General features: G+C 37.5%; 222 protein-coding genes, 4 tRNA genes, 1 other RNA gene, 2 pseudogenes, 1 riboswitch and 1 other annotated feature (1 of these 231 cut by a window edge). Of the genes and pseudogenes, 174 read left to right on the forward strand and 55 right to left on the reverse strand.

Going from position 1 to position 230686, the window contains the following annotated elements:
• Positions 1-77 precede the first annotated feature (77 nt).
• The 6 genes from HCH28_RS11840 (at position 78) to HCH28_RS11865 (ending at position 4083) form a co-directional block, all read left to right on the forward strand.
• Positions 78-152: transfer RNA gene (locus HCH28_RS11840), tRNA-Gly, on the forward strand.
• A 9-nt stretch (positions 153-161) separates the two neighbouring features.
• Positions 162-235 (forward strand) — tRNA-Cys (locus tag HCH28_RS11845).
• A 47-nt stretch (positions 236-282) separates the two neighbouring features.
• Positions 283-363, forward strand: a tRNA-Leu gene (locus HCH28_RS11850).
• A gap of 808 nt (positions 364-1171) precedes the next feature.
• On the forward strand, positions 1172-2203 hold the full coding sequence (locus tag HCH28_RS11855; RefSeq protein WP_221681098.1) for an ABC transporter permease: 1032 nt from the start codon (positions 1172-1174) through the stop codon (positions 2201-2203).
• Between the two features lie 2 nt (positions 2204-2205).
• Positions 2206-2895 carry an ABC transporter ATP-binding protein gene (locus HCH28_RS11860; protein WP_221681099.1) on the forward strand — a complete coding sequence of 230 codons (690 nt, stop codon included), beginning with the start codon at positions 2206-2208 and terminating at the stop codon, positions 2893-2895.
• A gap of 99 nt (positions 2896-2994) precedes the next feature.
• Complete coding sequence (locus HCH28_RS11865; protein WP_221681100.1) at positions 2995-4083, forward strand: S-layer homology domain-containing protein; 1089 nt, start codon at positions 2995-2997, stop codon at positions 4081-4083.
• A 38-nt stretch (positions 4084-4121) separates the two neighbouring features.
• Here HCH28_RS11865 and HCH28_RS11870 read toward each other — a convergent pair whose 3' ends face one another.
• Positions 4122-4868 (reverse strand): arylamine N-acetyltransferase family protein, encoded by a 747-nt coding sequence (locus tag HCH28_RS11870; RefSeq protein WP_221681101.1) that lies wholly within the window; start codon positions 4866-4868, stop codon positions 4122-4124.
• A gap of 186 nt (positions 4869-5054) precedes the next feature.
• On the opposite strand from HCH28_RS11870, the gene nagB reads away from it, so the two are divergent.
• A complete protein-coding gene (gene nagB / locus HCH28_RS11875; RefSeq protein WP_221681102.1) occupies positions 5055-5768 on the forward strand; it encodes a glucosamine-6-phosphate deaminase in 714 nt (237 codons plus the stop codon).
• Between the two features lie 20 nt (positions 5769-5788).
• Here the strand turns inward: nagB and HCH28_RS11880 are convergent, their stop codons facing one another.
• Entirely contained in the window at positions 5789-6688 is a 900-nt protein-coding gene (locus HCH28_RS11880; RefSeq protein WP_221681103.1) for a DMT family transporter, read from the reverse strand.
• A gap of 121 nt (positions 6689-6809) precedes the next feature.
• On the opposite strand from HCH28_RS11880, the gene HCH28_RS11885 reads away from it, so the two are divergent.
• Positions 6810-7715 (forward strand): S66 peptidase family protein, encoded by a 906-nt coding sequence (locus HCH28_RS11885; protein WP_221681105.1) that lies wholly within the window; start codon positions 6810-6812, stop codon positions 7713-7715.
• A gap of 38 nt (positions 7716-7753) precedes the next feature.
• Positions 7754-8105 (forward strand): annotated as a pseudogene (locus HCH28_RS11890) (cytidine deaminase); the annotation flags it as partial.
• A gap of 69 nt (positions 8106-8174) precedes the next feature.
• Here the strand turns inward: HCH28_RS11890 and HCH28_RS11895 are convergent.
• The 3 genes from HCH28_RS11895 to HCH28_RS11905 form a co-directional block, all read right to left on the reverse strand.
• Entirely contained in the window at positions 8175-9761 is a 1587-nt protein-coding gene (locus HCH28_RS11895) for a catalase (protein ID WP_221681106.1), read from the reverse strand.
• Positions 9762-10058: 297 nt separating this feature from the next.
• Positions 10059-10568 (reverse strand): hypothetical protein, encoded by a 510-nt coding sequence (locus HCH28_RS11900; RefSeq protein WP_048391820.1) that lies wholly within the window; start codon positions 10566-10568, stop codon positions 10059-10061.
• A 15-nt stretch (positions 10569-10583) separates the two neighbouring features.
• Positions 10584-11273, reverse strand: a complete 690-nt coding sequence (locus HCH28_RS11905) for a B3/B4 domain-containing protein (protein ID WP_221681107.1) — start codon at positions 11271-11273, stop codon at positions 10584-10586.
• A gap of 59 nt (positions 11274-11332) precedes the next feature.
• On the opposite strand from HCH28_RS11905, the gene queG reads away from it, so the two are divergent.
• The gene (gene queG, locus HCH28_RS11910; protein WP_221681109.1) at positions 11333-12463 is read left to right on the forward strand and encodes a tRNA epoxyqueuosine(34) reductase QueG; all 1131 of its coding nucleotides are present in this window, start codon (positions 11333-11335) and stop codon (positions 12461-12463) included.
• Positions 12464-12941: 478 nt separating this feature from the next.
• The gene (gene trmL, locus HCH28_RS11915) at positions 12942-13415 is read left to right on the forward strand and encodes a tRNA (uridine(34)/cytosine(34)/5-carboxymethylaminomethyluridine(34)-2'-O)-methyltransferase TrmL (RefSeq protein WP_221681111.1); all 474 of its coding nucleotides are present in this window, start codon (positions 12942-12944) and stop codon (positions 13413-13415) included.
• Between the two features lie 38 nt (positions 13416-13453).
• On the opposite strand, the gene HCH28_RS11920 is transcribed toward trmL, so the two are convergent.
• Positions 13454-14299: a VOC family protein gene (locus HCH28_RS11920; protein WP_221681113.1), complete on the reverse strand. Its 846-nt coding sequence runs from the start codon at positions 14297-14299 to the stop codon at positions 13454-13456.
• Between the two features lie 391 nt (positions 14300-14690).
• Between HCH28_RS11920 and HCH28_RS11925 the strand changes: the two genes are divergently transcribed.
• Together HCH28_RS11925 and HCH28_RS11930 are read left to right on the forward strand one after the other, a co-directional pair.
• The gene (locus HCH28_RS11925; protein ID WP_004230831.1) at positions 14691-14861 is read left to right on the forward strand and encodes a hypothetical protein; all 171 of its coding nucleotides are present in this window, start codon (positions 14691-14693) and stop codon (positions 14859-14861) included.
• A 79-nt stretch (positions 14862-14940) separates the two neighbouring features.
• Positions 14941-15771: an aldo/keto reductase gene (locus HCH28_RS11930; RefSeq protein ID WP_274770204.1), complete on the forward strand. Its 831-nt coding sequence runs from the start codon at positions 14941-14943 to the stop codon at positions 15769-15771.
• A gap of 41 nt (positions 15772-15812) precedes the next feature.
• On the opposite strand, the gene HCH28_RS11935 is transcribed toward HCH28_RS11930, so the two are convergent.
• Complete coding sequence (locus HCH28_RS11935) at positions 15813-16652, reverse strand: RluA family pseudouridine synthase (protein WP_221681114.1); 840 nt, start codon at positions 16650-16652, stop codon at positions 15813-15815.
• Positions 16653-16706: 54 nt separating this feature from the next.
• Positions 16707-17132 (reverse strand): disulfide formation protein C, encoded by a 426-nt coding sequence (locus HCH28_RS11940; RefSeq protein WP_221681116.1) that lies wholly within the window; start codon positions 17130-17132, stop codon positions 16707-16709.
• Positions 17133-17321: 189 nt separating this feature from the next.
• Here HCH28_RS11940 and HCH28_RS11945 point away from each other — a divergent pair, with 189 nt between their 5' ends.
• Both HCH28_RS11945 and HCH28_RS11950 read left to right on the forward strand, forming a co-directional pair.
• On the forward strand, positions 17322-18437 hold the full coding sequence (locus HCH28_RS11945) for a GAF domain-containing sensor histidine kinase (RefSeq protein WP_004230825.1): 1116 nt from the start codon (positions 17322-17324) through the stop codon (positions 18435-18437).
• A 12-nt stretch (positions 18438-18449) separates the two neighbouring features.
• A complete protein-coding gene (locus HCH28_RS11950) occupies positions 18450-19097 on the forward strand; it encodes a response regulator (protein WP_004230823.1) in 648 nt (215 codons plus the stop codon).
• A gap of 48 nt (positions 19098-19145) precedes the next feature.
• Here the strand turns inward: HCH28_RS11950 and HCH28_RS11955 are convergent, their stop codons facing one another.
• The gene (locus HCH28_RS11955) at positions 19146-20267 is read right to left on the reverse strand and encodes a response regulator (protein ID WP_221681117.1); all 1122 of its coding nucleotides are present in this window, start codon (positions 20265-20267) and stop codon (positions 19146-19148) included.
• Between the two features lie 549 nt (positions 20268-20816).
• Between HCH28_RS11955 and HCH28_RS11960 the strand changes: the two genes are divergently transcribed.
• Complete coding sequence (locus HCH28_RS11960; protein WP_221681119.1) at positions 20817-21743, forward strand: helix-turn-helix transcriptional regulator; 927 nt, start codon at positions 20817-20819, stop codon at positions 21741-21743.
• Between the two features lie 65 nt (positions 21744-21808).
• Entirely contained in the window at positions 21809-22546 is a 738-nt protein-coding gene (locus HCH28_RS11965) for an effector binding domain-containing protein (RefSeq protein WP_221681124.1), read from the forward strand.
• A gap of 18 nt (positions 22547-22564) precedes the next feature.
• Here the strand turns inward: HCH28_RS11965 and HCH28_RS11970 are convergent, their stop codons facing one another.
• From HCH28_RS11970 to HCH28_RS11985, 4 genes are all read right to left on the reverse strand, one after another.
• Entirely contained in the window at positions 22565-23467 is a 903-nt protein-coding gene (locus HCH28_RS11970; protein ID WP_221681126.1) for a cation diffusion facilitator family transporter, read from the reverse strand.
• 192 nt (positions 23468-23659) lie between these two features.
• Entirely contained in the window at positions 23660-24979 is a 1320-nt protein-coding gene (locus HCH28_RS11975; RefSeq protein ID WP_221681392.1) for a hemolysin family protein, read from the reverse strand.
• A gap of 429 nt (positions 24980-25408) precedes the next feature.
• A complete protein-coding gene (locus HCH28_RS11980; protein WP_221681127.1) occupies positions 25409-25825 on the reverse strand; it encodes a hypothetical protein in 417 nt (138 codons plus the stop codon).
• Positions 25826-25996: 171 nt separating this feature from the next.
• A complete protein-coding gene (locus HCH28_RS11985) occupies positions 25997-26200 on the reverse strand; it encodes a YheE family protein (protein WP_004230813.1) in 204 nt (67 codons plus the stop codon).
• Positions 26201-26408: 208 nt separating this feature from the next.
• On the opposite strand from HCH28_RS11985, the gene HCH28_RS11990 reads away from it, so the two are divergent.
• The 4 genes from HCH28_RS11990 (at position 26409) to HCH28_RS12005 (ending at position 29749) form a co-directional block, all read left to right on the forward strand.
• Positions 26409-27551, forward strand: a complete 1143-nt coding sequence (locus HCH28_RS11990) for a DUF445 domain-containing protein (protein WP_221681131.1) — start codon at positions 26409-26411, stop codon at positions 27549-27551.
• 15 nt (positions 27552-27566) lie between these two features.
• Complete coding sequence (locus HCH28_RS11995) at positions 27567-27914, forward strand: YlbF family regulator (protein ID WP_221681132.1); 348 nt, start codon at positions 27567-27569, stop codon at positions 27912-27914.
• Between the two features lie 141 nt (positions 27915-28055).
• Positions 28056-28718, forward strand: a complete 663-nt coding sequence (locus HCH28_RS12000) for a ribonuclease H family protein (RefSeq protein ID WP_221681133.1) — start codon at positions 28056-28058, stop codon at positions 28716-28718.
• A 119-nt stretch (positions 28719-28837) separates the two neighbouring features.
• Positions 28838-29749: a stalk domain-containing protein gene (locus tag HCH28_RS12005; protein WP_221681134.1), complete on the forward strand. Its 912-nt coding sequence runs from the start codon at positions 28838-28840 to the stop codon at positions 29747-29749.
• A 50-nt stretch (positions 29750-29799) separates the two neighbouring features.
• On the opposite strand, the gene HCH28_RS12010 is transcribed toward HCH28_RS12005, so the two are convergent.
• On the reverse strand, positions 29800-30198 hold the full coding sequence (locus HCH28_RS12010; RefSeq protein WP_221681135.1) for a hypothetical protein: 399 nt from the start codon (positions 30196-30198) through the stop codon (positions 29800-29802).
• Between the two features lie 165 nt (positions 30199-30363).
• Between HCH28_RS12010 and HCH28_RS12015 the strand changes: the two genes are divergently transcribed.
• Complete coding sequence (locus tag HCH28_RS12015; RefSeq protein ID WP_221681136.1) at positions 30364-31869, forward strand: coproporphyrinogen III oxidase; 1506 nt, start codon at positions 30364-30366, stop codon at positions 31867-31869.
• Positions 31870-31891: 22 nt separating this feature from the next.
• Here HCH28_RS12015 and HCH28_RS12020 read toward each other — a convergent pair whose 3' ends face one another.
• Positions 31892-32989, reverse strand: coding sequence for a CdaR family transcriptional regulator (locus HCH28_RS12020; RefSeq protein WP_221681137.1), 1098 nt, complete (start codon positions 32987-32989; stop codon positions 31892-31894).
• A gap of 164 nt (positions 32990-33153) precedes the next feature.
• Between HCH28_RS12020 and HCH28_RS12025 the strand changes: the two genes are divergently transcribed.
• The 5 genes from HCH28_RS12025 (at position 33154) to HCH28_RS12045 (ending at position 38056) form a co-directional block, all read left to right on the forward strand.
• Positions 33154-34293 carry a glycerate kinase gene (locus HCH28_RS12025; protein WP_221681138.1) on the forward strand — a complete coding sequence of 380 codons (1140 nt, stop codon included), beginning with the start codon at positions 33154-33156 and terminating at the stop codon, positions 34291-34293.
• Complete coding sequence (locus tag HCH28_RS12030; protein ID WP_221681139.1) at positions 34294-35640, forward strand: GntP family permease; 1347 nt, start codon at positions 34294-34296, stop codon at positions 35638-35640.
• Positions 35641-35709: 69 nt separating this feature from the next.
• The gene (locus tag HCH28_RS12035) at positions 35710-36900 is read left to right on the forward strand and encodes an MBL fold metallo-hydrolase (RefSeq protein WP_221681140.1); all 1191 of its coding nucleotides are present in this window, start codon (positions 35710-35712) and stop codon (positions 36898-36900) included.
• The gene (locus HCH28_RS12040; RefSeq protein ID WP_221681141.1) at positions 36887-37135 is read left to right on the forward strand and encodes a DUF3006 domain-containing protein; all 249 of its coding nucleotides are present in this window, start codon (positions 36887-36889) and stop codon (positions 37133-37135) included. Before HCH28_RS12035 ends, HCH28_RS12040 begins: the two co-directional genes overlap by 14 nt.
• A 132-nt stretch (positions 37136-37267) precedes the next feature.
• A complete protein-coding gene (locus tag HCH28_RS12045) occupies positions 37268-38056 on the forward strand; it encodes an HAD family hydrolase (protein WP_221681142.1) in 789 nt (262 codons plus the stop codon).
• A gap of 45 nt (positions 38057-38101) precedes the next feature.
• Here the strand turns inward: HCH28_RS12045 and HCH28_RS12050 are convergent, their stop codons facing one another.
• From HCH28_RS12050 to serA, 3 genes are all read right to left on the reverse strand, one after another.
• Entirely contained in the window at positions 38102-39025 is a 924-nt protein-coding gene (locus HCH28_RS12050; RefSeq protein WP_221681143.1) for a hypothetical protein, read from the reverse strand.
• A complete protein-coding gene (locus tag HCH28_RS12055; RefSeq protein ID WP_004230787.1) occupies positions 39015-39509 on the reverse strand; it encodes an RNA polymerase sigma factor in 495 nt (164 codons plus the stop codon). Before HCH28_RS12055 ends, HCH28_RS12050 begins: the two co-directional genes overlap by 11 nt.
• Before the next feature lie 105 nt (positions 39510-39614).
• Positions 39615-41228 carry a phosphoglycerate dehydrogenase gene (gene serA / locus HCH28_RS12060; protein WP_009373435.1) on the reverse strand — a complete coding sequence of 538 codons (1614 nt, stop codon included), beginning with the start codon at positions 41226-41228 and terminating at the stop codon, positions 39615-39617.
• 159 nt (positions 41229-41387) lie between these two features.
• Positions 41388-41629, reverse strand: a binding site (T-box leader).
• A 404-nt stretch (positions 41630-42033) separates the two neighbouring features.
• Here serA and HCH28_RS12065 point away from each other — a divergent pair.
• Positions 42034-43683: an FAD-binding dehydrogenase gene (locus tag HCH28_RS12065; RefSeq protein ID WP_221681144.1), complete on the forward strand. Its 1650-nt coding sequence runs from the start codon at positions 42034-42036 to the stop codon at positions 43681-43683.
• An 8-nt stretch (positions 43684-43691) separates the two neighbouring features.
• The gene (locus tag HCH28_RS25020) at positions 43692-43814 is read left to right on the forward strand and encodes a hypothetical protein (protein WP_255601252.1); all 123 of its coding nucleotides are present in this window, start codon (positions 43692-43694) and stop codon (positions 43812-43814) included.
• Positions 43815-43820: 6 nt separating this feature from the next.
• Here HCH28_RS25020 and trhO read toward each other — a convergent pair whose 3' ends face one another.
• Positions 43821-44792, reverse strand: a complete 972-nt coding sequence (gene trhO / locus HCH28_RS12070) for an oxygen-dependent tRNA uridine(34) hydroxylase TrhO (protein ID WP_221681145.1) — start codon at positions 44790-44792, stop codon at positions 43821-43823.
• 137 nt (positions 44793-44929) lie between these two features.
• On the opposite strand from trhO, the gene HCH28_RS12075 reads away from it, so the two are divergent.
• The gene (locus HCH28_RS12075; protein WP_004230780.1) at positions 44930-45712 is read left to right on the forward strand and encodes an enoyl-CoA hydratase; all 783 of its coding nucleotides are present in this window, start codon (positions 44930-44932) and stop codon (positions 45710-45712) included.
• Positions 45713-45764: 52 nt separating this feature from the next.
• Here the strand turns inward: HCH28_RS12075 and HCH28_RS12080 are convergent, their stop codons facing one another.
• Positions 45765-45950, reverse strand: a complete 186-nt coding sequence (locus HCH28_RS12080; RefSeq protein ID WP_004230778.1) for a YhzD family protein — start codon at positions 45948-45950, stop codon at positions 45765-45767.
• Positions 45951-46218: 268 nt separating this feature from the next.
• Between HCH28_RS12080 and HCH28_RS12085 the strand changes: the two genes are divergently transcribed.
• The 4 genes from HCH28_RS12085 to HCH28_RS12100 all read left to right on the forward strand — a co-directional run bounded on the left by HCH28_RS12085 (position 46219) and on the right by HCH28_RS12100 (position 52728).
• Positions 46219-47433, forward strand: a complete 1215-nt coding sequence (locus tag HCH28_RS12085) for a metallophosphoesterase family protein (protein WP_221681146.1) — start codon at positions 46219-46221, stop codon at positions 47431-47433.
• A 4-nt stretch (positions 47434-47437) separates the two neighbouring features.
• Entirely contained in the window at positions 47438-50326 is a 2889-nt protein-coding gene (locus HCH28_RS12090) for an ATP-binding protein (protein ID WP_221681147.1), read from the forward strand.
• Positions 50323-51258: a 3'-5' exoribonuclease YhaM gene (yhaM, locus tag HCH28_RS12095; RefSeq protein WP_004230771.1), complete on the forward strand. Its 936-nt coding sequence runs from the start codon at positions 50323-50325 to the stop codon at positions 51256-51258. Before HCH28_RS12090 ends, yhaM begins: the two co-directional genes overlap by 4 nt.
• A gap of 165 nt (positions 51259-51423) precedes the next feature.
• Complete coding sequence (locus tag HCH28_RS12100; RefSeq protein ID WP_221681148.1) at positions 51424-52728, forward strand: methyl-accepting chemotaxis protein; 1305 nt, start codon at positions 51424-51426, stop codon at positions 52726-52728.
• A gap of 62 nt (positions 52729-52790) precedes the next feature.
• Here HCH28_RS12100 and HCH28_RS12105 read toward each other — a convergent pair whose 3' ends face one another.
• Positions 52791-53771, reverse strand: a complete 981-nt coding sequence (locus HCH28_RS12105; RefSeq protein ID WP_221681149.1) for a peptidylprolyl isomerase — start codon at positions 53769-53771, stop codon at positions 52791-52793.
• Between the two features lie 143 nt (positions 53772-53914).
• Between HCH28_RS12105 and HCH28_RS12110 the strand changes: the two genes are divergently transcribed.
• Positions 53915-54019, forward strand: coding sequence for a YjcZ family sporulation protein (locus HCH28_RS12110; protein WP_004230765.1), 105 nt, complete (start codon positions 53915-53917; stop codon positions 54017-54019).
• A gap of 245 nt (positions 54020-54264) precedes the next feature.
• Here the strand turns inward: HCH28_RS12110 and HCH28_RS25545 are convergent, their stop codons facing one another.
• From HCH28_RS25545 to HCH28_RS12135, 6 genes are all read right to left on the reverse strand, one after another.
• Positions 54265-54450, reverse strand: coding sequence for a hypothetical protein (locus HCH28_RS25545; RefSeq protein WP_008173337.1), 186 nt, complete (start codon positions 54448-54450; stop codon positions 54265-54267).
• 70 nt (positions 54451-54520) lie between these two features.
• Entirely contained in the window at positions 54521-55066 is a 546-nt protein-coding gene (locus HCH28_RS12115) for a DUF3267 domain-containing protein (RefSeq protein ID WP_221681150.1), read from the reverse strand.
• Positions 55067-55269: 203 nt separating this feature from the next.
• Positions 55270-55830 (reverse strand): HTH-type transcriptional regulator Hpr, encoded by a 561-nt coding sequence (locus HCH28_RS12120; RefSeq protein ID WP_004230760.1) that lies wholly within the window; start codon positions 55828-55830, stop codon positions 55270-55272.
• A 157-nt stretch (positions 55831-55987) separates the two neighbouring features.
• On the reverse strand, positions 55988-56383 hold the full coding sequence (locus HCH28_RS12125) for a YtxH domain-containing protein (RefSeq protein ID WP_221681151.1): 396 nt from the start codon (positions 56381-56383) through the stop codon (positions 55988-55990).
• A gap of 134 nt (positions 56384-56517) precedes the next feature.
• A complete protein-coding gene (locus HCH28_RS12130) occupies positions 56518-57054 on the reverse strand; it encodes a tryptophan transporter (RefSeq protein WP_221681152.1) in 537 nt (178 codons plus the stop codon).
• A 148-nt stretch (positions 57055-57202) separates the two neighbouring features.
• Positions 57203-57616 (reverse strand): HIT family protein, encoded by a 414-nt coding sequence (locus tag HCH28_RS12135; RefSeq protein ID WP_221681153.1) that lies wholly within the window; start codon positions 57614-57616, stop codon positions 57203-57205.
• Between the two features lie 104 nt (positions 57617-57720).
• Here HCH28_RS12135 and HCH28_RS12140 point away from each other — a divergent pair, with 104 nt between their 5' ends.
• A complete protein-coding gene (locus HCH28_RS12140) occupies positions 57721-58470 on the forward strand; it encodes an ABC transporter ATP-binding protein (RefSeq protein ID WP_221681154.1) in 750 nt (249 codons plus the stop codon).
• Entirely contained in the window at positions 58454-59635 is a 1182-nt protein-coding gene (locus HCH28_RS12145; protein ID WP_221681155.1) for an ABC transporter permease, read from the forward strand. The genes HCH28_RS12140 and HCH28_RS12145 overlap by 17 nt, the downstream gene beginning before the upstream one ends.
• A 62-nt stretch (positions 59636-59697) precedes the next feature.
• Here HCH28_RS12145 and HCH28_RS12150 read toward each other — a convergent pair whose 3' ends face one another.
• Entirely contained in the window at positions 59698-60216 is a 519-nt protein-coding gene (locus HCH28_RS12150) for an antibiotic biosynthesis monooxygenase family protein (RefSeq protein WP_221681156.1), read from the reverse strand.
• 233 nt (positions 60217-60449) lie between these two features.
• Here HCH28_RS12150 and hemE point away from each other — a divergent pair, with 233 nt between their 5' ends.
• The 3 genes from hemE (at position 60450) to hemY (ending at position 64012) form a co-directional block, all read left to right on the forward strand.
• The gene (gene hemE, locus HCH28_RS12155) at positions 60450-61499 is read left to right on the forward strand and encodes a uroporphyrinogen decarboxylase (protein WP_048391738.1); all 1050 of its coding nucleotides are present in this window, start codon (positions 60450-60452) and stop codon (positions 61497-61499) included.
• Positions 61500-61655: 156 nt separating this feature from the next.
• Positions 61656-62576 (forward strand): ferrochelatase, encoded by a 921-nt coding sequence (hemH, locus tag HCH28_RS12160; protein WP_221681157.1) that lies wholly within the window; start codon positions 61656-61658, stop codon positions 62574-62576.
• Between the two features lie 14 nt (positions 62577-62590).
• Positions 62591-64012, forward strand: a complete 1422-nt coding sequence (gene hemY, locus HCH28_RS12165) for a protoporphyrinogen oxidase (RefSeq protein ID WP_221681393.1) — start codon at positions 62591-62593, stop codon at positions 64010-64012.
• Positions 64013-64151: 139 nt separating this feature from the next.
• Here the strand turns inward: hemY and HCH28_RS25550 are convergent, their stop codons facing one another.
• Together HCH28_RS25550 and HCH28_RS12175 are read right to left on the reverse strand one after the other, a co-directional pair.
• Positions 64152-66641, reverse strand: a complete 2490-nt coding sequence (locus tag HCH28_RS25550; RefSeq protein WP_255601255.1) for a TrbL/VirB6 family protein — start codon at positions 66639-66641, stop codon at positions 64152-64154.
• 179 nt (positions 66642-66820) lie between these two features.
• Positions 66821-67906 (reverse strand): glycosyltransferase family 2 protein, encoded by a 1086-nt coding sequence (locus tag HCH28_RS12175; protein WP_221681158.1) that lies wholly within the window; start codon positions 67904-67906, stop codon positions 66821-66823.
• A 183-nt stretch (positions 67907-68089) separates the two neighbouring features.
• Between HCH28_RS12175 and HCH28_RS12180 the strand changes: the two genes are divergently transcribed.
• The 6 genes from HCH28_RS12180 to HCH28_RS12205 all read left to right on the forward strand — a co-directional run bounded on the left by HCH28_RS12180 (position 68090) and on the right by HCH28_RS12205 (position 74675).
• Positions 68090-69058 carry a YncE family protein gene (locus HCH28_RS12180; RefSeq protein WP_313150465.1) on the forward strand — a complete coding sequence of 323 codons (969 nt, stop codon included), beginning with the start codon at positions 68090-68092 and terminating at the stop codon, positions 69056-69058.
• Positions 69058-69741, forward strand: a complete 684-nt coding sequence (locus tag HCH28_RS12185; protein ID WP_004230448.1) for a response regulator transcription factor — start codon at positions 69058-69060, stop codon at positions 69739-69741. The genes HCH28_RS12180 and HCH28_RS12185 overlap by 1 nt, the downstream gene beginning before the upstream one ends.
• On the forward strand, positions 69738-71126 hold the full coding sequence (locus HCH28_RS12190) for a sensor histidine kinase (RefSeq protein WP_221681160.1): 1389 nt from the start codon (positions 69738-69740) through the stop codon (positions 71124-71126). The genes HCH28_RS12185 and HCH28_RS12190 overlap by 4 nt, the downstream gene beginning before the upstream one ends.
• 3 nt (positions 71127-71129) lie before the next feature.
• Positions 71130-71654 (forward strand): FixH family protein, encoded by a 525-nt coding sequence (locus tag HCH28_RS12195; RefSeq protein ID WP_221681161.1) that lies wholly within the window; start codon positions 71130-71132, stop codon positions 71652-71654.
• Positions 71655-71775: 121 nt separating this feature from the next.
• Entirely contained in the window at positions 71776-72348 is a 573-nt protein-coding gene (locus HCH28_RS12200) for a TetR/AcrR family transcriptional regulator (protein WP_009373269.1), read from the forward strand.
• 137 nt (positions 72349-72485) lie between these two features.
• Positions 72486-74675: a YhgE/Pip domain-containing protein gene (locus tag HCH28_RS12205; RefSeq protein WP_221681162.1), complete on the forward strand. Its 2190-nt coding sequence runs from the start codon at positions 72486-72488 to the stop codon at positions 74673-74675.
• A gap of 406 nt (positions 74676-75081) precedes the next feature.
• Here HCH28_RS12205 and yhfH read toward each other — a convergent pair whose 3' ends face one another.
• Positions 75082-75207, reverse strand: coding sequence for a protein YhfH (gene yhfH, locus HCH28_RS12210; protein ID WP_004230455.1), 126 nt, complete (start codon positions 75205-75207; stop codon positions 75082-75084).
• A 144-nt stretch (positions 75208-75351) separates the two neighbouring features.
• On the opposite strand from yhfH, the gene lplA reads away from it, so the two are divergent.
• From lplA to HCH28_RS12355, 29 genes are all read left to right on the forward strand, one after another.
• Positions 75352-76344: a lipoate--protein ligase gene (gene lplA / locus HCH28_RS12215; protein WP_048390817.1), complete on the forward strand. Its 993-nt coding sequence runs from the start codon at positions 75352-75354 to the stop codon at positions 76342-76344.
• A 100-nt stretch (positions 76345-76444) separates the two neighbouring features.
• Positions 76445-77149 carry a response regulator transcription factor gene (locus tag HCH28_RS12220; protein ID WP_221681163.1) on the forward strand — a complete coding sequence of 235 codons (705 nt, stop codon included), beginning with the start codon at positions 76445-76447 and terminating at the stop codon, positions 77147-77149.
• Positions 77149-78132: a sensor histidine kinase gene (locus HCH28_RS12225; RefSeq protein ID WP_131521120.1), complete on the forward strand. Its 984-nt coding sequence runs from the start codon at positions 77149-77151 to the stop codon at positions 78130-78132. Before HCH28_RS12220 ends, HCH28_RS12225 begins: the two co-directional genes overlap by 1 nt.
• A gap of 11 nt (positions 78133-78143) precedes the next feature.
• A complete protein-coding gene (locus HCH28_RS12230) occupies positions 78144-78569 on the forward strand; it encodes a hypothetical protein (RefSeq protein ID WP_221681164.1) in 426 nt (141 codons plus the stop codon).
• A gap of 12 nt (positions 78570-78581) precedes the next feature.
• Positions 78582-79358: an ABC transporter ATP-binding protein gene (locus HCH28_RS12235; protein ID WP_004230460.1), complete on the forward strand. Its 777-nt coding sequence runs from the start codon at positions 78582-78584 to the stop codon at positions 79356-79358.
• Positions 79330-81264 carry an FtsX-like permease family protein gene (locus tag HCH28_RS12240; protein WP_221681165.1) on the forward strand — a complete coding sequence of 645 codons (1935 nt, stop codon included), beginning with the start codon at positions 79330-79332 and terminating at the stop codon, positions 81262-81264. Before HCH28_RS12235 ends, HCH28_RS12240 begins: the two co-directional genes overlap by 29 nt.
• A gap of 142 nt (positions 81265-81406) precedes the next feature.
• Positions 81407-82954, forward strand: coding sequence for a fatty acid--CoA ligase family protein (locus HCH28_RS12245; RefSeq protein ID WP_221681166.1), 1548 nt, complete (start codon positions 81407-81409; stop codon positions 82952-82954).
• 249 nt (positions 82955-83203) lie between these two features.
• Positions 83204-83851, forward strand: coding sequence for a VTT domain-containing protein (locus tag HCH28_RS12250; RefSeq protein WP_004227966.1), 648 nt, complete (start codon positions 83204-83206; stop codon positions 83849-83851).
• A gap of 166 nt (positions 83852-84017) precedes the next feature.
• Positions 84018-85247, forward strand: coding sequence for an EAL and HDOD domain-containing protein (locus HCH28_RS12255; protein ID WP_221681167.1), 1230 nt, complete (start codon positions 84018-84020; stop codon positions 85245-85247).
• Positions 85248-85409: 162 nt separating this feature from the next.
• Positions 85410-86252 (forward strand): YitT family protein, encoded by an 843-nt coding sequence (locus tag HCH28_RS12260; RefSeq protein ID WP_221681168.1) that lies wholly within the window; start codon positions 85410-85412, stop codon positions 86250-86252.
• A 48-nt stretch (positions 86253-86300) separates the two neighbouring features.
• The gene (cccB, locus tag HCH28_RS12265; protein WP_004227972.1) at positions 86301-86624 is read left to right on the forward strand and encodes a cytochrome c551; all 324 of its coding nucleotides are present in this window, start codon (positions 86301-86303) and stop codon (positions 86622-86624) included.
• A 142-nt stretch (positions 86625-86766) separates the two neighbouring features.
• Positions 86767-87702: an HPr(Ser) kinase/phosphatase gene (hprK, locus tag HCH28_RS12270; protein ID WP_004227974.1), complete on the forward strand. Its 936-nt coding sequence runs from the start codon at positions 86767-86769 to the stop codon at positions 87700-87702.
• A 43-nt stretch (positions 87703-87745) separates the two neighbouring features.
• Positions 87746-88567 carry a prolipoprotein diacylglyceryl transferase gene (lgt, locus tag HCH28_RS12275; RefSeq protein WP_221681169.1) on the forward strand — a complete coding sequence of 274 codons (822 nt, stop codon included), beginning with the start codon at positions 87746-87748 and terminating at the stop codon, positions 88565-88567.
• A 13-nt stretch (positions 88568-88580) separates the two neighbouring features.
• Positions 88581-89222 (forward strand): pyrophosphatase PpaX, encoded by a 642-nt coding sequence (ppaX, locus tag HCH28_RS12280; protein WP_221681170.1) that lies wholly within the window; start codon positions 88581-88583, stop codon positions 89220-89222.
• A 5-nt stretch (positions 89223-89227) separates the two neighbouring features.
• Positions 89228-89770, forward strand: a complete 543-nt coding sequence (locus HCH28_RS12285) for an acyltransferase (protein ID WP_004227988.1) — start codon at positions 89228-89230, stop codon at positions 89768-89770.
• A gap of 850 nt (positions 89771-90620) precedes the next feature.
• A complete protein-coding gene (locus tag HCH28_RS12290; protein ID WP_221681171.1) occupies positions 90621-91793 on the forward strand; it encodes an ATP phosphoribosyltransferase regulatory subunit in 1173 nt (390 codons plus the stop codon).
• The gene (gene hisG, locus HCH28_RS12295) at positions 91786-92430 is read left to right on the forward strand and encodes an ATP phosphoribosyltransferase (protein WP_004227990.1); all 645 of its coding nucleotides are present in this window, start codon (positions 91786-91788) and stop codon (positions 92428-92430) included. The genes HCH28_RS12290 and hisG overlap by 8 nt, the downstream gene beginning before the upstream one ends.
• A 32-nt stretch (positions 92431-92462) precedes the next feature.
• Positions 92463-93737 (forward strand): histidinol dehydrogenase, encoded by a 1275-nt coding sequence (gene hisD, locus HCH28_RS12300; RefSeq protein WP_221681172.1) that lies wholly within the window; start codon positions 92463-92465, stop codon positions 93735-93737.
• A 4-nt stretch (positions 93738-93741) separates the two neighbouring features.
• Complete coding sequence (hisB, locus tag HCH28_RS12305) at positions 93742-94341, forward strand: imidazoleglycerol-phosphate dehydratase HisB (protein ID WP_004227994.1); 600 nt, start codon at positions 93742-93744, stop codon at positions 94339-94341.
• The gene (gene hisH / locus HCH28_RS12310) at positions 94338-94970 is read left to right on the forward strand and encodes an imidazole glycerol phosphate synthase subunit HisH (RefSeq protein ID WP_221681173.1); all 633 of its coding nucleotides are present in this window, start codon (positions 94338-94340) and stop codon (positions 94968-94970) included. Before hisB ends, hisH begins: the two co-directional genes overlap by 4 nt.
• Positions 94964-95725 carry an imidazole glycerol phosphate synthase subunit HisF gene (hisF, locus tag HCH28_RS12315; protein ID WP_221681174.1) on the forward strand — a complete coding sequence of 254 codons (762 nt, stop codon included), beginning with the start codon at positions 94964-94966 and terminating at the stop codon, positions 95723-95725. Before hisH ends, hisF begins: the two co-directional genes overlap by 7 nt.
• Complete coding sequence (gene hisIE / locus HCH28_RS12320) at positions 95722-96339, forward strand: bifunctional phosphoribosyl-AMP cyclohydrolase/phosphoribosyl-ATP diphosphatase HisIE (protein ID WP_221681175.1); 618 nt, start codon at positions 95722-95724, stop codon at positions 96337-96339. Before hisF ends, hisIE begins: the two co-directional genes overlap by 4 nt.
• A 90-nt stretch (positions 96340-96429) precedes the next feature.
• Positions 96430-97953, forward strand: coding sequence for a tetratricopeptide repeat protein (locus HCH28_RS12325; RefSeq protein ID WP_221681176.1), 1524 nt, complete (start codon positions 96430-96432; stop codon positions 97951-97953).
• Positions 97954-98113: 160 nt separating this feature from the next.
• Positions 98114-99058, forward strand: coding sequence for a thioredoxin-disulfide reductase (trxB, locus tag HCH28_RS12330; RefSeq protein ID WP_221681177.1), 945 nt, complete (start codon positions 98114-98116; stop codon positions 99056-99058).
• A gap of 347 nt (positions 99059-99405) precedes the next feature.
• Complete coding sequence (locus HCH28_RS12335; protein ID WP_004228007.1) at positions 99406-99873, forward strand: NUDIX hydrolase; 468 nt, start codon at positions 99406-99408, stop codon at positions 99871-99873.
• A 9-nt stretch (positions 99874-99882) separates the two neighbouring features.
• Positions 99883-100776 carry an RNase adapter RapZ gene (rapZ, locus tag HCH28_RS12340; protein ID WP_054549566.1) on the forward strand — a complete coding sequence of 298 codons (894 nt, stop codon included), beginning with the start codon at positions 99883-99885 and terminating at the stop codon, positions 100774-100776.
• Between the two features lie 4 nt (positions 100777-100780).
• The gene (locus HCH28_RS12345) at positions 100781-101776 is read left to right on the forward strand and encodes a gluconeogenesis factor YvcK family protein (RefSeq protein WP_004228011.1); all 996 of its coding nucleotides are present in this window, start codon (positions 100781-100783) and stop codon (positions 101774-101776) included.
• 65 nt (positions 101777-101841) lie between these two features.
• Positions 101842-102789, forward strand: a complete 948-nt coding sequence (gene whiA, locus HCH28_RS12350) for a DNA-binding protein WhiA (RefSeq protein ID WP_004228019.1) — start codon at positions 101842-101844, stop codon at positions 102787-102789.
• A gap of 112 nt (positions 102790-102901) precedes the next feature.
• The gene (locus HCH28_RS12355) at positions 102902-103159 is read left to right on the forward strand and encodes an HPr family phosphocarrier protein (RefSeq protein ID WP_004228023.1); all 258 of its coding nucleotides are present in this window, start codon (positions 102902-102904) and stop codon (positions 103157-103159) included.
• Between the two features lie 54 nt (positions 103160-103213).
• Here HCH28_RS12355 and clpP read toward each other — a convergent pair whose 3' ends face one another.
• Positions 103214-103804, reverse strand: coding sequence for an ATP-dependent Clp endopeptidase proteolytic subunit ClpP (clpP, locus tag HCH28_RS12360; RefSeq protein WP_004228025.1), 591 nt, complete (start codon positions 103802-103804; stop codon positions 103214-103216).
• Between the two features lie 308 nt (positions 103805-104112).
• Here clpP and HCH28_RS12365 point away from each other — a divergent pair.
• From HCH28_RS12365 to HCH28_RS12380, 4 genes are all read left to right on the forward strand, one after another.
• Positions 104113-104187: transfer RNA gene (locus HCH28_RS12365), tRNA-Arg, on the forward strand.
• A gap of 499 nt (positions 104188-104686) precedes the next feature.
• Complete coding sequence (locus HCH28_RS12370; RefSeq protein WP_221681178.1) at positions 104687-105484, forward strand: basic amino acid ABC transporter substrate-binding protein; 798 nt, start codon at positions 104687-104689, stop codon at positions 105482-105484.
• Between the two features lie 86 nt (positions 105485-105570).
• Positions 105571-106281, forward strand: a complete 711-nt coding sequence (locus HCH28_RS12375) for an amino acid ABC transporter permease (RefSeq protein WP_004228035.1) — start codon at positions 105571-105573, stop codon at positions 106279-106281.
• On the forward strand, positions 106278-107000 hold the full coding sequence (locus tag HCH28_RS12380; protein WP_221681179.1) for an amino acid ABC transporter ATP-binding protein: 723 nt from the start codon (positions 106278-106280) through the stop codon (positions 106998-107000). The genes HCH28_RS12375 and HCH28_RS12380 overlap by 4 nt, the downstream gene beginning before the upstream one ends.
• Before the next feature lie 88 nt (positions 107001-107088).
• Here HCH28_RS12380 and HCH28_RS12385 read toward each other — a convergent pair whose 3' ends face one another.
• On the reverse strand, positions 107089-107703 hold the full coding sequence (locus HCH28_RS12385; protein ID WP_221681180.1) for a spore coat protein: 615 nt from the start codon (positions 107701-107703) through the stop codon (positions 107089-107091).
• A gap of 133 nt (positions 107704-107836) precedes the next feature.
• Here HCH28_RS12385 and HCH28_RS12390 point away from each other — a divergent pair, with 133 nt between their 5' ends.
• The 13 genes from HCH28_RS12390 (at position 107837) to HCH28_RS12445 (ending at position 119462) form a co-directional block, all read left to right on the forward strand.
• A complete protein-coding gene (locus HCH28_RS12390; RefSeq protein WP_221681181.1) occupies positions 107837-108418 on the forward strand; it encodes a LemA family protein in 582 nt (193 codons plus the stop codon).
• Positions 108418-109167, forward strand: a complete 750-nt coding sequence (locus HCH28_RS12395) for a TPM domain-containing protein (RefSeq protein ID WP_221681182.1) — start codon at positions 108418-108420, stop codon at positions 109165-109167. Before HCH28_RS12390 ends, HCH28_RS12395 begins: the two co-directional genes overlap by 1 nt.
• A gap of 148 nt (positions 109168-109315) precedes the next feature.
• Complete coding sequence (locus tag HCH28_RS12400; protein WP_255601261.1) at positions 109316-109510, forward strand: hypothetical protein; 195 nt, start codon at positions 109316-109318, stop codon at positions 109508-109510.
• 83 nt (positions 109511-109593) lie between these two features.
• Positions 109594-109827, forward strand: coding sequence for a glutaredoxin family protein (locus tag HCH28_RS12405; RefSeq protein ID WP_221681183.1), 234 nt, complete (start codon positions 109594-109596; stop codon positions 109825-109827).
• Between the two features lie 261 nt (positions 109828-110088).
• Entirely contained in the window at positions 110089-110211 is a 123-nt protein-coding gene (locus HCH28_RS25035; RefSeq protein WP_004228055.1) for a hypothetical protein, read from the forward strand.
• A gap of 174 nt (positions 110212-110385) precedes the next feature.
• A complete protein-coding gene (locus tag HCH28_RS12410; protein ID WP_221681184.1) occupies positions 110386-111438 on the forward strand; it encodes a sugar-binding transcriptional regulator in 1053 nt (350 codons plus the stop codon).
• 126 nt (positions 111439-111564) lie between these two features.
• Complete coding sequence (gene gap, locus HCH28_RS12415) at positions 111565-112581, forward strand: type I glyceraldehyde-3-phosphate dehydrogenase (protein ID WP_004228061.1); 1017 nt, start codon at positions 111565-111567, stop codon at positions 112579-112581.
• A 533-nt stretch (positions 112582-113114) separates the two neighbouring features.
• Positions 113115-114299, forward strand: coding sequence for a phosphoglycerate kinase (locus tag HCH28_RS12420; RefSeq protein ID WP_221681185.1), 1185 nt, complete (start codon positions 113115-113117; stop codon positions 114297-114299).
• Between the two features lie 19 nt (positions 114300-114318).
• On the forward strand, positions 114319-115080 hold the full coding sequence (gene tpiA, locus HCH28_RS12425) for a triose-phosphate isomerase (RefSeq protein ID WP_048390882.1): 762 nt from the start codon (positions 114319-114321) through the stop codon (positions 115078-115080).
• Entirely contained in the window at positions 115073-116614 is a 1542-nt protein-coding gene (gene gpmI / locus HCH28_RS12430) for a 2,3-bisphosphoglycerate-independent phosphoglycerate mutase (protein WP_221681186.1), read from the forward strand. Before tpiA ends, gpmI begins: the two co-directional genes overlap by 8 nt.
• A gap of 2 nt (positions 116615-116616) precedes the next feature.
• The gene (gene eno, locus HCH28_RS12435) at positions 116617-117909 is read left to right on the forward strand and encodes a phosphopyruvate hydratase (protein ID WP_221681187.1); all 1293 of its coding nucleotides are present in this window, start codon (positions 116617-116619) and stop codon (positions 117907-117909) included.
• A 637-nt stretch (positions 117910-118546) separates the two neighbouring features.
• Positions 118547-119074, forward strand: a complete 528-nt coding sequence (locus HCH28_RS12440; protein ID WP_221681188.1) for a DUF6241 domain-containing protein — start codon at positions 118547-118549, stop codon at positions 119072-119074.
• 163 nt (positions 119075-119237) lie between these two features.
• Positions 119238-119462, forward strand: coding sequence for a chemotaxis protein (locus HCH28_RS12445; RefSeq protein ID WP_313150517.1), 225 nt, complete (start codon positions 119238-119240; stop codon positions 119460-119462).
• A gap of 42 nt (positions 119463-119504) precedes the next feature.
• Here HCH28_RS12445 and dltD read toward each other — a convergent pair whose 3' ends face one another.
• From dltD to HCH28_RS12480, 7 genes are all read right to left on the reverse strand, one after another.
• Positions 119505-120680: a D-alanyl-lipoteichoic acid biosynthesis protein DltD gene (gene dltD, locus HCH28_RS12450; RefSeq protein ID WP_221681189.1), complete on the reverse strand. Its 1176-nt coding sequence runs from the start codon at positions 120678-120680 to the stop codon at positions 119505-119507.
• Positions 120677-120910: a D-alanine--poly(phosphoribitol) ligase subunit 2 gene (dltC, locus tag HCH28_RS12455; protein WP_016994756.1), complete on the reverse strand. Its 234-nt coding sequence runs from the start codon at positions 120908-120910 to the stop codon at positions 120677-120679. The genes dltD and dltC overlap by 4 nt, the downstream gene beginning before the upstream one ends.
• A 42-nt stretch (positions 120911-120952) precedes the next feature.
• On the reverse strand, positions 120953-122116 hold the full coding sequence (dltB, locus tag HCH28_RS12460) for a D-alanyl-lipoteichoic acid biosynthesis protein DltB (protein ID WP_221681190.1): 1164 nt from the start codon (positions 122114-122116) through the stop codon (positions 120953-120955).
• Positions 122113-123588 (reverse strand): D-alanine--poly(phosphoribitol) ligase subunit DltA, encoded by a 1476-nt coding sequence (gene dltA, locus HCH28_RS12465; protein WP_221681191.1) that lies wholly within the window; start codon positions 123586-123588, stop codon positions 122113-122115. Before dltA ends, dltB begins: the two co-directional genes overlap by 4 nt.
• Before the next feature lie 17 nt (positions 123589-123605).
• Entirely contained in the window at positions 123606-123743 is a 138-nt protein-coding gene (locus HCH28_RS12470) for a teichoic acid D-Ala incorporation-associated protein DltX (RefSeq protein ID WP_221681192.1), read from the reverse strand.
• Between the two features lie 280 nt (positions 123744-124023).
• Positions 124024-125670 carry an alkaline phosphatase gene (locus tag HCH28_RS12475; protein ID WP_221681193.1) on the reverse strand — a complete coding sequence of 549 codons (1647 nt, stop codon included), beginning with the start codon at positions 125668-125670 and terminating at the stop codon, positions 124024-124026.
• 148 nt (positions 125671-125818) lie between these two features.
• Positions 125819-127066, reverse strand: a complete 1248-nt coding sequence (locus HCH28_RS12480; protein WP_221681194.1) for a transglutaminase domain-containing protein — start codon at positions 127064-127066, stop codon at positions 125819-125821.
• A 205-nt stretch (positions 127067-127271) separates the two neighbouring features.
• Here HCH28_RS12480 and secG point away from each other — a divergent pair, with 205 nt between their 5' ends.
• The 17 genes from secG to ssrA all read left to right on the forward strand — a co-directional run bounded on the left by secG (position 127272) and on the right by ssrA (position 144470).
• Positions 127272-127499 (forward strand): preprotein translocase subunit SecG, encoded by a 228-nt coding sequence (secG, locus tag HCH28_RS12485; protein ID WP_004228101.1) that lies wholly within the window; start codon positions 127272-127274, stop codon positions 127497-127499.
• Positions 127500-127693: 194 nt separating this feature from the next.
• On the forward strand, positions 127694-128440 hold the full coding sequence (locus tag HCH28_RS12490) for an alpha/beta hydrolase (RefSeq protein ID WP_004228103.1): 747 nt from the start codon (positions 127694-127696) through the stop codon (positions 128438-128440).
• A gap of 36 nt (positions 128441-128476) precedes the next feature.
• Positions 128477-130945, forward strand: a complete 2469-nt coding sequence (gene rnr, locus HCH28_RS12495) for a ribonuclease R (RefSeq protein ID WP_221681195.1) — start codon at positions 128477-128479, stop codon at positions 130943-130945.
• A 71-nt stretch (positions 130946-131016) separates the two neighbouring features.
• A complete protein-coding gene (gene smpB / locus HCH28_RS12500; protein WP_009373233.1) occupies positions 131017-131481 on the forward strand; it encodes an SsrA-binding protein SmpB in 465 nt (154 codons plus the stop codon).
• Positions 131482-131710: 229 nt separating this feature from the next.
• A complete protein-coding gene (locus HCH28_RS12505; protein WP_221681196.1) occupies positions 131711-133126 on the forward strand; it encodes an FAD-binding oxidoreductase in 1416 nt (471 codons plus the stop codon).
• On the forward strand, positions 133113-134453 hold the full coding sequence (locus tag HCH28_RS12510; protein WP_237497365.1) for a (Fe-S)-binding protein: 1341 nt from the start codon (positions 133113-133115) through the stop codon (positions 134451-134453). Before HCH28_RS12505 ends, HCH28_RS12510 begins: the two co-directional genes overlap by 14 nt.
• A gap of 45 nt (positions 134454-134498) precedes the next feature.
• The gene (locus HCH28_RS12515) at positions 134499-135599 is read left to right on the forward strand and encodes a CdaR family transcriptional regulator (protein WP_221681197.1); all 1101 of its coding nucleotides are present in this window, start codon (positions 134499-134501) and stop codon (positions 135597-135599) included.
• A gap of 163 nt (positions 135600-135762) precedes the next feature.
• Positions 135763-136788 (forward strand): DctP family TRAP transporter solute-binding subunit, encoded by a 1026-nt coding sequence (locus tag HCH28_RS12520; protein ID WP_131521154.1) that lies wholly within the window; start codon positions 135763-135765, stop codon positions 136786-136788.
• A gap of 11 nt (positions 136789-136799) precedes the next feature.
• On the forward strand, positions 136800-137297 hold the full coding sequence (locus tag HCH28_RS12525) for a TRAP transporter small permease (protein ID WP_112116600.1): 498 nt from the start codon (positions 136800-136802) through the stop codon (positions 137295-137297).
• Positions 137294-138619 (forward strand): TRAP transporter large permease, encoded by a 1326-nt coding sequence (locus tag HCH28_RS12530; RefSeq protein ID WP_221681198.1) that lies wholly within the window; start codon positions 137294-137296, stop codon positions 138617-138619. Before HCH28_RS12525 ends, HCH28_RS12530 begins: the two co-directional genes overlap by 4 nt.
• Positions 138620-138633: 14 nt before the next feature.
• A complete protein-coding gene (locus HCH28_RS12535) occupies positions 138634-139383 on the forward strand; it encodes an SDR family NAD(P)-dependent oxidoreductase (RefSeq protein ID WP_009373217.1) in 750 nt (249 codons plus the stop codon).
• Positions 139376-139852 carry a PCC domain-containing protein gene (locus tag HCH28_RS12540; RefSeq protein WP_221681199.1) on the forward strand — a complete coding sequence of 159 codons (477 nt, stop codon included), beginning with the start codon at positions 139376-139378 and terminating at the stop codon, positions 139850-139852. Before HCH28_RS12535 ends, HCH28_RS12540 begins: the two co-directional genes overlap by 8 nt.
• A 12-nt stretch (positions 139853-139864) precedes the next feature.
• On the forward strand, positions 139865-141346 hold the full coding sequence (locus HCH28_RS12545) for a class I adenylate-forming enzyme family protein (protein ID WP_221681200.1): 1482 nt from the start codon (positions 139865-139867) through the stop codon (positions 141344-141346).
• The gene (locus tag HCH28_RS12550) at positions 141343-142476 is read left to right on the forward strand and encodes a thiolase C-terminal domain-containing protein (RefSeq protein ID WP_221681201.1); all 1134 of its coding nucleotides are present in this window, start codon (positions 141343-141345) and stop codon (positions 142474-142476) included. The genes HCH28_RS12545 and HCH28_RS12550 overlap by 4 nt, the downstream gene beginning before the upstream one ends.
• Before the next feature lie 3 nt (positions 142477-142479).
• A complete protein-coding gene (locus HCH28_RS12555; RefSeq protein WP_221681202.1) occupies positions 142480-142788 on the forward strand; it encodes a Zn-ribbon domain-containing OB-fold protein in 309 nt (102 codons plus the stop codon).
• Positions 142789-142996: 208 nt separating this feature from the next.
• Positions 142997-143920 carry a DMT family transporter gene (locus HCH28_RS12560; protein ID WP_221681203.1) on the forward strand — a complete coding sequence of 308 codons (924 nt, stop codon included), beginning with the start codon at positions 142997-142999 and terminating at the stop codon, positions 143918-143920.
• Between the two features lie 194 nt (positions 143921-144114).
• Positions 144115-144470, forward strand: a transfer-messenger RNA (tmRNA) gene (gene ssrA / locus HCH28_RS12565).
• Between the two features lie 148 nt (positions 144471-144618).
• Here ssrA and HCH28_RS12570 read toward each other — a convergent pair.
• Both HCH28_RS12570 and HCH28_RS12575 read right to left on the reverse strand, forming a co-directional pair.
• Positions 144619-145776 (reverse strand): site-specific integrase, encoded by a 1158-nt coding sequence (locus HCH28_RS12570; protein ID WP_221681204.1) that lies wholly within the window; start codon positions 145774-145776, stop codon positions 144619-144621.
• 204 nt (positions 145777-145980) lie between these two features.
• Positions 145981-146247 (reverse strand): helix-turn-helix domain-containing protein, encoded by a 267-nt coding sequence (locus tag HCH28_RS12575; protein ID WP_221681205.1) that lies wholly within the window; start codon positions 146245-146247, stop codon positions 145981-145983.
• A 559-nt stretch (positions 146248-146806) separates the two neighbouring features.
• On the opposite strand from HCH28_RS12575, the gene HCH28_RS12580 reads away from it, so the two are divergent.
• The 11 genes from HCH28_RS12580 to HCH28_RS12630 all read left to right on the forward strand — a co-directional run bounded on the left by HCH28_RS12580 (position 146807) and on the right by HCH28_RS12630 (position 160207).
• Entirely contained in the window at positions 146807-147253 is a 447-nt protein-coding gene (locus HCH28_RS12580; protein WP_221681206.1) for a helix-turn-helix domain-containing protein, read from the forward strand.
• A 423-nt stretch (positions 147254-147676) separates the two neighbouring features.
• On the forward strand, positions 147677-148243 hold the full coding sequence (locus HCH28_RS12585; RefSeq protein WP_221681207.1) for a restriction endonuclease subunit S: 567 nt from the start codon (positions 147677-147679) through the stop codon (positions 148241-148243).
• Between the two features lie 15 nt (positions 148244-148258).
• Positions 148259-149788 carry a type I restriction-modification system subunit M gene (locus tag HCH28_RS12590; protein ID WP_221681208.1) on the forward strand — a complete coding sequence of 510 codons (1530 nt, stop codon included), beginning with the start codon at positions 148259-148261 and terminating at the stop codon, positions 149786-149788.
• A 130-nt stretch (positions 149789-149918) separates the two neighbouring features.
• Entirely contained in the window at positions 149919-150914 is a 996-nt protein-coding gene (locus HCH28_RS12595) for a virulence RhuM family protein (RefSeq protein ID WP_221681395.1), read from the forward strand.
• 21 nt (positions 150915-150935) lie between these two features.
• Positions 150936-152204, forward strand: coding sequence for a restriction endonuclease subunit S (locus HCH28_RS25440; RefSeq protein ID WP_221681209.1), 1269 nt, complete (start codon positions 150936-150938; stop codon positions 152202-152204).
• 44 nt (positions 152205-152248) lie between these two features.
• Positions 152249-155350: a type I restriction endonuclease subunit R gene (locus HCH28_RS12605; protein WP_221681210.1), complete on the forward strand. Its 3102-nt coding sequence runs from the start codon at positions 152249-152251 to the stop codon at positions 155348-155350.
• Positions 155351-155363: 13 nt separating this feature from the next.
• Positions 155364-156086, forward strand: a complete 723-nt coding sequence (locus HCH28_RS12610; RefSeq protein ID WP_221681211.1) for a M48 family metallopeptidase — start codon at positions 155364-155366, stop codon at positions 156084-156086.
• Positions 156087-156229: 143 nt separating this feature from the next.
• A complete protein-coding gene (locus HCH28_RS12615) occupies positions 156230-157219 on the forward strand; it encodes a hypothetical protein (RefSeq protein WP_221681212.1) in 990 nt (329 codons plus the stop codon).
• A complete protein-coding gene (locus HCH28_RS12620; protein ID WP_221681213.1) occupies positions 157209-158111 on the forward strand; it encodes an SMODS domain-containing nucleotidyltransferase in 903 nt (300 codons plus the stop codon). The genes HCH28_RS12615 and HCH28_RS12620 overlap by 11 nt, the downstream gene beginning before the upstream one ends.
• A complete protein-coding gene (locus tag HCH28_RS12625; protein ID WP_221681214.1) occupies positions 158104-159720 on the forward strand; it encodes a ThiF family adenylyltransferase in 1617 nt (538 codons plus the stop codon). Before HCH28_RS12620 ends, HCH28_RS12625 begins: the two co-directional genes overlap by 8 nt.
• The gene (locus tag HCH28_RS12630; protein ID WP_221681215.1) at positions 159698-160207 is read left to right on the forward strand and encodes an MPN domain-containing protein; all 510 of its coding nucleotides are present in this window, start codon (positions 159698-159700) and stop codon (positions 160205-160207) included. The genes HCH28_RS12625 and HCH28_RS12630 overlap by 23 nt, the downstream gene beginning before the upstream one ends.
• Before the next feature lie 42 nt (positions 160208-160249).
• Here the strand turns inward: HCH28_RS12630 and HCH28_RS12635 are convergent, their stop codons facing one another.
• Positions 160250-160732: a hypothetical protein gene (locus HCH28_RS12635; RefSeq protein WP_221681216.1), complete on the reverse strand. Its 483-nt coding sequence runs from the start codon at positions 160730-160732 to the stop codon at positions 160250-160252.
• 70 nt (positions 160733-160802) lie between these two features.
• Positions 160803-161822: a hypothetical protein gene (locus tag HCH28_RS12640; RefSeq protein ID WP_221681217.1), complete on the reverse strand. Its 1020-nt coding sequence runs from the start codon at positions 161820-161822 to the stop codon at positions 160803-160805.
• A gap of 418 nt (positions 161823-162240) precedes the next feature.
• Here HCH28_RS12640 and HCH28_RS12645 point away from each other — a divergent pair, with 418 nt between their 5' ends.
• The 7 genes from HCH28_RS12645 (at position 162241) to HCH28_RS12675 (ending at position 169812) form a co-directional block, all read left to right on the forward strand.
• Complete coding sequence (locus HCH28_RS12645; RefSeq protein WP_009373145.1) at positions 162241-162390, forward strand: hypothetical protein; 150 nt, start codon at positions 162241-162243, stop codon at positions 162388-162390.
• A 462-nt stretch (positions 162391-162852) separates the two neighbouring features.
• Positions 162853-163401 carry a helix-turn-helix domain-containing protein gene (locus HCH28_RS12650; protein WP_112116562.1) on the forward strand — a complete coding sequence of 183 codons (549 nt, stop codon included), beginning with the start codon at positions 162853-162855 and terminating at the stop codon, positions 163399-163401.
• Between the two features lie 137 nt (positions 163402-163538).
• Positions 163539-164795 (forward strand): hydroxymethylglutaryl-CoA reductase, degradative, encoded by a 1257-nt coding sequence (locus HCH28_RS12655; protein WP_036078712.1) that lies wholly within the window; start codon positions 163539-163541, stop codon positions 164793-164795.
• Positions 164796-164798: 3 nt separating this feature from the next.
• A complete protein-coding gene (locus HCH28_RS12660; protein ID WP_221681218.1) occupies positions 164799-165239 on the forward strand; it encodes a hypothetical protein in 441 nt (146 codons plus the stop codon).
• Positions 165236-166591: a tripartite tricarboxylate transporter permease gene (locus HCH28_RS12665; protein WP_004228168.1), complete on the forward strand. Its 1356-nt coding sequence runs from the start codon at positions 165236-165238 to the stop codon at positions 166589-166591. Before HCH28_RS12660 ends, HCH28_RS12665 begins: the two co-directional genes overlap by 4 nt.
• A 19-nt stretch (positions 166592-166610) precedes the next feature.
• Entirely contained in the window at positions 166611-167507 is an 897-nt protein-coding gene (locus tag HCH28_RS12670; RefSeq protein ID WP_221681219.1) for a hydroxymethylglutaryl-CoA lyase, read from the forward strand.
• A gap of 349 nt (positions 167508-167856) precedes the next feature.
• Positions 167857-169812: an AraC family transcriptional regulator gene (locus HCH28_RS12675; protein WP_221681220.1), complete on the forward strand. Its 1956-nt coding sequence runs from the start codon at positions 167857-167859 to the stop codon at positions 169810-169812.
• A 232-nt stretch (positions 169813-170044) separates the two neighbouring features.
• Here HCH28_RS12675 and HCH28_RS12680 read toward each other — a convergent pair whose 3' ends face one another.
• Positions 170045-170776: a response regulator transcription factor gene (locus HCH28_RS12680; protein ID WP_221681221.1), complete on the reverse strand. Its 732-nt coding sequence runs from the start codon at positions 170774-170776 to the stop codon at positions 170045-170047.
• A gap of 130 nt (positions 170777-170906) precedes the next feature.
• Between HCH28_RS12680 and HCH28_RS12685 the strand changes: the two genes are divergently transcribed.
• Both HCH28_RS12685 and HCH28_RS12690 read left to right on the forward strand, forming a co-directional pair.
• A complete protein-coding gene (locus HCH28_RS12685) occupies positions 170907-172367 on the forward strand; it encodes an amidase (RefSeq protein WP_221681222.1) in 1461 nt (486 codons plus the stop codon).
• A gap of 134 nt (positions 172368-172501) precedes the next feature.
• Entirely contained in the window at positions 172502-173758 is a 1257-nt protein-coding gene (locus HCH28_RS12690; RefSeq protein WP_221681223.1) for an MFS transporter, read from the forward strand.
• A gap of 71 nt (positions 173759-173829) precedes the next feature.
• Here the strand turns inward: HCH28_RS12690 and HCH28_RS12695 are convergent, their stop codons facing one another.
• Together HCH28_RS12695 and HCH28_RS12700 are read right to left on the reverse strand one after the other, a co-directional pair.
• Entirely contained in the window at positions 173830-174270 is a 441-nt protein-coding gene (locus HCH28_RS12695) for a cell wall hydrolase (RefSeq protein ID WP_004228176.1), read from the reverse strand.
• Between the two features lie 132 nt (positions 174271-174402).
• On the reverse strand, positions 174403-174957 hold the full coding sequence (locus HCH28_RS12700) for an ECF transporter S component (RefSeq protein WP_221681224.1): 555 nt from the start codon (positions 174955-174957) through the stop codon (positions 174403-174405).
• Positions 174958-175135: 178 nt separating this feature from the next.
• Here HCH28_RS12700 and HCH28_RS12705 point away from each other — a divergent pair, with 178 nt between their 5' ends.
• From HCH28_RS12705 to HCH28_RS12720, 4 genes are all read left to right on the forward strand, one after another.
• Complete coding sequence (locus tag HCH28_RS12705) at positions 175136-175984, forward strand: pyridoxamine kinase (protein ID WP_221681396.1); 849 nt, start codon at positions 175136-175138, stop codon at positions 175982-175984.
• 273 nt (positions 175985-176257) lie between these two features.
• Positions 176258-177754, forward strand: a complete 1497-nt coding sequence (locus HCH28_RS12710; RefSeq protein WP_221681225.1) for an McrB family protein — start codon at positions 176258-176260, stop codon at positions 177752-177754.
• Positions 177738-179024, forward strand: coding sequence for an McrC family protein (locus HCH28_RS12715; protein ID WP_221681226.1), 1287 nt, complete (start codon positions 177738-177740; stop codon positions 179022-179024). The genes HCH28_RS12710 and HCH28_RS12715 overlap by 17 nt, the downstream gene beginning before the upstream one ends.
• 30 nt (positions 179025-179054) lie before the next feature.
• The gene (locus tag HCH28_RS12720) at positions 179055-179930 is read left to right on the forward strand and encodes a DMT family transporter (protein ID WP_221681227.1); all 876 of its coding nucleotides are present in this window, start codon (positions 179055-179057) and stop codon (positions 179928-179930) included.
• A 114-nt stretch (positions 179931-180044) separates the two neighbouring features.
• On the opposite strand, the gene HCH28_RS12725 is transcribed toward HCH28_RS12720, so the two are convergent.
• Positions 180045-180623: a DinB family protein gene (locus tag HCH28_RS12725; protein WP_221681228.1), complete on the reverse strand. Its 579-nt coding sequence runs from the start codon at positions 180621-180623 to the stop codon at positions 180045-180047.
• Between the two features lie 108 nt (positions 180624-180731).
• Between HCH28_RS12725 and HCH28_RS12730 the strand changes: the two genes are divergently transcribed.
• Entirely contained in the window at positions 180732-181229 is a 498-nt protein-coding gene (locus HCH28_RS12730) for a GNAT family N-acetyltransferase (RefSeq protein WP_221681229.1), read from the forward strand.
• A gap of 420 nt (positions 181230-181649) precedes the next feature.
• Here the strand turns inward: HCH28_RS12730 and HCH28_RS12735 are convergent, their stop codons facing one another.
• A complete protein-coding gene (locus tag HCH28_RS12735; RefSeq protein ID WP_004228185.1) occupies positions 181650-181805 on the reverse strand; it encodes a YvrJ family protein in 156 nt (51 codons plus the stop codon).
• A 173-nt stretch (positions 181806-181978) separates the two neighbouring features.
• On the opposite strand from HCH28_RS12735, the gene HCH28_RS12740 reads away from it, so the two are divergent.
• Both HCH28_RS12740 and HCH28_RS12745 read left to right on the forward strand, forming a co-directional pair.
• A complete protein-coding gene (locus HCH28_RS12740) occupies positions 181979-182527 on the forward strand; it encodes a sigma-70 family RNA polymerase sigma factor (RefSeq protein WP_221681230.1) in 549 nt (182 codons plus the stop codon).
• A 3-nt stretch (positions 182528-182530) separates the two neighbouring features.
• The gene (locus tag HCH28_RS12745; protein ID WP_221681231.1) at positions 182531-182722 is read left to right on the forward strand and encodes a hypothetical protein; all 192 of its coding nucleotides are present in this window, start codon (positions 182531-182533) and stop codon (positions 182720-182722) included.
• 50 nt (positions 182723-182772) lie between these two features.
• On the opposite strand, the gene HCH28_RS12750 is transcribed toward HCH28_RS12745, so the two are convergent.
• Together HCH28_RS12750 and HCH28_RS12755 are read right to left on the reverse strand one after the other, a co-directional pair.
• Positions 182773-183672: a 3-hydroxyacyl-CoA dehydrogenase gene (locus HCH28_RS12750; protein WP_221681232.1), complete on the reverse strand. Its 900-nt coding sequence runs from the start codon at positions 183670-183672 to the stop codon at positions 182773-182775.
• A gap of 288 nt (positions 183673-183960) precedes the next feature.
• A complete protein-coding gene (locus HCH28_RS12755) occupies positions 183961-184593 on the reverse strand; it encodes a LexA family protein (RefSeq protein ID WP_221681233.1) in 633 nt (210 codons plus the stop codon).
• 306 nt (positions 184594-184899) lie between these two features.
• Here HCH28_RS12755 and HCH28_RS12760 point away from each other — a divergent pair, with 306 nt between their 5' ends.
• The 12 genes from HCH28_RS12760 (at position 184900) to HCH28_RS12815 (ending at position 197921) form a co-directional block, all read left to right on the forward strand.
• On the forward strand, positions 184900-185298 hold the full coding sequence (locus tag HCH28_RS12760) for an ECF-type sigma factor (RefSeq protein ID WP_221681234.1): 399 nt from the start codon (positions 184900-184902) through the stop codon (positions 185296-185298).
• Between the two features lie 371 nt (positions 185299-185669).
• Entirely contained in the window at positions 185670-185978 is a 309-nt protein-coding gene (locus HCH28_RS12765; protein WP_221681235.1) for a hypothetical protein, read from the forward strand.
• Positions 185979-186224: 246 nt separating this feature from the next.
• Entirely contained in the window at positions 186225-186566 is a 342-nt protein-coding gene (locus tag HCH28_RS12770; protein ID WP_221681236.1) for a hypothetical protein, read from the forward strand.
• Positions 186567-186591: 25 nt separating this feature from the next.
• Positions 186592-187167 carry a major tail protein gene (locus tag HCH28_RS12775; protein ID WP_221681237.1) on the forward strand — a complete coding sequence of 192 codons (576 nt, stop codon included), beginning with the start codon at positions 186592-186594 and terminating at the stop codon, positions 187165-187167.
• A 207-nt stretch (positions 187168-187374) separates the two neighbouring features.
• On the forward strand, positions 187375-187689 hold the full coding sequence (gene gpG / locus HCH28_RS12780) for a phage tail assembly chaperone G (protein ID WP_221681238.1): 315 nt from the start codon (positions 187375-187377) through the stop codon (positions 187687-187689).
• A gap of 190 nt (positions 187690-187879) precedes the next feature.
• Positions 187880-191224 (forward strand): phage tail tape measure protein, encoded by a 3345-nt coding sequence (locus HCH28_RS12785; RefSeq protein WP_221681239.1) that lies wholly within the window; start codon positions 187880-187882, stop codon positions 191222-191224.
• Complete coding sequence (locus tag HCH28_RS12790; RefSeq protein ID WP_255601290.1) at positions 191224-192084, forward strand: phage tail family protein; 861 nt, start codon at positions 191224-191226, stop codon at positions 192082-192084. Before HCH28_RS12785 ends, HCH28_RS12790 begins: the two co-directional genes overlap by 1 nt.
• A 12-nt stretch (positions 192085-192096) precedes the next feature.
• On the forward strand, positions 192097-193524 hold the full coding sequence (locus HCH28_RS12795) for an autotransporter outer membrane beta-barrel domain-containing protein (RefSeq protein ID WP_221681240.1): 1428 nt from the start codon (positions 192097-192099) through the stop codon (positions 193522-193524).
• A 415-nt stretch (positions 193525-193939) separates the two neighbouring features.
• Complete coding sequence (locus HCH28_RS12800) at positions 193940-195070, forward strand: siphovirus ReqiPepy6 Gp37-like family protein (RefSeq protein ID WP_446669943.1); 1131 nt, start codon at positions 193940-193942, stop codon at positions 195068-195070.
• Between the two features lie 89 nt (positions 195071-195159).
• Positions 195160-195564, forward strand: coding sequence for a phage holin family protein (locus HCH28_RS12805; protein WP_221681242.1), 405 nt, complete (start codon positions 195160-195162; stop codon positions 195562-195564).
• Positions 195561-196229: a M15 family metallopeptidase gene (locus tag HCH28_RS12810; protein WP_255601295.1), complete on the forward strand. Its 669-nt coding sequence runs from the start codon at positions 195561-195563 to the stop codon at positions 196227-196229. The genes HCH28_RS12805 and HCH28_RS12810 overlap by 4 nt, the downstream gene beginning before the upstream one ends.
• 630 nt (positions 196230-196859) lie before the next feature.
• Entirely contained in the window at positions 196860-197921 is a 1062-nt protein-coding gene (locus HCH28_RS12815; RefSeq protein ID WP_221681243.1) for an S-layer homology domain-containing protein, read from the forward strand.
• 40 nt (positions 197922-197961) lie between these two features.
• On the opposite strand, the gene HCH28_RS12820 is transcribed toward HCH28_RS12815, so the two are convergent.
• A complete protein-coding gene (locus HCH28_RS12820) occupies positions 197962-198648 on the reverse strand; it encodes a ZIP family metal transporter (protein WP_255601410.1) in 687 nt (228 codons plus the stop codon).
• 207 nt (positions 198649-198855) lie between these two features.
• On the opposite strand from HCH28_RS12820, the pseudogene HCH28_RS12825 reads away from it, so the two are divergent.
• The 3 genes and pseudogenes from HCH28_RS12825 to HCH28_RS12835 all read left to right on the forward strand — a co-directional run.
• Positions 198856-199085 (forward strand): annotated as a pseudogene (locus HCH28_RS12825) (alcohol dehydrogenase catalytic domain-containing protein); the annotation flags it as partial.
• A gap of 254 nt (positions 199086-199339) precedes the next feature.
• A complete protein-coding gene (locus HCH28_RS12830) occupies positions 199340-201028 on the forward strand; it encodes an FAD-dependent oxidoreductase (RefSeq protein WP_221681245.1) in 1689 nt (562 codons plus the stop codon).
• 133 nt (positions 201029-201161) lie between these two features.
• Entirely contained in the window at positions 201162-202775 is a 1614-nt protein-coding gene (locus HCH28_RS12835) for a GNAT family N-acetyltransferase (RefSeq protein WP_221681246.1), read from the forward strand.
• 39 nt (positions 202776-202814) lie between these two features.
• Here HCH28_RS12835 and HCH28_RS12840 read toward each other — a convergent pair whose 3' ends face one another.
• Positions 202815-203432: a 3-ketosteroid-delta-1-dehydrogenase gene (locus HCH28_RS12840; protein WP_221681247.1), complete on the reverse strand. Its 618-nt coding sequence runs from the start codon at positions 203430-203432 to the stop codon at positions 202815-202817.
• Between the two features lie 225 nt (positions 203433-203657).
• On the opposite strand from HCH28_RS12840, the gene HCH28_RS12845 reads away from it, so the two are divergent.
• From HCH28_RS12845 to HCH28_RS12885, 9 genes are all read left to right on the forward strand, one after another.
• Positions 203658-205259 carry a Na/Pi cotransporter family protein gene (locus HCH28_RS12845; RefSeq protein ID WP_274773495.1) on the forward strand — a complete coding sequence of 534 codons (1602 nt, stop codon included), beginning with the start codon at positions 203658-203660 and terminating at the stop codon, positions 205257-205259.
• Between the two features lie 68 nt (positions 205260-205327).
• Positions 205328-205777, forward strand: coding sequence for an SACOL1771 family peroxiredoxin (locus HCH28_RS12850; RefSeq protein WP_221681249.1), 450 nt, complete (start codon positions 205328-205330; stop codon positions 205775-205777).
• Positions 205778-205918: 141 nt separating this feature from the next.
• Entirely contained in the window at positions 205919-206554 is a 636-nt protein-coding gene (locus HCH28_RS12855) for a sugar transferase (protein ID WP_221681250.1), read from the forward strand.
• A 10-nt stretch (positions 206555-206564) separates the two neighbouring features.
• Positions 206565-207695 carry a glycosyltransferase family 4 protein gene (locus HCH28_RS12860; RefSeq protein WP_221681251.1) on the forward strand — a complete coding sequence of 377 codons (1131 nt, stop codon included), beginning with the start codon at positions 206565-206567 and terminating at the stop codon, positions 207693-207695.
• A 1-nt stretch (position 207696) separates the two neighbouring features.
• Positions 207697-209370 carry a GNAT family N-acetyltransferase gene (locus tag HCH28_RS12865; RefSeq protein WP_221681252.1) on the forward strand — a complete coding sequence of 558 codons (1674 nt, stop codon included), beginning with the start codon at positions 207697-207699 and terminating at the stop codon, positions 209368-209370.
• Positions 209351-210097 (forward strand): hypothetical protein, encoded by a 747-nt coding sequence (locus HCH28_RS12870; RefSeq protein ID WP_255601300.1) that lies wholly within the window; start codon positions 209351-209353, stop codon positions 210095-210097. The genes HCH28_RS12865 and HCH28_RS12870 overlap by 20 nt, the downstream gene beginning before the upstream one ends.
• A gap of 4 nt (positions 210098-210101) precedes the next feature.
• The gene (locus HCH28_RS12875) at positions 210102-211094 is read left to right on the forward strand and encodes a polysaccharide deacetylase family protein (RefSeq protein WP_221681253.1); all 993 of its coding nucleotides are present in this window, start codon (positions 210102-210104) and stop codon (positions 211092-211094) included.
• Positions 211095-211551: 457 nt separating this feature from the next.
• Positions 211552-212538 carry an agmatinase family protein gene (locus tag HCH28_RS12880; protein ID WP_255601302.1) on the forward strand — a complete coding sequence of 329 codons (987 nt, stop codon included), beginning with the start codon at positions 211552-211554 and terminating at the stop codon, positions 212536-212538.
• Between the two features lie 114 nt (positions 212539-212652).
• Entirely contained in the window at positions 212653-213540 is an 888-nt protein-coding gene (locus tag HCH28_RS12885) for a 5'-3' exonuclease (RefSeq protein ID WP_221681255.1), read from the forward strand.
• Between the two features lie 90 nt (positions 213541-213630).
• Here the strand turns inward: HCH28_RS12885 and HCH28_RS12890 are convergent, their stop codons facing one another.
• Positions 213631-214134, reverse strand: a complete 504-nt coding sequence (locus HCH28_RS12890) for a C39 family peptidase (RefSeq protein ID WP_221681256.1) — start codon at positions 214132-214134, stop codon at positions 213631-213633.
• A 56-nt stretch (positions 214135-214190) separates the two neighbouring features.
• Positions 214191-214535, reverse strand: a complete 345-nt coding sequence (locus tag HCH28_RS12895) for a thioredoxin family protein (RefSeq protein ID WP_081010969.1) — start codon at positions 214533-214535, stop codon at positions 214191-214193.
• A gap of 353 nt (positions 214536-214888) precedes the next feature.
• Between HCH28_RS12895 and HCH28_RS12900 the strand changes: the two genes are divergently transcribed.
• The 14 genes from HCH28_RS12900 to HCH28_RS12965 all read left to right on the forward strand — a co-directional run.
• Positions 214889-217273: a 3-hydroxyacyl-CoA dehydrogenase/enoyl-CoA hydratase family protein gene (locus HCH28_RS12900; protein ID WP_221681257.1), complete on the forward strand. Its 2385-nt coding sequence runs from the start codon at positions 214889-214891 to the stop codon at positions 217271-217273.
• A 49-nt stretch (positions 217274-217322) separates the two neighbouring features.
• On the forward strand, positions 217323-218495 hold the full coding sequence (locus HCH28_RS12905; RefSeq protein WP_221681258.1) for an acetyl-CoA C-acetyltransferase: 1173 nt from the start codon (positions 217323-217325) through the stop codon (positions 218493-218495).
• A 126-nt stretch (positions 218496-218621) separates the two neighbouring features.
• A complete protein-coding gene (locus HCH28_RS12910) occupies positions 218622-220406 on the forward strand; it encodes an acyl-CoA dehydrogenase family protein (protein ID WP_221681259.1) in 1785 nt (594 codons plus the stop codon).
• Positions 220407-220594: 188 nt separating this feature from the next.
• Complete coding sequence (locus tag HCH28_RS12915) at positions 220595-220951, forward strand: arsenate reductase family protein (RefSeq protein ID WP_004228225.1); 357 nt, start codon at positions 220595-220597, stop codon at positions 220949-220951.
• Positions 220952-221032: 81 nt separating this feature from the next.
• Positions 221033-221413 (forward strand): glycine cleavage system protein GcvH, encoded by a 381-nt coding sequence (gcvH, locus tag HCH28_RS12920; protein ID WP_004228227.1) that lies wholly within the window; start codon positions 221033-221035, stop codon positions 221411-221413.
• A gap of 91 nt (positions 221414-221504) precedes the next feature.
• A complete protein-coding gene (locus tag HCH28_RS12925) occupies positions 221505-221846 on the forward strand; it encodes a toprim domain-containing protein (RefSeq protein ID WP_004228229.1) in 342 nt (113 codons plus the stop codon).
• 14 nt (positions 221847-221860) lie between these two features.
• A complete protein-coding gene (locus HCH28_RS12930; RefSeq protein WP_221681260.1) occupies positions 221861-222172 on the forward strand; it encodes a thioredoxin family protein in 312 nt (103 codons plus the stop codon).
• A gap of 56 nt (positions 222173-222228) precedes the next feature.
• Positions 222229-222332: riboswitch (SAM riboswitch) on the forward strand.
• Between the two features lie 82 nt (positions 222333-222414).
• Entirely contained in the window at positions 222415-223443 is a 1029-nt protein-coding gene (locus HCH28_RS12935; RefSeq protein ID WP_004228232.1) for a methionine ABC transporter ATP-binding protein, read from the forward strand.
• Positions 223433-224101: a methionine ABC transporter permease gene (locus HCH28_RS12940; protein WP_004228234.1), complete on the forward strand. Its 669-nt coding sequence runs from the start codon at positions 223433-223435 to the stop codon at positions 224099-224101. Before HCH28_RS12935 ends, HCH28_RS12940 begins: the two co-directional genes overlap by 11 nt.
• A gap of 68 nt (positions 224102-224169) precedes the next feature.
• Entirely contained in the window at positions 224170-225021 is an 852-nt protein-coding gene (locus HCH28_RS12945) for a MetQ/NlpA family ABC transporter substrate-binding protein (protein ID WP_004228236.1), read from the forward strand.
• 398 nt (positions 225022-225419) lie between these two features.
• Positions 225420-226745: a nucleotide sugar dehydrogenase gene (locus tag HCH28_RS12950; RefSeq protein ID WP_221681261.1), complete on the forward strand. Its 1326-nt coding sequence runs from the start codon at positions 225420-225422 to the stop codon at positions 226743-226745.
• A 16-nt stretch (positions 226746-226761) separates the two neighbouring features.
• A complete protein-coding gene (locus HCH28_RS12955) occupies positions 226762-228192 on the forward strand; it encodes a polysaccharide deacetylase family protein (RefSeq protein WP_255601310.1) in 1431 nt (476 codons plus the stop codon).
• Positions 228192-230060, forward strand: coding sequence for a glycosyltransferase family 2 protein (locus HCH28_RS12960; protein WP_221681262.1), 1869 nt, complete (start codon positions 228192-228194; stop codon positions 230058-230060). The genes HCH28_RS12955 and HCH28_RS12960 overlap by 1 nt, the downstream gene beginning before the upstream one ends.
• A protein-coding gene (locus HCH28_RS12965; RefSeq protein WP_221681263.1) for a polysaccharide deacetylase family protein crosses the window boundary here: on the forward strand, positions 230057-230686 show its 5' end (the start). 1122 nt of this gene lie beyond the right edge of the window; only the first 630 of its 1752 coding nucleotides appear in the window; its start codon is at positions 230057-230059; the stop codon falls past the right edge of the window. The genes HCH28_RS12960 and HCH28_RS12965 overlap by 4 nt, the downstream gene beginning before the upstream one ends.

Below are 230686 nucleotides of genomic sequence, written 5' to 3' on the forward strand. Positions count from 1 at the left end.
GGTATAGCCAAGCGGTAAGGCAACGGATTTTGATTCCGTCATGCCTAGGTTCGAATCCTAGTACCCCAGCCATTTTTGCGGAAGTAGTTCAGTGGTAGAACACCACCTTGCCAAGGTGGGGGTCGCGAGTTCGAACCTCGTCTTCCGCTCCATGTATGACTGGCGGCATAGCCAAGTGGTAAGGCACGGGTCTGCAACACCCTTATCACCGGTTCAAATCCGGTTGCCGCCTCCATATTTTAACTGTTAATCGGTTTATCCGATTTTTTTTATCTCCATTATGCCGGTGTGGCGGAATTGGCAGACGCGCACGACTCAAAATCGTGTTCCTTTGGAGTGTCGGTTCGACCCCGACCACCGGTATCCATTACAACGAAGAATCCTTGATATATCAAGGATTCTTTTTTTGTTGTAAAAAATTATAAAAAGTATATAAGCATAGATAAAAGAAAGGTGGACTTAATGGGTCTTATTGTTGCGTTTACGTCAGTTATATTTTGTGCTGTATTAGCAATCTAAAGCTATTTAAAGGATATCTTGCGTATACAAACTATATCCATATTAATATGGTAACTTTTTAACATGGGTAGTACTCATCAGCTCTGATATTTCTTTGCTTATCCATACGTTGTTACGCAAGTCTCTGTCAAACAACTATAAATCTTCTGCAGTAGAAATGATATCTCCAGCTGCAAACGCTGCAGAATGATGGATGACAGATCCTACTTTGCCCTCAATTTGTTAAATGTTGATCGATTTTTCAGCCATACTTCCAGATAGATTACTATGATTATTACGTCCTAAATAATAGTAAAACTACTATAGACACTATGACAATAACAAGGGTAGAACTAAAGAAATTCTTAAAAATTTTTTCATGTATATACCTCTCGAATTATGTAATCTGTTAAACAAACCTTACTATAAGTTTTATAAAATATATAATTGTTATAAAAAATACCAATTCATTTATAGTAGGAGAAATTTTGTTAGCAAAAAAGATTTTAGCAAGTAAAGATAAATAAGATTCAAAAAAGAAGCCACTCTATGGGATAAAAATGCCTTTATAGAGCGGCTTTTTATAGGATCTCTACATTTTAACGATTAGTTCATGCTCTGTTCATTTAACAATTCTAAGCTAGGAGTAATTAAAGAAATGGAGGGGTTAGTGATGAATCTTGCCTGGAAAGAAATGAAGAAGAATAAAGTACGGTTTTTAATCTTGGGCTCCATTATCTTCCTAGTTAGTTTTTTAACGTTTATTATTTCGGGTTTAGCAAATGGTCTGTCACAGGATAATGCAGCTTTAATTAAGGATTTACCGAAGGGACAATTTTATATGGCTGAGGATGCAGATGGCACGTTTAATCTTTCAAGAATCGATAGCCACCTGCAGCAGAAAGTCATAAGTAAAGAAAAAGAGGCAGTAGCTTTTTCGATCCAGATGGGCTTTTTAAATGATCAGGATGATAAACAACAAAGTGTAGCCTTTGTGACATCAACGGAATCTTCACTTTTTAGCAATGTGCATCAAGACGAGGTGCTTTTGGATAGCTCACTACAAGATAAAGGAATACAAGTTGGAGATATATTAACGAATAATCAATACAGTGGAAAGTTCATTGTAAAAGGTTTTGTAGAGCAAAAAAAATATAGCCATGCTCCCGTTGCTTATATTAGTGAAGAGGCTTACCAGGAGATGTATCGAGTAGCTGATAAACAGTTGATTTTTGTACCAAATAGTGAGCCAAATGATATTAAGGGATTGCAAGCATATAGCAATAAAGAGTTTCTCAAAACTATCCCCAGTTATAATGCGGAACAATTATCTTTAAATATGATTATATGGTTCTTAGTTGTGATTAGTGGGATGTTGTTTGCTATTTTCTTCTACATGATGAATGTACAAAAAATTGGCTTGTATGGCATTTTAAAAGCGATCGGATTAAAAACAAGTAAGCTATTTAAAATGATCTGGACACAGATGGCTATTATTACAATCTTTTCACTTGTGGTATCTGTCAGTCTTAGCCAGCTATTTAATATAGTTGCTCCTAAAGGGATGCCATTTACTTTAACAATAGGCACTACAACACAGTTATCCGTTGTATTCCTCCTCATAGGCTTTATTGGTGCGACCTTGTCAGGAATGCAAATTAAAAAAATTGAACCTTTACAAGCAATACAGCAGGGGGAGGCTTAATCATGACGTTATTTACAATTGATGAAGTACGAAAAACGTTTAAGAATGGTGAAGTGGAGGAAGAGATCTTAAAGGGCATCAATTTTTCTTTAAAAGAAGGAGAGATTACAGCATTGGTAGGTGCTTCGGGCTCTGGGAAAAGTACATTATTAACGATTGCTGCTGGACTACAACCAGCAACAGATGGGCAAGTGCTATTTGAAGAGCAGAATCTTACGACGATGAAAACTGAACAGGTACGAAAATTACGTGCAAGTAAATTCGGCTTTGTTTTTCAATTTGCTCATCTTGTTCCATTTTTGACAGTAGAGGAACAATTGCTATTAATGCTAGATGTGGCTGAATCTCCATTAAAAAAGAATGAACAGAAATATGAAGTCAATCGGCTATTGAAGTTAGTCGGAATGGAACATCGTAAAACTGCCTACCCTTCCTCCTTGTCAGGGGGAGAGAAGCAGCGTGTAGCAATTGCACGTGCTATTATTCATCAACCGAAAGTATTATTTGCTGATGAACCAACGGCTAGTTTAGATTCCCAGCGCTCCAAGGAAATCATGTTGCTACTAAAAGAATTAACTAAAACATTAAATATTACAACATTAATGGTGACGCACGATGAGGAAATGCTTACTTACACAGACCGTATTATTAGAATAAGCGACGGTGTCGTGTTAACAAATACTATGTACTAATAGGAATGACCACAATCATATAATTTATGGTTGTGGTATTTTTGTTTGAAGAGTAAGAAATGGTTTGGAGGGGTAAAGGATCGAGGAAGGAGGGAAAACATGAAAAAACTATTGAAACTAGTGTGTTTGATCCTAATTACGGTTGCCATATTACCTAAGGAAGCACAAGCGGCAAGCTTTATAGATTTAGCAGATGAAACATTATCAACAGAAATTAATTATTTAGTGGATCAGGAAATTGTAAAAGGCTATTCAAATAACCTGTTCAAACCAAATGAAAATGTAACGAAGGCACAGGTAGCTGTTATATTAACTCGTGCTTTAGCGTTAAATAAAATCAATATAGAGAATCCAAACTATCAGGATGTAACGACCGCACATAAGTATTATAAAGAAATCGCAGCGGTACAAAATGCGGGTATATTTGATGATGTCCATACATTTCATCCAAATGCAACAATGACAAGAGGTCAAATGGCTATTGTGCTACAAAGGGCTTTCCAGCTTAAGGGTTCTGGGAATGCTTATTTTACAGACGTAACAGAACAAACACCAGGATATAAAGAAATTTTAACCCTAGCTCATAATCATTTAGTAAGGGGCTATGATGACGGTACATTTAAACCAGATGAACCTGTTACACGTGCTCACTTTTCAGCGTTTTTAGCACGTGCTATGACGTTATCTAAACCAGATTTGCTAAAAGATCGTGCTTTTATTTACACGTATGCCTATTATTCTTTAAATGATCATCAACGTTATACATTAGACTATCAATTCGATCACCATGACGGTAAAAATGATGTATGGGTAGTCGAAAATCTAAGTTCAGAACAAGCCTTTCCTAATGAACTGATATATGGCGATGATCGTATATATGGTCAAGCCATTGCCCGTGATGGTAACACTCATTATGATTTATATTTGGAGCTACCACTTAGGATAGGTGTTATTTTACATGAGGATGATACTGGCGTTACGTCAGGTAAACGAGTAACGGTTAAAACGACCAATGGTATTGTTCAAGCTGGAGAGGTACAATATTCAGGTGTGGTCATACTAGAAGAAAAATCCATAATTAATGGTACAGTGAAAACCTATTATTTTGTGGATGGAATAGGTTTAGTGAAAGAGTTACACAATGATATTGTCGTGCTTGAACTGCTTAATCGCACCATGAAAAAATAGGAAGCAAGCCTACATTTCATAGTAGGCTTGCTTTATTTTTAATCTTGTAATGTAATATTGAAAAATCGCTGAAGGGCTTGTAACCATTCTTTTTCATTTTGTGTTGTATAGGTTGTTAAAGAAGAACCCTCATAGATTCTAAATTCGTTGTTCATCATGGTATGACGACCACCAATGGTTCGAATCATAGCAATTTTATTTTTTTGCTTGGAAAGTCGTGGTGCAAATTTTGCATCATTGGCATCATCGTGAAAACTATAAAGCAAACGCCAACTATGTTTAGTTTGTTCCAACAGCATCCAACCATTCGCTTCATCATAATCTATTTTATATAACTCTTTACCTTCACGGTGTTGATAGCCAGCAATCAGTGGGACTGGTTTACAGGGTGCTAATGCACCGACGCCTACATCTGAGATATAGTATTGTCCACTCACATTCACTAGCAATAATTGATGCATGGGAATTTCCTGTGGAGGGGTATTTTCCGCTACGTTGCGCCAAAACTGGGCATAACGATTGGTGACAGAAAAGCCAAGCTCTCGTAAGAGCCAACTGAATAAGATATTTAATTCAAAACAATTGCCACCACGTTTATCAATAATTATTTTTTGAAATAAATCAGGAATAGCGAAGGAGATACCACGGTTCAAGGCAACATCTAAATTTTCATAGGGAATGGTTAATAGATGTTTAGTTTGTAGTTGTCCAAGTAGCTGAATAGATGGCTCTAACGTTCCTTGAAATTGAATATACTGTAAATAGTGCCGAATCTGTTCATTCATAAAATCGCCTCACTTCCTTATTAATAACATAACCGAAATAGTCATAGATTACACGCATAAACTGAAGCAGGAAATGATAGAAAAATAGCTAAATAACTAGTAAGATTAATATGTTAGCTACTATAAAGTGAAATATTTTACATATTAGTTAATAATATTAATGGTAAGGTAGGTATCGTATAGAGAATGAAATGGATAGAAGTGAATACATATGAGGAAATGAGCGAAGTGGCAGCTACTATTTTCTCAAAACAAATACAAGAGAAACCTGACAGTGTTTTAGGTTTAGCAACTGGTGGATCACCTGTAGGCATGTATAAAGAATTAGTGGCACGACATCAAGCTGGCCATTTATCTTTTAAGGAAATACAAACTTTTAACTTGGATGAGTATGTAGGCATTGAGCAATCAAGTCCGGCAAGCTACTTTACATTTATGCATGAGAATTTATTTAATTTTGTGGATATACAGCCGAAAAATGTCCATTTGCCAAATGGACAGGCAGCCAATTTAGCTGAAGAATGTGCTGCATATGATAAGCGCATTGAAGAAGCCGGAGGCATTGATTTACAGCTTCTAGGTATCGGTGTAAATGGACATATTGCTTTTAATGAACCAGGCACATCGTTTGATGCCAAGACGAATATTGTGGAGTTAACAGAGTCAACAAGAACAGAAAATGCTATTTATTTTGATGATCCGTCTGAAGTACCAACACATGCCATTACAATGGGCATTCACTCCATAATGAAGGCAAAGGAAATCGTTCTCATTGCCTTTGGTGAAAAAAAGCTCGCGGCGATTGAAAAATTGAAAAGTGGTCATATTACAGAAGAATTCCCAGCAAGCCAATTATTAAACCATCCTAATGTTACAATAATTTATGGTGGTACGAATTAGCAAAAATAAGCAAAGACTTCTTAGGATTGAAGTCTTTGCTTGTTTATTTTTCCTGATAAAATAACCCCTGCTACAACGGCTAGTCCACCTATAAGCTGAAAAGAATGTAAATTTTCACTTAGAAAAAGAATAGCAAAAATGGAGGCGAAAACAGGAATGAAATTTAAATAAATACTTGCTTTGTTCGCTCCCAGCTGTATAACACCACTGTTCCAGCAGAGAAAAGCAATGATAGAGGCAAAAATACCAACATATAAAATAGCAGCAATGGTTGACCATTCCCAATGAATTGCTGTTGTACTAGACATTGTTTCATAGAGAGAAAAAGGGAATAACACAGTAGCCCCAAGTCCAATCGTCACTAGAAAGGTAGACTGCCCTGGTAAGCGAGTTGCATATTGTTTAATGAGCAATGAATATATGCTCCAACAAAATACTGCTGCGATTACAATTAAATCCCCTTTGTTGAAAGTAAAATCGACAATCCTTTTAAAAGAGCCACCCATTATAATAAAGGCAACTCCACTCAGTGATAAAACGGTCCCTATTAACTGAAATTTTGATAGTTTTTCCTTCAAAAAAATAAAGGAAAGTATGTAAATCATTATGGGCGTAGAAGAGTTCATTAAAGATGCATTAATAGACGTAGTGTAATGTAATCCAATGTAAACAAGTGTGTTAAATGCTGTAACCCCTGTTAATGAAAGAATGATGACAATAAACCAATGTCTTTTCAGTATCCGCCATTCACGTTTTAATTGGTGATATGCAATGGGAAAAAAGATAATAAATGCGACGCACCAGCGTAAAAAGGCAAATGTTAGGGGAGGGATATCTTCACTAACGGCACGTCCAATAACAAAATTACCACCCCATAAAAGAGTTGCGAGTACTAATAATAGATATGGTGGAATTTTCAAGATGCTGTAACCCCTTTATTAATTGAATAGTAAAGTTAATTATAGGCAGTCAGTATAGCAATAATCAATGCCTCTGTAGTTTTGCTATGCTAAAATAAGGAAAACAAGAGGAGGAATAACTGTGAAAAGTACCGTACCATGTTTACAAGAGGGAGATTTAGTCGGTGTTGTTGCACTTTCAAGTCTTGTAGAGCCTGAAAAACTAGGAGAAGCAGTAGCTTTTTTGGACGAATTGGGTCTTCGCTATATTGTAGGTGATACGATTCATGCAAAACATGAATATTTGGCAGGAAGTGATGAAATAAGACTAGCTGATTTTCATGAGATGGTAAAAAACCCAGAAGTGAAAGCAATCTTCTGTGTAAAGGGAGGCTATGGCTCTGCCAGAATTGCTGATAAAATTGATTATGCTTTAATAGAAGAAAATCCTAAAATTTTCTGGGGCTTTTCTGATGTTACATATTTACATTGTGCGATTAATGAGTATGCCAATATGGTGACATTTCATGGGCCAATGCTTATGTCCGCTAATAAGATGGATGATTTATCAAAGAAAATGTTTTTACAGCTATTTTCCCCTATGGAAATTCAGTATACAGAGGCAATTTCTCCGTTAACAACGATTGCGGGGGGCGTCGCACGTGGTGAAATGATTGGAGGAAATCTTTATCGTCTTGTCAGCACACTAGGTACCAAATTTGAAGTGAGGACTGAAGGTAGGATTTTATTAATAGAGGATGTAAATGAAACCATTCCAGTTATTGACTCAATGCTTCAGCATTTAAAACAAGCAAGGAAGTTTGAGCAATTAGCAGGAGTCGTCATTGGTTTATTTACACAAACAGGATCTGATGAAGAAGCACTTCATTCGTTAATGAAGGAGTATTTTGCAGGTTTAGGAATTCCAGTCGTGGCAGGTTTTAAGTTCGGACATGAAACAACGAATATAGCGATCCCACTAGGAACAGAGGCAATTTTAGATGCACAGGAAAAGGTGTTAAAAATATTACCAGGTGTGCATGTATGATAGGAAGAGGAAATATGGATATTGAAAATATACTGTAAGAAGCTGCGGTTGCACTAGCAGAAAAAAGATATCCCTCTGGATGGGGTGGAGATGCAGCATTATCTACTGCGGATGGACAAATTTTAATAAGTGTCGCACCCGAGGTAATGAATGCAGCTACTGAATTATGTATGGAAACAGGTTCTATTTTAGAGGCACAAAAATTGAATATCAAAGTTACTCATTCGATTTGTGTTGCTAGGGAAGATGAAACATCTAAATTTGTATTGCTGACACTCTGTGGAGTCTATCAGGAAAGGCTTTTTTTATTGGGGAGAAAATGTAACGGGAGCGATTACGAATTCAGATGAAGAATTAGTATTTAAATCATTAAAGGAAATTCAACCTTAACATTGGTATAAGACATATAAACAATAAAGTAAAGACATTACAAAAAATGTAATGTCTTTTTTAGCTTTGTTAATAAGGCTCAGCATCGTGTCCTTTATTCATAGCATCTTGAGGTGCTTGATCACCATTGATATTGCCAAGTGGTTTTGAGGCAGAGGAATCTTTTTTAGCGTTGTGCAAACCTTCCTTGAGTAAGCGACCATATTCTTCGTCGGCTTCTTGTGCCAAAGCAATCATGGCATTTTGAATATCTTCATGACAGACCGATAGATCACGTATTAAATTTTCAAGAAGTTCATCGCGTTCCCACTGTTCAAAGTTACGATAAGTTTCACCAGCCTGTTTCGTATTACTTTGACGATCAATCGATTCACGAACAAGATTTCCTTCAATGTAAGGTGTATATTCTTTACCAGCTTGTGCTGCTTCCTTTAACCCATTCAGCATGGATGGCTCATAATTAATATGTGGATTTTGTCCAGGTGCCAAATCACGCTTATACATCATTTGCCCACCATGTTGATTGGTCGCTACACGTTTTTTTGGTGCATTAATTGGAAGCTGTAAGTAGTTGGCTCCTACACGATGGCGTTGTGTATCAGAATAAGAGAAAGTACGACCTTGCAACATTTTATCATCAGAGAAGTCTAAGCCATCAACAAGTACCCCTGTTCCGAAAGCAGCCTGTTCCACCTCAGCAAAATAATCTTCAGGGTTTTTGTTTAAAACCATTTTTCCAACTGGATACCACGGAAATTGATCGTTTGGCCAAAGCTTTGTATCATCCAATGGATCAAAATCAAGCTCAGGGTGTGGACCATCCTCCATAATTTGAACATGTAGCTCCCATTCAGGGAAGTCTCCACGTTCGATAGCATCATATAAATCTTGTGTAGCATGATTGAAATTTTTCTGTTGGATTTCTTCTGCTTCTTTTTGTGTTAAATTTTTAATACCTTGTAGCGGTTCCCAATGATATTTGACAAGGACTGCCTTGCCATCATTATTCACCCACTTGTACGTATTAACCCCAGAGCCCTGCATCATACGATAATTTGCTGGAATCCCCCAAGGAGAGTAAACGAATGTTACCATATGGAAGGTTTCTGGTGAGCTAGCACAAAAATCAAAAAAACGTTCAACGTTTTGAATATTAGTAATGGGATCAGGCTTAAAAGCATGAATCATATCTGGAAATTTGAGCGCATCACGAATAAAGAAGATCTTTAAATTATTGCCCACTAAATCCCAATTGCCATCCTCTGTATAAAACTTTACTGCAAAACCGCGGGGATCACGCAATGTTTCTGGGGAGTGACCACCATGTATAACAGTTGAAAAACGCACAAAGACAGGTGTTTTTTTCCCTTTATCCTGAAAGACTTTTGCACGTGTATACTTAGAGATAGGTTCATTGCCAACAACACCATAGGTTTCAAAATACCCATGTGCTCCAGCTCCACGAGCATGCACAACCCGTTCTGGAACTCGCTCTCTGTCAAAATGACTCATTTTTTCTAGAAAATCATAATTTTCCAATGTTGCAGGACCTCTATTACCGACTGTTCGCAAATTTTGATTGTTGGTAATTGGATGTCCCTGTCTGTTGGTCAATGTCATATCTTGCTCATGTGTTGCATCATCTTGCTGTGTCATAGTATGACCCCTTTCCTATAGATACTTCCATTTTGTCCTTGAAAGGGGCAAACTAGTCATCCAAATTATCCCTTTGAACAACTTAAAAAAGCTCTCCATACATAAATGTAGGAGAGCCCTGGATGGCGTTTTCAAATGGAATCAAGTTGTTTTGAGTATGGCCATTGCTTATAGTTGGTCATTAGTCATCGGTCATACAGTAACAGGTAACTTGTTATTGGTTTTTAACTAATTAGCTGAAAAGCTAGATTTGAAAACAGCACATCCAACTCGGGTTGGAGTCTCACCGTCCCGAGTCTAGAAATAACGGGAATCGTCAAAGTTAATTTGAATACTGTAATTTTTTGAATTAATAAGATTAGATAGCTTATGTGCATCTTTTTCAAGCTTTGTAGCTCGTTCTCTATATTCATCTGGCTCATACAAAGCGATTTCATATAACATTGTATTTTCGCCATAGCCAAATCTTACACTCTCTTTTTCTCGCATACTGAAATCTTTACACATATCAGCCTCGGCACGAAGTTGTGTGGCTAGTTCGATGGCTTCTACTAGTGCTAGCTTTTGACCTTTAAAGTCTACTGTGTTTTGGATGTTTGCTTCGTAAACGAGGCGGTCTAATGTACGAGTATCTAGACGAACTTGGGCTAAGTCAGCTTCAATAAGGGGGAGTGCTCGATTACTTGTTTTAGGAGCTTGACCCTTTTCAACTGTTACAAAGGCACTGCGATGTAGTTCGTTTACTAGCTCTTGAGTTTTCTTTCCTAAAATACTTTTTAGTTTAACAGCTTCTGCAAGATTAATCACGAAAACACGTCCTTTTTATAGTGTTATAGATGGTACATCATTTGATATAATTGCGATTTGATAATGTCCGCCATGAATTTGATTAAACATTTTCCCAGCTGACGCTAGCAGTTCATTCGCTGCATCATTTGTTAAGGAAGGGCGGAAATAAAAAATATGTAACGCATCAGTTGTTTCCTCTGTGACAGCTGTGCGTTTAGAATCAACAAAAGGTGAGCCAAATGCTCCTACCTCATCACGACTATACAGAATATTTTCTAATGTGTTAAAGCGCCCATTCAAACCTTCATAACCAATCTCGTCATGACCAAGATCAATTGTTACAAACCCTTTGATTTGAGCAACATCATATAGCCCAATTGGCATTTCATATTGAAGTGAAAAGAAATTATTTAAATCAACACCTGAATGAATTGGCGTTAAATAGTTTTGCTTACTAATTCGACGCATAAGGCTTTCTGCTGAGTGACGATAGCGATTTGGATCAGCACCAAGCTTTTTCCAAATTTGTCGCCATTCTGCGATCCCCTCACGCTGTGTTACAGGAAGTTCCTGCATTTCAAGAAAAAGATTTTCCTGATACAATTGCATACGCCCTTTAATCATTTGAGGGGATTCTGCTACAACAATTTTGGTATAATGAATAATGCCGATTTTTAGCTCGGGATGTTGTGCTAATAGAGTTGGGTTAATGGAAATTTCCAATAAACATCACCTACTTTATCTATTTCTAATATTGTACCATGTAAGGAGTTGGAAATAAAATGAACATACACGACCTGCAACGTGATTTTGTGGCATATGCGATGTCCATTGGTGTTGATAAAATAGGTTTTACAACAGCAGCTCCCTTTACAGAATTAAAAAACAGATTGCGTCGCCAGCAGGAGCTTGGCTATCAGTCTGGATTTGAAGAAAGTGATATTCAAAAACGTACAGAACCCCTTCAATTACTAGATGAAGCAGAGAGTATTGTAGCGATAGCTGTGGCTTACCCTTCACGTATGCAAAATGCACCAATTGGTAAAAGGGGTGCGCGACGTGGAATTTTCTGCCGTGCTTCATGGGGTGTCGATTATCATACAGCATTACGTGAGCGTTTAAAGCTATTATCCACTTGGCTTGAGGAACATGTCAAAGGTGTACGTATTGAATCAATGGTTGATACAGGAGCCCTTGTAGATCGGGCGGTAGCTGAACGTGCAGGCATTGGGTGGAGCGGAAAAAATTGCTCGATTATAACGCCTGAATTTGGTTCCTATGTGTATTTAGGAGAGCTCATTACAAATATTCCATTTGCGCCAGATAAGCCAATGGAGGATGAATGCGGAGATTGTCGACTGTGCTTGGATGTTTGTCCAACGGGAGCCTTAATTCAAGGTGGACAATTGGATGCACAGCGTTGTATTGCTTTTCTGACTCAAACGAAGGGTACATTACCAGATGAGTTTCGTAGTCATATCGGTAATCGACTCTATGGCTGTGATACATGCCAGACAGTATGTCCTAAAAATAAAGGGAAAATTAATTGGATTCATGAAGAATTTATACCAGATCCAGAGCTAGCCAAACCATTATTGACACCGCTTTTAACGATTACTAATCGGGAATTTAAGGGGAGATTTGGTCATGTTTCAGGCTCATGGCGTGGAAAAAAGCCTATCCAGCGTAATGCCATCTTGGCACTTGCTCATTTTAAAGAGGAAGCCGCCATACCAGATTTGATTGCTCTACTTCATAAAGATGACCGTCCTGTCATTCGAGGCACAGCCGCATGGGCTTTGGGTAAGATTGGCGGAGATACTGCACAAACTGCCTTACATGAAGCAGAAGCTACAGAGCAGGACGAAGAAGTGCTAAGTGAAATTTATAAAGGGTTGCAGTTTTTTAAGTAAGATTGGATCTTGGGACAATTGGTTAACTACAGTTCAATGTAGGAATGAAATCAATTGATTGGAGTCCCTACGATTGGGAGAAGAGTCGCTCCAAAAGAAGAGGAATCCGCTCAAACCGAGAGAAGAACTGCTCTAAAAGAAGAGAGAGCCGCTCAAACTGGGGGAAGAGCCGCTCCAAAATAAGGGAAGCCCGCTCAAACCGTGAGAGAAGCCGCTCTAAAAGAAGATGAAGCCGCTCAATCTGAGAGAAGAGTCGCTCCAATAGAAGAGAAATCCGCTCTAAAAGAAGAGAGATCCGCTCACCCCGAGAGAAGAGCCGCTCTAAAAGAAGAGGGATCCGCTCAACATGAGAGAAGAGCCGCTTCTAAAAAAAGAAGCCTGCTCACCCCGGGAGAACAACCGATCCAAAAAAGTCAGACTTCGTTAAACTCTAAAAAGAGCTAACTTAAAGAAATATTTAATAAGGAAGTGTGTCGTTATGCCATTGCATATCGTTTTATATCAACCAGAAATACCAGCCAATACGGGGAATATTGCACGTACCTGTGCGGGTACTAATACATCGCTCCATTTAATTCGTCCGCTAGGTTTTTCTACGGATGATAAAATGCTGAAACGAGCGGGCTTAGATTATTGGCATAGTGTAAATATTGTCTATCATGATTCACTTGAGGATTTTATAGAGTACTCTAAAAACGGAGATGTTTATTTAATCGAAACATACAGTGATGAGCCGTTTACGAAAAATGATTTTAGTAATCAAGACCGAGATATTTATTTTATGTTCGGAAAAGAAACTACAGGTTTGCCGAAGGACTTTGCTTATGAACGCCGAGATATGTGCTTACGTATTCCACAAAGTGATCATGTGCGATCACTTAATTTGTCCAATACGGCTGCGATTGTTATCTATGAGGCATTACGTCAACAAGGATATCCAGGTTTACATTAAAAAGCAGTTCTCCGCTTGTGAGAACTGCTTTTTTCATTCTATAACTTTAATAATATAACATTTCCCGCAGGATCCTCTGTTTGGAACCCTCCGACGATTTCTGTAACAGGTGCACCTATACCACGAAGATTATCTATCATAGTTGCCGCTTGTTCTTCGTTATCTAAACGTAATGAGAACGTTTTTAAGCCAACTTGATTTTCTCCAAGCTTTGGTGCATTCTCTGAGTGCCAAGTATTTAAGCCGATATGATGATGGTAACGGCCTGTAGAAATAAATAATGCTTGGGACCCATAGCGTGTGACAATATCATAACCTAATCCCTTTGTATAAAATTGCTCAGCTTCAGCCAAGTTGGAGACCGATAAATGAATATGACCCATTACTGTGCCAGCAGGCAGACCAAGCCAGTTTCCATCGCCCTCTTCTAAAATAGAACGAATATTGAGTGGTTCTGTCACCATATGCACCTGATTGTTATGCCATGCCCATTCACTTTCAGGACGATCTGAATAAATCTCGATTCCATTATGATCAGGATCATTTAAATAGAGTGCTTCACTTACAGCATGATCAGAAGCCCCAAGATAAACACTTTTTTCGCGAAAATGAGAAATGACATTAGCTAAGTCACGTCGACTGGGTAATAATAGGGCGAAGTGATAAAGTCCTGTCGTCATGCTAAGCTTATCTTCCACGGTTTTAGGCTGAACTATAGTTAATAGAGCTGTTTCACCATCGGCAGTTAACGTAGCTTTATGTGAATCTTGTTGTAACACTTTAAAGCCAATAATTTCTTGATAAAAGGTTAAAGAGCGGTGTAAATCACTCACTTTTATTTCAACATTCGTTACATATGTGTTAGGTTTTTCATGAAAATGCATATAGAATACCTCCAAATAGTTATCTTTCTTCATTAAGTTACTTTATGTAAGTTAGTTTATTTTAAAAATAAAGGAAAGTCAAGTATTTCTATTGTTCCACAAAAAAAGAAAATCACTAAGCTTTTCTAAAAGCTTAGTGATTTTCTTGAACTATTATTTGTCAGCTTTGTAGTCGCCTTCGTATCCAGCAGTGAAAATAGCTGTTAAGAAAGCAACTGTTACACCAATGATTAATAATAATTTCATGGAAGTAACCCTCCTCATGTTATAAAGAAATCTCTTTTTAGTATAGCCTATCTACTTTAAAAATGAAACGACATAGCAGAATAAAATATGTCAGAAATGGTTCAAACAGCTTGATATCGGGAAAACTAAAAGTGAGGTGATTAGTATGGAAAAAAAGGTGCCAAATATTGAAAACGGGACAATGGTGAGAGATATGAAAGAATTAAAAGATTTGGGCAAGCAGATGGAGCATTTACGTGATGGTCTAGAGCTTGCGGAGGATGAGCGAATCGCTGATCCAATTCAATTGGAAGATGTTGAACAGAAGAAAAAGTAGTTTATAAACCAGCCGCTTTATTTTTCTTAAATCCAATTTTTTGTATAATGGAACTAGGATAAGAAAGGGGTTGTGCTTTTTGAATTTACAATCAACGAAAACATTATCAAATGGTGTAGAAATGCCTCGTTTTGGCTTAGGTGTTTACAAAATGACAGAACGTGAGGAAACATTACAGGCTATTGATAAAGCACTTCAATACGGTTATCGAGCTATTGACACAGCATCCTTATATGGGAATGAGGTAGAGGTAGGAGAAGCTATTCGTCATTCAGGCATTCGTCGTGAAGATATTTTTGTTACAACAAAAGTATGGAATAATGACCAAGGATATGATGCAACATTACGTGCTTTTGAGGTTTCGCTAAAGAATTTAAATATGGATTACCTAGATTTATATTTAACACATTGGGCTGTCCCTGAAACATTTGAAGAAACATATCGAGCTATTGAGCGCCTTTACGATGAAAAATTAATTCGCGCAACAGGTGTATCGAATCATCATGAGCATCATTTAGAAAGAATATTGGCTAAGGCAAATACTGCACCAATGGTTAATCAAGTGGAGGTACACCCATATTTACAACAGAAGCCATTAAGCGCATTTTGTAGTGAGCATCAAATTGCTGTTACTGCATGGTCTCCACTAGGACGTGGTGGTGTACTTGCTGATCCTACCATTATTGAGATTGGGAAAGAAATCGATAAAACCCCTGCTCAGGTGGTACTGCGTTGGCATTTACAAAATGATACACTCGTTATTCCCAAATCCGTAACACTGAGCCGAATTGAGGAAAACGCACAGATTTTTGATTTTGAATTAACCCAAGATCAAATGGAGAAAATGGCAACATTAAATCGTAACCAACGATTTGGACAAGATCCTGATCATTTTAAATTTGATTTTTAAAAAAGAGTAAATCCCGCACTCCAATAGAGGCGGGATTTTTCTTATTGCTCGTCCTTGACAATAATACGTTGATTTAAAAAAGGATGGTCAAATTCTAATTGAATGGCATGCAGTTCGTAGTCATCATTTGCTGTTTCTCGTGCACCATACATTGTATCTCCAATAATTGGATGGCCGATATAGGCTAAATGCACACGAATCTGATGTGTTCGCCCAGTCTCAAGTATGAGATGAACGACACAGGAATTTTTGTAACGTGCCACCACTTCATAGTGTGTTACAGCATGCTGTCCAGTTTTGGACACAACACGTCTTGTGGCATGGTGTCGGTCTTTGCCAATTGGTTCAGCAATCGTTCCCGAAGACGTTCGTAAATTACCTTGCACCTCTGCTGCATACGTACGAATAATGGTTTTTTCTTCAATCATTCGATCGAAAATGGACTTTGCTAAAGGGTGCTTTGCTACTAGTAATAGGCCCTGTGTCCCTTTATCAAGACGATGAACATGTTCAGCATAAATGCCACCTTGTTCTTTGATATGTGCCATAACATGGTTCATACATGTATGTGTATCACGAGCATCATTAGGATGTGTTGCCATACCTTTTGGCTTCGATACGATTAAACAATGGTCATCCTCATAGACTACATCAATAGCACATACAGGTGTTGGTTTGTAGCTAGAAGTTGGAACAGGAAACGTAAATTTGATTATTGTTCCAGTTTGTAAAGGTGTATTCCATTGAATCAGCTCATCATTTGCCAATGTGATGGCTTTGGCCATACGCAATTCATGAACGAGTTTTTTACCAAGTCGCCACTGATTACGTAGCAATTCTTCCACACTTAAGTTATCTTCAGCAATTTCATAATGAAACATAGATCTTCCTCCGTAGAAAAAACCGTATTCCAAAGGTAGAACACGGTCTTCCGATTATTTTGCAGCTTTAGAAGCTTTTATTAAATAAAAGCTTGCCCCTGCGATTAAAATAAATGCAGTTAATGCTAAAAACGGAATAGTAATAAAGCCTAACCAATTAATATATTGTCCTGTACAAGAAACTGCGCCACAGGAGGGAGCATTTTCAGCTAAAAAGCTAAGCTTTTGAATTCCGTAATGATAAAGTGAAATACAGCCGCCAATCACAGAAAATACAGCTGTTGTGACAGCAATACGCGCATTTTTTTGTATAAATGCTACTGTCGTCATAATAACAATTGGGTACATAAAAATACGTTGAATCCAACATAATTTACAAGGTTCATAATGACGAATCTCAGAAAAATATAATGAACCTAACGTTGCTATAGCAGAAACAATCCAAATAAATAATAAGCCATTTTCTTCTTTTTTAGACATATTCAATCTTCCCTTCATAAACCATGTCCTTGTTCGATTATAGTGGTTCTAGTTTTATATGTAAATCAACTTACACAAAATAAGGTATATGATGAATTTCAGTCTAAAGTATGAACGGTGGAAGCAGACGCTTTCAATAGCTTAATGGTATCATTAACAATAGTAATGCTAAAGAAGAGGTGTGTTTTCGTGAGGGAGAATGAGCATTCCAATATCAGTATTTTAAAAGAAATTGCTGAACTATTAAATGAAGAAACTGAAATTGTCACAATGCTAAAAGGTGCGCTCATCAAGTTTTTAAATGGCACCAATTTTGAAACAGGTTGGATTTTTTTTATTGATGCAAAGGGGCGTTCAGAACTTGTTGTCCATGAAAATCTACCAGAGGCATTGGAATATAACAATTGCCATTATTTAAAAAAGGGCGGTTGTTGGTGTGTATCGCGTTATCGTAATGAAGAGCTAAAAAAAGCCTCTAATATTATCGAGTGTCAGCGTATTGAAAGTGCCATAGCCGCAAATGTTGGGGATCATGAAGGCATCACGCATCATGCGACAGTACCCCTTCAATCTGGACAAGAACGTTTTGGCGTATTAAATGTCGCGTCTAAGGATACAGTGCGCTTTTCAGAGGAGGAGCTTGCTTTATTAGAATCAGTTGCCTTTCAGATGGGTTCAGCTATTAAGCGAATTTTACTGACAAAGCAGGAGCAGGAAATGGCACTTGTGAAGGAACGTAATCGCCTAGCCCGTGATTTACACGATTCAGTCAATCAACTACTCTTCTCGGTTACGTTAACAGCTAGGGCTGGCATTGAAATGACGGATGATTACGAAGTGAAAGAAACATTTAAAGAAATTCAGCATTTAACACAAGACGCACTTACAGAGATGCGTGCGTTAATTTGGCAATTGCGACCTAAAGGATTAGAAAATGGTTTACTTGAGGCCATGAAAGTATACGCTGAAATGCTTGGCTTAAAACTACATGTTACAGTTTCAGGCGTATTGCAATTTCCCTCACGTATTGAAGAAACATTATTTCGCGTAGCCCAAGAGGCGTTAAATAATGTACGTCGCCATGCAGGTGTATTAGAGGCAGCATTGTATATTACTGTTACATCAACAGATATTTTGTTGGTTATTCGTGATGAGGGACGAGGCTTTGTCATTGACAATAATACAAAGTTGCTTTCGATGGGCTTACAATCTATCAAGGATCGTGCAAAATCAGTGGGTGGAACTGCCGACTGGGTAAGTGAAATTGGCAAAGGTACGGAGCTGCTAATCCGCTTGCCATATTAAGGGGGAGAGGACATGATACGTGTATTAATTGCAGACGATCATCACGTAGTACGTAGAGGACTACTGTTTTTTTTAAAGACACAAAAGGATATTGAGGTTGTTGGAGAGGCAAAAAACGGGCACGAAGCTGTTGCATTGGCAGAAAGCATTCAACCAGATATTATCTTAATGGATTTAGTCATGCCTGAAATGGATGGCATTCAGGCGACTAAACGCATCAAAGCGAAGTTTCCACAAATAGAAATTTTAATGCTTACTAGCTTTTCTGATCGGGATCATGTGGTTCCAGCAATGGAGGCAGGAGCGGCAGGCTATCAGTTAAAAGATATTGAGCCAGATGAATTGGTTTTATCCATTCGTCGTATTATGCGTGGTGAAAACACTCTACATCCTGAAGCAACGACAACGCTTGAAATGGATCGTCAGGAGTCTCAGAATGCACCCCATTTATTAAATCCGCTGACACCTCGTGAGCAGGATGTGCTAGCAGAGCTTACAAAAGGAAAGAGTAATCGGGAAATTGCATCCTCACTCTTTGTCACAGAAAAAACAGTGAAAACCCATATTTCGAATATTTTTACAAAACTTCAAGTACAAGACCGTACACAGGCAGCGCTGTATGCTGTTAAGCACGGGCTAACTGAAGGTAGTGGGATGTAAATAAACGGCGAGCTTCTACTCACATAGAAGCACTCGCCGTTTTTTACATTATTTATGTTGAACAAATAATTTTTTAGATATCTCTAATAATGTAGAACTTGGCGTTAGTGCTAAATCTTCCTCTAGTTTTTGTGTATATGTTTGAAAAATTTTGAGTGCCTGTTCATGAAGCCCTGCCTGTATTAACGTATATAAATAGTGCTCAAGTTTTTGTTCATTATAGGGATCATACTCTATTAATGCATGTAAAAATTCCATAGCTCTTTCAGTATCTGAAAAGACCGTTGTTTGAAACCCTTTTTCTAATAGCTCTATGTATGATTTCATTAATTTATCTTTATAGGCAGTTGACCATTCATAATCATCAAAAACAAATAAGCCATTCTTATAAATAGAAAGACATTGATTGATCAAAGAAATAGAGGGAAATTCAAGTCTTGAAAAATCTTCATGAAGTTTTTGAAAATCGTATAAATCACATACGATATTTGGCTTTTCAAAGATATAGTATTTATTTGAAAAGACAATACAGTTTTCGTAGCCAATTGTATTTAGCGTTTTCCTTAAATAAGATAGAGCTGTATGAAGATTTGATTTGGCCCGTACATAATCTAAATCTGGCCATAGAATTTCAATTAAATAATCTCGATGAATCGGTATATTTGGATGCAAAATAAAATAAGCAAACAATTCTTTTGTCTTTTCTGTTTTAAATGCCACTAAACTATTGTTACTATAGACGGCAAATTGATCGAAGCATTGTACATTTAATACAGTTTGTGTAGCTTGTTGAAGCATTTGCTGAATTGAAAATTCATGCTCAATACGGGCTACAGTTTTTTCTAAACGTGCATGACTGATAGGCTTTAATACATAGTCGAGACTGCCAATTTCATAGGCTTGTAATGCAAATTCATGATAGGAGGTAATGAAAATTACACTGACTTGTGGACGTTCCGTTTTGATAATATCAGCAACTTCAAGTCCTGATAATTCTTGAAGTTTTACTTCTAAAAAGATAGCCTCAAATTCCATAGTTGGTAGTTCATTCAGAAATACTTCTACGCTTGTAAAGGTTTGAATCACCTGAATTTGTTGAAAGGCATGTAGTTTATTTTGAAAATAATGTAAAGCTAACGGTTCATTGTCTATTAAAACGGCTCGAATCACATCAAACTCTCCTTTATACAATTAAATTAAAAACATTAAACTCTAGTTCATTTTGGGTGAAAAGGCTTCCTATATATAGTGAAGGGCAAGAAAAGTGAAAATCACTCAATATTAAAAATTTGATGCCAGAAAAAAGCAATTTATGTTGTAGTTCTTTCACGGGTGAGAGTCAATGAATCCCGATGTGTTTGTCATATCGCGTCAAATCCATTCAAAGAAAATTTCGCCGTTCATTATATAGAAGATAAAAGTTTTTTATGTTGTGTTAAGAGAATTGAAATAATTGCTTAGGCGTTAAAATCAAACTATTCTTATACAAAAATGAAACAACATAGTATTGTTAATGAAAGTTGTATATGGGCATAAGCCTTCTTTTTTCTTTTATTGTTAAAATAGTATAATTGTTGTAACAATAATTAGGCGTTATTATAGTACATTTGTCTTAAAAAATACTCAAAAAGTACTTAAAAAATACTTAAAAAGATAGGTTATTAATTAAAATAGCAGTATATATAGGAATAATGGGATGGCAAGAAAGGAGATTTTACCATGAAATTAGAGAGACTTCTAACCATGACTATGATATTAATCAACCGTAAAAAGGTTAAGGCACAGGAATTAGCAGAGTTATTTAATGTTTCGATTCGTACCATTTATCGAGATATTGAAACATTGAGCTGTGCTGGTGTACCTGTTATTAGTCAGCAAGGCGTAAACGGTGGCATTAGTTTAATCGATGGTTATCGCGTTGATAAGCAAGTTTTGACGAAGGATGAGCTCACGTCGCTTTCTATTGCGATTAAAAGTGCTTTGACTACCTATGAAGATTCCCACGCTGAAGCAGTGCTCGAGAAAATAACGAGTATTGCTGATGATCATGTAAAACAATCAATGGACCATCTATTTGTTGATCTTAGTCCATGGGGACCAAATGCTCTCTTTAAAGAGCATATTACGATGCTTAAGACAGCTATAGAGAATAATCGTTGTATAAGCTTTCATTATTCTACTACTTATGGTGAGCAGACAAGCCGAATAGTCGAACCACATACAATTGTTCAAAAAGGGAAGATGTGGTATTTGTATGGCTATTGTACATTAAGAAAGGACTTTCGTTTATTTAAGCTTGCGAGAATGAAACATTTGTTTCAAGCTGATTCTACCTTCGAGCGTAAGGAAGTGAATTTAAGTGAACTCCCTTGGGGTAAAGAATGGCATCGACCGCAAAACGTAGTCGATTTGGTCATTTCTTTTGATAAAGACATTACAACATTGGTGGAGGAATCCTTTGGTGCAGAACATATAGACCATGAACAATCTATGATTCATATATCTATACCCGAAGATGAATGGCTTTATGGATTCTTGTTAAGCTTTGGGCACCGCATTAAAATTATGGCACCACTTTATATAAGAGATATCATTCAAAAACGAGCTTTAGAAATTGTTCAATTATATAAAAATCTAGATAATTGATGACAGACAGTTGTCAGGTTTCCTTTGCTATAGTAAGTACAAATAAAGCGAAAGGTGGAATGACGATGCAAAGATATTGTCAAAGCTGTGGTATGCCTTTAGTAGAAGAGGCATTATTGGGTACTGAAAAAGAAGGGGAAAAAAGTCAGGATTATTGTACATATTGTTACGAGGGAGGCGAGTTTAAACAACCCCAGTTAACAGTAGACGAAATGATTGAAATTTGTGTACCGCATCTTATGCAAGATGGTATGCCAGAAAATGAGGCACGTAATATGCTGACTTCCTTTTTGCCAAATTTAAAACGATGGAGAAAAAGTGAGTGGCGGGAACCAAAAATAGTTGAATTAAACGCATTTAAAATCGTAGGTATTTCAACTCAAACAAGTAATGCCAATGAAATAACAGAGCAAGCTAAAATTCCGCAATTATGGGATCACTTTTATCAGCAAAATATTACGGACCAAATAGCCGAGCAAAAAAATGGTCATGTCTATGGTTTGTATTCAGACTATGAGACGGATGTGAATGGTAATTATACTCTTACACTCGGAGTAGAAGTAAATAATGATGACATTCAAACCGATTTAGTAGTAAAAATGATTCCAGCAGCTAAGTATCTAGTTTTTACATCTGATAAAGGCGTGATGCCTGAAGTTGTCATTCAAACTTGGCAAGAGATTTGGGCATGGTTTGCAAATTCTAAAGTTGAACGAACATATACAGGCGACTTTGAACTGTATGATGAACGATGCGCTAATCCACATGATTCACAAGTGGATATTTATATAGCTATTAAATAAAAAAAGTCTCCTACCCAATCAATTGGTAGGAGACTTATCTTTGTTTTGTGGAGGAATGATATGTGGCTCAATATGCACAAGAACTTGACAAAAGCGATTTTCACGCATAATGGTATGTTCGATTTCTTCGGTTATGCGATGACTTTCAAAGACATTTAAATAAGGATCTACTGTGACAGTTACGTCGATGAAGTACATATTGCCATGGGCACGTCCTTTAAAGTCTAAAAGTTCCATTACCCCGTCCACGTTACGGATTAAGACCGATAACGTTTCAACTTCATCAATATCAAATGCATCTGTAAGACTTTGAACAGCTTCCCAAAAAATTTCTACTGCTGTTTTAATAATTAAAAAGGCAACAATGAGAGCTGTCAGTGAATCAATGATTGGAAAGCCGAAAATGGCTCCAAAAATACCAATGGCTGTCCCGATGCTGACAAGTGCATCAGAACGATTGTCAAAAGCAGCTGCTTTAACAGCGGCGCTTTTAATTTTTTTAGATAGTGCCAAATTATAGCGGTAAACCACATACATGACAACTGCACTACCCATTGCTACATAGGCAGTTAACAGTGAGGGTGTCGTACCAGTGGGCTCCCATAAGCTTTTTAAGGAACTAACTAATACTTGGAGACCGACAACAAGCATAATGAACGATGCGACTAAAGAGGCAACAGTCTCAGCTCGTAAATGCCCGTATTGATGGTTGGAATCAGGTGGTCTTTGGGCAATGCGTAAACCAACCAGTACTGCGATGGAAGCAATGATATCAGTTGTGTTATTTAAACCATCTGCTTTTAAGGCCTCAGATGTACCAATGTAGCCTATTGTAAGCTTAGCAGAGCTTAGGATTAGATATGTACCAATGGATAGCCATGCACCTTTTTCCCCTTGACGTAAATTTGTATAGAGCTCCATTTTGTTTCCTCCTCGCAAAACTTTCGGACATTAGAAAACGACCCCCTTTTAAAAAGGGAGTCGTTTTCATCTATTTATTACGGTCGTTGCTCCCACCTATATAAGGTGTGAAGAAAAGACCATATTTATAGCCTGGATTATACAAGCGTGCTTCTAATAGTACCACGACAAGTATGGCAATTCAAATCAATTTTAGTCAATGACCGCGTCATATTCATTTGATAAATCACTGTTAGGTAATTTCAGAACTTCTAAGTATAAAATATGGTGACCATCTAATTCTTTTGCGATAAATTCAAAACCTTGCTCTTGAATACTGTCACCTTCGACCGCATCAAAACGCTTCGTCATGAACCAACCACCGATAGTATCAATATCATCATCTTCTATGTCAGTACCAAGCATATCATTTACATTTTCAAGAAGCATCTTAGCATCTAAAATAAAATGATTTTCTGCAATTTCTTGTACTTCCGGGATTTCGTCTTCATCAAATTCATCTTGAATATCGCCGACAATTTCCTCAATAATATCTTCAATCGTCACTAAACCAGATGTTCCGCCATATTCATCCATTAAAATGGCCATATGAATACGTTCACGTTGAATTTTTAGTAATAGATCGTTAATTTGCGTTGTTTCCATCACTCGAATAATAGGCTGCATATAATCAATGACAGGCTTATCACCATTTTTAGGATCTTTAATGTAAGCGGTTAATAAATGCTTCATGTTAACTAAGCCAATAATATGATCTTTATCTCCATCCAGAATTGGATAACGAGTATATTGCTCAACACCCATTAAATCAAACACTTCTTTAATTGTTAGCTCTTTTTCTATGCCGACAATTTCAGTTCGAGGAACCATAATTTCTTTTGCAAGACGATCAGAGAACTCGAAAATACTGTTAACATATTCATATTCTGAGTTATTAATTTCTCCACCTTTTAAACTATCCGATAAAATCATACGCAGCTCTTCCTCTGTATGAGCCACTTCTGATTCTGACATCATCTTTAAGCCAAAAAGACCTGTTAAACCACGGGCAGAGCCATTTAATAGCTTAATGATGGGATACGTAATATTGTGGAAGATAATTAATGGGCCAGAAAAGTTTAATGTGACAAATTCTGCTTTTTGGATGGCTAATGTTTTTGGCGCCAATTCCCCAATAACAACATGCATAAACGTAACGATTGAGAATGCAAGTATGAATGAAAGGATAGATGTAATACTACCATTCAAATTTAGAAATTCAAACACTGGGTGCAAAATGATTTCAAATGTAGGTTCACCTAACCAACCTAAACCAAGTGCAGTGATGGTAATACCTAGCTGGCATGCAGATAAGTACTCATCTAAATCTGAAACAACACGTTTTGCATTTTTCGCTTTTTTATGCCCTTCCGCGAGCAATTGATCAATGCGGGTAGATCTCACTTTTACGATTGCAAATTCAGTTGCAACGAAAAATCCAGTCATTATAATTAGTAGGGCGAATGCCGCCAACCTAATGGTTATCTCCAATATGTCTCCGTCCAAATAATTCCTTTGTTCCCGCCCGAATGAGGGAAGTAAACAAAGTGTACACCTCCTATGATTTAAAAAATTGTTGGATGTTTCAATCATAAATTATTTAAAAGAAAAACACAAATATTGACAACAACTTTTTCACTTGTTTTTCATGGATCTTTTGAAAAAATGTAACTAGATTCAAATACCAAAAGATTGTAATTACCATGGCTATATGCTAACTTTAGAAAGATCAAAGATAGTTTGTTTAGGGAAAGAAGCATTTTGCATCTCATATAATACGACACGTCAAAAATCTCAAGAGTGCTTTAGCTTGCGGATTTTTTTAAATGAATTATTTTTTATAGTAAAGGGGGAGTCTCAATCATCATTTGAGACTCCCCCTTTCTAAATTGTTTGCCCTATTTATTCTTGCTGGAAGCGTAATTTTAAACACGCTTTTTCAACATCATGAACCGTTTCCTTTAAAGGTATTTCACCTGTAAACGGTGCGATAGATACAGGTGCTTTTTCCGTTATGCCTTGTTGTGTTAAAACATAGTTCTTATTATTATACGTTAAATAGAACGTTTTAATCGATTTCTTGCCGAAAGAGCTAGTAGAAGAATCAAAAAAGCCCTTTAGTTGACTGCAATACTCATTGTAAAAGTCGCTTTTATAGCCAGAAAGTTCCTCGAACTTCTTACTATTAACAGCACCCGCCTCATCCGCTAATTCGAATATTTTGGCGGAAAATTCTGAAAAAAATTCTTTTACTTTTACACGAATTAATGCTTTTGAATTATAGCTATTTAAGTCATCCGAAAGTGTGACTTTACTCATTGAAATGGCCCCCTGCATAAAAAACATTTACTATTAAGCTGATATCATAAATGTATAAGAAAAATATACAAATTTCAACAGGATTCAACATAATTAGCTTAAATGACGTGTTATTAATAGTAAATATAGGTATTTTTATACGGGATCACAACGAAAAATTGACTATCCAACTTAATCATATACATGAAACAGCATAAGCTCATGTATCATTTTTTTAACAACCTCCTCGTCTGATGGAATGGCTCCTATCCACTCAATCGTACCGTCCTTTAAATACTCCGCTTGGTATCGTTCTCGTTGATAAAAAAATGAAATAGCCCACCCAGGTAGTTGCGTGTTTTCAAATAGTGGTTTAAAACTGAAATGTTGAATCATCATCAAACCTCACTTCTCATAGTATGTAGTCATATTATTCAAGTATAACGGTATTTTTGCAACTATTCACTTTTCATAGAAGTAAGTAGGATGAAATTGAAATTCTAAAGGGGTATTTCTTTCGTTGAAAATCATTGCTCTGCTATAATGAATGCAGAAGGCGACAAAATACGCCAATCTTGAATACAATTGAAATGAGAGGATACTAATGGATAATTTTATAGTGGCATTACTTTTTATGGCTATCATTGGGGCTGCAATTGGGGGCGTTACAAATCACTTAGCCATTAAAATGCTTTTTCGTCCATATAAAGCGATATATATTAAAAATTGGCGTGTACCGTTTACACCAGGCCTTATACCCAAACGCCGTGATGAATTAGCGAAACAGCTGGGCCTTACTGTAGTAAATTATTTACTAACGCCTGAAACATTTAGAAAAAAGTTTTTCTCTAAGGATATTCAAGACAAAGTAGAACACTTTGTGCAAACAAAAGTTGAAGAAACAATCTTTACAAACGACAAAACAATTCAGGATTGGCTAAACTTAGCTGGGTTTTCGCATTTACCTACTACCATTGAACAGAAGGTTGAAGCAATTGTTGAGGGACAATTTTCGTCGGTAAAGAATACACTATCAACAAAATCAATTCGTACGCTGCTATCAGACGATATCCAAAATACAATTGATGCTAAAATTCCAGTAGCAGTTCAGCATATTTTAGAAAAAGGCGAGGATTATTTTTTATCACCAGAAGGTGAAATGACGATTAAGGCAATGATTGATGACTTTTTATCATCAAAAGGGTCTCTAGGCGGCATGATCAATATGTTCTTAGGTGATTCCTCTTCATTAGTTGGGAAAGTTCAACGTGAACTTGTGAAGTTTTTACAAGCACCAGGAACAACAACATTACTAACAAAAATATTTTCACAGGAATGGGAAAAACTCAAAGATCGACCAGCTATGGACTTTTTGCAAGATGTTCAATTTGACCCCATTTTATCGAAATTACAAGTGTACGTGAAAGAACAATTAGCAATCTCTGAACGTTTAAATCAACCGATTTCTTATTATTGGCCAGAAGGAAATGACTGGGCGAAGTATACCGTGATTCCACAAGTTATAGAAAAGGCTTTTGTGAAGGCAGAGGAAAAACTTGAGGATGTACTAAAACGTTTAAACTTACAAGAGGTTGTGCGAGAGCAGGTTGACTCATTCCCAGTAGAGAAGTTAGAGGAGCTTGTATTAGGTATTTCAAAACGTGAGTTTAAAATGATTACTGTATTAGGTGCAGTGCTTGGTGGATTGATTGGGATTGTGCAAGGCTTGATTGTTTACTTTATTTAAAAGGAGATTGTATGAATGATTAATATTTATAATGACATTAATGCGCTAGAAGCAACTTTCCGTAAGATTCCAGAATTTGAAGCGTTAAAAGCTGCTGTTGAAGTTGTTAAAAATGATGAAAAGGCATTAAATGTCTTTAAAAACTTCCGTAAAATCCAAATCGAATTACAGAAAAAGCAATTAGCTGGTGAGGATATTTTGGAAGATGAGCTTGTCTATGCACAAAAAGCGGCACAGCTAGCACAGCAAAATGAAAAAATTTCAACGATGCTTGAGGCAGAAATGAAGGTAAGTAAAGTAATCGAAGAAGTAAATCGCATTTTAATAAAACCTATCCAAGGTTTATATGAAGGAATTCAATAAAAGGTGATAATCGCAATTTAAAAAGGAATAATTTTTCTAGGAATTGCACATATAACAAGTAAGAGGAAAACGTGTATCCGCTATTGGTCGGTACACGTTTTTGCTTTATGGACCAGTTAAAGAGTATTGGAGGTTATGAATATGCATGTCATCATTGAATGGACCTATAAAACACCAAAAGGAGCAACAACAGTTTTACGTTCAGCTGAAATGCCTGCAGCTCAAGCACTTTTACTTGCAGAGGATATGGAAAGAACGGGAAGGGTAAAATCCCTACATTATATTGATCGGCAAGATACAAATTGGTCACTTAAAGAGCTAAAAGCATATTTAAAGGAAATTGATACAGAGCCTCATAATATTACGGTCTATTTTGATGGAGGTTTTGATCGTGGGACAAGACAAGCAGGACTCGGCTGCGTTATTTATTATGAACAAAATGGTAAACCTTTACGATTGAGAAGAAATGCCTTTTCATCTGAATTGAAATCAAATAACGAGGCAGAGTATGCAGCGCTTTATTTAGCCTTAGTAGAGCTTGAACTTTTAAATGTCCACCATTTGCCTGTGCGTATTATAGGAGATTCACAAGTGGTCATCAATCAGCTGAATGGGGAATGGCCAGCATTGGAAAAAGAACTTGCAAGCTGGGCAGATAAAATTGATGCTAAGCTTGAGCAACTTCACATTCAAGCTGAATACCAGCTTGTTTCACGTAAGGATAATTCGGAAGCGGACCGCCTTGCTACTCAAGCTTTAAATGGCATCGATATTACTGGTTTGAGTGAGATTGTTAAAGACTAGGAATAAGAGGTGGCAGTATCTACTGCCACCTCTTTCTCATAAAATCCTCTGTTTGCACTGAAACTTTTCCCATTTTAAAACTACTACTACTATGAATCCAAACAATAAGGAGAGATTTTATGAACATGAAAAAAATAGCACCTGCAGCTATGTCTGCATTATTATTTGGAAGTGCCCTTGTACCGGTAGCTTCAGCAAATGAGCAGCAATCTACAGAAGCAGAGGTACCACAAATACAAATTGATCCCGTACACATTTTTAATGATACTCGTGGTACTGTGGAAGATGTTCGTGTTGGGGAAAATATTACATATTACACAGTAAAAGAAGGCGAGCAAACAAATGTATTAGAAATTACTAAAGATACGCTCGTGTTCGACAATACTGGGAAGAAAGTGGAGCTTCAAAAGGGAGATAGAGTATTAGCTTATACATTTGCTAACAAACCGCAAAAATATATTTATCCACCACAATTCGATCCAGAGGTTGTCATCGTTGAAACAGAAGAGGTTGGTTTTGTAGAAGTGGATTATTTCTTGGAAGATTTAACTAATACGTATGATATTTTAAAATTAAATATTGCGAAAGAAACAGTGCTACTCAATGAAAAAGGTGTAAAGGTAGACGCTAAAGATTTAGCAGAGAAGCATCTAGTTGTTTTCTATACAGCCTCTACTAAAAGTATTCCAGCTCAAACAACACCATCTAAAGTAATTGTACTGGACGATGATTCCTCCACTACTAAGAATCCAATACTTGAAGAAATTGATAATATTATTGCATCCGATTCTTACGAAGTAGCTGGTACAAAAATGGTGCCAATACGTGTGATCGCTGAAAAGCTTGGCTTCAAAGTGGATTCTACAGGCAAGGGGGCAATCCTTTCAAAAGGGAATATGTCTTACACAATTACTCGCGGTGAAAAGACATTTGGCTATAATAAGGCATTACGTACACTAACAGTCGCACCGACCTTAAAAGAAACAAAGACATATGTACCTGTTGAATTTGTGGATGAATATTTAAAATGATTAAGAAAATAGTATGCCAACAATGCTTGGCATACTATTTTTATTTGTGGTTACTCAGCCATTGCTAGAGTGTAATGGTTCTTTGAGGAAATAAAGGCTGGATATTTTTTCGCAAATTGTTGGAGACATTGTTTAAAGGGTTTTGTACTCATAAAGTTTTTAGCTAATACCATTTCATCTGAATACAATAAAAATTGCTGAAAATGGTGTTGAATAAATACCCTTGTCTTTTCATAATGCTTGTTAATTGAAATAGCGCCATAGATTTCTTGTTGGTCAATAATAAAAATAAAATCACAAAGTACTTTATGTGTGCCGTATTTAAGTTTTACCGTGACATATAATGTTTTTTCATCACAGCGCTCTAAATCAAAATGGTGGAATGCTACTTCTACTTGAGGAATAAAGCTCGAAACAGGTTTATAATTGTCATTTTTTAAAATAAACATTCTCGACACCACCTTTTCTGAAAATTATAATGACAAAAAAATAGTTTGTCTATATTTAAACTGAATATTCTGTTATTTTATAGATTCTAATTGTTATTTTGCTTATAGTCATAGAAATTTGTTAAACTTAAATTTGCAATATATAAAAGAAGAGAGCGAAACGAAATGAAAATTATTCATATAGATCAAAAATATCCTGAAGATTGGATTCGCGTATTAAATCATATTGCGAATTTATTTTTTGAGGATTCCAAGCTGAAAGTTGAACCAATGGGAGCAGACATGTCTGCTTCATTTGACTATCAGACTGGAGATGATTTTTCCGTTTCTACAAAAGCAAATTTGATTGTAGATGGTAAGCAATACACGAATGAGTATCGTATTCAATATGAATCCCCAGCAACAGATCGTGAGCTAAATATTCGTATAAAACGTGCATTGTCACATGTATTTTTAGATGTTCTTGAACAGCATACTGGGGTGCATCAACAATGGGGGATTTTAACGGGTGTACGCCCGACAAAGCTGTATCATAAATTTAGAAAAGAAGGTAAGAGTGAGCAAGAAATTGCTGATCTATTAATTCGAGATTTCCGCTTATCAAAGGAGAAAGTTGGACTATTAAAGGAAATTGTGGACCGACAACTAGTGACCATTCCTGATCTTGATGCGATTGGACAAGAAATCAGTGTTTATATTGGTATTCCATTCTGCCCTACCAAATGTGCATATTGCACTTTCCCAGCCTATGCGATTGGTAGCAATCGTAAGCAGGGACGTGTTACGACTTTTTTAGATGGCTTGCATATTGAATTGCGTGAAATGGGCAAATGGCTGAAGGACAATAATATGAAAATCACCTCCATTTATTGGGGTGGTGGTACACCGACTTCAATTGAGGCCGATGAAATGGATGCCTTATATCAAACGATGTATGAATCATTTCCTAACCCTGAAACAATTCGAGAGGTGACAGTTGAAGCAGGAAGACCTGATACCATCACACCAGAAAAATTAGAAGTACTAAAAAAATGGGGTATTGATCGTATTAGTGTAAATCCACAATCTTATACTGATGAAACATTAAAAGCAATTGGTCGTCATCACACAGTCCAGGAAACAATTGATAAGTTTTGGCTTGCAAGAGAATCAGGTATGAACAATATCAATATGGATCTTATCATTGGGCTACCCAATGAAGGGATTGAGGAATTCCAACATTCATTAGAGGAATCGGCAAAGATGCAGCCAGAGTCTTTAACTGTTCATACGCTATCCTTTAAACGTGCGTCAGAGATGACACGTAATAAGGATAAATACAAAGTAGCCGACCGTGATACGGTAGCTGAAATGATGGAAATGGCACAAATTTGGACAAAAGAAAATGATTATGTTCCATACTATTTATATCGTCAGAAAAATATTTTAGGTAATTTAGAAAATGTCGGCTATAGTAAAGCGGGAGAAGAAAGTATTTATAATATCGTGATTATGGAAGAAGTGCAGACAATCTTAGGAATTGGCTGTGGGGCATCCTCAAAATTTGTTCATCCCGAAACAGGGAGAATTACACAATTCCATAATCCGAAAGATCCTGCTGCCTATATCATGACCTTTGAAGAGGCTATTGGGAAGAAAATTGAATTTTTAAATGAATTATATAAGGCTTAATGATAAAGGCAATCTGCTATGTTCAGATTGCCTTCATTGTTTGTAGTGTTCGCAATGTACAGGCCATTTTTAGCAGAACAGCATCCTCAAAGTATTGCGGATCATAGCCTGTTAATTCCCTTATTTTATTTAAACGATAAGTAAGTGTATGTCGATGAATATTCAATTGCTGAGCACAATGCTTTAGCTGTAAATTACAGTCAAAAAACGATTGTAATGTTTCCAATTGTTTAGTGTCTAAATTTTTTAGTATACGACAGTGAAATGCTTGTACCTCCTCTGATTCACGAGGTTTAAAAAGGGAAAATAACTCGACATCTTCAAAAAAAGTCAATTCATTATGGATGGCAGCAAATTTTAGAGCTGTTCTGGCACCTTGGTAGCTATAGGGAAGCTGAGATAAATGCTGTACCACAGGCCCTACACCAATTTGAAGGGAGGGAAGTTTCTGCTTCTGCTTACGCAGTGCTTTTATAATAGGACGGCAATTTTTCTCCCCATAATTTGTTAGTAGGATATAGTATTCCTGTAATTGGCTATGACCAGCAAGAATAGGCTGTTTGTAAAATAGATCCTCAAAAAAGAAGGGTATTGTATTTTCTGCGTAGGATGCTTCATTTAAGCTCACTAAAATCACCTGAAAAGGGCCCAATAGAGCAAATGGTAATTTCTGAATCCGTTCATTTAAGGCACCGTCTAGCTTACTTCCATGAACGAGTGCTTCAAATATGTAATCGTTATTCTTTCGTTGCCATTCACTTTTAGATTCAACAATCGCTTGATGGGCCATAATCTCTGTTGTGAGTTGAACGAGATTAGCAATTTCAAGCATATCCTCTGAATCTCCTGTAATACCTATAATACCTACAACCTCATCTTGATACATAATCGGCATATTGATGCCTGGTTTTGTGTTTGGATAAAGTGCTATATTTTCCTCATTTATAATTAAAGTCTCTTTTGTCTGTGCTACATATAATGCACCTTCATGAATATTTTCCACCCTCATTTTATCTCCGGAAGCTAAAATGACTCCACTTGGACTGATAACATTAATATTGTGACGCAAGCGCAACATCGTTTGATGGACGATGTCTTCTGCTAACTTTTTTGTCAACATGTTTATACACCTCGCATAAAAAACAGCCTGTTATATGACAGATAAATTGTACACCTATTATAATGTTTTCTGAATTTATTGTCATTATAATAATTGTAAGCGCTTAACTTAGGGATATGAAAATTTACGTAAATGTCAATGGAGGACATAAGTGGAGGTATAACATGAAAGTTATAATTAGTCCAGATTCCTACAAGGGTACTCTGTCAGCAGTCGAAGTAGCAAAGGCAATGCAAAAAGGAATCTTAGATGTGGATCATTCAATTGAAACAATTATACTACCAGTGGCAGATGGTGGTGAAGGTACACTGCAATCACTTATTACCTCTACAGATGGTCGATATTGCTCAGCAACTGTGCTTGATCCATTGGGAAGAGCTATCCAGGCTCAATATGGTGTACTGGGCGATCAAGTAACCTGTGTAATAGAGATGGCTCAAGCATCTGGTATTATGCTGTTACAAGAAAATGAGAAAAATCCTGAACTAGCTACATCTTATGGCACAGGACAATTAATTAAAGCCGCACTTGATCAAGGTTTTAGAAAATTTATTATTGGCATTGGTGGAAGTGCTACAAATGATGCGGGTACTGGTATGTTACAAGCATTAGGTGTGCGATTATTAACAGCGGAAGGGTTGGAACTTGAGGCTGGTGTTTCTAACCTTATGGAATTAGATGTCATAGATATGAGTCTACTAGATACTAGATTAGCAGAAGCAACATTTACGATTGCCTGTGATGTGGATAATCCGCTTATTGGTGAACGAGGAGCCACTGCCATCTTTGGTCCACAAAAGGGTGTTCAAAAACACCAGGTCGCTGAATTTGATCGTTGTTTAAAGCATTTTGCAGATATTGTTGAAGCTCAATTTACTATACGATTACATGATTATAAAGGTGCGGGAGCCGCTGGGGGAATGGGGGGCGCATTAATCGCTTTTTTAAAAGGAACCTTCCATGCAGGAATTGATCTTGTGCTGGACGCTGTACAGCTTCAGGCTCATTTAGCAGAAGCGCAGTTAGTGATAACGGGTGAAGGAAAATCGGATCTCCAAACATTACATGGTAAGGCACCATTAGGTGTAGCAAGGGCTGCAAAGCAAGCGAATGTAGAGGCGATGCTGCTGTCTGGAGGAATTGATACAAAGGCAAATGCAGCATTACAAGCGTATTTTACAGTTGTTGAGTCATTGGTAGATGAGGAGATTGGTGTGCAGCAGGCAATGCAAGAACCTGCTCACTTTATTCGGTTAAAAACAAGAAGAATAATAGAGCGTTACTTACAAAAGGGGGATGACTAGATGTTGTTCATTATTATATTAATAGGGGTATTATTTGTTGTCTTAGGGACGGCTAAGTTAAAGCTTCATCCGTTTTTAGCTTTACTAATCAGCGCTTTCTTCGTTGGAATTGCTTCAGGTATGCCATTATTGACAGTAGTGGAAAGCATTAATACTGGATTTGGAGGCTTAATGACAAGTATTGGTTTAGTTATTATTGCTGGTACTATTATAGGCTTAATATTAGAAAAATCAGGTGCTGCTTATCGAATGGCAGAAGTAGTGTTAAGAATTGTAGGACCTAAACGTCCGCAATTAGCGATGTCTTTAATTGGCTATATCGTATCCATACCAGTATTCTGTGATTCAGGCTTTATTATTTTATCTAGCTTGCAAAAATCATTGGCAAAGCGAGCGAATGTCACGATTGCATCTATGGCAGTAGCTTTAGCAACTGGGTTATTTGCGACGCATGTATTAGTACCACCAACTCCAGGGCCTATTGCAGCGGCAGGAAATATTGGCGCAGCAGATTATATAGGAACAGTCATTGTCATTGGTTTACTAGTTGCAATACCAGCGACATTCGTAGGCTATCTATGGTCAGTAAAAGTGGCGACAAAAATTCGCGTTCCTGAAGATCAAGTAGAGGCATTAGATTATGAGGAAGTCATTAAATCCTTTGGTAAAATGCCCTCAACATTTAAAGCATTTTTACCAATCGTTCTGCCGATTGTGTTAATTGGTTTGGGTTCTATAGCAGCATTAGTTGGTGATACGGAATCGACTGTCAATACCATCTTTAAATTCTTAGGTTCTCCAACAGTGGCACTATTTTTAGGTGTAGCAGCAGCCTTTTTATTATTACCTGAAATCAATGAAACGACATTAACAGGTTGGATTGGCGAAAGTCTAAAAGAAGCAGCACCAATTTTACTTATAACAGGGGCAGGTGGTTCGTTCGGAACTGTTATAAAAAATGCTGGTGTTGGAGAAATGCTTCAGGAGATGGATTTAGGTATGTTTGCCTCAGGTACATTATTCCTTCTTGTGCCGTTTATAGTAGCAGCCGCGTTGAAAACAGCTCAAGGTTCTTCCACAACAGCTCTTGTGATTACCTCAACTTTAGTAGCCCCAATGCTTGTGACGTTGGGAATTGATGGAGCGGTACCATTAGCATTAGTGGTGATGGCAATAGGTGCAGGAGCAATGACAGTTAGCCATGTGAATGATAGCTTCTTTTGGGTGATTACGCAGTATAGTGGTATGGAAGTAACACAAGCCTATAAAGCCCAAACGGTGGCCACATTACTCCAAGGGCTTGTGACCATTATTATTACGATGATTTTATGGTGGATATTTGTTTAAAGTAAAAGGAGAGCAGCCCATGGCTAGCTCTCTTTTTGTATAATAGGAAAATAGAAAGGAAGTTAGTAGATGAAAAAAATAATGGTATTACTCCTTTGTATTTTTTTATTAGCTGGCTGTACCGAGGCAGTCAAGACAGAGAAAATTCCTGTAACAGCTGGTCATGAAATGCATGTTCATTTTATTGATGTAGGGCAGGGTGATTCTATACTGATTGAATCACCAAGTGGTAAAACGATGCTTATAGATGGGGGAGTGAAGGGCGCAGGGCAACAGATTGTCTCTTATTTAAAAGAACTTGGGATAAATAAGCTTGATATTGTAGTAGCAACACACCCAGATGCTGATCATATTGGAGGACTTATTCCTGTATTAGATAACATGACGACTGAGCAATTTTATGATTCGGGAAAAGTACATACATCGCAAACCTTTGAGGAGATGCTGACACAAATCGATGAAAAAAATATTCCTTATCATGTGCCGAAAATCGGTGATGATATCGAATTTGATAAGGATGTAAATGTGAAAGTTTTAAATGCCAATGATCAGGCTACAGATAATAACGATGCCTCCATTGTCTTAAAAATGACTTATGGGAATGTCTCTTTTTTATTGACAGGAGATGCCGGAGTGGCATTAGAAAAGGAAATGTTGCAGTATGATGTGAAAGCAACAGTGTTAAAAGCAGGACATCATGGCTCTAACACAAGTAGCTCAGATGAGTTCGTTCAGGCTGTAAAACCAGAGGTCGCGATATTAAGTTATGGAGAGGATAATAAGTATGGACATCCACATGCAGAAGTAATGGATCGTTTGCAGGCTATTGGTAGTAAAATCTATGCCACCGCGGATTTAGGAACGATTACGGTGTCAACAGATGGGGTAAACTATACGGTGAACGGTAAGGAAACTTCTAGTGTAGGAACTGGTAATATACGATCTAAAGGTGAAGAACCGACAACAGTTATTGAAATCGTTAGCAAGGATCTAGTTACTGAAACTGTAGGAATTAAAAATAGTGGACAACACGCAGTATCTTTAAAAGATTGGCAGCTTATTTCAATTGAAGGGCATCAAGTTTATAATTTCCCTAATCTTTCTTTACAGCCAGGGAAAACGATTTATATTACTAGTGGAACCAATGCGCGGGAAGGGCAAAATTATTTGAAATGGACAACTAAACAAATTTGGTTAAATGATGGAGATGCTGCGCAATTACGCAATGAGAAAGGGGAACTTGTAAGTGAGCTTGAGTAAATACACATTGGATCGTATTGAAGATGGCTATGCGGTTTTTTTAAAGTTTCCAGCAGAAGAGGAACAACTCATTATTTCACAGTCAGCCATGAACAAGCCTGTGCAAGTAGGTGATCGTGTTCAGATAGAAGAAAAAGATGGTATTTACCATATAGAAATTTTACAAGAAGAAACACTACAAAAAAGAGCAGACCTTCATAGTTTAATGAATCGTTTACGAAATAAAAATAATTAATAGATGACAAGCTGTGATAAAGTGACACACAGCTTGTTTTTAGATAGAGGAATTGTACGTAATTAGTTATCCTAAATATTTTGAAAATATGCTAAAATAGTAGTATTAATCAGGAGCTAGGAGCGGACAAAAATGTCGATAAATACAATTATTTTTGATTTAGATGATACACTACTATGGGATAAAAAATCAGTCAAAACTGCATTTGAAAAAACATGTGACTATGCAGCAACAGTACATAATGTGAATCCTGCTGAGCTAGAGGAAGCTGTTCGCCGAGAGGCACGTGCTTTATATGAGAGTTATGAAACATATGATTATACGGTATTAATTGGTATCAATCCATTTGAAGGTCTATGGGGAACGTTTGACGACTCGACGGATTCCTTCCAAAAAATGAAAGAAATTGTGCCTAGCTATCGTGCAGCGGCTTGGACAAAAGGGTTAGCTGCTCTAGGTATTGAAGATACAGCGTTTGGAGAGGAACTGGGAGAGCGCTTTGTAGCCGAGCGTAAAGTAGCGCCATTTTTATACGAAGATACTTTTGCAGTGTTAGACGAATTAAAAGGAAAATATCAGCTTGTATTGCTTACAAATGGCGCACCAAGTTTGCAAAATTTAAAGCTAGAAATCACACCAGAAATTGCCCCATATTTTGATCATATTATTATTTCAGGTGACTTTGGTAAAGGTAAGCCGGACGCATCTATTTTTGAGTATGTGATGGAAAAAGCAGGTATTACAGCGGACGAGGCAATTATGGTTGGCGACAATCTTAATACTGATATTTTGGGTTCATCTCGTGTGGGAATGCGCAATGTATGGATTAATCGTGAAAGCAATATCGCCAACGGGGCTGTGACACCTACCTATGAGGTGGACTCTTTGACAGCGTTGTTGGAGCTTGTAAATAAGCTATAGTATAAAAAATGTACTGATCCTTCATGGAGACAGTACATTTTTTTATTAAAAATAGATATTCAGTCCAAGGTATAAACATGTAAAAGCTACCGCTATACAAAGCTGAACAAGAGCGCTAGCAATTAAGTAACCCTGAGGTTCGCCAGCCTTTTTACGATAATAGATTTGCATAAAGGAGTAGAGTGAAAAAAGGCCATAAATAATTGTTGCATGAATAGTATGCTGTACAAGATAGATACCAAATGAAATACCTCCAAACAATACGAGCATGATGGCATTGGCAATGGCATGCTCAACTGTCGCAGCGAAAAAGCGACGTTCTGTATAAGGCATTCTTTTTTTAGCAATCCATAGGATGAAATGCATAAGTAGGATGAAAATGTTCCCTAAAATCAGTTTCGTCGACCGCTTCTCATCATAAAAATAGCGTAAAGAGTCAATTGATTCTTCAATCAGAAAGGCTTGCTGGGTTTCAACATTGAAGAAAATCTTGTTATTGAGTACCTTCCATTTCTCTTGTGTATGGTCATTGTAGAGAATCAAAATATCATAGCTAATACCACTTTTCCATTGACTAGCGGATATTGTTATAGGAGAAGCGTTGTCCCAATTTTGTTGTAGCTGTGTAATAGCCTTTGAATGAGCATAGCATTGCTGAGGAACATAAAGGCAAGAATCTTTTGCTATAAAGGTTTCCTTGTTCAGATTCTCCTTTAAGTAGACTCGTTGGATGGCTTTGGAGGAATCCATTGTCGTAGGAGAATCACTAGGACGTTGAACAAAAGATAAAACTAAAAAAGAAAGAACTACTATAAAAAGCAATGTTACAGAAGGGATTTTCCATTTATTTTTTGATAGTTGTTTATTAATTACTGAAGGCTCTGTCATATTGCGTAATATTACTTTTTCCTGCTGATCAGATAACGTTAAATCATCTAAGTGTTGCCATGTCTTCTTATCATTCTTCATCCATCTCACCTCCTAGCTGTTTTTTTAATGCGACGAGTGCTCGTTTTAATGTGTTTTTTACTTTCCCCTCATTCCAGCCAAGAATATTGGAGGTTTCCTCGATGGATAGTCCCTCTATTTTGCGCAGAATAATCACATCACGATAGGTAATTTTTAGTTTTCTAATTGCAAGATACAGTATTTTGGCATCTTCTCGTTGCATCAGCCATTGATGAGGAGAAGGTGATACTTGTTCTTCATGTTGTTGTAAAAAAGGAACAAACTGAATGATCCTTTTTCGACGATAATGATCATAGGCAAGGTTACGCGCAGTGCACCGTAACCAAGCAAGATCAGCCCCTTCTTTTATTGTTTGATGATGTTTCAAATAACGGACAAAGGTTTCCTGTGTATAATCCTCCGCTAATTTTTCGTCATTTAGTAAGTAATATAAGTATTTAAAAATGGTGTGATTATGTAAGTAAAATATTTCTTCTATGTTCAAGCTGTGCACCTCCTTTTCTTTAAAGACGAAGAACCCACAGAAAAGTATCATTTTCCCAAAATAAAAAGCAGAGAGTAGAGACCCCCTGCTTCTTGCTGTTATTAATTATAGGTTAATGGCTTTTACCTCATCAATGTTTTCAAGCTGTGCCACAAAAACTAAATCTTCTTCTGTTACAACATTATCAACCGTTAACATCATAACCGCTGTACCACCAACCTGTGCACGACCTACCTGCATTGTTGCGATATTAATTTCTTTTTCTGCAAGCTTTGTTGCTACACGACCAATTGCACCTGGTTTGTCAGTATTTTTAATGTAAAGAAGGTGGCCTTGTGGAATGACGTCTACAACATAGTCCTCTACTTTTACAATGCGTGCACCTAAACCGTTTAATAGTGTACCCGCTACAGTATGTGTTTCGTTAGCAGTAGTAATTTCAATAGTAATTAAGCTTGTAAAGCCTTTTGCTGTTGTTGTTTTGTGCTCATTAATTTTCATACCAATACGTTCAGATAAGTAACGAGCATTCACATCATTGACATGATTACCGTGATTTTTAGACAGTAAACCTTTTAACGCATTTGAAGTTAATGGACGAACATCATAGTTTGCTACTTCACCTGCATAAGATAGGTTGATTTCTTTGACTGGCTCAGTTGTCACTTGTGATAGGAATGAACCAAGTTTTTCAGCTAATTCAAAGAAAGGCTCAACTTGTGCAAGAAGCTCTTTAGGAATAGATGGCATGTTTACTGGATTTGTTACAGTACCTGTTTTGTAAAATTTAATGATGTCATTTGATACGTCAACCGCTACAGATTCTTGTGCCTCGATTGTAGAAGCTCCTAAGTGAGGCGTTGCGATAACTTGTGGTAAAGTCAGTAGCTTATGATCTGTTGCTGGTTCAGAAACAAATACGTCAAGAGCAGCCCCAGCCACTTTTCCTGCTACGATTGCATCGTATAAATCGTCTTCATTGATGATACCGCCACGTGCACAGTTAATAATACGTACGCCATCTTTCATCATCGCAAATTTATCTTTATTAATAAGGTTGCGAGTTTCAGGTAGAAGTGGTGTATGAACTGTAATGAAATCAGCAGCTACACAAATTTCTTCAACTGTTGCTTTTGTTACACCTAATTCTTTAGCACGTTCATCTGTTAGGAATGGGTCGTATGCCATAACATTCATACGTTGACCTTTTGCACGATAAGCTACTTCAACACCGATTCGACCAAAACCTACAACACCTAAAGTTTTATTTTTTAGCTCCACGCCAACATAAGATTTGCGATCCCATTTGCCATTTTTTAATGTATTAAAAGCTTGTGGAATATGACGGGCAAGTGAAGTCATCATCGCAATTGTATGTTCAGCAGCTGAGTTTGTATTACCATCTGGTGCGTTTACCACGATAATGCCATGTTCTGTAGCAGCAGCAAGGTCAATATTATCGACACCAACACCCGCACGACCAATTAATTTTAAGCTTTTAGCTGCTTCAATTACTTCACGTGTTACCGTTGTTTGAGAACGAACAAGTAATACATCTACATCTGCAATTTTAGCGATTAATTCTTCTGGTGCTAGTCCTGTGTCTACAATAATGTTTAAATCTAAATCTTGTTCCTGACGTAATGGGAAAATACCATCCTCACTTAGTGGATCAGCGATAAATACGTTAATAGTTCTTGTTTTTGTTGCAGTAGTCATTATAATTAGCTCCTTTTTTATCATAATTGGTTATGGCTTTATCTACGACAGTCTGAAATTTGTAAAATTCGAACATCTTACAGCATACAAACAATCTCCTTTCTAAATCGAAAACAATATAAAAAGCCTTCCACGCCTTACAAACACAATTAGTGTGTTGTAAGGGGCGAAAGGCTGTATAAACTTTGGTTCGCGGTACCACCCTTAATCACTGCTGGAAAATTTATTCTGGCAGTCTTAGCTATATGCGTAACGTGCATGAGACGGATAAGCTTACTTTTAAGTTGTTCAGCCTATCTATTCAGGAGTGGAACTATTATCGTAGAAATCACTGATTTGCACCAACCATCAGCTCTCTTTGGATTTTCTTGCGACTAGTGTGTCTCCGTCGTTATATTTTTTGTGATTAAATTTGTTAACATCATAATCCCTATTGTTCACCTTTGTCAACGATATTTCTTAAAAACTTTAAAAATACTGACTTCAAAAGTCTGAAAAATAACTAAAAACGAACATTATTTATATTATTTTTATTTATTGTTCGTCTTTTTGGAAAGTACAATGAAAGCGCTAACGATATTTGCAAAGTCCGACAGTATCAAGTTTCTGTGTAGGTTTAGCATGGAAAATTATATGGGAATTAAATGGAATAAAATAGATGCTTTATGCTAATTATCCATGGATTTGTTCTAAGAAAGCGAACGTTTTTGTTTGTCACAATTTAGACAAAAATATAAAAAGTAGAAGGTAAACAGACCGTGAGAGAAGAATGTTAGTTAAGGATGATTGATTTGGGGGTGTAAGAATGAAGTACGATGTTGCAATAGTCGGTGCTGGTCTTGCAGGATTAGTCGCAGCTTGTGAATTAATCGATGCAAAGAAAAAAGTTCTTTTAGTAGATCAAGAGCCTGAAAATTCAATCGGAGGACAGGCATATTGGTCTTTTGGTGGAATATTTTTAGTAAATTCTCCAGAGCAACGAAGGCTTGGAATTAAAGATAGTAAGGAGCTTGCATGGCAGGATTGGCAAGGAACTGCAGGCTTTGATCGTTTAGAAGACGAGGATTCTTGGGCATATAAATGGGCAAGAGCATATGTCGATTTTGCTGCAGGTGAAAAATACGACTGGTTAAAGTCAAAAGGTATAAAGTTTTTCCCAGTTGTTGGATGGGCAGAGCGGGGAGGCTCGTTGGCAGGAGGGCATGGCAATTCAGTACCTAGATTTCACATTGTCTGGGGAACAGGCCCTGGCATTGTAAAGCCATTTGTAGATAAAGTAAAACAGGCTATGAAAGAAGGCTTCATAGACTTCAAGCCAAGACATCGTGTGGATGAATTTGTGCAGCAAGAAGGTGAGATTACAGGAATTAGCGGAACGGTGCTAGCTGAAACCTTTATTAATCGAGGTGAAAAAAGTTCGAGATTAGGAATCGGTGAATTTTCCTACGAAGCGAAAGCTGTGATTGTAGCAAGTGGTGGTATTGGGGCAAATTTTGATTTAGTGAGAAAAAATTGGCCTACTCGATTAGGGACACCTCCAAAAAATATGGTATGTGGTGTACCAGCTTACGTTGACGGAAGAATGCTAGAGATCACGGAACATGCTGGGGGACGCATTGTAAACCGTGATCGCATGTGGCATTACACAGAGGGTTTAAGAAATTGGGATCCGATATGGCCCAACCATGGAATTCGGATATTGCCTGGTCCCTCCTCCCTGTGGTTTGACGCAGAGGGGAATCGTTTTCATGCACCCAACTTTCCAGGGTTTGATACACTCAGTACGTTAGAGGCGATTCAAAAAACAGGTTATGACTATTCCTGGTTTATTTTAACGGAGAAAATTATTGAGAAAGAATTTGCTTTATCTGGCTCAGAGCAAAACCCAGATTTAACAAACAAAAGCATTGGTGACGTTTTAAAACGCATTTTACCAGGCCCACCTGCTCCTATCCAAGCTTTTAAAAATCACGGAGAGGATTTTGTGATTGCACATGATCTAAAGGAACTTGTAGATGTAATGAATAAACTTGCTGGGAATGAGCTACTTGATTTCATGAAGATTAAAGAGCAAATCTTGGCCAGAGATCGGGAAATGGACAATAAGTTTACGAAGGATTTGCAAGTAAACGCTATTCATGGAGCAAGAAATTATATTGGCGATAAATGGGTGCGTGTTGCCAAGCCACATAAAATTTTAGATACCAAAAATTGGCCTTTAATTGCTGTTCGCTTAAACATTCTAACAAGGAAAACTTTAGGTGGCTTGCAAACAAATTTAAATGGCGCTGTTTTGGGCATGGACGGTCAGCCAATTCCTGGGTTATATGCAGCTGGTGAAGTAAGTGGTTTCGGTGGCGGTGGTGTCCATGGCTACCGTGCTTTAGAAGGGACATTTGTTGGTGGCTGTTTATTTAGTGGACGTCAGGTAGGACGTTATTTAGGACAAGGATAAAGTGCATAATGAAGAGCATCGTCTTGATGAACGATGCTCTTTTTAAATGGATTGATAATGCTGAAGTAGATCACTATGCTGAAGTTTTGAGCGGAAATCTCACAGTGATGCTTACCTTGATTAAATTATAAAAGGGATTAACAATTTGATTTTTGAACCTCTGTAATCTTAGCAATTTGTTCTTCAACTTGTTCCTTTGTCCAACCGTTTTCCTCCACGAAAAAGTTGCGTTCTGCGCGGCGACAATCATCTGAACAGCTTCGCATGTAAAATGCCTCATGTTTTTCTTCACAAAGCATTAGCTTATGACACGCTGGGTTTGCACAGTTTGTGTATCGTTCAGAAGGCTCCCCAGTGAAATAATCCTTCCCAACAATGACATGTTCCACCTGATTAATCGGTACACTTCGACGGCGGTCAAAAACAAACATTTGACCATCCCATAATTGACCTTTTACTTCAGGATCTTTCGCATATGTAGCAATACCGCCGTGTAATTGACCTACGCTCTGACCATAGCCCTCGCGTTTTAGCCAACCAGAGAATTTTTCGCAGCGGATACCACCTGTACAATAAGTTAAGATTTTTTTATCGGCAAACTCTTCTTTATGTGCCTCCATCCAAGCAGGTAGGTCACGGAAGTTTTCGATATCTGGTCGAACAGCACCTCGGAAATGACCCAGATCATATTCATAGTCATTACGGGCATCGATGATTACTGTGTTGTCATCTTGCATCTGTTTCATAAATTCTTTAGGTGTTAAATAATCACCTGTGATTTCTAACGGATTGATATCCTGTTCTAAACCTAGGTGAACAATTTCTCTACGAGGACGTACATGCATTTTTCTAAAGGTATGCCCTTCAACCTCATCAATTTTCCACATAATATCACTAAAACGAGCATCTGCCTTCATATGGTTCATGTAAGCATCTGTTTGCTCAATGGTACCTGATACAGTTCCATTAATACCTTCGTAACCTACTAAAATACGACCAAGAAGCCCTATCTCTTTACACAATGCTAAATGTTCTTCTGCGAACGTTTCAGGATCTTCAATCGTAATATATTTATAATAAAGTAATACACGATAGTCTTTTTGTGTCAAAATACGTTACCACCTTTATCTCAATATTCGTCCTTTAATATAGCATAACAAGGAGCATTTTTGCTTAGAGAGAAGGAGTTTTCTAAAAAAACACGAATTATATAGTGAATGACTATTCATATTTGGGGGTTATAGAGATGGAATTTTCAACAATTACTTTAGAAAAATTAGAACGTCGCGCAACGTTAACGTTGAATCGTCCGCAGGCGATGAATGCTATGGATGATGTCATGATGCGTGAACTAGCAGAATGCTTTGAAGCTCTACAACAGGAAAAAGATATTCAGGTGCTTGTTATTCGCGGAGAAGGAAAGGTCTTTTCTGCGGGTGGTGATATAAAAGCAATGCTAGATGAAAGCAAACCACTGAATATTGATGAGGCAATGGTTTATCTGACACGTATCGTGAAGGCATATTATCAGCTACCAATGATTGTGATTGCAGCGGTTCATGGTGCATCAGCAGGTTTAGGATTTAGTCTAACCCTAGGGGCAGATATTATTGTAGCCTGTGAAAATAGTAAACTTGCTATGAATTTTATTGGAATTGGACTGATTCCAGATGGTGGCGGTCATTTCTTCATGAAGGAGCGTGTAGGTACTGTTAGAGCGAAACAAATGATATGGGAGGGTAAGGTATTAACAGCAAAAGAAGCATTAGATGCAGGGTTAATTGATTATATTGCACCAGAGGGCACTGTATTTGCAATGGCAGATCAGCTGGTGGGGAAAATGCTTGCATCCCCGATTTCTTCCATGATTACAACGAAAAAAATTCTACATGCACAAAATATGCCACAGCTAGAAAATATCTTAGCATTAGAGGCTGAGGGCCAGTCTGCAATGCGTAAAACAACAGATCATGTCGAGGGCATTCATGCATTTGTAGAGAAAAGAACGCCTGTCTTTGTAGGCAAATAAAAATAATAAAAGGCGCGTAGCAAACCATTGACTACGTGCCTTTTATTAGCCACTAAACATGGAATAAAATTAATTTACCAGAAGCGTTTACAAGACGATGAGTTTTATCGGCAACACCTTTTTCCTCAACTTGTTGTTGTCCATTTAGTTTAGCAGCCTCATCATTTTCAAAAGTCCAAGTTTCATCAAACAACGTTTCTCCTGTTTTTTCAAAAGCTGTAAAACGATAATTCTCCATACAGACCCCACCCTTTTACTTGAATATATTTCTATTATACATAGAAGATTTATAAACTTCACGGTAAAACTAGTGAATTTTTTGATAAATTACGAAAATTGTGGAAAAAGTAAGGCAATGTTGTTTTTTTCCGTAATAGCATTTTTCATCAAACATGAATTATGATAAAATAGAACAAATATTCGGTTTTGATTAATCAACATATTATTACTTTTTATTACTTTGGTTTGCACTAAAGAGAGAATTATCTACTATTTGAGGTGATTGGATGTCAGCAATTCGTTTTTTCCATATGGCAGATTTACATTTAGATAGTCCATTTAAGGGCTTATTTGGTCTACCCGAACCCATTTTAAAGAAAATACGGTCAAGCACTTTTGAAGCGTTTGATAAAATTATCCTTAAAGCGATTCAGGAAAAACCTGATTTTTTACTAATTGTTGGAGATATTTATGATGGTGAAAATCGTAGCTTGCAAGCACAACGAAGATTTCAAGATGCAATGGAGAAGCTTTTTCAACACAATATCCCTGTCATTGTAAGCTACGGAAACCATGATCATTTAAATGGCACATGGACACGTTTTGCTTTACCAAGTAATGTCTATGAATTACCAGCTGAAACGAGTGTAGTTCAATTAAAAATACGGGGTCAACAAGTGAATATATATGGTTTTAGTTATCCTGAACGTCATTTAAAGGAATCCGTTATTGAAAGCTATCCAACTGCACATGATCAGCATGCCATTCATATTGGTATGCTTCATGGCAGTGAGGCAGGCAATACGACACATGATGTGTATGCCCCTTTTACAAAGCAACAGTTACTTGAAAAGAACTATCATTATTGGGCGCTTGGCCATATTCATAAACGACAGCTTTTACATCAAAACCCTCCAATTGTTTATCCAGGCAATATTCAAAGTCGACATCGTAAAGAACAAGGAATGAAAGGCTTTTATGATGTGACGTTATCCAAAACATCGACTAAGCTTGATTTTATCTCTACCTCTGCTGTCGTTTATAGCACCATAGAGGTGGATTGTACGAATGTGGTACACGCCAATGAATTATTGAAGAGATGTGCAGAAGCGATTACAGCCAATAGGAAGAAGTATGGCGCGGCGGTAGTAGAGCTTCATTTGCAACATATTGACGAACAAACGGAAGCTTTATTTGAGCATGCAACAGTAGATGCATGGTTAGAGACTATTCGAGAGGCTGAGGAAGGTATGGAACCAATGTGTTGGGTACAAAAAATGGTGTTGCAAAAGGCAGCGAGATTTTATGAGCATACAGCAACAACTCAATCCGTTGTGAGCTTAATGGAGCAATGGGACAGTAATGAATGGAAGGATATTCTAAAAGATTTGTACCAATATGCTGGTGGTGCGAGGCTAATAGAGCCACTTAGTGAAAAGGATATTGAGAACTTAACCCATCGTGCACAGACTTTATTAGCAGAAGAAATTCAAAGGGCGTGATTACATGCTGACAATACAAAAAATCCAAATATATGGCTTTGGTAAGCATGAAAATATCTCCATTTCGTTAAATGATGGTGTCACTATTTTTTATGGATTAAATGAAGCAGGAAAAACGACGATACAGCAGTTTATACTACAAATGCTTTTTGGTTTCCCAACAAGGCAGCAGATACAGCGCAAATATGAGCCGAAAATTTCAACGAAATATGGAGGTCAGCTGACACTTTTACACCCTATTTATGGTCAATGTACAGTTGAACGTGTAAAAGGAAAGGCTGCTGGTGATGTTACTGTCTACCTAGAGGATGGAACAACGGGGCATGAGGAGTTGTTAGTAAAGCTTTTATATGGTTATTCTAGGGCATCCTTTGAAGCCATTTTTTCTTTTTCACTGCATGAACTACAAGGTATTGAAAAAATGTCTGAAGAGGAGCTAACCCATTTGCTACTTGCCTCAGGTACAACAGGTATTCAGTATTTATCCACCCTTGAAAAGAAAATGGATAAAGAGGCTAGTGAGCTGTTTAAAAAAACAGGTAAAGTGCCATTGATTAATCAAAAGATTGAACAACTAAAGCAGCTTGAGCGGACAATTAAACTGGAGCAGGGGAAGATTCAAACCTTTGAGGATAAATTACAGCAATTACAATTACTTGAGCAAAAGCTAGAACAGCTATTTGGTAAGCAGAAACGGCAACAGCAACAATGGCAGCAATTAACTATTCAAAAGCAAGCACTCCCTCTTCTCAAGCAGCAACAGACGTTGCAACAGACAATGACCAATTTTCAACATGTTCAGTTTCCATCAGAGGGTATCAGACGGTATGAGCAAGCAAAGGATCGTCTGTTACATGAAAGTCAACAATTGATGCAATTAAAGGAGCAGCATCAAACATTACAGGAGAAAATACTTGCAACAGTTGATGAGCAAAAGGTCAATGAAATGGCTTACCTTATGCAAAAAGAGGCAACGTGGCATCAGCTAATGGTGAAAGAGCAAAATTTACAGGATGATCTATTTTTGCTCGAACAAGAAATTGAAGCACAGTTTCGTTTACTAGGTGTAACAGAGAAAGAAGCACAAGAAAATCTTTTGAACGAAACAGTATCACTCCAACAGGAGCAACAATTTCAGCTTCAATTAAGTAAATTAGAGGAGGCGGAGGAAGAGCTAAAATTTCATCTACGTTCACTCGAGCAAGTACACCTAGAATTAGATGCCATAGCCAAACAGAAGCAACAGCTAATGCATGAGTCATTAACAAGTGAGGAAGAACATATTTTAGCACAATGGCCTCAACAAAAGCGGAGGCTTGAGCAATTACGTGTTGCCAAATCGCAACGAAGTAAGCAGAAGAAGCCTCATGACTTTATCTGGCTTGTACTACTGATTGGCTTCATGTCGTTTGCTTATGGTGTATTTGAAAAAAACATAATTGTAATCCTAATTGGAGCGGTTTTATCATTGCTATCCTTTTTGTTTATTCGATATGTTAAGCAAGCAGATGAACCTACTAATAAAGAGCACAGCATCCTCCTACGGGAGTTAGAGCAAGAGGAATTAACAGTACAAGCAGTTCTTATTAAAAAGCAAAGATATGAAGATCGCTTGTTACACATCAATGAACAGCAGAAAGAAAAGGAGCAGAAATATACTTCTCTTGAATATAAAATTCAACTAACGGAGGTGGAGAGTGAAGAAGCCACTCAAACACTCCAACATTTTTTAAAGCGTTATCGCTTACAAGGAACGATAGCCAGATCGCTAATGCCCGAATTATTTATGCGTATTCGTGGTGTACAAGAATTAGCAGCTAAAAGAAACAGTACCTCAAGTCTGTTGCAAGAAACGCAGGTAGAAAAAAACAGCATTTATGAGCAGCTTCAGCGGGTTTTAGATGGAGCCTATGATGAACATGAAATTTATATGCATTTACGAACAGCCTACCTTGAAGCACAACAGCAACAGCAGCAAGCTCAGCATGCAAAAGATCAGCTAGCCAGCGTCCAAATAAAAATAGAAGGTGGACAATCAAGAATGGATCGTTATACTGCTGAAATGTCCGAGCTATTCAAAGAAGCGAAGATCCAAAATGAACAGGCCTATTATGAAATGCATGAGCAATTTGAACAGAGAAAAAAAATTGAGGCAGAATTGCAAACCGTTCAGGCTCAATTATCTTCACTCGCTCTTCAACAGAAGGAAAATCTGATTGAGGACTCTGTTAACGAGCGCATATTTGCTTTAGAACAAGAGCAGCAATCATTGCAACTAGAAATTGATCAATGTCTGGAACAACGTGCTGCTTTGCTAATGGAAAAAGAGCAGCTATTAAATGATGAAAAGTATGGTCAATTACTTCAACAGTTTGAGCAGGAGAAAACAGAATTGCAGCAGTTAATTGAGCAGTGGGCAACTAAAAAAGCGGTGGCAACAGCTATTCACGAAACCTTATTCCGTCTTCGTGAAGAAAAATTACCTCATGTTCTTGAAGAGGTAAATGCTATATTCCGTTTACTAACAGGAGGGAACTATGACAAACTTTCGATTCATGAGGATGGTTATTTTGTAGCACAGGATGCTGCAGGAATACGTTATCAAATGGTGGAATTGTCACAGGCTACCAAAGAGCAAGCTTATATTGCCTTGCGAATGGCTCTAGCAAAAACCCTAGTGAGCGCTGCTCCATTTCCAATGATTATGGACGATCCTTTTGTCCATTTTGATCGAAACCGCACAAACAAAATGGTACAATTAATGAAAGAAGTAGGATATGAGCGTCAAATTTTATATTTTACTTGTCATGACACAATGCTCAATTATTGGCAGAAAGAGCAGATTGTCGATATAGGAGCATTAGCAAATGAAAGGGGAGTGGCGTCAACATGAAAGGGATTACGACGCTCCAAGTTGGAGAAGTAGTTGATCAATTTTTATTAATAAAACAAGCGACAAAAGGGGTTACAACCGTTGGAAAGCCATTTATGTCGCTAATATTACAAGATAAGAGTGGGGATATAGAGGCAAAGCTATGGGACACGAATGAGGATCATGAAAAGACGTACCATGCGGAAGCTATTGTACGTGTTGGTGGAGAGATTCATGACTATAGAGGAAAGAATCAATTGCGTATTAAATCTATCCGTGTTGCTAAGCCAGAGGAAGGAATTGCCATTCATGATTTAGTGCCCTCTTCTGCAACACCAAAAGAACAATTATATGAAGAATTAACGCAATTTTTCTTTGACATTAAAAACCCTAACATCTCACGAATTACAAGAGCAGCAATTAAAAAACATCAAGAGGCTATTTTAGTTTTTCCAGCCGCGACTAAAAATCATCATGACTATGCGTCAGGTTTATTAGATCATATGGTCTCCATGCTCAAACTAGGTAAAGCCATTGCTGATCTATATCCAACATTAAATCGTGACTTATTATATGCTGGAATTATCTTACACGATGTAGGAAAGGTTGTAGAGTTATCAGGCCCAGTTGCCACAATGTATACAGTGGAGGGTAATTTATTAGGCCATATTACAATTATGGTAAATGAAATTGCTAAGATTGCTAGTGAGCTTGAAATTGAAGGTGAGGAAGTCATGCTGTTGCAGCATATGGTATTGTCACACCATGGGAAAGAAGAGTGGGGTAGCCCGAAAAAACCTATGATTCAGGAAGCAGAAATTTTGCATTATATCGATAACATTGATGCAAAGATGAATATGTTAACAAGGGCATTAGGTAAAACGACACCTGGCGAATTTACAGAGAGACTCTTCCCTCTTGATAATCGTTCATTCTATAAGCCTACTATATAAAAAGCAGTATCAATCAGCTCATAAACTGACATTGCTGTATAGCTATTCGTTATTAATTTCTGTGAGTCTAAGTATTCATATATTTACTAATAGTGCCTAACTATTGTACCAATGTGAATATTTAATTTAGAATAGAGAGAGAAATTATAGGAATGGGGAAAAGTAATGGATACAGAGGGACTTTTTTCACGGAAAATTAAGTTTTGGAAAAGTTTAATTTTCAAAATGATACTAGCTATCGGCATAAGCTTATTTATTAGCTCCCATATTTCAGAATTTGTTAGTCGTCAATTCGAGAAGGTAGTGCATTTGAATGGAAGTGCTGGGGTTGCCATTAATACATTTATTTCGTTATTTATTGGCACAGTAATTATTTCGTTATGTACAAGGTATATTGTCTTAAGGCGTGTCAAGCGTGTGTTAAATGCTATGACCCAGGCTGCTGATGGCGATTTAACTGTTCGCATTGATGATCGATTAAAAGATGAAATTGGTCAATTATCGACTGAATTTAATCATATGCTAGAGCAAATTGGGACGGTCATTGAAAAGACGAATAAGGCATCGACAGATGTATCAACCTTTACAAAGGAATTTACAACGATTACCGAGCAAAGCAGTCAAACAGTTGAAACTATTTCTAGTGCCATTGGGGAAATTGCCTCCAGTGCAGAAGGACAATTAAGGCAAATGGATTTATTATCTGAATCAGCACATTTAATTACTAAAGATATGGATCATGCATCTTCTGCTGTACAGGAAGTGGCCTCAATAGCAATTGAAACGAACCAAAAGGCTGATTTAGGATTACAACTAATTGAGCAAACGATTGAAAAAATGAATACCATTAATGAATCTGTTCATCAGTCAACCGCAGTTGTAAATGCTTTAGGCGAAAAATCGAAGGAAATCAGTACGATTGTAGCGCTGATTACAAGTATTACAGATCAAACAAACTTGCTTGCATTGAATGCATCTATTGAAGCAGCTCGTGCAGGGGAGGCTGGAAAAGGCTTTGCAGTAGTGGCAGATGAAGTAAGAAAGCTAGCAGAGGAATCTGGAAAGGCTGCAGATAATATTCGAACATTGGTGGATGATATCTTAAGCCAAACCTCCAGTGCTGTTTATGCTATTAATAGTGGGACACAGTTTGTGGAGGAAGGCCGTGAATCTGTTGAACAGACAGGCGATACCTTTAAAAATATAGTCTTATATTTGCAACAGATAAGTCATCGTACAACGGAAGTAAAGGATATTGTCTTACGTGTCAATGAGAAAGCAAGTCAAACAGATGATGCTGTAAAAGAAGTCGTTGGCATAGCGAATGGCACATCTTCGGGCATACAGCATATTGCTTTATCTATCGAGCAACAAAGTGCTTCTAATGAGGAAATAGCAAGTGCTGCAAATGTTCTTCAAACAATGTCAAATGACCTGCAAACTGAAATTAGCCAATTTAAAGTAAAATAGAGAAAAAAGAGAAGCATCTGATGTATCAGGTGCTTCTCTTTTTGTTATATACTAGACTCTAATTATTTAGATTCCTTGTCAGTATCTTCTGCTTTATCTTCGGAATCCTCTTTTGGCGCATTTTCTTCAGCTTTTTTAGCTGCTTCTTCAGCTGCTTTTGCTTGTTCTTCACTTGTTGTTGTAAAGAATTTAAGTGGTTCTTTTAAATCTTTATCAGATGTTTTCACATCGGCTTCTTTAGCCATTTTTGCAACGATATCTTTAAGAATCGTCTGAGCTTCACCAGTTTGGTTCAGTTTATTTAACATAGTTGAACGAATGTTTTCTTCTTCGTCTTTAAATGAACCAACACCTTTTACATCACGCTTGTCCGTAATTTCAATTACATGGTAACCAAAGCTAGATTTTACTGGTTCACTTAATGTTTTTAATTCAAGAGCATAAGCGGCATCGTTAAATTCATCTACCATTGAACCTACAGAGAACCATCCAAGCTCTCCACCTTTTTGAGCAGAGCCAGTATCTGTTGAGTACTCTTTTGCAACGTCCTCAAACTTAGCGCCACCCTTAATTTTTTCAATTACTTCTTTAGCTGTTTTTTCATCTGCTACTAAAATGTGACGACCATTTAATTCTGTTTTCATTTGCTCGTAGTATTTTTTCACATCTTCTTCTTTAATTGCTTGATCTTTCAAAGCTTTCTCTTGAAGAAGTTGAACACGTAAAGAATCTTTAAAGCCCTGTTCTGTTAAACCACTTTCAGCAAGCGCTTGTGTAAAGCCATCACCAAATTGTGATGCAGTTGTATCATACGCTTCTTTGATTTCCTTATCTGTTACTTCATATTTGTCAGCTAAAACTTTTTCAGTCACCATTTGCTGCATTACATATGAGCCTGTTAAAGCTTTTGCCTTTTCATTAAAATCAGCTACTGAAATATCGCCCACTTTAGAAGTAACGATTGCTTTGCTGTCTCCGCCGCTACAAGCACCAAGCGCTAATACAGACGCAGCTAAAGTTAAAGATAAAACTGTCTTTTTCATAGTGGATATTCTCTCCTAACATGGTTTCGTCCATTTTTTACTATAACATAAACGTTTTAAAAACAAAATGGTTCCCCCTTGAGTATTGCCTATATTTCAAATTTTGAAGCGCATAGGATATAGAAAAGAAAGGGGGTGAAGTTATGGGCAACGGAGGATACGGTGGCGGTGGCTACGGCTCAGGCTTTGCTTTATTAGTTGTGTTATTTATTTTATTAATTATCGTTGGTGCAGCGTTCCTATACTAATTAATAAAACAGTGAAAAGCTAAGAGCATTAACTCTTAGCTTTTCTTAACAATGTTAGACATTCGCGCCGCATGCCTTAGGTTCTAAACAATTACTTGGTTAGTAAAAGTTGTTGCATGGGGGGCTCGACTTATCTTTGAGCGTGCGGACGGGCGCGGATGGTGCACATGTTTTTGAAGGGGGCTTTTCAAAAAAGCCCGAAAAAATTTAGATTCCATTACGCCTCGGCGTAATGGATTTTTCTGTTAAACTGCATATAAAATTTCAATGTAGAATGAGACAAGTAGGATAGTAATAAGTATATTTATAGTTCGGAATATTTTTGGTTGGTTTTCTTCGGGAATTTCACGTCGCATGCATAGAGCATATGTCATGCGGTTAATTTGAAATAAATAGAATACCGAGAATAGAACTACAATCATTAATAGCAAGTCTATTCCTCCCCTCTTTCAATAGTAATAGCATAACAAAGAACGTCAATAAAAAACAAGTACAAGCAATTTAGTGAACGGTCGGTGGAACTAAAATTTCATAGCCTTTAGGTGTTTCTTCTATTTGTGAATTTTTAGGTGAATTCAAGAGATACTTTACGTAAAGGATATCAATTAGGCATAGACTACAGTGATAGGCTAACAGCAATGTCCCATAATGGGTATAGGCTGGTAAAAGCCATGTTCCAACTATAATACTAGTATTTAGAACGATAAAAGGCGTAAGTAATGCTAAAATGTATCGATTTTTAGATAATGGCTCTCGAATTCGCATGTGTAAAACAGGAATTATATAAAACTGACTACGTACACGTAATTTTAAATGTTGGCGTAAATCAATTAGGGCCACAAAGTGCAAAAATTTGTGAATGGGATAAAGTGTTAGCACAGCTATCATAAAGAGCCAGAATAGTCGATCTGTATAACGCTCTTCATTAAATAAATTAAACGTTACATACGAAACAGAAAAGACCAATAAAAAGGTAATGACTCCCATTATAATAATACGCGTAGTGCCGTAATGATGTTCTAAATTTAAAATTTTCCAGCAATGCATGGTTTTTATCAACTCCGAAATAGGAAGTGTCCTATTTAATGTAAATTGAATTATGTTAGAATGCAAGAAAAAGGAGGTACTTCAGAAATATTTCTGAAATACCTCCTTTCACATGACTCATTCCTGAATGAACAGTAGTATAACATTTTTGTTCAACTTATAAATAAGTGCAGGAAAAATTATGTGCAGTTTGAAGCTTCGTCTTATCCTTTTACAGGTGTGCGTTCTTCTAGTGTGTCAAAGGAATCACGGAAATGTTGGAAAGAGCGTTCGAAAATATCGATGAAATCTTCACCATAGATATTACGAATAACAGCCATTACATCTAAAAAATCAGGAAAACGGCCATATAAATCTTTTAATGCTAGTGATCCTTCCAGGACGGAATGATACGTATTATGGTAGTTTTTATTCATCTCTATAATGAGCTCTGTGCCAGCTTCTGTAAGCTCAACATACGTATTACGTTTATCGTCATCACGCTTGGAAAACTTAAGAAAGCCACGCTCTTCTAATTTTTTGGAGAAATTAAATGCTGTAGAAACATGCATCACGCCAAATTTCGCAACATCAGAAATGGAAGCGCCTTTTAAATGATATGAAATCCATAAAATATGGTGTTCATTAATATTTAAATCATAAGGTTTAATCCATTGTTGCCAATCCTTTTCAACCGCTTTCCACAGCGCTTTTGATAACTGTGCGATTCTTTGACTATAAAGCATCGCTTCTTTTTGTGTATATAATTCCTCTGACAAAGCCATCACCTACTGCTTTCTTTCACATTTTTAAAAATATTATAGCAGTAAAGGAAAAAAGTTTAAAGTTAGAAAAATTAAAAAATTGAAAAGTGGCTAAAAAATAATATTATAGCAATAGTTTTTGATAAAAATACAGATTATTTAACTATTGATAAGGACTTTAGTCGCTAACTTTTTCTTGAGTTTTTTTCTTATTTTCTGTAATTTGTGCAATGTTTTTCTCGATTTCGCTTATCGAATTCTGTAAAGCATCTAATTCTTGTTGTAAATTATTTTTCGTTGGTTCGATTTCTTCAGTAAAAGTCGTAATTGTTTGCTTTAAATCATTTATTATTTGTGGGATATTATTTTTTACTTCATTTGTTAATGTATTAACAGATTGTTTAACAGTTCCTACTTGTTGTTTTACATCAAGGAGCATACCCTTTGTTTGGTCAACATTTTGTTTAACAGAAGCACGTAGCTGTTGCCCAGATTGTGGCGTTGAGAAAAGCACAGCGATTGTCCCACCAATAATTCCTGTTGTTAGTCCAAGTAAAAATGGTTTTGCTTTCATATTAGATACCTCATTTCTAGTCATGTTTATTTACTATTAAACCATGAAATGCACCAATACAAAAAGAAAAAAGAAACTAAACGAGTGATTTGACCGCCACAGTTTAGTTTCTTTTGATTATTTAAAGTGTTTATTTATGAAATTTGAGAAATAGCTGTATTGAATTTAGAGCGCTTCACTAATTTTGAAACAATTGGATAAATAACGGCAAACGCAACAACGTTAAATACGACAGCTGGAAGGACAACGCCAATAAATAGCATCGCAAACGTCGCGCCAACATTTGCATTAAACACAAAAAGCGCTACTGCTAAGAAGACAGTTCCTGAAAGAATTGTTCCCAAGCCAACTAAGACAGCAGATACGGCAAAATGATCTGCTAGTTTTTTGAGAATGATTAAAGCAGCTAAAAATACAAAACCAGTAACAGCTTTATCAATAATATTTGGAACTAGACCTGCTGGGAATGTTGTAAATAAACCTGAAAGCACCCCTGTTGAAAGAGAAAGTAGGAACGTTTCTTTCACTGTTGGGAATAATAGAATACCAATAAACATCATGGTTAACATAAAATCAGGCTTCATCCCATTCACCATTCCTGGTGTAACCACATAAAGTGCAGCACCGACACCTACTAACAGTGCCATTAATACTAAATTCTTTGTATTCATTTGTATCTCTCCTCGACTATGCTAATCTATTTGTCTCCTAACGTGTCCTCTTGACCGCTAGCGAAACTTATTTGTGATTGTACGCTAAATTTTAAAAATTTGCAATACAGCATTCTGAACATCCAGATGTTAATATATTACAAATGGCTTATAGATTGGCTTTAATACTTTCTGCTACTTCTGCCAACTGCTCTGGTGAGTACGTTTGTGTTTGCCAAATTAAGCCTAGCCCTTCTTTTTCATCGTAACGCGGAATAAAATGTAAGTGGTAGTGGAAAACAGTTTGTCCAGCAGCAGCACCGTTGTTATTAATGGTATTCAAACCAATAGGCTGAAATGCTGCTTTAATAGCATTTGCAATTTTGGGAGCTACAGCATATAGATTACGAGCCACTTCCTCTGGCATTTCAAATAGATCTTGACAGTGATGCTTTGGAATTAAAAGTGTATGGCCCTTTGCCACAGGTGAAATGTCTGTGAATGCATAGACATGATCGTCTTCGTAAATTTTTGTACTTGGAATGGATCCATCAATAATTTTGCAAAATAGGCAATCGCTCATAAGAATTTCCCCCTTAACGTATATGTAAGTACATTCTATCATACTCAAACCTGTATCATTTGCTAATTTTTGATAAAATATAATACAAGAAGAGGAGTGAGAATATGTCAGTATTAGAGGTACAGAACGTGACAGGTGGTTATACAAGAAAACCTGTTATAAAAGATCTATCTTTTACGATTGGAAAAGGTGAACTAGTTGGCTTAATCGGCTTAAATGGAGCTGGTAAAAGTACAACAATTAAACATATTATAGGAACAATGTTGCCAAAGGAAGGGGACATTCGTCTAAATGGTGTAACATTAAAGGAAGATACAGACAAGTATCGTACAGCTTTTTCTTATATTCCTGAAACCCCTGTATTATATGATGAGTTAACATTAAGAGAGCATTTAGAATTAACAGCAATGGCTTACGGTATTGACAAAGCAACACTCGATGCTCGTTCTGAAGTACTGTTAAAAGAGTTTCGAATGGAAAAAAGATTAAATTGGTTCCCTTCACATTTTTCAAAGGGTATGCGTCAAAAAGTTATGATTATGTGTGCCTTTTTAGTGAATCCAAGTCTATATATTATTGATGAACCATTTGTGGGATTGGATCCACTAGGTATTCAATCGTTATTAGACCAAATGGATGAAAAGAAAAAAGAAGGCGCTTCTATATTAATGTCTACACATATTCTATCGACTGCTGAAAAGCATTGTGATCGCATTATCTTATTGCATGAAGGAAGAGTTCGAGCACAAGGAACAATGGCTGATTTACGTCAATCATTTGCTATGCCGTATGCGACATTAGATGACCTTTATATTGCTATGACAAAGGAGCGGGACCATGAAGAACTTGCGTGATGTATGGTCCTCTCGCTTCATGCATTATATAGGAGAAGTACAAAAATATATGCAATTTATTTTTACAGGGCATATTGCCATCGTACTTGTATTTCTAATAGGAGCAGGGGGCTATCAATATAGCGAATGGCTGAAAGTTGTTCAAACAGACTTTCCAGCAGAAATCCTGATAGCTGTTATCATAGGGATTTTATTGGCCTTTAGCCGTCCGACTACATTGTTGAGAGAGCCAGATCAAGTATACTTATTACCTTTAGAATCAAAAATGTCTTTGTACTTCAGCAAGGCGTTGGCTTGGACGTTTTGGTCTCAAGTGTGGATAGTAGCGATCGTCTATATTGTTAGTATCCCATTATTAAAGGCAGTAACAGAATTAACAACGATCGACATATGGACTATATTTTTACTTGTCATTGTATTGAAATATATAAGTGTTCAAGGAGAATTTAACTATCGTTATAGTGAACGAGGCCATATGGTTTGGGTGGACAGGCTTATCCGGGCTATCGTGTTTGCGGCTGTAATCTATTTGGGACTCCATGCTCAGTTTATATTAGCAGTAGTCGCTACAGTTATTAGCGTTATTTATATTATCGTCTTTAGAAAAAAATCAATCGGTGAGCCTGTGCCTTATGAGCATTTTGTCAAGCTTGAACAGAATCGCATGATGAGCTTTTACCGTTTTGCAAATTATTTTACAGACGTACCTCATTTACACGGAAGCATCCGTCGTCGCAGCTGGATGGACTGGCTCTATAAATTTGTACCATACGGTAAGGGCAATGCTCAAAAGTACCTGGTATTTCGTACCTTTATTCGGACAGATGACCATTTCTATTTATGGGTACGCCTTACTGCTATTTCAGCAATCATTGCGGCTTTTGTAGATATTCCTGTCGTTACATGGATTGTAGCGGGTGCACTCAGCTTTGCGACAACTATTCAGTTAAAACAAGCTCTGTTATCCAGTGGCGAATTTCGAATGGACATGCTCTATCCGTTACCAGATCATGCTCGTCAACTAGCTGTGAAGCAAATTGTGCGTTTAGCCATGATTACACAAGCTATTGTTGTGGGCTTATGTGCTATGACACAACCAATGTTTTATATTGCTTTCATTATTGTTTTGGTGATTAGTGAATTAACGTCGAAGGTTTCAAAGTAGAATACTAAAAAGCTCATTTACCAATAATATTGTTGGATAAATGAGCTTTTAATTATCTAAACTTATTGTGAATCTTCTTCTTTCGGTAGAGCACTATAGGTTGTTACATAAGAAGCTGCTGAGAAGATGTTTTGCTGGCGTATCCCAGTTGAATCATCTCTTCTAGCATGGGCAGTTTCATAGGCTTTAGAACTCTTCCATGCCTCAAATGAATGGGGTCCATGCCATTGAGTCATGACAATGTAAGTATCACTCTTGATAGGCCTTAATAAACGGAAGGCAACAAAGCCAGGCTCGTTTTCAATAGCGCGTGAACGTTCTAAAAAGCGATGCTCGAAAACGGGTCTTCCTTCATCCGTTACAGGAATATTATTGAAAACAAAGAAACCATGTTCCTCTAAATCATTTACTGAATCTAGCACTTCAAATTTACGAGGTGTCGCAAATACTGTTTTTCCTTCTGTTTCATGTATTAGTACAGAGTTACCTTCTCCATGAATTAAAATCATATGTTCATTAGGATACTTATTTTTTACCTGTTCCAAAAAATCGCCAGTACCAGAAGTTAAATAAATATACATGAATTTATCCTCCTTATGAATCTTACTAATATAGCGTGATTATACCCTTTCTGGCGTAAGTCTAACGCTTCGTTCAAAAAGAATATGCCGAGAAAGAACAATTTTATGACATTTCACTAGGAAAACTATACAATAACAGAGGAAGCGTTTACTATTGGAAACGGATATCAATAATAAAGGAATAAACATGGGATTTTTTATAGTAAGAATTTAACGAGGGGAAGGAATTATTCATGACAACTTTTAATGATACACTTCTACGTGCTGCACGTGGAGAAAGGACCGCACATACACCAGTTTGGTATATGCGTCAGGCAGGACGTTCTCAGCCAGAATACCGTGCCATTAAAGAAAAGTATTCCTTAGAGGAAATTACACACCAACCTGAGCTATGTGCGTATGTCACTCGTCTACCTGTAGAGAATTACAATGTAGATGCTGCTATTTTATATAAAGATATTGTCACACCTCTCCCTGGAATTGGGATAGATGTGAAAATCAAGGCAGGTGTTGGTCCTGTTATTTCTAACCCTATTCGTTCAGTAGCGGATGTAGAAAAATTAGGTGAATTCAATGCTAAAGAGCATACACCATTTGTATTAGAGACAATCAAGTTACTTGCAGAAGAGCAATTAAATGTACCTCTAATCGGTTTTGCTGGAGCCCCATTCACACTTGCAAGCTACATGATTGAAGGTGGTCCTTCAAGAAACTATAATAAAACAAAATCATTTATGGTATCAGAACCTCAAGCTTGGTTTGCTTTAATGGATAAACTCGCTGACATGATTATTGCAGATGTAACGGCTCAAATTAAAGCTGGTGCAAAAGCTATCCAAGTGTTCGACTCATGGGTTGGAGCCTTAAATGTAGAGGATTACCGTGTATTTATTAAACCGATTATGACTCGTATTTTTGCAGAGTTGCAAAAAGAAAATGTACCATTAATTCAATTTGGAGTGGGTGCTAGCCATTTAGCAAAAGAATGGAATGATTTACCGATTGATGTTGTGGGCTTAGATTGGCGTTTACCGATTAAAGACGCACGTGCCAATGGTATTACCAAGCCTGTACAAGGAAACTTAGATCCATCTCTATTACTTGCAGATTGGTCAGTTATTGAAAAACGAACGAAAGATATTATTGATCAAGGACTAGAAATGCCAGGTCATATCTTTAATCTTGGTCATGGTGTTTTCCCAGAGGTTGACCCAGATGTCTTAAAACGTCTTACAACGCTTATTCATGAATATAGTGCTCAACAAATTCAAGCTCGTTCTTAATGGAAGTCAATCAAGCGTGAATAATATGTCCTTTTCTATATAGGAAATTTTAATTCCAATGTAGAAAAGGAGCTGTCCAGCAATTAAGATTGGGCAGCTTCTTTTTATCACATAATGTATGAAAAACATAAAACAATTTTAGAGGTGAAAAGGGTAATGAAAGAAGTTAAAGGCTTACTAGTAATGGCATATGGAACACCTTATAAAGAAGAAGATATTGAACCTTACTATACGCATATTCGTCATGGACGTAAACCTTCTGCAGAGCATTTAGAAGATTTACGTAGCCGCTATGAAGCAATCGGTGGTTTATCCCCATTAGCTGCGGCAACACAAGCGCAAGCTGAAGCATTATGTACACGTTTGAACGAAGTACAGGATGCTGTAGAATATAAATTGTTTATTGGTTTAAAACATATTCATCCATTTATAGAAGATGCAATAGAGCAAATGGTGGCGGAGGGCATAAAAGAAGCGGTTTCTATTGTTTTAGCCCCTCACTTCTCTACTTTCTCAATTAAGTCTTATAATGGTCGTGCTGAAGAGGCCGCAGGCGGTCGCTTAAAGATTACTTCTGTGGAATCTTGGTATGACGAGCCAAAATTCATAGAGTATTGGAAACAACAAGTGAATGAGACATTTAATGCAATGACAGAAGAAGAACGGGAGACAGCTTGTCTAATTGTATCAGCACATTCATTGCCTGAAAAAATTAAAAACTTAGGTGATCCATATGAAGATCAACTAATTGAAACAGCTCGTCTTATTCAAACTGCGACAGGTTTAAAAAATGTAGAGGTTGGCTGGCAATCAGCAGGCCAAACACCAGAGCCTTGGATTGGTCCAGATGTTCAAGACTTAACACGTGAGCTATTCGAAGAAAAAGGCTTCCGTTCATTTGTTTATACACCAGTAGGTTTCGTAACAGAGCATTTAGAAGTGTTGTATGACAATGATTTTGAATGTAAAGTTGTTTGTGATGAACTTGGTGCAAAATACTATCGTCCAGCGATGCCAAATACACATCCTTTATTTATTGATGCGATGGTAGGGGCGATTCATAAAAAATTAAGCTAAGCGAAAAGAAAGTGATGATGTTGGTGACTCAGAAAAGACGAAAGGTAGTTGTCGTAGGCGGTGGCATTACAGGCCTTACAGCTGCGTTCTATATGCAAAAAGAAGCAAGCGCAAAAGAATTGCCATTAGATATCGTACTTGTCGAGTCGTCATTACGTCTTGGCGGAAAAATTCAAACTCTAAGAAAAGATGGCTTTATTATTGAGCGTGGGCCAGAATCTTTTTTTGATCGTGAAAACTATGTCCATGCTTTAGCAAAGGATCTCGGGATCGAACAGAAACTATTAACAAGTAATGCGGGTCCAAACTATGTAGCTGTTGGTAGTCAGTTATATACAATACCTAGTCATCTCCTATCTGGAGAGACACCACATATCTCTTCATTCATAACTTCAGGCTTGTTCTCACTTAGTGGTAAAGTTCGTGCGGTGGGGGACTTTTTTATTCCCCGTTCTACACAGAATGACGATCAACCGTTAGGCGCTTTTTTTAGAAGAAGATTTGGTGCGGAGATTGTGGAAAATCTAGTAGAGCCCCTACTAGCGGGTACATTTGCAGGGGATATTGAGCAGTTAAGTATGAGTTCAACCTTCCCGCAGCTTTATAGTTTAGAACAACAATATCGTAGTTTGCTGATTGGTATGAAGAAGTCAGGCACGAATTTCTTAAGCAATCATCACATAGCTGAAAATAAAGGTATCTTTCAAACCTTTAGCAATGGCCTTGAAACACTCATTGAAAGTATTGAAGAATCCTTAGTTCCGGGGACAGTGATGAAGGGTGTCAAAGTAGAGGAAATAGAGCATGGCAAGGATGGTTCAGTTCAGGTGATACTCAACAATTTTTCGCATATCAAAGCAGATGCTGTTATTATTGCCACCCCCTTTAATATGGCTGAAAAAATGTTTAGTAAGTTAAGTCTATTACATGAATTGGGCACAATGAAGGCTGCGACTATTGCAACCGTTACAATGGCCTTTAAAAAGGAACAACTCGGTGATTTAGACGCACTTTCTTTTTATGTCTCTCGAAATAGTGATTTTTCAATTACTTCCTGCACTTGGATGAATCGAAAATGGCCAGGTACTTCACCAGAGGATTATGTATTATTACGTAGTTATATTGGTCGAGTGGGCGATGAAGCGATTGTAGCGTTATCGGATACGGAGATCGAAAAAACCGTGCTACAGGATTTAGAGAAAACGATTGGTATCGATGGTGTACCTATCACAACTGTTGTAACACGTTGGAAAAATGCGATGCCACAATATACAGTTGGCCACGAGGCGAAAGTCCTTCGTATCAAGCAAGAATTACAAGAGCATTTTCCAACTGTAAAGCTTGCAGGAAGCTCGTTTGAAGGAATATCGATTCCAGAATGCGTACAGCAAGGTAAAAAGGTCGCCAATGAAGTATTAATGGAAATGTTCAAGTAATGCAAATCAGATAGTACAAACATTTATTATCAATGTTTGTACTATTTTTTATATTGTTACATGAAAAAGAAATAGCAAACCACAAAATAGTGGTTTGCTATTTCTACTAAAAGCTGTATTGCTTAATAATGTCCTAACTCTAAGAAATTCGATGACATGACCAAACAATACCACCAGAGTTAGCGCCGCCTAGTGTAAGAGAAATAGTCAATCCATTGGCCTCATAGAACAAATCGATTGTATCTCCAGCATTTAAATTCACTTCTCCTGCTAAAGTAATTGTGCCATTTCCCAGAACTGCGCGTAAAGTTAATACAAGTGCCACATTGACATTTAGTACAGGGAACAAGCCACTAATTAAATTAGTAGTAGCATTTTGTCTAATTGCAAATGAAGGGTTTATTCCTGCTCCTAAAGTAACGCTAATAGCCGCAGCAGTGGAGTAGTTAATGGTTGCTTCAAAGGAATACCTACCTGTAGTTGGTACAGTGAAAATACCAGTTGTTGGATTGAAAGCAGGTGTTGTAAAGTATGGTGAAGTAACACTCCAGTTAGTGATTGGAGTAGATCCACTAACAGCCAACGTGTTTTTAAAGGCAGAGAATCCTTCAGTAAACGCAGGCCCCGTAGCGCCAGTAGCCCCAGTAACGCCGGTTACCCCAGTAGAGCCAGTAACGCCGGTAGCCCCAGTAGAGCCAGTAACGCCGGTTACCCCAGTAGAGCCAGTAACGCCGGTAGCCCCAGTAGCCCCAGTAACGCCGGTTACCCCAGTAGAGCCAGTAACGCCGGTAGCCCCAGTAGAGCCAGTAACGCCGGTTACCCCAGTAGAGCCAGTAACGCCGGTAGCCCCAGTAGAGCCAGTAGCGCCGGTCTCACCCGTAGAGCCAGTAACGCCGGTAGCCCCGGTTACACCCGTAGAGCCGATAGCGCCAGTAGCCCCGGTTACACCCGTAGAGCCAGTAGAGCCAGTAGAGCCAGTAGAGCCAGTAACGCCGGTAGCGCCGGTCTCACCCGTAGAACCAGTAGCGCCAGTAACGCCGGTAGCGCCGGTCTCACCCGTAGAACCAGTAGCCCCGGTTACACCCGTAGAGCCAGTAGAGCCAGTAGAGCCAGTAGAGCCAGTAACGCCGGTAGCGCCGGTCTCACCCGTAGAACCAGTAGCGCCAGTAACGCCGGTAGCGCCGGTCTCACCCGTAGAACCAGTAGCGCCAGTAACGCCGGTAGCGCCGGTAGCGCCAGTAGCGCCAGTAACGCCGGTAGCGCCAGTAGCGCCAGTAGCCCCAGCAACGCCAGTAACACCAGTAAAGCCAGTAGCCCCAGTAGCCCCGGTTACACCAATAGAACCAGTAGCGCCAGTAACACCAGTAGCGCCAGTAACACCAGTAGAGCCGATAGCGCCAGTAGCCCCGGTCACACCAGTAGCCCCAGTAGCCCCAGTAGCCCCAGTAGCCCCAGTAGCCCCAGTTACACCCGTAGAACCAGCAACGCCAGTAGCGCCGGTAACCCCAGTAGTGCCAGTAACGCCGGTAGCGCCAGTAGAACCAGCAACACCGGTAGCCCCAGTTACTCCAGTAGCGCCAGTAACACCAGTAGCGCCCGTAGAACCAGCAACACCGGTAGCCCCAGTAACACCAGTAGCGCCAGTAACACCAGTAGCGCCAGTAGCCCCGGTCACACCAGTAGCCCCAGTAGCCCCAGTAGCCCCAGTTACACCCGTAGAACCAGCAACGCCAGTAGCGCCGGTAACCCCAGTAGTGCCAGTAACGCCGGTAGCGCCAGTAGAACCAGCAACACCGGTAGCCCCAGTTACTCCAGTAGCGCCAGTAACACCAGTAGCGCCCGTAGAACCAGCAACACCGGTAGCCCCAGTAACACCAGTAGCCCCAGTAACACCAGTAGCGCCAGTAGCGCCAGTAACACCAGTAGCGCCCGTAGAACCAGCAACACCGGTAGCCCCAGTTACTCCAGTAGCGCCAGTAGCGCCAGTAACACCAGTAGCGCCAGTAACACCAGTAGCGCCAGTAACACCAGTAGCTCCCGTTGAACCAGCAACACCGGTAGCCCCAGTTACTCCAGTAGCCCCAGTAACACCAGTAGCGCCAGTAACACCAGTAGCGCCAGTAACACCAGTAGCGCCAGTAACACCGGTAGCCCCAGTAACACCAGTAGCGCCAGTAACACCAGTAGCGCCCGTAGAACCAGCAACACCGGTAGCCCCAGTTACTCCAGTAGCCCCAGTTACTCCAGTAGCGCCAGTAGGCCCAGTCTCACCCGTAGAACCAGTAACGCCGATAGCCCCCGTAGAGCCAGTAGGTCCGATTGCGCCAGTCACGCCAGTAGCCCCAGCAACGCCGGTAGCGCCAGTAGCGCCAGTAGCGCCAGTAGCGCCAGTAGCGCCAGTAGCGCCAGTAGCGCCAGTAGCGCCAGTAGCGCCAGTAGAACCAGTAGCGCCGGTAACGCCAGTAGCGCCAGTCACACCTGTACTACCAGTAGGTCCAGTTATCCCCCCAGTCGGTCCTGTAGGTTTCACTGGCCAAATTGGACAACTTGGAATTGGACCAGTTTTACAACAACAAGGAAATGAATGACACTTACTGCAAACTCTATCAATAAAATTTCCAAAATGCATAATCTCACCTCCTCTCTCAAATATCGTATTCTGATAAATGATAAGGGAGGTAGACACATAACTATTATTTACTTGTAAATAGAGAGTTATTTATAGATTCGTTGCAACTGTATTTAAGATAAATGGATGTTTATCCTGCGAATAGAAGATGAATCTTTTTAGATGGTAATTGATATTTTTTAAGAGTCATTTTGATTGATTGTTAAAATACGCTTGAAATATTCTTTATTGTGTAGAATTTTGGGGTCATTCGGAATAAACGAGCCTGCTAATTCATTATGGGCATGGGCTAGTTCATATTGTTGTAAGCGATCGTAAAGAACACAGAGCTGCAAGTGGGGTAGCCATGTAGAAAAGCTTTTGTTTTGAAAGGGGGCATTTGGCTTCTGTTTAATAACCAGAGCTTGCTCATACCAAAATATAGCTTCGTAATTTCTGGATTGTTCCATAAAGTGATAACCTAGGCGACAGCAGGCTTCTGGGCGGGGGATATCGTATTCAAAGCTTCGTATTATAGCACTGAAATTGTTTTCTTTATCGTTTAAATGAGAATAGCAATCTGCTAATTTTAAGCAGGCACGAATATTATCTTCAATCCATCCTAATTTGGACGTTAAAAATAATTCATAATAATAAATAGCTTCCTCAAACAGGCCATGATCTACTAATTCATTAGCAAAATAAAATGTATCACGTGGTGATAGTGTTTCTCCCGTTTCAATCAGTTGTCTATAAATGGTAATATTGCGAGAGTGATCATGGGTTAACGGTAAATGGCTAACAGCAACATCACTATCAAACAACATACCACTCACTTCTAAATATTCATGAACTGCACCAATCCATTGAAACTGCTTTTCTCTTCTGACAAGGCGATATCTTCTTATTAATGCATCTGCGTTTCCCTCATGATCGAAACTTAAATGATAATTCATAGAAACAGCATCAATGTCGGAAGTAAGAGATGCTTTGAGTGCCTTTAATTTTTGGCGATCTTCCTCTAAAAAAACATCGTCAGCATCAAGCCAGAGGATATATTCTTTTGTCGCTTGTTGAAAGGAAAAGTTTCGTGCTGCTGCAAAGTGATGTATCCATGTAAAATCAAAAATTCGGTCTGTATATTGTGCAACCACTTGCTTTGTACTATCTGTTGATCCCGTATCAACAATATTAATTTCATCTACTATATCTTTGACAGACTCAAGACATCGACCAATAACATCTTCTTCATTTTTTACAATCATACATAAGCTAATGGATATCATACTTTATTCCTCCTTACCATTATCTTTGTAATATATGTAAGGACGGAAATATTGGTTGGATGATTGAACTGTTAGAAGAATTGCGAGTCTGATATGTGAAATGTATTTTCATGGTTTGTCATAAATTTACCTTCCAAGTTTCACCCGAATTTCACAATTGTGAAGTATAGTAAAGGGGCAGAGGTGATAAAGTTGAAAAAATGGGCATTCTTCATTTTTTCGTTACTACAAATTATATGGTTAGCGGGTTGCGCTGAAAAGTCATATGAACCCATTGAAAGGGAACGAAGTTTTATAGCTTCATTAAACATACAAGAGCCATCATTAGATTTTATTGATGAGGATGGGAATTTGCTTGCGACATGGTTATTTGATAAGGCTTATTCAGGGGCCATACTATTAGGAGATGACCAAGTTTTATTATATGGACACCAATTAAATAACATCGATGTCTATACAATATCCACCGGAGAAAAGCTCTATTCAAAAAAAGTAGAGATTGGTACGACCAATGTATACTACGATGACAACATCAAGCAATTTTTTATCACGAATAGTAAAACCAATACAGTGACAAGCTTTGATCAAGAAGGCAATCAGCTAGCTTCACAACAACTTGGCAATTATCCAATGTCAATGACATCGTATAGGGATAAACTATATGTGATTAATTTTAAAGATACAAAGTTATCTGTGTTAAATATGAAGGATTTAACGATTGAGCAAGAGTGGCCTATTCAAAAATCTGCTCATGGAATAGCTGTTCTAGAAGAAACACATGAGCTATGGGTAGGCGGTCATGGGGAAGGAAGTAAGCCAAATAGTTCTGTTAAAAAATATGATTTGACTACAGGTCAACTGCATGGCGAGATTGACATGCCTTTGATGCCAGTAGGATTAAAAAAGACCAAAGATGCCGTTCTTGTGGTAAGTCATGGTCACAACGAGTTATATGTGGCTGACTTTGATGGCCATATCAAGTGGCAGCAAGAGGTTGGGGCAAATCCCTTTGTAGTGGATCAATTTAAAGATTATATTGTTGTCGCTGGCTATGATGATCACACATTGTATTTTATAAAAGATGGCCAGAAGGAAAAAACAGTTGATGTAGGGAAAGGTGCTTTTCAGCTGTTAGTAAGGGAGGAACAATGATGACAACTGTATTAATAGTTGATGATGAGCAGGATATGCGTAATTTAATTGAAATGATGCTCAATAACTCTGATATAGAGACATTTACTGCCGCTAGTGGAACTGAGGCTTACGACGTAATAGTGCGTGAAAATATAGATTTAGTATTACTTGATGTAATGATGCCACATGAGGATGGTTTTGTTGTTTGTCAAAGTATTCGGGCTATGTCCAATGTGCCGATTATTTTTTTAACTGCACGTGATGCGAATGAGGATAAAGTGAAAGGTCTTACACTTGGTGGAGATGATTATATTGTTAAGCCATTTACACATGATGAACTCGTAGCCAGAATTTATGCTGTATTAAGACGAAGTGGTGCAAATATTACAGAACTACAGCAAAAGTACGTAATTTTTGGCTCTATTAAAATAGATGAAATAGCACGAAAAGTATCCGTTGATGGAAAGAGTATTCCACTTACTTTAAAGGAATTTGAACTCTTACACTTGTTTATGAAAAATCCAGGAAACGCCTATTCGAGAGAGCAATTATTAGAACGCATTTGGGATATTGATTATGTTGGTGGAACACGCACGGTAGATACACATATTAAAACTTTACGAATAAAGCTTGGAAAGGATGCGGCTTCGCATATTCAAACCGTTTGGGGTGTGGGCTACCGCTTTGATCCTGGCGAATGAAAAAAATTGCCACGCGCATTTGGTTGTTAATTTTTGCTTTTTTAATTATTACTGTCGTCTTTATGTATGTTCTCACAAATTTTTTATATCAACGTTTATATGTACAAGATACAGAAGATACAATGGTCGAAGTTGGTTTGAAGCTACAAACAATGTATGACAATGGCAAGGTAACGGATGAATTTATTGCAGATATTGAAGAATTTAATGATTATTCCAATTTGAATATATTTGCGGTAAGGAATCCTCGTGAATTAAGCGCCTGTGTTCCATTTGATATCGATTATGAGACATTGATTGGTCCTGAGGAAAGACAAAAGTTATTAGCAGGAAAATATGTGCAAAAAATTGGGTACGAGCCTCGTTTTGATCGACAACTTATTTCGGTGGTTGTACCACTTGTTGATCAAAATCGATTAGAAGGTATTATTTATATTTATTTCCCATTGGCCAAAATTAGTGAGTTGGCAAATAGTGGCGTTATTTTATTGTTTATTAGTGCCTTCATATTTTTAGTAGTTGTTAGCTATTTAATTTATAAAGGTATTCGACATATTATGCGACCATTAAACGATTTACAGCTTGCAGTAGAGCAGATGTCCTATGGGAATTATGAGACTCGTGTACCTGTCAATTCACGAGATGAAATCGGTAAATTATCTAGTACCTTTAATAAAATGGCAGAGGCAATTCAGCAAGAGGATGAAGCACAAAAAACATTCTTGGCAACAGTCTCGCATGAATTACGAACACCGATTAGCTATGTAAAGGGCTATAGCGAAGCCATGCAAAATGGTATCATCACAGAAGGTCAAAAAGAAGAAACCATTCAGCTAATCGTCCGTGAGGCCAATCGCATGGAACGCTTAACAAACGAATTACTTCAACTGGCAAGAACAGAAAATGAGCAAACTGAAATCGATTTATATCCAATTCCGTTAGGTGAAACATTACGAGAGGTTCAAAAAATCTTAACGCATCAAGCAAATAAAAAGAACATAACTTTATATTTAGATGTAGATGATGCTCTAATTATTGAAGCGGATGAGGTAAAATTAAAACAAATTTTTATTAACATTATTGAAAATGCGATTAATTACTCGCATGAAAATTCTAAGGTGGAAATTGTTGCTGCTGAAAAGGCTGGTAGTGCACAAATTACCATTAGGGATTATGGAATTGGTATTCCTGCGGAGGATTTAACCCATGTCACTGAACGATTTTATCGTGTTAACAAAGCTCGAAGTCGTGCGGACGGTGGTAGCGGACTAGGCTTATCGATTGTTGAACAGTTATTAAAACAGTTACAGGGAACGTTGGAAATTGAAAGTGTTGTTGAAAAAGGCACATCCGTGAAGATACGGTTGCCATTAATGGAGGATTAAAAGATGAAAAAGTGGTTATTTGCGCTAATAGCAGTCCCTACATTATTAGTAGGATGTGGAGAAAAAAAAGAGGCATTGCCAGAACCAGAAGTACCACAGATCCCAGAAGTTGAAATTTTAACACCAAAAGAAGTAGCACTCAATGAAACGATTGAGCTGGCAGCACATGTTGAACAAGGTGGAAAAAATGTCGATGATGCTGTAGTAGAATTTGAAGTTTGGGAATCAGGAAAACGTGATGAAGGACAAATGATTGATGGGAAATTAGAGCAAGACGGTGTTTATAAAGCAACGACTACTTTTGATCATGATGGTGTGTATTATATGTATGCACATACAACAGCTAACGGTGTTCATAATATGCCAAAGCAACAAATTATTGCTGGAAGCCCTGATATGACAAAGGTTGTCCCAGAAGATGAAAAAGCCAATAACAGCATGGATAATAACATGATGGATCATAATAATGACTCTTCAAATGATATGGATCATGAGGAAGAGAAAAAAGATGAAAAAAATCATCATTAAAGGCTTGCAATTTTTTTGAAATAGGAATATGATAATGACCAGATGACCGAAATGGTTTTCTGGTCATTTTTATTAAAGTGTACGAGAGATGTACATAACCTAACTAGAAAGGATGTTACTAATGGATCGTAGGCAGGAAATTCTTGAAGCAGCTGCAAAATCTTTTACATTGTTTGGCTACAAGGCAACAACAATGGAGCAAGTGGCGAAAATTGCCAATGTCGGTAAAGGTACGATTTATACATTCTTTGCAAATAAAGAAATTTTATTTCAAGAGATCGCAATGTCACTTGTACGAGAGATGAAAGCGGAAGCAGATGCAGTGTTGGATGCATCGGCAAGCTTTATGGATAATGCGCATAATGCTTTAATGAAAATGCTACAGTTCCGAGAAAAACATCTTTTATTTGCAAAGCTAATCGAGGAAGAAAAAGAATTACGAACACCAGCAGTTAAACAGGTGCTACTACGTATCGAGACTGAAATCTTATCGTATGTCGCAGAATTAATACAACGACGTATTAACAAAGGTGAAATTAGAGAGTGTGATGCGGAGCTAGTTAGTTACTTATTGCTGAAGGCATATCTTGCTTTTGTTGTCGATTGGCATGAGTTACACGGTGATGTAATCCCTGAAGAAAAGATACTTAATCTTTTTAAGGAAACAATCTTTCGAGGTTTGATTCTCACTTGATTCGACAAAATACAGCTGTATAAGTATTGAATTGAATCAAGTGCTCTTTTTGCAATATTATTGAGGTTGCTTATTTTTTTGAATGAAAATGACCGAATGACGTTTTCGGTCAAATAGTTTAGGAGTGAGGAAATTATATGATTAAAGCTGAGTGGCTGAAGATCTTTAAAACAAGAAAAATGCTTGTTTCAATCATTGCTGTATTATTTATTCCAGTAATGTATGCGGGTATGTTTTTATGGGCGTTTTGGGATCCTTATGCAGGGCTTCCTAATCTTCCAGTAGCTGTTGTTAATGAGGATACTGGTGCTGAGATGGATGGCGTTAAATTAGACTTGGGGGATACCTTGGTCGATAAATTGATAGATAGCGAGCAATTTAACTTTATAGAAGTTTCAAAAGATGAAGCTGAAAAAGGCTTAAATAGTCGTGACTATTATATGATTTTAGAAATTCCAACAAATTTCTCTGAACATGCAACAACACTATTAGATGACAAACCATCTAAATTAGTAATGAACTACATTCCAAACGAGGGATTGAACTTCCTTGGTGCTCAAATAGGTGAGACAGCAATGGATCGTGTACGCGCTGAAGTAAATTCTCAAGTATCAGCGACTTATGCTGAAAAATTATTTGATTCAATTGCAACACTTGGTGATGGCTTTACAGAAGCAGCAGATGGCTCAAATAAGCTAGATGAGGGTGCACAAAAAGTAGCGGATGGTGCAAAAGATTTAAAAGGATATTTGGAGCAACTAGCATCGAGCACAGTTGAACTATCAAATGGTACTGATAAATTAACAAAAGGTGCGGGAGATGCCGCAAAAGGCGCGAATGACTTATCTAGTGGTTTAGTCAAACTACAAGATGGTACTGTTCAATTACAACAAGGTGCACAGCAAGCTGCAAATGGAGCAACGAGCCTTGAACAGGGGATATCACAATATACACAAGGTGTTGCAAAAGTTGGTGCTGGTTTAAACACTTTAAACGACAAACAACAGCAAATTAGTGCAGGTGCAGCATCTATTGCTGAGAACGCTGGTGCATTGAATGGTGCAGCAACCCAATTAACAGCGGGATCTGCAAAAGTAGAGGCAGGCATTACAGCCCTATCAAATCAATTACAAACGATGATGGCTTCAATGCCTGAAGAACAAGCAGCAGCATTAAAACAAACATTAGCGGAACTACAGGCAGGTAGTGCTAGTGTGCATAACGGTTTAACATCTTTATCAGCTGGTACAGAAAAATTACAAGCTGGTGCCAATCAAGTAAGCTCTGGTGCAACTCAAATTGCAGCAGGTCAAGCAGAAGTGCTAGCTGGTGCGAATGCATTAACAGCTAAAAGTAATGCTTTATTGGAGGGTGCAAAAGGTCTACAAGCAGGTAATGCTACATTAGCTGCAAAATTAGGTGAACTACATGCAGGTGTGAATACAGCTGTAACAGGTTCAAAAACATTAGCATCTGGATTAAATGAATTAGCGAATGGTACAACAACATTAAATCAAGGTACTTCGACACTTGCTTCAAAATCTGGTGAGCTAGCACAAGGATCTGCAACACTTGCAGATGGTTCTACAGAGCTTGCAGATGGTACAGCTACTTTATCTGGTAAATTAGGTGAGGCTAGTGAAAAAGCAAATGAAGTCAAAGCAAATCAAGACACGTATGATATGGTAGGTAGTCCAGTTGAAGTTGAAAAAGAGTCTGTAAACCATGTTCCTAACTATGGTACAGGTTTTGCACCGTACTTTATTTCTCTAGGTTTATTCGTAGGTGCATTATTAATTTCAATTGTGTTCCCACTTGTTGAGCCTGCTATTCGTCCTAAAAACGGGGCATCTTGGTTTACAAGTAAGGTGACTGTACTAGCAGTCGTAGGTTTAGTGCAAACATTACTAACAGTAGTTATTGTCAAATGGGGTCTAGGACTCGAAGTGAATAACATGGGCTACTTTATTTTAACAGCCTTATTAACAAGCTATGTATTTTTAGCCTTAATTCAAATGCTTGTTTCGATCTTTGGTGACCCTGGTCGTTTCATGGCAATAGTTGTACTAATTTTACAATTAACAACAAGTGCAGGTACATTCCCATTAGAATTAATACCTTCACCATTACAAGTATTTAACAAGCTATTACCGATGACATATACAGTTCAAGCATTTAAATCCAGTATTTCTACTGGTGATACATCATTCTTAATGCAAAACTATGGTGTTCTAGCTGGTTTCTTAGTAGCATTCTTAGCAATCACATTTGGTTACTTCATGCTACTGCACAATAAACGTTACTCTAAAGTAGCTGAAGAAAACTAATCATGAAGCACTCACCCAATGTAGGTGAGTGCTTTGTTGTTCATAGGGGTTATGTAATAATTCTTCCGCCTCAAATGACATAAATAAAAACAAAGCGATCTATAGAAATTTTATGAAAAAAGAGTTTGAATTTGCATTGCAGGCTATTTACTTTTCAGTGGGCGAGTAGCGAGCTGCTCCCTCTGGACGCTGGCAGAACAGAAATCCCCTTTCCTTGTCAAACGGTCTTTCTCTGCTAGTGATTGTCTTTTTTCAACAATAAAAAACAACAGCTGATATGAGCGTATCAGCTGTTGTTTTTTGTAAGTGTAAGAGATTTAATTAAGGGTTCATCAAAATATGATGAAGGGTGTCATGATTGCTACGTGTGGGGCACGTATATGACTATATCAGAATAGGCAAATGCTTATAGGTGGTTACATTTTTCACAAGTGTTGCTGTAGCATTCGCTTTGTTCTTCCATTTTTTCACCGCACTCAGTACATTGCTTAGCAGGTAAATTCTTGAAAAATTCAACTACGTTTTCTAACATTGTGGACTCCTCCTTTAAGTTCATCTGTACTATTACTGTTTTGATATTTTCTAGTGTATTATAACAGATGCTTTTCGTCAACACAAAATGCCTAATTTACGGTAAAATAAATATGGATATTTTGTGAAGGAGGAAACGTGAACTATGATTTTCGTTGATAATAAAGGGATCCATGATCCACGCATTAATCTTGCTATTGAGGAGTATTTGTTAAAAACAATGGACGTTGAGAAAGAGCCAGTGCTCCTTTTCTACATTAATCAACCGTCTATCATCATCGGTAAAAACCAAAATACGATTGAAGAAATCAATACAGACTATGTAGAGGACAATGGCATTATTGTTGTGCGCCGTCTTTCAGGTGGTGGTGCTGTTTATCATGATTTAGGCAATCTTAACTTCAGCTTTATTACCAATGATGATGGCGACAGCTTTATGAACTATAAAAAATTCACACAACCAGTCGTTGACGCTCTAGCAAAAATGGGTGTGAATGCAGAGCTCTCAGGACGCAATGATATACTAGCAGAGGGACGTAAAGTTTCAGGAAATGCTCAGTTCTCTACAAAAGGACGTATGTTCAGCCATGGTACATTGATGTTTGATACAGAAATTGATGCGGTTGTCTCTGCTTTAAAGGTCAAAAAGGATAAAATCGAATCAAAAGGTATTAAATCGATTCGCTCACGAGTAGCAAACATTTCAGAGTTTTTAAAAGAGCAAATGACAGTTGAGGAATTCCGTCTTGAAATTTTGAAATCCATTTTTGGCGGGGAAGAAAACATTCGTTATTATGAGCTAACTGAAGATGATTGGGCGAATATCCACAAGCTATCAGAGGAACGCTATCAAACATGGGAGTGGAATTTTGGGAAATCACCACGCTTTAATATTCAAAAAACACATCGATTCCCAACAGGAGGCATTGATATTCGTCTAGAAGTAAATCATGGTGTGATGGAAGAAGTGCATATTTTTGGAGATTTCTTTGGTGTCGGTGATATGGCTGATATAGAACAGCGCTTAGTTGGGACAAACTATGATAGAGCGGCTATTGCTAAGGCATTAGCAGACATTGATATCCCTACATATTTTGGTGGAATTTCAACTGAGGACTTTTTACAATTAATTTATTAAGGAAAATACGGTTTCATGTAATGTTTTAGCCTAAAGGTTCGCTGACAATTATGTCGTCGAACCTTTTTTTGATACAATATAGAAAGAAAGGAGTGTTGATATGGAAAAGCATCGAATATTCATAGTTGAAGATGATGTTAAGATTGCATCATTACTAGCGGAAACGCTTAGAAAATATCAATACGAAGTTGCAACAATTCAAGAATTTGATCATCTTATAGAAGAATTTACAGCATTTAATCCACATATGGTGCTGCTTGATATAAATTTACCCGCTTACGATGGCTATTATTGGTGTCGCCAGCTACGTCAGCATACAACATGTCCGATAATTTTCATTTCTGCACGCTCAGGAGAAATGGACCAAATCTTTGCACTTGAAAATGGGGGCGACGATTTTATTACAAAGCCTTTTAACTACGAAATTGTGTTGGCTAAAATCCGTAGTCATCTACGCCGTACATATGGTGAATATGCAGCAAGGCAAGAAGAACGGACAATCAAGCAAGGACAGCTTGTACTTCATTTAGAAAGAATGGAGCTACATAAAAATGAGTTAGAAATTCCACTTCAGAAAAAAGAATGTATCATCTTAGAGCTACTGATGGGCAATGCACCGAAAGTCGTTTCACGTGAGCAATTGTTAGAGGAGCTTTGGGACGATCAAGCATTTGTCGATGAAAACACTTTGAATGTGAATATGACCAGAGTTCGAAAAAAGTTAGCGGATTATCATATATCGTCAACAATCGAAACGGTACGTGGTGCAGGCTATCGATTCATATTAAGTGCAGGTGAGTTATAGTGGGCTGGAAGCTTTTTTTACGTGATTATGCATCATTTATTGTGTTCCAGCTCTTATTAGTTGGGTTCATCATGGTTATCTATGCATTAGACGGTTTCCGAAATATTGATACGGCTATTTATTCCTTTTGTATTAGCCTTGTGCTATTAGCATCCTTTTTACTTGTCCGCTATTTAATGCGGCAACGCTACTTATTGAAGATAACTCAGCTTCCAACAGCAATGGAGGATGTGCTACAAAAAAACGCAAAAACGCCAGAAGCTATGCAAACCGAGAAGTATATGCATGAATTGTATCGACTTTATCAACATGAGTTGCATGCTTTATATGCAAGTCAAAAAAGGCATGATCAATTTATGAACCAGTGGGTCCATCAAATGAAAACACCTATTTCAGTGATTGAATTATTATTACAGGATGACCGACCTCTTGATAAAAAGAATGTTCAGGAGGAAATCGATCGCTTGCGTAGAGGATTGGACATGGTACTTGTTAATGCACGCCTAGAAAATTTTGAGGATGATATGCAAGTAGAGCGAGTTGCGCTAAAAGGTATTGTAACTGCAACTGTTAATGAAAATAAACGTTTATTTATTACGAAAAGAGTTTTCCCGGAAATTCATATTGAGGACGATCTCATTGTTGCCAGTGATTCAAAATGGCTTCGTTTCATTCTTGGACAATTTATCACCAATGCAGTGAAATACACGTTTGAAGCCAATAAAAAAATTGTTATTTCTGCCATTGAAAAGGATGACTATGTACAACTTGCCATTTGTGATGAGGGTATTGGGATTCCAGCTTCCGATCTTTCTCGTGTTACAAAAGCCTTTTTTACTGGCGAAAATGGGCGAAAAACAGGTGAATCAACTGGAATGGGCCTTTATTTAGCCAAAGAAATCTGTGAAAAGCTAGGGCATGAGCTGGCTATTACATCAGAGGTAGGAAAAGGAACGATTGTGACAGTAACATTTACAAATTAGGGGGCACTAGGATGGTAGAGGTACGTATAGAAGATTGGAAACTAACGATTGATAAGGAGAAAACAAATGCGCTTTATATGACACATCTGCAAGCGGGAGATCCATTAGCCTATCAAAATTTTATCTTGGCAAATGAAAAGTTAGATGAAGAACTACTGCATTTTTCAAAGAGCCTTGGGTTAAACTTACAGCAACCAACATTATTCAATGCTTTTCCTGTAGACGGTCAACAGATTATGTATAGTGGGTATTATACTGTATGTGGGGAAATCGTAGAGGGAGAAACGGATGCTTGGGATGTGATTATTGGGGAGCATTGCTTTAGTTTAGTAGAGGAAGAGTCAATAATGGCTTTAACAGAGCCTCATTTTCACATTGGTTTTGAGGTCGTTTTACAGTGGCTTTTACCTCATTCTTTAGAATTAATGAAGAAATAAGGTGAATGAAGTATGCCTATTTTACAAATTAAAGATGTGACAAAAGTGTACGAAGGTAAAGTAACGCATCGTGCATTAAATCAATTGAGCTTTGACGTGGAAGAAGGCGAGTTTTTAGCTGTTATGGGGCCCTCAGGAAGCGGTAAAACGACATTACTGAATATTATTTCGACCATCGATGAACCAACTAGTGGAGAAATCATTTTAGATGGAATGAATCCACATAAATTGAATGCAACAGAGCTTGCCTATTTTAGAAGAAGACAGCTTGGCTTTGTGTTTCAGGATTTCAATCTTTTGCATATGCTGACGGTCGAGGAAAATATCGTGTTGCCCTTAACATTAGATCAACAGCCGCTAGAGGTAATGGAGGAGCGTCTGGCAAGTATTGTAGAAAAGCTAGATTTAACTTCCTTCCTTCATAAACGTCCAAATGAAATATCTGGAGGACAGGCACAAAGAACGGCAATTGGTCGTGCGCTTATTCATAATCCTAGTCTCATTTTAGCGGACGAGCCAACAGGTAATTTAGATTCAAATTCTTCACGTGATGTGCTTGAACTATTAACAAAAGTGAATCAGGATAAACAAACGACAATCGTAATGGTCACGCATGATCCAATTGCAGCAAGTTATTGTGATCGAGTGTTATTCATTAAAGATGGTGAATTTTTTAATGAAATTTATCGAGATGACCGCCGTCAGATGTTTTTCCAACGTATTTTAAATGTTTTGAGCTTACTAGGAGGAGGGCAAGTAGGTGACCTTTCGACAATTCGCTTACCGTAATGTCGTGCGGAACAGCCGGATATATGGCGCCTTTTTCATGGCAAGCTTTTTTTCTGTGGCTGTATTTTTTATCTATTCCATGCTGATGTTTCACCCTGATATTGAACGTGGGATATTAGGGGAGATGTCTCTCATTGGGATGGTGGGGGCTGAAATTGTTCTCGTCCTGTTTACATTATTCTTTTTATATTATTCCATGAGTGCCTTTTTAGAAGCCAGATCACATGAATTTGCTATTTTATTGCACTTGGGAATGGAAAAACGTCAGATGAATAGACTTGTCTTTTTAGAGACAATGATTATTGGAACAGGCTCCATTATTGTAGGGATTGTCTTTGGCTTCTCCTTTTCAAAATTCTTTTTTATGATTGTGCGGGAAATTTTACATTTAGAAGATTTACCACTCTATATTTCATGGGAGCCATTTTTATTAACGATTGGTGTTTTCACAAGTGCATTTTTCGTTATTTCTTTTATTAGTGTGTATTTTACACGAGAGAGAAAATTACGAGATCTTATAAAAGGCAGTGATTATTTAAATAGCTTAACAACGTATTCCAAAATACGAGCTTTCTATGGTATTGCTTTAATTGTAACAACGTATATTCTCGCGTTTGTTGTCGGACATACATCACTAATCGGGCTAACGCTATTAATACCATTTTCCGCAACATTTGGCACCTATTATTTTTTCAGTGATTCTGTGCCTTGTTTTTTAGATTTAGCACGTGGGAAACGCAAATATCATTGGCAACGCTACCGACTACTATCGCTAGCAGAACAAACGCATATAATGATGGATAACGTGAAAATGTTTTTCGTTGTGACGATGGTATCGACGCTTGCATTTTTATCTGTTGGTGTTTTAGCAACGATGTCCTCCTATACAACGCAATATGATCGATTAAATCCACTCGGGCTGGTTTATAAAGGGGATGTCGATAATCCATATGAACGGGAACATATCAATTCTTTAAGGCTGCAATTAGAAGAGAAAGGTTTATCTTATCAGCTATCCCGTTTTATTGTTGTGAAGCAAACCTCCTCTTTCACTCGAAATGAAGTGGAGGTTTTTCGAGAGTCCGATATGAATGTTCTGCTTTCTTCCTACAGTTATCCATTATTAAATCTGGAAGCAGGAGAGGCAGTATTCATTCCTTATTCGGAGGATTCCCTAAAAAAGTTAAAAGATCGAGTTGTGCATACTGTTTTAGAAGAAAACAATATACCGCTCACTATTGATAGTGTCTATCCAAAAATAGTGTTTCCAGGCTCGATTGTCAGTGTCAATTCGATTGTCATTAGTGATGAAGACTTTGCGAAGCTTATTCATCCGATTTCTGATCAAGACATTATTCAACCAAGCTACCATCTATTTACATTTGTTATTCCTCAATGGATGGAAACGAAGGATATCGGTAAGGATATCGATCATCTAGAATCCAATTTATATTTTATTAAAAAGGATAAGTTTAGCCCTTTTTACTTTGAAAATGCAGGATTAAATTATTCTTATATACTAGCTACCTACTCATTATTTACATTAGTGGGTGTCTTAGTAGCCACTGTATTTTTACTTGCGGCTGGAAGCTTTATCTATTTTAAATTGCATACATCCCTCGAACGTGAAAAGCGTAAATTTGATGTATTAAAACGTATGGGTTTAACAGATACGGAGTTAAAAAAGCTGGTTAATCGGCATTTGTTTCCCCAATTCTTCTTACCTTGGGGTGTTGCGATGATGCATAGTGCCTTTGCTTTTCTAATGGTTCAGGGTATTTTAAGGGACATTGCGAATATATCGATTGTAAAAGAAGTATTCTTTGCTTTTGGCTTTTTTGTATTAATACAAGTGGTTTATTTTTATTTAATTCGATGGCGCTATATCTCCCATATTCGCTCATGAAGTAATGGTTTAAAAGAGAAAAAAATGAATTATTTAACGTAATTTATGACATGAGATAAAAAGACTCATTGTTTTTTAGATATATTTCTTATATAATATTACTGAATAACGATTCATTTTATACGATAAGGGGATGGTGTAATTGAATTTAGTTTCACGTGTTCGTCAACAGGCAACAGAACAACCTGAAAAAGTGGCGTATCATTTTATGGGGAAAGATACGACTTACGGGGAATTTGAGCATACAGTTGGCCGCTTTGCAAAGGGATTACAAGATTTAGGCGTTGAAAAAGGGGATCATGTGGCGTTTTTACTCGGCAACACGCCACACTACTTAATTGCCCTCTATGCAACAATGCGCTTAGGGGCAACAGCGATACCTGTTAATCCAATCTATACACCGGATGAAATTTCTTACATTTTGCATAATGGAGATGTAAAAGCAGTCATTGCTCTGGATATGTTGCTACCATTGGTTGAAAAAGGTGTACAAGCATTTCCACAAGTAAAAACATTTATAGTTTGTGAAACCACGCCAGATATAGCGGAAAAAGTGGCAGCTTTATCACCACAAGCACAAGAAAAAACACATTTATTTACACATGTAATCGCCAAAACCACTGAATCTTTACAACCTGTTGAAGTTGCAGAGGATGACAATGCTATTATTTTATATACTTCAGGAACTACAGGTAGTCCAAAGGGGGCCATGCTGACACATGGCAATGTTTACTCAAATGCACGCGATGTGGCGCATTATTTAGGCATTAATGCAGAGGACCGTGTTATTGCGACACTACCTGTCTTCCATGTATTTGCCTTAACGGTAGTGGTGAATGCGCCTTTATTAAGTGGGGCAACAGTTTTACTTGCACCACGCTTTAGCCCTAGCGAAATTTTCGCTTTAGCTCGAGAGCAAAAAGCAACGGTATTTGCTGGTGTTCCTACTATGTATAATTTCTTGTACCAATTACCTGAAGGCAATCCTGAAGATTTCTCGACAATTCGTTTAGCTATTTCAGGTGGTGCCTCCTTGCCTGTTGCGCTATTACATAATTTCGAACAGAAATTTAATGTGCGAGTGTCAGAGGGCTATGGCTTATCTGAAGCTTCACCCGTTACATGTTTTAATCCATTAGATCGTGATCGTAAAGCTGGCTCTATTGGAACATCCATTAGCAATGTCGAGAATAGAGTGGTCGATGTTAATGGTCAGGAAGTACCTGTGGGCGAAGTTGGAGAGCTAATTGTACGTGGTCCAAACGTGATGAAGGGATACTATAAAATGCCTGAAGAAACGGCGATGGCGATTCGTGACGGCTGGCTCTATACAGGAGATTTGGCAAAGGTAGATGAAGAAGGGTATTTTTACATTGTCGATCGTAAAAAGGATATGATTATTGTAGGGGGCTTTAATGTTTATCCTCGTGAGGTGGAGGAAGTGCTGTTTGCCCATAATAATATTGTAGAGGCAGCGGTGGTAGGCTTCCCAGACCCTAACTTAGGGGAAGCGGTACATGCCTATGTTGTGTTGAAAGAAGTAGCTGCTACTACAACAGATGATCTACTATCCTATTGTGCTAAACATATGGTGAAGTATAAGGTTCCGAAAGTAATTGAAATACTGGATGAACTACCAAAAAACACAACAGGAAAAATATTAAGACGCTCATTAAAAGAAAAAGTTTAAACGAGAAAAGCTACTATTGAAAAATGGTAGCTCTTTTTTTGTACATTATTCGTATAATAGTAAAATCAGTTGAGAGTAGATGTCTGTAAGTGATAAAATCAAACTTGTGAAATCTTCTACATACTTTTCAAGAGCTTGTCATATAGTGAGGAAGTAATGTAAAAAGACGTACAAAACTGGAACCCTTTGAGGTGAAGCCACGTCAAAACTTTTAAGTAAAAATACTATTGAAAGAGAGCATACAAAAACATGTTAGAACTCATTAAGGAGTTAATAAGTTTTATTGTGCATATCGATGTGCATTTAGAAGAAATTATTCGTGATTTTGGCAATTGGAGCTATCTTATTTTATTTGCGATAGTTTTTGTAGAAACAGGGGTTGTTATTTTCCCATTCTTACCTGGTGATTCCTTGTTATTTGCAAGTGGAACATTAGCTGCGGCAATGGGCGCATTCGATATGTGGATTTTAATCCCTGTATTTTTAGCAGCAGCTATTTTGGGCGATACGATGAACTATCATATTGGTCATAAGGTAGGGACATCTATTCCGCCAAAGAGCCTCCTCGGTAGAGTTGTTAAAAAAGAGCGTATGGAAGCAGCTGAAAAATTCTTTAATACACATGGTGGGAAAACGATCGTAATCGCACGTTTCATGCCATTTATTCGTACATTTATCCCGTTTGTGGCGGGTGCAAGTAAAATGAAATATAGTTATTTCTTATTTTATAATATTTTTGGTGCAATTTTATGGGTATTCAGTTGTACATTATTAGGTTACTTCTTTGGGAACATTCCAATTATTAAAGATAACTTCTCAGTTGTCCTAATTTTGATTATCATTATATCCGTTGTGCCAGCAGTGATCGGTGCAATAAAATCCAAAGTAGGTAAATAATATGGACAGTCCTTAAGTGATTCATCATCACGGGGACTGTCCTTTCTTTTTTATTGGCTGAAAAAGCCAAGTTGGCATGTTAAGTTTAGCTTGAAGTATAAGCATCAGGTCGTAAAAAATGTTATACTATAAATTACTAGAAAATGGAGAAATGGGGGGCAATGGAATGGAAGTATTCATTGGCAGACAGCCTATATTTAATCTTCATGAGCAAGTCGTTGCATATGAATTGTTATACCGTAGCAAAAACGTAAATGCCTTTCCAATGGTCGATTCAGATGCAGCAACGATTGATGTACTTGTGAACTCATTTCTTTCAATTGGTTTTGAAGAGGTAACGAAAGGGAAACCTGGATTTGTTAATTTTACTGAAAACTTATTGATGAGCTCTATACATGAATTTTTAAATCCCTCACAGGTAGTGATTGAGATATTAGAGGATGTTCCACTTACCTCTCAATTAGTGGAGCGTGTAATTGAGCTAAAAAAACAAGGGTTTCAAATTGCCTTGGATGATTTTATGATGGATGATCAAGTGAAAGTTTATGATGAATTATTTGAACAAATTGATTATATAAAGGTGGATTTTTTAGCTTCTTCCATCGTAAAAAGAATGGAAATCGAAAATAAAGTTAAGGAGAAATTTCCACATATTCAATTGCTCGCTGAAAAGGTAGAGACGCGTCATCAATTTGAAGTCGCTAAGTCCTCAGGCTATGTGTTATTTCAAGGTTATTTTTTTGAACAACCGCAAATAATACGAGCAACAGACATTCCAGCAAATGCGATTCAATATATTCACATTATCTCCCTACTAAAAGAGGAAGAACCAAATATTCATTTGCTAGCAGAAAATATTGAACGAGATATTTCATTGACATACAAATTATTGCAAATGATTAATAACTCATCTAAACGTTCTAAATCTAAAGTGCGCTCCATCAAGCAGGCGATTGTGTTATTGGGCGTATCGAATTTACGAAAATGGATTTATTTATTGGCCATGCGTGAAATTGATATTGATGCTGATTCCGATCTTTTTAAAGAAGTGATGTGTACGTCTTTATTCCGAGCTAAAGTTTGTGAAAAACTAGCTAAGCTTGCTTATAAAAAGAATTTCTCAGAATATTTTTTAGTTGGCATGTTTTCTCTAATTGACACATTACTTCAAAGACCGATGAATGTTATTTTACAGCAACTACCATTCTCAGAAGATATTACGAATACCATTTTAGGCTTTGAAACGGAAATGACTCCTTATTTGGAGTTTAGTATTGCGTTAAGTAAACTTGATTGGCCGCGATTAGAAGAGCTAGCTGTACAGTTGAATATACAGTTAGTTGACATTGATCTTTTATATTATGAAGCCATCGAATGGGCAGAAAAATCATTTTAAACCAATCAACAAAAGCTATCTTATTGATTCATGTAAGATAGCTTCTTTTATATTTCCTCACCATAGTATCCCTTCATCATGATGAAGTTCTCAATGCTAAAAGTATTTGCTATAATCATCTCGTCTTAAAAAAATTCTGATAGTTGAAGTGGGCGTGGGGAAATGAAACATGATGTGAGAGATAGCATTGTGGAGTATGTGTATGTCATTGTAGGAGCGGCAATAATTGCTATTGGTTTTAATGTCTTTTTATTACCAAATCAAGTCGCTTCAGGTGGGGTAAGTGGAATAAGTACGATTTTGCATGGTTTATTTGGTTGGAATCCGGGAATTGTTCAATATGCATTTAACATTCCGCTTTTTATTGCTGGTGTTTTATTACTGGGCAAAAAATTTGGAATAAAATCCTTTATTGGGACAATCACATTACCTTTTATCGTCTTATTGACAAATAGCTGGGAGCCCTGGACTGATAATCCTTTATTGGGTGCTCTTTTTGGTGGAATTATTGTTGGTCTAGGAATAGGACTGGTCTTTAAGGGGAATGCTTCAACTGGTGGCACTGATTTACTGGCGCAAATCATTACGAAGTTTACAGGATTGTCGCTTGGAACAAGTGTGCTGTTAATAGATGGCGTTATCGCAATTAGTGCAGCAATTGTTTTTGACTTAGAAAAAGGTTTGTATGCTCTGATTGGACTTTATGTTACCACAAAAACGATTGATATTATTCAGCTAGGTTTTAGTCAGTCTAAAATGGTCTATATCATTACATTGAAACAAGATGAGGTAAGGGAAGCCATTTATGCTGAAATTAATCGTGGTGTAACGAAGTTACCAGCAATTGGAGGATATACAGGAGAAGCACGACCAGTTCTAATGGTTGTTGTTTATCAAACAGAATTCACAAAGCTGAAACAACTCATTAAAAGCGTTGACCCATCAGCGTTTGTTATCGTTTCTGATGCATATGAGGTATTAGGAGAAGGTTTCAAACGTGCATAATTTTGGTATAATGGCGGCGTAAGGTATTTATTACGAGGAGGGGTACTAATGAAAAAAGCAATGTTAACATTAGTGTTCGGATCAGCAATCTTCTTAGCTGCATGTGGCGGCGGAGATAAAACTGCATCTAATAATGGTAATGAAAGTGCTACAGAGCCAGATGGCGAAGCAATAGCGATGAAATCTTGTGTTACTTGTCATGGTGGCGAGCTACAAGGTGCAAATGGTCCAGCATTAAATGATGTAGGTTCACGTTTGTCTGAATCAGAAATTTTAGATATTATAAATAATGGTAAAAACGGCATGCCTGCAGGACTAGTAAAAGGTGCAGATGCTGAAGCTGTTGCTAAATGGTTAGCAACGCAAAAATAATTGCTTTTTAAAAACTAGCGGGCTGGAGAGCCGCTAGTTTTTTTAGTGCAAGTAAACGCTGTAATGAGAGTAAATACATTTCTTTTACACATAGACATGCTAAAATAAGATGAACCTTATCCATTGATTGGAGGCTTTTTCATTGGTCGTAGTATTAACAAGAGATGTTATGGAGAAATTTAAATTAGAGTTATTAGCTGGTGAAGAAGGAATAGGCAGGACAATTGTGACAAGTGATATCTCAAGACCAGGGCTTGAAATGGCAGGATACTTTACTCATTATCCAGCAAATCGAGTACAATTGCTTGGCAAGACTGAACTTTCCTTTTTTGAAATGCTCCCAGCAGATGTTAAGCTTGAGCGTATGCGTTTACTTTGTTCACAGGATACACCTGCTATTATTATTTCTAGAGATTTAGAAGTACCAGAGGAGCTTATTCAGGCCTCAAACGAAAAGCATGTACCTGTGTTTAAAACACATATGACAACAACCAAATTTTCGAGTAGATTGACGAACTACTTAGAGGGGCGCTTAGCTCCAATGACAGCAGCACACGGAGTACTTGTCGATGTGTATGGCATTGGAGTGCTTATAATCGGTAAAAGCGGCGTAGGTAAAAGTGAAACAGCACTTGAGCTTGTAAAAAAGGGTCATCGTTTAGTTGCTGATGATTGTGTTGAAATTCGTCAAGAATCAGAAAACCTATTAATCGGAAGCCCTCCACCTTTGTTAGAGCACTTATTGGAAATACGAGGCATTGGCATTATTGACATTATGACACTCTTTGGTGCAAGTGCAGTACGCCCCTATAAACGTATTACCCTCATCATTGAGCTCGAAATATGGGATCCACAAAAAGTTTATGATCGATTGGGATTAGAAGAAGAAAAAATGAAAATAATTGACACGGAACTAACAAAACTAACAATTCCAGTAAGACCTGGACGCAATGTCTCCGTTATTATTGAAGTGGCAGCGATGAACTATCGTTTAAAGAAAATGGGCGTCAATGCGGCAGAGGAATTTTCAAGACGTTTAGATGAAGTAATTTCATCAAATGATGTGTTAGACGATTAAAAAGCGGACAACATTGTTCATGACATATTGAGAGGAGTAGAAGATGGATTTATTACTATTGCAAATTGACCCGATTGCCTTTCATTTAGGACCAATTCCAGTTCGTTGGTATGGATTGCTGATTGTGTCGGGAATCATTTTAGCCTATGTTGTAGGGCAAAGAGAGGCAGTTAAGAGAGGTTTGCCTGAAGACTTTCTTGCAGATTTATTATTATGGGCAGTTCCTATATCTATTATCTGTGCACGTATTTACTATGTGTCAATGCGATGGGATTACTATAGCGAAAATCCAGGCAAAATCATAGAGATATGGAATGGTGGTATTGCCATCCATGGTGCACTCATCGGGGCATTTGTCACAGCTTACATATATACTCGTATAAAAAATGTAAGCTTTTTACGAGTAGCAGATATTGCAGCACCTAGTATTTTAATCGGGCAGATTATTGGTCGATGGGGCAACTTTATGAACCAAGAGGCTTATGGTGGCGAGGTATCGAAAGCATTTTTAGAAAACCTAATGCTCCCAGACTGGATTATTAATCAAATGTATATTGAAGAATTAGGTTCATATGTTCATCCCACTTTTTTATATGAATCGATTTGGAACCTAGTTGGGCTTATTATTTTATTAGCTTTGCGTAAAGTGAACTTACATCGAGGAGAAATATTCTTTAGCTATTTAATTTGGTATTCAATTGGTCGTTTCTATATCGAAGGAATGCGCACAGATAGCCTTTACTTAGTGGGAGATTTACGTTCAGCACAGGTTGTATCCATTATTGGTATTGTAGTTGGTCTAGGTGCAATTATTTATCGTAGAATAAAGGTAAAACCAGCCGTAAAATACTTGGATAATAAATAAGGGGTTGTAAAAGATGGCTGTTAAGGCACTACTATTTGATTTTGATGGGACTTTACTAAATACAAATGATTTAATAATTCAAACATTTATGCATGTATTAAATGAGCGATTTCCCGGGCAATATTCGCCAAAAGATTGCCTGAAATTCATTGGTCCATCATTGAAACAGACATTTAATGACATTGCACCAGGTGAAGAAGACGATTTGATAGAGAGGTATCGCGCTTGGAATATTGCACACCATGATGACCTAGTCAGCCAATATCCTGATGTTGTGTCGACTCTAGAGCAGTTAAAAGCTCAAGGTATAAAATTGGCTATTGTTTCGACGAAACGTAATGAGACAATCGATCGTGGACTTGCTATTCTTGGTGCAACGCATCTATTTGATGTACGTATTGGTACAGATGATGTGAACAATGTGAAGCCTGATCCAGAGCCAGTATTGCTTGCGTTGGAACGATTAGGGATAGAAAAAGACAATGCGATTATGATTGGTGATAATTCGCACGATATTGAAGCTGGACATCGTGCTGGTGTTAGAGCAGCAGGTGTTGCTTGGGCAATTAAGGGAGAGGCTTACTTACAGCAGTATCAACCAGAATATATGTTGCAGCATATGTCAGATTTATTTGATATTGTGAAAGAGGGGTAAGGTAGATGGCGCGTAAAACAGAACGTTATCGTGTCGAAGGAGCCAATTCACTTTGGAATATATATGACACGGTGTCCTTTTGGAAGGTGATGAAGTGTTTCATTGTCATTCAAATCGGACGCTTCACACCATTTTTACGTGTGAAAAACTGGCTATATCGTACTTTTTTAAACATGACTATTGGTAAGCAAACGTCATTAGCCTTAATGGTCATGCCAGATACCATGTTTCCTGAACGTATTTTCATTGGAGACAATACGGTGATTGGTTTTAATACAACCATTTTAGCACATGAATATTTAATAGAGGAATATCGCTTAGGTGATGTTCATATCGGAAATGAAGTAATGATAGGGGCAAATACAACCATTTTACCAGGTGTAACAATCGGTGATGGTGCCATTGTTTCAGCAGCAACTCTTGTCCATAAGGATGTGCCAGCAGGCTGTTTAGCAGGGGGTAATCCAATGCGAATAATTTATACTGCTGCACAAATGACAGAGCGCAAACGTAATGAGGCTGTAGAGTGGTGTACACCAAAGAAATAAAAAAACTCACGTAGTATAGAGATATACTTCGTGAGTTTTTTGCATATAAAGCTACTCCAAAAAACACTAGTTTTGGAGTAGCTTTTACTGTTTAAGCAAGAACTGCGTCATAATCTGATTTGAATTCACATGTGTCATGATCACCTAGGCAAGTTGTTTCAACAAAAGTTGATTTAATTGCAGTCCCATCAATGTCTTCAGTTGTGTGAAGTGTTACCTTGTCACCAGGATAAAACTAGCCTTTACAAATACTAACGATCATTTGCTCACTAAGTTGTACGAATGGACATGCCATAATAAATCCCTCCAATGTGTAATGTATATGGTTCTTTTTGTTATTAATGCTATTCTATATTAGTTTTTTTGGAGTGTGAAAAGAAAAATAGAATGAGAGTAATAATCAATAAAAAAATTGATATAAAAGCATTCTTGATGATAATGAGATTGAGATTCATTTTAAGTGGTTGGTTAAAAATGATTGTATAAATATAATTATTGGTATTGAGAATACTCTAGTGAAAACTCTTTATTTTTAACAATGATTTGTTAGGAGAGAATCATTATCAATTTTTAGCGAATACTTTAAGTTATTAAAAATTGATTTGTCACAATTTAGACATACTCTCGTTCTCACTAAAGTATTTTGTCAAATTTTAAGTAAAATGAGTCATGCTTTTTTTGCAAATCTTTTCAATTCAATGTGTATAATTAACAGAATAATAAGTTTTTAAAGATTTCGATAATTAATGAGGATATCGTTGACTGTATTATTGAAATAAGTTAAAATTCTTTCATAATCTAATTCTCTAATACTCTAGTGAATTAAAGTAAAATGTGAGGAAGTGTCCATATGTCGTCGATAAAAATGTTTGAAAAACCACTTGGAATGCGCGATACATTCCCGCAAATCTATGAGAAAGTTGAAGCAGTTAGACATGCTGGCAGAGACTTTTTATATAAAAGGGGTTATGAGTTTATTAAAACGCCTGCGGTGGAGTATTTCGATACAGTGGGAAAGGCTTCAGCGATTGCTGATGCTCATTTATTTAAGTTAGTGGATAGCCAAGGAAATACATTAGTGCTGCGACCAGACATGACTACACCAATTGCTCGAGTAGCTACATCGAAACTATTAAAGGAAATGATCCCACTACGTCTTGCTTATTTTGCAAGCGTTTTTCGGGCCCAGGAAGCAGAGGGAGGCAGGCCTGCTGAGTTTGATCAAATGGGAATTGAGTTAATAGGTGATCAATCAGTTTTTGCCGATGCAGAAGTTATTGTAACGGCAATGGAGCTATTAAAGCATTTTAAATTGGAAGAGTTTAAAATCACAATTGGACATGCTGGTATATTAAATTGCATTTTACAAGATTACACAGAGAGTATCGAACAGCAAATAACGCTTAGAACATTGCTTGTCCAACGAAATTACGTAGGGTTTGAAGAAGCCGTAGCGTCATTTGATCTACCAAAAGCTAAATCCGATGCCCTCTTACAATTTATTGAAGAAGCCATGAATGTCAGAGATATACGAGATATTGAAAAATATGTCCGTAAAAATGATGCATTAGAATATATGCAACAACTAGCTCAACTACTTGAAATGGCTGACTTAGCTGATTATGTAGCTTTTGATTTCACACTTTCGAGTCATATGAGTTATTACACAGGTATGCTATTTGAAGTATTTGCTGTAGGAAGTGGCTTTCTATTAGGAAATGGTGGTCGTTATGATGGCTTGTTAGAAGTTTTTGGTTCCAAGGTTGGTGCTACAGGATTTAGTATTCGTGTGGATCGTTTATTAGAAACATTAAATGGACAGTCAGTGAAACGACAGGAAGCAACAGTTGTTCTTTTTGAAGAAGAACAATTTGAGGCAGCTTTACTAAAGGTTAAAAATTTACGAGCATCAGGAAAATTAGCTACTTTGCAGTTACGTAGTAGTCTAGTCGATGAGGCGGCCTTTTTAGCATACTTTACAGAAGTGGTGGTAGTTGGACAGGAGGAAGTTGGCGGTGAATGAATTAACGATTGCAATGCCCAAAGGAAGAATCTTTGAAGAGGCATATCAAATGTTGTTAGAGGCAGGTTTTAATTTACCAGAAGAAGTAGAAATGTCACGTAAATTAATGATTGAAATACCAGAGGAAAAAATTCGCTTTATTTTATCAAAGCCAATGGATGTTCCTGTCTATGTTGAACATGGTGTTGCTGATATTGGTATTGCTGGTAAGGATGTTTTGTTAGAGCAACAGCGAGAGGTGCACGAATTACTTGATTTGAAAATTAGTAATTGCTATATCGCTTCTGCAGGCCTACCAAACACCTCCATGAATGAGATTGCGCCTAGAATTGCTACGAAATATCCGAATATTGCCATGAAGTACTACAAAGGCATTGGAGAGCAAGTAGAAATCATCGAGCTCAACGGTTCTATTGAATTAGCACCAATGATTGGCTTAGCTGATCGAATTGTCGATATTGTTTCTACAGGTCGGACATTAAAAGAGAACGGCTTAGTAGAATATGAATTTATTACTGCTGTCTCTTCTCGATTAATTGCAAACCCTGTAAGTTATCGTATGAAAGGTGAGCGTATTATTGATCTCGTGAAGCGATTAAAGAAATGTGTGAATGAGCAAAAAAGTAATCATTTGTAGCTACATATGAAGGACTAAAGGGGATTCATCCTATGAAAATAACAAAGCTTGAAAAAGGCATTTCCTTAAAAAGACCACTTGAAGGAGGAAATGAGGAACAAATAAAAGTTGTACGACAAGTGCTTTCGGATGTTAAGGCACAGGGAGATGCGGCGTTACGCACCTATACTGAGCGATGGGATGGCTATGTCCCTAAAAGTTTACGTGTCTCTGAAGCAGAAATACAAGAAGCAGTAAGTGAACTCAATCCTCAACTATATAAGGACTTAGCGGAAGCAGCAGAAAATATTCGTTTTTATCATGAACAACAGATGCGTTCAGGGTATCGCCTAGAACTGGGAGATGGTTCTTGGTTAGGCCAACGGGTAACTGCTTTAGATGCAGTAGGACTATATGTTCCAGGGGGGACAGCAGCCTACCCTTCATCGGTATTGATGAATGTGATACCAGCGCAGGTTGCAGGGGTGAAACGTATTGTTATTACTTCACCAGCAGGGCCGAATGGGAAACTACCAGCAGGTGTACTGGTGGCGGCTCACCTTTTAGGGATTGATGAGATTTATAAAGTTGGTGGGGCACAAGCAATAGCTGCACTTGCCTATGGCACGGAAACAATTTCCCCAGTTGATAAAATAACAGGCCCAGGAAATATTTATGTGGCACTTGCCAAACGTGAGGTATTTGGAGAAGTGGCCATTGATATGATTGCAGGACCGAGTGAAATTGCTGTGCTGGCTGATGACACAGCCTATCCTGATGAAATTGCTGCAGACCTTTTATCACAAGCAGAGCATGATCCACTAGCTTGCGCCATTCTTGTCACAACCTCCGAGCAATTAGCCAAAAAAGTAGCTGAGGAAGTAGAGAAGCAGCTGCTGAACTTGCCGCGTCAAGAAGTAGCTCGTGCTTCCATAGAGAAATTTGGGGTAATTTATGTAGCTGAAACGTTGGCAGATGCAGTGGAAGCCATTAATTCATTAGCACCGGAGCATTTGGAAATTGTGACGGCAAATGCAGAGGCGCTAGCTGAGCAAATTAGACATGCTGGTGGTATTTTTATAGGTCGGTATAGTTCTGAGCCAGTTGGTGATTATTTTGCAGGGACCAATCATGTACTACCAACCAATAGTACGGCTCGTTTTGCAAGTGGCTTAAATGTTGATGATTTTGTGAAAAAATCAAGTATTGTTTACTATAGTGAAAAAACCTGGAGAGACAATGCACCAAAAATTGCACGTTTAGCGCGTATGGAAGGCTTAGAGGGCCATGCTCGTGCAGTGGAATCACGTGGATGGGAGAAGGAATAGGACGATGACAGAAAAGAAACGATATGCAAAGATAGAGCGTACAACGAATGAAACGCAAATTTCAGTAGCAATTGATTTAGATGGTGAAGGCAAGGCAGATATCCAAACAGGCGTTGGATTTATGGACCATATGCTTGATTTATTTATTAAGCACGGACTATTTAATGGCACAATACATGCAAATGGCGATACTTATATTGATGATCACCATACAACAGAAGACCTTGGTATTGTATTAGGACAGGCTGTTCGAGAAGCACTTGGTGATAAGAAAGGCATAAAACGCTATGGTAACGCCTTTGTACCGATGGATGATGCACTAGCTCAGGTAGTTGTCGATTGCTCGAATCGACCTCATCTAGAGTATCGTGTGCCAGCATTAAAAGAAAAAGTAGGAACGTTCGATACAGAATTAGTTCATGAATTTTTATGGAAGTTTGCCCTTGAGGCAAGGATGAATGTTCATGTAATTGTTCCTTATGGACAGAATACACATCACATTATTGAGGCAATTTTCAAAGCATTAGCACGTGCGATTGATGCCGCAGTGGAAATTGACCCGCGTGTTAAAGGCGTACCATCGACTAAGGGGCTGTTGACGTGAAAATAGGTGTCATTGATTATGGAATGGGTAATTTATTTAGTGTGGAGCAGGCTTTAAAAAGGCTAGGCTGTGAAGTTATTATAACGGCTGATGAGAAGGCGTTAGATGCAACTGACGCACTTTTATTACCTGGGGTGGGTGCATTCCCTGATGCCAGAAAACGTTTAGCTGAAACAAACTTAGACCAATATTTACAGAAGGCACAAAGAGAAAACCGTCCTCTTTTAGGAATTTGTCTAGGTATGCAATTATTATTCGAGCAAAGTGATGAGGTAACCCCAACAAAGGGGCTAGGGTTTTTCAAGGGGTGTATTAAACGCTTTAGCGGCATCCAAGACAGCCAAGCATACAGAGTACCACATATGGGTTGGAATGAACTGATTGTAACAAATCGTCCTGCATGGTTACACAATGAAGTATCAGCGAAGCATGTCTATTTTGTTCACTCCTTTTATGCAACAGATATAGGAGAATCAGAGCTTGTTGCCTATGCTGATTACTATGGCATTAAAGTACCTGGTATTGTGATGAATGGTTCTGTGACTGGCATGCAATTTCATCCTGAAAAATCAGGGGAATTAGGTGTTTATTTATTAGAGCAATGGTTGAAAGGTGTGAAGGCATGCTAACAAAACGTATTATCCCATGTCTTGATGTGAAAGAAGGTCGTGTTGTAAAAGGTATACAATTTGTTTCTATCCGAGATGCAGGAGATCCAGTGGAGCTTGCGAAGTTCTATGATGAACAAGGAGCAGATGAACTTGTATTTTTAGATATTTCTGCTTCACATGAAGGTCGAGAAACGATGGTAGATGTCGTTCGTCAAACAGCGGCTACGCTTGCCATACCCTTTACTGTTGGCGGAGGCATTCGTACGTTGGAGGACATGAAGCGTATTTTACGAGCAGGTGCTGATAAAGTTTCAGTGAATACATCCGCGTTGGAAAGACCTGCCCTTATTCAGGAAGGCTCTGATTACTTTGGCGCACAATGCATTGTTGTAGCAATCGATGCTCGCTATAGTGAGGAAGATAGCACATGGATGGTTTATACACATGGTGGACGCAACAAAACCTCTTGGTCAGCCATTGAGTGGGCCAAAGAGGCTGTACGCTTAGGAGCTGGTGAAATTTTATTAACAAGTATGAATCAAGATGGAGAAAAATCAGGCTTTGATTTAGCCTTAACCAAAGCAGTGCGTGAAGCTGTGACAGTCCCTGTGATAGCTAGTGGTGGGGCGGGACATGCCGAACATTTTTACGAAGTATTAGCACATGAGGTGGATGCAGATGCTGCACTAGCAGCCTCCATCTTCCATTATAAAGAAACAAGTGTAGCGCAAGTAAAGGAATACTTACGTGAAAAAGGAGTGGCAGTAAGATGATAGAGAACATTCAATTTGATGAGAGAGGTCTTGTTACAGCTGTAGTACAAGATGCCAATACAAAAGAGGTATTAACAGTAGCTTATATGAATAAGGAGTCATTAGCTAAAACAATTGAATCAGGGGAAACTTGGTTTTATTCTCGTTCCCGTCAAGAGCTTTGGCATAAGGGAGCAACAAGTGGCCATACACAACAAGTGATTTCAATCAAAGCGGATTGTGATCAAGATGCGTTAATAGTAGAGGTTCTACCAACAGGTCCAGCATGTCATAATGGGACAATTTCTTGCTTCACTGAGGTTATTCAGCAAAAAGAGAAGGTAGGCTCTGTGGACATCATTTCTAAACTTGCCCGTGTCATCGAAAAGCGAGAGCAGGAAATGCCAGAAGGAGCGTACACTACATATTTATTTGATAAGGGCATTGATAAAATCTGTAAAAAGGTTGGGGAAGAAGCAACAGAGGTGGTCATTGGAGCCAAAAACCGAGATGCTGAGGAAGTAAAATGGGAGGCAGCTGATTTAATATATCACCTACTCGTATTATTACAAGAACAAAAAGTAAGCATTTATGATGTTCTACATGTGTTGGAAAAACGTCACGAGGAGAAATAACAGCATATTATTGATTGTGTGGTATAATAGGAGTTACTGTGTAAAGGAACGTAGAATACGTTCCTTATTTCTTGTTTCGGAGGAAATATATTGGAAAAGAAACGTCAAAATGAGACTCAATCGAATATAGTGTCGTTCATTCCAACAGGCGACTATTATTATAAGAAATCAATACAAGCAATGAACAGTGGACAAATGAATAAAGCCTATAAATATTTACAGCGTGCGGTAGATTTAAGTCCCGACGATCCAATGATTATCTTGCAGTTAGCCATAGTAGAGTTAGAAGGTCAACGTTTTGAGGAAGCGTATGATCTACTTCGACGCGCCTATCAAATTGATCCAGATAATCCAGAAATCATATTTTACATGGCAGAAGTATCAGGGTGTGTGGGCATCATGCATGATGCTAAACGCTTTGCAGAAGAATATTTAAAGCTAGAACCTGAGGGTGCTTATGCGGATGAAGCAGCAGAAATATTAGAGTTTGTCGCTTTTGAGCAAGATGATTTTGAAGAGCTTGAAGGCTCTGGTGAGGATTTATATCGTCAGGAGCAAGCTCGTCGTTGTATGGAAAAGGGAGATTTTCCTGAAGCTATTACTATTTTAGAAGATTTAATTGAAGATCGACCAGCATTTTGGTCAGCCTATAATAATCTAGCACTCGCTTATTTTTATGTTGGAGAAGAAGAGCAAGCAAAGGCTCTCTTGCATACAGTGCTACGTGAAAATAAGGGCAATCTACATGCATTATGCAATTTAACGGTGATTGCGTATTATGAAAAAAACGAAGAGGATTTACAAGAACTGTTAAATGTTCTTATTAAAATTCAACCCTATACTTGGGAGCATCGTTATAAACTTGGTGCTACCTTAGCCTTAATCGGCCAATATGAATTAGCCTATAAATGGTTGCGCAGTATGCAAAAGAGAGGCTATGTAGGAGATGCAGGATTTTACTTTTGGCTGTCACATGCTGCTTATTTCTCAGGACATGAGGAGATTTCGAAAAGTGCATGGGATCAGCTACTAGAGTTAGACCCAGACAAAGAGGGCTTCGAACCTTGGCGCCAACAAGAAAATGAATATGGACTTGATGCATTGGAGCATGATCGTGATTTTATTGTTGAAAAATTAGAGAGTACTTATACAAGTGAGCGCATTTTTGGTTTATTTTTACTGAAAGGTACAGCGCATAAGCAAGAAATTATCGCCCATCCGAAATGGATTAATATTGAACAATTTGGCTCTTTTGAAAAATTGTTTTTGGCTTATGCACTTGGACATGAATTTGATAAGAAAAATAAAGTAGAAGCAAGCTTTTTACGATCAGTACAGGTTTCAGAAATTTTATTAGAACAGTATGGAAAGCTATCATCATTAATTGTACCGATGTTTCAAATGTGGTTTGTGCTATGTGAACAAGCGTTAATAGAAAATTATCGTTTTACAAATCCAACAGCAATTGCAGGAGCAAATGATTATTTATTCAGATCTTCGCAAATGCTTAAAGTGACAAAAAAGGAAATTGCGCAGCAATATGGAGTATCTGTATCTACTTTATCGAAGTATATTGACGAAATCTTAACGTTTTTGCCAAACAGTCATGATTAATGTGAGCAACATAGTTGAATAACTTTATACTTTCACATACGATGAACATACTAACGCTATCACCAATTTTTCCTTAATGTCATTGATCTTCTTCTATAGATGACGTTGCGTGAATTGGTTGAATGAAGATAAAAAGTATTCTGTTTAGGGGGAAGTATTTATGTCGGAAGAAAAAATTTATGATGTAGTAATTATTGGTGCAGGACCTGCTGGGATGACTGCCGCTGTCTATACATCTCGTGCAAATTTGTCAACTTTAATGATTGAACGTGGCATTCCTGGTGGACAAATGGCAAACACAGAAGAAGTAGAAAACTACCCAGGTTTTGAGACAATCTTAGGACCAGAGCTTTCTACAAAAATGTTTGAGCATGCGAAAAAATTTGGTGCTGAATATGCCTATGGTGATGTCACAGAAATCATCGATGGAGAAGAATATAAAACAATTAAATCAGGTGCAAAAGAATATAAAACACGTGCCATTATTATTACCACTGGTGCAGAGTATAAAAAAATGGGTGTGCCTGGTGAAAAAGAACTTGGTGGCCGTGGTGTCAGCTATTGTGCAGTATGTGATGGTGCATTCTTTAAACAAAAAAATCTAGTTGTCGTAGGTGGCGGAGATTCAGCTGTTGAAGAGGGTGTTTATTTAACTCGCTTTGCTGATAAAGTGACAATTGTCCACCGTCGCGATAAATTACGTGCACAAAAAATTCTACAAGATCGTGCCTTTGCCAATGAAAAAATTGATTTCATTTGGAATGCAACTGTAAAAGAAATCAATGAAGCGAATGGTAAAGTTGGCAGTGTAACACTACAATCAACTATTGATGGTACAGAATCTGAATTTGCTACAGATGGTGTCTTCGTCTATATAGGTATGCTACCTTTAACTAAACCATTTGAGTCATTAGGTATTTTAAATGAGGCTGGCTATGTTTTGACAAATGAAACGATGGAAACAAAAATCCCAGGTATCTTTGCAGCTGGAGATGTTCGTGAAAAATCACTTCGTCAAATTGTAACAGCAACTGGTGACGGTAGTATTGCCGCACAAGCTGTTCAACATTATGTAGAAGAGCTATTAGAGAAAATTAATGCCTAATATGGCTATTTTAAGGAAAAAAATACAATTTTAATGTGGTTTTAATATTGCTGTAACTTGAATGACATATAAAAGGTGTATGATTAAAAATGTAATTAGCAATCCCCCTTTTATTTTGTTTAGTAGGTTGTTTCCGCCTCCAATAGGTGGGAGCAACCTACTTTTTTTGTGTAAAAAATCAAATAATAATATCACGAAATACGTAAATTTTGCGCAAGATGAAGTGGTTATCTTTAAATAGAACTAAATTGTTAATTGTCTGCGTACAAGAGTTGTAAATGAGGACAAAACTTACAAGGTCTTGTTATAATGAAGAGTAGAATGCAAAAGTGATTAGAGGTGTGCCTATGCAAAGAATTGCAAATTTAATTGCCGTAAAAGACGGTAAAGTATTATTACTTCAGAAACCAAGACGAGGCTGGTATGTAGCTCCAGGAGGGAAAATGGAGAGTGGCGAGTCAATCTTTGAGGCTGCTATTCGAGAGTTTCAAGAAGAGACAAACGTCATACCTTTACATGTTCATTTAAAGGGTGTTTATACGATGATCATTAAAGAAAACAATGACGTAGTGGATGAATGGATGCTCTATACATTTGTTGCCAAGGATATAGATGGAGTACCATTTGAAGAAACAAGAGAAGGCAAACTTGCATGGCACCCAGTAGAGGATTTAGCACACTTGCCAATGGCTGAAGGAGATCGAACTAATTTACAATTTGCTGTTTCGCAATCTGGCATTCAGTATGGCACGTTTGACTATACAACGAATTTTGAACTACTTCATCAGAAAATACAAATTTCAAAAGAACAATAAAGGAGTTGCATGACAGTGGTGGTTGAAGGCCAACAAAGTACACATGAATTGGTTATTATTACAGGAATGTCTGGGGCTGGGAAAACAGTAGCTATTCAAAGCTTTGAGGATTTAGGGTATTACTGTATTGATAATTTACCACCTGCGTTACTTACAACTTTTTTAACCTTATTAAGAGATTCTGGTAAAAACAGTACCCGAATTGCAGCAGTAATGGATATGCGCGGAGGCGACTTTTTTGATGCTCTAATTGGCGCATTAGACCATATACTAAAAGAAGGCGATATTGTTGCTCGTATTTTATTTTTAGATGCAGATGATGCCACATTAGTCAGACGTTATAAAGAAACAAGACGTGCACATCCATTAGCAGTGAATGGTTTACCTCTAGATGGAATTAAACAGGAACGAGTACTTTTATCTGAAGTAAAGGGTCGTGCCAATTTTGTTTATAACACATCTAACATGAAACCAAAGCAATTACGTGAAAAAATCGTCAAAGAATTTGCAAGTGAGGCAGATACTATTTTTACCGTTAACATTATGTCCTTTGGCTTTAAACATGGTATGCCGATTGATGCGGACTTAGTGTTTGATGTTCGTTTTCTTAAAAACCCGTATTATGTGGAGGAGCTACGTCCAAAAACGGGTCTTCAAACAGAGGTATCTTCTTATGTGTTAGCGTTGGAAGATACGCAAATCCTTATACAAAAACTGACGGATTTATTAGACTTTATGATTCCTCTCTATCGACAAGAAGGCAAATCACAGCTTGTTATTGCTTTTGGTTGTACTGGGGGCCAGCATCGCTCCGTGACATTAGCAGAATTTTTTGGTGCATATTTTGCGGGCAAGGAAAATACGGTTATTACGCATCGTGATATTAATCGTAGAAAGGAATGAGTGAATGGGGAAAAAGCAAACAAAGCTTGTAGTAATTGGTGGTGGCACAGGGCTCTCCACGTTACTTCGCGGGCTGAAGCATCACCCATTTGATATTACTGCTATCGTAACAGTAGCAGATGATGGTGGATCTTCAGGTCGTTTACGTGATGATTACGATATCCCACCGCCTGGTGATGTACGCAATGTGATTGCAGCATTATCAGATATTGAGCCCCTTGTAGAGCAAATGTTTCAATACCGTTTTTCGGCATCTGAAGATTTACGAGGTCACTCCTTAGGGAATTTAATGCTTACAGCCCTTACTGATATTACAGGTGATTTCAATCATGCTATCAGTGAGATGGGAAAGGTTTTAAAAGTTCATGGTCGAGTTATTCCAGCTGCAAATAAAAAAATCACCTTACATGCTGTGCTTGAGGACGGTTCAATTATCGAGGGAGAATCAAAAATCCCGACAGCGACAAAACGCATTAATCGCGTTTTTTTAGTACCTGAAAATGTGCAACCGTTACCAGAAGCTATTCGTGCAATACTTCGTGCAGACTATATTTTAATAGGACCAGGAAGCTTATATACCAGTATTATTCCGAATTTGCTTGTTAAGGAAATAGGTGAAGCAGTTGTTAAGGCTAAAGGAAGAAAAATATATGTTTGTAATTTAATGACACAAAAGGGTGAAACCATTTCTTATACAGCAGGCGATCATGTAACAGCCATACATAGGCATGTTGGCCATGATTTTATCGATTCCATTTTAGTAAATGATGAAGAACTCCCTAACCCTGTAAAAGAACTGTATAAAGAAGAAAGAGCGGAACCAGTAACATTTGATGTGGCAAAGCTTGAAAGTATGGGATTAGAAGTTATCAAACGAGACATTGCTACAATTCGACCAGATGGAACGGTTCGACATAATGCTACAAATGTTGCAGAATGGCTGGTAGATTATGCTGATATTTACCATCAAAAAGTAAGAGGACCAATAATAGAAACATAATGGCTTTATTGTATATGGTAAGATGAACATATACATAGAAATCATGATTGAAAGGGGGGCGTGATATGTCTTTTGCTTCTGAAACAAAAAAAGAATTGACACAAATAGAAGCGGACAATCATTGTATGAAAGCAGAAGTTTCTGCCCTAATTCGTATGAATGGTTCATTATCCTTTGCAAATAAACAACTAAGCTTAGACGTGCAAACCGAAAACGCTGCAATTGCCAGAAGACTATATACGATTATGAAAAAATTGTATCCGTACAATGTGGAATTACTTGTTCGTAAGAAGATGCGATTGAAAAAAAATAACGTGTATATATGCCGTGTAAGAGAAGGGGCACGTGAGCTATTAATTGATTTAGAAATCATCTCAGACGACTTTCAATTTAACCATACTATCTCAAGAAAGCTCATTCAAAAGAGTGGCCAAAAAAGAGCTTATTTAAGAGGAGCCTTTTTAGCAGGAGGTTCCGTCAATAATCCAGAAACATCGGCTTATCATTTAGAGGTTTATTCTTTATATAAAGAACATGGTGAGGCATTAATGGATTTAATGAATGAATTTGAACTCAATGCCAAAACAATTGAACGTAAAAAGGGCTTTGTGACTTACTTAAAGGAAGCGGAAAAAATTTCAGATTTCCTTAATATTGTTGGCGCGCATCAGGCTATGATGAAATTTGAAGATGTTCGGATTTTGCGAGATATGCGTAATAGTGTCAACCGTATTGTGAACTGTGAAACTGCCAATTTAAATAAAACCATTGGAGCAGCATTACGGCAGGTTGAGAATATTCGATTTATTGAAAATTCAATTGGTCTTGATCAACTACCAGAGAAGCTTCGTGAAATAGCACGTCTCCGTGTTGAATACCAAGATGTGACATTAAAAGAGCTTGGTGAAATGGTATCTAGTGGAACGGTTAGTAAATCAGGTGTTAACCATCGATTGAGAAAAATTGATGAGATTGCGGATGCATTAAGGCGTGGTGAAAAAATAGGTGGTTAAGTTATCATACTTTTCAGGTATGAATGTCATGCTAATCGCTTATTGTTCTTTTGCCAGTAAGTAAGGTAAGATAAAACTAACAGACGAACGGTAGTGAAGGGGAGTTTTGAGAATGATTGAGAGAAGAGTCCAGGTTAAATTAAAATTAGGACTACAAGCTAGACAAGCAGCACTATTTGTGCAGGAAGCAAATCGTTTTAGTGCTGATATCTTTCTAGAAAAAGATGAGAAAAAAGTAAATGCCAAATCCATTATGGGTGTTATGAGCTTAGCAGTTGCTAAAGGTACCGAAGTGACTTTAAGCAGTGAAGGTAACGATGCTGAGCAAGCGGTTACAGCATTAGCAACAATTATTGAAAATGAAGATTAACACTCATTAAATACAAAAGGCATCACAGAGCAATTCTGTGATGCCTTTTATTTTTTATTTATTATCGCTACGGTGCATGATATGATCGATTAAACCGTATTCTTTTGCACGTTCAGCAGTCATGAAGTTATCGCGATCTGTGTCTCTTGCAATGACTTCAAGTGGTTGACCAGTGCGTTCAGATAAAATGCCATTTAATTTCTCGCGTAAGAATAGAATACGTTTAGCAGCAATTTCAATTTCTGTCGCTTGACCTTGTGCACCACCTAATGGTTGGTGAATCATGACTTCAGCATTTGGTAAGGCAAAACGTTTACCAGGTTCTCCAGCTGCAAGTAGGAAAGCACCCATTGATGCAGCCATACCAATACAAATTGTTTGGACCTGTGGTTTAATGATTTGCATTGTGTCATAGATAGCCATACCAGCCGTAATGGATCCACCAGGTGAGTTAATATAAAGAGAGATATCTTTATCTGGATCTTCTGCCTGTAGGAAAAGAAGCTGAGCGACAATGGAGTTAGCAACATTGTCATCAATAGCACTTCCTAAAAGGATAATACGGTCTTTAAGTAGACGTGAATAAATGTCATATGCACGCTCACCACGACTAGTTTGTTCAATAACTGTAGGAATTAAATTCATGTTAAATCCTCCTTAAAAAGCTAAATTCGAATACCTTTGCTGAAAATTTTCCTTTGTATTTCAGCTGTATCCTTATCATACACATTATAGTCAGGGAAGGTCAAATATTAACCCTGCTAAAGTGAAATTAAAAAAATAAAATGTTTTTGCATTCTATGGTTGAATTATATAGGATAGGCTTGTATAATGATTAAGGTTATAAGGTTTAAAGTACAGGTCACTATTTTGCAGGTATGCTTCAAAAATGAGGGTTATCTACATCATGCTTTTCGTAAGCCTAGAGTGAGTACTTTTTTTTTGTGTCTTTTGCCCTCGTGGTGTAATGGATAACACGTAAGATTCCGGTTCTTGCACTGGGGGTTCGATTCCCTCCGAGGGCGCCATTTTACTGATTAATTGATATACTGTTATAGCTCATCTCCTAATAAGTAGTTTAGCAGCCTGCTTACTGGAGATCGAGAGGAAGAATAAAGGGAATACTGTCCTAGTTGGCATTATTCCCCTATTTATTCCTTTCAAACCTTCAAAAAAGCAACAACTCCAAATTATTTTTTAGTGAACATACTGTACGTGAGACTAGAAATAGTCGAAAAAAAGAATCCTATCTGAGGGGATTCTTTTTTTTTTGCCTAAATTTATCGAAATTTGGCATGGTTCTCATTGTATATATATTAGTTTTAGGTTGATTTTCTTGTTATTTATACATATTTTTTCAAATTATATGAATTTAATATAAATTTATATGAAAAAATATTTAATTTTATGCGAAAAGTTGTTGTCTAAATACTATAATGTTAATATAATTGACCTAATAGTCTAACATTTCCGAATTGCGAAAAATAATGCGTAATTCGGAAAATTATCGAACTAGGGGGAAATACAATGAAAAAAACAGGTTGGATGTTACTGATGATAATTGCAGCATTAACATTAGCACTTGCAGGATGTGGTACAAAAGATGATGCATCTTCAGGAAGCTCTTCTTCAGAAGATGGTGGAGATGGCAAAAAAGTTTATAAAGTAGGTACTGAGGCTACTTTTGCACCATTTGAATCTGTTGACGATTCAGGGAAAATTGTAGGGATTGATGTCGATATTTTACAAGCTATTGCAGATGAGATGGACTTTGAGGTTGAGTGGAATAATATTGGATGGGAGCCAGTGTTCCAAACAATTAAAAACGGTGAAACAGATATCGGTGCTTCTGGAATCACAATTACGGAAGAGCGTAAAGAATCATTTGATTTTACAGAACCGTATTATGAGTCTCAGTTATTAATTGTTGTGAAAGAAGATTCAAAAATTAAATCTCTTGATGAATTAAAAGATAAAAAAGTATCTGTACAAATTAATGCTACTGGTCATATGGCGGCGAAAAAGCTACAAGGGGAAGCAAGTACAAATATTATGGCTTTTGAAAGTCAGCCAATCGCTATTCAAGAAATGTTAAATGGGAATGTTGACGCAGCTATCGGAGATAACGCAGTAGTTTATGAATATATCAAAGCTCACCCAGATCAAAAACTAAAAGTAATTGAAGATGATGCATTCGAAAAAGAATACTATGGCTTCATGGTTCAAAAAGGAAATAAAGAATTGCTAGATAAATTAAACGAAGGTCTTAAAAAAGTTAAAGAAAACGGTAAATTAAAAGAAATTACAGGCATTGATTTTCAATAAAAATGAATGAAATGATGCTATTAACATAGTAACTGTGCTAACGGCTCATTTATTAATCGTAATTTAAAGGGGAATGGGGTTTTCGGATGGACATCTTTGACTTACGCTGGGACATTGTCTGGAACTACCGAGATATGTTTATACGAGGTATTGGCGTAACACTTATTTTGACACTTAGTGGTTATTTTGGCGGTATTCTATTAGGGCTATTTTTAGGCCTTGGAAAATTATCGAGTAAGAAATGGATTTATTGGCCATCTAAACTATATATCGATTTATTCCGTGGAACACCGATGCTTGTACAAATCTTGTTAATTCACTTAGCAGTTATTCCAACAATTTTTGGTCATTCTTTAGGTTATATGGTATCAGGGATTACAGCGCTTATTTTAAACTGTGCTGCTTATAATGCGGAAATTTTCCGTGCAGGGATTCAAAGTATTGCAAAAGGGCAAATGGAGGCTGCTCGTTCTCTTGGATTAACGCATAACCAAGCAATGCGTAAGGTCATTTTGCCTCAAGCTTTTAGACGTATGATTCCGCCATTGGGGAATGAATTTATTGCATTATTAAAAGATTCTTCACTCGTAACTGTAATTGCAGCACCAGATATTTTATATGCTAGTAAGGTCGTAGCTGGTGCAAGCTTCCGCTTCTGGGAACCGTATATCGTTGCAGCATTATTATATTTAGTGTTGACATATGGTGTAACGAAGATTGTAGCATTTATCGAGAAACGATTTAGCAATAGTTACGTCCCTCGTAAAGCTAAGGTAGAAGGGCGGGAAGCAAGATGATAAGAATTGAAAACCTACACAAATACTTTGGCAAGCTTGAAGTATTAAAAGGAATCGATTATGAAATTCAAGAAAAACAAGTTGTCTGTGTTATTGGGCCATCTGGTTCAGGAAAAAGTACATTTCTCCGTTGTATCAATATGTTAGAAGAAGTAACGGATGGTGCTATTTATATTGAAAATGTAAAAATTAATGATCCTAAAACGAATATCAATGAAATACGCGCTGAAGTGGGTATGGTGTTCCAACAATTTAACTTATTCCCGCATATGACTGTTATCGATAATGTCACGATGGCACCTATGCAAATTCGTAAAATGAGTCGTACAGACGCAGAAGCTCTAGGACATGAACTATTAAACAAGGTTGGGCTCGACAGCAAGGCCTATAATTATCCTGAGCAGCTTTCTGGTGGTCAGCAACAGCGTGTGGCGATTGCTCGTGCCTTAGCAATGAAGCCAAAAGCTATTTTATTTGACGAACCAACTTCAGCCCTTGACCCTGAAATGGTAAAAGAGGTGCTCGATGTTATGAAAAATCTAGCAGCTGAAGGGATGACAATGGTTGTTGTGACACATGAAATGGGCTTTGCTCGTGAAGTAGGCGATCGAGTAGTCTTCATGGATGGGGGCTATATTGTAGAAGAAGGGTCTCCAGAGGAACTATTCGGTAATCCACAAAGCGACCGTACGAAAGCATTTTTAGGAAAAGTATTATAAAGCAGAAAAAGCGAACGAGCATGTCGTTCGCTTTTTTTGTGCTAAAAACAGCAGAGCATGGTGAATATTCACCATGCTCTGTTGTTATTTAATGAAGGGGATTAGATGTTGTGTCGAATGCATTCAGCATCGTTTGCATATCCTGTTGGGAATACTGAGGCACCTGATAATAGCCGTGTTTGTTTTGATAAATGGATAATTCGTATCCCATTTCAATGCAGTTAGGAATACTATCCGCAACAACGCGACGAACTACAGGGTTTGTTGTCTCCAACGCAGCAGTTGTCATACATTTTGCTGCTCCTTTTTGAGCACCGAGTAAAAATCCAGAAATAGCTTCATCATTAATTTCATTAGCGTTTTGCATTGGCTTTTTTGGTTGACCAGGGTTTAGGCCATATATGAAATCATTTCCTGTTTCCATCTGGTAGCGTCCTGTTGGAACAGATGGATCGTGTCCTGTTTTAAAGGACTCAACGATCGTATTGTACATACCAAGAGTGAAATTATATTGGCGATCCAAGATGTTGAGTAATTCAGGATCTTTTACATGGGGACGCAAAATAATCGCTTGGTTCATACCTGCAATAATTTCGCCAATTGTTTCATGCATGTCCATCATTTCATGTCCACCATGATTTAGGCTATGTTGTTGATTTAAATTTGTTTGGTTTGATGATTCATTGTAAAACGATTGTGACAAAAAAAACGCCTCCTCAATAATTTTTTGTTGCAGTATTTAGTATGGCGTGTCAATTCGATTTCATACGGTATAAATGTAAAGGTAAAAATGTAGACTAAAGATAGAAGGAAAAGCAAGTCAAGGAGGCTTAAATTTGAAAAAGTTACTTGGACCAATTGGAATAATTGTCATCATTCTTGTTGTAATCGCCTTATTATTTATACCTAAATATAATAGCCTGGTGACAGCTGAGGAAAATGTTGATTCTAAATGGGCACAAGTTGAAAATCAGCTCCAACGTCGCTATGATTTGATTCCCAATCTAGTGGAATCTGTGAAAGGCTATGCGAATCATGAGCAAGAGGTGATAGCAAATATAACGGAGGCACGTGCACAAATGGGAAATGCAAGCTCACCAGAGGAGCAAGCTGTTGCCAATGATGCATTAACTGGCGCTCTTAGTCGTTTACTAGTAGTTGTAGAAAATTACCCAAACTTAAAGGCAGATGCAAACTTCCGCCAGTTAATGGATGAGCTAGCAGGTACCGAAAATCGGCTGGCTGTAGCACGTGAGGATTACAATAATGAGGTACAGCAATTTAATAAACATGTTAAACGTTTCCCGGGGAATTTAATAGCAGGGATGTTTGGTTTTGAACAAAAAGAATACTTTAAAGCCGCAGCAGGAGCTGACAAAGCACCATCTATCGACTTTAGTCAATCGGGTACACATTAATGAAACGTTGCATTGTACAGATGATCATCGTTTGTTTGGTGCTTCTTTTTTTCTCGAATCTAGCAGAAGCAACGATGCCATCACCGATGAAAAATACGTATATACATGACTTTGCCAATGTAATTTCTGTCAATGTTAAAGAAGAGCTAAATCATTATTCCGAGCAGTTGGATCAAGGCACTGGTGCTGAAATCATGGTAGTCACAGTTGATAGTCTTTATGGACAAGAGCCGAAAATGTATGCGACAAAATTGATTCGTTCATGGGGCATTGGTGACAAGGAAAAAAATAACGGTGTCTTGATTTTAGCTACCTTAGGTCAAGGGGAAGGAAATAACGACGTTGTAATTGCCGTGGGTCAGGGATTAGAGGGAGCATTACCAGATGGTAAATTAGGACGCATTTTAGATAATGCATTTTATCCCTCAGCAAGTACTGGTAATTTAGATCAAGCTTTTCAAGCAACTTATTCTGAAGTTTTTCGCGCTGTTGCCCAAGAGTATAATTGGAACGGTGATTTGCCGGCGCAAACAAAAGAAGAGGATGACATACCCACTTGGTTAATTATCCTAATCATTATCATTGTTATTATTATCTATTCATTCTTTTCGAAAGGTGGCGGAGGTCCTCGCTCTGGAGGCTATGGCGGTTATCCAGGTAGTTTTGGTGGAGGACATTCGAGTAGGGGGAGCTTTGGCGGATTTGGTGGGGGATCTTCTGCTGGTGGGGGAGCAAGCAGAAAATTTTAATAGAGGTAATGGCGAACTATTCTATTTAGTTCGCTTTCATTTTGGCTCCATTAAAAACCTCTCAATTATTTACAATAATGCTAGAATTGTTATAATTTAAATATATCGACAATCGATATAACGTAAACTGATATAGGGAGGAATCATTTTGAAAAAAAGATTTTTATCTGCATCGTTAGCAATTATTTTAACAACCTCTGTAGTTATTCCTGCAACAATGCAAGATGTTCGTGCTACCAATGAAACAAATAGCAGCGTAATAGCACAAGAAGAACGTGTGTCAGCGCAGGAATTTTTGAATTTAGCTGTAACAACTTTAACATTCCAGCACGGCTCAGGCTAAGACAGCTCAAATAACCATCATCAAATAATAGTAGCCATTTATTCATTGCCACATCGTTTATAATAAAGGAGGAGGTGCTATCTATGAAAATTAAATTTTTTAGTAGGGCGAATTGTCCGTTATGTGTAGAAGGATTACAGACATTAAAGCTTGTTCAGGAAGATGTTCTATTTGATATTGAAATAATTGATATTGAGCAGGATGATCGCATACATGAAAAATATATGCTAATGATTCCGGTAGTTGAAAAAGAAGGTGATGTCATGCAGTATGGTCATTTAGATTATGCCACGTTAATGGAGCGATTAGGCAGTTAATCTGCTGAAAGTATAAAGAGTTATTAACGGTATAAATGACTTTATTATTAGGTGTCATTCTCACAATTCACAAATTGTTCAATGAAAGCGGTTTGATTTTGAACAGTTTGTGAAGACCTTCACATTACTCTTTCTTTTCCTAAAAATCGGAGTAGAATAAATATCAAGTAAGAAGTTGTTATAAAACAGTTTAACGAATGTATCACAAATTTTAGTGGTTGTTATATTACAAAAATGAATGATGTGAAGGGAGATTTTACAATGTGGGTTATTACAGTATTTGAGAAAAAGGACGTTCGTATTTTTGAGTTTACAAATAAAACTGAAGCAACAAAAGCTTTAGAAGGTTTTAAAAAGAATGCGATTTTATCTTTTACTAAATAAGTACAACAAAGTCTTGTAGCTGTTTTTAGAGCTATGAGGCTTTTTTTATCCAGAACAAGACAACTACTTGCACTTTAAAACAATGCATATTATAATAAAACCATAAGTGGGACACAAAATAATTAAGTGGGTTAAAAATAAACCCACAACTATTAATTAGGGGAGTAGATAGATATGTTAACTGTTCCAGAGGCACAGCAAAGGCTACTTCCTGAAATGTATCCGCTTCTGCAAGCAAGATATCGAATATTGCAAGCCGTTCAACTCATGCAACCAATTGGACGACGTACACTAGCTGATTCACTGAAAATGACAGAAAGAGAAATACGTAAAGAAACTGATATTTTACGTGAGCAAGGGTTATTAGATGCGCAAAAGTCGGGTATGGTATGTACAGATGATGGTGTAATAGTCATTGAAAAATTAAGAGCCATCGTTTATGAATGGTCTGGTTTAACCCAGCTTGCAAAAGTGCTTGAAAGCCACTTTGGCATCCAACGTGTAGTCGTAGTTCCTGGTGATTACAATGAGGATCATACAATCCTAACCATGCTCGGCAAAGAAGCAGCATTGCAATTTATGTCGACTGCTTTTGATGGGCAAGTTGTAGCTGTCACTGGTGGAAAATCTGTTGCCTCACTTGCGCAGTTTTTACATCCTTTAGACGGACAAAAGGATATCACTTTTGTCGCTGCACGCGGGGGGATTGGACATGAAATGCAAATGCAGGCCAATACACTTGTTGCAACATTTGCCATGCAAATGGAAACACAATATCGTACTTTATTTTTACCCGAGCATTTAAGTGAGCAAGCTTATCAAGCGATGCTAACAGAGCCGATGGTTACAGAAATGATGGCCTTCTATGATCAAGCAGATTGCGTCATTCATGGGATTGGCTCCGCAGAGGAAATGGCTATTCGTCGTAACTCATCTCCTGAGGATTTGCGAATTCTTGAGGAAAAAGGTGCTGTGAGTGAGGCTTTCGGCTATTATTTCAATGCCGATGGAGAAATAGTACATCGTATACGCACAATTGGTATCCAGCTTGAGCAGGTACAAAACAGTGAACAGGTCATTGCAGTTGCAGCAGGAAAACAGAAGGTCAATGCAATGCTTTCTTATTTTAAAGTAGCACCTAAGCAAACCATATTTGTAACAGATGAAGCAGCGGCCAAAGCAATTGCTGCTAAAATATCTTCTATAGAAAATAACCATCTTGAATGATGGCAAAGTTGTAAACATGTCACTCGATCTCAGAAAGTGCTAAAGCATTTTTTGAATGAGCATAAAGTAAATTTTGATGTCTCTATTCATAGAGACAGACATCACACATTATTGGAGGAATTAACAATGGCATTAAAATTAGCGATTAATGGATTTGGACGTATTGGACGTTTAGTATTTCGTGAGGCAATGAAGCATGATGAATTTGAAGTAGTAGCCGTAAACGACTTAACAGATGCTGGTCAGCTTGCGCACTTATTGAAATATGATTCAGTACACGGTATCTATGATGCTGAAGTCAATGCAGATGAAGATTCTTTCGTAGTAAATGGTCAACGTGTAAAAGTATATGCTGAAAAAGATCCTGCACAATTACCATGGGGCGAATTAGGCGTAGATGTAGTGCTTGAATGTACGGGTCGATTCCGTTCAATGGAAGAAGTAGGCAAGCATATTGAAGCAGGGGCGAAAAAAGCGATTCTATCAGCACCAGCAAAAGGGGCAATGCCTACATTTGTTATGGGTGTAAACCATGAGGATTATAACCCAGCAACTGATGATGTGATCTCCAATGCTTCTTGTACAACAAACTGTCTAGCACCAGTAGCTAAAGTACTTGATGAGAAATTTGGCATTGAACGTGGTATGATGACAACAATTCACTCTTATACAAATGACCAACGAATTCTAGACTTCCCACACTCTGACCCTCGTCGTGCACGTGCTGGAGCAGTGTCTATGATTCCAACAACAACAGGTGCAGCAGTAGCTGTATCAAAAGTATTGCCACAATTAAAAGGTAAGCTAGATGGTTTCTCTATGCGTGTGCCAACACCTAACGTATCATGTGTTGACTTAGTTGTAGAACTAAAAGCAGATGTATCGAAAGAAACAATTAATGCAGCATTAAAAGAAGCTTCTGAAAATGAATTAAAAGGCATTTTAGATTACAATGAGCTACCATTAGTATCAATTGATTATAACGGTAACCATTATTCTTCTACGGTAGACGGCCTTTCAACAATGGTGTTAGAAAACAAAATGGTGAAGGTTTTAGCTTGGTATGATAACGAAATTGGTTACTCTACTCGCTTAATGGACCTAGCTTTATACATTGCTGAACAAGGCTTAAACCATAAATAAGTATCATATTTCGACATTTTGAGTAAAAAGTGTGACATATTACTGCTTTTTATGCACAAAAAGTATAGCCTTTATAATATCGAATAGATATAATATACAAGGGTATTGGGAGTAAGGGATAACCCTTACTCCTTTTTTCTAGATTCAGCAGAAACGCCCACCTCTATAGGTGGTGAGATGAATACACAAATTACTCTCTTGATTCATTGATGTAAAATCACCGACTGAATTAAGGTAAAAGCCTCAGTGAATGTAACAGATTTTGAAGAGGAACAAGTTCGGAAAAAATCGGGAGTTAAATACACTGAGGCGTAATTGATACATGTTGATTGCAAGACATCGCAGTTAACTTTTGCTACTATAAAAACAAGTATTAGGGTTCATTATCAAAAGTTGGAGAATCATCCTTACACGAGATAGTGACGCTGAAAAAGTACCAAAATGACTATTCAATTTAGTAAGCATGGTGTAGAGCCAAGATGGGTAAAACACAAGAGTGTAAGACTAAAACAAACTTTGAAGGGAGTTTCTTCATGTTAAATAAGAAAACAATGAAAGATATTGATGTTAAGGGTCAACGCGTTTTTGTACGTGTAGATTTCAATGTACCAATGGCAGACGGTGCTATTACCGATGAGACGCGTATTCGTGCAGCGATTCCTACAATTGAGTATTTAGTAGAGCAGGGAGCTAAAGTTATTCTAGCTTCTCACTTAGGTCGTCCAAAAGGTGAAGTAAAAGAAGATATGCGTTTAACAGCTGTTGGCATTCGCTTAGCGGAACTAATGGGCAAGCCTGTTACGAAGCTTGATGAATCCATTGGGCAAGCAGTGGAAGAAGCCGTTGCAAATATGCAAGATGGAGACATTCTACTGCTTGAAAATGTACGCTTCCATGCTGGTGAAGAAAAAAATGACCCAACATTAGCACAGCAATTTGCTCAGCTAGCAGATATTTATGTTAATGATGCTTTTGGTGCAGCCCACCGAGCTCATGCTTCTACAGAAGGAATTGCTAAGCATATTCCAGCTGTATCTGGATTCTTAATGCAAAAGGAATTAGATGTACTAGGTAAGGCATTGTCTAACCCTGAGCATCCGTTTACAGCCATTATTGGTGGTGCCAAAGTAAAAGATAAAATTGGTGTTATTGAAAGCCTATTAGAAAAAGTAGATCACTTAATTATCGGTGGTGGTTTATCCTTTACATTTATTAAGGCACAAGGCCACGATATCGGTAAATCATTGCTAGAGGAAGATAAAATTGAGCTAGCAAAGTCCTTTATTGAGAAGGCAAAAGCAAAAGGTGTGCAATTACATATGCCAGTCGATGCTGTTGTGGCAAATGAATTTTCACAGGATGCTGAAACAAAAGTCGTTGATGTAGATGCTATTCCAGCTGATTGGATGGGTCTAGATATTGGACCTAAAACGGCTGCAAACTATGCAGAAGTTATCAAAAACTCTAAATTAATCATTTGGAATGGACCAATGGGTGTCTTTGAAATGGACAAATTTTCAAACGGCACAAAAACAGTTGCTGATGCAATGGCAACAACAGCTGGCTACACAGTAATCGGTGGCGGTGATTCAGCTGCGGCAGTTGAAAAATTTGAAGTAGCAGATAAGATGGATCACATTTCTACAGGTGGTGGTGCTTCCTTAGAATTAATGGAAGGCAAAGAGCTTCCAGGGATTGTAGCACTAAACGATAAATAAGCTAATCGGAGGCAAAATGATGCGTAAACCAATTATTGCAGGTAACTGGAAAATGTTTAAAACATTTGAAGAGGCTATTCAGTTTGTAGATGCTGTACAAGAAAAACTTCCTTCCAATGACAAAGTAGATGCTGTTATTTGCGCACCAGCTCTTTACCTACCTACACTTGTGCAAGTTGCTAGTGAGTCAGAGCTGGCAATTGGTGCACAAACTATGCACTATGAAAATGAAGGTGCTTTTACGGGTGAAATTAGTCCAGCACAGCTAGCAAGTGTGGATGTTGACTATGTCATTTTAGGACACTCTGAACGTCGCGAATACTACAATGAAACAGATGAAGCGATTAATAAGAAGGTAGCAGCAGCACTTGCACATACTATCGTACCTATTATTTGCTGTGGCGAAACACTAGAAGAACGTGAAGCAGGCACAACAGAGCAAAAAGTGGCTGGCCAAATTAAAGCAGCACTTGCTGGGTTTGAAGCACAGCAAGTAGAGCATATGGTCATTGCGTATGAACCGATTTGGGCGATTGGTACTGGTAAAACGGCTACGGCAGACGATGCAAATCAAGTATGCGGAGCGATTCGGGCAGTAGTAGAAGAGCTATATAATGCTGAAACTGCGAATGCCGTCCGCATTCAATATGGTGGCAGTGTTAAGCCTGATAACATTCAGGAGCTTTTATCCAAAGAACATATTGATGGTGCTTTAGTTGGTGGAGCAAGCTTACAACCAGAATCTTATTTAACATTATTGGAGGCGGCAGCAAATGCCTAAAAAGCCAGTAGCATTAATTATTTTAGACGGCTTTGCATTTCGAGATGAAATATTCGGGAATGCAGTAGCACAGGCGAATAAGCCAAATTTTGATCGATATTGGCATCAATTTCCTCATGCGACATTAACAGCAGCAGGAGAAGCCGTTGGATTACCTGAAGGACAGATGGGGAATTCCGAGGTGGGGCACCTAAATATCGGTGCAGGACGTATCGTATATCAAAGCTTAACACGCTTAAATAAATCTATTCGTGATGGAGATTTCTTTACGAATCAAGCCTTTTTAGATGCAGTAGCACATGTGAAAGCTCATCAGTCAAAGCTACATGTTATGGGCTTATTATCAGACGGTGGTGTTCATAGTCACTATGAGCATATGTTTGCTCTATTAAAGCTAGCTAAACAGCAGGGGTTAGAGGAAGTTTATGTACATGGCTTCTTAGATGGTCGTGATGTTGGTCCAACAACAGCATTAGACTATATCGAAGAAACTGAAAAGCAAATGGCTGAAATAGGTATAGGGCAATTTGCTTCGATTCATGGACGTTACTATGCAATGGATCGTGATAAACGTTGGGATCGTGTTGCACTGACTTATAATGTACTGGTGGATGGCGTCGGTCAAACAGCAGAAAGTGCTAAAAGTGGTGTAGCAGCATCCTATGAGCGTGAGGTAACAGATGAATTTGTCATCCCATTTAGCATTCAAGAGCATGGCGAGCCAGTAGCAACAATTGGCGATCAGGATGCAGTGATTTTCTTTAACTTCCGTCCTGATCGTGCAATTCAGCTGTCAACAGTTTTTACAAATGAAGCATTCGATGGCTTTGCTATATCTGCAAATCATCCAAAGAATTTAAAATTTGTGTCCTTCACACACTATAGTGATGAAGTCAACGCACAGGTTGCTTATGAAAATGACAACTTGAAAAATACAATTGGTGAAGTATTAGCGACGAATGGGAAAACACAGTTGCGGATTGCGGAAACTGAAAAATATCCACATGTTACATTCTTTATGAGTGGTGGACGTGAGGAAAAATTCCCTGGTGAAGAACGTATTTTAATTGATTCTCCAAAGGTGGCGACATACGATTTAAAACCTGAAATGTCTGCCTATGAGGTGACAGAAGCCTTACTTGCAGAAATTGCGGCTGAAAAATTTGATGGCATTATTCTTAACTTTGCCAACCCTGATATGGTTGGTCATAGTGGAATGCTGGAGCCAACAATTAAAGCCATTGAAGTAGTAGATGAATGCTTAGGGAAAGTAGTAGACGCACTCCTTGCAAAAGGTGGCGCAGCTATTATTACAGCTGACCATGGCAACTCTGATGAAGTGTTAACTTTAGCAGGTGAGCCAATGACAGCTCATACAACAAATCCTGTTCCAGTAATTGTGACAAAATCAAATATAATGTTAAGAAATGGTGGTATTTTAGCCGATTTAGCGCCAACCATGTTAGAATTATTAGAGGTGTCACAGCCTACTGAAATGACAGGACAATCATTAATTGAAAAAGAGGAGAATTAATTATGCCATTTATTACACAAGTTTATGCGCGCGAAGTTTTAGACTCACGTGGGAACCCAACAGTAGAGGTTGAAGTATTTACAGAATCAGGCGCATTTGGCCGCGCAATCGTACCATCAGGTGCATCAACAGGTGAATACGAAGCGGTAGAATTACGCGATGGTGACAAATCTCGTTACCTAGGCAAAGGTGTATTAAATGCAGTTGAAAATGTAAACACAATTATTGCGGAAGAATTAGAAGGTAACTATTCTGTTCTTGATCAAGTAGTCATCGACAAAGCTTTAATCGAGCTAGATGGCACGGAAAACAAAGGCAAGCTTGGTGCCAACGCAATTCTAGGTGTATCCATGGCAGTTGCACATGCTGCGGCAGATTATTTAGATGTACCTCTTTATCAATATCTTGGTGGGTTCAATTCTAAGCAATTACCAGTACCAATGATGAACATCCTAAACGGTGGTGCTCACGCAGATAACAATGTAGACATTCAGGAATTCATGGTTATGCCTGTTGGTGCAGAATCATTCCGTCATGCATTACGTATTGGCGCGGAGATTTTCCATAGCCTAAAAGCTGTTCTAAAAGCAAAAGGCTACAACACAGCAGTAGGTGATGAAGGTGGTTTCGCACCAAACTTAGGCTCTAACGAAGAAGCAATTACAGTGATCTTAGAAGCGATTGAAAAAGCAGGCTACAAACCAGGTGACGAAGTGAAACTTGCAATGGACGTAGCATCCTCTGAACTATTCAATAAAGAAGATGGCAAATACCACTTAGATGGTGAAGGTGTTGTCAAAACTTCTGAAGAAATGGTTGATTGGTACGAAGAGTTAACAAATAAATACCCAATCATTTCAATTGAAGATGGCTTAGACGAAAACGACTGGGCTGGACACAAGCTATTAACAGACCGTATCGGCAAACGCGTACAATTAGTAGGTGATGACCTATTTGTAACAAATACGAAAAAATTATCAGCAGGTATTGAGCAAGGTGTAGGAAATGCAATCCTGATCAAAGTAAACCAAATCGGTACGTTAACTGAAACATTTGAAGCAATCGAAATGGCCAAACGTGCAGGCTACACAGCGGTTATTTCTCACCGTTCTGGTGAATCAGAAGATGCGACAATTGCTGATATCGCTGTTGCAACAAATGCTGGTCAAATTAAAACAGGTGCTCCATCACGTACAGACCGTGTAGCTAAATACAACCAACTTCTTCGCATCGAAGATCAACTTGGTTCAACAGCAGAGTATCTTGGTTTAAATTCATTCTATAACTTAAAATAAGTATTTGATTGAAGCGAAAATGCTTTGAACTTAGTAAAATACAGCTTTTATATTTGAACCTCTGATTTATAAGTGTGATAAACACTTGTAGATTGGGGGTTTTTCGTGCTTATTAAAGATTTGTTGAAAGAATTTACATTCGCATTACAGATTAAAAATTATTCAATTAGAACAACAGAAACTTATAACTACAATACAGCTCACTTCATTCAATATCTTAAAAAATATATTCAACATCAATTAATTCTTGGTAAAAAGGCGACTTACCTTAATTAAGTCGTTGGGGTGTTTTACACGTATTTGGTTGCGGAAGAATATGTCACTTAAACATCATGGCACACTCAGAATCGTTGTGTGATGAACCTTGGTGAAAAGGATACGAATTGTAATCTCACCCTTAGAGAGCAACTATGACGGACTTACCTATATTAACGCATACAAAATTGTATTAGTTGTATTTAATCAACGAACGCAATTTTGCGTTGGTACCTACTGTATACAATGTACATACCATTATCTACGAACAGGGTTTTTCATTGAAACTTATTTCAATATTCTGCTATTATTATCCTAATTACATAATATAAACCAATACATAATGATATAATGATATAAATGACAATGAGGAGTTAATGACATGAAGAGAAAAACAAAATCTGCAATTGTTATCATTGTAATATTGGTCATTTTTGGAGGGATTTTTGGTTACATTAAATCCACCGAACAAATGGAAAAACCTGTTGCCAAAAAAGAAAGAGCCACTATTGTTGTTGACGGAGCACCGCTTGAAGATAAAAAAGTTACAAAAGAAGAATTGCTTTATCCTGACAATTTAGTGGAAAGCAAAGTAAATGAAACCATCCATAGCATGTCCCACCAAAAAGTGAAAGCTGCTTCTCAATGGGGTCGTGAGCGAATAACACAAGAAAAAGTTGACCGATTGTTAACTGTAGTTAAAATGAACGATTATAAATATAAAGAACTTTATATTTCAATATTGGAAAGATGGTCGAAAGGTGATTATTCAAACGCCGTTGACGACCATAACAAAATTTGGGAAATGCAAGGTGGCGATGACGCGACAAATTCAGGAAGAGCAACACGTTTATTATCGCCCGAGGAAGAAGAGCAGTATATTGAACAATTTTACACAGATGAAAAATAGGTGAAGCTTTGGATTGTATGCAAATCTTTCTGTTTGTAATCATTAATATTTATTACACAAAATCCACCAATTCCTAAGATACAAAAAAATTATTGATGGAGGGTTTTATTTATGAACGAAGAAAGAAGCGGCACAAGCAAGCCAATACGGTGCAGGTTTCAATATCGTAGCGCAAGAGGTAAGGAAGCTTTCTAGTGAGACAGCTACAGCAACAGAACAAATTGAAACCTCTCTTAAAACGATTACGAGTAATATTCAAACACTTATGGAAAGCATGGAGCAAATTGAAACAGCCTCCAATGATCAGGCAGAGCAGGTTCAACATTTTAGTGAAGCCATTGAAAAATTAAATGAGATAACCGAGCAAATGGCGCTATACATACGATAATAAGAAAGGACAGTCTACTATATTAGACTGTCCTGACTTTTGTTATGGCTGTGACCAATGCTGATCTAGTTCTTGATCGAGATAAACCCAGCCCTTCCAGGCAATATGAATCGTATCCATTATAAAATAGGGATCATATTCATGATCTGAAAAATCAACATAGGCAACATTCGCATCCTTTAATACTTGCTCCATTTTATCGTAATACTTTTGACGGCGCTCCTCAGGATAGCCATTATAATCATACCAATAGCCATTCACCGGAATGGAGACGAATAGTGGCTTGGCACCTGCATCCTTTAAAACATCGATCACTAGTTGGAAATCCTCGTATTCAGGAGAGTTTGAATAATCCTCTTTTTTTCGTATATCCTTAAACTTTGAAAATTTAGCATTTACAAGTCGCTGATAGGCGCGATCTTCAATCATATAGTCATTGGATACACGCTTCTCCCCATATGCCTCTGCATGCTGCAATTGTTGCTCAAAGCTTTGATTGGCAATGAGCTTGTCATTACTTTTTAATGCATGACCTTTACGTGGGAAAAGGGAATAATATAAATCCTTCTTTTCTAGTAATGCCTTGTGGAAACGCCCCGCGACCATGGCCATACGTCCAGTAATTGGTTTTTCCTTGCCGTTAGACATTTGATATTGATACATGGTCTTTAAGAGGCGATCCCGTTTGACAGTATCAAATTCTAGTAGGCGCTCCATTGCTCTTTTATGAAGATTGGCATCCATCTCCTGATTAAAGGCTAAATCATAAGCATGTAGCATGGAATAATTCGGTGAAAAGTGAAATTCACCCATGCCCTTCTCTGTAAACCACTGTGGAGAGATGATAAAGACCACTTTTTTATCCTTTAAATTCTTTTCTTGTGCTGCGAAATTCAAGAAGTGGGTAATGGACTGCATGCCTCCACGTCCAATCATAAAGGTCGAATACGGAGCATCAGTTGCTCGCGTATAATTGTATGGATGGAACGGATCAAAACGGTTTAATTCCGAGGAGCCATAAAGTGGCATGGAACTAGGCTCCTGCAACATTCGCTCCTGTAAATATGTGCCCTGAAATACAAGTGGAGACATGTTCGTTTTGGCTTGTTCCACATCCTCATTGGATATCCATGCTTTAATCCAAGCATTAGGAAAAAAGACAAAGCCCGTAAAAAGAGCAAATGCAATAAATAAAGAAAGAAAGCCTTTTTTGATCATTGTCTTTCAGCTAATTTCCCTGCTATTCGATTAGGCGTATTCCATTCTTCACGATTGAAATCAGTAATAGGGACAGAAATATTAAAACGATTTTCAATTTCAACTAATAAATTAATTGTCCCAAACGAATCCAGTAAACCTTCTTCAAATAAATCTATATCTGGGTTTTCTACAATAATTTCATCTTCACATAACTCGACTAGCATTTCTAAAACTTGTTGTTGATCCATTAATAATTCTCCTTTAGTGAACAGGCTCTTACAGCCCTTTGTTTAAAATAATGTGCCAGAAAAAATATAGAAGCCGAAGCATACAGCATGAAATGTAATGATTACGCCAATAGCATGCGTCCATTTATTTTTTGGCCAACGCTTATGCTTTTTATTCCAGCGTTCAAATTTATCAAAGCTGATAATCAATAGGGCATGATAGAGTCCATAGACCACAAAATGCCATTCCAGACCATGCCAAATACCCATTAAAAAGAATAGTAAAAAGAAGCCTATATACGAAATAGCAAATTTATTTTTTAGCCATTTTTTCTTTGTCATCCAAAGGACAAAGCGCATGTAGACATAATCCCTAAACCAGAAGGAAAGGCTCATATGCCAACGATTCCAAAAATCTTTAATATTGCGGCTGGCGAAAGGGCGATTAAAGTTAATCGGTGTTTGGATACCCATTATCCGGCTCACACCAACAGCAAATGCACTATAGCCAGCAAAATCAAAGAATAAGTAAAAGCTATACATATACATATACGCTAGCTGCCCCTGAAAAGGTGTCAAATAGTTATAAGTATGGTTAGGCAAATAAATAAGCGTGTAGTTGTAAATTAAATAAGCCAAAATAAACTTATATAAAAAGCCGACAAAAATATAGTTAATACCACTCAATAGCAGCTTTTGGTACTCCTCCGAGGAAGGCACGGCATGAAAATCCTTTGTAAAACGACGCCAACGATCAATCGGCCCCGATGATACGGTAGGAAAGAATAATAAGAAATAGACTAGCTCTACTACCGAAATTTTCTCTTTCATCAAGCCATCACGGGTTTCTAAAATCATTTGCACCGCTTTAAACGTAATGTAGGATACACCAAGGAAGCCAAATAAATGATGTAACCCGAGAATCGGCAAAACCTTTACAAGAATCAAGGGTAATATGGATAAAAGCACCGCTATTATAAAAATGGTTCCGCTATTTTGCTGAAGTCGATAGCGCTGATAAGCCACAATAAGTACTACCTGAAAGACAGTAAATAATACGAGCGAGATGGACCCATTCAATGAATGTCCGAAGATTAATGCTAAGACAATGACCGAAACAAAAAGATTATAGCGTTTCGAAGATTTGCCTCGTAATCCTAAGAGGATGGTAGGTAGTAATAAAAGTCCGATGATCACAAAAAATGCTATATTTCCATAAGGCGTCATACTGTCTCCATAACCGCCAATCCTTTACGATCTACCTTACCATTTGGATTTAGTGGTAAAGCGTCCATATATTTAAATGTTTTCGGTATCATATAGGCAGGTAAGTACGCCGATAAAAGTGCCTTCAATTGCTTTGTTGTTTTAAAAGCAGCGTCTGTTAATGGCTCACGTAAAACAATATGGGCACTAAGAGAAATGATTTCCTTCTCCTTATAAACAGGTACAACAACACAGCTTGAAACAGGTGGCAGGTTACTGATTTGTTTTTCAATCTCTTCAATCTCTAAACGATAGCCATGTAATTTCACTTGGAAATCCTTACGACCTGAAAAGAACAAATAACCATCCTGCACAAAGCCTATATCACCTGTTTGATAGATGCGATCGCCATCCACGATCGGGAAAGCTTTAGCTGTTAATTTAGGCGCTCCCAAATACCCTGCGCTAACGGTTGGCCCTGAAATAATAATTTCCCCATCTTCTGCTACAGAAACGTTTGGCTCCGTTATAGGGGCAATCGGTAATTGTTCGAAGCGTCCTACTAGCTCTTTCGCCACCTTTACATAGGATACAGCGACGGTTGTTTCCGTAGGACCATATAAATTATAAATTGTTGCCTGTGGAAAACGGAGCATCAACTCGTTACATACCGCTATCGGTAAAACCTCTCCGCAAAATAAAAAAGTATCCAATGCAGGCATGAGTTTTTGATCCCATTCTTTGTTCATCAAACACATCCTGGCAAAAGAAGGTGTAGAAGTCCATACACGAGTATTTGACGTCGCTAATGAATCAAACAATGCTTTTGGATTAGCAATTTCTTGCTGTGTAATCGCATAAAGTGTGTGTCCACCAACAAGAGCTGGGTAGAGATCCATAACAGATAAATCAAAGGAATAAGGTGCTTGGTTTAAAAATACGCCGTCTTCCTGTAAAGGGAAGTGATCCTGCATCCACATTACAAAGTGTGTTAGATTACTAGCTGTTATTTGTACCCCTTTTGGTTGACCCGTTGAACCAGAAGTGTAAATAATATAATGGATATCCTCATCATGAACCCATGTTGCGGATGATAGGATCACGTCCTTTGAGGAGGCATCCAGAATATCATGCACTGCCATAACTGGAAGGTTCATCTGCATCTGTAATAGCTCTGTTGTCAATACTAAACCTGCTCCAGAAGCTTCTGTAATGAGTTGTAATCTTTCCGATGGTGTTGATGAATCAACAGGTACATATGGATGGCCAGCCTTTACAGATCCGATAAACGCAACAATTTGTAGGGGGGACATATGTCCATAAATGACAATAGGTTGTTGTCTCCGCAACTTAAGCTTCATTAAATAATCGGCAAGACGATCCGATAAATGCCAAAGCTCACTATAAGTTAAGGAGGCATTGTGTGTCTGATAAGCAGTTTTTTGTGGCTGCTGGATGGCCACACGTTCAATAGCTGCCAAAATACTTAACATTTTTTAATCTCCTTTATTTAAAATTCCGTATATATAAATGGTCCAGCGTTCATATCATGGAAGCCATGTATAAGAAACAACAGTACCAAAACAATCAAATAAAACATCGTGAAGCCAATGAAGCGTAAATACTCATTATTTTTGATGGATTGCATTTGTCCACCTCCAATGAAAAAAAGTATAGGATTAAACTTTCAAAAAAATAGTAATTTACTAGTTAAAAATCCTTACCTTATGTTTTTAACACTGATTTGACGGAATGTGGAGAAAAATGTTGCTGAATTAAGATGAATTCAGTAAATCATAAGATTAATTTAAGGTAAATTTAAGGTTTTGGGGGGATATGTAGAGTTTACAAATTATTGGCTGGTTTACTTATGTAAAAAAAGCACGAACATAAGGGAATAATCTCAACTTATGTTCGCGCTATTATTTTTATTTCACTTGATTAATAACTTTTTTAGATACATAAAATTCAGAGCCATTGTAGACATTGATTGTATCAAATGTATGAGTCTTTGCCGTGTTTGAGGAAGTTTGTTCATACGTCATCGTGTTTTTGTTGACTGGAATTTTCACTGTGACATCTGCTTTTTGCGCAATAAATGTTGGATTTTCTTTATCCGATAAGTCGATTTTTGTTGTAAATCCTTTTTCCGTAAATGCCTTCGTTGCAGGCACATATAAATCATTTGTTAATGTGTTTAAGTCAAAGCCCATAAAGCGTGCCATTGTATGAGCTAAATCAGTGTTTTCTACTAATCCTGTCAATTTATAAGGACCAAATGAATATAAGAATACATCTTCACCCGTATGGCCACCTGTTGTATAACCGATGTTTGCACGATTGGCTAGCATTTTTACCATTTCACTACCTAAGTCTTTAGCAGACTGTAATGTTTTAAGCTCGTCCTCCGTTAATGAATCTAAGCCATAAAGAGCAGCGACCTCAACTAAATTAGAGCGATCTTCTTTTAGCTGGCTTAAAGCTCCTTCAATGGTCATCGTAGCTTTTTTTAACGGGTCGATGTAAGCAGAGACTGGAATGCTAGAATAGGTACTAGTAGTGTTAGCGTTCCCCATCGTAATGCCGCTATTTCCATGATCAGTTACTGCAATGACTAGAGTATTACCGTCTTCCTTCGCAAAATCGACTGCTTCTTTCACCGCATCATCGAATGATAATATATCGCTAATGATACCAATTGTATCGTTGGCATGTGCAGCCCAGTCAACCTTGCTACCTTCTACAAAGAGGAAGAAGCCATCCTCATCCTTTTTCAGCGTATTGATTGCTTTATTCGTCATTTCAGCAAGTGTAGGCTCAGATGCTCTTGTTTTTGCACGATCTAAATCATAAGCAAGTGAACTTGGTGCAAAGCTTCCCCAAATTTTTGAGGATTGACTATTAAATAGCTCATCGCGCGTTTTAACGAGATCATAATTTTTTTCATTCAAAACCTTGATTAAATCCTCGCCATCTTGACGGGCATTTTTCGATGTGCCTGGTGATAGTGATTCCAGACCACCGCCTAAGACAACATCAATATTTTGATAAACCTGCTGCTCTGCAATATCCCCATATTGACTTCTATTGTTGACATGGGCAGAAAAACCAGCTGGTGTAGCATGTTGAATTTCGGAAGTAGAAATTAATCCAGTGGCCTTACCTTGCTGCTTAGCTCCTTCTAGCACATTGGCTACAGGGCGGAAGGCTTCATCCTTAGCGATTTGCGCTAATCCAGGGGAGTTGATCACAGATGGGAGAACACCTATATATTTATCGTTCGATTTATGGCCAGTTGCTAATGCTGTCGCAGCAGGCGCGGAATCGGTAATGGCAGATTCAGCAGAATATGTGCGCATAGCACCTGATAAAATTTCATCCATTGCTAGGCTTTCACCTTTATACCAGCGGGAAAGGGTGACAGCATTATTACTACTACCATCCATCACAAGCATAATGACATTTGTCGGTTTCTTTACTTCGGCTGCATGTACCTCTTGCTGTGAGATACTAACTGCGGATAAAGTCACTGCACTTGCTAAAAACAATGAAGTCCATTTTTTTGCGTATTTCATGATTTTCCTCCTTTAGATGAATTCAACTGTAAGTGTAAAGGAAGGGTGTAAAGCTAGCGTTAAAGGTTTGTTAATGAAATATGGTAATTATGTAAATGAAAGGGGAGAAAAGAATCTGTGTAAGGGTCACACAGATTCTTTTGGGGCATTACAAATTTTCCTGATGTTGTGCACCATCGATCGTTTCATAATATAAAATGTCTTCTTCAATGTACAAGTTGAGGACTTCATCTTCAAGTAAGACTTCTTCAGAGCCGTCCTGGACATTAATTTTTGTTAAATAACCGGCATTGTCATAGTCACTGCAATAAATGGAATCATCATAAGTAGCTAAATAATAGCATGCTGTTTCTGTAATTTGATTGTTTTCATTTGTGTCTAAATTATAGGAATAGACCATATTATCTTTGATATTATTATAATAAATCACATCATCGACAGTATGGGCATACCACATATCATGCATAAAATCATAATTGTTATTTGTAGCAGTAAAATAATTTTCATTAACCCATAAATGATCTTGGCTTAATTTTTCATCACTGACTAAAAAGTATTCATAGGAAATCGCATAAGGCTCCGCTGAATCCACGTCATTCCACGTTGTATCAAGATGATACCAATTGCCATCGATACTGACTAAATTCCAAGCATGCAGCTGATCCTCACTATAGCCATATACGTATTTCGCTTCTACATCCGAAGCTAATAGTAGGCGATAAGCTAGTAGAGCATAAGCTTGACATACCGCAGTTTCTTCGTTTATCAGCTCAAAAACCGTTTGTCCCTCAGTAGAGCCTTGTTCAGTATAAGTGGCTAACTGTACAACCGTATCATTAATGATTTTAGCACGTTCAAAATCTGTCATATCTGTCGAAATATACTGATCAGCAAAAGCCTCTACATATTGATCGACCTTTTGCTCCTTTTTGGCATCTGTTAAGTAATCAATCGACAACTCTACCAAATAGCCATTATCTATTTCCCAAGCCGTCCATTCATAAGTAAGAAAATAACCAGCTGTATAGGGATCGACGAAGGAAAGCAGGCTATTTAAGTCATTCAGCTGCACCTCAAAATCTTCGAAGTTTAGCTTCCCAGTATAAGGGACTTCAAAGTGCTGTTCAAACTTTGCTACTTGTTTTTCAACTTTTTTAGTGAATTGTAGTAAGGCAGGATCATCCTTAAATAATGAGGTTGAGAAAAGATCATTAGGTGAAAAAGAGGCAGATAGCGCTTTACTTTCTGGTTTCTTCATATCATTCTCTGTATCTTCTGCTAAGGTTGTGGTTGTTACATCCTCTTCCTCAAGAAGTAGGTCAATGGCCTTTGAGCATGCCGTAAGAAAGGGAATCATGCAGCATAGTACTAGCAGCGCTGTTATTTTTTTATTCATTTTCCCACCCTCCAAAAAAGTTCATTTTTGCCATTATAATTTAATTTGTAGGGAGTGACATCCACAAATAGTAGCACAAGTCGACAAGGATGGAAGCATGAGGCGGAAAATTTCCAGCAAAACATAAAGCGAAGTTTGTCATCACAACCTTTTTTTGTTATAATGTAGTCTGTTGTGATGTTTCAAAGTTCGGGAGGTGCAGTGAATGCATACAGTAGTATTAGTTTCATTAGTTATCGTATCATTAGCGTTAATCGTTGTGGTATTACTTCAATCTAGTAAAAGTGCAGGCTTATCAGGTGCCATCTCGGGTGGAGCTGAGCAACTATTTGGAAAGCAAAAAGCACGTGGTATGGATTTAATCCTTCACCGTGCAACAATTGTGTTAGCTATAGTGTTCTTTTTATTAGCAATCGCTATTACAAAAATCTAATAGTTGAAGATATATCGCCTAACCGAATTGGTTGGGCGTTTTCTTTTATCATTGTTAAATGGTAAATTCTCTCTCTGTAGTAAAAAATGAATGGTAACGCAATAACCAATGATCCGCTGGGCATCATCGAGATGACGAGATTGGGTATAGTATGTATATATGTATAAGTGTTGTAGAATGAAGGAGTGCTTACAGTGAACAAATCATTATCACAGCCATTTTTCTTTCAGGCAGGACCACGTGCTGTTTTATTATTACACGGCTTCACAGGAAGCTCTGCAGACGTACGAATGCTTGGTAGATTTTTAGAGAAAAAAGGGTATACTACATTAGCACCTCACTATAAAGGTCACGGTGTGGAACCAGAAGAACTAATCACAACAGGTCCAGCAGACTGGTGGCAGGATGTTATTGCCGCCTACAAACAGTTACAGGATGCTGGCTATCAGGAAATAGCCGTTGCTGGACTTTCATTAGGCGGTGTTATGGCATTAAACGTTGCATTAAATAATCCTGTTAAAGGCATTGTGACAATGTGTGCCCCTATGACAATGCGTACAACCGACGTTATGTTTGAGGGTGTCTTGAAATATGCAAGGGACTATAAAAAGTTCCAAGGGAAACAGGAAGAACAAATTGAAGCTGAAGTTGCAAGTATTGCTGACAAAGGCATGCCATCTCTACAGCAGCTTCGAGAATTTATAGCCCGCACTCGTCAAGAAATTGACATGATTTATGCGCCTATTTTCGTCGTACAAGCTACAAATGATGAAGTAATAGAGACAGAATCTGCCAACATTATATATAATCAAACTGAGTCACTTGAAAAGCACATCAAGTGGTATGAAAACTCAAAACATGTTATTACATTAGATCAAGAAAAAGATCAATTACATGAGGACATTTATCGCTTTTTAGAAAGCCTAAATTGGGCACAATAATATAAATAGGATTTTCTCATGAAGGAGGGAATATGTATGAAAGACCAAAAAGATACACTACAAAGTCGTTTACTCGATTTTTTCAGCACAGATGATTATAAACCACTAACAGTCGGTGAAATCGAGGATGAATTTGGCTTTGAGGATGCGGAGGAGTTCAAGGAGCTTGTGAAAACACTTGTCCGCATGGAAGGGCAAGGCTTAGTTGTGCGTTCCCGCTCCAATCGCTATGGCCTACCAGAGCGTATGAATTTGCTAAGAGGTAAATTTATCGGACATGCGAAGGGCTTTGGCTTCGTGACACCTGACGTCGAGGGCATGGATGATGTGTTCATTCCACCGCATGAAATTAACGGTGCCATTAACGGAGACATCGTTCTGATACGTGTTTTAAAGGAATCATTCGGTGATCGACGTGAAGGTACGGTTACAAAGGTCGTCGAGCGTGGTCAAACAAGCTTTGTCGGTACATTCCAGGCTAACCGTGGCTTCGGCTTTGTTGTTCTAGACGATAAAAAGCTACCAATGGATATCTTTATTGCCAAAGGAGATACATTAGGGGCTGTCGATGGACATAAGGTTGTTGTTGAGGTAGCAACATGGCCAGAGGATTTAAAATCTGCTACAGGCTATATTACAAAAATTTTAGGGCATAAAAATGATCCAGGTGTGGATATTTTATCCATTTTGTATAAGCATGACATTCCACCTGAATTCCCAGATGAAGTCATTGCTGCTGCACAGCGCGTGCCAGATGAAATTACAGAGGCCGATTTAGTAGGTCGTCGTGATTTACGTCATGAAACGATTGTGACAATTGATGGGGCAGATGCAAAGGATTTAGATGATGCCGTAACTGTAACGAAAAATGTAGATGGAACGTATAAGCTTGGCGTACATATTGCAGACGTAAGTTATTATGTAACGCAAGGCTCGGTCATTGACATTGAAGCTTACGATCGTGCGACAAGTGTTTATTTAACAGACCGTGTCATTCCAATGATTCCACATCGTTTATCAAATGGCATTTGTTCATTAAATCCACAGGTTGACCGTTTAACACTATCCTGTGAAATGATTATTGATGCGAATGGTAATGTGGTTGCACATGAAATTTTCCAAAGTGTCATTAAAACGACTGAGCGTATGACGTATAAGGACGTTTACAAGATTTTAGAGGAGCAGGATGAGGCACTAATTGAACGCTATGAGCCACTTGTTCCAATGTTTAAAAACATGGCTGAGCTGTCGGGCATTTTGCGCCGTAAACGCGAAATGCGAGGAGCCATTGACTTTGACTTCAAAGAATCCAAGGTGATCGTGAACGAAGAAGGATGGCCAGTTGATATTGAATTACGTGAACGAACAGTAGCGGAGAAATTAATTGAAGATTTCATGCTAGCTGCCAATGAAACAGTGGCAGAGCACTTCCACTGGATGAATGTACCGTTTATATACCGTATTCACGAAGATCCAAAGCCTGAGAAGCTTCAACGCTTCTTTGAATTTGTCACGAACTTCGGTATTTTAATTAAAGGTACTGGTAATACCGTTCATCCTAAGGCATTACAGGATGTATTGAAGGCCATTGAAGGCATGCCAGAGGAGCCTGTTATCTCAACGATGCTCTTACGTTCAATGCAGCAGGCGAAGTACTACCCTGAAAGTCTTGGACACTTTGGCTTATCAACGGATTTCTATACACACTTCACATCACCAATTCGTCGTTATCCTGACTTAGTTGTACACCGTTTAATTCGTACGTATTTAATTAACAAGGATACATCGAGAGAAACCATTGCACAGTGGAGTATGGCAATGGATGAAATTGCTGACCACACGTCTGAGCGTGAACGTCGTGCTGTTGATGCAGAACGTGATACAGACGCACTTAAAAAAGCACAATATATGTCCGACAAAATTGGCGAAGAATTCGAAGGGATTGTTTCATCCATTACAAACTTCGGTATTTTCGTGGAGCTACCAAACACCATCGAAGGACTTGTCCATATTAGCAATATGACTGATGATTACTACCGCTTCGATGATCGTCAAATGATTATGATCGGGGAACGAACGAATCGCCAATTCCGTATTGGGGATGAAGTGACAGTTCGTGTGGCAAATGTCATTATTGAGGAGTCATCCATTGACTTTGAAATCGTTGGAATGGTAACTTCATATGGACGAACACGCAAAGCAGCACCAACTGTTATTCATGCACGTAAAAATTACAGCGATAACAAAGGTGAACGAAGTCGCCGAAGCACACGCAGTGATGAGGAAAAAGGCGGACGTGGTGGCAATCGTAGAGGCGGTCGTCAAGAGGATGATCGTGGAACTCGTAGCACCAAGCAAGGTGAACGACGCGAAAGTGACCGGGATCCGCGTGGTCGCCGCAAAGATGACTCAAGCCCAGGTCCTAAAAAACGCGTGAAACAAAAGCAAAAGTTCTATGAGGGCATTGCCAAAAAAGGCAAAAAGAAAAAAACAAAACGTAAATAAGCCTAAGCGAAAGTATTCATTGAAAGGGTGCTTTCGCTTAAGCTCAACCTTTTAAGTAGAGGGTGAAAGATATGGCAAAAGGTTCTGGTAAAGTATTAGCACAAAACAAAAAAGCAGGCCACGACTACTTCATCGAAGAAACAATTGAAGCAGGCATGGTCCTAACTGGCACAGAAATCAAATCCATCCGTGCAGGCAAAGTCCAACTGAAAGACTCCTTTGTCCGCGTCCGCAATGGTGAAGCATGGATCAACAATATGCACGTTAGCGCCTTCGAACAAGGCAACCGTTTCAACCACGATCCACTACGCACCCGCAAGTTGCTGCTCCACAAAAAGCAGATCGGCGAGCTAGTCGGTGCCGTAAAACGTGACGGCTACACAATCGTCCCATTGAAAATGTACATCAAGGATGGCTACGCCAAGCTCCTAATTGGCATCGGTAAAGGGAAAAAAGACTACGATAAGCGCAGCGACATGCGCAAAAAAGAAGCTAAACGCGAGATGGAACGTGCCTTCAAGGAACGCCAGCGTTAAAAAGGCTGATGAGAAAGCAGGCAAGTGCCACACTTTCTCATCTGTTTTTTTCTATATTGAAGCAAATTTGTTAGAAGCTGTTTGGATAAATCCAACAGCTTCTTTTTTTGGTCCGATAACACAAAAAAATTAAAATATAATCCCCTTTTTTATCTTCTAAGACATATGTTTAGAAAATTCCAACAATTAAAATTGTAGTAACTACATAATTCATTTCGAGGTGAGTCTTATGAATAAAACAGTTATCGAAAAAATTACGCACATTGTTGGTGAAAAATACGTAAAAAGCTCAACTGCACAGCTCTTAGCTTATTCCTATGATGCAACAGCAAACTTCCAGCGCTTACCTGATCTTGTTATTTCACCAGGGAATGCAGAGGAAATTGCGGAGGTTTTAAAAGTATGTAATGAATATAAGATTTCAATTATTCCTCGAGGCTCTGGGACAAACCTTGCAGCAGGAACGGTGCCTTATGAGGGAGGGGTAGTGATTTTATTTAATAGAATGGATCAAATTGTAAATTTTGATAAGGAAAATTTAACGATTACAGTACAGCCAGGTATTATATCCGAGAATCTTTGTATATTTGTTGAATCACATGGTTTATTTTACCCTCCTGATCCAAGCTCAATGAGAATTTCTACAATTGGTGGCAATGTCAGTGAAAACTCAGGTGGCCTGCGGGGGTTAAAATACGGTGTAACAAAGGATTATGTGAAAGGGTTACAAATTGTTTTACCGAACGGAGATATTCTAGAAACAGGTGGCAAACTAGCAAAGGACGTAGCAGGCTATGACCTCACCTCATTATTTGTTGGAGCAGAGGGAACATTAGGTGTAGTAACAGCCATTACCTTAAAGCTTATCCCTTTACCACAATATAAAATGACGAGCATCGCATACTTTGAATCTTTAGAGGATGCAGCGAGAACAGTATCTAGTATTATTGCACATAAAATCATTCCAGTAACGCTAGAATTTCTTGATAAAAAAACAATTAGCGCCGTCGAGCAATATATGAAAATAGGTCTCTCAACAGATGTAGAAGCAATGCTCCTACTCGAGCAGGATGGTGAAATGTATCAAGTAGAACAAGATGTCAAAGAAATGGTACGAATTGCGGAAGAAAATGGTGCTCTTTTTACGCAAATTGCAAAAGATGCACAGGAAGCGGAGCAAATTAAAACAGCAAGACGTGTCGCATTATCAGCATTAGCAAAATTAAAACCGACAGTTATTTTAGAGGATGCCACAGTACCACGATCAGAGCTGGCCAAAATGGTGAAGAGAATTAATGATATTTCCGAAAAGTACAAGGTCAATATTGCCACATTTGGTCATGCAGGCGATGGAAATTTGCATCCTACATGCTTAACAGACCTGCGAGATGAAGATGAGATGCACCGTGTGGAAGCGGCATTTGCGGAAATTTTTGAGGCAGCACTTTCGCTAGGTGGCACGATTACAGGGGAGCACGGTGTAGGTGAAATGAAGGCACCTTATTTAGAATGGAAGATTGGTCCTGTTGGTATTACTGTAATGAAAAACATTAAGCAAGCCTTTGATCCAAACAATATTATGAATCCTGGCAAAGTTTTTGCAAAAGAGACGAAGAAAAGAGTGGTGGTAGATGGTGGCAACTAATGTTCAGCAGCAAATGCAACAATCCTTCGAGACGCATATCGATGAAAATTTATTACTGGACTGTATGAGATGCGGTTTCTGTTTGCCAAGCTGTCCGACATATCTTCATACAGAGCAAGATGAGGCCCAATCACCTCGTGGGCGTATTGCCTTAATGAAGGCGGTGCGTGATGGAATAGTACCCTTTGATGCGTCCATTGAGAAGTCATTTGATTTATGTTTAGGATGTCGTGCTTGTGAGCCAGCATGTCCGGCTGGGGTACAGTATGGTGCTTTGATTGAGCAAACGCGTGAGGCGGTACAAGAAGTGAAGCACGCATCCCTCGTAGAAAAAACAACACGTACAATTGTTTTTAATAATCTTTTCGTCAAACAAAAAAATATGCAACATGCCGTCAGCCTACTGCATCTTTATCAAAAAACAGGCCTACAAAAGGCTGTGCGAAAAATTGGCTTTTTAAATTTATTCCCCAAGCATGTAAAAACAATGGAGGCATCTCTACCACCCATAGCAAGAAAAATACAGCCATTCAAACAGGTGAAACCAGCTACGATGAAGGTGGCCTTTTTTACAGGCTGTTTAATGGATACGCTTTATAAGGAAACAAACGATAAAACAGTATTCTTGCTACAAATGCTTGGTGTGGATGTTATTATTCCAGATAATCAAAGTTGCTGTGGGGCTCTGCATGGACATAGTGGGGAGCTAAAGCGTGGTAAGCAAAACTTAATTCGTAATGTAGAGCTATTTGATTCAGATGATTACACTTATATTGTTAATAATGCTGGTGGCTGTGGAGCTTTCTTGAAGGAGTATGAAAAGCATTTACAGAGTGATGATCAGTATCGTGAAAAGGCAATTCGATTTTCTGAGAAGACAATTGATATTTCAAGCCTGCTTGTCAAAGCTGGTCTGCTTGATTATTTAGCCACCTTGCCTCAGCAAGCAAAGCAAACACTTGTAACGTATCAGGATTCCTGTCATTTACGCAATGTCAATAAAGTCTTCAATGAGCCAAGAATGATTTTACAGGCACTACCAAATGTCCTTTTCACAGAACTGCCAAATGCCAACACTTGTTGTGGTTCAGCAGGAATATATAATTTATTGCAACCTGCATCAGCTAATGACATTTTAGCTACAAAAATGGCAACGATTAAGGCGCTACAGCCCACAGTTATCGTTACGGCCAATCCTGGTTGCTTGTTACAAATTCAATCTGGTATCCATAAGGAAAAGCTAGAATCAAGCATGTATGCCTCACATATTGTTGATTTTATCTACAAGAGCATAGAAAACTGTAGTAAAATAGCTAAAATATACTAAATTTTCGGCATAATCAGTATATTAATCTTTATGGGGGGTGGCACAATGTTTGATTTGCAAATAATTGGCACAAAAATTGTAAGAGAGCTTGGTGAGTTGATTGATCAAAATGTTGTTGTAATCGATCATAATGGATTTATTATTGCCAGCACAGACATGTCGAGGATGAATCAATTTCATGAAGGTGCTTTAATAGCCATGAAAAACAAAGAAGTCATGCATATGACGAAGGAGCTGTCGATTCAATTGAAGGGTGTGCGTGAGGGTCTTGTCATGCCATTAGTTATTGAAGATACATCAATTGGAGTAATTGGTGTTACTGGCCAACCTGCGGAAATAGAAAAATATGGGAAACTTGTTCAGAAAATTACACAGTTTTTTGTGGAAGATTTTTTAATGCACCGTAAAAAAGAACGAGAGACTAAAATGTTTGAGCTCTTCCTGCTAGATTTATTAAATGGTCAGGTAAATCAATTGTTGCTAGAGCAACGAGCAGAAATGTTAAATATTGATACAGAGCTCTACAATCGAATTATTATAATTCAATTGAATAAGAGAATCGATGAGAAGGGGGTGGATTATTTGCGTGCAATTCAAATAATCCATCCTCAATTACATATTTTTCAATGGAGCTTTGATAAGCTAGTGTTGCTTGTCCCAAAAATAACGCGTATTCATTTAGAGCAAACACTTCATTCATTTAACCGCAAACTTATAAAGCTATATGATGACGATATATTTATAGGTGTCGGCAACTCACATTCCTTCTTTGAGCTAAATGCATCCTACAACGAAGCAAATATAGCGTTAACGGTTGCTATAGAAAATAGACAAATAGTATTTGAAGAGGATTTGAAATTAGAGTTACTATTGTCCGACCTTGATGAACAAAAGGTTGGCCATTTCATCGGCAGAACAATTGGTTCTTTATTAGAGGAAGAAGAACTAATATACAATCTAGAAATGTGGCTAAAAAGTAAAGGGGGCTTACAGGAAATTGCTGATGCCCTTCATATTCATAAAAATACATTAAAATATCGCTTAAAAAAAATAGAAAAGCTTTTAAAGATTGATATTAATAATAATGAAAATAAATTGGAATTAATGATTGCTATTTTGCTGTTTCGAAAAAGAAAAAGCGTTTAATTAAATACTTGAAAATGCTGTTATTTGTATGATTTTTATTTGTTAGAGACAAAAATCACTCAATTATTATGTAACTTTTTATCCCCTAGGAATATATATTTAGATTTTTCGGAATTATAAAATAATTATAGAATCTAATATAAAAAGAGTAGGGGGATATTTTATGAGGAAATTTTTAAAAGGGAGAAATCTTCTCTTGGCTATGCTCTTGATCGTATCAGCAATACTAGCTGCCTGTGGTGGTAGCAGTAGCGGGGATGCTGATGATAAAGAAAAGTCATATAAATTAAAAATGTCTGTCACAGTATCAGATTCATCAACATGGTATGAGGCAGCAAAAAAACTGGCAGATGATATGGATAAAGAAACAGATGGTCGCATTAAAATTGAAGTATTTACGAATGAACAATTATCTGGGGGAGATTCGGGTAAGGCTGTTGAAGGCTTAGCAAAGGGTTCAATTGATTTAACATTTAACTCTACGATTATTTATTCGATTTTAGATCAACGTTTTGGTGTGACAAGTGCACCTTTTTTACTTAAGGATCATTCAGAGGTAGATAAAGTGTTTAATGGAGAAGGGGGAGAAAAGCTAAAAGAACTTTTAGCTGAAAAGGGTGTACAAGCTTTAGGCTATGGAGAGAATGGTTTCCGTCAAATAACGAATAGTAAGCGTGAAATTAAGCTACCAGAAGATTTAAATGGATTAAAGATTCGTATACCTGGTATTACCATGTACACAGATTTATACCGTTCATTAGGAACAGATCCTGCAACAATGACATTCTCAGAAGTGTTTACAGCATTGCAGCAAGGAACGATTGATGGGCAAGAAAATCCTATTGATGTTATTGCTTCGTCAAAGCTTGACGAAGTTCAGGATTACTTAACATTGTGGAACTATTCATATGATCCATTAGTGTTAGGTATGAATAAAAAGCTCTATGATTCTTTAAGTGATGCAGACCGTGAATTATTTGATCGCCTGGGTAAAGAGGCAGCTGCATATCAAGTGAAAATTGCACGTGAAAAAGAAGCATCACAAATTGAAGATTTAAAAGCTAAAGGAATGAATGTTTATACGCCAACAGATGCAGAATTGGAAGCGTTTAAAAAAGCTGTTCAGCCTATTTATGATAAATATACGGATATTTGGGGAGAAGATTTATTGAAAGCGTTTACGCCATAAGGGGGAAACATATGAAATTCTTAGACTATTTTGAAGAGATTATATTAAGCGTTACATTTGCAGCGATTACATTTATAACATTTGTAAACATTGTTTCTCGTAATTTAGTCAACTTATCCCTTTCTTTTACAGAAGAAATCACAGTTAATTTGTTAGTATTGCTTACATTTGTTGGTACAGCATTAGGTGTGCGTAGATACGCACACCTTGGTTTTACCTTATTGTTTGATAAAGGGAATAAGCTGACAAAAAAGGCAATTGTCATTATTTCATCAGTAGCAAGTGGTGTATTGTTTGCAGTATTACTTTATTACGGCATTGATATGGTATTGTTCCAAATGGAGATTAATCAAACAACACCGGCATTAGGAATGCCGCAGTGGATTTTATCTTCTGCCTTACCACTAGGTGCATTACTATGTTTAATTCGTACAGTTCAAGCGATGGTTGAAGAATATAAAGCGGTAAGTAATGAAGGGAATGGAGCGGAAGGAGATGAGCTAGCATGATAGCATTATTACTTTTTGGCTCCTTTATCGTGCTCGTATTTTTAAGGGTACCCATTGCTGCGTCCTTAGCAGTAGCTTCAATGATAGTGCTATTTACATCACAAGGGCTATCTGGATTTGAGGCATTAACAGATATTATGTATACGAGCGTGGCAAAGTTTACGCTATTAGCGATTCCATTCTTTATTTTAGCGGGTGTCATTATGGACCATATCGGAATTTCTAAGCGTTTAATCGATTTTGCACAAACATTAGTTGGACATCGTAAAGGTGGGATTGTTCTTGTAACGGTATTAGTAGCAATTTTCTTCGCTGCTATTTCAGGGTCTGGTCCAGCCACAGTTGCTGCCATTGGAGGTATTCTCATTCCGGCAATGGTGAAAAATGGCTACCGTAAAGAAACTGCTGGGGGATTAGTGGCGAGTGCGGGTGCGATAGGTATTATTATTCCCCCATCGATTGCCTTCATTATTTTTGCAGTAGTAGCAGGAGATCAAATCCCAATTACAATTAACCGTCTTTTTATGGCAGGGGTTATACCAGGTATTTTAGTAGGGATCGGTTTATTTATTGCTGGAATGTACGTTCGTAAACGAGACATTAAAAAAGGTATTTTTAATGACTCTGTGGAAGCAGTTAAGCAAAAAAGTACAGGAAAAGAACGCTGGGATGCATTTATTAAGGCACTTCCTGGATTAATGATTCCTGTCATTATTTTAGGTGGAATCTATGGAGGGTTTTTCACACCAACAGAAGCGGCAGTTATTGCGGTTGTATATGGACTAATTGTAGGACTGTTTATCCATCGAAAAGGCTACATAAAAATGATGTATCGTATTTTTATTGAATCGGCGTTACAAACAGCAGTTGTAATGATTATCGTAAGTGCCGCCTCTGTCTTTGCCTATATTGTCACAACAGAGCAAATTGCCTCAACTATTTCAGATACCGTTTTAGGTTTAACAGATAATAAAATCATTATTTTACTACTAGTAAATATTATTCTATTAATTGCTGGTGCATTTATCGATGCCATTTCTGCGTTTTATATATTTGTCCCGATATTACTTCCAATTATGTTAATGCTCGATGTAGACCCGGCTGTATTTGGCGTGTTTATGACGATTAACTTAGCAATCGGCTTATTTACACCACCTGTTGGCTTGAATTTATATGTTGCTGCCAGTATTTCAAAGGCCAATATCGTTCAAATTTCAAAAGGGGTGGTCCCGTTTATTGTTGCTTCGGTTATCGTTTTATTACTTGTAACCTATATACCTTCTCTATCAACATTTTTACCAGATTTATTAAATATTAAATAGCAAAGGGGAAAACTATGATGACATTAAAAGATGATGTAGCGATTGTTACAGGAGCAGCAAGTGGTATTGGACAAGCAGTTGCGGTCCAGCTTTCAAAGCAAGGGGTACATGTTGTTTTAGTTGACTTAAATTCATGTGAGAAAACAATTGAAAAACTAGCACATGATAGCTATTTAGAATGCTTAGGAGATATTCGTGATGCAGAGTTTGTGAAAGCAACAGTCAATCGCACAGTTGAAAAGTATGGAGAGATTCATATCTTGGTGAACAATGCTGGGACATGTAGCCGAAAAAATATTGAAACAATGACTTTTGAGGAATGGTCGCGTGATCTTGATACGAACTTAAAAGCAACGTTTATGTTTACCCAGGCATGTGTGTACCCACATATGAAGGATGCACAATATGGTCGGATTATTAATATTAGCTCAGTTTCAGGTTTAAACGGCGGTGTTACCTCTGGCGAAGATGGTACAGGTCGCTCAGGTCCAGCTTATGCTGCATCAAAAGGAGGGGTTATTGCCCTTACGAAATGGGTAGCAAAAGAGCTTGGCCCACTTAATATTACTTGTAACTCTGTGGCACCAGGCGCAACCTTAACAGGTATTACAACAGGGGTTCCATACAATTTAGATCAACAGGTTATTAAGCGTATCGGCACACCAGATGATATTGCAAGTGCCGTCTTATACTTTGCATCGAGGGAGGCTAGCTATGCAACTGCTCAGGTGTTAAAGGTAGATGGAGGGATTAGTATTGGATAATTCTCGTTGGCAAGCTTTGTATGACCGACCTACGGATAGAATTATCGGGAGATTGAAAGCAGGAACGGATTTATTTACTGGGATGAAAGAGGTTTGCAATCACTTTGGGGTAAAGGGAGGGCAATTTCAATGCATGGGATCCCTAAAGCAGGCTACCTATGTTCAAGTTCAAAGAGGTGAAAAGCAAGGGACCATTGTTTATTCACCAAAACGGCAAACTACTTCTCCAGTCGAACTTATTTCTGGTTTAGGGTTTATTGGGATAGATATGGAGACGAATAATTTAGATATTCATTTCCATGGATCTTTTGTCGATTGTGATCAACATTTTACTGGTGGTCATTTTCTTGAAGGAGAAAATGAAATCGCTATCACAGTCGAATTCATCCTCTATCCATTAAGAGAGGCGATACCGAAAAGACGGAAGGATCACCAATTTGGGGTTCTAATTTTTCATTTTGATGAATAGGGGGGAAGATAAATGAGTACAATTGGCCAATTAGCACTGAAATCGGCTCGAGCGTATCCAGATAAAATAGCAGTTAAATTCAAAGATCGTGCGATTTCCTATGCCAATTTGATGGAACGGGCCTATGCTCTAACAGCTTATTTTAAAAGCCTTAACTTACAAAAAGGAGAGCGCGTAGGTATTTTAATGTCAAATCGATTAGAGCATATAGAGCTTGATGTAGCTGTTTCTTTATATGGTCTTATTAAAGTCCCACTTAATTACCGATTGCATCCGAAAGAACATGAGTATCAGGTGAAGGATTCAGGCATGAGTCTGATGATTGGTGAAAAATCATTAATTGATCCGCTACATATTGACTTTCCAATTCTTTATTGTGGAGAACCGTATGAGCTAGTAGTGAAACAGTTTAAAGGGCAATCCCATGAAAATGAAGTGAACGAAAATGATACGATGGCCATTATGTATACTTCAGGAACGACAGGTAATCCGAAAGGCGTTATGCTATCACATCGCAATATGGTTAGTGGAGCCCTATCCTTAGCAATAGCGTGTGAAGTTGACTATACGGATATGCTTGGTCACGTCGCACCACTGACACACGGGGCAAACTTTTTAAGTCATGTGGCATGGCTCTATGGCTTAACACAAGTTATTTACGATAAATTTGAGCCAGAGCAATTTGTTCATTTATTAGAGCAGGACCGTATTTCAATCATTTTCCTAGTCCCAACGATGGTCAACCTAATGATTCAGCACGATCAGTTCAACCCGCAGAAGCTTCGTACCATTAAATCGATTAATATGGCAGGCTCCCCGATCGCTGCCGCTAAGTTGCAAGAGGCACTAGATAAAGTAGGAACAAAATTTGTAGAAACCTATGGTCAAGTAGAGGGACCGATGTGCATTTCGATGATGCCACGCGAGGATTTACCATATTGCCTTGATTCATGTGGTAGAGTTGGACCATTTGTTGATGTGAAAATCGTGGATGCTGAGGGCAATGAATGTCCAGTAGGAGAAATAGGCGAAATTACTGCAAAGGGCCCGCTTATTATGCAAGGCTATTGGAATAACGAAAAGGCGACTGCCGAAACATTGCGTGATGGCTGGCTTCATACAGGCGATTTAGGCAAGCTAGATGCGCATGGCTACCTATCGATCGTGGACCGCAAAAAGGAGGTCATTATTTCAGGTGGTGTAAATATCTATCCGCGAGAAGTAGAGGAAGTGTTGAACAAGCATGAATTCGTCAAGGAAACATGTGTAATTGGTATTCCAGATGACAAATGGGGCGAATCCATTGTCGCCTATGTCGTGCCAAACGGCCGTGGGGAAATTGATAAGGATGCCTTAATCGAGCTTTGTCAGCAACATTTAGCGAGCTTTAAAAAGCCAAAAGAAATTTTCGTAGTAGAAGCCCTACCAAAAAGCTCCTACGGGAAGATTTTAAAACGGGAGCTAGTAAAACAACATATGGAGGTGACACAGTGACGGTATATGTTCATAGTGTAAGCATGACGAAGTTCGGTAACAATGAAAATGCTTCATTAAAGGATTTAATGCTCACTGCTAGTAAAGAGGCGCTAGATGAGGCAAGAGACTTAAAAATCGATGCGGTTTTTGTTGGTAACTATATGGGAGGTAGCTTAGCCAATCAAGAAATTCTAGGTGCGATCGTAGCAAATGACCTAGGGCTCGGATCCATTCCTACAGCCAAATTAGAGGGTGCCTGTGCATCAGGTGGTATTGCATTACGGCAAGGTATTTTAGGTATATTAAGTGGCGAATATGAAAGCGTTTTAGTTGTCGGTGTAGAAAAAATGAAGCATGCCCCAACCGCCACTGTCACGCAATTTATTAACTCTGCAATGGATCAGACGACAAACGAACGTTATGCGGGTCTAACTTTCCCAGGATTTTTTGGTGTAGTCGCAAACCGCTACTTCCATGAGACAGGTGCAAATAAATCCCATTTAGCAAAATTAGCGTTGAAAAACCGTGAAAATGCATTACAGAATCCATTAGCCCAATTCCAAAAACCAGCAACACTCGAAGAAATAATGAATGCACGTATGATTACAGATCCACTTGGTTTATTCGATTGTTCACCTATTACAGATGGAGCAGCAGCAGTTGTGTTATCTCGTAAGCCATCGGATATTAAAATAGTAGCATCTGCACAGGCTTCAGGACCGACAATGATGCAGGATGCCATTGATTTATTATCATTACCAGCGATTCGCATTTCAGGACAGCAAGCCTATGAAAAAGCAGGGGTTGGTCCTGAGGATATTGATGTTGTGGAAATTCACGATTGCTTCTCCATGACAGAAATGCTGGCCATTGAAGAGCTTGGTTTTTTCCCGAAATTAGAAGGCTGGCTAGCTATCGAACAAGGGAAAACGCGCGTGAACGGAGAAAAGCCTATCAATACAAGCGGAGGTCTATTATCGAGAGGACATCCTATTGGCGCAACAGGTGTGGCACAGTTTTACCAATTAGTACTCCAATTACGTGGACACGCACCAAACCAGCTAGAAAAACGACCGCGATTAGCACTTGCACAAAATTTAGGTGGCACTGGTTCTTATTCGGTTGTCCACATATTAGAAAGGGTGTAGCAGATGAAGGTTTATGAATGCTGTGGTGTAGAGTCAGTAACGAAAAAAGTGTATTGCAGCACCTGCCGCCAAGAAATTAAAAACGTACGAGAAGTCCCAGATGAGGGAACCGTGTACAGCTTTACGGTCATTCATATTGCACCAGCAGAATATGCCCATTTGGCACCGTATACTGTGGCACTAGTCCAGCTAAAGGATTCAACAGCCAAGCTAACAGTGCGTATTCAAGAAAGTGTCCAAATTGGTGACCTCGTACAGCTAGATGAAATGAAAGATGGAACATACATTTATCAAAAGGTGAGAACTGCTTAAGGATGGGGATGAAGTATGGTAGGCTGTTTGGAAGACGATGTCTTTCCTGGCGGCCTACTTTCTTATGAATAGTCTACTAGACTTATTATAAATGCTCCTTTATTGAGGCAAATTTCAATTTGGGTCCTGCTGCAGGTGTTAGCCTGTTGTCTCATAGAACATAGAGAGGCTTCTTATCTTGCGATCGAATAAAACAGGAGGTGATGACTTGGCAAATGCAAAGGTTTATTCCATTTTAGTTTTCGTTATGTTTCTTTGGGGCATGAACGTTACATGGCTAAAAGTAATTGTTTCCAATGGCGATCCTTTAACGATACAAACGGCGCGTATTTTTCTTGCAGCTATTACGATTTTTATTATTTTAAAGCTAACAAAGCAGCCGCTTTATATAAAGGGGATGCCATTTAAGTACATATTCATTGGTTGTTTTTTTGGCGTCATTTGTCACCATGTCTTTTTAGCATATGGCATCGTTCAAACAACAGCCATGAAAACAGCCATTATTAGTGGCTTAAGCCCACTTTTCACGGCACTTATTGCCGTATTATTTAAAGACACGGTTATGACAAAATCTAAATTAATTGGCTTTGCCCTTGGAGGAATTGGCGTGCTATTCGCAGTGGTGGACGACATTACTGAGCTGACCAACCTACAGCTAGGTGATTTTCTCGTCTTTATGTCATTCTTTTTGCAGGCATTTAGCTTTATCGCAATTCGTCGTGCAACTGAAGTCATCTCTCCTATGCTGATGACAGGCTGGATGCTTCTCATAGGCTCATCACTCTTATTAATTTTCACATTCGCTACAAGCCTTCGAAGCTACGGGGCTTTTGTATCCTTCAGCCCGTTCATATGGCTCGTATTTTTCATGTCCGCCATTTTAGCCACTTCCATCGGACATACACTATATAACTTATGTATAAAACACATTGGTGCAGCGGAATCCGCTATTTTTGTGAATTTTAATACCATATTCGCACTCATTGGAGCGGCCTTATTTTTACATGAAATCATTACACTTCAGCAATTTATCGGTAGTTTAATTATTATTTCAGGGGTTATAATCGGCACAAGCAATTTAGAGGAAAGACTTCTTCAAAGGAAAAAAAATCGCGATAAACTAGAATGTTAGAAAAATAGAGATGGTCAACTTTTCCTAGGCTTCTATAAGAACGCTGATCCAACTTATAAAGTGTCTCTACTTGATGTTTTAAGCTATTTATTTTATAATAGTAACACATGCCAGTGAGCATCTACTCGTACGATGTTCATTTACAACCTGCCTTGTGCAGCGTTGTCCGAACGGTTTATAACCGGATTATATCCGGGGACGTTACGGATTCGACAGGGATGGTTCAAGCTTTGGTCGCGCGTCGGAGGGCTCGGCTCCGTCATCAACGACAGTTATATAATAACTGGCAAACAACAAAACTTAGCTTTCGCAGCGTAAGCTCGTAAGCGCTCTGCCTCTCTATCGCCCATGTAGAGAACGTGGGGCCCAACTTTAGTGGGATACGGTCGATGGTGCCACCTGAGTCATCGGCAAGAGATTTCCAGGTTAGCGTACAGGACGCCTGTTTGTCGGCATAATGTTACGTGAATCGTAAATAGGCAAACTACACGCGTAGAAGCTGAAGTATTGGAGTTTCTGGACGCGGGTTCGACTCCCGCCGTCTCCATAATACGAATTTCATTGAATTTCATCTGATTTCAATGAACCTCAAAACCCTTGATATTCAAGGGTTTTTGTCGTTTTTAGAGATTCATTTACTTTCATCTAATTTCATTGAATTTCATCTTTATATGGTCAATTTTATGGTCAATTTGTGGTCACGATTTTAAGAAGTCTGCGAACAAATTGACTGTTTCTTTTTCGGCATGCGCAGTTAAATGCGTGTAAATATCCATAGTAGTTTTGATGTCGGAATGACCAAGACGCATTTGGACCTGTTTCATGTTAGCGCCCGCCTCTATTAGCATTGACGTATGCGTGTGGCGCAATCCATGTGTTGTAAGTGGCGGAAGTTCATACTTATCAATGACATAATTGAGCCATTTTCTCGTCTTAGTTGTTTGCAAATAACTATTGTCCTCATTCGGTAAAACTAATTGCTTTTTCTTTTTAAATCGTCTACCTAACGAGTTTTTAAGGTCAATTTGCCATTCTTGTAGAAGATTTATCGTTTCATCGTCTAAGCTGATAGTTCGACTAACACCAGTTTTCGTTGATTTCTCATACATAGTATTTTCTAATCCTCGTGCAATCGCTTTATTGATTGTCATTTCCTTTTTGTCAAAATCAATATCTTCCCAAGTGAGCGCTAATAATTCGCCTTTTCGCATTCCAGTAAAGGCGAGAATATGGATAGCAACGTATGCTTTCCGATTCGTTTCTTCTTTCATAACTGTTAGCAGTTTGTTTAATTCATCTTTCGTATAGAAATTGCGCTCTACTTTTTTGATTGTCGATTTGTGCGCCCGCTTTTTTGGCATCTCCACCAACTTAAATGGATTGGATGGTATTAAATCACGTTTAACTGCGTAATCCAATACTTTTGATGCGTAAGCTTTGATCGTGCGGGCTTTCGCTAATTTCTCGTGTAATTGGTTAACGAATTTTTGACATACATCCACGTTTAACTGCTCTATACGATAGTCACCGATTGCAGGAAGGATATGATGCTCAAAGTATTTCAGCGTTTTATTGAGCGTACTTTCCTCGACTGTGTTTTTATAGACTTCTATCCATGCCTCATATAGCTCGCGGTATGTTTCGTAAGTTCTTTTTTGAAACGTACCTTTAGCGATTTCGACTTGAATACGTGCCAGCGCAATTTCAGCTTCTTTTAAAGATCTAAAACCTCGGCGCGTCGTATATTGCGGTTTTCCCGTTAATGGATCTAAACCGAGATACACTTTAAACATATAATAAGTTTTACCGTCTTTTTTCTTATAAGCCTTAATGGCAGTATTGGATTTTCTTGGCATAGTTAGTATTCCTCCTATAATTACGGGGACAAATTACAAAGGGAATATAACCAGCGTTACTAATCGAAGTAACACTTTTATTATAAAATTACGGGTTCGAGTTGTCTAAAAAATAGCGTAATTTGCCACCGCAAGTTTATTAGTTTTGAGTAATGGAAATTTTGATTAGCAGATTGCTAATAGAAAAGGTTTTAAAGTGTGGAATTAAAAAGAGTTTTCAGTAAGGAAGCGGTCAATTTCACTTTTTGCTACGCGTTTTACACGATCAACTTCTGCAACTTTTAGTCCCATGATGCGGAATTTGTTGAAAGTGTTATAGGAGATATTGAGATATTGACACGCCTCTTCGATAGACATCCATTCTTTCGGTTCATCTTTCTTGTTGCTAACAATTTCATTCAATAATTCAGCGATTGTATTTAAAACAATCGCCTGTGTGGTGGATTGAATTTCTAATGCATTTAGTTCCATTTATAACGACCTCCTAAATTAGATTGTTTATAAAAATGATAAGGTTACAAATGTAACTACATAAAGGCTCCTCCTTTCGCAATATGTAAATGGGTTTGTCGCAGGAGGAATTGGAGTATTAGGCAAAATAAAAGCTGGCTTATTTAAAAACACATGCATACTTAGAGGCGCACTTAGCATATAAATGGGCGCAAAATACCCATTGATCGCTAAAAAGCACTCTAAATAAAAACATGTAAATTTAAATAAACCAGCTAAAAATATCAAAAACTAAATAAAAAAACATATGTGAAATTGCCTATATTCAATTTTCGATTATAAGATACAACAAATTATTTTTCATGTCAACAAATCTAAATGAATTTTTTGGAAATTAAAAGAGAGCCAGACGCATCCAACTCCCTTAAGTGCAAGCCGAAGCTATACACCGCGATTAATCTCAATTATATCACCAAATAAAAAAATTAGCGTATACAGTTATAAATGCTTTATTACTTTCTAAAATATATAAACTCATAAAAAAGGATTACCGTATTGGTATAGTTTAGGAGGTAATGAGATGAAACAGGTAAAGGTATTTGATGAAGCGTTTGCGGACAAATTAAAGCGACTAAGAAAGGCGCGTGGATTCTCGTTGCAACGAATGAGTGATATGACTGGCGTAAGTCCGAGTTATATTAGCAGATTAGAGCGAAACGAAAAGCAATCCCCATCGTTCCCGATTTTAGTGGAACTTGCGCGTGCGTTAAAGGTAGATGTATTGACGCTGGCAGAAGGGTTAGTTGAGCAAGATGAAGTAGTAGATCTTTATTCGTTAATGTTCAAATCACCGTTGCGCGTTGCGGACAAGATTTTAACTGAAGAGGAAACAAGGCAGGTAATTCATTTAATCGAAAGAATTGCGAAATTTGACTGGAATGAACAAACAATGTGGCGCGAACTTTGTGAGGTAGGGAATTTAATAAGTGCTTTCAAGGGAAGGCACGATGTTGAGCCGAGGACGTAATTGTTCTCGGTTTTTCATTTATGCAACCGCTGAAAAGTGGATTGGATATGTACCGCTAAAATATGAATGAATTATACTAACGAATCTATTTGTAATTTATTGTTGAATATATCTGAAATAGATGCGCAATTATCATCTAAAATATATTCGCGAATATAATTACGATCGAGTTGTATTGTAATTGTATTAATAATCGCAATATGTTTGTGCATTTATTTGAATTAGAGTAGCGATTATAATCGTTGTTCGATTAGAAATTTGCATATTATTATCGCATACCGTAGTTGATATCGTTACGTTTGTAACAGTATGAAAAAATCTGGAAATAATCAACAGAATATGTTTGCAACCGTAACTTATTTGTTATATGATTGATTTAACTTAAATGTTAAATATTTAATTTAACGAATTGGAGGTGTGGTTTTGCAGTTAGGAGATATAGCGGATATTCGTGCGGGCATGGTAATTACGCGTAAAAAAGCATCTACTTCAAGTGAAGTAAAAGCGACGTACCGTATGTTTACGATAAAAAGTATTGATTCTTCAGATGAATCATTTGAACTGTTCGAGAGTAATGAGGTGCTAAGTCCGCATTATTTCACGAAGGAAGGGGATATACTGTTCCGATTAAATTATCCGTATTCGGCGGTCTATATTGATGAATCAAAGGCTGGTCTGTTAATCCCTTCATCATTTGCGGTGATCGACGTGCAAGTGGATTTCATCTTACCTGAATATGTAGCATGGTATTTGAATACAGCGCCCGCAAAAAAAGAGTTAGAAAAAGGACAAGCAGGGACGCGAATTCCAAGTACGAATAAGGCGACATTAAGTGCTATACCAATTGAATTAATGCCTCTCGGAAAGCAACGAAGCATTGTTCAATTGTATAAGCTTCATTTACAGGAAAAACAGTTACTGAATAAGTTAATAGAAGAAAAAGAAAAGCTATTCCAAGCACAGACAAACAAAGTGCTTCAAGGAATGTAATTTGGAGGAAATCACATGACAGAGAAAGTTTCACAAGATCAAATCAATAGTATATTATGGCAGGCCGCGGATACATTCCGCGGAAAAATCGACTCAAGTATTTATAAGGACTACATTTTAACGATGATGTTCATTAAATATTTAAGCGATTCGTATAAGGAGCACTTAGAAGAGTACACAGAGCGCTATAACGGTGACGAACAACGTATTCAGCGCGCATTAACACGTGAGCGCTTTGTATTAGACAATGAGTCAACATTCGACTATCTGTACAGCAAACGTAATGATGCAGAAATCGGTGAAATCATCAATAAAGTGTTAGAGCGCATTGAAAATGAAAATACTGGTAAGCTTCGTGGTGTATTCCGCAACATCGACTTCAATAGCGAAGCGATTTTAGGTAAAGCAAAAGAGCGTAACGCGATGTTGCGTACATTATTAGAAGACATCAATAAGTTAAACTTAAAGCCTTCTGTAATTGGAAGTGAAGATGTTATCGGTAATGCTTATCAATATATGATTGAGCAGTTTGCTTCAGATGCGGGCAAAAAGGGCGGAGAGTTCTACACGCCGACTATGGCTTCTGAATTATTAGCACGTTTAGTGAAGCCACAAGAAAATGATCGTATTTATGATCCAACATGTGGTTCAGGTTCATTATTAGTCCGAGTTGCAAAGCAAGTGGCAAACAATAAAGTCGCGATTTATGGGCAAGAGCGTAACGGCGCTACACATTCATTAGCTTTAATGAACATGTATTTACATGGCATTGATGACGCTAATATTGAATGGGGGGACACGTTAGCAAATCCGCTACATTTAGAAGACGGCAAGTTAATGAAGTTCCAAAAAATCGTTGCTAACCCACCGTTCTCATTAGATAAATGGGCGATGGGCTTTGCTGGGGAAAGTAATAATGACAGCAAATTTAAAATGGATGCAAGCTTAGATCCACACCGCCGTTTCGAGTGGGGCGTACCACCAACATCAAAAGGTGACTATGCATTTGTACAGCACATGCTTTACTCATTAGCTGAAAATGGAACAATGGCGACAATTTTACCACATGGCGTATTATTCCGTGGCGCAGGCGAAGGGAAAATTCGTCAGCAAATCATCGAAATGAACTTGCTGGACGCGGTTATTGGTTTACCAGAAGGTCTGTTTTATGGTACAAGCATTCCAGCATGTATTCTTGTGTTTAAGAAAAACCGCACACGAAAAGATGTATTATTTATTGATGCATCAAGCGAAGGTAACTACGAAAAGGGCAAAAACCAAAACAAGTTGCGCGAAGAAGACTTACAAAAAATTATCGCAACATATGATAGCCGTGAAACGATCGATAAATATTCATACGTCGCATCATTTGAAGAAATTAAGGAAAACGATTTTAACCTTAACATACCGCGTTATGTTGATACGTTCGAAGAAGAGGAACCTGTTGATATGGATGCAGTAAAACAAAATATTGCGAACATCAAAGAAGAGCTAAAAGTTGTTGAAGCCGAGATGGAGAAGTATTTGAAAGAGTTAGGGTTGTAACGGTAAGGAAATAGCCAGGAAGATAACCATTTTCTTGATGATAGGAAAATGGTTGTCTACTACTATACTAATAGTGATGAAGACCATTTCTCCTGAGGGGGAAAAATGGTCGTTGAGTAGAGGTGAAACGATGGATACTAATTCAGATTTTTTAATGTATCAAACTGAAAATGGCGATACAAAAATTCAAGTGCGATTAGAAGGTGAAACGGTTTGGATGACGCAAAAGGCGATGGCAGAGTTATTTCAAACTTCCACTCAAAATATTACACTCCATATAAAGAACGTATATGCTGAAGGTGAATTGTTGGAAGAAGCAACTTGTAAGAATTACTTACAAGTTCAAAATGAAGGTGCGCGCGAAGTTAAACGACAAGCAAAGCACTACAACCTCGAGATGATTATCGCTGTCGGATATCGTGTCCGATCACATCGCGGTACACAATTCCGTCAATGGGCAACGGAACGCTTAAATGAATTTATGATAAAAGGTTTCACGATGGATGATGAACGGCTAAAAGAAATGCGCAACATAGGGGCAGATTACTTTGACGAGCTCCTTGAACGTATTCGTGATATTCGTGCCTCTGAAAGACGCTTCTATCAAAAGATTACCGACATTTATGCAACGTCTATTGATTATGATCCAAATTCAACGATTGCAAGGGAGTTTTTCGCAACCGTACAAAACAAGCTTCACTTTGCCATTCACGGACATACAGCTTCGGAATTAATTGTGGAGCGCGCTGATGCAACGAAACCTAACATGGGCTTAACTTCTTGGAAAGGTGATAAAGTCCGCAAAAACGATGTAACTGTGGCAAAAAACTACTTATCTCAGGACGAGCTAAGTGATTTAAATCGTATTGTTACGATGTATTTAGATTATGCGGAGTTGCAAGCGAAAAAGAAAAAGCCGATGTATATGAAAGACTGGGCGCAAAAGTTAGATGCGTTTTTAGAGTTCAACGAGCATGACATCTTAACGAACGCGGGGAAAATTAGTGCGAAGTTGGCAGAGCAATTTGCAACGGAACAATATGAAATCTTTCATCAACAACGCTTAGCAGAACCGAAGAAGGATGATTTTGAGGATTTTATAGAGCAGAAAAACTTTGAAAAATAATTTAAAATGTAGGTGAATTGAGTGGAAGAAACGTATCCAAGAGATTGGAAAGAATATAAGTTTGGAGATATTTTCGATTTTAGTGGTAGTTTGTCTATATCAAGAGCGAATTTATCTGATGAGGGCATTTGTTATTTACATTACGGCGATATTCATAAATCGAGTAATAGCTTTATTGATGTAAGTAAGGTTTATGATGAAATACCAAAATATAACATATCTTTAGAGCAAGTAGATTCAAAATATTTATTAAAAGATGGTGACATTGTTTTTGCGGATGCTTCAGAGGATTACGAAGGAATTGCAAAATCAATTACAGTTGTTAATAAAGATAATAAACCATTCATTAGTGGTCTTCATACAATTGTTGCAAGAGATAAGAATAGCACTATTGATAATAGTTATAAACGATATTTCCTAAAAGACTGGAATATTCGTAAACAGCTCATGACGTTAGCAACTGGAACTTCTGTTTTAGGAATTAGCCAGCCTAACCTAAAAAAGATTAAAGTTTTCCTTCCTGCCATTGAGGAACAAAATAAAATTGGGGAGATTCTATCTGAGTGGGATAAAGCAATTGAACTTAAAGAAAAGTTAATCAAGCAAAAAAAAGAGCAGAAAAAAGGTTTAATGCAAAGACTCTTATCTGGAAAAATTCGTTTACCGAATTTTAGTGGACAATGGGAAAAGATGCACTTAGAAGATATATGTATAGAAAAGGGACTTGTACGAGGACCATTCGGTGGAGCGTTAAAAAAAGAGCATTTTGTAAAACAAGGTTATAAAGTATATGAACAAAAAAATGCCATTTATAAGGATATAAATTTAGGCGATTATTATATAGATGAAAATAAATTTCTTGAATTAAAAAGATTCGAAGTTAATCAAGGTGATTTTATTGTAAGTTGCTCTGGAACAATAGGGAGAATTTATAGAATTCCTAATGATTCGCCTAATGGGGTAATTAACCAAGCGCTTTTAAAAATCCGCATTAATGATAAATTGATAGATAGCGAGTATTTTTATCAATATTTCCAATGGGAAAGTTTTCAAAATAGAATTATAGAAAATACACAAGGAGGAGCAATGCGTAATTTAGTTGGGATGGAAATATTCAGAAAAACTCTATTATCTATTCCACCGTTAATAGAACAAAAGAAAGTTGCTGAGGTTTTATATTGTATAGATAACGAGATAAAATTACTGGAACAAGAGTTACTTTTGACAAAAGAACAGAAAAAAGTAATTATGCAACAACTCCTAACAGGAAAAATTAGAGTGAAGGTATAACGCCTTTACTCCTTTTCCTTCATTTATAGATTGGAGGTGGCGACATGTCCACTGAGCAACTTTATGATGAAATTAATATAAGTCAACAGCCTGCGCTTGAAGTGTTACAAAGCGTGGGATACACCTATATACCAACTGAACAAGCAGAACGAATGCGCGGGAATCTTCATAATGTATTACTGCGTGATGTGTTGGAAGATCAACTACGAAAAATAAATCGATATGAAACTAAAGGGATGGAGTATTCGTTTACTGAAAACAACATTCAGCAAGCAATTCGCGATTTAGACGAGCCATTAACGAATGGACTTGTAAAGGCGAACGAAGCAATTTATGAAACAATTATGTTAGGACGAAGCTACACTGAGTTTCTTCCTGACGGCTCAAAGCGATCTTTTACAATACAGTTTATAGACTGGGACAATATCGAAAATAACGTCTTTCATGTCGTGGAAGAGTTCTCTGTTGAGCGTGCGGACGGCAAGCTTGCACGTCCTGATATTGTACTTTTCGTAAATGGTATTCCGTTTGCGGTCATTGAGTGTAAAAAATCATCTATATCCATGAGCCAAGGTATAAGCCAAATGATTCGCAATCAAAAAAATGACTATATCCCGCAACTATTCAAGTTCATTCAAATTGTCATGGCGACAAATAAAAATGAAACACAGTACGCAACTTGTGGTACGCCGAAAAAGTTCTGGTCCGTTTGGAAAGAAGAAGAGCATGATTGGTTAGAGCGATTGTTACAAAAGGCTGTGACGGACCGTTTACCTACAACGCAAGACAAAAACATCATTTCAATGTTCCATCCAGCACGCCTTTTAGAGTTAACAGCATTCTTTACACTATTCGATAAAGATGTGAAAAAGGTGACGCGCTATCAGCAGTATTTTGCCATTAAAGAAATTTTAAATACAGTGGAACAGCATGATGAAAATGGTAACCGTCAATCAGGTGTTATTTGGCATACCCAAGGGTCGGGGAAGAGTTTAACGATGGTGATGCTGGCGCGCTATATTTTAACGGAGCTATCAGACTGTAATCCTAAAGTCGTTGTCGTAACAGACCGTGTAGAGTTGGATAAACAAATTCATAAGACGTTTAATCATACGCGCCTAAAAGCAAGCCGTGCGAACTCAGGTAATCATTTAATTGCATTGTTAAATGACGGCAACACAGATATTGTTACAACATTAGTGCATAAATTCGATACAGCGTCTGCAAAACAACAAGTGAATGACTCACGTGATATTTTCGTCCTTGTCGATGAATCGCACCGCACACAGTACGGAGAGCTTCATAACAAAATGAAGAAAGTATTTCCGAACGCATCGTATCTCGGTTTTACTGGTACGCCTTTAATGAAAAAAGAAAAGAGCACGATGATTAAATTCGGTAAGCTCATTCATAAATATACGATTGCAGATGCGGTGAATGATAAAGCGATTGTACCTTTATTATATGAAGGGAAAATGGTCGATCAAACAGTTAACAAGATAGCAATTGATAACCGTCTAAACATGATTACGCGCCATTTAAACGACAATCAAAAAGAAGAAGTAATGAAAAAGTGGGCGCACTTTGAGCGAATTGCTTCGTCAGACCAGCGCATTAGCATGATTGCATTTGATATTAATGACCACTTCTATCGCAACTATAAAACGCAAGGCTTGCAATTTAAGGCGATGCTGGCAACAAATAGTAAGATGGAAGCGATTCGTTATTTAAATGCATTTGAAGAGTTTGGAGATTTAAACTGCGCGGTCGTTATTTCTCCGCCAGATCAGCGGGAAGGTCATGATGCTATTGATGAAGAATCTCAAGATTTAATTCAACGCTTCTGGAAGAAAATGATGGACCGTTATGGCACTGCCGACGCCTACGAGGATGCAATCAAAGACGAATTTATAAACGGCGATGAAATTGACATATTGATAGTAGTCGATAAACTTTTAACAGGCTTTGACGCACCACGAGCATCGATTCTTTACATTGATAAGCCAATGAAAGAGCATACGTTATTACAAGCGATTGCCCGCGTAAACCGATTATATGAAGGTAAAGATTACGGTCTTATCATTGATTACCGTGGCTTACTTGAAAAGTTAGACGAAGCATTACAAATGTATTCAGGAGCAGGGCTTGAAAACTTCGATCCCGAAGATATTCAAGGCGCTATTTACGATGTCATTACAATTATTGGTGAGCTTCGTCAATATCACTCACAATTGTGGGACATCTTTGCGCCGATTCGTAATAAGTCGGACTTAGAAGAATATGAAGTGTTATTAGAAGACGAAGAACTGCGTAATGATTTTTATGACACGTTAAGTAAGTTCGGACGCAACCTTGCTATCGCTTTAGAATCCGAGCGTATTTATAATGCTTTACAGGAAGATGAACTGAACAAATATAAGAAAGACTTAAAATTCTTCCAAGAGCTTCGCAAAAGTGTTAAATTACGATACTCAGATTCAATTGACCATAAGGAATACGAAGCGAAAATGCAAAAGCTGATGGACCAATATATTTCAGCCGAAGACATTATTCGTATTACGTCTCCAGTTAATATTTTGGATCAAAAAGGATTTGAGGAAGAGCTTGAACGTCTTGGCTCAAAGCGCGCAAAAGCGGATGCAATTCGTACACGCTTAACGAAAAGTGTCAGCACGAAATGGGATGAAAATCCAGCGTATTATAAGAAATTTTCTGAGCGCATTCAGCAAGTAATTGATGATTATAAAGAAAAGCGTATTTCAGAAGCGGATTACTTAAATTCGATGAATGAATTGCTAAAAGAATTCCGTCAAGGAGAGCCAAAAGAAGATTATCCATCAATCATTAAAGATAATGGCCATGCACAAGCCTTTTATGGTGTTACGAAAGACCTTTTAACAATGAAGGACGAGCAAGTATCTTATGGCGATGAAGATTTTGCTAATTTAGCAATTAAGATGGATGCGATTATTAAGCAACATCAAAAAGTAGATTGGCATAACAACCCGCAAATTCATAATCGTATTGCGCAAGACATTGATGATTTATTGTTTGATTTCTCAAATGAAAATAATGTAACATTAGACTTCGACACGATTGACAAAGTGATTGAACAAGTAAAAACAGTAGCCATCAAGCGTTATTAAGGTAGTGAGCAATATGGAAAAGCACCAAATTCATTTCGGCAATCAGCCTATTGATTTTTGGATTGAGCGAAAAGACGTCAAAAACGTCAATTTAAACATTAAGCCTGATATGAGCATTCAAATATCAGCTAACGAGAAAGTACCGTTAAGTTTTATATATGACTTTGTGAAAAGCAAAGGCTCCTGGATTTTGAAAAACGTAAAGCAATTTGAAGACGTACTGCCACATAAACAAAGCGAACGTGAATATGTAAGTGGCGAGTCATTCAAATATTTAGGAAAGCAGTACCGCCTGCGCGTCGAACAATCGGCAGAAGAAGCGGTCAAGTATTTTAGAGGTTTTATATATTTACAAACGCAAAATCCCGCGAACTTTTCTAAAAAAGAAAAGCTAATGGATGCGTGGTACAAAGAAAAGGCATTTAAAATTTTCGGTGAGTCGTTAAGTAAGATGTCCGCATTAATGAATAAGTATGGCGTCGAAAAACCCGAACTCGAAATCCGCGTCATGAAAGCGCGCTGGGGATCAGCACAAATTGACAACAAGACGATTTTAATTAATACGGAGCTTATCAAGGCGCCGAAATACTGCATTGACTATGTAATACTGCACGAATTAATACACTTTAAGTACAACAACCACAGTGAAAGCTTTTACAATATGTTATTTACGCTAATGCCAGACTGGGAGAAGCGTAAAAAAATATTAGATGAAGAAATTGTGCGCGAACTTTAACAAACATCATGAACAGACATCCAGAATAAGTACGAAAGACAGTTTCTAAGTTTATTAGAGCTGTCTTTTTTTATGATAGGAAACACTAATTTTAACAGTAATGTCTTTATTATATGAAAATTGGATTTGAGGTGACGGAAAGATTGTCAAATGGAAACAAAATAGAAGAAGGAAAAGTTTTTTCTGATAGGGCAAATATAATTGGTAAGTATTTGTTAATCGTCATTTTAGTCATCAACTTGTTCTTTTTAATTTGGATTGGGAAATCAATTCATACAAAAGAAAAAATGCTTTTGAATGAGATTCATAATGTAAATGAGAATGTTACCGAGTTAGAAAAAGTTATTAATGAGGATGAAAAAAATAGTGCAGAATCTAAAAGTAAAGATGAAACAATAGAATTTTTAGAAGCCCAATATGATAAGTATATTGAATTTGCAGATAAGGACAGAGAGAGCTTTTTTAATTTAGTAAATCTCTTTTTTGTTGCTTTAGGCGTTTTAGTAACGGGGGCAATTGTAGTTATTTATTGGATGTTTGGACAGTCAAGGGATGAAGTAAGAAAAAATGCGAATCGAGAAATTGAAGCCTCCTTAGCAGGAATAAAATCAAGTGCTGAACAGAAAATAGGCTCATTAATTGATCCGAAAATAACAGAGTATGAAGAAAAATTAAATGAACTGACTCGTTTGCTTGATACTCAACATAAATTGAAAAATAGTAACATTCTATTAATTAGTAACGATAATCAGAAAGATTCATTAGGTAAGGAATTACAAACACGCGCTAAAGCTATTGTAAATAAAGTAGAAATTCACTCAATGCAATTTATTGAAGAGTTCCAGCAATTTGTAGAAGAAAATAAAATGGATATGATTATTTACCTCTATGAAGAGAGCTATGAAAATGAGCGACCAACTCTTGGAGTCTATCTGGAATTGTTAATTGAGAAGGATTCAAAGATTCCGATAATTATTTATACTGGCCGTGCATTTCTTGCAGGAATGAATTTGGAGTTAGCCAACCAATATCCATATTCTACTTTTGCTAATATGCCAGCAACTTTAACAACAAGTATTATTTCTCTCTCAAATATAATTTCATATGAAAGGAAAGATGAAGATGACTGCTAATGAGTATTTGAATCAATTATTAGATGACTATAAGTTAAGTGATGAGGAAAAAGAAGAAATTAAGACTAAAAGAGATGAAGTTAAAGAAAAGTTAGAAAGCCACTTTGGTTCTAAAATTGTAACGATTAAGTATTCGGGTTCTATTTCTAAGAAAACTGCCATTAGTTCAAGTAAAGACATTGATATTGCGGTGCACTTTAAAAAGGATGCATTTGATACGTTAGAAAAAATGTATGAGTCAGTATATGAGTTTCTTGAAGGTGAGTATGACAATCCAAGAAAGCAAAATGTTTCAATTGGATTAGAGGATGAAAATGTCGATGTAGTTCCTGGTAGGCGGTTAGATGAAGATACTTCAAATAATGATGTAAAGCTTTATAGAAGAGATACAGGAACATCCCTAAAGACTAATCTTGAAACACACAAGAACCATATTAAGGAAAGTGGTTGTCGAAAAATAATTAGGCTCATGAAAATCTGGAAATATAAAAACGACCTAAAATTTAAATCTTTTGCTTTGGAGTTATTAGTAATAAAAGCTTTAGATGGTTTTGAGGGAACAAGTTTAAAAGATAAAACTAAAAAAGTTTTAGAATATATCGAAGAAAATGTTGAAACTGTTGAGCTAATTGATCCTGCGAATTCAAGTAATAATGTTTCAGATTCAATAAAGAGTATTAATAAAAAACGAATGAAATTAAAGGCAAAAAGTTGTTTAGCGTATATAGATGGTATTGAAAGCGGAGATGAAACAGAACTATCTGCATGGAAAAAAGTATATAACGATGACACTACAGAAGACACAACTAATGAATCTAAGTTTAGCTTAAGTGGGATTGCTAAGAGAGATACGGCAGATTGGGGAGCGCAACCTCCAAGAAGGCATGGTTAAACATATGCGTTGGTATGAAAAAAATAGAGAGTTATATTTAAAAGAAAAAAGAATATTACAGTCATATGGATATGAGATTTATATTAAAGATGGGACTCTGGAATGCGAAGGTATTTCTTCGGTTAACTCTAAGTATCCAATAAAGATTATTTATTCCGACGGCTTTCCTTCATTTCCACCTACTGTAAAATGTGAAGTGAGTGAAGATTTAATATTGGTAAGACATCAAAATAAGCTTACTAAAAGCCTCTGTTTGTTTGGTTTTGCAAGTGAACGATGGAAAGCTTCTTATTCTGCAATAGAATTAATTGAAGAAATTGAAGAACTAATACTAAGATATTCACCAGAAACTTATGATGCTGAAGAAAATGTTGAAGATATTGTTCCAGAGCCTCTTATTAATCAATATGACTATAAAATGGGTGGTATTTTAATACCAAAACCTTTTGGAGATTTAGTCTTAGATAATTTTAATGATAGAAACAATTGTACTGTTAGGTATGACAAGCATCGAGGAATACTTGCTGACGTATGGATAGATGAAAAAAAAGTTTCAAGAGAAAAAAATTATGATGAATGGTTCAATAAGAAGCCTACTCTTAACGCGCAAATTTTTAAGGTTACAGAACATCCTCCATTTACAACTGAGAAAATATTTGAGTGGTTAACGAATATGCGCATTCAAATAAAAAATAAGAAAAAGTATTTTATATTTTTTGTTTTTGAAGACGATTGGGGATTTGTAGGTAACAAACGGATTAGCTGGGTTGCTTTGAAAATAATAGATAATAAAGCAGTTTGGGTTAGATGTTATATAATAAATGATGATGATTCTTTGATAAGAACTCCGTACGGCAAGGATTTAGCTCATAAGGAAGTTACTTTGGTTGGTTTGGGCTCATTAGGTTCACTTGTTGCAACATCAATTGCACAAGAAGGTATAAGAAAAATTAATTTGATTGATTATGATATTTTCGAACCAGCCAATTCAATTCGGCATCAGGGGGAACAACATATGTTTAGTTATCCCAAAGTAGATGTTGTTAAGGAAAGAATATTAGCATTAATGCCAACTACGTACGTCAATGTTGAGTATATAGGAATTGGAGGGCATAGAAGTTCCGAACAGTTAACTAAACTAAATCAATTACTTAATCGCTCAGATCTAATTATAGAAACTACTGGTTCTCATAAAGTATCTCATTATTTAAATAGGTATTGTTTAAGTGAAAATATTCCTCTACTCATAGGTTCTGTTACTAATGGAGCTTGGAGTTGTGAAGTAGTAAGAATTATTCCTGGCGATACAGGTTGTTGGGGATGTTGGAATATAAATTATGGAACTGAAATTCCACCAAGTGCACCATTATCCGAAATTCAATTTGCACCTGGATGTGATCAACCAACTTTTATAGGGGGGATTTCGAGTGTTAATATTGCAAGTGGACTGATTGTTCAAGCAAGCATAGATACTTTATTAAATATTGATACAAAAGATACTCAATATATAAGATGGAGCGAAAGAGATTCAAAAGGAAACCGTCACTATAATATAGACTATTTAGGAAATCCGAGGTCAAGGGATTGTGAAGCTTGCAATGGCTATTAAAAAGGTTTATTTTACAGAGAATTCTTTGAAAAATATTCGGGATGTGATTAGAAGATATGGCGATTTTACAGAGGTTGGCGGTTGTATCGTTGGATGTCAATATGGTGAAGAATTATTAGTAACTCATGCATCTGATCCAGGTAAATGTGCGAAAATGGAACGATACTCAATTGTAATTGATAATGTTCATACTACTAAGTTCGCCAATAGTTTGAATGAAATCTCTGACAAAAAAATATATTTTATAGGCGATTGGCATACCCACCTTTCAGATGATTTACGCCCAAGTAGCACAGATTTTAGGGCTTTGAAAGGTTTAAATAATTATGTCCCAAAAGCGTATAAAAATTTAATAATTTCAGTGATTGTAAACCACTTTGATTCATCACAAATAAAAGTATATAAGCTAAGTTCGAACTCTAAAAGTATGGAGGAAGTACAATGTGAAGTTGTAGAAAATCCAGATTGGTTAATTAGTTATATTTAACAATGGAAATAACCGCCGTTACTCCAAAAGGAATAACAGCGGTTATTTGTATTTATCAGTAAAGTCCGATAGTAGTTGCGCGATAATATCTTGAATTTTTAAATGTGGGAATTCCTTTTCGCAAGTGCGGACAAACTGCTGGTATAACTCTTCTGGCATACGAAATGTCTTTGTTGAGAGTTTTGAAGCAAATATCTTTTTATCAATTGTGAAGTCATCATTACGCTTATGTTTATCAATCATTGATTTAAGCGTATCTAAATTTTCGTTAAGAAAAGCTGTAAGTTCGTTCTCAAAGTTTTCAGCGGATGAAATCGCATTTTCATCACGTACGAATTTGTAGTATTGGTTCTCGCGCTTAATATAAACGAAATCATCCTCTTGCATTACTTTTGTGAATGTTGAGTATTTGATGCCGATGTGATCGGCAACTTGTTGCAAATCAAATGCTTTATTTTTTAATAAATCATTAACGAAAGTAACGCGGTCCTTATTATTAAGTTTAAGAAACTTGTCTTTATTCACGTTTGCACCACCTTTAAATTTTGATGCTATATTATAGACAAGTGCCTTTAAAATATTCCATTTATTAATCCTAATATACTTTAACCAAATCTGGATTCATTACATAAGTTACAGCGGTTGATTCAATAACAGGCTCTTTATTTACAACTAAATTAAACTTAAGGCAATAGAATATCCCAAATGGCGAAGCATATTTATATTTGGGCGTTGTATTTTTAGTATAAAAATTCTTTAGGTTTACTAATCTTTTTATTAAATTCAAGTAATTCATTTTATCAGGTGCTTTATCTAAATGGCGCATAATAGATTTCAGGGAAATAGTATGTGTTAAGCTGTCGCGCCCGCATTGACTATGAAGTAGGTATTTAATAATTTTTCTATCAGTTTCATCGAAGAATTCTAAAAATAGATTTAAATCAAATATGTCTTCGTTATAAGTGAAACTTTCCAAATGGATTTTTTCTTCGTAATTAACTAAACGGGCATCGGTATGGAAAAATTCGATTATTTCATTGAAATTCCCCTGATCAAAATGGTCGATAACGTCGTCAGGTATCAAGTGAAGAGTTTTGTTCGAAGCTATATAGTTTAAGCTTAAAAACTCTATATCGTTTTTAATTGCATCTATATAATCTTGAGAAGATAATGAATTTATGAACGGGTAGCGAATGAATAGCGAATTAATATCATTTTGCCAGGTATATAATTTGTCGGTTTCTGTTGTTAATAATGTTCGGTAATCTTCCGCGCTATATAAGTCGACAAGTATATTTGAATTAATGCGCGGTAAATTAAAAATAGCTTTTGCTTTGTGATTTATTTCATAATAGAAGCTATCTTTTATATCACGTGTATTCTTTAACTCATTGCTTACCCAGCGTTCTTTTAGCTCCTGCCTATAAAAGTTTTTCTTTAATCTCTGTACATCAATTACATTGGCATCAATTTCTATACAAGAATTAATTATGTCGGGAACGATTGATTTAAAAGGTGGTAAAGTAAGGGAATCTGACTTATTTAGATAATATGGGTAGTATTCTTCGTTTAGCATATTTATAATTTTATAGTAGAGTAATCGTTTATGTATCATGCTTATCAATCCTTTGTATTTATTTTTATTATTATAATACAAAGAAGTAAAATAATATTATTTAGATTTGTCCCCGTAATTTCACGTTTATGGTCAAAAGTATGGTCAAAATGGTTTGGAAGGCTATAAACCCTTGGTACAACAGCGTTCTACGACGACAGGGCATAGCCCCGCCGTCTCCATACATAAAGGATGAGCAATATTGTAACAATAAATAAGGATAAAGGTATCAGCATCTGAAAAGAGTGAGGATACAAATATTTTAAATACATTTGGCTATGAATGATTTACTAAGCTTTTACTGAATTTAAGGTTAAGAAGTGCACCAATAAAGGAAAAAGGTTTATATCAGTAAAATAAGGTATACTATATTTGTTGAATAGATTTCTTTAAAGGCAGGAAAAGTAGGTGAACCTAAGTGGGGAAATATCAATTGGATACTAAAGGTAAGGCGGCTGTGACGAAGTATCATGAAAAAAACAAGCCAGCCCAATTTGATAAAAAGCAGCAACTTGAGAAAATACGTGCGGCGTATTTGAAAAAGAAGCAAGAACAAACAGATCAATAATTTGAATGGAAACATAGGAAGACAAAAATCTCCCTATGTTTTTCTTTAACATAAAATTACGGTAGATTTTATTATTCTCCTAAATGGCAGATTTGATGACAGAAAACTTATTATCAGATATCCATTCCTCTTAACGTTCCTTGTACCGTACTACCCTAGAATTTTACCCCGTCTTCAGTTCAACTTAAGCTGATTTTGGCCTCTCAAAGTGTTTATTGTGGAGCATAATGCAACAATCTCAAAAAGTACGATTCGCGGGATTCAGCCTAAGAAGATGTGAATCCCATCACTATAATGGTAGAAGGGTGTGCTAAAAGTCGAGAAACTTTTAGCACACCTTTTTAGTACTTAATTGAACAGACGAAAATGAAGGAGTGTTATACTCCCGTATTTTTCTATCCATCATTTAAAAATATAGTATAGTTATTGTAAAAACCGAAATGATCGAGGGGACTGGAATAGATGAACTTACTAGAAGTTGGAGTAAAAATAAAGCAGATGCGGAAGAAAAATAAAATGTCTCAGGATGATTTAGCTTCGCAGATTAATTTAACGAAAAGCCATATTTCAAAAATAGAAAATGGCAAAGCGACACCGAGTCTGGTGACATTGTCTAAGATTGCTGAAATATTTGATGTGCCAATGGCTTGGTTTGTTATTCAGGATCAATTTGATGGCATTTCGATTGTCTCAAAAAAAGAACGCAATGAGACGGTTGAGACGAATGAACTTGGCTATCAATATGAGCTGTTAGCGAATAAGAGCTATATGAGCAATATCAATCCTTCTATTGTTACTGTACATAATGGGGCGGAAAATTTAGCTCCTTATACTCACGATAATGATGAATTTATTTATGTCATTTCGGGTAGTATCGTCTTGAAATACGATCATAAATTTTACAATTTAGAAGAGGGTGACTCTGCGTATTTTTCTGGGAAAAAGGAGCATATCTTTATTAATAATTCTGTAGAAAACTCAAAGGTATTAACGATTTATGTTGAGGATTAAATCTTTCTTTTAAACGTAAATATTATCGAAAATACAAATTTCTTGTTTACAATACTATTCAGACAATTTACAATTGGTGTAATGTTATTCAACTAAGTTGAATTATATTACACTTTTTTAATTTTGGGGGTATGGGGATGACTTCACGTATTAAGGGATTTTATTTACTTTCAGTAGAAGAGCGAATTAAGTTAATCGCTGAAAAGTCAAATTTAACCAAAGAGGAAGTTGAAGCTTTAAAAAGTGGAATTTCATTAGAGCTTGCTGATGCAATGGTTGAAAATGTTATTGGACATATTTCAGTGCCTCTAGGGGTAGCGGCCAACTTTAAGGTGAATGGCAAAGAGGTATTTATTCCGATGGCTACTGAAGAGCCGTCAGTAATTGCTGCGGCTAGTAATGCTGCCCGTGCAGCATATGAGTTAGGGGGTATTTTTACTTCCAGCTCGGGAACAGTTATGCGCGGACAGATTCAGGTATTAAATATTGAGGACCCTCATGCAGCGAGGGCGAAAATTTTTGAACATAAAAATGAGATCATCGAGCATTGTAATGAAAAGGATCCAACGTTAGTCAAGTTAGGCGGTGGAGTGAAGGATATAGAAGTGCACTTAATCGACACAGCAAAAGAAACAATGGTTGTTGTCCATTTAATCGTAGATACAAAGGATGCAATGGGGGCAAACGCTGTTAATACGATGGCGGAATCTGTGTCACCATTAATCGAACGGATTACAAATGGACGAGTTGTGCTACGGATTATTTCAAATTTAGCAGATAAGCGTATTGTTCGTGCGCGTGGTGAATTCTCGACAGAAATGCTCGGGGGGATAGAGATTGCGAAAAATATTGTAAGTGCTTACGAATTTGCAGATGCTGATCCGTATCGGGCTGCCACACATAATAAAGGAGTTATGAATGGTATTACTGCTGCGGTATTAGCATCAGGTAATGATACACGTGCTGTTGAGGCTGGTGCTCATGCCTATGCTGCTCGTTCTGGTAGATATCGTTCTTTAACAACGTGGGAGCTGAATAAAGCAGGCAATCTTGTTGGGACGTTGGAATTGCCATTAGCTGTTGGTATTGTGGGAGGGGCTACGAAGACTCATCCTGTTGCAAAAGCAGCGCTAAAAATTATGGATGTGCAATCTGCAGAGGAGCTAGCAAGCTACATTGCCGCAGTAGGATTAGTAGAAAATCTAGCAAGCTTACGCGCACTTTCAGCAGAGGGGATTCAATCTGGTCATATGCGTCTGCATGCGAAAAATTTGGCTGTAATGGCTGGGGCTACAGGCGATATTATTGATCGTGTTGTGCAGCAGGCGGTAGAAGAGAAGGATTTCCGTTATGATCGTGTTTTAGAGATTACAAACTCTCTGCGAGGTGAATAATACATGGCGAATACTCCATACAATGGGCAAAAAAAGGTAGAGGAAAAGAAGTTTATTGAAATTTTAGGAGACACGGTTTCTGGCAATCAATTAATTATTTCAATTATTTTAAGCGTTGCCGCAAGCTTTTTAGGCTATCAGTTTGGTCAGTGGGTTTTTCCAAAGTTTGCAGAACCTCAAATGATTAACTCTTATTCACTGTTAACAGGAATCACGGGTATTCTGATTGTTGTTGCTATTAATACGATTCTTTTTAAACCAAAGCGTATTTTAGTAGAAGATGAAGCATCTAGTCATTCTTTAAAGGAAGCATTTGAGGATTTACAAATTGATATAGACGAGGAAATACGCTTAATCGAGGAAGATCCGGTGACAAAAAAGGAGCTTGAGGATTTTGGTATTCTTTCTAGCTTACAAGGCTTGAAGGGAGCGGATAAAAAATGAGTATTTATGTAATAGCTCTTTTATTTGCACTTCTTGGTGCAGCTATCTTTACTATAATTGGACTTATTTCAGGTACAGATGAAACAGCAATTATGGTACCCATTACATTGTTAGTTATTTTGCTGGGAGCGCCTCCTGAAGGGGTATTCGCCTTTTTCATGGCAGGCGTGTTAGCTAAGCATTTAACACATGCTGTCCCAACTGCGTTATTAGGGATTCCAGGGGATACTACGGCTGTACCGTTAATCGACCATGCCAATACATTACGCCGTTTAGGCATGCCGCACGTTGCACTACGTAAAATGATTTCTGGCGGCGTTATCGGTGCATTTATTGCCCTACCAACAGCTGTACTGTTAGGGCAGTTTTTAGGTCAATTTGCCGACTTTTTTAAATCTTCATCAGGTATCATTTTTACACTTGCTGCTATTTTAATCGCATTCTTTTCAAAAGGAAAATGGGCAAGTATTTTAATCATTATTCCATTTGCATTTTTCATTAAAGCTTTAGATAGCGTTAGCTTCGCGATGCTGGATAAACATTTAAGTATTACATTCTTTTTAGGAATTGCGATTGGACCGATGTTTTGTAATATTTTAATGGCGGCTTCCTCTGTTGCTAAAAATGATCTAGCACGCAGTAAGCCAAATCAATATAATCTTGCTCCCGAAACGAAATCATGGAAAGGCTATTTCCCGAATCCATTTAAAATTTTATCGAAAAGGCAGACCATTTTTACGAGCATTACAACGTTTCTTTCCTCCCTTACATTTGTCTTCAGTCCTGTCGGGATGACGTCATTGATGGGAGAAATTGTAGGCTCACGTACAAAAGGTGCCTATAAAAAATCAACAACGAGTCTTACTGTCATGAATGGTGTAACGGAATCGACATATATAGCTGAAGCGATTATTCCATTAATTGCATTCGGTATTCCGTTAAGCCCAGTAGCACTTGGACCAGCATCACCTTTATTTAATGCACCACCGATTTTTACAGTAGATCCAGTTAACAACTTACACACGCTAATGTCTTCATGGGACTTTTTCATTTTTGGGTTAATCGGTATTAGTGTAGCCGCTTTAATTGCTTATCCATTTGCGATGAATTATGCACGTAAAGCATCTGTATTAGTATTGAAATATATTAGCCAGGAAGCAATCGTAGCAATGTTCATCGGATTAGCATTTTTGCTTGCCTATAACGAGGCACAATTACTAGGAGTAGTGTTAACATTTACAGTCGCAACTGTTGGTGGTTTATTAAATCGTATTTTAGGTGTAGGGGCCGGTGTGCAATTCATGGTATTCTACGCATCAAGCTGGATTATGCTACAGCTGTTCGGCATTTAATTAAAGGAAGTGTATCTTTATGACTTTACCAAAACAAGTGGAAATAAGAGAAGTTGGTCCTCGTGACGGCTTACAAAATGAGAAAATTTTTATTCCAACTGATTTGAAAGTGCAATGGATTAATTTAATAAGTGAAACAGGTGTCCGTCATATCGAGGTATCCTCTTTTGTTAGTCCAAAGTGGATACCAGCTTTAGCCGATCATCATGAAGTGTTTGAGCAAATCGCACGTGATGAAAAAATAACGTATGCAGCGCTTGTGCCTAATTTGAAAGGGGTAGAAGGAGCCATTCAACAAAAGGTTGATGAAATTGCGTTATTTATCTCCGCCTCTGAGGAGCATAATCAAAGTAATGTAAACGCTTCAATTAACCAATCTTTACAGAACTTAAAAGCTGTAGCTGAAGTAGCAAATCGTGAAGGTATATCGTTAAGAGGCTATATTTCAACTGTATTTGGCAGTCCGTTTGGTGATGAAGTAAAGCTTCAAACAGTAAAGGATATCATTGATGCCTATCTAGCAATGGGCGTTTCTGAAATTTCACTCGGTGATACAATTGGGGTAGCGGATCCTGTACAAGTAAAGGCTATTTTATCAGAGCTACTCACTCAATATGATAGTGATTTGTTTGCCCTTCATTTTCATGATACGTATGGCCGTGCTTTAGCCAATATCTTTGCAGCACTTGAGCTGGGGATTACAAAATACGACAGTGCTATTGGAGGTTTAGGGGGTTGCCCCTATGCCCCTGGTGCAAGTGGCAATGTGTCAACAAATGATTTAGTAAATTTCCTGCATCGTTTAGGTGTGCAAACGAATATTGATGAAGAAAAACTATTTACCGCCACACGATTTTTACAGCAGGCAATAAATAGACAGCTTGATAGTAAAGTGTATAAAGTGCAAAGTAATTAAGTAAAAGAGCACCTCTATAGTTAGAATTAAAATTAGAATTGCATCACCACTTGTTAGACACACTCTACCAATTGGTGGTGCAATTTTTTCTATGGGGAAATTTCCTAATGAGAAAAAATAGAGGTTGTTTTAAGCTATTTGAAATCATAAATAAATTACACATAACGGTTTAACAAGCTACGCTTAATAGGAATCCTTCATCTAGCCAGAAATGATTTGACTGTCCTTGACATATCTTGAAACAAAAATCAAAATGAGAATGATTATCATAAATAATTCTAATTGTAATATGCATGGGAAGGAGCAATCTAATGGACAGGATAGATAACGTTCGTTTCGTGGCAATATTATGAATATAAGCGAACAAATTCAACTGTGGAATCAAGTCGTCATTCGCGTACTGGACATTCGGGTAAAACGAGTTGGAGGTGGTGACGAAATTTGTGATTATGTAACACCAGCAAGCATGTTTATGTTTGTGGCAAATGGACGTGGTGAACTGTGGACAAACGATGAAGTATGGCTATCCGAAAGGTTTCATTTAATACATATCGGCAAGGGGCAGCGGATAACGGTTCAATCCGCTGACTTTCTTGACACCTACATGATTTTATACAATGCTTCTTTACCCGCTTCAGCATTGCGGGAGTTTCATATGATGATGCAAACAGACAATCCATTTATGAAAAGCTGGGCAGTGTCACCATCCGAACCGCTCGTTATGTTGGAGATGCTAGAAACAATGCTTACCGACTGGCAACAAATAGACAATGGGCAGTTAGACAAAGAGAAAAATATGAAGGATGTCCATGAATTGAGAAGACTGAAGGCCAAGGGGGAATTCATTCGTTTCGTACATGCAACGTTACAGGAGCAGATGGAGCATGCTCACGCCCCATCTCTAACAGAACAAGTTGTCCGCTATATCGCAAAAAATTATCGTGGTATGATTTCTATGGAGCAGTTGGCCCAGCAAATGAATTACACTCCACAGTACGTTTCGAGGAAATTCAAAGAGCAGATGGGATGTAGTCCACTTGATTATACGATTCGATTACGCATAGACTTGGCGCGAAAATTGCTGTGTGATACCGAAGCGACGCTACAAGAAATAGCTGCTTATGTTGGTTATCCAGACACGGTCTATTTTAACCGTATGTTTAAGAAACAAACAGGCATAACTCCAGGAGAATACCGCAAGCAATATCAGTATATAGGTTCGAAAGATACAATGAATAAGCCAAATTTGTCCATTGTTGCACCACATCCAGCAATGTATCATTTAAATGGTAATGATATTCATTATCAATTGATGTTGGGTGGAGGAAATGATATGGAAATTAGAAAGAAAAATCTATTAGCAATGGCACTATTGTGTCTGACTATGGTCGTATCAGGATGTGGAACAACACCAGAAGGGGCAAACGGAAAGAGTGGCGCAACAAAATCAAATCAAGTAAAGTCAGAGGCACCTGCCAATATCCAAATGCGAACAATTAAGACGGCACTCGGAGATGTAGAAGTGCCTATACAACCACAACGTATAGCAGCACCTGCCTATTTAGGAACCGTGTTGGCACTTGACGTCCAACCACTTGCATCTGATTTTTTATTGATGGAAAGCCCGTATTTAGAAGGGATGCTTGACGGTGTAACTGATGTAGGAGATTCGCTAGAAGCACTGGTTGAATTGAAACCAGATTTAATCATCACAAATATTAATAAAGAAGAAGCAGTGGACAAATATTCACTCATCGCGCCAACAGTGGCTATGCCTTATAATAGCTTTGAAACCATTCAGGAGGAAATGCGTTATTTCGGTGATTTATTAGATAAAAAGAATGTAGCTGAACAATGGATTACCGATTTTGAGAGTCGCACTGGTAAATTACGTGATGAAGTTCAAGCTGCACTTGGTGAGGGAGAGACAGTTTCTATCATGCAGGAGTATGATGGAAAGGTATTCTTATTCGGATCAAAGTCTGGACGCGGCGGTCGAATTATGTATGAAATATTAGGTGCGAATCCACCTTCAACTGTTCCAGAACATATGCTAGCTGAATCATTTTACGAGTTTTCTCTAGAAATGCTTCCTGAATATACTGGAGATTATTTGGTATTAACAACAAAATCAACGTTGGAGGAACTGCAGGCTGATCCGATTTGGGGTAACTTGCCTGCGATTCGAGATGGAAAAGTATACTTGTGGACTGAAAGTGAGTCATGGTTTAGAGATCCGATTGCTGTAGAAGGGCAAATAGACAATTTAGCTAAATGGATTATTCAAACTGCTAAAACAAAATAAAAGTATAGCAAAAGAACGACTGTAATAAATAATTATCAAACATGATAGAAAAGAGACATTTCGATCTTCGAAATGTCTCTTTTCTAATGTCATCTCAGAATATAGTGTAGATACCCCTATAGTCCAAATGACAAATCATATCTTTTTAATAAGAGAAGGGTCCAGTTTGTATAAGAGTTCAATGTCACAATATGTGGGTATCGAACAGGAAATTATTCTTTGGATGACCCTACTAAACATGATCAATATATTTCAAACACTTTGCCAGCAGTTGAGTACGATTGGTTACTTGAAATTTTCTATATAGATTTTGAAGATGTTTTTTGATTGTATTTTCACTGACGAATAATTGCTTAGCGATTTCTATGTTTTTCAAGCCTTTGAATACAAACTTTAAAACTTCTCGTTCTCGATCTGTCATTTCCAACACGATGGAGGGCTGTGAATAGCGATGTAGGGAATACATGTTTTCGATATTTCTTTTCAAATACACTAACTTTAAAATATCTTTTTCATTAAATAGCTTCTCTCCCGCTTTTCTTAAAAAGCCAATAACGGCTACGAGCCTATTGTCTATCCTCAAATACATGGCCATTTCATCTTCATAGCGATTTTCCTTCAAAAAAACTTCTTTATAGTGGGTTTGTTTTTGCAGGCACATCACTTCATTCCTACTCATTAGCTGAATGGAAGGCTGTGTATTTATATTTTGAGGGTGTAATGGATCAAAGTTTTTATATCTTTGTAAATAGTCATTAATCGTATGACTCTCTATATTAAAAAGCACAGGGGCGGTTAGCTCATTATTTGCTATTTCCCAAAATAACATATGGTGATAGCCGAGATGCTGACTAATTGTTTGCAATAGTTCATGTTTAAACCCCTCATTGCTTTGTTTCACATTCATATTCGAAATATGATAGCTCGCTTTAAGAATGTTTTCTAAATCATTTTCTAAAAACATGAAAACACCTCGTTTCTCTATTATGCATTTATATTCTACTTAAAACAGAATTATCCTTTCGGGTAATATATTAAATTTAGAATATTCAGTACATTATAGTTACAAGATTACTACTATACGAGGTGATGATATGAATTTACAAGAGTATGCATCCTATGACGGTATTGGGTTGGCAGAGCTAGTAAAATCAAAGGAAGTAACACCACAGGAGTTAAAGGAGCTAGCGTTAGAAGGAATAAAAAAAGTCAATCCATCCATTAATGCAGTTGTTAATGTGTTAGAAGAGCAGGCTGACAAGGCAATTGAAAAGGTTGATGAAAATGCGCCGTTTGCAGGTGTTCCGTTTTTAATTAAAGAGCTTGTGCTACATGCAGAGGGTGTTTCGCATAGTATGGGGAGTCGTATTGGAGAAAATACGGTTATACCCGTCGATAGTGAATTAATGGCGCGCTTTAGAAAGGCTGGTTTAATTTTAGCAGGTACTACGACAACACCAGAGTTTGGCTATAATGCAGCTACTGAAGCAGTTATTTATGGTGCAACGCGCAATCCGTGGAATTTAACTCATAGTCCAGGTGGTTCGAGTGGTGGGTCAGCAGCTGCTGTGGCAAGTGGTATTGTGCCAATCGCTCATGCCAATGATGGTGGAGGTTCTATTCGTATTCCCGCTTCCTGTAGTGGGTTAGTGGGATTAAAGCCAACACGGGGAAGAGTTCCAGCTGGTCCATTCAATAGCGAGCCTTTAAATGGTATTGCCATTGAGTTCGCTGTGACGCGTACAATTCGTGATACAGCTGTTTTATTGGATCAAGTAGCAGGCCCTGACTTAGGGAGCTATTCCAAATTAGAAGTAACACATGCACCGTATGGACAACTTATCCAGGAAACAGTGCGCCCACTAAAAATTGCTTGGACAACTGAAACAAATTCTGGGGCATTTGTCGATCCGGAATGTATAGAAGCAGTTCATAAAACAGTTCAAGTTTTAAGGGAGCTAGGCCACGAGGTAGTGGAGGCGCGTCCGAAATATGAACAAGCATCATTTACAAAGGCGACGGTTGCTATTTGGACAGCGAATATTTATCACATGATTCAGGGGGCTGCAGCGGGAACTGGTAAAGCAGTTTCTCCAGACTATATTGAAGCAGCCATTTGGAAATGCTATGAATATGGTGGTCAATTAAAGGCGGCTGATTTATTGGAAGCTATTCATACAAATGCAGTCGTTTCACGTCAAGTAGCAGGCTTCTTTGAAGACTATGATATTTTATTGAGTCCAACCATTGGCACACTTCCTGCTAAAATTGGTGAATTAAATGCCAACAATCCTAACATTTCGGCTGTTGAATGGACAGAGCAAATTTTCACTTATGCACCGTTTACAAATTTATTCAATGCTACAGGCCAGCCTTCCATATCATTGCCTTTAGCCGAAAGTAAATCAGGCCTACCAATTGGTCTACAAATGACGGGTAAATTTGCAGATGAATTGACGTTATTACAGCTAGGTAGACAATTAGAGGAAGCCATGCCTTGGAAAGACCGTCAACCAGCAGTACATGTCAGTGAACAGCCTCAGCCAGCAGTATAATCTAGCATGAACGCACTTAGTAGAGACTAGGTGCGTTTTTTTGCGGTCGTAATTTTCAAGCTTCCTCATAAGCAGGTTTTATCCTGACCTCGAACTCATATACATAAAATAAAAGCTAATAGGAGTAGTGATTATTGGACAAACAACAACATAAGTACAGATGGATTGTGTTTGTTGCTGTATTGTTTACCTATTTGTTAATGGCAAGTCAGCGAACTGCTCCAGGGTTAATTACAGATCAATTGATGGAGGATTTTGGGGTAACGGCATCGACAATCGGCTTATTGACGAGTATTCAATTTTTTGTGTACACGAGTTTACAAATTCCAATGGGGATTTTAGCTGACCGATTTGGGCCAAACGTTTTCCTCATCATTGGTGCCATCCTTACAGGTATAGGAACCATTCTTTACAGTTTAGGTACACATGAATTCATTCTATTCTTTTCTAGAATACTTACTGGTATAGGAGATGCCACCATATGGGTGAATATGGTGCTTATTTTGGCACAATGGTTTCATAAAAAGGAGTTTGTCCGATTAATTGGCTTTGCAGGTATGACAGGGAGCTTAGGTTTCTTATTGGCAACAGTGCCTTTTGCTACATTGATTTTTTTATTAGGTTGGCGAATCACCTTTTTCTCTACAGGACTTTTACTATGCTTATGTGGTGTACTTCTTTATTTTGTGCTTGTACAAAACACAAAACGCATTTTTTCAAAGGAATCTGTAAACATAACTAAAGAAATAAAACGTGAAAAAAGCTCCATATTATTACGAAGAATATTTTCAAGCAGGCAAGCATGGGCTTTATTTTTTTGTCATTTTGGCGTTGTGGGCGGGTATGTTGGCTTTATTAGCTCGTGGGCAGTACCATATGGGATCAATATGTATGAGATGTCACGGTCAGAGGCTAGTCAGCTAATTATGATTGGTCTAGTCGGAGCGCTTTTAGGAGCACCTTTAATGAGCTGGATTGCTGGCTGGTTAGGTACAATTAAGAGACCCTATATTGTTGTGCATATTGCGGTTTTAGTGAGTTGGATTGCCTTTCTTTTATTGAAAGGGCATCCGTCCATTTTCATGCTCATTGTCCTGTTCTTTATCATTGGCTTTGGCTATGGTGCAAGTGCTTTAACCTTTGCGGCAGTTCGTCAAACTTTCCCTTTAAATGAATCAGGCATTGTTTCTGGATTTGCCAATACTGGGGGCTTTCTAAGTGCCGCATTGCTGCCTATTATTTTTGGGTATATTTTAGATTATTTTCAGGCTGCTACAGGCAATGTAATTGATGGGTACTACTATGGCTTCATCTCGCCAGTCATATTTTCTATCATTGGCTTGATTGGAGTAATGATGTTTAAGGAAAAGCTTTTAAGAGTGATGGATTAAGTCATGCTATATAATATGAGCATAAAGGGGATACCTGCAATAGAGGTATTCCCTTTTTAACGTTGAACGAATTATCCCATATATACACTGGCACAAGTATCTGGAGCAGGTTCATAAAAGCAATGATTCTTAAATTGTCCTGTAAACGGCTGACCATACCATGTTGGGGGACATGGTGCATATGGATTGAAGTACCAGAGTGCATATTTTGCTGGATGTTCTCGCCAGAAATCTAAGTTTTGTTTCGCTAATCTTTTTTCCGTTTCTCTTGCTCGTTGGTAAAACATATTGCCTTTTTGAACAGCTTCGAAAGAATAGTTTCCGCCTTGTACCTGGTAAATAACCTGCTCAATCGTTCTTACATCATTGAAGTCTAAACAGGACGCCACTGCACGATTCACAATGACATTGCCCACGTAAAGCATACCTTGTTGACCTTCACCCTCTGCTTCTGCTCTCATCATCCTTGCCATTAAAGCAACGTCTGCATCACGGTATTTTACTCTTGGCATTTTTCCACCTCCACCTTATAGTATGAAAAAGAACGAGGCTAGTTTCACTTTATCTTGAAATTCGTTGCTTTTGCAGATCACTCCATAAAAAACACCATCTTTCCTGTTCAACAGCAAGATGGTGTATTTTCATTAAAAATTGTTTTTGAAGTATGGCGTTTTTTTCAATACAACACATACCGGGATGGCAATAACTAAGCCTACGATGTTTTGAATGACGTCCCCAGGAATGGATGCCAGCGGGGCAATCCAGCTGTTGAACATAATGGCTTGCCCAACATAGTAAACAGCAATCATCACGGGCATTGATACTACTGCTCCTAAAATATTCAACCCAAGATTATCACCTTTATGTCCTTTTGCCCAAGCAATTTTACCAACAATGAAGCCTTGTAATGCGCGTGAAATAATGGTTGTGGGTGCCCAAATTAACCAGCCACCTACGATATCGAATAAACCCATTCCAATAGCTCCAGCAAGTGCTCCTTTTTTAGGCCCAAATAAAATAGCGGAGATAAACAGCATAGATGTTCCTAAGTGGATAAGACCACCTTGCCCGAACGGTAGCTTAAGATTGATAAACATTGTAGCAACGAAAACAAGTGCTGCTAAAATGGCTGTAATGACTAAATCAAATGTTTTTGTACGTGATTTTGTATAGGATGTTGGCCTTTGTATATTTTGCATTTGTCTCTTCCTCACTATGATGAATATTTTGATGATTTTTACTTTAGCAAAGGACTGACTATTGTAAAAGTGTCAATTTCATAAAAAAGTTAAGGGTCAGTTTGAGGTTATTTTCGCATCTTTCGAATTGTGATACGATGGGGAAAGTAAAAGCAGGATCAGTTAGGTGGAATGTATGATGAAAAAAGTTGCTGTAATTCAAGATATGTCGTCCTTTGGTAAGTGCTCATTGACGGCTGCGATGCCTGTACTCTCTGTGATGGGTGTGCAAGCAGTCCCACTACCAACAGCTATTTTAACGGCACAAACAGGATATTCAAGCTTTTATTGTGAAGATTTAACGTCAAAGATGGACTCTTTTATTGAGGAGTGGAGTAAGCTTGGAGCTACCTTTGATGGAATTCATACAGGCTTTGTTACAGGTAAGGAGCAAATCGATAATATATTTCGCTTTTTAGATGTGTTTCACTCAAATAAGACAACGTTGCTTGTCGATCCAGTAATGGGCGATCATGGTGAGGTCTATAAAATGTTTACGGGTGAATTGCTTGATCGTATGAAAGCATTAGTAAAGCATGCCGATATTATTACGCCAAATGTCACGGAATGTTGCTTGCTTACAGGTTTATCCTATGAAAGGCTACTGAGCTATCAAAATGATACAGATTATATTCTTGCCCTTAAAGAGGCAGGTCAGCAGCTACAGCAAGCAACTGGAGCAAACGTCATTATTACGGGTTTGAATCCACCAGTAGGTGATACGGACAAGCGTTATGTTGGGAATTTGTTTGTCGATTCAGAGCGGTCTTTTCATAGTATCCGCAACTATAATGGTGAGAGCTATTCAGGCACAGGCGACCTCTTCGCATCCATCATGATGGGCGGCATGATGCGCGGACAAGATTTAATGGAATCAATGACACTAGCAGAAACATTTTTAGCTGCAGCGATCGAAGCTACTTCGAAGGAGCAAGTACCCCGTGAGGCAGGCGTGCATTTTGAAAAGTTTTTACGTATGCTGCTGTAAACGTTAATAAGCCCATAATAAGTAATTGTGATAAAAAATTCGTAAATGTCAGATTCATAGTGACCTTTACGGATTTTTTTGTTGAAGGAAAATTAAATAATATAGGATGATTTTATTAGATAAATAGGGTGACATTATAAAAAACTAGTAAAATTAGAATGATTTTATGGTATTATGATGGGAATAAATTCCTTGAAAGAAGGCACCTCAGTAATATAAGTTTGCCAATCAAGGTTGCTAAAAATATGAAGTTTAGAGGAGGATTCCCCAAAAATGAGTCAATGCAATATCAATACCATCCTGTACGGTCCACCAGGAACAGGGAAAACTTATAATACGGTGAACTACGCGGTTAGTATTATTGAGAATAAAGAATTTATGGCGATTTGCGCAGAAGCGTATCAAGATGTTTTTGAACGTTATCTTACGTATAAAAAGCAAGGTCAGATTCGATTCGTTACTTTTCATCAATCATATGGATATGAAGAGTTTATCGAGGGAATTAAGCCTGTTTTAAACGATGAAGCAGAAGAGAGCATTCAATATAAAATTGAATCAGGCGTGTTTAAAGAATTTTGTGAGCAAGCGCAACAATTAAAATTAACTGCTCATGATCAGGTGATGGAAGGAAATAAAAAAGTTTGGAAGATTTCTTTAGGAGGCAGTGGCAAGAATTGGCTGAAAGAAGAATGCTTTAAGGACAATCAAATTCGTATAGGCTGGGATGAGGAAGGTACTGATTTTATTGAGGATGGGGAATATCCTTCAGATACCTTGTACTATTTCTATGAGGGAATGAGTGTTGGCGATATTGTCTTTTCTTTAGGAGATCAAAAGCATATTGATGCAATTGGCATTATCACAGGAGAGCCTGAATGGTTAGAGGCAGAGGAAGATTTTAAAAGAAGTCGCGAAGTAGAGTGGATTGCCACGGATATCTATGAAAATATTTATGAGCTAAATGGCAAAACGAACTTAGTTCAGCAAACCATTTATGAGCTTTGGCGACTATCCATCAATGATGTGAATAATTTAATTTTAAAATACTCGCAAAATGATCAAATCGATGTGGAAGAAAACACTAATAACTATGTCTTTATTATTGATGAAATTAATCGAGGCAATATATCGAAAATTTTTGGTGAACTTATTACATTAATTGAGCCGACAAAACGAATTGGAGCACTAGAAGAAATGCATGTGAAGCTCCCATATTCTAAAAAGGATTTTGGTGTCCCTCAAAATGTCTATTTGCTGGGAACGATGAATACAGCCGATCGTTCGATTGCGTTGATGGATACAGCACTTAGAAGACGCTTTGACTTTATTGAAATGCTGCCAAATTTGAATGCAGTAGCTGATATAAAAGTTGGGAACATCCATATTCAACATCTAATGGAAGTCATGAACGCTCGTATTGAAGCACTGTATGATCGCGAACATACTATTGGCCATGCCTATTTTATGAGCTTAAAAGAAGACAGTTCATTAGAAAATCTAGCTAATATTTTTAAGAATACGATTATTCCACTTCTCCAAGAATATTTTTATGAAGATTATAGCAAGATTCAGTTAGTGTTAGGAGATCATCTAAAACCCCAGCAATATCGATTTATTTTGGATGAGAAATTAAGTATAAAAGGATTATTTGGTCGAGACATTGATATAGACCTCCCAGAAACGAAATACTATCTTCAAGCAAGTGCATTCGAGGAACCATCAAGCTATATCGGGATCTATGGAAGGGTCGAGAATGAAGAGGTTAATTGAAATGAAGGAATACGATATTCTGACATGCAATCAAGCTTTTAAAGATGAGTATGTATACATAGACAATGATTCTTTCGAGCAGCTTGAAAATATGATTTTGGACTGTAATGAAATGGAAGATGTTGATGCATACAATTTTTTCTCTGTCTCCACAAAGCGGCATGTTGGAAAGGTCATTCGTGCAAAAAATTATGTTGGTATTGTGCAATTAAAGAATGGTACACAAATTCAAATTTTTCCAAAAATATTTGGGAAAACAGCTATTGACCCTAAAAAAACATTTTTGAAAATGCTTAAGTCACTACAAGAATTTCCTAGCAAAACCTTTAATGAGACTAGTCTTCGTACAGATCAGATGACGTTATTGGAAATTTTCATTCGATTGTACATTGAAGAAGTACAAAAATTGATTAAAAAAGGACTTAAATCATCCTATTATGCAATGGAGGATAACTTAAATGTATACAAAGGAAAAATGGTATTCTCACAGCAATTAAAATATAACCTTATTCATCGACAACGATTCTATACACGCTATGATGAGTTTGGAATGAATCGAGCAGAAAATCGGTTAATCAAGGCTACATTGCTTTATTTATTAAAACATTCTACTAGCAATGACAATATAAATGAAATTCGTAAGCAACTCATACACTTTGAACTCATTGAGCAATCAAAAAACTACAGTAAGGATTTTTCTCAGGTAAAGATTGATCGTAACTCAAAAGATTATGAAACGATTATGCAATGGTCTAAAATTTTTTTAAATAATCAAAGCTTTACAACTTTTTCAGGACATTCATTTGCTAAAGCCTTATTATTTCCAATGGAAAAAGTTTTCGAGTCTTATATTGGCTTTCATCTGAAAAAGCTACTAAGTGATTCAGCATGGCAGGTACAACTACAGGATAAAGGCTATCATTTATTTCAAGGGAAATTTGCATTGCGACCAGATATTGTGTTAACTAATGACGCTCGTAAAATTATTTTAGATACAAAGTGGAAAATGCTAAGTAACACGCCACACAATAACTATGGCATTTCACAGGCAGATATGTATCAAATGTATGCTTATGCTAAAAAATATCACGCTAAAGAAATATGGCTCCTTTATCCATTGAATACGGAAGTTGAACAAATGAAAGAAATACATTTTAACACAAATGAAGGGGATCAAAGTGCAGAAGTGAGGGTGTTTTTCGTCGACTGTCATCATGTAGAGAAAAGTTTGGAGAAACTAGTAAAGAAGTTTACTCTAGCAAATCAATAATATGAATAGACATCCTATCAGGAGGAATCTATGGGAGTTATAGTTGAAAATAAACGTAATCTATATGCAATAGGGGTAATAAGTTTACTATTGTCAGCCATTTTAACATCTATTAGTCAAGTGTATTACTCGAACCGTGTACAAGCCGTGCATCCATTTCTTTTCACCGGTATTAGTTTTTTTCTCACGACTGTCTTCTTTCAATTAATCACAAGTAAGCAAAAGGTAGAGCCCTGCTGGAAAGAGGCACGTTCATCATTATGGAAGTTAAACGGTGCTTCCATATTAGCCTTTATGGGGTTTTACTTTGCATTAAAATATATTGAACCAGCGATAGTGAGCTCTCTTGAAATGGGACTAGGCCCCTTGTTTGCATTGCTACTTGCAATACAGCAGAAAAAACGAGTGATACATGCACAGTGGGGTATTGCAATTGGCATATTTGCAGCTAGTTTATTACTGATTAGTGCTATTTTTACAGGGAAATCGGCTATACAAACATGGGACCAATCAAGTATTTTAGGAGTCGGTGCGAGCATATTGTGTGGACTTGGTGCGGTATTATGTACAGTCTATTCTAAGCAACTCAGTCAATTAGGATGGACAAGCTCGATGATATTATCAAAAAGATTTTATGGTATCATTTTGCTTTCATTTATCGCTACATATGATGTCATGTTTACTTATTTGCTTGAAAACATTGGTTGGATTTTATTGATGACCGTCATCGGTGTTTTGATACCAATGTATTTATTACAGAAGGGTATTCAATATTGTGAAGTATTTTTAGTCATGATGTCATTGTGCTTTATTCCTGTATTCACCTTCTTTTTTCAGCTATTCGATACAAGGCTACAATGGTCAAATATTACGTTAATGGGTGTCTGTTATTGTTTGGAATTTTAAGTGTAATTCTAGAACAAAAAGCTCGTAGCGTTTCCTAATGAAATTTTTCCATGACAAAGTTGCTATACTGAAAAATCCGGAGCCAGTTTTGATGGGCATAAAATCAAATTGGCTCTATGTGATTTCTTTAATTGTACCTTTCAAATTCTTTCCTCCTAAAAGCCCTTCCATCCTATTAAAGTGATGCCTCTCATGAATAGCCAGCAACTGAATAGCTTGAATGAGATTAGGATAATGCGCAATGGGATCAGGAAAAACAATATGCCCTGCAACATCCTCGTCTATATTTTGTACTAACTTTTGCAAAGCAAGTGTCTCGTTGATAAGTAATTGCTCGATATCATAACTGTTTAATACAAAGCGTACTTTCTTAGGTGGAACTAAAATACCTGGTGCTCGCATTCCTTGTCCTTTTTTGGATTGATATTCTTCATAAATATCATGTATTTCAGTAGAGTATGGCTTGTTTCTTCGCCTTTTAGCGATAGGCATGAGGAATAAAGAATATTTGGTTGCTGTGTGGAGCATTTTGAGAATCAAATAAAGGTGATAAAAGTGTTCACCAATGGACCATTTTCCCTCACGTGTTACTCGCCATAGTTCTTCCTGTGAAAGTGAATGAATAGCTGGTAGATAGTGTGCTCGTTGTGCCTGTAATGTAAGAAAGTGTTTTGACATCTTAGTAGATTCCATAGATTTTCAGCTCCCTTATTTCCATTTTAAGGATTACTGTTGTAAAAGTACATCAAATGCCAATCGTTATGGCCGATAAATAGGAAAAGTATGATAGGAGGGAAGGTCATGGAAATTAGACAATTAACAGCAGCAGATGCTGAGGTATATAGAGATTTAAGATTAGAGGGATTACAAACAAATCCAGAAGCTTTTGGCGCTAGCTTCGAGGAAGAAAAGGATTTGTCACTTGAGTCGTTTGCAAGTAGGCTCGAGGGACAGGGAACATTTACATTTGGGGCATTTGACCAGGAGGATTTACTTGGTGTGGCGACATTGGTGCAAGCAAATAAAATGAAGCTAAAGCATAAAGCGAGTATTTTTGCCGTTTATGTTTCTTCAAAAAAGCGGGGATTGGGCATAGGAAAACAACTAATGGTAGGGATCATCAATCAAGCAAAGTCAATAGTAGACGTCGAGCAAATTAATTTAACAGTTGTTTCTTCCAATGAATCAGCAAAAGGATTATACACATCGTTAGGTTTTCACGTTTTTGGAACAGAACGAAACGCCTTAAAAATAGGACAGCAATATTTTGATGAGGATTATATGGTGCTGTATTTCTAAAAATGCTAAAAAGCCTTTGAAGTATTCATCTTCAAAGGCTTCAATTTATTATGGTGAGTAGCAATGGAACAATGAAAAGAAAGCAAGGAATAAAAGAATCCCCGTGATAAAAAGAATAAGTAAAGCACTAACAATGCCCGCTTTCTTTATAAGAAACCATATACTTAGCATGATAATAATGACCGAAAATGTGGATGCGAGCCAAAATCCAAGAATCCCCAAGTATTCAATCATAATGGGGAATGAATCGTGAAAGTAATTATACGGAATATCTAGCCTAAGAAAAGTGGTCAACAGAAGATCCATAAAATCCCCCCATCTACATATTTGTTCTTACATATATGGTATGCAGAAGCATCTTTAAGTCACACGGCAGCATCCTTTAAAAAGGATGCTGCCGTAAATTTTTTTATAGGCTTATTAATTTTCCCTTTTATCTAACAACTTCAGGATGATCGCTTCCAAATTTTCTATTTTCTTCTCAAAACGCATAAAGAGATAGATGGTAATGGCAATAGGGAAACCTGAATTACCTATTAGGTGAACCCACATTTGTATAGTTTCAACTGGTATCATAACATCTTCCTCCCTCATTATTGTGATGCTTACAGTTCTTAAAAGTGAACGTACGATTAATAAAATCAATATGAATGAATAAAATATAGAACATTTGTTCTGTTTTTGGTTTATAATAGATATATGATATTCACTTTAATGAACAAGAAGGCGAATATATAGGAGTGATGCGAATGTGTAATGAGTACAAAATTATAGAAGAGTTTTTTTACAGAAATAGAGAACAGGTTAAAAATCCAATTATCAGAAGTTTTTTGGCAGATGCACAAAATCTTTATTTGGTACAACATGCAGTCTTATATCCCAATGATTGTAATTTGAAAATGGTTGATGAAACATTTCAAGCTCATTATCAAAGGGTACAGAAAATAAAATATATCAGCAATTTAATTTATTTCTTTAGCCTGGATTTCGATAAAAAAAAGAGAAGATTGCAAAATCGCTTTTTATTAGTCGCAGATAGTGGTCTAATGGACGACGGTATAAGAGAAGAAGAGAGCGGAGAAGAAGGGTTATTAGAAAAAATTGAAAATGAACAGCTCTTTAAAGGTTTGCAAAAATTAACAGACAAGCAACTTCAAATTTTAGAAATGATTTATGTCAAAGACTATTCTATAAAAGTAATCGCTGAAACATTACAAACAACATCACAGAATATATCCAATGTTCATCAAAAGGCTTTAAAGAAGCTTCATCATATTATTAGAAAGGAGGAGATTTAGTAAATGCAGAACAATATGAATGAGGAGATGCTAATAATTATCCAAAATTTTACTCCAAAAATTAAGCAGTGTCTCCACCAAACAAGTTACCAGGATAGAGAAGACTTAGAACAGGAGATTAAATTGAAAATTATTGAAAAGCTGACAACGAAGGAATTTCAAAACACACCTAGTTTTTGGGATTTTTTTGTATGAATAAAAAAGAGCAATGCCCTTTTAAGAAGGACCATTGCTCTTTCTAATCATTAACCCTTTAAGAAATCTGATTTTGCAAAGCTTGGGTTTGGATATGTGTAGAAGCCCTCGCCTGCTGCGCGACCTAATTTACCTTTTTCGATGTACTCTGTTTTTAAGAGGTTAGCTAATTTTTTCATGTTTTCATCACCAGTGGCATTTGCTTTCGCTTCCACAATGTTATAAGCAGTATTAATGCCAACGATGTCTAGAATAGCAAATGGTCCAAGTGGAGCGCCTGTACCAATCATCCATGTTTTATCGATTGTTTCTGGATCAGCCACTTCTTTTACAAGTAAAGATTCAGCTGCATCTAAAAACGGAACTAGTAATGAGTTTAAAATATAGCCAGGTTGCTCTTTATGCAATGGTAGTGGTACCATGCCGATGGCGCGTGCAAATTCAATCACTTCATCAAATACTTTCATATCTGTACCTGGGTGTTTCATAATTTCTGCAGTATTGTTTTTCCAAATCGTATTAGCAAAGTGAAGTGCTAAAAACTTCTCTGGACGGCCAGTTGCTTCAGCAAATTGGCTTGGTAGTAAAGTAGACGAGTTTGTTGCAAAAATTGTATTTGCTGGTGCTACTTTTCCAAGATTCGTGTAAAATTCTGTTTTGATGCTCACAACTTCAGGGATTGCTTCTATAATAAGGTCAGCATTGGCAACGGCTTGAGCCAAGTCACTATTAAATGTAAGACGTGCATAGGCTGCATCCACTTCTTCTTGTGTAGCACCTAAATCTTGTTGATAAAGTGGTTTTAATTTGGTAATACGATCCTGTGCATTTTTTAACGCCTCATCGTTAATGTCATACACTGTTACATTAAAACCTTTGAAAGCAGATTGATAAGCAATTTGGCTTCCTAATACACCACTGCCTGCAACCGTAATGTTTTGATAATTCATCGAAATTCCTCCTTTGGAATTGTTACATTAATATAATAGTATGGATATGTAGAGAATCCTTCGTTACAATTCCATACTACTTCTACAATTGAATAAAAATCAAATGAAAGCCTCTAATGTTATATGAGTATAAAAATGTGATAGCAAGTTAAAACTCTCTTATTGAAGTATGTGCGAATTTACATTAAAAATAAGTCCATAAAAAATTGTCACCCAATTGAGTGACAAGCTTAGTCTATAAAAATTTTTACTTTTTTCGTTAATTATTCATATTTAATGAATTCGAAATTATAATGTAACCTTAAAACTAATAGCTTTTCCGATAATTTTTGCAGGATTATTCTCATCCACTATATAAGGTTCGTGTTTGGGGTTATCTGGCATAAGTAAAATCATGTCACCTTGTTTTTTTACGCGTTTAAGAGTCGCTTCAGTATCACCGTTTACAAGTACAGCAGCTATTTCACCGTATTCAACTTCATTCTGCTCTCTTATAAGAACTTTAGAGCCGTTTGGTATAGTTGGTTCCATTGAATCACCTTTAGCCACAAGAGCGAAAATATTACCTGTTGGCAGTAATTCTGAAAACTCATACATATACCCTTCTACATTTTGTTGTGCAATGATTGGCTCTCCACAAGCGATCACACCTAAAATTGGAATTTTTACAAAGTTAGGTTGTACTTCTATTAAGTTTGTTGGTTGCTCCTCTGTTAAATCGGAACGTCTTATATTAAAATAGTCTGCCATTAATTGTATTTTATCATGTCTAGGGTATGTACTAGCTTTCATCCAATTAGATACGGTTGTTTCAGGTATATTTAGTTCCCTTGCCATATCTGTTTGATTTAAACCCTTCTTCTCTAATTGAAGTTTTAAGTTTTTTGAGAAAACCCTCTTTAATTTATCCGAGTTATCCATATTTCATCACCTCCTTATTATGATAATACCGATAAAAAGTATTTTTGTAAATATTTTAATACCTTTTAAAAGTATTTTCTCTTGACTGTACCGTTTAAAGGTACTATATTGGAAATAACTTGTTAAATGGGTAATAGATTATTAAAAGTAATAGGGGGAGTTAGATGTGCAATTTTAATAAATATCATTGTAAAAAAAGAAATGGGAAGACATAAGTTGTTACTGTGTAATACTGTTTAAAAGTGTTTTAGGAGATGTGAAAATTAGAGGTAAAAATTCAGAAAGCTAAAAGGGTGGTTGTTAAATATGTACGAATGGTTACTAGATTATCAGCAAATTGAGGATGAAATTGCTTATTTGGAATATAACCTTGAGCGATCACAGAAAGAATTAAAACGATGGGTTACTGGAGATTTGGCTAGGGTAAAACTCACTGCTGAATCGGATGGAGCAAAACTAGAAGAGCGAATTGAAAGAATTGAACGAGAGTTGCAAGTTAAACTTGTGGAACAAAAAAAAATCTTGGATCTTATTGGAAAATTTAGTGGGTTGAATCATAAAATATTAAAATTAAAATATGTGGATGGAATGACATTAGAAGAAATAGCTGAGGTATTAAATTATAGTGCTAGTTATATTTACAAAAAGCATGCAGAAATTGCAAAGATGATTAAATTTGCACATGAAATTAAACTAACAAATTGATTTAGTTTTTCTTATTAATATATAAACAATGTGGTGACCACTTTTTATTAAAGGTGGTCTTTTCTATTGCTTCAATTTAAGCTTTCACTTAATTGACACCAACTAGATTGTATAGAAATGATTGATAATCCATAATATGATGGTAATATAAAAATTCGGTTAATTGAAGTGCTATATTAGCAGAGGATTTTTTTAGTATCTTTCCTTTTACTGACACTCAGATGATTGAATAGAAGGTATAGAAATTCCGTAATATGATGTTAATGTAGAAGTTTGTTATATGAAATTTTAACTTTACATGAATTGTGTTAGGTGAAGGCCACTCAAAATTGAGTGGTCTTTTCAAATACTCATAATAAGGGGATGATTGGATGGAAGTAATTTATGCAAAATGCAATAAATCATGTGGTTATAAATTCTATGTTCAGTCTTTTAAGAACGTGAGGCTGAGCCATACGATTGAAAAAAACTATTTTACTTGCCCTAACTGTGGTCGGGAGTATGTTTGTTTTTACACTGATGATAATGTACGAAAACTTCAAGCAGAATTAAGGAAACTATATCTTGAAATGAGAAGGGTTAATGGTTTTCAGTATAGGAAGTTAAAGAAAATAGAGTCTGCTTTGAAACAAAGTATTTTTAACAGTATGACGGATATTAAAAATATGGTTGAAAGATAGCTAGTAAAAATAAATATTTTGAAAGGAGGTGAAAAATAGTGATTAAGAGAGAACGAATGAAAACGTCTACTGAGTTATTGTCAGTAGGCGTTTTTAGCTTGAAAAAAATCCACAATTGCAGAATGACTGTAGTTGAAATGATTCTTTATTTTAGGAGTTCAATATTTCATTCACTTAAGGGGAATATGTTCAAAATCTAGCATGGACTGAGTTTTATCATATTTCAAAGAGTTAGGAGAAATAAATATGAGGGATTTAATGAATCATATTCCTATTATTTTAGAGCCATTAGGTTTGCCTATCATCTTTAATGGATTTCCTAAAGAATCCGAAAAACCAAATCAATTCATCACTTTTTTAGAAATAAGTGCAAAGCCTATCTTTGTAGCTGGTGGAAACGAAATTGAAACTGAACGGATTGTCCAAGTTAATGTATGGTCCAACCTGAACTATCACCAGCTAGCAGAGAGTATCAAACATTTGATGGGAAATGCAGGATTTGAACGGATTCTAGAATATGATGAGCCTTATATTGTAGGCGAATCTCATAATAACAGGGTACTTCAATTCGTCTTGTGTGAAGAATAATAATAAAAATATGGAGGTCATGTAAATGACAATTTTAAATGAAAAACCACAAAAACTGAGCTTAAAACGAATTCATTATGCACTAATGACAAATGAACAAACAGAAACATGGGGTGAAGTTAAAACATTAACAATGCCTATTTCCATGACACTTACACCTAACTTTTCAGAAGCACATTTAGATGCAGGAGACCGTGTAGTAGATCAGGAAGCACAATTGGATTCTATTACAATTGCAGGGGAAACAGCTGATTTACCAACTGACGTCCTAGTAGATTGGTATGGGCATAAGAAGTCAGCAGAAGGTGGTATCATTACAAATGCAAATGATACACCTAATCCAATTGCAATTGGTTTTGAATCGGGTACTAAGCTTGTTTGGCTATTAAAAGCGAAATTGAAATTAGGTGAAGAAACAAATTCGACTCGTAAGAAAGGTGAAACAGGTTACAAAGTATATCCATTCGGTGGTGAAGCATTACCATTAATCGATGGCGTAATTAAACATACAGTAGATACACGAGATGCAGGGGTAACGGTGACAGCTGAATCATTCTTTGACTCTGTCGCAAAACCAAGTGAAACTGTTGTAACTCCTTAAATGAATAGGCTAGGACATAACTAATTGAGACCTTCATAAAGCTGAATAATCTCTAGATTAACAAAAAATAGTAATTAAAAACCGAACTATTCGAAACACTTCGTGAGCGTTTCAAAGGATAGTTCGGTAATTTTGTAGGTTAAAACACTTTAGTCCCAAGCCTCTCTTCCCTAATATAGAAAGTTACTAGAAAGGATGAATAATAAAATGCAAATTACTTTAAAAATTGATGGTCAAGAAAAACAATTTTCAAATGACTTTGTGAAAGCCCGAGTGTTTCGCAATGCGCTAAAAATGAATGAGAAAATGAGACAAGAAGGGAATGAAATTTCTGTTGAAACTTTTGATGAAATGATTGCCTTTGTTGTCAATGTGTTTGAGAATCAATTCACAATGGATGATGTTTGGGATGGGTTAGAGGCAGGAAGATTGCAAGATGAAATTATGCGAGTTTTTAATAGTGTTCTAAACATTGGAGGACTAGAAACAAAAACCATCGTAAATGATGAAGAGGGAAAGTAAGTGAAATAACTCCTTATCAACATATTAAATTATTTTATAGAAAATTGATAAAAGAGGGTTATAAACTACATGAGATTGACGAAATGGATATTCATTTTTGGTTTGAATTGTTAGTTGATGATGATGAAATAGAGGAAGTCACAGCTGATGAAATTTCCTGGTTGTGATGAAACAAAGGCGGTGATGAAATATGGCAGAAATCAGTGCTGTTGAGCTTAATTTAAATACATCGAATTTTAATGGCTCTATAGAACAATTAACTCGTAATTTGACAGCAATGGGAGCTGAATTAAGGGCATTACAAGCACTAGGTAATGAATATGAAAGTTCGGTGGAAGGTTTAGCAAATAAACAAAATATTCTTAGGCGATCAGTTGAAGCTGCAAATCTAAATTTTACGGAGCAACGTAGAAAGTATGATGAATTAATAGCCTCAGGTTCAGCAAATACCGAGGAAATAGAAAAACAGGCAATTGCTGTGAATGAAGCTCTTGTTGAATACAATCGTTTAAATACACAGCTAACAGAAGTCGATCAGCAATTAAGTGAGCAATCATCAAAATGGAATAAATTTCAGGAGCTTGGTGGAAAGTTAAAGACTGTTGGGGAAAGTATGTCTACTATTACAGCTCCTATCAAAGCTTTTGGTGTGTATGCCCTTAATGCTGCTGTAGATTTTGAAAGTGCTTTTGCCGGTGTACGTCAAACTGTGAACACTAGTGAGGAAAATTTTAAGAAGCTTGAAAGTGGAATCCGTAGTATGGCTAAGGAGCTTCCAGTAAGTGCTACTGAAATTGCTGGAGTTGTTGAATCTGCTGGGCAGCTAGGAATCGCAGAAGAGCATCTTATTTCATTCTCCCGTGCTGTTATTGATATGGGCAATTCAACGGGGATGACACGTGAACAGGCAGCAAAAGAGTTCGCTGAGTTTGCAAATATTGTAGGAATGGGGCAAGGAGACTTTGATCGATTAGGTTCCTCTATTGTTGATTTGAGTACTACTATGGGTGTTGCTGCATCTGACATTATGAAGATGGGAATGGGATTTGCTGAGCAAGCTTCTAAAATTGGTTTAACCGAATCTCAAATAATGGGACTAGCTGCTACTATGTCGAGCCTAGGGATTAACGCTGAAACTGGTGGAGCGGCTATGACTTCAGTTTTGCAAAAGATTCAAAAAGCTGTAGGAGATGGCGGTGAAAGCTTATCTGGTTTTGCTCAGGTAGCTAACATGACTAGTGCCGATTTTAAAAAGGCATTTGAAACAGACGCGGCCTCTGCTTTAGATGCATTGGTTAAAGGGTTAGCAGAATCATCTGAAGGTGGAGCTAACTTAAAAGATGTGCTTGCTGATTTAGGGGTTAATGGTGATGAAACTGATGTACTTTTGAGTATGGCTGGTGCTTCGGATTTACTTACATCAGCTGTTAATTCTTCTACTGATGCCTGGAAGGAAAATACGGCATTATCTGATAAAGCAGCCGAGCGTTATCAAACGACAGAGTCTCAAATGGCTATAATGAAAAATCAGCTTGTAGATGTAGGTATAAGCATCGGAAATGTATTAATTCCCCTTGTACAAAAAGTTCTTGATATTTTTGTGCCCTGGATCGAGAAGTTCAGCAGTTTATCTTCTGAAACACAAAATACAATTGTTATTATTGGTGGTTTAGCAGCCGCTATTGGCCCTTTATTAGTAGTTGGGGGAACATTAATTTCAAGTATTGGATCAATCGTGACTGCAATCGGTGGGTTTTCAATGGCAATTGGAGCAGCAGGTGGGGCTACAACGGCGTTAGGTGCTACATTAGCATTAATAATGAATCCTGTAGGCATAGCTGTTGCTGCGTTTGCAGGTTTAGGAATCGCAGCATATGCAGTAACTAAGAATCTTAATGAATCATCTATCCAAGTAGAAGATTGGAAAGATAAAGTATCTGAAGCCACTGCCGAGTCAGTAGGAAGCTTTTTGGAGTTATCAGATCAAGCGACAGTGGCACTTAATCAACTAGCGTGGTCTGGTCAAGCAGTCACACAAGAAATGGCAACAAATATGATAACCATTTATAGTGAGATGGGTGATCAAGTGTTAGCCGAAATGCAAGCTGATCATGCTCAAGAACTAGAGACCATGCAGAACCATTTTGCTTCAAGTAATGCTCTAACTGAAGAACAGGAAGCAAATATTTTAGCTCGAGTAGCACAAAGTCAAACAGAGCAACAACAAGCTATTACAGATGGAAAGGCTCGAATTACAGAAATTTATCAAAATGCTGCTGCTAATAATAGAACCATAACTGAAGCAGAACAACAGGAAATTAATCTGATTCAACAAACGATGAAGGAGAATGCAATAAAGCATCTTTCAGATAGTGAAGTAGAGCAAAAGATTATTTTAGAAAGCTTGAAAAATGAAGCCTCAAAAATTTCAGCAGAACAAGCTGCTGAAGTTGTCCAAAACTCCTTGAAACAAAAAGAAGATGTTATTCGAGATGCTGAGGATCAATACAACGAAACATACAAGTGGGCAGTTAGACAACGAGATGAAACAGGTGCGATGTCTGCAGAAGAGGCCCAAGCTGTAATTGATGAAGCTGGTCGTAAACGAGATGAAACCATTAAAAATGCCGAGTCTATGCATCAGAAGGTTGTTAATGAAGCAAAACTCCAAGCTGAAGAACATGTGAATAAAGTAAATTGGGAAACTGGAGAAGTACTTTCTAAGTGGGAAGTTTTTAAAAATAATGCTTCAAAAAAATGGGATGATATTAAAGTAGGTGCTTCAAATAAATGGGAAGAAATGAAAGCAGACACTATTCGGATATGGGAAGAGATAAAGGCTTGGCCTGGTAGGAAAATAGAAGAGATGAAATCCACAGTCGAAGACAAAATGAACGACGTCAAAAATAAAATCGAAACAAAGTGGAATGAGGCACAGTCATTTTTGAAAAATATTGAGCTCTCAAGTATAGGTAAAAACATTGTCTTAGGTTTGATTTCTGGAATAGGTGATATGTTCGGTAATGTCCGTAGGAAAATTGAAGAATTAGCAGGACTTATTCCAAACTGGGCAATGGAAATCCTAGGTATTAAATCTCCTTCGCGAGTATTTATGGCTATTGGAAGAAATACAATTGAAGGCTGGGAAATTGGTATGGCCGAGAGAAAAAATAATCTAAAAGGAGTAATGAATGACTTAACAGATAGTGTTGAAAATACAGTTCGAAAAAACCTTGATATTCATAGTCTTTCACCCATTATGAGTAATTTTGGTAGTCATATAGGCCAAGGGTTAATTTTAGGAATTGATGACATGGCAGGTAGGGTTGCAAATGCAGCACAGCGTTTAGCATTCAATATGGATGGTCAGCAAGGGATAAGTTCTTCCCACGCAACGTCGATTGATAGATCTCGCTCTTATACGAGTGGAGATACAAATATTTATATATACGATAGTCACCCTTCTCCTTCGGAAATTGCTCGAAAAAATAAACAAGTACAACGTCAATTAGCAATGGAATGGGGGATGATTTGATGATTGAAGAAGTTATTTTTACAAATGCTCGGGGGCAATCTATTAAATTCTCCAACCAGAAGCCCTTCTTGTTACAGTCCATAGAGGGGAAAGCTGATGTTAGTGCTGATATTCAAACACAATCAGCACCTTTTCAAGACGGTAGTACTTATATAGACAGCTACCTACAACAGCGTTCAGTAGCTTTAAATGTGTCAATATTAGCAGAAAATAATTTATCTATGATAAAACAACGGCAGTTACTTGTTTCTGTATGCAACCCTAAATTTGGTCTTGGAAAGCTCACTTACATTAAAGGAAATACAAAACGCGAAATTCAAGCTGTAGTTGAAAATGTACCCGTTTTTGGTGTTGGGAGAGAGAATAATGGAATAAGATTCCAACGTACTATTATAAATTTTCTGTGCCCGTCACCTTTTTGGCAGGAATTTTCTACTGAAAGTTATAAATTGGAAGACTTTGTTAGCAACTTTAGATTTCCTTTTTATTTCCCAGTACGTTTTGCAACAAGAGGTGACTCGAAAGTGCTAATTAATAATGGTGATGTGCCGACACCAATCGTAGTTGAGTTCAGAGGACCTGTTGAAAATCCCCAAATCACCAATATAACAACAGGTGAATTTATTCGTGTAAATCGAGAAATACCTACAGGTTACAAACTTTTTCTTGATACATCATTTGGGAATAAACAAGTTGAAATAGAGAGTCCCAATGGAGTTAAAGAAAATGCATTTCACTATATTGATTTACAATCTACCTTCTTTCATTTAAATGTTGGTGAAAATAGGGTTGCTTTTATAACGGATAGTGGAAATCCAGAGGTTTACGTAAAGTTTAAACAAAGATATTTAAGTGTATAAGGATGTGATGAAATGGCTGAAAAATATAAATTTTTTGATCCAGTACAAAGAGAAGATGGTACTTACGATAGGGAATACAGCGCACAAGAATTTACCGATTATTTTAAAACATTAATAAATACAGGCATTCTAAAGGCAGCTGGTAATCAATTACATGTTGCAGCAAATGGATCTAATATGATGACAACCATTGACACAGGGGTGGCATTTATATTAGGACGCTATTATGAAAATGATAGTTTAAAAGAATTACTTCATGATACAGAATCACTCGGTAATAGTCGTATCGACAGAATAGTTATTAGAATGGATTTAAGTACAGAGGCAAGATATGTAAAAGCGTTTATTAAAAAGGGAGTAGCTTCCGCAAAACCAGTTGCACCAGCATTAACCCAAACGGCCAATTTTTACGAGATTTCATTAGCACAAGTTAAAGTGATAGGTGGGCAAACTTATATAAATGCTAGTGATGTGACGGATGAGCGTGGTAGAGATACACTTTGTCCATGGGCAGGGTCTAACATTTTACCAAGCTTTAATGACAATGCTTTGAATATGCATATTAATGATGGTACGTTGCATATACCTTATGCCATTACAAGTGGCTTAACAAATACCTATACAGTACTAATTCCTAACGTTAATCAATACACAGAAGGTATGGCGATGTCTGTAAAGATTAACATTCAAAATACAGGGGCATCAACTATAAATGTTAACGGATTAGGTGCCAAAAATATAATAAAAGCAAATGGGAGCCTTCTTTCAGGTGGTAATCTAAGAACAAATAGTGTTTACACATTAAGATATAATGGGACGGCTTTTATATTACAGGGTGAAGGGGGGGGAGGAACTGCAACCTCAACAGATGTACTAGCGGGAAAAACATTTACCAATGATAATGGTGAAGTTACAGGGTCTATGATTAATCATGGTTCAAAAGGAACTATTATACCTGGTACTTTCAATCAAAGCATGGCTGCAGGTTACTATAACGCTTTTAACGTTTTAGGAGATGCGAACTTGATTGCGAGCAACATAAAAAAAGGTGTTAATCTTTTTGGTATAGCTGGAACTTCTGAAACTAAAATTGCGTATACTTCAGCAAATAGAACTGTGTCATCTGGCAACCCCACTATGCAAACATTTACTATAACACTAAACGCAGGCTTTACAATAAAGGCATATATAATCGTTATTAATTCCATATATTTCGGACCTTATACTCTTAGTGGAATCGGAGTTTTGGTAGACGGAGTAAAAAGTGGGACACTACAATTAGGTGGGATGGGATATAACAATCAAAATTGGCTATACGTTAGCAATGGAAGTTCGATTTCTGGAACCACATTAAACGGTTCTATTACTGTTAATGCAAACTACTCTGGGATAACAAGTGGACAAACAATTTCATTAGAAGCTATAGCTTGGGGGTTTTAATAATGAGTTTTAAACAGTTAGGTTGAAGAATATAGTATTCAGTATCAAATTGTACGCTTATATTGGATACAGGAGAATATGCTGGATATGATCATATGTTTTTAATGAAATAGAACATATAGATTTATCTTTTGGTGAGTTTAGAGAAGAATTTACAACTTGTCTCTCGTTTAGAGTAAATCCCCCAAACCCCAAAAATTGAGTTTGCCTATCAAAACCAGATTTATTTGAAAAGCCAATCGAACATTTAAAAGGATTAAAGATGAGAGAGAACAAGATCAACAACGTATATTAGATTTAGAATTAATGCTTGCAAAAGCAAAAAAAAATTTTAGCAAGATAATTTTTAGAGTAACACTATTGTATATTTTTGTATAAGAAGTAGAGGTGAGTAACTATAAAAAAGAGCATTCGAATATTATCCCTAAACATGGACATCTTAGCTGAAATTGACAACTATGAGTCCATGTTTTTCAATCGTTCATGGTATGATGTAGGAACAATAGAATTGCGAATAAATCGCCATATAAAATACGCTAACACTTTATTAAAAGATAACCTTATTCTCATCGGAACAGATTTGAATAAGGTTTTTATTATTAAACATCGTGAAATTGAGTTAGATGCAAGTGGTAAAATTACAGAGAACTGGTTAATTAAAGGTTACTCTCTAAAATCGATTGTTGCTCAGCGTATTACCATTCCACCTACAAATAATGCATATGATAGTAAGACAGGTACAGCTGAAACTGTAATGAAACATTATGTGTCTCAAAACCTTGTGAATCCATCTAATAGTAAAAGAAAAATACCCCATTTGTTCATAAAAACGGATCAGCAACGGGGTGTGTATTTAAGTTATTCAACTAGATTTAAAAATTTAGCAGAAGAGATAAGCATTCTTTCTCTATCGAGTAAGTTAGGTTGGGATATAATACTGGATTTAAAAGATAAAAAATGGATATTCGATGTGATGGAAGGTAGGAATTTAACAGTAGGGCAATCAATAAATCCACCGGTCATTTTTTCACCTCAATTTGAAAGTTTAAAATCATTGCATTACACAGAAAGTGAATTAAATTACAAAAATCTAGCAATAGTTGCTGGACAAGGTGAAGGTGTGGATAGGCGAATTATCGAGGTAGGTGACTATTCATCAACAAAACGTCATGAAGTTTTTATTGATGCCAGAGATATTGCAGAAGTTGATGATAATCAGCAATTAATATCACATGAGAAAATTACTGAAGCTTTAGTTGCTCGTGGAAAGCAACAGTTAAAAGAATTCATGCAAGAAGAGTATTTGGAGGGACAAATACTAACTAATAGTCCATTTAAATATCAAAAGGATTATGACTTAGGGGATGTTATAACAATTCAAAATTCTGAATGGAATATTTCAATGGATGCACAAATAACAGATATAAAAGAGATTTATGAGACCTCAGGATTTAGCATTGAAGCAACTTTTGGAAACAACAGACCTACACTTATACAAAAAATTAAGCAAGAGTTTACTCAAATAAGTGGAGAGATAAGAAAATAACTGATATGAATAACTATTTTAGTACTTATCTTAAGGCCTTCCATACTTTTGTGTATGGAAGGCTTTTTCTACAAAAAGGAAGTGGTGTAGTGGAAAAATGGATAGCAACATGGGGTGGCTTTATTGGAACTCTTATCTCATATTCAGTAAATGGTTTAGGAATCGCAGTAACTGTTTTGATCGGATTTATGGCTATAGATTATATTACTGGGATACTATCAGGGATAGTCAATCATAATTTAAATAGTCGGATTGGTGTTAATGGTATCATTCGAAAAATCTATTATTTGATGTTGGTAGGCTCTATTTACTTATTAGCTTTTGTGATTCCAGGGATTGAGTATGCAGGTGACGGAGCAGCTATTGCCTTTTGCGTCCTTGAATTTATTTCAATTACGGAAAATGGAACAAAGATGGGGTTGCCAACACCAAATTTCATCAAAAATATTTTAGCAATTGTAAAAGATCATGCTGGAGAGGAGGACAGCAAATGAGCATAAATATTACAAAGGCTTGTAGAGATTTAGATCAGTTGCTTTCAGTAGCACAAATAGCATGTCGATTATTATTTCAAGAATGCTATAAAGAAGGGATTAAAAATATTTTTATTACTGAAACATATCGTTCTCAGGAAAGACAAAATTACCTGTATGCACAAGGTCGAACTAGACCAGGACAAATTGTAACTTGGACATTAAATAGTAATCATACATCACGACTTGCTTGGGATATTGCAATTGGTCCACCACAATCTTTGTATGATGAAGCTACTTTAAAACGAGTAGGAGTTATTGCTCGTAAGCTAAGTATTATATGGGGTGGAGATTGGACAGGTAGTATAGATCGACCTCATTTCGAGGTACCAATATCTTGGAAAATGCCAGCTAATTATAAATTTGAGGGACAAGTCATTATACCTAGTAGCAGTACAAAGAAAGTCCAATTAATTATTGGAGAAAGGAAGGAGGAGACAAAATTGCCTCAAGCATGGAACCCACATTCAACAGCAATACGTACAGCAACGGAGAGCTTTATAGCACAAGCAATCAAAGAAGGGGTTATTCAAGAATCACATTTAAAAGATTTAAGGAACGGTGTGATGACAACTGATCACTTACTAGGTCTTTTTATTACCATTCAACAACGACGTGCCAAGTAGTTAAAATACCGCCAAATAAATGGCGGTGTTTTAACAGTAAATCCACATAGTAACAACCATTACCATTAGGAAATCTCATTGCATGTAATATTATGAGGTTAGGCCATGACATGGAATAGCCAGCTACTAGCTTATGAAGGACAATATATCAATAGGTAAGCATTCGGAATCAATTCAGATAAAGTGTTCACTTTTTTCAGTGAACCGATTAATGCATGAATACATATAATCACCAATAGGGTAGAACCTAATAGCCAGCTGATTAATTTGATACCCAACTGCATACACGATCATTAAATTGAATTAGATGGGTAGATCTTATTTAAGGAACGGTAAGCATTCTAAGCACCTATTAATATAAAGACAAAAAAATATTTTAGAACTAATCATACAATGTGAGAACATTTGTATGATGTATATTTACATATTTTGTTATAAATGAGGGAATTACTCTATAAAAATTTAATCTGTTTCTTTATTGGATTCTTCACCATTCAAAAATAGAAATAGGGAAATTATAACATATTAAAATAGGACTTTTATATAATTATTGTACAATTCCCATATTTTTATAGATTTACAAACCGTTGTTTTAGTACACTGAATCTATGAATCGAAGGGGGAAAAACAGTGAAGAAAATAATGTTAGCTGGTGCACTGAGTATTGCATGTTTTACAGGAGGGTTTGGTGGACAGGCGTATGCACAGGATGTAGTAAATGTGGCAAATATAATTCATCCAAAGCAGAATGTTGCAGCCACTAATCAGTTACAAGCCATGTCCTATCAAGATATTTATAAAATGCTTTTGTTATCTAAAATTGGCTTTGAAAATAATGAAGTCACGATTGTTACAACAAAAAATAGTATTACAGTAAAAATTTCATTAGAGGCGATTCTTCAATCGTACAAAGATGGTACAAACCTCTATCCAGAGGGAGAAAAAGAGTTTAAGGAAAACTATGAAGAACTGAAGAAGTTATTTGGGCAGGCAATTCAAATAAAAATTACACAAACTAGTAATGGCTATAAGAGTGAAGTATATACAGCTGGCAAATGGGAAGCAGTTAGTGCAGAAGATTTAAATGATATGGTACAGGTATTTGCCCGTGCCGACGTTGAGTTAAAAGCAGGTGGATATTTCAAGGATGGTATTGGTCATTGGGCTGAAAGCTATATTCAGTTACTATATCAAACAGATATCATTAATGGGACAACAGCTACTACGTTTAATCCAAATGGACAAGTGACGCGTGGAGAACTTGCGGCTATTATTTTCCGTGCATCTGGCTTAAATGTGAATGAAGATTATGAGGGTCCTGCATCTTATACTGATCTTAATGGTTTCTGGGGTGCTAAGGAAGTAGCGATTCTTGAAGAGTATGGCTTAATCGATATTTTCAATGGTGAAAAATTTGAGCCGAAAAAGCCCGTTACGCGAGAGGAAATGGCCTATATTACTGCTAGGTATTTAGAAGGTATGGAAGTGGATGTTGCGCAAGTGAGCAAAAACAATTCATTCACAGATAAAAATCAAATGCGTCAAGAAACAGTAGAGGCTATTGGTCTATTGCAACATCTAGGTATTTTAAATGGTACGAATGGTAAATTTAATCCAAAAGGTAATCTTACTCGGGCAGAGGTTTCTAAAATTTTAACGCTTACTTTAATGCTAGTTAGTGAAGAAGAATAAAAAAGGAAAGGGATGTCTCTTGTGCGGAGACATCCCTTTGTTATTCAACAAGTATATGGAACATATAGCTTAGGAAATAACCTAGAAATAGATACATAAAAAATGCTTTAATTGAGACTTTCTGTAGCTGATGCAAAATGAATTCAGAAATACTAGCTGTAGCAATCAATCCTATCGAAATGCCCATTAAGATCCCTTGTACTTTGTCTGGTAAAGCCCAATACTGACCAAACCAGATGAAAATACTAAAGAAAATGGAGAAGATAAAGAAATAAATGAAAAGTCTCCAAAGCCTTTCCCCTTGAGAGATGAGCGCAGTAGATAGTGCAAATCCCTCTGGAACATGGTGAAGAATAATGGAGGCTGTGAGAGAAATACTTAATGCAGCATTTCCAAGTAAATTTCCAACAGTGAGACTAATAGGGATTGTATGGATAATCATAGCTAGTGTTAATAGAGAGACAGAGGGATTTTGTGTATGAGAAGCATGAAATAAGGTATCTAGTAGTTGAAAGATAAAATAACCAATAAAAATACCTAATATAATCCCAAATGATTGATAGATTTGAAAGGAAGAGGGGATGATATCTAGCACAAGCAGGCCTACTAAAAAACCTCCGCACAATAATGATAATCCCTGTGTTGTATGCTGAAATAGCTTAGAGAAAATCCAGGCAATCGCGCCCCCAATGCTCACACTGAAAAATAGAAAACCGCCAAGTATCATTGCACTCACCTGTAAAATTCCTCCGCCCTATCATCAACTTAATGTCTTTATCAAACTATATGCTAAGTAGAAATGAATATGCTTGACATTGATTTGCCTGCATAAAAACGATAATGATAAAGATGTGCATACTGCAGGTTAGCGAAGGAAAGAATAGAGTCGAAAATCTATGCTTTTTGTGATGATACATGCAAAGGGAGTTTTGTCGTGAAAGCTGTAACATATCAGGGAATTAAAGATATAGAGGCCCCAACTATTAAAAAGAAGGACGATATTATTGTGAAAATTACTTCTACTGCTATTTGTAAGTCCGATTTGCACATTTACCAAGGATATTCCCCCACATAAGGATTATGTAATAGGTAGGAGTAGCTGTGACAAAAGTGAAAAAGGGAGACAGTGCCATCTTGCCATTTAATGTATCGTGTAGAGATTGTAATAATGGGATCGACAGAAATCATTACACATCAATTGCCATTAGAAGAAGCAAATAAGGCCTATGAAATATTTGGTGGATGGGAAGATAACTGTATAAAGGTGATTCTAAAACCTTAAATGGAGAGTAAGTATGCGCCTTTTTTTGTGGAAAAATAGGGAATGGTTTAAATTGACTGAATATTGGTTTAATTCTATACTTTTTAATAGAAAGGACAGATTCATCGATTATGCTCATATAGGGAGGAATGGTTGAATGAAATGGGATGCAAGTTATGATGTAGTAGTAGTAGGCTCTGGTGCAGCGGGATTGACAGCAGGTTTAACAGCAAAGTTACAAGGAATGAAATCATTAGTGATAGAAAAAACAGATCGCTATGGTGGTGCTTCTGCTATTTCAGGCGGTGCCTTATGGGTTCCTAATAATCATATCATTAAAGGTGCAGGTGTCCCAGATACACATGAACTTGCACGCCAATATCTTGATTCAACAATCGGTGATCGTGTGCCAGAAGAGCTAAAGGAAGCTTATATTACGAGAGGGCCTGAAATGTTACGTTTTTTATACAATAAAACAAAGCATATGCGCTTCCAATATGCAAAAGGCTACTCGGATTATTATCCAGAAAAACCAGGTGGCTTGTCACAGGGACGCTCCATTGAACCACTTATTTTCGATTTAACAAAAATGGGCTCTTTAGCAAATTCTATGCGTCGTGCATCTCTATCAACAAAAGGCTTCACGATGAATAGCTACGAGTTTCATAAAGTGAATATGATGACACGGACGCTAAAAGGTAAAACTACTGCACTGAAATTAGGGGCGCGTTTAGTCAAGTCAAAAGTGACTAAGAGCGATCCAGTAGCATTAGGAGAAGCTTTAATTGCACGTTTACGCCTCTCCCTTGCAGAAGCAAATGGTGAGCTTTGGCTATCTACGGCCTTTAAAGATTTCATTATGGGCAAAGGAAGAGTAATTGGAATTATTGTGGAACGAGATGGACAAGAACTTAAAATTGAGGCAAAGAAAGGTGTTGTTCTGTCATCAGGTGGCTTCTCACATAATCAGACACTTCGGGAAAAGTATTTACCAAGTCCTACGAATGCTGCATGGACTTCTTCTCCAGAAGGTCAAACAGGTGACATCCTTGAACCTAGCGTAAAAATTGGTGCAACGTTGGATTTAATGGACAAAGTATGGGGAGCACCTTCTGTTATTGATCCACAAGGACATCCATTCTTTCTTGTGGCAGATCGTGGCGTGCCCAATATGATTGTAGTGGATAGTGCAGGGCACCGATTTGTCAATGAAGCAGCTCCATACCATGAATTCGTGGATACGATGTATAAGCATCAAGAGGTCACAAAGCAGGCTATTCCTTCTTGGATATTAATTGATGCCTCAGCCAAAAGTCGCTATATTTTTACAGGATTGTTCCCAGGACAGGCATTCCCGAAAAGTTGGTTTGAGCATGGAGTTGCCAAAAGTGCGGATACGATTGAAGAGCTTGCCAAACAAATGGATGTGCCAGCGGAGAGCCTAGTAGCAACGGTGAATCGTTTTAATGACTTTGCGCGGCACGGACACGATGATGATTTTTATCGAGGAGATAGTGCCTATGATAATTACTACGGGGACCCGACACTACCAAACCCAAATTTAGCAGAAATCAAGAAAGCACCATTCTATGCATTGCGTCTTTATCCTGGAGACATCGGCACAAAAGGTGGCCTCGTAGTGGACAAATATGCTCGTGTAATAAAGGAGAATGGCGAACCCATTGAAGGGTTGTACGCTTCTGGCAATTGTTCAGCATCTATCATGGGGGAAACGTATCCTGGCCCAGGCGCAACCATTGGGCCTGGGATGACACTAAGCTTTGTGGCGACAGCACATATGGCCAATGCAGTGACAAAAGATGAGGCATCACTTGTAAACGTGTAAATGAAACGAAGCCCTTCCTTTCTAATAAGGAGGGGTTTTTACGTTGGTGTAATGTTCTAATACTTTCTTGCTAGGAATATAGTGGCTACTAAATGTATGGCGATGATCATGTGAAAAGGAGCGATTTAGTTCATTGCTAGCTTATAAACTCATCACGACTATCGAAGAGTTAGAGCCCTATCGGAGCACTTGGTCAGAGATTCTGGAAAGAGAGTATAATAATAACCCTTTTATTGAGTACGAATGGATTTCAACTTGGTGGACAACGCTCGGGATTCATGACAATGTCAAGATTTACATAGTGGAACATCAAGGTAGAGCAGTTGCCTTTTTTCCGTTAGTGCATTCTGTACGTTTTGGTACAATCCATTATTTCAGCTTTTTAGGACAAGGTTTTGCGACCTATATGGAAGTGATCGCTGACAAGGAGTGGTTAGAACCTTCCATTACGTTTCTTTTGAAGGAGTTTTCACGAAAATATAAGCGTTATTTAATCGTGTTACATGGATTATTAGAAAGTAAAAATACCTCTCAAGAATTAGAAAAATATGCGATTGAATATCAGATGCCTCATTCGATTTTTCGAACTGTCACATCTTATATTGATTTTCAAACCATTCCTATGGAAACATTTCTAAAGAGGCATCGCAAGAAATTCAAAAGCCTTAAACGGCGTGAAAACAAATTAAATTCACTTGGTCATGTCGTCTTTCAGGAAGTAAATCACAAGCATCTACAAGACATGTTTACGTTATTCCAGAGAAGATGGCAAAAGAAAATTGATAAAAGTGGCTTTACCGAAAAGCAAACTCGTCTATTTTATGAGCAACTAGCTAAAACCAACAGCAAGGAGCTTCGCGTAGAAGTTGATAGCTTACAATTTGAAGGTCAGTGGATTGCTTTTACAATTGACCTATGCTGTAGAGAGCGCAATTTTTGTCAGGCAATGGGCCATGAGCCAGATTTTAATCTATTTGGTCCAGGACGCCTCATTGAAAAAGAAAATATGCTAAAAGCACATCAAGCTGGCTATCGTTATTATGACTTAGGAAGTGGCTATGAGCCATATAAGTTTGAATGGTATACACATATTGATTTTACTAGGAAATTTGTGATGAGTACAAAAGGAGTTAAAGAGCGTAGTATTCGATTATGGATGGTCATACGTGATCGCCTAAAAGGGCTATTAACGAATAATCATCAGCTAGTAAAATTGAAGCGAGACCGATTAGGAGAACTACGTTATTTTCTGAAGCATGCAAGCATGAAAGATTGGCTAAGAGCGGTTACAAAAATGTTCCAACGAATGCTAGCCATTCATATTTTAGACGTTTATATTGCAGAGCAACAACAGAATAACGGAAATGTGAGATTTCAAGAATTATCAATGAAGGACATCATGACAATGAAGGATCGAGCGACAAATGTTACAGATTTCTATAAGGGCTATCGACTCTTTGCAGATAGCGATCATGTCATCTATAAGCGACACGATAAAACGGTAGCGGAAGAAACGGTTAACTATACCTATGAGCTGTCAGACAATATGTCGTTTATAAAAGAATATGATAGCCTGCGACTAGAGGAGATTGTTGCAGATGTGCAGCGGGACGGGAGAGCAGTCTGTACAATAGCCCCGTGGTATAAGAGATACAGACGAAGAAAGCTCATGCAGGCAGGCTTCCATAAAGTAGCTAAAATCAATATAATAAAGATTTTCAAGTGGCAAAAAATATACCATATCTAAATAACAACACCCTCAGCAAAATATGCTGAGGGTGTTTCATTAAAAATGAATACCAGGTTTATCAATTAGCTTGCAGCCTGTACCATACTTGGCTTTTAAGGCACCTTTGAAAAGAGTGTGTTCCAGCTCTGGGAATGTCTGTTTCCAAAGTTCAAAGACATTATGGCTCGATGCTTTGCCGTCCTTTGTTAGTCGCGCAATATGGAAGCCATATTCATCATTACAGCGAGCCAATGGGCGGTTTTCTCTTACTGTAATAATTCGACCGCTTGTCGTCATTTCATATAAGCCCTCATAGCCAGCAATCGCACGGCTTTCTTCCTGTCCTTCAACTAAAGGCTTTTCTTCATATGGTGCTATTTTTTCCTCTGTTGTTGCTTCCTGTTCAGAAGATTGAGTTTCTTTAGCACTGTTTCCTGCTGGTAGTTGTTCAACAATCACAAAATCTTTCTTAGAAGCTTTATCGCTCATTGTCGCCATCACGTTCATGATAGAGCCTACATAGCGTAATGGTTTTTCTCTTCCTTCTTCAAAAACAAAAATATTATACTCGGTTTTATTAATCTTTTTCATAATAATATTACCCGTTGTAATAGTAAAACCGATGAATTTGTTCTTTTTAAGTGCCTGTATTGCTTCTTGCTTTGTTAAAATCATTTTGAAAATCTCCTAAAGAATTATTTATTCTATTCTACCATAAAAATTATCACATTGTTTTTCGTAAAATAATGGTTGATTTTGTACAATGCAGGGAAATATCCCTATTTTCTCAAATTTAATAATGGTACTATTAAGAATGTTTGGGGAATAAAGCTCCTTTAAAAAGGAGTCTTTCATAATAGAGATACAATTTTAGTAGGGAGTGTTGATAGGTTGATCAATGTGCTTGGGGGCATCGGTTTATTTTTACTTGGAATGACGATGCTAACAAACGGTTTAAAGGAATTGGCAGGAGATGCCTTGAAAAAATGGCTCAATCGTTTTACAGGTGGGACCATTAGCTCGGTATTATCTGGTACATTTATGACAATGCTTGTACAATCCTCCACGGCCACGACCTTGATTACGATAGGTTTTGTCAGTGCTGGACTTCTCACATTTGTCCAATCGATTGGCGTTATTATTGGCGCCAATATCGGGAGTACGAGTACTGGTTGGATTATTTCATTAATCGGCTTTAAGATCAATATGCAGACAATGTCCTTGCCTTTTATTGCGCTTGGTGTATTTGTTCAATTGCTCGCACCACGTGATTACAAAGCAATTGGAGGGCTAGTGACTGGTTTTGGCTTATTATTTTTAGGCATTGATGTTCTTCAGGGAGGAATGGCTGCGGTACAAGATAAAATTCCATTCGATGCATTTAGTGCAAATTCTATTAGTGGCAAGCTAATTTTAATTGTTTTGGGTCTTATCATGACGGTTATTATGCAGGCTTCTAGTGCTGCAATAGCAGCCACTTTAACAGCTTTATATGCAGGTGCCATTGATTTTGAACAGGCTGCTTATTTAGTCATTGGTCAAAATATCGGGACGACAGCTACAGCGTTATTTGCTGCGATTGGTGCATCAACAGCTGCAAAACGAACAGCTGTGACACATGTAATGTTCAATGTAGTCACTGCTATACTAGTGACATTCGGTGCAAGGTTTATGTTTGCACTTACAGAGTTCGTCACGAAATCCATCAATGGTAGCTTTGATGAAACACTGGGCATTGCTGTTTTCCATACATTATTTAGTGTGATTGGCGCGATACTCTTTGTGCCATTTGTTCGTCCTTTTGCAAAGGCCATTGAAAAAATGATACCTGAAAAAGGAAGTTATTTAACTCGTAATTTAGATAGTAGTGTTGCCAAACTACCTGGGGTTGCTGTAGAGGTATCCTTTAATACATTACAAGATATTACTAAGGAAATGACTAAAGTACTCGTTTCTCTTATTCAAGGAAAAAAACGCACAGCTGAAACAGACAGTAGATTGGCTCAAATAGATGAGGCAATCGAAAAAACACGTTTATTTATGGATGCTATCCAATCTTCCTCTCAAAAAGAACGGTATAAGCATATTGCCCTTTTACATGCTTTAGACCACTTATATCGTTTGTCAAAGGCATTACGTGAGCAACATCCAAATGCCTTTCAATTACAGGAGACATTAACCCAAAAGTGGTTAGAGGTATTGGAAAAAGTACTACTAATCATTGATGAGGATGAACGTCTACCTGAGATTGCTAACTTGCTTGAGGTTACTTCCTCTGAAATGGCTGCGGTGCGTCGTGATAAACGAAACGCATATTTTGAGCATACTGTTGAAAATGTGGTAGAGTTAGAGACAGCCGTATCGAAAGTGGAGACTTTGCTGTGGATTGATCGACTTGTCTATCACTATTGGCGTACGACCGCTCGTCTTGCAGAGTACCAAACCGTGACTAAGAAAGGTCGTCATATTGACACAGAAAAAAATACAGTAACAGTTGAATAAAAGGAATGCTCGTCTTACGTTTGTAAGCGGGCATTTTTCTTCGCTTCACAAATAAAGGAGGATCTAGAATGGTTCAGCATAAATTTACAATGGACTTAACTTGGTCAGAAGGAAGAAACGGTACAGGAAATATCAAAGCTAGTAATTTGCAAACACAAATTTCTATTCCTCGGGAAATGAATGGACCTGGCATTGGTACAAATCCAGATGAAATGCTGTTAGGGGCAGCTGCAACCTGTTATTTAATTACACTAGCTGCTTTATTCGAAAGGTCAGAAATAGCTGTGCTGGAATTATCCATGCAGGCACACGGATTTGTTAGTGTAGAAAATGGCATTTTTACGTATGAAAAAATTGTGCATAAACCGACTATTATTGTGCAAGAGCTAACAGAACATCTTGAAAAAAGACTTCTACGCTTAACACATAAGGCAGAACAAACATGTATGATCAGTAAAGCATTAAAAGGTAATGTTGTGATTGAATGTGATGTTCAAATTTTTGAAGCAAGCATATAATAAGACAGCAAGAGTTATTCAGCAAGTAACGCTGATATAACTCTTTTTTTCATAAAATAAGCACTTTTTCTAAAAGAGTTCTAGAAATGTTCAAAATGAATATATAGAGTTAAGTGCTAAAAAAATGCAAAGGATGATGTATTGCACGTTCAGACAGCTCAGAATCTCACATTCTATGGTCAGTACGGCAAAAGAATATTTGATATTATTGGGGCATTATTTTTGCTTTTTATAACGATACCTCTAATGCTAGCTATATTCCTCATTTTACTCATAACGACAGGTCGCCCCATTTTTTTTAAACAAATCCGAACTGGCCTCGATCATCACCGCTTTGTGATTTGGAAGCTACGAACAATGTGTATTCAGGCAGTTCCAGTCAATATGCCGACTATTTGTGCTGATGGAATCCCTGATGATTATTATTTTAAAACAGAGCAAGATACACGCATCACAAAAGTGGGCGCTATTCTTCGAAAACTCAGTATTGATGAAATTCCACAACTTTTAAATGTGTTAAAGGGTGATATGAGCATTGTAGGTCCACGTCCTGAGGTACCAACGATCACGAATGCATATAATTCCTTACAGGCTCGGCGTTTGGAGGTAAAGCCAGGATTAACAGGCCTCGCTCAAATTAATGGTAGGTCGAATATTTCACATGGACAAAAAATATCATATGACATTGAATACGTTGATCATTATTCCTTTTGGTTGGATGTCCAAATTTTGTTGAAGACAATTTATGTTGTAGTTACACGCACAGGTGCTTATTAAAAAATAAGGAGTGGCCATACTGAAGATCGTTCAGCTTATTACACGAATGGATAAAGTTGGAGGTGCGCAAAAACATGTGGAGGCACTTGCTATCCACTTAAAACAGGATGGGCATGATGTCACAGTAGTGACGGGCTCCTATCAACCATCACTGTGGCGCTTACAAGAGCATAAAATTCCTGTTATCAGTATATCTGCTCTTCAACGGGCTATTCATCTAGCGAAAGATTTTCAAGCATTTTGGCAATTAAGAGCCGTTTTCAAACATCTACAACCAGACGTTATAGCCACCCACTCCTCTAAGGCTGGTGTGATCGGTCGCGTAGTTGGTAGGTTGTTAAAAATTCCAACTATTTTTACAGCGCATAGCTGGAGCTTTACAGAAGGTGTTCCTTACAAGAAAAAGCTATTCTATCAACGGATGGAAAGATCTATTCAGCCATTTACGACAAAAATTATTACGGTGTCTGAATATGATCGGGAACTAGCACTAATGAAAAAGGTCGCTCCTGCTCATAAATTGCTGACTATTCACAACGGCATTGACCCTATAGAGAGAAATGAGACAACTGAAAAGATATGCATGGAGCAGCCAGTCATTGTCATGGTTGCTCGTTTTGAAGTGCCTAAAAGACAAGATGTCTTGTTAAAGACTTTAGCGGAACTGACGGATATCCCTTGGCACCTTCAATTGATTGGGGATGGTTCTCTGCGTCCAGCTTTAGAACATTTCGTTGAACAAAATGGTTTATCAAATCGTGTAACATTTTTAGGTAATCAATTAGACGTTCATTCTTATCTGGAGAAATGCCACCTATTTGTTCTGTTATCAGATTGGGAAGGCTTGCCGATTTCGATTATTGAAGCGATGCGCGTAGGTCTTCCTATTATTGCAACAAATGTAGGTGGTGTGAAAGAGCTTATTAATGATCATGACAATGGGTTTTTAGTGGAGCGAGAGAATAATGAATTATTGAAGAAGAGGCTGCATCAATTATTAATGGATGCTCCTTTAAGAGGGGAAATGGGGACGGCCAGTGAGCAGCGTTATTTACAGTACTTCACCTTCACCCCCATGTATCAAAAAACATTACTGGTTTATCAACAGGCTGTTTCAGAACTAGTGAAGAAAGGGGATTAAATTGCAATTAATTCGCATTAGAACTGATGATGAGCTTATGTGGTACAAGGAAATTTGGGATGCCATTTTAGAAGAAGAGAACAATGATAATCCATTTATAGAATTTGCGTGGTTTTATAATTGGTGGCAAATTGTAGGACGGAAAGAGCGTGTAGAGCTTTACGCCATTGAACATGACGGGACGATTAGGGCCTTTTTTCCTTTTACAGTGTCTATTCGTTGGGGGATAAGGGTGTATGCTTTTGCGGGAGAAAACATCGCCAATTATACAGGGGTTGTGGCTAAAAAGGAATGGTTACAGCAAGTTACAACCTTTGTATTTGATGAGCTGATTAAAAAGCATCGGCATATTCTTTTTTCCTTGCATGGGTTATTAGAAAGCAAGGTGTCTACTAAGATCTTAGAGCAATACTTTGTAGAAAGACAATTACGTACAAGCCTGTTCCGAGTTGTGACACCCTATCTTGCTTTTTCAGAAATTGATTTTCAGCGGCATTTCAATCAACGTCGAAAAATGCATGGCGTTAATCGACGAGAACGAAAACTTAGAAATTTAGGCTCCTTAGAACGACGTGAGCCTTCACAGGACGAGCTTTGGCAAATGTTTCGGTTATTTGATCGACGATGGGCAAAAAAACTAGATACAAGTGGCTTTACAAAAGGCAAGAAAAGAGATTTTTTTGAGCGTTTAACGATGCTTAAAGGTGAGGCGTTACAGGTAGAGGTCGATGCACTTGTCTTTGAAAACCAGTGGATTGCTTTTACCTATGGATTATGCTGTCGTGGCCGCTATGTAACATATGCTCTTGCGCATGAGCCAACTTTTAATTTATTTGGTGCTGGTCGTATAGTCACTCAGGAAACCATCCAGCGAACGTTTACTGCTAACTATCGCTTATATGATATGAGCATAGGCTATGAGTCTTATAAATTTGACTGGCGCTCCGACATTGATTTTACCAGACAGATGCTTGCTAGCAGCGGTACGAAACGTACAAATCTACTGGCAGGTTTTTTATCGTTAAAGCAAAGGCTCAAAGAATTTATGAAAGGGAACCAACGAGTCGTAGATTGGAAGCGTAACACACTGGGCCATTTACGATACTTAGTAAAGTATGGAAAGGTAAAAGATTGGCTAGAATATGGACAACAATTCGTAGAAAAATTTATTCGTTTGAAACAAGTGGAGCTGTATGAATTATCCCCATCAGAGGACGTATCACCACAGCAACCTGTCGGAAACTTATTTGAAGAAATGTCGATTCAGGAAGCGATGCAGCTTGATCAGGAAAAAGTCATGGCCCTCCTTTATAAGGGCTATACGATTTATAAAGACTCCTTTGCGGAAACGAATAAGCTGGCGTTTGCATTACATGCCACAAACTGGCGAGTGGATTCAATGCAAATTGTAGAAGCCTTACCGAAACAAACCTATTTTTTAGCCTATGATGTTTTCAAACAAATCGATATTATTACAGCTTTTTTACGGAAAATAAAACCAGCACAAACATTGTGGATAACGGTAAGTTTTTGGCAATGGCGCAAGCGCAAGCGCTTAGTACAGCTAGGCTATAAACCTATTTCTCGAATGAAACATTATAAAATTGCTCGTTTTGAGCGACACCGTGTAGAAAAATATACAGAGAGTGGGGGCGATGTACATTCTGTCCATTAAAAGTAAGCGATGGAATATCGCAATGCAGCATTTTTATTTTCTAGAAAAGCCAGCCAATTTTCGAAAGTCTATGAAAGTTGTAGGCTATACGCATTCATTAGTACCAAGTCGGAAGCTTGTAAAAAACGAAACGATTCACATTTCTTTGCAAGAGCATGAGCTTTCATTGTATTTAGCACTGTCTGAAGGGAATCGTAAAATCTTACGACGTGCCCAAAAAGAATCCTATCAAGTCATTTTGTATAAAGAGCCATCCATAGAAAATTTGAAAGCCTTTCAGCAATTTTACAATCAATTTGCCAAAAGAAAAAAAATTGAAGCAATCAGCAAGTCGCAAATGGAAACGATTCTGCTCCTCAATGAACAGGGTGCATTATTATTATCAGAGATCCAGAGTTTTTGTGGACAGACATTATGTTATCGATTAGATATTGTGCATGAGAAAAAAGCGATGTCTTATTTCGAGGCAACATGTCATGGAACGGCATTGCCTGCACAACTAAAACGTCCTTTCCGTTATGCAAATCGGTTTTTAATTTGGCATAATCTGCTACACCTAAAGGAGCAAGGTTTTGTCTTATATGATATGGGAGAATTAACGGACAATCGAAATGTACGAGCCTTTAAATTAAGCTTTGGTGGCCAGGTTGTTCATGTTTACTCAGGCTACATTATCCAATCAAAAATACGTGCACTACTACTAGGTGTGCAAAAATGGAGGAAGTAGCAACATGAATGGTGGGGGTCTCGTTATTTCATTAGATTTTGAGCTGAATTGGGGTGTCCATGACGTATTTCGTTATGGCCAATACAATAAAAACCTATATGGTGTACGTAAAGCCTTGCCCAGGATACTAGCGTTATTTGAGCAATATGACATCCATGCAACTTGGGCTACAGTTGGATTATTGTTTGCTGAATCAAAGGCAGAAATGGCTCATTATTTGCGAGGTATCCCTGTGAAATATGAAAATATGCGCTTTGCAGCACATACACAGCTAGCAAAAGTTGGCGAAAATGAACAAGAAGATCTACTGCATTTTGGTAAATCCTTACTAGAGGAAATTAAACGTACACCACATCAGGAAATAGGAAGTCATACCTTTTCTCATTTTTATTGCTTGGAGAAGGGCCAAACAGAAGCTGCCTTTTGTGCAGATTTACATGCAACCAAAACAATTAGTGACGGTTATACTGCGCCCATGAAATCCATTGTCTTTCCTCGTAATCAAGTAAACAAAGACTATTTTACAGCATGTTTAGAAGCGGGGTATGTTTGTTATAGAGGCACTGAAAATCATATGCTATATGACGCGCAAACGTTTACGAAAAAGGGAAGACTTTTAGGTGCTAAGAAGTGGTTAGATAGCTATTGGAATATAACTGGTCATCATATAGCCACCCTGGAAGAAATGCAAGAGGAGCAACTGATTAATATTCGATCAAGTGCTTTTTTAAGACCATACTGTAGTCCATTGCGTATATTCGAAAATTTAAAAGTAAAGCGAATAAAGGAAGGCATGCTCAAGGCTGCACAGGCACAAGCCTTTTATCATTTATGGTGGCATCCTCATAATTTTGGCAAGCATATTGATAAGAATTTGGCGATGCTAGAAGAACTATTAAGTTATCATCAAGAACTGCGTAGTCAATATAATTTTCAAAGCTATTCCATGTATGAGGTAGCGGAACTTTGCGATAGCCTTTCGAAACAGCAGAAGTAGACGAAATGGAAGAGTTCTCTGCTTGAGTAAGAGAGATTTCTGGACGAAGAGTTGGTAAAAAAGAGGTTCGCTCTCTGAAGAGTATTGACAGTGCTCGCACAAGAGAGAAAGCCACTCATAAAGAGTCTCAAAGGAATCACAAAAGAGTGGTACCCGCTCATTAAAAGTGTCAAAGCGCTCAAGGTCGGTGAACAACACTCAAAAAGTTGAGAAAAGCCACAATCTCCTAACAAAAGAAACATGCAATTTCTGAGCAAACTGATTTCAAGTTTGCTTTTTTTATTTGCTCAAAAGAATATTTTCAATAAAAGAGAAAAAAAGAAAAACTTTGACGAAAATCATTGGACGAATGGTACTATTACTATAAAGAAAATATGTTAGGACATTTACAGAGGAGCACCAATTGATTTAGGTCAATTGAACTTGAAAGGAAAAGAGAAGAAGGTGGTAGATGAATATGTTTACACAGTCAGAATGCCAATGGAGGCAGGAAAATGGATCAGCTATGCATCAGTGGATAAAGCAACAAACAAATCCGAATCCGAATGAGGTGGATATTGTCGTATATGGCGCTCTTTTATCATATGCCAATGGTGCGTCATCAAAAGCGCAATACCCAACAGCCTTTCGTAAGGCTTGGCCAGGGTTTCAATCGTATAATTTAGATGAGCAGGTGAATTTACGTGCCCTTTCAGTTGTGGATATCGGGGATGTCGCGATTCTAGAAAATGATAGAATGCTTTCGGAATCTGCCATCGAGGCTGCTGCGGAAAATTTAAGTATAGCCTTTCAAAGAAGTTTTACTTGTTTGATAGGGGGAGATCATACTATTACCGCACACTCCATAAAAGGTATAAAAAATGCCTTTCCACAAGATCGCATTGGCATCATTCAGATTGATACGCATTTAGATGCAAGAAACCAAGAGGAAATTGGTTTAGCGCAAGATTCTCCAATTCATCAGTTAATTGCAGCAGGGATTGTGGAGGGGAGACATGTCTATAATGTCGGTTTGCATGGCTTTTTCAATTCACCCGAAATGATTCATTATGCTAAAGAACAAGGCATTCATATGATTACGTTAAAACAAATGCGACGTGATGGTATTCAACTCACAATACGTGAAATGCTGCGTCAGCTTATGTATGAAGTAGATCGCATTTATGTGTCAGTGGATTTAGATGCACTTGATATTGTATTTGCCTGTGATGTTCCTGCAGCCTCACCTGGTGGTTTAACGGCTTATGAGTTATTTGATATCCTCAAGCTTATTGGTGAAAATGAGGGTGTTCGTCATATTGATTTTGTTTATGCTGATCCTAAAGAAGGTATACTACGTCCAGAAACTGTTAAAATCGGTGTAACTGCATTTTTACAATGGTTAACAGGCATTCAGCTAGATCATCGTAATCGTATCTCGAAAAAAGGAAAGGTTATGTTGTAAAGCAAGAGTATTTCCGAGTATTAACAATGCTGATTTTTAAAAGTTTGCTATAATGTTTAAGTAGAAAACAATAAATAAATACAAACTTTGTATTGTAATAGAGAGGAAATTATTATGACAACAAAACCAAAATTATTGATTGTCGACGGTATGGCTCTGTTATTCCGTTCTTTTTTCGCTTCGGCTGCTATGGGGCATTTTATTCGCTTGGCAGATGGAACACCAACGAATGGAGCCCAAGGGTTTGTGCGACATGTTCTAACAGCACAAACTATTATGAAGCCAACACATATGGCTGTTTGCTGGGATATGGGCGCACACACATTCCGCAATGATTTATTTGATGGCTATAAAGCGAATCGCCCAGCACCTCCAGAGGAAATGCTACCACAATTTGATATGGCGAAAAATTTATCGCAGCAAATGGGCTGGCAAAATTTCGGCGTGAAGGGCATGGAGGCAGATGATTTAATTGGCTCCATGATAACGAAATGGCAGGACGAGGCAGACATTACGGTCATTAGTGGTGATAAGGATTTACTTCAGCTTTTAAGACCATCTACAGAAATTGCGTTTATGAAAAAGGGCTATACAGAATATGATATTTATACACACGCTCGCTTTAAAGAAGAATATTGTATTGAACCATCACAGTTTGCACAGGTGAAAGCTTTTATGGGTGATTCAAGTGATGGCTACCCAGGTGTGAAAGGGATTGGTCCTAAACAAGCATTAACGCTTATTCAAACATATGGCTCAATAGACAAAATCCTGGTATCTCTCGGTGAATTGAAGCCAGGTCAAAGAACAAAAATTCAAGATAATTTAGATATGTTGCAGCTATCACATGAGCTTGCAACGATTCAAACCAATGTACCAATTGACGCTGATTTTACAAGCCTTGTGTTACCAACTTACGAACCACATATTTTTAAAGCAATAGAAGAGCGTGGCTACACGCTAATTGCCAAGCATGCCCGTTCTTTGTATTCGCTTATTTAATCAATCATCGCAGAGTATAGTCATATGCTCTGCTTTTTTTATTGTAAGGAAAAGAATAGAGAGCAAATAGAAGGTTAATCGATATTTGCTCTAGTAAGGAACCATTTTCACGAAGGATAATACCTTTTCGTTGTCTTTATAGAGAGCCTGTCGTATTTGGCTATCACGATGTGGACCACCATTATCATGGAATATTAGCCATAGCTTATCATTTTTTATCTCATAGCCAATAAGCGGTACCCAATGATAAGCAAAGGTTGATTTTTTATCTCGCCACTGAAGGCTAAAATAGCGATCAAAACGCATAGCAACTGGTCGACCTGCATCAATTTCCTGTAGAGCTTCCTTTAATGAACAAGTTCGAATATCCCACGTTGGAAGCAGTTGACGAAGATGGTGTATCAGTCTCCATTTGAATAAGCCTATTTTTGTACTACCAAGCAGTTTATATAGCTCATTAATGGAAGGAGTTGACTCATTTAAAAAATTTAAGATGACATGAATGGTAGTAGGTCCACAGGCAGAATTGCGATAGCTTGGTGCAATGGAAATCTCATATTGTGAAGCCCCTCGTAGTGCCAATTGGTGACGCATAATAAACTCCTTTCAAAAAGAGCTGCATTTCAAGAAGAAATGCAGCTCTCTCGCCATTATTGTTGAGCAGATAAAAATTCTGTTACTTGCTGAGGTGTTTTTGCATTTGCACTATGTAAGTGTGCAAGTTTTTCACCATTTTGGAAAATCAATAGGCTTGGAATTCCCATAACATCGTACTTATCAGCGATTTCTGGAAGTTCGTCACGGTTTAGCTCATACCAGTCATATTGGTTGTACTCTTCAATGATTGGATCGATGAACATATTCATACGTGTGCAATCAGGGCACCAGCCAGCATAAAATTTCACTAAAACTTTTTGGTCGCCAGCGATTAATTCGTTAAATTGTTCTGCAGTAGTAATAGTTTTCATTAAGTATTCACTCTCCTTGCTTTCCATTCTACACATTTTTCTCGCAATCTGAAAGTTTTCTGTTTGGCCGTTTCAATCGCTACTTCTTGTCCTCTTTTAGCTCGTTAAAAACAAAAAAAGATGTATACTGCAAAAATAATTGTTGAAAAAAGATTGCTAAATTAGACAAAATAATCTACACTAAAAACAGAAAAGTAGTTTTATCTTCATTCATTGAGAAGTGTCGTTTTGGAACGAAGATAAACCTTAGTCGTGCTTGGTTGAATGGAGGGAATCTCATTCAACAAAAGGACAAAAAATTTACTAAGGTACACTTGATATTTTTTTGGCCAAAAAATGAATGGCTATTCATTCAATGGGAGAATAAGGGGGAATTGCTTGTGACTTACAACATTAAAAAAGCAGCTGTTCTAGGTTCTGGGGTGATGGGCTCTGGAATTGCAGCACATTTAGCAAATATCGGTATACCAACATTACTATTGGATATTGCACCAAAGGAACTAACGCAAGAGGAAGAAGTAAAGGGCCTTTCTTTAGAGCATCCAGCTGTTAGAAATCGTATTGTAAACGGAGCTTTGCAAAAGTTATTAAAGCAAAAGCCAGCACCACTTACTTCTAAGAAAAATTTATCACTACTATCAGTTGGCAACTTCGAGGATGATTTAGGGAAACTAAAAGATGTAGATTGGATTATTGAAGTTGTTGTAGAAAACTTATCAATTAAACAAAGTCTGTACGAAAAAATTGATGCAGTTCGTTCACCAGGAACAATCATTAGTTCAAACACATCTGGTATTAGCATTAATGCGATGGCAGAGGGACGTTCAGATGATTTTCAAAAGCATTTTCTTGGCACACACTTTTTCAACCCACCTCGCTATTTAAAATTATTAGAAGTGATTCCTGCCAATACAACTGCTCCTGAAGTAGTTAGCTTCATGAAAACGTTTGGGGAAGATGTGCTTGGTAAAGGTGTTGTACTTGCAAAAGATACACCAAACTTTATTGCCAACCGCATTGGAACATATGGTTTACTTATCACTTTACAGGAAATGTTAAAAGGTGGTTACTCTGTTGGTGAGGTAGACTCTGTAACAGGTCCGCTTATCGGCCGTCCAAAGTCTGCAACTTTCCGTACGCTAGATGTAGTTGGTTTAGATACATTCATTCATGTAGCGAAAAATGTTTACGATCAAACAACAGGTGAGGAGCAGCAAGTATTTGCAGTACCTGAATTTTTACAAAAAATGGTCACGAACGGTTGGTTAGGTGCAAAATCGGGTCAAGGTTTCTTCTTAAAACAAGGAAAAGAGATACATGAGATTGATCCAGCAACCTTAACGTATAGTCCAGCCAAAAAATTAAAAACACCTTCTATTGAAATGGCAAAACAAACTCGTGGATTGGCCAATAAAGTGAAGGCGTTAACCTATGCAAAGGATCGTACAGGCGAGCTATTATGGGGGATTTTTGCACCAACGCTCCTTTATTCTGCACAGCTACATGGGGAGATTGCAGATGATATCGTAGCCATTGATAACGCGATGAAATGGGGCTTCGGTTGGCAACAAGGGCCATTTGAGATTTGGGATGCTATAGGCGTAAAAGATTCTGTGGCGAAAATGGAGGCTGAGGGCCGAGAGGTACCTGTATTTGTCAAAGAGATGTTAGCAAATGGCGTGGAGACATTCTATACAGAATTAGACGGAGATTTAGCTTACTATAATGGTTCACAATATGTGAAAGTGCCAGTCAATGAAAAAGAGATTAATTTAAAACGTTATAAGAAAAAGCATGGTGTGATTAAATCAAACACAGGTGCTAGTTTAATAGATTTAGGGGATGGAATTGCATTACTTGAGTTCCATTCGCAATCCAATGCAATCGGTTTGGATATTATCCAAATGATTAACTTTGCGGTAGATGAAGTAGAGGCTAACTATAAAGGCTTAGTCATTGGTAATCAGGGGAAAAACTTCTGTGTTGGGGCTAATCTAGGAATGATTTTAGTAGAAGCACAGGATGATAATATATTTGAGCTAGATTTCGTCATTAAGGCATTCCAAGATGCTATGCAGAAAATTAAATATTCACGTAAGCCTGTTGTAGCAGCACCGTTTGCCATGACATTAGGCGGGGGAGCAGAGGTTTGCTTACCAGCTGCACATATTCAAGCAACAATGGAAACATATATGGGCTTAGTGGAAGTAGGGGTTGGATTAATCCCAGGTGGTGGCGGAAATAAAGCGCTCTATCAAAAATTCCTCAAGGGCTTACCAAACGGCGTAGAGGTAGACTATCAACATATTGCTAATAAAGTATTTGAAACAATTGCGATGGCGAAGGTTTCAACATCTGGTGAGGAAGCACGTGAAAATAATTTCCTAAACTTTGCGGATGGTATTTCAGTTAATCCAGATCATCAATTGTATGATGCGAAGCAGGCGGCATTAGCACTTTACGAAGCGGGCTATCAACCACCTGTACCAACTAAAGTGCCAGTGGTCGGTGCATCAGGCTATGGTACATTACTCATCGGTGCGCAAGGGATGTTTGAGTCAGGCTTTATTAGCGAACATGATTTAAAAATTGCTAAAAAATTAGCTTATGTTATTGCAGGTGGAAAGGTTCCGTACGGCACATTAGTCGATGAGCAATATTTATTGAACTTAGAGCGTGAGGCATTCCTTAGTCTTGTTGCTGATCCGCTATCACAGCAAAGAATGCAACACATGCTGTTAAAAGGTAAACCACTTCGTAACTAATTGACGAAATAGATCAATCTTGCACATGAAACAAAGGGGGATTAATACGATGCGTGAAGCCGTTATTGTAGCAGGAGCACGAACTCCAATTGGAAAAGCAAAAAAAGGTTCTTTAGCAACAGTAAGACCAGATGATTTTGGTGCTGTTGTAGTCAAGGAAACATTGAAAAGAGCAGGCTATGAAGGGCCAATTGATGATTTAATTTTAGGCTGTGCAATGCCTGAAGCAGAGCAAGGAATGAATGTAGCACGTAGTATTGGGGCACTTGCTGGATTACCAGATACAACGCCTGCTCTGACAATTAACAGATTTTGCTCATCAGGTTTACAGGCAATTGCCTATGCAGCAGAGCGAATTATGTTAGGACACTCAAAGGCAATTCTTGCTGGTGGTGTAGAATCCATGAGTATGGTGCCGATGGTAGGGAATACACCACGTTTAAATCCGACTTTAGCAGAAACGGCTCCACAATATTATATGGGCATGGGGCATACAGCTGAGGAAGTAGCTCGTCAATATAATGTTAGTCGTGAAGACCAAGATGCTTTTGCTGTTCGCTCGCACGAGCTTGCTGAAAAGGCAATTAAAGAAGGTAAATTCAATGATGAAATTGTACCAATCGAAGTGGAACAGCATTACGTAGACGATAACAATAAACCACAGGTGAAAAAATTCACATTTAGTATGGATGAAGGTGTACGTCCAGGTACATCAGTTGAAGGTTTGGCAAAATTGCGTCCAGCTTTCCACGTAAAAGGCAGTGTAACGGCGGGGAATGCCTCTCAAACTTCTGATGGTGCAGCAGCTGTACTAGTAATGGATCGTGAAGAAGCTGACAAGCAAGGACTGACACCAATGGCAAAATTCCTAGGCTTTGCAGTTGGCGGTGTACCTCCTGAAGTAATGGGGATCGGGCCTATCGTGGCAGTGCCAAAAGCGTTGGAAATTGCAGGTTTATCCATCGAGGATATTGATTTATGGGAAATCAATGAAGCGTTTGCTTCACAGTCATTACAAGTGGTACGTCATTTAGGCATCGACCAAGAGAAAGTCAATGTCAATGGTGGAGCGATTGCATTAGGTCACCCACTAGGCGCAACGGGAGCTATTTTAACATTAAAGCTAATTCATGAATTGAAGCGTCAAGGGAAGAAATATGGCGTAGTGACAATGTGTATTGGTGGCGGCATGGGTGCTGCTGGCGTATTTGAAGTTCTATAATTTTTGCTAGATCAGCTTGAGGTGTACAGTTTACGGTTGCCTCCGAACATTGTATACGTCAAGCTTTTCTATATATGATCATTAGGGGAATCAACTAACAAAAAGATATATTGGGAGGAATTAATCATGACTGAAAAAACAACTGATTTCATTAAAGGCGGCGGATTTCTTATTGAAGATGTGGAATTAGATCGTGTATTTACACCGGAAGATTTCACTGACGAACATAAAATGATTGCTAAAACAACAGAGGAATACGTTACAAATGAAGTTTTACCAGTAATGGAAAATTTAGAGCACCATGAATTTGAACATTCAGTGCGTCTCCTAAAAAGTGCAGGCGAATTAGGCTTACTTGGAGCAGATGTGCCTGAAGAATACGAAGGGCTTGGATTAGACAAAGTTTCTTCCGCTTTAATCGCTGAAAAAATGTCTGTTGCAGGTGGTTTCTCTATCACACATGGTGCTCATGTTGGAATTGGGTCATTACCAATTGTTCTATTCGGTAATGAAGATCAAAAGAAAAAATATTTACCTAAGCTTGCTTCAGGTGAATTAATCGCTGCCTATGCATTAACAGAGCCAGGTTCAGGTTCAGATGCTCTAGGTGCAAAAACGACTGCAAAATTAAATGAAGCTGGCACACATTATATTTTAAATGGTGAAAAACAATGGATTACGAATGCAGGCTTTGCTGATGTATTTGTGGTCTACGCAAAAATTGATGGCGATAAATTCTCTGCCTTTATCGTAGAACGTGCCTACAATGGTGTTTCAGTTGGTCCTGAAGAAAAGAAAATGGGGATTAAATCATCATCAACTCGTACATTAGTATTGGAAGATGCGGAAGTACCTGTAGAAAATCTATTAGGCGAAATTGGGCGTGGGCATATCATTGCGTTCAATATTTTAAACATTGGTCGTTATAAACTAGGCGTGGGCACAATTGGCGGATCGAAACGTGCATTGGAGTTAGCTATTCAGTATACAAACCAACGTCAGCAGTTTAAGACAAAGCTTTCTGATTTCAATCTGACAAAAGAAAAATTATCAACAATGGCTTCTCAATTGTATGCTTCTGAATCATTAAACTATCGTACTGTTGGACTATTTGAGGATCGCTTAAGCCAGTTAAGCCTGGAAGAGCAAAAGCAAGGAAAAGTAATTGCAGGTGCGATCGCCGAATATGCGATTGAATGTTCTATTGCCAAAGTATTCGGTTCAGAAACATTAGACTATATTGCTGACGAAGCTGTCCAACTTCATGGCGGTTATGGCTTTATGGCTGAGTATGAGGTAGAGCGTATTTACCGTGATTCTCGTATTAATCGAATTTTTGAAGGAACAAACGAAATTAACCGCATGATTGTACCTGGTACATTTATGAAAAAGGCGCTAAAAGGTGAGCTGCCATTATTACAAGTGGCTCAAAATTTACAGCAAGAGCTGCTTATGCTAATGCCAGAGGAAATCGGTACAGAGCCGTTAGCACAAGAAAAATATTTAGTGAAAAATGCCAAGAAAATTGCTGTCTTAGCTGCAGGCTTAGCAGCCCAACGCTTTGGTGCAAAGCTTGATCAAGAGCAAGAAGTATTGGTAAACATTGCGAATATAGCTAACCAATTATTTGCAATGGAATCAGCTGTCTTACGTACAGAAAAGGCAATTGCTTGTGACGGTGTTGAAAAAGCACATCAAAAATTGCTATACACACAAATTTTCTGCCAGGAAGCATTCGCAGAAATCGAAAAGGAAGCAAAAGACACAATTCTTGCTTCAGCAGATGGCGATGCAGCCCGTATGACATTATCTGCACTGCGTAAGCTAACGCGTAATAATCCATACAATCTAATTGTGAAGAAGCGTGAGGCTTCAGTTAAATTAATTGATGCTGAAAAATATATTGTTTAAAGCGCACACCTAACCTAGCTATCTGCAAAAGATAGCTAGGTTTTTTTATATAAGAAAAATGACTAATATCGTAAGAGGACGGATAAAAATGCAAAACTAGTGGATAAACTTACAAAAAAGAGTGAAGTTCACCATTGAAAACAACTATGATGGTATACTACAGAAAAAGACAGAAGAGGAGCATTGTAATGACGATTCAATTTTTCCATTATCCGAAATGTACAACATGTAAAAAGGCACAGAAGTGGTTAAATGAGCATGAGGTTTCCTATGAAGAGGTACATATCGCAGAGCAACCTCCCACTAAAGAAGAATTAACAGCTATTTGGCAGGCTAGCGGACAGCCTTTGAAGAAATTTTTTAATACCTCAGGTATGAAATATCGTGAGCTTGGCTTAAAGGACAAGTTAGCCGAAATGACGGAGGATGAGCAGCTTGAGTTATTAGCTTCAGATGGTATGTTAATTAAACGTCCCATCGTCACAGATGGAAAAAAAGTTACTTTAGGTTTTAAAGAAGTAGATTTTGAGCAAGCTTGGAAATAACCGTATTAAACCTTGTATTTAGAGGAGAAGTATGGCACACTGAAAGTGAATATATTACATATTTATGGAGGGGTTTTTTGCATGAGCACACCTAAAGACTTACGATACTCTGAAGAACATGAATGGGTAAAAGTAGAAGATGGAAAAGTACGTATTGGTATTACTCACTTCGCACAATCTGAATTAGGAGATATCGTATTCGTTGAGCTTCCACAAGTTGGCGACGAAATCAAAACAGATGATCCATTCGGTAGCGTAGAATCAGTAAAAACTGTTTCTGAATTATATGCACCAATCTCAGGTACTGTAGTGGAAGTAAATGCAGATTTAGAAGATAGCCCAGAATTCGTTAATGAATCACCATATGAAAAAGCATGGATGATCGTTGTTGAGCCTGCTGATGCATCAGAAGTTGAGAAACTAATGACAGCAGAGCAATACGAAGAAATGATCGCTGAATAAGACAAGCCATAATCGAAAAACGTCGGCAACTACCGGCGTTTTTTGTTATATAATGACTTATAAGTGGGGATCTCTAAATGGAGGTGGCGTAATGTTCGAGGGAAAATGCTTGATAGTAGAAGGGCGTTCAGATAAGCTACAAATTGAGCCTATTTTGAATGAGAATGTTACAATACTATGTACGAATGGTACAATTGGTGTGCATCAACTAGAAGAACTACTGGATCCCTATGAGGGCTGTGAGCTATTTACTTTTTTTGATGCAGATACTTCTGGGGATAAGCTACGTGCATTAATGGACAGACATTATCCAGAAGCTGAGCATCTGCGCACAATGCCAACATACAAGGAAGTAGAAACGACACCAAGAAAAGTCCTAGCGATGATTTTACTGCGTGCACATTTTTCAATCCATAATGAATATATTTTGTAAGGTTGCGTGAGTAAATGGAAGAATGGTCAACAGAGCAGTGGGAAACGGCTAAACAGTCGGGAGAGAAAACTGCATTTTATTTATATACTCCGATGTGTGGAACATGTGCAGTGGCATCTAAAATGATGTCCGTTATTGAACAATTACTGCCACAGCTACAAATTGGTAAAGCAAATATCAACTTTTTGGAACACATTGCCTATGAGCATCAAATTGAAAGTGTTCCCTGTCTACTCATCAGTGATGGCGGAAAAGTGACAGAAAAAATTTATGCCTTTCAATCCGTACCATTTTTATATGAATTGTTAAAAAAATCAATTGACTGAACTTTACTAGCGTGGTAAAGTATCAAATATATTACTAAAACATTAAATATATCGAACTCTTATGAAGAGTGGCGGAGGGAAGTGCCCTATGAAGCCCGGCAACCATCACAATGTGAAAAGGTGCCAAATCACTCAAAGATTTTTCTTTGAAAGATGAGAGAACGGTTTAACGTATCATACGTGACCCCTTCTACTTGTCTGTGAGTGAAGGGGTTTTCTATATGAGAAAAGGAGTATTCGCTATGATCCAGCTTCAAAATATTACAAAGAAATACAAAACAGCAAATGGCGAATTAACGGCAGTCAAAGACGTCAACCTTACTATTAATAAAGGTGAAATTTTTGGCATTATCGGCTATAGTGGTGCTGGTAAAAGTACCATGATTCGTTTATTAAACGGTTTAGAGAAACCGACAGCAGGAACAGTAACGGTGAACAATCAAGAATTTTCATCGATAAAAGGGCAAAAGCTTAGAGCGGCTAGACAAAAGGTAAGTATGATTTTCCAGCATTTCAATTTACTTTGGTCGAGAACAGTTGCCGAAAATATTGCATTCCCTTTAGAAATCGCAGGCTTCCCAAAGGCTCAACGTGAAGCACGTGTGAAGGAATTGATTGCCCTTGTAGGCTTAGAAGGGCGCGATAAGGCCTATCCATCCCAGCTTTCTGGTGGACAAAAGCAGCGTGTAGGAATTGCACGTGCATTAGCGAATAATCCAGAGGTTTTACTATGTGATGAGGCGACTTCCGCACTCGATCCTGAAACAACGGATGCTATTCTTGATTTACTCGTAGATATAAATGAACGCTTAGGCTTAACAATCGTCCTGATTACCCACGAAATGCATGTCATTCGCAAAATTTGTCATCGTGTAGCGGTGATGGAGGCAGGCGAAATTGTGGAACGTGGTGAGGTATTGCAAGTCTTCCAAGCCCCACAGGCAGCTATTACTAAGAAGTTTGTATCTCAAATTACAGACACTAAGGAAACACAAGATACGGTAGCACAAATTAAAACAAACTATCCAACTGGACAACTTGTCAAACTTATTTTTGTTGGTGAAAAAACAGAACAGCCTGTCATCTCACATCTTGTGAAACAATTTGATGTAGAAGTAAGTATTGTTCACGGAAATATTTCGCAAACAAAAAATGGTGCATATGGTACATTGATTGTGCAAATTGATGGCTCTCAGACAAACGTCACTGAAGCCCTTCGTTATTTAAATACAGTGGAAGTACAGACGGAGGTGATTGAAAATGCTAACTAATCTCTTTCCGAATGTAGACTGGGAAAATATGTGGCAAGCTACGTATGAAACATTATACATGACAGCTATATCAACGGTTGTGACATTTATTCTTGGGTTAGTCATTGGTATTGTTCTATTTTTAACTAGTCCCAATCAGTTATGGGCAAATAAAATCGTTAACTTTTTAACAGGATCACTCGTAAATATTTTCCGTTCCATTCCATTTATCGTATTAATTATTTTATTAATTCCATTTACGAAGTTTTTACTAGGTACAATTCGAGGAGCTAATGCGGCGTTACCTGCATTAATTATCGGTGCAGCACCGTTTTATGCTCGTATGGTATTAATTGCGTTACGTGAAATTGATAAAGGTGTGATTGAAGCAGCTCGTTCAATGGGGGCGAAAACTTCTACAATTATTTGGAAAGTATTGGTTCCTGAATCATTGCCAGCCTTGATTTCTGGTATCACTGTAACGGCTGTTGCTCTTGTAGGTTATACTGCGATGGCAGGAATTATTGGTGCAGGGGGTCTTGGTAACTTAGCTTTCTTAGACGGCTTCCAGCGAAATCGCCAAGATGTGACATTAATGGCAACTATTTTGATCTTAGTAGTCGTATTTATTATTCAATGGATTGGTGATTTAATTACCGAGAAAATTGATAAACGCTAGCAAGTAAAAGAGGTTATTTCGGTTCTTACCGCTAACATATTTTAAACAAATAAAAGGGAGTGTCATAAATGAAAAAGTTATTAGCAGGATTATTTTTATCAATACTTGTACTAGCATTAGCAGCTTGCGGTACAGATAAAAAAGAAGATGAAAAATCAGCATCAGGTGATCAAACAGATAGCAAAGAAAACGTAACATTAAAAGTAGGTGCTTCTAATACACCACACGCAGTCATTTTAGACAAAGCAAAACCGATCTTAGCTAAAGAAGGCATAGACCTTGAAATTGAAACGTATACAGATTATGTTCTACCAAACCAAAATTTAGAGTCAAAAGATATTGATGCCAACTATTTCCAGCACATTCCTTATTTAGAGCTACAAATTAAAGACAATGGCTATGATTTCGTCAATGCAGGTGGCGTTCACATTGAACCAATTGGTATTTACTCAAAAAAATATAAAACGTTAGAAGACCTGCCTGAAGGCGCAACAATCTTACTTTCTAACTCAGTATCTGACCATGGTCGTATGCTGTCATTATTAGAGGCTAAAGGCTTAATCAAATTAAAAGAAGGCATTGATAAAACAGCAGCAGAATTAAAGGATATTGAAGAAAATCCTAAAAACTTTAAATTCGATGCAAATACTGCACCAGAGATGCTTGTACAAATGTACGAAAATGATGAAGGCGATGCAGTACTTATCAATTCTAACTTTGCCATCGATAACGGTTTAAACCCAATTGAAGATGCTATTTCTCTTGAAGATAAAGAATCTCCATATGTTAACATCATCGCTGTACGTGCAGGTGATGAAACAAAACCTGAAATTAAAAAATTATTAGAAGTATTAACATCTAAAGAAATCCAAGACTTCATTTTAGAAGAGTGGAAAGGAGCAGTAGTACCAGTTAAATAATATTCGAAAGGTATGTGAGTCATATAACTCATATACCTTTTTTATAAATCCCTTAAGTATTTGTCATACTTAAAGGATTTTTTGCATTTATTAATTATTTAGCCTGAAATAGAAGTTTTGAAATTATTGATAAATATAATGTAGTTTATTGCACTATTATTGTCAGGATTTGATGGAAATAGGTATTTTATAACGTTTTTCGAAATGTTTAGAAATTGTTTAGTTTCAATTAGTACTATATAAACGTTAACAAATTGTTGAATGTTTTTGATTAATCGTTTTTCACTGAAAAATCATGCAGTGGTAATTAGCAGTGAAAGGAGTTTGTTTAAAGCTAAATTCTTTAACGTTAAATCTGTTAGAAGTTGAATATTGTTTAGATAGAGGAGTAAATTTTTATGAAAATAAAAACGCAATCATTAAGCTCAGTGCTATCAAAGAAAATTAAATCTAAAACTGCGACTATTGGGGTTATTGGACTTGGTTATGTGGGGTTACCATTTGCTGTTGAGATTGCGCAAAGTGGTTTTCGTGTTATAGGTTTTGATAAAAATCAAGATAAAATCAGACTGTTACAGGCAGGTGATAGTTATATAGCTGATTTATCTAAAGAAAATATACGGCAAATCATTAAAAATAAACAATTTGAAGTCACTAATGATTTTGCTAAACTTTCGCATGTTGACGTAGTAGTAATTTGTGTACCAACACCTACAACAATAGATGGAACGCCTAATATTTCATTTATAGAAGAGGCAACGTATAGCATTGCAAGAAATATTAAGTCTGGTGCACTCGTTATTCTTGAAAGTACAACTTACCCTGGGACAACAGAAGATATTGTTCAGCCCATTTTTCAAAAAAATGGTTTTGTTATAGGTAATGATTTGTTTTTAGCTTATTCACCAGAACGTATAGATCCAGGCAATAATAGGTTTTCCGTTTCGAATACGCCGAAAGTGGTTGGGGGTATAACAGCAGCATGTCTAGAAGTATCAAAGGTTTTTTATGAAACAGTCATTCATACCACTATATATACTGTGACGAGTCCGAGAGTAGCTGAAATGGAGAAATTACTGGAAAATACATTTCGGCAAATCAATATTGCCCTTGTCAATGAGTTAAGTCAAATTTGTTATAAAATGGATATTGATGTTTGGGAGGTTATTCAAGCAGCTACTACAAAGCCATATGGTTTTATGCCGTTTAAACCCGGACCTGGAGTTGGGGGACATTGTATCCCCGTAGATCCTAAATATTTATTATGGGCTGGGCAACAGCATGGCATCTCTGCAACATTGATTGAGGCTGCAGATAAAGTCAATGAATCAATGCCGAACTTTGTTGTGAATAGATTAGAAATTTACTTACGTAAACTAAATAAAGAACTATGTAAGGCCAGTATCGTTGTCATTGGTGTTACCTATAAACCTAATATAAATGATCCACGTGAATCTCCAGCACTTCGTGTTATCCAACAGCTATTAGATAGTCAGTGTGAACTAAAGATTATCGATCCGTTTATTCAAACATTCTCTGTACAACAATCCCTTTTAAACACAGTTCCATTAACGGCAGAAATAATCAGACAGGCAGATGCCGTATTAATTTTAACGAATCATGCAAATATTGATTACTCTTTAATTGATCAACAGGCTTCCTTAATTTTTGATACACGTAATACCAATTTTGCGTTCGAAAATAAAAATTATCACAAGTTATAAGGGGAATTCATTGGAAATGAAACTACTTAAAATCTGTAGTCTGCTTATTTTATTGATTCTAACGGGATGTCACTCCGCTACCGAAGAAACGAATCATCCTGTTGATTCATCTATTAAAATCAAAAAATCTGATGGGTCAATGAGTGATTTAATTAGTCATGCCAATATTGTCGTATCGAAAGTTGCCTTAACATTTAATGGCTTTGCAGATAACGAAACAATGGAGCAATTACTAAGAAAATTAGATGAATCGAATATGAAAGCGACTTTTTTCTTGGAGGGCATGCGTGTTGCTCAAGAGCCAGAGCTTGTGAAGGATATCTTAAAGAGGGGTCATGAGGTACAAAACGGTACATTGACGTTTCCAAATGTAGCGACGTTAGATTATGACCAGACGTATGAAGAAATTTTTTTAACTAATCAAATTTTTGAAGAGCATTTAGGCTATACACCGAAATATGTGCGAAGTCGCTCAGGTGATGTAACCGACAATATGCGTTTAGTAGCAGCCACACTAGATATGAAGGCTGTTATTGGATTATCTATTAATCCACTTGATAGAAAAATGCAAAGTGCTCAAGAGCTGATTGACTATATCAGCCAATATATTGATAGGGGCTCTATCATCCATCTCAACACATACATTAATCCTGCCATTATTGATACCATTCCCTTAATAGCGCAATTAGCTAAAGAACGTGAGTACACGATTACTACGTTAAGCGATGTGTTAGACGAACGATATTTAACAAAGTCTGTAGAAGAAATAAAAGGGTATGACGCTGTTAGCCCCAATTTAAACTATGAGCATGCCAAGCCAAATATATATTATCGAAAAGAGACCTCCAAAAAAGAAATAGCTATTACTTTTGATGATTGGGCTCATGAAAAGCGCGTAAAAGAAGTACTGGACGTTTTACGAAAATATAATATCAAAAGTACATTTTTCTTAATTGGTAGTGGAGTCGAGAAAAATCCACAGTTAGCAAAAATGATTGTAGAGGAAGGTCATGAGGTAGCAAGTCACTCCTATTATCATTTAGATGTTACGAAAATGACACCTGAAGAATTGCAGGATGATTTAGTGAAGGCTCATCGAGCGCTGACCTATGCGTTACAAGAGCCACCGCTTTTATATTTCAGACCAGCGCAAGGCATAATGGATGAGCGAACAGCCAAAATTATTACTGCTGCGGGGATAAAAACCATTGCAATGTACGATATTGCTTCTTTTGATTGGAATTTAGATTTTAAAGCACAGGACATTTATGAACGAGTAATCGAAAGGGCTGCACCAGGGAAAGTCATTGTCATGCATATTTTAGATGGAACGAATACAGTAGAAGCATTACCACTAATTATTGAAAAACTACAACAAGATGGCTATAGCTTTAGTAAAATGTCGACTTGGATTGAGGAAGATATAAGTAGGGATGTGAATGAGTGATGACAACGAAAAAAGAGATTTTAACGACACCACGCTCTGACCGCCGAATTCTATCAAATATTCCCGATCCTGAAAATGTACGAAACCTAGTGGATCGACGTGGAGCATCCTACCAGAAAGAGGAGATTGATCCTACAGATGTGAACGAAGTTTATCGTCTCCAACGAATGAGTTTACGCTATGAAACAAATTTTGAAGTTCAGCTTAAAAGACCTAGACGTCCAGTGAGTTCAAATAAATATTATGCAGAGGATATTTCAGTAACGGGTATCCTTGTTTACTCCCATCAGCCCCAACAGTTATTAATCGATGAAATACTAACAATGGGATTCACAATACCAGGAGGGGCAATGCCAGAGGGCTATGAGTCCAAAGTCAAGTTAAAGGCTCGGGTTGTACGTTATTTTACGAAAGAAGTAGATGAACAAATCCGTTATTACATTGCTTGTGAATTTTTGCATCCATTAAATGAATATATGATAAAAAACCGTTGGGGCGTTTCTATTTTTGTAGCTAGTTTGTTTTTCTTGATTGTGTCCCTTTGTGTCATATTAATGAGAGCAGAAAGTTTGATTTATTTCAGATTTAATAAATTTTTATATCTTTATAGTATTATTGCCGCAACGTTTCTGTTAAGTAGATATATGTTTGGTATTCTCTATAAAAATGTACCAATTAATCCGAAGTTTGAACCAGGTGTATCCATTATTATCCCTGTGTTTAACGAAGAGGAATGGATTCATCGCACGGTATCAAGTTGTATCAATCAGTATTATCCAGTGGATAAGTTAGAAGTAATCGTTGTTGATGATTGTTCAACAGATCGCACAGAAGAAAAGGCAAAGGATATGATTAACCTTATACATGGTGAGGGTGAACGTTTTAGGACGAATGATCGCTTAAAGTTTTTTAAGCTCCCACAGAACGGAGGAAAACGTGAAGCCTTAGTTGCAGGGGTTCATCAAGCAAAACATGAATTAGTTGTGTTTGTGGATTCAGATAGTTTTTTAGAGCCACATGCCATCCGCAATTTAGTTCAGCCTTTCCAAGATCCTAAAATGGGCGGTGTGGCTGGTCGAACGGAGGTTGAAAATAAATTTACCAACTCGCTTACAAAATTACAAGCAGTCCGTTATTATATAGCTTTTCGAATTATGAAAGCAGCTGAATCATGGTTTGATACGGTTACTTGTTTATCGGGGCCATTAGCCTGCTATCGGAAAGAGCTTATTTTAAAAAATGAAACAGCCTGGCTCAATCAAAAGTTTCTTGGTCAGCCAGCTACATTTGGGGATGACCGCAGTATGACCAATTATATCTTAAAAACACATCGAACAGGCTATCAGGATAATGCAATTTGTTCTACGATTGTTCCTTCTGATACGAAAGTTTTTTTATCACAACAAATGAGATGGAAACGTTCTTGGCTTCGAGAATCATTACGTGCATTTTTATTTATGTGGAAAAAAGAACCTTTTATGTTTCTTTTCTTTATCATTGGTTTAATTGTGCCAATCGCTGCCCCGATTATTGTTGTATATAACTTAATTTATGTACCATTGATCTATGGCATTTTTCCAACAACGTTTCTACTAGGCTTACTATTAATGGCTATGTTAATGAGCTTGGCACATTTATTCTTTAGAAAGAGCACACTGTGGGGGTTTGGTTTTATCTTTGTTCTATACTATGAATTTATTTTGCTCTGGCAGATGCCAGTAGCATGGGTTACTTTTTGGAAATCTACATGGGGAACAAGAGAAACACCTCAAGACGTTTTAGAGAAAGAAAAGAAAATGGAGAAACAGAAATTACGAAGATCCCTATTTCAGTTATTTAAAAAAAGAAAAATGGGTGAGAAGGAATGAAAGGAAAAAGCATAGAACTTCAGCCAGCTAAAAAAAATCGTTGGAAAATCATTCGTTCGATCGTACAATTCATCATTGTGTTTTTCTTAGCTGTGATATTAATAAAAGCTATATTTTTGACAGAGAAGCGAACTGCTGAAGCAGTGCCATTAAACAATAAAGACGGGTTTATAGCCCTTTCTTATTTCGGGGTAAGTAGAAATGATTCTCCTAAATATGTATCAAAAAAGAATTTGGAAGAACAATTAACATTATTGAAAAAGCAAGGTTTTCAAACAATTACACAAAAGGATATATTAGATTTCTATAAAAAAGACAAACCATTGCCTAAAAAAGCATTGTATTTATCATTTGAGGATGGTCGCACAGATTCTAGTATTTTTGCTCAAAATATTATAGAAAAATTAAATTATAAGGCGACAATGTTTACGTATGCCAATAAAATGGCTACGAGGGATAGTAAATTCTTAAAGCCTAAAGATTTAAAGTTGATGAAAAGAAGCGGATATTGGGAATTAGGATCTAATGGGTATAGATTAACCTATATTAATGTTTTTAACGATAAAGGACAATCACTTGGTGTTATCGATGAAAATGATGTACCTAATAAAACAACGATAGAATAC

This window comes from Lysinibacillus sp. K60 (genome assembly GCF_019731275.1).
Taxonomy (GTDB): Bacteria; Bacillota; Bacilli; order Bacillales_A; family Planococcaceae; genus Lysinibacillus; species Lysinibacillus capsici.

Coding starts and splice junctions, on each gene's coding strand:
- HCH28_RS11855 (WP_221681098.1), top strand. CDS start 1,172: ATGAATCTTGCCTGGAAAGAAATGAAGAAGAATAAAGTACGGTTTTTA.
- HCH28_RS11860 (WP_221681099.1), top strand. CDS start 2,206: ATGACGTTATTTACAATTGATGAAGTACGAAAAACGTTTAAGAATGGT.
- HCH28_RS11865 (WP_221681100.1), top strand. CDS start 2,995: ATGAAAAAACTATTGAAACTAGTGTGTTTGATCCTAATTACGGTTGCC.
- HCH28_RS11870 (WP_221681101.1), bottom strand. CDS start 4,868: ATGAATGAACAGATTCGGCACTATTTACAGTATATTCAATTTCAAGGA.
- nagB (WP_221681102.1), top strand. CDS start 5,055: ATGAAATGGATAGAAGTGAATACATATGAGGAAATGAGCGAAGTGGCA.
- HCH28_RS11895 (WP_221681106.1), bottom strand. CDS start 9,761: ATGACACAGCAAGATGATGCAACACATGAGCAAGATATGACATTGACC.
- queG (WP_221681109.1), top strand. CDS start 11,333: ATGAACATACACGACCTGCAACGTGATTTTGTGGCATATGCGATGTCC.
- trmL (WP_221681111.1), top strand. CDS start 12,942: ATGCCATTGCATATCGTTTTATATCAACCAGAAATACCAGCCAATACG.
- HCH28_RS11920 (WP_221681113.1), bottom strand. CDS start 14,299: ATGCATTTTCATGAAAAACCTAACACATATGTAACGAATGTTGAAATA.
- HCH28_RS11925 (WP_004230831.1), top strand. CDS start 14,691: ATGGAAAAAAAGGTGCCAAATATTGAAAACGGGACAATGGTGAGAGAT.
- HCH28_RS11935 (WP_221681114.1), bottom strand. CDS start 16,652: ATGTTTCATTATGAAATTGCTGAAGATAACTTAAGTGTGGAAGAATTG.
- HCH28_RS11940 (WP_221681116.1), bottom strand. CDS start 17,132: ATGTCTAAAAAAGAAGAAAATGGCTTATTATTTATTTGGATTGTTTCT.
- HCH28_RS11950 (WP_004230823.1), top strand. CDS start 18,450: ATGATACGTGTATTAATTGCAGACGATCATCACGTAGTACGTAGAGGA.
- HCH28_RS11960 (WP_221681119.1), top strand. CDS start 20,817: ATGAAATTAGAGAGACTTCTAACCATGACTATGATATTAATCAACCGT.
- HCH28_RS11965 (WP_221681124.1), top strand. CDS start 21,809: ATGCAAAGATATTGTCAAAGCTGTGGTATGCCTTTAGTAGAAGAGGCA.
- HCH28_RS11970 (WP_221681126.1), bottom strand. CDS start 23,467: ATGGAGCTCTATACAAATTTACGTCAAGGGGAAAAAGGTGCATGGCTA.
- HCH28_RS11980 (WP_221681127.1), bottom strand. CDS start 25,825: ATGAGTAAAGTCACACTTTCGGATGACTTAAATAGCTATAATTCAAAA.
- HCH28_RS11985 (WP_004230813.1), bottom strand. CDS start 26,200: ATGATTCAACATTTCAGTTTTAAACCACTATTTGAAAACACGCAACTA.
- HCH28_RS11990 (WP_221681131.1), top strand. CDS start 26,409: ATGGATAATTTTATAGTGGCATTACTTTTTATGGCTATCATTGGGGCT.
- HCH28_RS11995 (WP_221681132.1), top strand. CDS start 27,567: ATGATTAATATTTATAATGACATTAATGCGCTAGAAGCAACTTTCCGT.
- HCH28_RS12000 (WP_221681133.1), top strand. CDS start 28,056: ATGCATGTCATCATTGAATGGACCTATAAAACACCAAAAGGAGCAACA.
- HCH28_RS12005 (WP_221681134.1), top strand. CDS start 28,838: ATGAACATGAAAAAAATAGCACCTGCAGCTATGTCTGCATTATTATTT.
- HCH28_RS12010 (WP_221681135.1), bottom strand. CDS start 30,198: ATGTTTATTTTAAAAAATGACAATTATAAACCTGTTTCGAGCTTTATT.
- HCH28_RS12015 (WP_221681136.1), top strand. CDS start 30,364: ATGAAAATTATTCATATAGATCAAAAATATCCTGAAGATTGGATTCGC.
- HCH28_RS12020 (WP_221681137.1), bottom strand. CDS start 32,989: ATGTTGACAAAAAAGTTAGCAGAAGACATCGTCCATCAAACGATGTTG.
- HCH28_RS12025 (WP_221681138.1), top strand. CDS start 33,154: ATGAAAGTTATAATTAGTCCAGATTCCTACAAGGGTACTCTGTCAGCA.
- HCH28_RS12030 (WP_221681139.1), top strand. CDS start 34,294: ATGTTGTTCATTATTATATTAATAGGGGTATTATTTGTTGTCTTAGGG.
- HCH28_RS12035 (WP_221681140.1), top strand. CDS start 35,710: ATGAAAAAAATAATGGTATTACTCCTTTGTATTTTTTTATTAGCTGGC.
- HCH28_RS12045 (WP_221681142.1), top strand. CDS start 37,268: ATGTCGATAAATACAATTATTTTTGATTTAGATGATACACTACTATGG.
- HCH28_RS12050 (WP_221681143.1), bottom strand. CDS start 39,025: ATGAAGAATGATAAGAAGACATGGCAACACTTAGATGATTTAACGTTA.
- serA (WP_009373435.1), bottom strand. CDS start 41,228: ATGACTACTGCAACAAAAACAAGAACTATTAACGTATTTATCGCTGAT.
- HCH28_RS12065 (WP_221681144.1), top strand. CDS start 42,034: ATGAAGTACGATGTTGCAATAGTCGGTGCTGGTCTTGCAGGATTAGTC.
- HCH28_RS25020 (WP_255601252.1), top strand. CDS start 43,692: ATGAAGAGCATCGTCTTGATGAACGATGCTCTTTTTAAATGGATTGAT.
- HCH28_RS12075 (WP_004230780.1), top strand. CDS start 44,930: ATGGAATTTTCAACAATTACTTTAGAAAAATTAGAACGTCGCGCAACG.
- HCH28_RS12080 (WP_004230778.1), bottom strand. CDS start 45,950: ATGGAGAATTATCGTTTTACAGCTTTTGAAAAAACAGGAGAAACGTTG.
- HCH28_RS12085 (WP_221681146.1), top strand. CDS start 46,219: ATGTCAGCAATTCGTTTTTTCCATATGGCAGATTTACATTTAGATAGT.
- HCH28_RS12090 (WP_221681147.1), top strand. CDS start 47,438: ATGCTGACAATACAAAAAATCCAAATATATGGCTTTGGTAAGCATGAA.
- yhaM (WP_004230771.1), top strand. CDS start 50,323: ATGAAAGGGATTACGACGCTCCAAGTTGGAGAAGTAGTTGATCAATTT.
- HCH28_RS12100 (WP_221681148.1), top strand. CDS start 51,424: ATGGATACAGAGGGACTTTTTTCACGGAAAATTAAGTTTTGGAAAAGT.
- HCH28_RS12105 (WP_221681149.1), bottom strand. CDS start 53,771: ATGAAAAAGACAGTTTTATCTTTAACTTTAGCTGCGTCTGTATTAGCG.
- HCH28_RS12110 (WP_004230765.1), top strand. CDS start 53,915: ATGGGCAACGGAGGATACGGTGGCGGTGGCTACGGCTCAGGCTTTGCT.
- HCH28_RS12115 (WP_221681150.1), bottom strand. CDS start 55,066: ATGCATTGCTGGAAAATTTTAAATTTAGAACATCATTACGGCACTACG.
- HCH28_RS12120 (WP_004230760.1), bottom strand. CDS start 55,830: ATGGCTTTGTCAGAGGAATTATATACACAAAAAGAAGCGATGCTTTAT.
- HCH28_RS12125 (WP_221681151.1), bottom strand. CDS start 56,383: ATGAAAGCAAAACCATTTTTACTTGGACTAACAACAGGAATTATTGGT.
- HCH28_RS12130 (WP_221681152.1), bottom strand. CDS start 57,054: ATGAATACAAAGAATTTAGTATTAATGGCACTGTTAGTAGGTGTCGGT.
- HCH28_RS12135 (WP_221681153.1), bottom strand. CDS start 57,616: ATGAGCGATTGCCTATTTTGCAAAATTATTGATGGATCCATTCCAAGT.
- HCH28_RS12140 (WP_221681154.1), top strand. CDS start 57,721: ATGTCAGTATTAGAGGTACAGAACGTGACAGGTGGTTATACAAGAAAA.
- HCH28_RS12145 (WP_221681155.1), top strand. CDS start 58,454: ATGAAGAACTTGCGTGATGTATGGTCCTCTCGCTTCATGCATTATATA.
- HCH28_RS12150 (WP_221681156.1), bottom strand. CDS start 60,216: ATGTATATTTATTTAACTTCTGGTACTGGCGATTTTTTGGAACAGGTA.
- hemE (WP_048391738.1), top strand. CDS start 60,450: ATGACAACTTTTAATGATACACTTCTACGTGCTGCACGTGGAGAAAGG.
- hemH (WP_221681157.1), top strand. CDS start 61,656: ATGAAAGAAGTTAAAGGCTTACTAGTAATGGCATATGGAACACCTTAT.
- hemY (WP_221681393.1), top strand. CDS start 62,591: ATGATGTTGGTGACTCAGAAAAGACGAAAGGTAGTTGTCGTAGGCGGT.
- HCH28_RS25550 (WP_255601255.1), bottom strand. CDS start 66,641: ATGCATTTTGGAAATTTTATTGATAGAGTTTGCAGTAAGTGTCATTCA.
- HCH28_RS12175 (WP_221681158.1), bottom strand. CDS start 67,906: ATGATATCCATTAGCTTATGTATGATTGTAAAAAATGAAGAAGATGTT.
- HCH28_RS12185 (WP_004230448.1), top strand. CDS start 69,058: ATGACAACTGTATTAATAGTTGATGATGAGCAGGATATGCGTAATTTA.
- HCH28_RS12190 (WP_221681160.1), top strand. CDS start 69,738: ATGAAAAAAATTGCCACGCGCATTTGGTTGTTAATTTTTGCTTTTTTA.
- HCH28_RS12195 (WP_221681161.1), top strand. CDS start 71,130: ATGAAAAAGTGGTTATTTGCGCTAATAGCAGTCCCTACATTATTAGTA.
- HCH28_RS12200 (WP_009373269.1), top strand. CDS start 71,776: ATGGATCGTAGGCAGGAAATTCTTGAAGCAGCTGCAAAATCTTTTACA.
- HCH28_RS12205 (WP_221681162.1), top strand. CDS start 72,486: ATGATTAAAGCTGAGTGGCTGAAGATCTTTAAAACAAGAAAAATGCTT.
- yhfH (WP_004230455.1), bottom strand. CDS start 75,207: ATGTTAGAAAACGTAGTTGAATTTTTCAAGAATTTACCTGCTAAGCAA.
- lplA (WP_048390817.1), top strand. CDS start 75,352: ATGATTTTCGTTGATAATAAAGGGATCCATGATCCACGCATTAATCTT.
- HCH28_RS12220 (WP_221681163.1), top strand. CDS start 76,445: ATGGAAAAGCATCGAATATTCATAGTTGAAGATGATGTTAAGATTGCA.
- HCH28_RS12230 (WP_221681164.1), top strand. CDS start 78,144: ATGGTAGAGGTACGTATAGAAGATTGGAAACTAACGATTGATAAGGAG.
- HCH28_RS12235 (WP_004230460.1), top strand. CDS start 78,582: ATGCCTATTTTACAAATTAAAGATGTGACAAAAGTGTACGAAGGTAAA.
- HCH28_RS12250 (WP_004227966.1), top strand. CDS start 83,204: ATGTTAGAACTCATTAAGGAGTTAATAAGTTTTATTGTGCATATCGAT.
- HCH28_RS12255 (WP_221681167.1), top strand. CDS start 84,018: ATGGAAGTATTCATTGGCAGACAGCCTATATTTAATCTTCATGAGCAA.
- HCH28_RS12260 (WP_221681168.1), top strand. CDS start 85,410: ATGAAACATGATGTGAGAGATAGCATTGTGGAGTATGTGTATGTCATT.
- cccB (WP_004227972.1), top strand. CDS start 86,301: ATGAAAAAAGCAATGTTAACATTAGTGTTCGGATCAGCAATCTTCTTA.
- lgt (WP_221681169.1), top strand. CDS start 87,746: ATGGATTTATTACTATTGCAAATTGACCCGATTGCCTTTCATTTAGGA.
- ppaX (WP_221681170.1), top strand. CDS start 88,581: ATGGCTGTTAAGGCACTACTATTTGATTTTGATGGGACTTTACTAAAT.
- HCH28_RS12285 (WP_004227988.1), top strand. CDS start 89,228: ATGGCGCGTAAAACAGAACGTTATCGTGTCGAAGGAGCCAATTCACTT.
- HCH28_RS12290 (WP_221681171.1), top strand. CDS start 90,621: ATGTCGTCGATAAAAATGTTTGAAAAACCACTTGGAATGCGCGATACA.
- hisD (WP_221681172.1), top strand. CDS start 92,463: ATGAAAATAACAAAGCTTGAAAAAGGCATTTCCTTAAAAAGACCACTT.
- hisB (WP_004227994.1), top strand. CDS start 93,742: ATGACAGAAAAGAAACGATATGCAAAGATAGAGCGTACAACGAATGAA.
- hisF (WP_221681174.1), top strand. CDS start 94,964: ATGCTAACAAAACGTATTATCCCATGTCTTGATGTGAAAGAAGGTCGT.
- hisIE (WP_221681175.1), top strand. CDS start 95,722: ATGATAGAGAACATTCAATTTGATGAGAGAGGTCTTGTTACAGCTGTA.
- trxB (WP_221681177.1), top strand. CDS start 98,114: ATGTCGGAAGAAAAAATTTATGATGTAGTAATTATTGGTGCAGGACCT.
- HCH28_RS12335 (WP_004228007.1), top strand. CDS start 99,406: ATGCAAAGAATTGCAAATTTAATTGCCGTAAAAGACGGTAAAGTATTA.
- rapZ (WP_054549566.1), top strand. CDS start 99,883: ATGACAGTGGTGGTTGAAGGCCAACAAAGTACACATGAATTGGTTATT.
- HCH28_RS12345 (WP_004228011.1), top strand. CDS start 100,781: ATGGGGAAAAAGCAAACAAAGCTTGTAGTAATTGGTGGTGGCACAGGG.
- whiA (WP_004228019.1), top strand. CDS start 101,842: ATGTCTTTTGCTTCTGAAACAAAAAAAGAATTGACACAAATAGAAGCG.
- HCH28_RS12355 (WP_004228023.1), top strand. CDS start 102,902: ATGATTGAGAGAAGAGTCCAGGTTAAATTAAAATTAGGACTACAAGCT.
- clpP (WP_004228025.1), bottom strand. CDS start 103,804: ATGAATTTAATTCCTACAGTTATTGAACAAACTAGTCGTGGTGAGCGT.
- HCH28_RS12370 (WP_221681178.1), top strand. CDS start 104,687: ATGAAAAAAACAGGTTGGATGTTACTGATGATAATTGCAGCATTAACA.
- HCH28_RS12375 (WP_004228035.1), top strand. CDS start 105,571: ATGGACATCTTTGACTTACGCTGGGACATTGTCTGGAACTACCGAGAT.
- HCH28_RS12380 (WP_221681179.1), top strand. CDS start 106,278: ATGATAAGAATTGAAAACCTACACAAATACTTTGGCAAGCTTGAAGTA.
- HCH28_RS12395 (WP_221681182.1), top strand. CDS start 108,418: ATGAAACGTTGCATTGTACAGATGATCATCGTTTGTTTGGTGCTTCTT.
- HCH28_RS12405 (WP_221681183.1), top strand. CDS start 109,594: ATGAAAATTAAATTTTTTAGTAGGGCGAATTGTCCGTTATGTGTAGAA.
- HCH28_RS25035 (WP_004228055.1), top strand. CDS start 110,089: ATGTGGGTTATTACAGTATTTGAGAAAAAGGACGTTCGTATTTTTGAG.
- HCH28_RS12410 (WP_221681184.1), top strand. CDS start 110,386: ATGTTAACTGTTCCAGAGGCACAGCAAAGGCTACTTCCTGAAATGTAT.
- gap (WP_004228061.1), top strand. CDS start 111,565: ATGGCATTAAAATTAGCGATTAATGGATTTGGACGTATTGGACGTTTA.
- HCH28_RS12420 (WP_221681185.1), top strand. CDS start 113,115: ATGTTAAATAAGAAAACAATGAAAGATATTGATGTTAAGGGTCAACGC.
- tpiA (WP_048390882.1), top strand. CDS start 114,319: ATGCGTAAACCAATTATTGCAGGTAACTGGAAAATGTTTAAAACATTT.
- gpmI (WP_221681186.1), top strand. CDS start 115,073: ATGCCTAAAAAGCCAGTAGCATTAATTATTTTAGACGGCTTTGCATTT.
- eno (WP_221681187.1), top strand. CDS start 116,617: ATGCCATTTATTACACAAGTTTATGCGCGCGAAGTTTTAGACTCACGT.
- HCH28_RS12440 (WP_221681188.1), top strand. CDS start 118,547: ATGAAGAGAAAAACAAAATCTGCAATTGTTATCATTGTAATATTGGTC.
- dltD (WP_221681189.1), bottom strand. CDS start 120,680: ATGATCAAAAAAGGCTTTCTTTCTTTATTTATTGCATTTGCTCTTTTT.
- dltC (WP_016994756.1), bottom strand. CDS start 120,910: ATGGATCAACAACAAGTTTTAGAAATGCTAGTCGAGTTATGTGAAGAT.
- dltB (WP_221681190.1), bottom strand. CDS start 122,116: ATGACGCCTTATGGAAATATAGCATTTTTTGTGATCATCGGACTTTTA.
- dltA (WP_221681191.1), bottom strand. CDS start 123,588: ATGTTAAGTATTTTGGCAGCTATTGAACGTGTGGCCATCCAGCAGCCA.
- HCH28_RS12470 (WP_221681192.1), bottom strand. CDS start 123,743: ATGCAATCCATCAAAAATAATGAGTATTTACGCTTCATTGGCTTCACG.
- HCH28_RS12475 (WP_221681193.1), bottom strand. CDS start 125,670: ATGAAATACGCAAAAAAATGGACTTCATTGTTTTTAGCAAGTGCAGTG.
- HCH28_RS12480 (WP_221681194.1), bottom strand. CDS start 127,066: ATGAATAAAAAAATAACAGCGCTGCTAGTACTATGCTGCATGATTCCC.
- secG (WP_004228101.1), top strand. CDS start 127,272: ATGCATACAGTAGTATTAGTTTCATTAGTTATCGTATCATTAGCGTTA.
- rnr (WP_221681195.1), top strand. CDS start 128,477: ATGAAAGACCAAAAAGATACACTACAAAGTCGTTTACTCGATTTTTTC.
- smpB (WP_009373233.1), top strand. CDS start 131,017: ATGGCAAAAGGTTCTGGTAAAGTATTAGCACAAAACAAAAAAGCAGGC.
- HCH28_RS12505 (WP_221681196.1), top strand. CDS start 131,711: ATGAATAAAACAGTTATCGAAAAAATTACGCACATTGTTGGTGAAAAA.
- HCH28_RS12510 (WP_237497365.1), top strand. CDS start 133,113: ATGGTGGCAACTAATGTTCAGCAGCAAATGCAACAATCCTTCGAGACG.
- HCH28_RS12515 (WP_221681197.1), top strand. CDS start 134,499: ATGTTTGATTTGCAAATAATTGGCACAAAAATTGTAAGAGAGCTTGGT.
- HCH28_RS12520 (WP_131521154.1), top strand. CDS start 135,763: ATGAGGAAATTTTTAAAAGGGAGAAATCTTCTCTTGGCTATGCTCTTG.
- HCH28_RS12525 (WP_112116600.1), top strand. CDS start 136,800: ATGAAATTCTTAGACTATTTTGAAGAGATTATATTAAGCGTTACATTT.
- HCH28_RS12530 (WP_221681198.1), top strand. CDS start 137,294: ATGATAGCATTATTACTTTTTGGCTCCTTTATCGTGCTCGTATTTTTA.
- HCH28_RS12535 (WP_009373217.1), top strand. CDS start 138,634: ATGATGACATTAAAAGATGATGTAGCGATTGTTACAGGAGCAGCAAGT.
- HCH28_RS12545 (WP_221681200.1), top strand. CDS start 139,865: ATGAGTACAATTGGCCAATTAGCACTGAAATCGGCTCGAGCGTATCCA.
- HCH28_RS12555 (WP_221681202.1), top strand. CDS start 142,480: ATGAAGGTTTATGAATGCTGTGGTGTAGAGTCAGTAACGAAAAAAGTG.
- HCH28_RS12570 (WP_221681204.1), bottom strand. CDS start 145,776: ATGCCAAGAAAATCCAATACTGCCATTAAGGCTTATAAGAAAAAAGAC.
- HCH28_RS12575 (WP_221681205.1), bottom strand. CDS start 146,247: ATGGAACTAAATGCATTAGAAATTCAATCCACCACACAGGCGATTGTT.
- HCH28_RS12580 (WP_221681206.1), top strand. CDS start 146,807: ATGAAACAGGTAAAGGTATTTGATGAAGCGTTTGCGGACAAATTAAAG.
- HCH28_RS12590 (WP_221681208.1), top strand. CDS start 148,259: ATGACAGAGAAAGTTTCACAAGATCAAATCAATAGTATATTATGGCAG.
- HCH28_RS12595 (WP_221681395.1), top strand. CDS start 149,919: ATGGATACTAATTCAGATTTTTTAATGTATCAAACTGAAAATGGCGAT.
- HCH28_RS12605 (WP_221681210.1), top strand. CDS start 152,249: ATGTCCACTGAGCAACTTTATGATGAAATTAATATAAGTCAACAGCCT.
- HCH28_RS12610 (WP_221681211.1), top strand. CDS start 155,364: ATGGAAAAGCACCAAATTCATTTCGGCAATCAGCCTATTGATTTTTGG.
- HCH28_RS12620 (WP_221681213.1), top strand. CDS start 157,209: ATGACTGCTAATGAGTATTTGAATCAATTATTAGATGACTATAAGTTA.
- HCH28_RS12625 (WP_221681214.1), top strand. CDS start 158,104: ATGGTTAAACATATGCGTTGGTATGAAAAAAATAGAGAGTTATATTTA.
- HCH28_RS12640 (WP_221681217.1), bottom strand. CDS start 161,822: ATGATACATAAACGATTACTCTACTATAAAATTATAAATATGCTAAAC.
- HCH28_RS12650 (WP_112116562.1), top strand. CDS start 162,853: ATGAACTTACTAGAAGTTGGAGTAAAAATAAAGCAGATGCGGAAGAAA.
- HCH28_RS12655 (WP_036078712.1), top strand. CDS start 163,539: ATGACTTCACGTATTAAGGGATTTTATTTACTTTCAGTAGAAGAGCGA.
- HCH28_RS12660 (WP_221681218.1), top strand. CDS start 164,799: ATGGCGAATACTCCATACAATGGGCAAAAAAAGGTAGAGGAAAAGAAG.
- HCH28_RS12665 (WP_004228168.1), top strand. CDS start 165,236: ATGAGTATTTATGTAATAGCTCTTTTATTTGCACTTCTTGGTGCAGCT.
- HCH28_RS12670 (WP_221681219.1), top strand. CDS start 166,611: ATGACTTTACCAAAACAAGTGGAAATAAGAGAAGTTGGTCCTCGTGAC.
- HCH28_RS12675 (WP_221681220.1), top strand. CDS start 167,857: ATGAATATAAGCGAACAAATTCAACTGTGGAATCAAGTCGTCATTCGC.
- HCH28_RS12680 (WP_221681221.1), bottom strand. CDS start 170,776: ATGTTTTTAGAAAATGATTTAGAAAACATTCTTAAAGCGAGCTATCAT.
- HCH28_RS12685 (WP_221681222.1), top strand. CDS start 170,907: ATGAATTTACAAGAGTATGCATCCTATGACGGTATTGGGTTGGCAGAG.
- HCH28_RS12695 (WP_004228176.1), bottom strand. CDS start 174,270: ATGCCAAGAGTAAAATACCGTGATGCAGACGTTGCTTTAATGGCAAGG.
- HCH28_RS12700 (WP_221681224.1), bottom strand. CDS start 174,957: ATGCAAAATATACAAAGGCCAACATCCTATACAAAATCACGTACAAAA.
- HCH28_RS12705 (WP_221681396.1), top strand. CDS start 175,136: ATGAAAAAAGTTGCTGTAATTCAAGATATGTCGTCCTTTGGTAAGTGC.
- HCH28_RS12710 (WP_221681225.1), top strand. CDS start 176,258: ATGAGTCAATGCAATATCAATACCATCCTGTACGGTCCACCAGGAACA.
- HCH28_RS12715 (WP_221681226.1), top strand. CDS start 177,738: ATGAAGAGGTTAATTGAAATGAAGGAATACGATATTCTGACATGCAAT.
- HCH28_RS12720 (WP_221681227.1), top strand. CDS start 179,055: ATGGGAGTTATAGTTGAAAATAAACGTAATCTATATGCAATAGGGGTA.
- HCH28_RS12725 (WP_221681228.1), bottom strand. CDS start 180,623: ATGGAATCTACTAAGATGTCAAAACACTTTCTTACATTACAGGCACAA.
- HCH28_RS12730 (WP_221681229.1), top strand. CDS start 180,732: ATGGAAATTAGACAATTAACAGCAGCAGATGCTGAGGTATATAGAGAT.
- HCH28_RS12735 (WP_004228185.1), bottom strand. CDS start 181,805: ATGATACCAGTTGAAACTATACAAATGTGGGTTCACCTAATAGGTAAT.
- HCH28_RS12740 (WP_221681230.1), top strand. CDS start 181,979: ATGTGTAATGAGTACAAAATTATAGAAGAGTTTTTTTACAGAAATAGA.
- HCH28_RS12745 (WP_221681231.1), top strand. CDS start 182,531: ATGCAGAACAATATGAATGAGGAGATGCTAATAATTATCCAAAATTTT.
- HCH28_RS12750 (WP_221681232.1), bottom strand. CDS start 183,672: ATGAATTATCAAAACATTACGGTTGCAGGCAGTGGTGTATTAGGAAGC.
- HCH28_RS12755 (WP_221681233.1), bottom strand. CDS start 184,593: ATGGATAACTCGGATAAATTAAAGAGGGTTTTCTCAAAAAACTTAAAA.
- HCH28_RS12760 (WP_221681234.1), top strand. CDS start 184,900: ATGTACGAATGGTTACTAGATTATCAGCAAATTGAGGATGAAATTGCT.
- HCH28_RS12765 (WP_221681235.1), top strand. CDS start 185,670: ATGGAAGTAATTTATGCAAAATGCAATAAATCATGTGGTTATAAATTC.
- HCH28_RS12770 (WP_221681236.1), top strand. CDS start 186,225: ATGAGGGATTTAATGAATCATATTCCTATTATTTTAGAGCCATTAGGT.
- HCH28_RS12775 (WP_221681237.1), top strand. CDS start 186,592: ATGACAATTTTAAATGAAAAACCACAAAAACTGAGCTTAAAACGAATT.
- gpG (WP_221681238.1), top strand. CDS start 187,375: ATGCAAATTACTTTAAAAATTGATGGTCAAGAAAAACAATTTTCAAAT.
- HCH28_RS12785 (WP_221681239.1), top strand. CDS start 187,880: ATGGCAGAAATCAGTGCTGTTGAGCTTAATTTAAATACATCGAATTTT.
- HCH28_RS12790 (WP_255601290.1), top strand. CDS start 191,224: ATGATTGAAGAAGTTATTTTTACAAATGCTCGGGGGCAATCTATTAAA.
- HCH28_RS12795 (WP_221681240.1), top strand. CDS start 192,097: ATGGCTGAAAAATATAAATTTTTTGATCCAGTACAAAGAGAAGATGGT.
- HCH28_RS12810 (WP_255601295.1), top strand. CDS start 195,561: ATGAGCATAAATATTACAAAGGCTTGTAGAGATTTAGATCAGTTGCTT.
- HCH28_RS12820 (WP_255601410.1), bottom strand. CDS start 198,648: ATGATACTTGGCGGTTTTCTATTTTTCAGTGTGAGCATTGGGGGCGCG.
- HCH28_RS12830 (WP_221681245.1), top strand. CDS start 199,340: ATGAAATGGGATGCAAGTTATGATGTAGTAGTAGTAGGCTCTGGTGCA.
- HCH28_RS12840 (WP_221681247.1), bottom strand. CDS start 203,432: ATGATTTTAACAAAGCAAGAAGCAATACAGGCACTTAAAAAGAACAAA.
- HCH28_RS12850 (WP_221681249.1), top strand. CDS start 205,328: ATGGTTCAGCATAAATTTACAATGGACTTAACTTGGTCAGAAGGAAGA.
- HCH28_RS12870 (WP_255601300.1), top strand. CDS start 209,351: ATGTACATTCTGTCCATTAAAAGTAAGCGATGGAATATCGCAATGCAG.
- HCH28_RS12875 (WP_221681253.1), top strand. CDS start 210,102: ATGAATGGTGGGGGTCTCGTTATTTCATTAGATTTTGAGCTGAATTGG.
- HCH28_RS12880 (WP_255601302.1), top strand. CDS start 211,552: ATGTTTACACAGTCAGAATGCCAATGGAGGCAGGAAAATGGATCAGCT.
- HCH28_RS12885 (WP_221681255.1), top strand. CDS start 212,653: ATGACAACAAAACCAAAATTATTGATTGTCGACGGTATGGCTCTGTTA.
- HCH28_RS12890 (WP_221681256.1), bottom strand. CDS start 214,134: ATGCGTCACCAATTGGCACTACGAGGGGCTTCACAATATGAGATTTCC.
- HCH28_RS12895 (WP_081010969.1), bottom strand. CDS start 214,535: ATGGAAAGCAAGGAGAGTGAATACTTAATGAAAACTATTACTACTGCA.
- HCH28_RS12905 (WP_221681258.1), top strand. CDS start 217,323: ATGCGTGAAGCCGTTATTGTAGCAGGAGCACGAACTCCAATTGGAAAA.
- HCH28_RS12910 (WP_221681259.1), top strand. CDS start 218,622: ATGACTGAAAAAACAACTGATTTCATTAAAGGCGGCGGATTTCTTATT.
- HCH28_RS12915 (WP_004228225.1), top strand. CDS start 220,595: ATGACGATTCAATTTTTCCATTATCCGAAATGTACAACATGTAAAAAG.
- gcvH (WP_004228227.1), top strand. CDS start 221,033: ATGAGCACACCTAAAGACTTACGATACTCTGAAGAACATGAATGGGTA.
- HCH28_RS12925 (WP_004228229.1), top strand. CDS start 221,505: ATGTTCGAGGGAAAATGCTTGATAGTAGAAGGGCGTTCAGATAAGCTA.
- HCH28_RS12930 (WP_221681260.1), top strand. CDS start 221,861: ATGGAAGAATGGTCAACAGAGCAGTGGGAAACGGCTAAACAGTCGGGA.
- HCH28_RS12935 (WP_004228232.1), top strand. CDS start 222,415: ATGATCCAGCTTCAAAATATTACAAAGAAATACAAAACAGCAAATGGC.
- HCH28_RS12940 (WP_004228234.1), top strand. CDS start 223,433: ATGCTAACTAATCTCTTTCCGAATGTAGACTGGGAAAATATGTGGCAA.
- HCH28_RS12945 (WP_004228236.1), top strand. CDS start 224,170: ATGAAAAAGTTATTAGCAGGATTATTTTTATCAATACTTGTACTAGCA.
- HCH28_RS12950 (WP_221681261.1), top strand. CDS start 225,420: ATGAAAATAAAAACGCAATCATTAAGCTCAGTGCTATCAAAGAAAATT.
- HCH28_RS12955 (WP_255601310.1), top strand. CDS start 226,762: ATGAAACTACTTAAAATCTGTAGTCTGCTTATTTTATTGATTCTAACG.
- HCH28_RS12960 (WP_221681262.1), top strand. CDS start 228,192: ATGACAACGAAAAAAGAGATTTTAACGACACCACGCTCTGACCGCCGA.